Below are 230,686 nucleotides of genomic sequence, written 5' to 3' on the forward strand. Positions count from 1 at the left end.
CAGCCAGTTGCAGGAGAACATCAGTCGCCTCAATGCCCAGATTGCCGAGACCAACCGGGCCGAGAGCCTGCGTTTGCAGGCCATTGAAGATCTCGAAAACGAGGTGTTCCAGCGGGAGAAAGCTCAGCTCCATCTGGGGGAGCGTACCGCTCTGCTGCGCTCTTTTATCGACTGTTCCCCGGATCTGGTCTACTACCGCAACGAGGATGAGCAGTTCTCTGGCTGCAACCGCGCTATGGAGGAGCTGACTGGTAAGGCGGAGAGCGAGCTGATCGGTCTGACCCCGTTCGATGTTTATAAGCAGGAGATTGCCAACAAGGTGGTGGAGACCGACAAGCAGGTCTTTGCCAGCAACGAACCGCTCACCTACGAGCAGTGGCTGGAGTATCCCGATGGCCGCAAGGCCTACTTCGAGCTGCGCAAGGTGCCCTTCTTCGATCGCTTCGGCAAGCGGCTCGGTCTGCTCGGCTTTGGTCGCGACATCACCGAGCGCAAGCAGTATCAGGACAAACTGGAGAAGGCGAGTCGCGACAAGACCACCTTTATCTCCACCATCAGCCACGAGCTGCGGACCCCGCTCAACGGCATCGTGGGGTTGAGCCGGATGCTGATGGATACCCCCCTCGACCCGACCCAGCGCCAACAGCTCAAGACCATTCACCTGAGTGCGGTGACCCTGGGCAATATATTCAATGACATCATCGACTTGGACAAGCTCGACCGACGCCGTCTCGAGATAGCACCGACCCGTATCGACCTGCCCGCCTTCCTCGATGAGCTTGAGACCCTGTCGCGCATCCAGGCTGAGCAGAAGGGGCTCTATTTGCACTTCGATCGTGATGGCGAGATGCCACAATTTGTGATGGCCGACGGCACCCGGCTGCGTCAGGTGCTGTGGAATCTGGTGGGTAATGCGGTCAAGTTTACCGATGAGGGCGGCGTCACCGTGCGCTGCCTCTCTCACCCAGCCGACGAGCCCGGCAAGCTGGCCCTGCACTTCGAGGTGGAGGATACCGGTGTCGGTATCCCGCGTGCCCAGCAGGAGAAAATCTTCGCCATGTACTATCAGGTGCAGGGCAAGAAGCACGCCACCGGCACCGGCATTGGTCTTGCGGTCTCCCGTCAGCTGGTGCAGGCGATGGGCGGGCAGCTCTATGTGGACAGCGATCCGGGCGAAGGTTCCTGCTTCACCGCCGAGCTGGAGGTCGCTTGCGCCGAACCTGTGTTGCCGGAGCAAGAGGAGGAGATGCCATCCCTCGATATCCTGCTGGTGGAGGATGTGGAGCTCAACGTGACGGTGGCGTGTGCCCTGCTCAACAAGCTGGGTCATCAGGTGCAGGTGGCACGTGATGGTGCGCAGGCGCTGGCGATGGCCAATCCGGATGATTTTGACCTCATTTTGCTCGACATCCAGCTGCCGGACATGACCGGTTTCGATGTGGCTGAAAAGCTGCTGGCGCGTTATGGCGACAGCCTGCCGCCCATGGTGGCGCTCACCGCCAACTCCACCGGTGATCGCCAGTACTACCGGGATCACGGCATGCAGGATGTGATCAACAAGCCACTTGGCTCCAAAGCGGTGCGGGAGGTGATTGGTCACCTGTTTGCCGATCTCGCCGAGGATGAGGCGGATGAGCAGGCGGATGCGGGCAATCAGGATGCCCTGCTGGATATCCCCTTCCTCACTGATTATGCCGATACAGTGGGCAAGCCGGTGCTGCTCTCCAGCGTCGATCTGTTCGAGAAGATGATGCCGGACTACATGGCGGTGCTCGACTCCAACATGATTGCCAAGGATCAGGCGGGGGTGGTGGAGGAGGCCCACAAGATAAAAGGGGCGGCAGGCTCCATCGGCCTGCGCCGACTGCAGCAGACGGCCCAGCTGATCCAGAGCCCGGATCATCCCGCCTGGTGGGAAAACGTGGAAGACTGGATTGAGACGCTGCGCCGCGAATATCCCGGCGATATCGCCCGTCTGCGGCGCTGGTTGTTGTCTTGAGACTGGTGGTTGTCTTGAGTCTGAGGGAAGTTGCTGGCAAGGAGCTGCAAGATGTATAGCCGTTTGATTACCCCCGCGCGCATCCACTCCTGGGGGGATGAGGAGCTGCTGGAGGCGACCGAGCAGGATCGCGCCCGTATCGTGCAGGCCGCACCGGTGCGCCGGTTGCAGCAGAAGACCCAGGTCTTTCCACTCGATGTGAAGGCCTCGGTGCGCAGTCGCCTCACCCACTCGCTGGAGGTACAGGAGACTGGCCGCCAGATCAGTCGCCGCATTCTGGCTGCCTTGCCTGCAGGTATGGTCTGTGAAGGCGCTTTTATCAATCTGGTGGAGATGTCCTGCCTGCTTCATGACGTGGGCAACCCGCCGTTTGGCCATTTTGGCGAGCAGGTGATGAGCCAGTGGCTCGGCGAGATGCTCGATCCCCTCTATCAGCAGGCGCTGGCGCAGCCCCCCTCGGCCCAGTGGGCTGAATTACGTCAGGATCTGCAGCTGTTTGATGGCAACGCCCAGAGTCTTCGGCTGGTGCACAGCCTGCACGAGCTCAACCTGACGCTCGGACAACTGGCGGCACTCTGCAAATACCCGCAGCAGCCCCAGCCCGGGGTGAGCTATGGCCAGCATCATGGCTGGAGCAGCAAACGAGGTATCTTCTTTAGCGAGCAGCCGCTCTACCGCGCCCTCGGCCAGAGTCTGGGGCTGGCCCCCGGCTGTCGCCATCCGCTGGTCTACATCATGGAGGCGGCAGACGACATCTCCTACTGCATCGCCGATCTGGAAGATGCGGTGGATAGGCGGATCCTGACTCAGGGTGAATTACTGGCGGCGCTGCGAGCAGCTGACCAGAGTGACTACATGGGTACCTTGCTGGGTGACGCGCTTGCCAGTGGTCGAGGCTTTTTCCCCCATTTTCGCCAGCAGCTGACCCGGGATCTGGTGGCGCTGGCGGCGCAGAGCTATGTCAGCGAACATCAGGCAATTTTGCAGGGATCCTATCCGCAAGCGCTGCTGCACGGCCAGGCGCCGGCGGCGCGGGTGCTCGACATCCTCAAACAGGTGGCCCGCGAGCAGGTCTTTATGCGACCCGAAGTAGAGGCGCTCGAACTGGAAGGGTATGCGGCGCTGCGCGGGGTGCTGACCAGTTATTCCTGTCTGTTGGCGCTGCCAGCACCACAGTTTGCTCGCCTGCTGGCCGGGGAGGGGAGTCAGGCGCTGTTCTTTGCGCGCCGCCTCTATCACCGCCTTTCGGCCCGCCATCTCAAGGCCTATCGATTGGCGATCGCCACCCCTGATCCACGCTTTGCCTGCCTGCATGAGCAGGAGTGGTATTACCGGGTGCGGCTGCTGCTCGATTATGTCAGCGGCATGACAGATACCTATGTGCTGGAGGAGTACCGGCTGCTCTCGGGGATCTGATACCCCAAGCTCCTTTTCGGGCAGCATAAAATGCCGTAAAAACGTTTAAAAAGGAGTCGCAAGAGGCTTGTTTTAAATTCGGATATTTTTTAGACTTCTGCAACCTGTTCAACTTTTATCCGGTAAGGAGACGAAAATGCAACATCTGATGCTCAATATTGCATTCTCTCGCGGCACTGCGTGCGGCGTGAAATCTCGTGCTCTTTTACCGCGTGGCGTAAACAGGTAACCCCTGTCTTTTTATCACCCGCGGTTCGTCCCGCAGGGTGATATCCACTTTCTCCGGGATAACCGCATGTTCTACTGGAGAATGTCATGTCTATCGAACTGGTTTTACTGCGCAGTGTTGAATCCCTGGTCCAGAGACGGATTGCCCGGGTCGAGCGTCGTCTCGTACAGGTTAATCTGTCACCCGCTCTGCTCAGGGATATCGGGCTGGAAGGATATCAGGGTCAGATCTCCCTCGTTCGCGAGCGGGAGTATCAAACCGGCTTCCGCCTCGGGAATCGAATAACCTGATCCACAGGGGAGGGTAAACGCTCTCCCCGTGGTGACGTGGCAGGCGGAATGCCTGCCATTTTTGTGTTTGCAGGTTGATTTTTTATTCACTTTTCTTTGTCCCGGCACTATCCTCTCTGCCCCATTTGTGACAGATGCGTATGTTTTCTCGCCTTGTGCCGTCAGGATCGGCAAAATTAGAGATGGTGGCCGATCTGTTTTACTCATCAGGACAAGACTTCATGTCACTCTTTCGTCAGCTTTTTCTTCCCCTGTTGCTGCTGTTTTCCGGCATCCCTGCTGCTGCTGTTCCCCAATTGGGAAAGGCACTGGCGGGCAACCAGACTGCTGATGAAGAGCTGGTGGTCGGGGTGCCCCGTGGTGGTTATCCCCCGTTTCTCTACGAACTGCCCAATCAGCGCTATGCCGGTCCACTCAAGGAACTGGCCTCGCGCATTGCGGCAGAAATGGGGGTCTCTCTGCGTTATGTCTCCTACAACTCTTATGTGGATGCCCATGCTGCGCTGAACAGCCGTCAGGTTGATGCCTTGATCGGGGTCGAGCTCGATGCTCTCGAGCTCGAGGGGATGAATCATATCGGGTATCTGGGATCCTACGCTCGCGCCATCTTGATGCGCCACCCTGATCAACATTTGACCCTGGAGCAGGCACGCAAGCTGCGCTGGGTCTGTATTCGCGGTTTTGGCAGTTGCAATGAGCTGGCACGACTGGAGATGCCCCATGTGACCGAGCTGGAGAGTCGTGATGAGGCGACCTATATGGTCAAACTTGGGGCGGCCGATGCTTATCTGGCGCTGGGGCCGATCATTGCCATGGAGATGGAGCGGTTGCCAGAGTCGATGGGGATTGTGATTCCTGACTGGATTCCCGGTAGTGCATTAACTATTGCCACCAGTGCCAATGACCCGGTGCTGACAGATCGCATCTGGCAGGCTTACCAGCGGATCCCTGTGGCGGATTCCCGATTGAGGCTGAGTCAGGAGGACAATCGCTTCAAAGCGGGTTTATTGCTGGAGCCTGACGAGGTGGCTTGGCTGAAGCAGAAGAACAAGGTGGTCAGGTTTGCCGTTGCGCCATCGTTTGCCGGTATCAGCGAGATCGATGACGAAGGGGTGTTGCACGGCTATGCAGCTGATTTGATGAAACTGTTGAGTCTGCGCTCGGGGATCCGCTTTGAACTGGAACCCACCAGCACCTGGCAAGAGTCACTGGCGCTGCTGAAACAGCACAAGGTTGATCTGATCCCCTTGATGACAGCACTCAGGGATCGCGAGACATTTGCGTCATTCAGCTCTTCCTATCTCAAGTTCGATAGCTATGTGGTGGCTCGCCATGGCGCCCGCCCGCTGAAGTCGCTAGCGGAGCTGAAAGGGCGTTTGATCGGTGGCGTGACCGGTTCTTATGAGGCTTCCCTCATACAGGCCCACGGTGGCAAAGTCATCGAAGTGGGCAAGGATACCGAGTTGCTCACCCTGCTTGACACGGGAAAAGCCGAGTATGTGCTGCTGACAATGACCAATCTGGGGCAACAGGCGATGAAGGGGTTCAACGAGAAGTATCAGGTGGTGCTGAGTTCTCCCGAGTTTTCCGTGCCCATCAGCATGGCCATTGACATCAGGCAGCCCGAGCTGCGGCGGATCATGGACAAGCTGTTGCTGACCATCACGGATGAGGAGTGGCAGCTGCTGGAACGTCGCTGGCTTAATGTCTCGGTAAATATCGAATCTGATTACAGCCTGGTCTACAAGTGGCTGGCGTTAGGCGGTGTTGCCTTGTTGGTCTGTGGTCTGCTGGTGATGCTCTGGGCCCGCAGTTTGCGTCGCCAGATTGCGCAACGGAAAATCGCAGAGGGAAAACTCAACGAGCAATTGCTGTTTGTACAGACCCTGCTCAATTCGTTACCGACCATGGTGGCATTGCGTGATAGCAGGCAGCGGATCACTCTCTGCAACAAGGCTTATCGGGACGCCTTCCTCGTTGATGGTAATGGTGAAGCGCTCGACGACCTGCAAGGCATTCCAGAGCACTTGCGCGAGAGCGTGCTTGAAGAAGATCGCCGGGTGTGGCAAAGCGGGCAGGAGCTGGAGGGGGCTGGCAACAGCTTGCGTGCTGATGGTACCCCTTTTCATGTGATCTATGCCAAGCGCCCTTACCGGGACCCCGATGGCAATATGCTGGGGGTGTTGACTGTGCTGACCGATGTCAGCCGGATCAAGGCGGCGGAGGAGCGTGCCCGTCAGGCAGAAACTCGCCTCACACAGATCACCGACAGCATGCCTGGCGTCGTCTATCAATATCTGTGGCAGGGACCGGGGAAGGGGCGTTTTCTTTACGCTTCTCAGGGGGCCAGTGAAATCCTGGGGGTATCTCATCAGGATTTATTTAACGCTGAATCGGGTGGTGCGGTATTTGGCTTTACCGAACAGGCGCTGCAGGAGTTTGTCAGCAAGGTGGCCAATCATGCCGAGACGCTGGCTCCCCTCGATCTGGAAGTCAAGGTGGAGCGTCCTGAGGGAGATCGCTATCTGCAAGTTCGTGGCAATTTTGTACGTCAGGAGCAGCAAGCTCTGATCCTCAACGGCGTTATTCAGGACATCACGGCCCTCAAACAGCAGGAACATGAACTGCGCGAGGCGCGCGCCTATGCCGAGCAGGCGATGCAGGCACGTAGCCGCTTTCTGGCCACCATGAGCCACGAGTTGCGTACCCCTATTTCCGGTATGCATGGCATGCTTGAGTTGCTGCAAATGAGCGAGCTCAACGACGATCAGCGTTACATGGTGCGCAATGTTGTCACCTCGACTAACAACCTGCTCTATCTGGTCAACGATATTCTCGATTTTTCCAAGATCGAAGCAGGTCAATTGCAACTGCATTGTCAGGTCAGCCGGTTGCAGACGGTGATCTGCGATGCGATTCGTGGTCACGCCACCCTTGCCCATAACAAAGGGCTTAACGTGACGCTGGAGTGGGGTCAGCATGTGCCGGATTGGGCCGATATCGATGGGGTTCGGGTCGGCCAGGTGATCTCCAACCTGCTCAACAATGCGGTAAAGTTTACCGAGCAGGGGGCAGTCTCTATCCGGGTCAGCTACCTGCGCGAGCATCTTGCCATCAGCATCCGTGATACCGGCATCGGGATTGCCGAAGAGAAACAGGCATTGTTATTTACCCCGTTTGAGCAGGTTGAGTCCGATATCAACCGCCGCTTTGGTGGAACAGGTCTGGGGCTGGCGATCTGTGATCAGCTGGTGCGCAAAATGGGCGGCGAACTGACCCTGACCAGCAAGGCGGGAGAGGGCTCCCGTTTCCGCTTTACTGTGCCGCTGGCCCATCCTCAATGGGATGCGCCCCCGCTGACTGGCACCGAATGGTGGTTTTTTAGCGCCGATGCCAATCTCGAGTCGGCCATGCTGCGGTTGGGGGCCAGGCTCAAGCATCTGGATGCCGGCCAGCTCAACCGCTCACTGGAAGGATTGCTGCTGGCTGACCAGCAGTGGTTGGAGCAAGCTCTTGGCAGTGAGTGGCAGGGCTGGTTACAACATGTTGCATTGAGAGGAATAATTGCGTCACCGAACGAGGCCCTGCGTGGCCGTGTTGGCGGTCAGCAGTGGTGGCGGTTGGGGCTCTCCCCTCTCTATCCGGATCTGCTGCTGGAAAGTTGCCTCGAGTTGCTGCAAGAGCAGGTTGTTCCTGCCTTGCCTGCGCTGGCTGACAAGCTGGGAGGACGGGTACTGGTGGCCGATGATCATCCGGTCAATCGTGCCCTGCTGGCACGACAACTGGCGATCCTCGGGATCGAAGCCCAAGTGGTAGAGGATGGCGAGAAGGCGTTGCGGGCCTGGCAGGGGCAGTCATTCTCCTTGTTACTGACCGATTGCCACATGCCGGTGATGGATGGCTATGCCCTGACCAAGGCGCTGCGGGCTGCGGGGGTGACGGCGCCCATTATCGGGGTAACAGCAGATACCTCGGAAGAGGCCCATGCTCGTATGGTGGAGGCGGGCATGAGCGATATGCTGTTCAAGCCCTACCCGCTGGATACCCTGCGCCAGCTGTTGGCACACTGGCTTGCCGAGTCGGTAACCGCGGGTAGTGCTGTGGGGGCGGCGATTGATGACGGACTGGCCGTTCAGGCAGAACGCTGGTTGACCCTGTTTGGCGATGAGCCGACGGCGCGGGTGATGGCGGCGGAATATCTCGACTCCAATCGTCAGGATGGAGCTCATATGAAGGCCGCTTTGGTTTGCCACGACTTCGGTGCATTGGTAGAGACTGCCCACCGGATCAAGGGCGCGGCCCGCATGGTCGGACTACAGGAGCTGGCCAGCCAGGCAGCCAGGCTGGAGTCGGCTGCCAGATTGAAACAGTTTGATGAACTGGAGGAGCTCACCGGCAAGGTGCAGCTATTGATGACGGCGATCGCCCACGACATTGGATTATGGCTCGATGAAAAAAGCACAACATGAGTTAGTCATTATGGTCGTGGAAGACCATGGATTTCAGCGCAAGGCGCTGCTGCACCAGGTCCGCAGCCTGGGATTCCAGAATCTGCTGGAGGCGGCCGATGGTGCCGAGGCGCTGGCACTGAGCCAGCAACACGCCGTCGATATCCTGTTTTGCGATCTGCGGATGCCGGGTATGGATGGCATGGCGCTGCTGCGCCGCCTGTCACTGGGCGGTTTTCGGGGAGGGATAATTCTCTCTAGTGCCCTTGAAGACGATGTGGTGGAAGCCGTGTTGCGAATGAGTGCTGCCTATGGCTTGCAGGTGCTCGGCCGCATAGAGAAACCATCTACCCAGCAGCAGCTCAAGCAACTGATCGATGCATGGTCACCCCAGGAGGAGCCTGCCAGTGAGGAAGAGGGACACAGAATCGGGCTGGATGAGTTGCGTCGGGCGCTCGAGCAGGATCAACTGTTGCCCTGGTATCAGCCCAAGGTGAGCTTTGCCTCCGGCGAGTGGGTCGGAATGGAGGCGCTGGCCCGTTGGCAGCACCCGGAGTATGGCCTAATCTCCCCGGGGCGCTTTATTCCGCTGGCGGAGCACAACGGCCTGATCGATCAGTTGACTGAGGTGATCATCGGCAAATCTCTCAGTGATGGCCACTTGTGGGAAGAGACCGGGCTCTCACTGAATCTGTCGATGAACCTCTCCACCACCTCGCTGATCGAGGGCGATCTGTGCAACTCCCTAATCAATCAGTGTCAACGCTGGAGTATCAACCCCGAGCTTATCACCCTGGAGGTGACCGAGAGCGCCTTTGTGCAGGATCTGGGCAAGTCGCTGGAGGTGCTGACCCGGCTGCGGATGCACGGCTTTGGTCTCTCCATTGATGACTTCGGTACCGGCTACTCCTCCATGCAGCAATTGGCGCTTCTGCCCTTTACCGAATTGAAGCTGGACAGATCCTTTGTCGATCGCTGTTTTGAAGACCCCTCCCGTCTGGCAATTATCGAGTCCAGCATCGAGCTGGCACGGAAGTTGGGCCTCAAGTCGGTGGCTGAAGGGGTGGAGGATGAGCAGACCTGGCGGTTGCTGGCAACGCTGGGTTGCGATGTTTGCCAGGGGTTCTTCTCTGCCAGACCTATGCCACGCAGTGAGTTGCAAACATGGAATCGAACTTGGCAGGATAGATTGCCTACACTGATATCTATCTGATTCTGTTGGCTGGATCCTCCGTTTGAACAAGGATGTTCATGAAAATTTCAAACAAGTTGCTGCTCAGCTTCGGTTTTATCAACCTGCTGATCCTGCTCTCCTCCACGCTGGTCTATTACCGGCTGACCCAGATCAATCAGGCCCAACACACCCTGCTGGAGCAGGCGCTGCCCGCCCTGCAGCGGGATGAGGCGAGTCAGAAGGCGCTGGTTGCCACTGTTTCAGCCCTGCGTGGCTATCTGATCCTCGGCAAGGATCCGGTTCAGGCTTCTCGCCTCAAGCAGGAGTGGGACTCGGCCTGGCAGGCGATTGCCCATCAGACGTTCAGTCAGGCGCTCGCCAAGTCTCTCGAGACCTTCAAAAGCCATCAGGAGAAAGTGTGGACCATCGCCCAGAGTGAAGAGAATCTGCCCGCTCACACCCTGATGCTGCAGGAGGCTGGGCCACTGGCGGAGGCGGCGCTCGATCAGCTGCAATCCTTTGCCAATGAGGAGGTCGCAACCCCGCAGGAGCAGCTCACAGGGGATCGCCGCATGCTGCTCAAACAGGTGGGGGATGCCTATAACAGCCTCGCCAACGCACTCTCTGCCCTGCGGGATTTTCTCATCTCCGGCGATCCCGAATACCGCAGCAAATATCAGGATTACTACCAGTTCCATCAGCAGCGGGTGGCTGAGGTGAAACAGCAAGCCGCGCTCTTTACCGAGACCCAGCGCGGCCTCTGGCAGCTGTTTGAAGAGATGGCGAGTCCCTTCTCCGAGCTGGTTGAGCAGGTGATCGAGAAGCGCCAGGCACCGGATTGGGATCAGGCCAATTACCTGATGGCCACCGACATCGAACCGATGCAGTCCAACCTCAGCGAGCAGCTGGTCCAGCAGGTGGGGAAAACCCGTGCCGAGGTGGATCAGATTTCGGCGCAAATGACTCGTGCCGGGAGTGCCATCAACCAGACACTGCTGTTGGCTACCGGCAGCGCCATTGTGCTTGGTATGGTAGTCGCCTGGCTCTTCAGTCGTCGTCTGACCCGTGACATTGCCAGCTTGGTGACCAGGGCAGGACAGGTTGCGGATGGCCGACTGGCGGCCGATCCCCTGCCCATCACGGGGCAGGATGAGTTGGGAGAATTGACTGGTTCCATCAACCGGATGTCTGCCCAGTTACATCATCTGGTCGGGGAGTTGCAGGGGGCAGTGGGGCAGGTCGAGGTGGCCTGTCTCGATGTGGGCAGCACCACCAGAGCCATAGTGGCGGATCTGACGGAGCAGGATCAGCGGGTCGATGCGGTGGCGGCGGCTATCGATCAGATGTCGGTCAGCGCCCGGGATGTGGCCGGCCATATCGCCGCCGCGGCAGGTGGCGCCCAGCAGGTGCAACACCAGACTCGTCAGGGAGAGGCCGCGCTGGCGCGGATGACCGACGCCATGCAGCAGATTGCGGCCATGATTGGGCAGGCCAACGAGGCCATGGGGCTGCTGGCACATCAGAGCGAACAAGTTGGGCAGATCACCGAGGTGATCGCCACGATAGCGGAGCAGACCAACTTGCTGGCCCTCAATGCGGCGATCGAGGCGGCGCGGGCAGGTGAGCAGGGACGCGGTTTTGCGGTGGTGGCCGACGAGGTGCGCCAGCTGGCGACCCGCACCCATCAATCCACCGCCGAGATCAGCCAGACTATTGTGGCCATCTCCCAGCAGACTCGCCAGACGGTGAGCACCGTCAGCAGCGGCACCCGGTTGGTAGAGCAAGGGCGGGATGCAGTCGGATTGGTGACCGATACCCTGAGTGCCATGAACCAGCTGGTGCGGTCGCTGTCGGGCCAGCTGGAGGCCATTTCGGTGGCAACCGAGCAGCAGTCGCGGGTGGCCGCCGAGGTATCCGGGACGGTCGACGACATTGCCGGGCTTAGTCGGCAATCCTGTCAGCGCAGTCAGCAGGGGGAGGAGATCGTAGCCAGACTGGCTGGCGATACCGGCAAGCTGAAGGCGGTCATCGCCCGCTTTGATCTTGATGCGTGAGATGGCGGGAGTATCCCGCCATTGCTATTGCCATGCACCGGGCCGTCTGGCCCGTGGGTTTAGTCCAGACGCCTGAAGGTGTGGTTGTCGAAGCTGCTGGTGGTCTCCCGGTTGAGCAGGCTGACCAGCAAAATCGCCCGTTTCTCTCCATCCGGCTCCATATAGATGGCTTCGAAGCCGGCAAGCGGCCCCTCTTCAATCAGCACCTTGTCGCCCGAGCAGGGCAGGTTAGCGTAGCTGGCTCTCGCCTCATCGCTGTCATCGCGACTCATCAGCTGATAGACCAGCTTGCTGCTGATGGGGGTCCATTCACTGCCAAAGTGGATGATCCGGCTGATGCCGCGGGTCGATTTCAGGGTGACCGGTGTTACCTCTTCCAAATCGACAAAGATAAACAGATAGTTGGGGAACATGGGTTCCCGTACCGGAACTCGCTTGCCCCGGCGCAGCTTCTCGATCTCCACCATGGGGTAATAGGATTCGATACCCTGGGCATCGAGGTGGGCGCGGGCGCGGGCCTCTTCTTTTGGCTTGCAGTAGGCCAGATACCATTTTTTCATGTTATGAGTATGTTCGTGTTGCCGTGCTCGCGGATATGATAGCGGCGCCAATAAAAAAGGCCACGCATTGCGTGGCCTTTTTTGCCGAGTGAGCAATTACCAACCTTTTACCAGGCCGCCTTTGAACAGCTCGAGACCTTTCTTGTAGACATCATCGGTCTGGAAAGCTTGTACGAACTGTTTGACCTTCTCGTCATCCTTGTTGTTGTCGCGGGCGACGATCAGGTTGACGTAGGGGGACTCTTTGTCTTCAACAAACAGGCCGTTTTCAGTCGGGGTCAGACCAATCTGGCCGGCGAAGGTGTTGTTGATGATAGCCAGATCCACATCTTCCAGCGAACGGGGCAGCTGGGCTGCTTCCAGCTCGACAATCTTGAAGTTGCGCGGGTTGCTGGCGATATCCAGCACGGTTGCTTCCAGACCGGCGCCATCCTTCAGGGTGATCAGACCCTGTTTGGCCAGCAGGATCAGGGAGCGGCCCAGGTTGGTTGGATCGTTCGGTACCGCGATCTGGGCGCCATCTTGCAGCTCGCTCAGCGCCTTGATCTTCTTGGAGTAACCGGCGATCGGGTAGACGAAGGTGTTGCCAACCGGCACCAGCTTGAAGCCGCGATCACGTACCTGTGCATCCAGATAGGGTTTGTGCTGGAAAGCGTTGACGTCGATGCTGCCATCGTTCAGCGCCACGTTCGGGGTGACGTAGTCGGAGAAGTTGACCACCTCGACTGTCAGACCGTATTTCTCTTTGGCTACCTTGGCAGCCACTTCAACCAGTTCGGTCTCCGGGCCGGCAATAGCGCCCACTTTCAGAACCTTGCTCTCTTCTTTTTGACCGCAACCGGCCAGAACCAGACCAGCCAGCAGGGCAGCCGCAACGGATTTGATGCCAAATTTCATAAAACCTCCTGTCAGAAATCGACGATTAACGATGATCACATTTGTTGACCAGGCGCTCACCCGCGCTCTGGATAAGTTGAACCAGTACTACCAGGATAACCACGGTCACCAGCATGACGGTCGGGTCAAAGCGCTGATAACCATAACGAATACCCACATCCCCCAGACCACCGCCACCGATGGCCCCGGCCATGGCCGAGTAGTTCACCAGAGTGACGAGGGTAATGGTGACGCTGTTGAGGATGCCGGGCAGAGCCTCGGGCAGCAGCACCTTGGTGATTATTTGCAGCGGCTTGGCGCCCATGGCCTTGGCCGCTTCCAGCAGGCCGTCCGGCACTTCCATCAGGGCCCCTTCCACCAGACGGGCGATGAAAGGGATGCAGCCGACAGTCAGCGGCACGATGGCGGCGATGGTGCCGATACTGGTGCCGACAATCAGCCGGGTTAGCGGAATGATGGCGACCAGCAGGATAATAAAGGGCACCGAGCGACCCACGTTGACCACCATACCCAGAGTACGGTTGAGCAAGGGGTTGGCCAGGATCTGGCCCGCCTTGGTCACGTGCAGTGCCACGCCGAGCGGCAGACCCAGCAGGCAGCCGAACAGGGCGGAGGCAAACACCATGATCAGGGTGTCGCCCAGGGCCGTGATGAGCAGATTAATCATGGCTTCGGACATAACCCATTACCTCCAGCTGAATGTGGTTGTCGATAAGGAACTGCTGGGTGGCCTCGCACTGGGCTTCATCCCCGAACAGCTCGGCCAGCAGGAAACCGAATTTGACGCCACCGGCGTACTCGATGTCCGCGCTCAGAATGCTGATGTCGATATTGAAACGGCGGCTCGCCTCGGAGATCAGCGGCGTGTCGACCGTGCTGCCGGTAAAGCCAAGCTTCACCAGCGGGTAGCTACCCGGCACCCGCTCGCTGCTCATCCGATCCTGATACTCCTGCGGTACCTCCAGATGGATGGTAGAGTGGATGAAGTCACGTGCCAGCTGGGTTTTGGCATTGCTGAAGAACCAGGCCACTTCGCCCTGCTCGATCAGACGGCCGTCGCTGATGATGGCCACTTCGTCACAGATCCCCTTCACCACGTCCATCTCGTGGGTGATGAGCAGGATGGTGAGCCCCAGCTTGACGTTGATCTCCTTGAGCAGGGTCAGGATCGAGCGGGTGGTCTGCGGGTCGAGGGCCGAGGTGGCCTCGTCGCAGAGCAGTACCTTGGGGGCCGGAGCCAGTGCGCGGGCAATGGCGACGCGCTGCTTCTGACCGCCGGAAAGCTCGGACGGATAGGCCTGGGCACGGGCTTCCAGCCCGACCAGCGCCAGCAGCTCGGCAACCCGTTGCTGGATCTTCTCTTTGCTCCAGCCTGCCAGCTCCAGCGGAAAGGCGATGTTGGCAAACACGGTGCGGGAGGCAAGCAGGTTGAAGTGCTGGAAAATCATCCCGATCTGGCGGCGAGCCTGGGTCAGATCCCGTTCGCTCAGGGCGACCAGATCCTGGCCATCAACGATGACTTGACCCTCTGTCGGGCGCTCCAGCAGGTTGACACAACGAATGAGGGTACTCTTGCCGGCACCGGAGGCACCGATCACCCCGAAAATTTTGCCTTGGGGTACATGCAGACTCACATCACGCAGGGCGTGCACGGCATCACTGCCTGTACCGTAGACTTTGTTGAGACCGATCAACTTAATCATGGATTCTTCCGTGCTAACAGCCTTAAAGCACAGGGCGCTACAGGCGGGAAAATTGGGCAGAGGTTCCACTGGGTTACTCTGTCATCATGGAGGATGATGCTAAGATGTCTGGATGGCCATGTCAACGCATGTTTTTACGTCTAGACGTCTAAAAAAGTGATAAGGATTTCTGTCAGGCGGATAACGATCAGAATGGTATTGTTGCTCATCCAGATCCTGTTTCGTCCCTGCGGCAGATAACCGAATTAAAGATGGTTTATGCCGGGTAAGGCTGGTTTTATTAGTGTGTTAGCCCGTTTCTGTTCACATCTGCTGTCTAGCTTAATGCTCCTCCATCGTTACACAAATTGCTGCACAAATCGTTCCCTATTCGTGACCGGATCACCTGATCGCCACTTTGTCGGTGTCAACCTTGATGCAGCGCAAGAGGGGCTCGGATAGGGATTGGGTCGGTGGCGCCGGTTTTTTATACTGATGTTGTCGACAAGCATGGAGGGCAGTGCGATGAGATTCCAACAGATCAAAGAGTTGCTGCACTATCTTGAGCAGGTTCATCACCAGCTCGGACTCTGTTACGGGCGTTTGACCAGTCAGGTGGACAGCGAACGCAGCCGGATGTTGCTGGTCTATCTGCAAGGGCGTGAGGATGCGGCTAGTGCCCATCTGCACGAATATGCCGCTCAACTGGGAGAGGCGGTCAGGGAAACCTGGCTGGAGCAGGGTTTTAGCGAGGATATGCTGCCTGCCATTACCGGTTGCGAGCTGCCAGCCTCGGCTCAAACCGGGGAGATCCTTGCGCTGGTTTGTCGCTGGGAGGAGCAGCTGGTCGGTGAGTTGGGTCATCTGGCCCGGGAGTGCCCGACACCGGCCACCACCGCATTGCTCGAGAATCTGGCCAGGCTGGAGCAGACCCGCCTGACCCGACTGGTGCACGGAGTGCACCGACTCGACGACATGTAGCGGGTGATAAGCGCCAAACTCGCAAGATGACCGCAAAACAAAAGGGCCCGGCAGCAGTGCCGGGCCCTTTCCATTGGTATCTGCTGACTTGCAGTGAGCGTCGGTCAGCCCTGCTGCTCGGCCGCGTAGAGGGCGGCCCCGATAATGCCCGCCTGATTGAGGCTGGCTGCCGGAATAAGCGGCGCCCGTGTCTCGATGCGATCGACAAACTTATCCAGCTTGGCTGCGCTGCCGCCCCCCAGAATGAAGAGGTCGGGGGAGAAGAGAAACTCGAGGCGCGCCAGATACTTGTTGAAGCGCTTGCCCCAGCGGTTCCAGGAGAGATCTTCCCGTTTGCGCGCCGCATCGGAGCAGTAGTGCTCGGCGACCATTCCTTCCAGCATCAGATGGCCCAGCTCGGTGTTGGGCAGCAGATGGCCGTTGACGAAGATGGCGGTGCCGATGCCGGTGCCGACCGTGATGAGGATGATGACCCCCTTGCGATCCTTGCCAGCGCCAAAGCGCATCTCGGCCAGACCGGCGGCATCGGCATCATTCAGCACATAGCAGGGCTTGCCGGTGACATCGGCAAACAGATGTTCGGCATCGGTTTCGATCCAGCTCTTGTCGATGTTGGCGGCACTCTTGGCAACCCCGTTGTGGATGGTGGCGGGAAAGCCGCAGCCCACCGGTCCTTTCCAGTCGAAGTGTTCGACCAGCGCCTTGAGGGTATGGGCGATGGCGGCCGGGGTGGCCGGTTGCGGTGTGGCAATGCGATGGCGCTCGCCAATCAATTCGCCGGTTTTGGTGTCGACCAGGCAACCCTTGATCCCCGAGCCTCCAATATCCACTCCCAACATTTGCATCTGTAATGTCCTTTTAGTGTGCCGACCATGTTGTCTTGATCGCAGGGTTGATCACGACGGGTCGGCAGAGCATGAAAAAAGTGCTGCAATCCGGCAAGGGGCAGATCACTTATGCGTGATCCGACAGACCTTTTTCGATGCAGCGGATCAGCAAACGGGTCTTCTTGTTCTCGTCATCCTGACGCCGGGCAAGGGTGGCCAGCGCCCATTCGATATGTTCGGCCACCATGGGCTCGGCGGTGGTCAGCCCCAGTTGCAGGGCTGCGATCACCTCGGGGGTCGCCGGGCCATTGCCCAGGGCGACTGCCAGATTGCGGCGCCAGCGTTGATAGCCGATGCGGCGGATCGGGCTCCCCTCGGTTTGTTTGAGGAAATCGCTCTCGCTCCAGCACCACAGCGCCAGCAGGGGCGGTCGGTGCAGGCTGGGGCGGGGGCTAAAATCGGGTTCCGGGCTGGCATCGGCGTAGCGATTCCAGGGGCAGATAAGCTGGCAGTCGTCGCAGCCGTAGATGCGGTTGCCCATCAAGGGCCTGAACTCTTCCGGAATTGGGCCGTCATTCTCAATGGTGAGATAGGAGATGCAGCGGCGGCCATCCACCACATAGGGGGCGACAATGGCGCCGGTCGGGCAGATGTTGATGCAGGCGACGCACTTGCCACACTGCTCCTTCTCCACTGGCTGGTCGAGCGGCAGCGGCAGGTTGAGCAACAGCTCACCGAGAAAGAAGAAGGAGCCAGCCGATTCGTTGAGCAGCAGTGAGTGTTTGCCAACCCAGCCTAGGCCCGCCTTGGCTGCCAGTGGCCGCTCGAGGATGGGGGCGGAGTCGACGAAGGGGCGCCACTCACCCAAGGTCTCTTCAGTGCCTTGAAACAGCTCGGCGCAGCGCGCTTCGATGCGATCACCCAGCTGTTTGAGCCGGTTGCGCAGCACCTTGTGGTAGTCGCGACCGAGAGCATAGCGGCTGATATAGCCGAGAGTCGGATCGCGCAGGGTAGCGGCGAAGCCCGCCTCGAACGGTAGGTAGTTCATCCGCACCGACAACACCCGCATCGTGCCCGGCAACAGCTCGTGGGGGCGCGCGCGCATCATGCCGTGGCGCGCCATGTAATCCATGCTGCCGTGATAGCCCGCATCCAGCCAGGCCTGCAATCTCGGCTCTTCGATACGCAGATCGGTGTCGGTGATGCCCGCCTGGTCAAAACCTAGCTCCCGTGCCCAGAGCTTGATATCGTGGGCCAGCTGGTGGAAGTCAGGTGCGCTCATGCGGCTTGACCTGGCCGGTGTTTGCTGGCGTGGGTCGATTGATAAGAGGCGGGAGCCGTCATGGTAGAGATCATCAGGGGCGCGTTGGGCACAAAAGAGGGGAGCAGTTTACCACAGGGGTTGTGGCAGACTGAACAGATCCGCGCACTGGAGCGCAACTGGGCCGCGCGTGAGGGGCAACCTCTCTATGCCCTGATGGAGCGAGCCGGTGCCGCGCTGCGCACCTATGCCACCCTGCATTGGCCCGACAGTCGCTGCTGGTGGATTTTCGTCGGCCCCGGTAATAACGGCGGTGATGGCTATGTGCTGGCCCGCCTTGCCCGCCAGATTGGCATCGAGGTGGTGGTGATTGCCGCCAGAGCACCCGACCAGCTGAAGGGGGATGCCAGACGGGCCGCCGATGAGTGGCTGGCGGCCGGTGGCCGGGTCTGGCTGGCCGAGCAGTTTGATAAGGACCAGCACACCACCCCGGATCTGGTGGTCGATGCCCTGCTTGGCACCGGCGTCAACACGTCCCTCTCGCCACTACTGACAAAGATCGTCGCAACAATCAATGGCTTGGCTGTGCCCGTGCTGGCGGTGGATCTCCCCTCCGGCCTCAACGGCGATACCGGCCGTGCCATGGGGGCCGTGGTGCAGGCCACTCGTACCCTCACCTTTATCGGTATCAAGCAGGGAATGCTCACCGGCGACGGGGTGGATTGTGTCGGCCAGCTCGACTGTGATCCCCTAGGCGTGACGCCTGATGAAGCTATGCTGCCCGCCGCCTGGCGTATCGATTATCCGCAGCTCAGCATGCTGCTGACCCCGCGCCCGCGCGCTTCCCACAAGGGCTCTTATGGCAAGGTGCTGCTGGTGGGGGGCAATCGCGGCATGCAGGGGGCCATCGTGCTGGCGGCTCGCGCCTGCCTGCGGGCGGGGGCCGGGCTGGTGCGGGTGTGTCAGCATCCGGAACATTCGCCGGTCAGCCTCTATCAACCCGAACTGATGAGTCTCACCAGCGCTGATTACGAGGGGGGGGCGTCGGTGCGGGTCATTGGCCCCGGGCTCGGTCAGGATGAGTGGGGAAGAGTACAAATCACCCGTTATCTCACCGAACGGCTGCCACTGGTTTTGGACGCCGATGGATTGAATTGGCTGGCGCAATCTCCCCGCCATCAGGATAATTGGGTGCTCACGCCCCATCCCGGCGAAGCAGCGCGCCTGCTGGGATGCTCCATTGCCGACATTGAAACCGACCGGTTTGCCGCCGTGCAGGCACTGCAGCGGCGTTATGGCGGTGTGGTTTTGTTAAAAGGGGCGGGAACACTTATTTATGACGGCGAGCGGGTCGCTCTCTGTTGTGAAGGCAATCCCGGCATGGCAAGTGGCGGCATGGGCGATCTGTTATCTGGTATAATCGCCGCCCTTTTGGCCCAGGGCTGGTCTGCCACCATGGCAAGCTGGCTGGGCGCCGTGATCCACGGCGAGGCTGCAGATCAGGCCGCCGCTGACGGCGAGCGGGGCATGCTGGCGTCAGACTTGCTGCCGCTGATCCGCAAACTGGTTAATCCCGACACCATTACAAGTTAAAAAGAAGAACATGGCAAAACAGTTGATGATGACACTGCCGGACGAGGCAGCAACCGTGGCACTTGGTGGCCGTCTGGCACAGGCCTGCCAGCAGGCGACTACAGTGTTTTTGCATGGCACGCTTGGCGCCGGTAAAACCACCCTTACCCGCGGCTGGGTGCAGGGCCTTGGCCATCAGGGCAAGGTAAAAAGCCCGACTTACACCCTGGTCGAGCCCTACGAACTCGATGGCTGGCAGGTCTACCATTTCGATCTCTATCGCCTGGCTGATCCGGAAGAGCTGGAATTCATGGGCATTCGGGACTATTTTGCCGCCAATACTCTCTGTCTGGTGGAGTGGTCCGAGAAGGGCGAGGGCTGGTTACCGGCCCCAGACCTGGAAATTACCCTCACCTATGTAGGCGAGCAGCGCGAGGTTCTGATAGAGGCTCGCACTGCTATTGGCGAAGCCATTCTGGAACGGTTGTCATCTACGTGCGCTTGATCCTTGTTATTGCTCTCTCCTTGATGGCATTACCCTCCTGGGCGAATCAGCTCAAGAGTGTGCGAATCTGGCCATCACCGGATAATACCCGGGTGGTGCTCGATATGAGCAGTGCCCCCAACTACAACTACTTCACCCTGGCTGGCCCCGATAGATTGGTGATCGATCTGAAAGGGGCGAGCAACGCTGCCAATCTGGCCCAGGTCGAGAACAACAGCGAGCTGGTGCGCAAGATACGTGAGAGCACTCCGCTGGAGAAGGGTGGCCTGCGGCTGGTACTGGATCTCAGCTCAGCCATCAAGCCGGTGGTCTTTCCGCTGGCACCAGCCGGGCCTTATGGTCACCGTCTGGTGATCGATCTACCTTATGAAGAGAAGCGGTCGGCTGCTGCGGTACAAGCCACACCAGTGGGTGGCAAGGGCAAGGGGGTGGTGATTGCCATCGACCCAGGCCACGGTGGGGAAGACCCGGGCTCCATCGGTCCACGTCGTACCTATGAGAAGCGAGTGACGCTGGCGGTCTCCCAGAAGCTGGCCGCGCTGATCGACCGCGAGCCGGGGATGCGCGCCGTGCTGACCCGTCGTGGCGACTATTTCGTCGACCTCAACAAGCGTTCCGAGATTGCCCGCAAGGCCAAGGCGGATCTGCTGGTGTCGGTCCATGCGGACAGCTTCCATAACTCCACTCCGCGTGGCGCCTCTGTCTGGGTCCTCTCGACCAACCGTGCCAACCGCGAGATGGGAAGCTGGCTGGAGAAGCAGGAGAAGCAGGGTGAGCTGCTGGGCGGGGTTGGCAAGGTATTGGCGGAATCCGATCCCAACCCCTATCTGGCGCAGACCTTCCTCGACCTCTCAATGGACAAGTCCCGTGCCGAAGGCTACGACGTCAGCCGTCAGATCCTGCGCTCGTTGGGCAAGGTTGCCCGACTGCACAAGAAGGCGCCGGAGCATGCCAGTCTGGCTGTGCTGAAGGCGCCGGATATTCCCTCGGTGCTGGTCGAAACCGGCTTTATCTCCAACCATGCGGAAGAGAAGCTGCTGGCCACCTCAAGCTATCAGGATCAGCTGGCCCGCGCCATTTTCGAGGGGATCCGCAACTATTACCGCGCCCACCCGACCAAGGGGGCCATGCTGACCGGCAAGGGACAGGCGAGCAGGCCTGCTGCGACCACTCGCTCTGCACCGGTAGCTTCGCAGCCGGTGAGCCAGCCCAAGCCGGTGCAGTCGCAGCCGGTGGTGACCAACAAGATGCCGGCTACAGTGCGTGACGGCGCTACTGCGACCGGTTCAGGTGCCGGTGTGATCAAGCCCTATTCTGAGGCTGCGCAAGATTCTGGTGCGCCGGTTAGCAATGTGGGCGACTATGACAAATCTCGGATGCTCCGCCATGTGGTCAAACGTGGCGAGAGTCTCTCTCGCCTTGCCGAGAAGCATGGAGTGAGTCAATCCACTTTGGTAGAGATCAACCAGCTGCGCAGCCGGGATATTCAGATTGGTCAGACCATCTATATTCCCCAGCAGGGGCAGAGCCGCGCTGCCGCCCCCGTTCGCAGTGATGACAAGTCGCAGATGATCCGCCATGTGGTCAAGCGGGGGGAGAGTCTCTCCCGCCTTGCCGAGAAGCATGGGGTGAGTCAGGCGCGACTGGTAGAGATCAACAAGCTCAAATCGCGGAATATTCAGGTAGGGCAGGTACTCTACATTCCGCAAAACTGACGCGCGGGAGCGGGTGATACCGCTCTCGCTGTTAGCCAATACCATCAGCAAGATTGAAATTCAGGAGCAAGTGATGCCGCTCCGTATATTACCCCCTATCCTGGCCAACCAGATTCCGGTTGGTGGAGAGGTGGTGGAACGGCTCTCTATCCGCAAGATTGAAATTCAGGAGTAAGTGATGCCGATCCGTATATTGCCCCCTATCTTGGCCAACCAGATTCCGGTTGGTGGAGAGGTGGTGGAACGGCTCCCTATCCGCAAGATTGAAATTCAGGAGTAAATGATGCCGATCCGTATTTTGCCACCCATTCTGGCCAACCAGATTGCAGCCGGAGAGGTGGTGGAGCGGCCCTCTTCTGTGGTGAAAGAGCTGGTGGAGAACAGCCTGGATGCGGGGGCCGACCGGGTCGAGATCGACATCGACAAGGGGGGCGCCAAGCTGATCCGCATCCGTGACAACGGCTGCGGTGTCGCCAAAGATGAGCTGGTACTTGCGCTGTCGCGTCATGCAACCTCCAAGGTGGCCACGCTGGATGATCTGGAAGGGATCAACAGCCTCGGTTTTCGTGGCGAGGCGCTCGCCTCCATCAGCTCTGTCTCCCGTCTCACCTTCACCTCCCGCACCGCCGAGCAGTCCGAAGCCTGGCAAGCCCAGGCGGAAGGGCGCGAGATGAGCGTCACCATCAAGCCTGCGGCCCATCCGGTGGGCACCACGGTGGAGGTGGTGGATCTCTTCTTTAATACACCCGCGCGGCGCAAATTCATGCGCAGCGAAAAGACCGAGTTTGCCCATATTGACGAGCTGGTGCGCCGCATCGCGCTCTCCCGCTTCGATGCCACCCTGATCCTGCGCCACAATGGCAAGGTGGTGCGCCAGTACAAGGCCGCCAATACCGTGCCGGAGCAGGAGCGACGTCTCGCCGCCGTTTGCGGCACCCCCTTCATGCACCATGCGCTGGCGGTAGAGAGCGAGCATAGCGACGTGCGTCTGTGGGGCTGGCTGGCAACCCCGGAGGGGGCAAGACCGCTGAACGACCTGCAATACACCTACGTCAACGGTCGGATGATGCGTGACAAGCTCATCAATCATGCCATTCGTCAGGCCTATGACGAGCTGCTGCCCGCTGACCGTTTTGCAGCCTATGTGCTCTATATCGAGCTGGATCCCCGTCAGGTGGATGTCAACGTCCACCCGGCCAAGCATGAGGTACGGTTTCATCAGGCGCGGTTGATCCACGACTTTATTTTTCAGGCGCTGTTTACTGCGCTGCGTCGCGAAGGGGTCAGCGCCGCTCATCAGGACACTCCGCTGGCCGAAACCCTGGTCGAGCTGCCGGTCAGCCCGCAGATCGAATATCCCGGTCAGGCTCCGCGTACCGAGTGGTACGGTGCCGAGCACAGCTACCGGGCACCTGCACAGGTGCGGGAAGGGAACGGTGGTGGTGCAGGCCGAGCCAGCAACTATCAACCGCCCGAGCCCCCAAGCCGGGAGGCGATGCGCGGCATGGGCGCTCTGCTCACTACGCTTCCTATCGCAGCTGAGGCTGCTCCTGCGCAGCCCACTGATCCAGTGCCGTCACCCAAACAGGGGGGATGTCGTGCCCTGACACTGGTGGAGCAGGCCTACCTGTTGATCGAGCGTGATAATCAGCTGGCGCTGCTCTCGCTGGTACGCGCCGAGCGGGTACTGCTGCGCCACTGGCTGCTGGAGACCTGGGGCCAGGGACTGGCTGCCCAGCCGCTGTTGCTGCCGGTCTCCTTCAAATTGCCGAAGAATTTGATCGCGCTGGTGACCGAGCAGGAACGTTTGCTGAAACGGATGGGGCTGGAGTTGAAAAGCGGGGGGCGCGACACCATGATCCTGACTCGGGTGCCGGCTCTGCTGCGCCAGACCGATCTGGTGCGTCTGTTACCCGAATTGCTGCAAATTATCGAGGGCGGATCTGACAGTGATGCTGGTCAGCAGGCTGAAGTATTATGCCAATGGCTGGTGGAGCAGGGGATAAGCCGCGAGAAGATATACGATTTTTCAACTGCCAGTCGTCTGCTGACGGAACTTGTAGCCGCTCACGCTGACCAACTGACAGATATTCGCATGGTACGCCCGCTTTCATTGGCGACCGTGCTGGAGGAGTTTGAACATGGCGAGTGACTTGCCGACCGCAATTTTTCTGATGGGGCCGACGGCCTCCGGCAAGACGGATCTCGCCATTGAACTGTGTCAGGCATTGCCTTGCGACATCATCAGCGTCGATTCTGCGCTGATCTATCGTGGCATGGATATAGGTACGGCCAAGCCGACTGCCGATGAGCTGGCACGGGCCCCGCACCGGCTGATCGACATTCTTGATCCCGCAGTGAGCTATTCTGCGGCCGATTTTTGCAAGTATGCCCTGCGGGAGATGAAAGAGATCGCCGATCGCGGCCGCATTCCGCTGCTGGTGGGCGGTACCATGCTCTATTTCAAGGCGTTGCTGGAGGGATTGTCTCCGCTGCCCTCCGCCGATCCCGCCATTCGAGCCGGGATTGAGGAAGAGGCTGCCCGCCTCGGTTGGCAGGCGCTGCACGATGAGCTGGTACGCATCGACCCGGTGGCCGGGGCGCGGATCCACCCCAATGATCCGCAGCGACTCTCCCGGGCGCTGGAGGTCTACCGCATCAGCGGCAAGACCCTTACCGAGCTGACGCAGGTGCAGGGGGAGGGCTTGCCCTATCGGGTGCTGCAGTTTGCCATCGCCCCGAGCGATCGTGCCTTGCTGCATCAGCGTATCGAACAGCGCTTTGACAAGATGCTGCAAGGTGGCTTTGAACAGGAGGTTCGTGCGCTGATGGCGCGCGGCGATCTGACCCCGGATCTCCCCTCCATTCGCTGTGTGGGTTATCGCCAAATGTGGGACTACCTGTGCGGTGAAGTGGGGTATGATGAGATGCGTTATCGTGGCATTGTTGCCACACGCCAATTGGCAAAACGACAGATGACCTGGTTACGCGGCTGGCCCGACGTGACCTGGTTGGAATCTGGTGAGTCTGGCAATCTCGACCGCGTGCTTGCTCGCGCTGGTGCGGCTTGACACTCCCTGTATAATCAGGTTGTTATATTGATATTCGGTGTTTAAAAACAACAAACTATAAGGAAAAGAAAAATGGCTAAGGGGCAATCTCTCCAAGACCCGTTTTTGAATGCGCTGCGCCGTGAGCGGATTCCTGTTTCTATCTATTTGGTGAACGGCATCAAACTGCAAGGTCAGATCGAGTCTTTTGACCAGTTTGTTATCCTGCTGAAAAACACCGTGAGTCAGATGGTTTACAAGCACGCCATCTCGACTGTCGTACCGGCCCGTGCCGTTAATCATCACCAGCCCACTCCGGGTGGCGCGGCTGATGATCAGGGTGATGCCGAGGCGTGATATCCCTGGGCGAGTCGACTCGCCAACTCAGATTCATCATGATTCCTGTTAAGGAGCAAGCGCTTGTTTGACCGTTATGAAGCTGGCGAACAGGCCGTTCTGGTGCATGTCAACTTCAGTGATGAGGGTGAGCGGGAGGATCTGGAAGAGCTCAAAATGTTGGTGAGCTCGGCCGGAGTCAATGCGCTGGGGGTGATCACCACCAGTCGTAGTGCGCCCAGCGCCAAATTTTTTGTCGGCAGCGGCAAGGCTGAAGAGATTGCGTCCCAAGTCCAGATGCTGGATGCCGACGTCGTTATCTTCAACCATGCCCTGACCCCTGCCCAGGAGCGCAATCTGGAGCGTCTGTTCCAGTGCCGAGTGGTGGACCGAACCGGCCTGATCCTCGATATCTTTGCCCAGCGCGCCCGAACCCATGAAGGTAAACTGCAGGTCGAACTGGCCCAGTTGCGCCATCTTTCCACTCGTCTGGTGCGAGGCTGGACCCACCTTGAGCGTCAAAAGGGCGGGATTGGTCTGCGTGGTCCGGGTGAAACCCAGCTTGAAACTGACCGACGTCTGCTGCGGGAACGCATCAAGGCGATTTTGCGTCGGCTCGACAAGGTGGCCAAGCAGCGGGAGCAGGGACGCCGCGCCCGCAACCGCAACGAAGTGCCGACGGTGTCACTGGTTGGTTATACCAACGCCGGAAAGTCCACTTTGTTCAACCAACTTACAGCTGCCAGCGTGTATGCTGCCGACCAATTGTTCGCAACTCTGGATCCTACCCTGCGTAAACTGGTGATCCGGGATGTGGGTGATGTGATTTTGGCGGATACAGTTGGATTTATTCGACACTTGCCCCATGATCTGGTCGCGGCCTTCAAGGCGACCCTGCAGGAGACCCGTGAAGCGGATCTGCTGCTGCATGTGGTGGACTGTGCCGATGAGCAGATGCAGGAGAATATCGACTCCGTGCAGCAGGTATTGGCCGAGATTGAAGCCGATGACAGGCCCCAGCTGATGATCTGCAACAAGATTGACAAGCTGGCGGATCGTCCGGCAGGTCTGGAGCGAGATGACGAGGGGCGCCCGTTGCGCGTCTGGTTGTCGGCCCAGACTGGTGAAGGTTGTGAGCATCTGTTTACGGCGCTGACCGAATTGCTGGCTGGCTCCATGGTGCATCACACCCTGCAGTTGCCTCCTTCTGCCGCGAGATTGCGCAGTGCGCTCTATCAGCTGAAAGGGATTGAGCAGGAAGGTTTTAGCGAGGAGGGTGATTTCGTGCTGGAAGTCCGCTTGCAAGTGGCCGACTGGAACCGCCTCGTGAAACAGGAAGGTGAGAGTTTACAACGCTTTATCAGGCATTGATTCGTCGATGAAGATGAACCCTTAGGGGCTTCTCAACGTATGATGGCCCGATAGAGATGATATCCATCCGCATGTATTAATGGAGACGCTGATGGCTTGGAATGAGCCTGGTAACAACGGCAAAGACCGTGACCCTTGGGGGAATAACGGCAAGAATCAGGGACCCCCTGATCTGGATGAAATGCTGCGCAAAGTGAGTCGCCGTTTCGGTGGCTTGTTTGGTGGCGGCAAATCTGGCGGCGATGTAGGTCGCTTTGGTATCTCCATCGCGCTGGTTGTCGCTGTGGTGGTGTGGGTCGTCAGCGGCTTCTACACCATTCGCGAAGCGGAGCGTGGTGCCGTGCTGCGGTTTGGCAAGTTTTCCCATATTGTCGAGCCGGGCCTGCGCTGGAAGCCGACCTTTATCGATCAGGTGATCCCGGTGGACGTCGAGTCCGTGCGCTCCCTGCCTGCCTCCGGTTTCATGCTGACTCAGGATGAGAACGTGGTACGGGTCGAGATGGACGTGCAGTACCGTGTCGTCAATCCCGAGCAGTATCTGTTCAGCGTGACCAATGCCGACGAGAGTCTGGGTCAGGCCACCGATAGCGCCCTGCGCTACGTGGTGGGTCATACCCGGATGGATGACGTCCTGACTACCGGTCGTGAGAAGGTGCGTCAGGAGACCTGGCAGGTGATCGATGGCATCATCGAGCCCTACCAGATGGGTCTGCAGATCGTCGATGTCAACTTCCTGCCGGCGCGTCCGCCGGAAGAGGTGAAAGACGCGTTTGATGACGCCATCTCCGCTCAGGAAGATGAACAGCGTTTCATTCGTGAAGCAGAAGCCTATGCCCGTGAAGTGGAGCCCAAGGCCCGTGGCCAGGTGAAGCGTCTGGAGCAGGAAGCGGAAGCTTACAAATCCCAGATCGTGTTGAAAGCCCAGGGTGAAGTTGCTCGCTTCAACGAGCTGCTGCCCCAGTATCTGGCTGCCCCCGAGCTGACCCGTGAGCGTATCTATCTGGAAACCATGGAAGAGCTCTATCAGCAGGCCAACAAGGTGGTGGTCGATATGCCGGCTGGCAACAACAGCATGATCTACCTGCCGCTCGACAAGCTGTCTGGCAAGCCGAAGGCTGCCCAGTCTGATCGTGCCACTGTCGGCCCGGTCACAGAGCAGGTCCCCGTTTCCAACGAGGGTGCCAACTCAACCCCGACAATGCCGCTGCGTAGCGGTGACCGCTTCAGCTCAGGGAGAAACTGATAGATGAAAAAGCTAGCTATTGGTGCAATCGCTGTCGCGGCCATGGTCTGCTTCTCCTCTGTCTTTATCGTTGATGAAGGTCAGAAGGGGATTGTGGTGCAGTTTGGCAAGGTGAAGCGGGTTGACTCCGGTGAACCCCGCCTCTATGAGCCGGGCCTGCACTTCAAGGTGCCGCTCATCGACCAGGTTCGCAAGATGGATGCCCGCATCCAGACCATTGACAGCCAGGCCGACCGTTTTGTCACCTCCGAGAAGAAAGACCTGATCATCGACTCCTACGTGAAGTGGAAGATTGAGGACTTCTCCAAGTACTACCTGGCAACCGGTGGTGGCAACAAGCTGCAGGCTGAAGATCTGCTCAAGCGCAAGATCAACAACGGTCTGCGTTCCGAGATTGGTAACCGTACCATCAAGGACATCGTCTCCGGTGAGCGCAGTACCGTGATGGAAGATGCCCTGAAGAAGATGGCGCGCTCCTCCGAGCTCGGTATCAAGGTGGTGGATGTACGGATCAAGCAGATCAACCTGCCGGTGGAAGTCTCCAACTCCATCTACCAGCGGATGCGCGCCGAGCGTACCGCTGTGGCCCGTGAGCACCGCTCTCAGGGTCGCGAAAAGGCTGAAATCCTGCGTGCCGATATCGACCGCAAGGTGACCGTCATGATCGCCGACGCCGAGAGTAACGCTCGCCAGCTGCGCGGTGAAGGGGATGCGGAAGCCGCCAAGATCTATGCCGACAGCTACAAGAAAGACCCCGAGTTTTTCAGCTTCGTGCGTAGCATGGAGGCCTATCGCAAGAGCTTCGCCGGTGGTAACGACCTGATGGTATTGAAGCCGGACAGCGAGTTCTTCCGTTACCTCAAGTCTCCTCACGGCACCAAGCAGTAATCGCCACGAGGTCACATTCAAAGGGTCTGCATTGTCAGACCCTTTTGTTTTTGGTGCCAATGCCAGCCGTTGACCCGAGGGGCTGGTTGCATTGAAGGAGGTCGGATGCTGACATCCATGCTGATGGGGTTGGGATTGCTGCTGTTGTTCGAGGGGCTCGGCCCGCTGTTGATGCCAAGGGCATGGCAGCAGATGTTACGGCTGCTGAGCGATCAGCCACCGGAGCAGTTGCGCCGTATCGGCGGCTCGCTAGTGGTTGCGGGTTGCATGATCCTCTGGATGCTGAGTCGCTGAGTTTGGCGAAATGCACTGTCCAGCAGATAGCAGACAATAAAAAAGAGGCCGAAGGCCTCTTTTTTCATGCATGTCGTTTACTCAGGCACTGCGCTGCACGGCCATGTGGGCCAGTGTTTCCAGCGCCTGTTTGTGCGGGGAGTCAGGCAGGATGGCTAGGGCGGCAATGGCCTTGTCGGCCTCTTCCCTGGCACGCATGCGGGAGTACTCCAGCGCGCCAGTGCGGTCGAGAATGCCAAGGATCTGCTCAAGATGCTCCATGCCGTTGCGGTGCTCGATGGCATCGCGTACCAGCTGGCGCTCTTCCGGCGTACCCACTTCCATGGCGCGCAGCAGCGGCAGGGTCGGTTTGCCTTCGGCCAGATCGTCGCCGACGTTCTTGCCCATCTCTTCGCTCTGGGAGCAGTAGTCCATCACGTCATCGATGATCTGGAACGCGGTGCCCAGATACTTGCCGTAATCGGTCATGGCCTGCTCGACGGGCTCGGGCTGATGGGTCAGCACGGCGGCGAGACGGGTGGCGGCCTCGAACAGCTTGGCGGTCTTGCAATAGATGACCGTCATGTAGCTCTCTTCGGTGGTATCCGGATCGTTGCAGTTCATCAACTGCAGCACTTCCCCTTCGGCGATGGTGTTGGTTGCATCCGAGAGGATCTCCATCACCCGCAGGTTGGAGAGTTCGGCCATCATCTGGAAGGAGCGGCTATAGAGGTAGTCACCGACCAGCACGCTGGCAGCATTGCCAAACATAGCGTTGGCGGTCTCCCGGCCACGGCGCAGGTCGGATTCGTCGACCACGTCGTCGTGCAGCAGGGTAGAGGTGTGAATGAATTCGATGATGGCGGCCAGTTTCAGGTGATCCTCACCCTCATAGCCCAGCGCACGCGCAGCCATCACGGTCAGCATGGGGCGCATCCGTTTCCCGCCGGCGCTGACAATGTAGAAACCCAGCTGATTGATCAGACTAACGTCGGACTGGAGTCGGGCCAGGATCAGTTCATTGACCGCCGTCATGTCGGCGGCACAGAGCGCACGGATAGTCTGTTGGTCCATAAGTCTCGTAACGTGACAGCAGCAATAACTGCGATTTTAGTAATGGCAGGGATTCTACACGATTTCACAATGGGTTACAGTTAGGCGTTTATCCACGGCGGCAGATATGCGCACAAAATAAACTTTTTGCGAAAATGGCCTTGCCTGAGCAGATCGATTTGCGTAGAATGCCCGCCCATTGTTATAGGTTTTTGCGCATGTCTAGCCTTGAGCAAAAGACATGCCTTTACGGAGTTAATCAAATGTACGCGGTATTCCAAAGCGGCGGAAAACAACACCGTGTGGCCGAAGGTCAAATCGTTCGTCTGGAAAAGCTGAACGTTGAGACTGGCGCTACCATCGACTTCAACGAAGTGCTGATGGTTGCTGCAGGCGACACTTTTAAAGTAGGTGCTCCTTTCGTTGAAGGTGGCAAGGTTGTAGCTGAAGTTGTGGCTCACGGCCGTGGCGAGAAAGTGACTATCGTCAAGTTCCGTCGTCGTAAGCACCACCGTAAGCAAGCGGGCCACCGTCAGTGGTTCACTGAAGTCAAAATCACTGGCATCAGCGCTTAATTAGAGGAGTCCGATAGATGGCACACAAAAAAGCTGGCGGTTCATCCCGCAACGGTCGCGATTCTGAAGCTAAACGCCTGGGCGTGAAGCGTTTCGGCGGCGAAACAGTTCTGGCTGGCAGCATCATCGTTCGTCAGCGCGGTACCAAGTTCCACGCTGGTGAGAACGTTGGTCTGGGCAAGGACCACACCCTGTTCGCTACCGCGAACGGCAAGGTGCAGTTCGAAGTTAAAGGTCCGCTGAATCGTAAGTACGTTAGCATCGTTGCTGAGTAATTACGGACCGCAAGGATCCGAAGCCCCGCCAACAGGCGGGGCTTTTGTTTTTCCGAAATAATGACGAAAAAACGGAACGCAGATGACCCGGGTACCGAGATTGCCCGGAGAGGCAAGATGCGTATCGCCCGCAGGGGTCTGTACCACTATAATTGCGTATCGGTTTTTCGAATTAAGGTGACGGTTACCTATGAAGTTTGTTGATGAAGTCCAGATTCGAGTCGATGCCGGTGACGGTGGTAACGGTTGTGTAAGTTTTCGCCGTGAAAAATATATTCCCAACGGTGGTCCGGATGGTGGTGACGGTGGTGACGGTGGTGACGTCTATCTGGTTGCCGATGAGAACCTCAACACCCTGATCGACTACCGTTTTGAGCGTTTCCATGCTGCCGAGCGTGGCGAGAATGGCCAGAGTGCCAACTGTACCGGTCGTCGTGGCAAGGACAAGATCCTGCGCGTGCCGGTCGGTACCCGTGCAACCGATGACGATACCGGCGAGTTGCTGGGCGACTTGACTCACCACGAGCAGAAGTTGCTGGTTGCCAAGGGCGGTTTCCACGGTTTGGGCAATACCCGCTTCAAGAGTTCGGTCAACCGGGCTCCACGCCAGAAGAGCAACGGCACACCGGGCGAAGTGCGTACCCTGAAGCTGGAGCTGCTGTTGCTGGCTGACGTCGGTATGCTGGGTCTGCCCAACGCCGGTAAATCTACCTTTATTCGCGCTGTTTCTGCCGCCCGCCCGAAAGTCGCTGATTATCCCTTTACCACCCTGGTGCCGAACCTCGGTGTGGTGCGTGGTGAGAACTCCCGCTCCTTCGTGATCGCCGATATTCCGGGCCTGATTGAGGGGGCAGCCGAAGGCGCAGGTCTTGGTATCCGTTTCCTCAAGCACCTCGAACGCTGCCGCGTGTTGATCCATCTGGTGGATATTTGCCCCATTGATGGCTCCGATCCGGCTGAAAATGCCGTGACCATCGTGCGTGAGCTGGAGAAGTACAGCCCGGAACTGGCTGGCAAGCCGCGCTGGCTGGTGTTCAACAAGATGGATCTGATCCTGGAAGAAGAGGCTCAGGAAGTGATGGATCGCGTGAAAGCCGCCCTCAACCACGAAGGGCCGGTCTACGCCATCACTGCCATCAGCAAGGAAGGGACCAAGAAGGTCTGCTACGACATCCTGGATCTGCTGGATACCATGCCCCGTCAGCTGGAGCAGGATGCCAAAGAGGCGATCGAGAAAGTGGAGTTCAAGTGGGACGACTACCACAAGAACCAGCTGGCTAAAGCCGAAGCGGAAGCGCTTGCCGCCTCCATGGCCTTTGACGAAAGTCTCGACGATGATGATTGGGATGACGAAGATGATGATGGTGTGGAAGTGATCTACGTCCGTGACTGATACCCTTGTCTGTCCATTTCATTGATAACCGGAGCCTGAACAGGCTCCGGTTTTTTTATGCCTGTCGAGTAGTGGCTCATTAGGTATGTTTGTGATGCCACTTATTGCCTGCCGTTGATAACTGTTTATACTGCCCATCAAAATTAACAGTAATGAAACAATCGTCTGGCGATGTCGATTGAATCGATATGCGTTTCTGTATCTGATTGTTTTGATGGAAGGTTTACCTGTAAAAATTTTTATGCGCAGATTTATGCATTATGGGCTTGTTTGTGCATTTTTTTGGAGTATTCTTGCGCCCGTTTTGCCGGTTAATGCATGAATACGCAGGTAGACCGAGCTATGGAAAAGTAACATTAGGGCAGTCTTATCATGCTGGAAAAGAGTCTTGAAGCATCTGCGGTTAATACCCGCCGTAACTTGTTGATGTTTCTAATACCGTCACTGATCGGTATCTTGCTGTTCATGACGCCGGTCGTCTATGACGGTAACGTCACCATCCCCGTCGCAGTGCTGGCCAAGCTGGTGCAGCGGGTTTTTGCCGATTATCTGGTTGCCATGGTCAGTGCGGTGATCACTACCACCATGCTGATGACTATCATCACCTGGTTGTTCAAACCGGCGATTCTGGTGCGTAGACCATTCCTCAACAGCCTGTTCAACGTCTCTCCTTTCTGGGCCTGCGTGCGGGTGGTGGGTGGTATTTTCGTGCTGCTGACCTTCTTCCAGGTGGGACCAGAGGTGCTTTATTCAGGCGCAACCGGCGGCCTGGTGCTCAACGATCTGCTGCCGGTGCTGTTTTCAGTCTTCATTTTTGCCGGCCTGCTGCTGCCGTTGCTGCTCGATTTCGGGCTGCTGGAGTTTGTCGGCACTATGATGACTCGCATCATGCGTCCGGTATTCCGGTTGCCGGGTCGCTCTGCCGTAGACTGCTTTGCCTCCTGGCTGGGGGATGGCAGTGTCGGCATCCTGCTGACCAGCAAGCAGTACGAAGGGAAGTTCTATACCCAGCGGGAAGCGGCCGTTATTGGCACCACCTTCTCCGCCGTCTCCATCACCTTCTGTCTGGTAGTGATCTCCCAGGTGAAGCTGGAACACATGTTCGTTCCCTTCTATCTGACTGTCTGTCTGGCTGGGGTGGTTGCCGCTATCGTGGTGCCACGTCTGCCGCCGCTATCCTGGAAGAAGGATATCTATATCGATGGCGCTCCCCTGTGTCGCAAGCAGGAGGCGGTGCCCCACCAGCACAGTGTGATGAGTTATGGTCTCGAACGTGCATTGACCAAGGCAGAGCAGATGACCGGTCTCGGTGCCGTCGCCCGGGAAGGGGTGAAAAATGCGCTCGACATGCTGTTTGGCGTGTTGCCTGTGGTCATGGCGATCGGTACCTGTGCCCTGATGCTGGCCGAACACACCCCCATCTTCAACTGGCTTGGCGCCCCCTTCGTCCCCTTGCTGGAACTGCTGCAACTGCCGGAGGCGGAAGCCGCATCCAAGACCATCATGGTCGGTTTTGCCGATATGTTTATTCCAGCGGTGCTGGCCTCGACCATCGATAGCGAGATGACCCGCTTCGTCATTGCCGCCATGTCGGTAACCCAGCTTATCTATATGTCGGAAGTGGGGGCCCTGCTGCTTGGCAGCAAGATCCCGGTCAAACTGTGGGAGTTGTTTGTGATCTTCCTGATGCGCACCCTGGTTACCTTGCCGGTAATTGCCGGTGTAGCGCATCTGCTGTTCTAAGGGCTACGCCATAGTGAAAAACGGTCAACCTGGGTTGACCGTTTTCTTTTCCGCGGTAAGGGGAGAGCATCGCCCTTAGGCTGGCTCAGCCTCTAGTGACGGGACACTGAATTGTCAGGGAGTGGACTGTGTTGGCGATGCTATAGGGCTTGGCCGCCTTGTAGACCTTCTTGTCTTCGTCGTAGCTGCCTCCCAGATACTGGGTACTGTATAGCGTCTGCTGGCGGCGATCGGTCTCCTTGTAACCTTGTGGGCAGGTCTGGTTGGCCTGCTGGAAGCAGGCTTTCATGCTGCTGCATTCGATGTAGAAGCCTCGCTGGCTGGTATCGGCAAGGTGCACTGGGGTGACGGTGGGGGCTGGGGGAGACAACAGGGAGCAGCCGGAGAGCGTCAGCGCGCCCAGCAGAACGAGATGTTTTGACATAGATAACCTGAACAGTGTGGTGTGACAAAGAGTGAGGGGGAGTCTATTGCTCCCCCTTCGCTATAGGGGCACCGTTATAACCAGCCCGGAGCGCTCAGGCCAGCCCGCAAATGTAAGAAAATATGACCCAGCCTAGGCAAGTGCGGCCAGCAGTGCGGTTTCGTCCACCTGATCCAGTTGGGCGCTCTCGAGGAAGCGCCTAGCGTAATCGCGCCAGATGCCGCTGCTGACAAACAGGGCGAACAGATCCGAGTCGATATGCTGTTCACGCACCATGTTCTGCATGATGGCAAGAGCCTGGGAGATCGTCTTGCCAGATTTGTAGGGGCGATCACTGGCGGTCAGCGCCTCGAAAATATCGGCGATAGCCATGATGCGGGCTGGTACGCTCATCTGTGCTCCGGTCAGCTGGCGTGGGTAACCCTTGCCATCCATCCGCTCGTGATGACCGCCGGCAATCTCTGGCACGCAGCGCAGATGACGGGGGAAGGGGAGGTGCTCCAGCATGCGTATGGTCTGGATGATGTGCTCGTTGATCTTGTAGCGCTCCTCCTCGGTGAGGGTTCCCCTGCTGATGGCAAGGTTGTATCTCTCCCCCCGGTTGTAGAGATGGTGCGGTACCTTGACCTTGAAGCCCCAGGGATTGTGCTCGTCGAACCGATCTCCATCCGGACGAGGCACAAGGTGCCAGCACTTGTCGGCCAGCAGTGGCTCGAGGCAGGGCAACTCGGGAGACGGTTCTTTCTGACGCAGCTTGAGCTCCTCCCGGCTGATGCCGAGTCGATCGTCCAGGGTGCGCAGCCAGGTGCGGCTGGCGATGGCGTCGAGCCGTTCAATCTTCTCGGGGGCCATCCACTCGCCGCCCAGATTGCACTCGGCGATGAAGGCAAACTCCTGATCCAGTTCGGCCCAGCGCGGGGCTGCTTCTTCCCGGCAGGCACTTCTGATCTCTGATGACAGGCGGGCTGCGAGGCACTCGATATAGACATCCCGCTTGAGTACTTCAAAACGGGTGCGGATCTCGTGGATCCGGTCGTAGAGGGTCTCCAGTTTGGTAGCCTTGTCGACCACGAACTCCGGGGTGGTCACCTTGCCACAGTCATGTAGCCAGCTGGCGATATGGATGGCTTCCCACTCCTCCTCGTTGAGAGTGAAATCGGCAAAGGGGCCCTGTCGCTGGGCGCAGGCTGCCTCGGTCAGCATCTTGGTCAGCTCGGGCACACGTTGGCAGTGGCCGCCGGTGTAGGGGCTCTTGGCGTCGATGGCGCCGGCCATCAGCTCGATAAAGGATTCGAGCAGCTGTTTTTGCTCCTCCAGCAGGCGCTGGTTCTCGATGGCGGAGGCCGAAGTGCCCGCCAGCGCCTCGATCAGGCTGATGCGCGATGCCAGCTCCTGTTCGCTGCAGTGTGGCAGGATCAGCAGGAGGTAGCCGATCAGCTCCTGACGATGGTTGCAGAGCGGCTCAGCTACCAGCTGGCATAGGCCGGGAAAGGAACCCCAACTGTCCAGGTGTTGCCTCCAGGCCGCCTCATCCAGGCTGAGGGAGATGCGCTGGGAAGTGGCCAGGCCGGATAGCAATGGTTGTGGCCAGGGAACCTGCCCTAGGGGCAGTTCGGTTTGCTGCCAGCGGGCCTGGACCGGCTGCATCTTTTGCTGTTGGGCCAGGTAGAGGCATCCCCCTTTTGCCTGTACCGCGGCGATGGTTTCATGCAGGATGCGGCTTAGCAGGGAGTCGACGCGGTGCTCTGCAGCCAGTGCTCTACCCATGTTCATGAAGTTGCCGAGGGTTTGGCGCATGCCGGACATGGTGCGCGCAAGGTCATCTATTTCCCGGATGGCTGATTCAGGAACCTGACCCTCGCCAAAGTCGAAACGCTGGATCCGCTCAGCCTCACGGGTCAGGGCCAGCAGCGGGGTAGCGGTACGGCGGGAGACCAGCCAGATCACCGGCAGCAACAACAGCAGGCTGCCCAGCGCCCATGCCACATTGACCAGCGCTTCGTTGCGTGCCTGCTGATAAAGCAGATCTGCCGAGACCAGCAGGGCGACGTAAAAAGGGGTGTCCTTGCCGAGGGGAGAGATATAGACCAGCCACTCTTGTTCTTCCCCTGTGGTCAGGGTCAGCTCCTGGGGAGTACCATCCAGCAGCACAGGCGTCCTCTCTAGCCTAGTTTTCAGCTCGGCCATGACTGGGCTGCCCAGAGCCGTGATCGCTGGCAGCCGAGTCAGCTGATCATAGGCTGGCAGATGTACAGGGTCGGCCGCCAGCAGTGTCGCGGAGCGATCGAACAACACTACCTGGCTTTGGAGCGGCAACTGCAGCTCACCAATCAAGGCCGAGAGCCCCTCGACACCGGCATCCAGCCCTATCACGGCGCGTTGGCTATGGCTGGTGACAGCCATCGTCATGCCCGGCTCCCTGGTGGTAAAAAAGAGATAGGGGGTGGTGGCGACAATCTTTGATGAACCGCGAGCCAGCCGGTACCAGTCGCGGCTGCGGGGATCGAATCGATAATCCGCCATGGCTCGCCGTGCCAAAAGTTGCAGCTGCTCGTCAAAATAGAGGAACTCTCCCCGCCCGCTACTCAGGCTCTGAACCAGCAACTGGCTGCCTTCAGGCACTGCCTGCAACGTGGCCCGGGCCCGTTCCGTGAGTTTTCGTACCAGAAAGAAATCGCCACTCTCATAGCCGATGTAGACGGCACCATAGCTGTCGCGATTGGCCAGGATCTCTGCCAGCTGCGGCAGATACTCCAGTCGGCTTGCCAGATCGCTCATGTCGGCCAGTCGGCTGCTGGCTAGCAGGCTGAGGGACATACGGGCTGGCTGCTCGTTCAGTTGCAGAGCGAGGGCCAGCTGTTCCCGGTACTGTTTGAAGTTGTGGCGCTCATGTTCCAGCATCTGGCGAGAACCCTGCTGGAACTGCAGCAGAATCAGCAGCATGCCCAGCACACTGAACAGCAGGGTAAACAGGGTGGCAATGTGAACGTAGAAGGGCTTGCGCCCGGATCTGGCAGTGATCATGGACATTTCCTTGTCACAGTGATGCTTGCGGAGACGATCTGTCAGCAGTGTGTCAATACGATAACAGAAATGACAATAATGGCCTGATATCTGTGCTTTTCCATGGTTGCCCACTGCCAGGCAGAGCTTGGCAGGATATCGTGATTCATTCAGGTATCCCGTGCTACATTGCCCCACTTGTTACTGGTCTGTAAATCAATGGAGTGACCCATGTCTGCCATCCCCTATTCCGTGCTCGATCTGGTGCCTGTTGCCGAAGGTTCCGTGCCTGCCGAGTCATTTCGCCGTTCGCGGGATCTTGCCCGCCATGCCGAGGGCTGGGGTTACCAGCGCTACTGGCTGGCCGAACACCACAACATGCCGGGCATTGCCAGTGCCGCCACCTCGGTGTTGATCGGTCATCTGGCCGAGGCCACCACCACTTTGCGGATTGGGGCGGGTGGCATCATGCTGCCGAACCACTCGCCACTGGTGATTGCCGAGCAGTTTGGCACCTTGGCTTCGCTCTATCCGGATCGCATCGATTTGGGCCTTGGTCGGGCACCCGGTACCGATCAGCGCACCATGCGGGCGCTCAGACGCCAACGCAGCGGTGAGGTGGATGATTTCCCGGCCGATGTGCGCGAGCTGATGAGCTACTTTGGCGACGAGATTGGCACGGTGCAGGCGGTGCCAGGTCAAGGGTTACATCTTCCCATCTGGCTGCTGGGCTCCAGCCTTTACAGCGCGCAACTGGCAGCGGCGATGGGCTTGCCGTTCGGGTTTGCCTCCCATTTCGCGCCAGCCATGTTGCTGCAGGCGTTGGATCTCTACCGCAGCCAGTATCGTCCCTCTGCTCGCTGGCCAAAGCCCCATGCGGTGGTCTGCATCAACCTGATCGCCGCCGACAGCGAGCGGGAGGCCCGCTTCCAGTTTACTACCGTGCAGCAGCAGTTCTTGCGCCTCCATCGCGGTAATGCGGGCAAGCTGCCCGCACCGGTCGTCCGGCTTGACGACGAGTGGACGCCCCGTGAGCTGATGGCGATGGAGCAGACCCTTGCCCGCTCTCTGGTGGGCGACCCTGAGCAGGTTCGTCACGGTCTCAAAGCGTTGCTGGCGGAAACCCGAGCCGATGAGCTGATGTTCAATGGCCCCATCGTTGATCATCAGGCCCGACTGCGCTCTTTCGAGATTGCCGCCGGGTTGATGCAGGATCTATAACTCGCCTCCCCGAATACAAAGGCGCTATCTTGCTCAAAGTGCGTCAGTCGTCCTGATGTCAGGTTATCGCAAAGGGACTGTTGGGGGACTGTAACTCAGCACTACCTTTGAACTAACGCACTGAATTAAAAGGAAAGTCAGGTTGGTGTCAGGCTGCTGTCGTGTCGCATGCAACCCTCCGGCCCCTATGCTGGCCCTGTCAATTACCACAAGGAGTTCGAGATGATCGTCAGGAAGTTGAGATTGCAGCGGGGTTGGTCTCAGGATCAGTTGGCAACGTTGACTGGTTTGAGTGTCCGCACTATCCAGCGGATCGAGCAGGGGCAGCAACCCGGACTGGAATCTCTCAAGGCCCTGGCCGCCGTCTTTGAACTCGATGTGGCTCAACTGGATGGGTCAGAGCAACAGGAGCGCGAGATGAGAGGAAGTGACACTATGGGTCAGGATGCGGTGCAGGTATCGGCAGAGGAGCGGGCGGCAATGCGCTATGTGGAGGAGCTCAAGGGCTTCTATCACCATGTCGCCAGCTACGTGGTGGTGATCTGCGGGCTGTTTGTCATCAACTACCTGAGCAATCCGGAGTACATCTGGGCCTGGTGGCCAACCTTGGGGTGGGGGCTGGGACTGGCCTCCCATGCTGTTCGGGTGTTTCAGCCCTTCAAGCTGTTTGGCCCCGAGTGGGAGCGGCGCCAGATTGAGAAGCGGCTGGGGCGCAAGTTGTAACCTAAGCAGCCCGGAAAACAGAGAGCCTAAAAACAGCAAGCCCGGCAACCAGCCGGGCTTTGTTATTGGAACGGGTTGTAGCCATCCGTGCGGCAGCAACCGCCAGATTGCTGCGTCCCCCCTAGCTGGCGTGAACCGGGCAGGGGGTGGCGATCAGGGCATCATCTTCGTAGCGCCACAGGGTGAGGCTGTTGCCCCAGACGCAGCCGGTATCGAGTGCCTTGATGTCGCTCTTGCCGGTGTTGCCCATCAGCGCCGCCCAGTGGCCGAACACCAGAATGGGGTCATCTACGTGATGCTCGCGCTGCTCGAACCAGGGACGCAGCCCCGGGGTTGACTCCTTGGGGCCCTTCTTGCATTTGAAGTCGAGTCGGCCATCGAAGTAGCAGAAGCGCATCCGGGTGAAGGTGTTGATGATGTAGCGGTAGCGGTCGATCCCGACCAGATCATCTTTCCAGCCATCGGGCTGATCGCCATACATGTTGTGCAGCAGCCAGCTGTACTGGTCACCGCGCAGCAGGCTCTCTACCTCGCGGGCGCAGTTGCGGGCGGTGCGGACATCCCATGCGGGGGAGATCCCGGCATGCACCATCATGATGGGCAGATCCGGATGTTCGGCCAGTAGCGGGCGGTGGCGCAGCCACTCCAGCAGTTCATCCCGATCAGGGGCATCCATCAGGCTTTGCAGCTTGTCTTTCTTCTTGAGCGGTGCAACGCCATCGGCGACGGCCAGCAGGTGCAGGTCGTGGTTGCCGAGCACGGTAACGGCGCGGTTACCCAGCCCTTTGACAAAACGCAAGGTATTGAGTGAGTCCGGACCGCGGGCGACCAGATCGCCGCAGAGCCAGAGCACGTCTTGGTCGGGATCGAACGCGGCAAGATCCAGCAGACGGCGCAAGTCGTCGTAACAGCCCTGGATGTCACCGACAAAACAGTTCGCCATGAAACCTCAGTTGATAATATTGGGGATGGCCAGCGTGAAGGGGGCGATGGACGCCTCGAACTGCTGGCCAGAGCCATCTTGCAGGGTATAGCTCCCTTCCATCACCCCGAGCGGGGTCGCCAGCGGCACGCCGCTCTGGTAGCGGTAGGTCTCACCTTCGGCAATGACGGGTTGTTCCCCGACCACGCCCGGGCCTGCCACTTCCAGCATCTTGCCATTGGCATCGGTGATGAGCCAGCGCCGGTGCAGCAGTTGCACCGGGCCGGGTCCCAGATTCTCAATCTCGATCAGATAGTGAAACTGGTAAGGGTCTTTGGATTCCGCCACATATACGGGGTATGGGCGGATCTCGATGTGCGGGAGTGCCACAGGATCAGGCCTTTGGCTGATCTGCCAGCCAGTTGGCGATCATGACAAACTGCTCGAGGGAGAGATTCTCCGGGCGCAGGTTGCCATCGATACCAAGCTCGGTCAGCTGGGCGTCGGTGATGAAGTTGGAGAAGCTGTTGCGAATGGTCTTGCGACGTTGGCCGAAGCCCTCGGTACAGACGCGGTTCAGGCAACGGATATCCTTGGCGACTATGGTGGGATTCTTGTGCGGGATCAGGCGTACCACGGCAGAGTCCACTTTCGGCGCCGGCTTGAAGGCGCCAGGGCCCACTTCCAGCACTGGCACTACCTGGCAGTAGTACTGGGTCATCACGCTCAGGCGGCCGTAAGCCTTGCTGCCGGGACCGGCGGCCAGACGCAGAACCACTTCCTTTTGCAGCATAAAGTGCATGTCTGCAACCCGGTCGGCAAACTCGCACAGGTGGAAGATAAGCGGGGTGGAGATGTTGTAGGGCAGGTTGCCGAAGATACGCAGTGGCCCCTTGCCTTCACCCATCAGGGTGCCGAAGTCAAAACGCATGGCATCCGCTTCGATAACGGTCAGCTTGTCCTTGAGGGTCGGGTGCTCACGCAGACGTGCCGCCAGATCCCGGTCCAGCTCGACCACGGTCATCTTGTCCATCTGGGAGGCGACCGGCTCGGTCAGCGCGGCCAGACCCGGGCCGATCTCCACCAGGTTCTGACCCGGCTGCGGATTGATGGCGGCCACGATCTGATCGATCACGTAGCGATCGTGCAAGAAGTTCTGACCGAAACGCTTACGGGCGGTGTGGCCCATGTGCACTTTGTTGCTCTGCACCTTACTGCTCATATCTTTTTTTCTCTACCATCTTGATGGCGTGGTTGATCGCGGTGATCAGGCTGCCCGAGTCGGCGAGGCCCTTGCCTGCCAGATCCAGTGCGGTGCCGTGATCCACCGAAGTGCGGATGAAGGGAAGCCCCAGGGTGATATTGACCGAACTGCCGAAGCCCTTGTATTTGAGCACTGGCAGACCCTGGTCGTGGTACATGGCGAGTACCGCATCCGCATCCTTGAGGTATTTCTCCTGGAACAGGGTGTCGGCCGGCAATGGGCCGACCAGATCGATCCCCTCCTGGCGCAGTGTGGCCAGGGCGGGTTCGATCACGTCAATCTCTTCACGTCCTAGATGGCCACCTTCCCCGGCATGAGGGTTGAGGCCGCAGACGTAAATACGGGGTTTGGCGATGCCAAACTTGGTGGCGAGATCCTCGTTGAGGATCCGGATCACCTTGCCGAGGCGATCCTCGGTGATGGCCATCGCTACATAGGCCAGCGGAATATGGGTGGTCGCTAGTGCAACCCGCAGTCCCTCGGTTGCCAGCATCATCACCACATCGGCGGTGCCAGACTGCTGGGCAAAGAACTCGGTGTGGCCGCTGAACGAGACGCCGGCCTGGTTGATGATCCCCTTGTGCACCGGTCCGGTCACCACGGCGGCAAATTCGCCGCTGAGGTTGCCATCGCAGGCGCGTTGCAGGGTCGCCAGCACATAGGCGCCGTTGCCTTCGTTCAGCTCGCCCGGTACCACGGGGGCTCCGAGGGGGACCGGACAGACGGTCAGGGTGCCCGCCCGCTGCGGATGAGCAGGGACTCCTGCATCGTAGGGCTCAAGCTCTATGGACAGCCCCAGCAGGGCCGCCCGCTCGCGCAGCAAAGCTGGATCGGCAATGACCACCAACTGGTGCGGCCAATCCTGCTGGGCAATCTGCAGCACCAGATCCGGGCCGATCCCGGCCGGTTCGCCCGGGGTAACGGCAAGGCGACGGCAGCTCATCAGCTCGCAGATCCTTCGACACGGATGTAAGCCTCATCACGCAGCTCATCCAGCCACGCCTGGGACTCTTCCACGAAGCGGCGGTTGTAGATCAGCTGATAGGCACGCTGTTCCAGAGCCTTGTCAGTGGCATCCTGGCTGCGACGATCTTCCACTTGGACGATGTGCCAGCCGTGGCTGGTGCGGAAGGGCGCGCTGATCTGGCCCGGTTGCAGGCGGTTAACCATGTCGCGGAACTCCGGCACATAGACGTTGGGGTCAGACCAGCCCAGTTCGCCACCCTGCACTGCAGAGCCCGGATCTTCGGAGTACTTCTCCGCCATGCTGGCGAAGCTGGCCTTACCGCTCTTGATGTCGTGAAGAATGCCGTCCAGCATCCCCTTGGCTTTCTCTTCGCTCAGGATGATGGAAGGCTTGATCAGGATGTGACGGGCCTTCACCTCGGTCTGCATCACCTGCTGCTGGCCCTTGGTGTCGAACACCTTGACGATGTGCAGACCGGCGCCGGAGCGCAGCGGGCCGACGATATCGCCCTTCTTGGCACCCTGTACCGCTTCGGCCATCAGGGTCGGCATCTCTTGCGGGCTCATCCAGCCCCAGTCACCCCCTTCCAGCGCCTTGGGACCGTTACTCTCGGCAATGGCCAGTTTGCGGAAGTCGGCACCTTGCTTGAGGGCGGCCAGAATGCGCTCGATCTTGCTCTTGGCTGCATCCAGCTGGGCGGCGGTCGGGTTGTCCGGCAGTGCAATCTGGATATGGCCGACGTGGTATTCGTTCTGCTGTTGACCCTGTTTCTTCAGGATCTCCACCACTTGCTTCACCTCCTGCTCGGAGATGTTGATGCGACGGCGCACCTGGTTGCGGCGTACCTCGTTCATCAGGATCTCGCGGCGCACCTCTTCCCGATACTGGGCATAGGTCATCCCTTCACGGGCGAGCTGGGCACGCAGTTGATCCAGGGTCATCTTGTTGTCGGCGGCGATGCCCTGAATAGCCTGTTCCAGCTGGGTATCGCTGATCTTCAGCCCCTGGCGATCCGCCAGTTGTAACTGAAGGCTCTCCTGGATTAGACGGTCGAGCGCCTGTTTGCGCAGAGTGGCATCGTCAGGCAGGGACTGGCCGCTCTCCTGGGCGGAGAGTTTTACCTTGTTGACCAGTGCGTCCTGTTGACTGGACAGCACTACGTCCTTGTTGACCACGGCCAGCACCTTGTCCATCAGCTCGGGTGCAGCCAGAGCGGCCTGGCTCATGGCGCCGAACATTCCCGCGGTCAGCAGGGCAATCAGGGTCTTTTTCATATCCATCTCTCAAGGCTGGACCAGCATCATTGCTGGTCTTTCAGATTAAACGGGCGAACATAGGGCAACAGCTCGGTATCCAGTGTGACACTGCGGCCACCGGTACCCACACTGCCAAGTCCCTTCATTTCAAACTGCAGACCAATGACTTTTTCCGAAGTTGGCTTCAGGGTGATATTGTCCGGCTGGTTGTGCCACTCTAGGCTCATGTTGATGCTCCAGCAGCAGGAGTCGTATTTGACACCGATTTTGCGGTCAATGTTCACATCCTGCTTGATATCACGGTAGTAACCGCCATACATCTGCCACTGATCGGCGATCGGTGCCATCATCACCAGGCCAGCCTGGCTGAGGTCTTCGGCCAGATTTGGGTTGCTCGGGTAGCGATAGTCCCGGTTGCCGTCCTGGATATAACGGTAGTTGACCTGGGTGGTCAGCTTGCCGGCCCGATATTCGACCGCACCGTTGCCAGCAGTAAAATCACCCTCGGAGGTGTCGTACTGGCTCCCTACATGGGCAAACCACTCATCGGTGATCCGGGCATCACCTTCGAACGAGAGCAGTGAGCGCGAATTGGTGCTCTTGGGATCCGATGGATAGAGGCGTACCTTGGGGGGCGTCATTTCGAAGGCCTGAGCCACCGCCAAGCGTAACCTTTCATCACCCACATTGTCATAGACCCGGCTGGTCAAGCCAGCGGTAACCCGGTTGGCATCACTAATGCGATCGAGACCGGCATAGCGGCGATCGCTAAACAGGCTGTAGTAATCCTGACGGGTTGTGGTGGAGTCGTAGATCCCGATCTCATCCTGATTCCGATAGGGTACATAGAGATACTGAAACTCCGGCTCAAGCGTCTGGGTGCCCTTGCCATCATACCAGTCAATCGAACGATCGAAGTTGAGCCCGCCCTTGAGTCGGAAGGAGGGAAGGGTGCGATTGACGGTTCCATCCGCCAGGGTCAATTGCTTGCTTTCAACATCGGTGAAGCGGGTTCGATCGGTGGCTACCAGATCCTTGGGAACCTCCTGGTTGTAGGAGGTAAACATCAGCTTGTACTGGCTGGTGAGGTAATAGCCGGGCGCATCCACCAGAGGAATTGTCAGGGCGGGCGCTAAATGAAATCTGGTGGCTGTGTAGCGTTCACCGGCTTGCTGGGCAGTGGCACTGCCGCTGTCATAGCCAAACTTGGTCAGCTCGCTGTTCCAGGCCAGATCGAACCACTGACCCTGCTGGTAGTAGTTGTAGTTGATGCGTGGCAGCATCTCGTGAGGCAGCAAAGCACCAGGCAACAATATCTGGTAGCGGCGTATCTCCGAGGTGAGGTTCCAGTTTTGTTGGTAGTAACCAGCAGTAAAGGATTGCTGCAACTGGCTGTCGACCTGGGTACCTACTTGCGGACTGAAGTCATTGAAGTAGTTGTAATCCTTGTCCCGGACTTTGGTGTAATCGATACCAAAGCGTAGCGAACCATCCATCAGGGTGGAGCCGTGACGGACGTTCAGCAGATAGCGATGGCCATCAGAGAGGTACGGCGTTCCTGTTGAAGGGTTGGTAAAGCTTGGATTGCCCGAGTCAAACTGCTTGTCATCCCTCAGATTTTCAAAATAGAGGGTGCCGATATGGGCGGGATCCGGCATGTAGCGGAACTCCACCTGTTCCATCAGGCCTCGCCTGTCCATGAAACGAGAGGTGATGGTGGCATCGTAGTTGGGGGCAATGTTCCAGTAGAAGGGCTGGGTGATCTCCATGCCATTGCCGGAACTCTGTTTGTAACCCGGATAGAGCAGACCTGTCTTCCGTTCATCCTTGATGGGAAAGTTGATGTACGGAAAATAGAACACCGGGTAGTCATAGAGCCAGAGACTGGCGTTCCAGGCTTCACCGAATACCTCTTTCTGGTCGATATCGATGTTGCCTGCCTTGAGGGTCCACACCTCCTGACCGGGGGGGCAAGTGGTGTACTGGGCCCCCTCCATGGTGATGTTCTGGTTGTTGTTGGTCATCACTACGCGCTTGGCAAAGCCGCGCACCGGTGAGCCATGCACCTGATACTTGCCCTCTTCCAGCTCGGAGTTCTTGGTATCCAGATTGGATTTGAGGGTCTTGTCGCTGGTGACGGTCACCTGACCGTCGTTGTAATAGATGTTGCCGATGGCGATGACATCCCGGCTCTTCTGATCGAGCTGGGCATAGTCGGAGTCAAACTTGCGAACACCCTGACGAACCTTGACGTCACCTTCATAGACGGCGGTGCCGCCCTGTTTGGCCTCGAGACGGTCAGCATCAACCTCGACCGGCTGTGCGTTGGCATCCTGATCCGATGCTGGCTTCTCTATCTTGGGAACATAGTCATAGCAGAGACTATCAAGAATGCCGGTGGCTGGCGGCGCTTCGAACGGAGCCGCCTGCACCATCACAGGGGCAAGTGCGGGGGCCAGACTGATAGTCAGGGCGATGGGATAGCGGTACCCCAGTGTCCATTTGGTCATGTGAAAGACTCGTGCAATCCGTGATAGATACGGTTGATCCAAGGCATGCATTTTACGACAGGTTTCATCGAGTTGACATTGCATGTCATTGCTTTATGTTAGCCGGCAATGATAAAGCATTATTGCGGCCAGGGCTAACAGCCAAGTGCTGCTTTCCACCTTGGTCCCCGACTTATGCACGATCGCGATTCCCTGCTATTGCGGTGGGCACGCCAGATATCAGGCGATGCCACCCTTCAGTTGACCCTTATTTCCGGTGATGCCAGTTTCCGCCGCTACTACCGTGGTGCAGGGCTGATATGGGTAGATGCCAATCCGAAAACCGAAAAAAATCATGAATTTGTTCGTAACGCGGCCGCCTTGCTGGCGCGTCAGCTGCTGGCGCCAGAGGTGAAGGCGGTGGACTACGAACAGGGCTTGCTGGCGGTCAGTGACCTGGGCGATACCCAGCTTATCAGCCGCCTGAACGAGCACAACGTGCTGGCCTGGTATGGCAAGGCCATTGATTTGTTGCCCCGACTGGGGGCAGTCGACCTGGCACTTGAACCCTTCGATGCCGCTTTTATGGCACGGGAGAACAGTATTTTTCCCGAGTGGCTGCTGGGCCACCATCTAAAACTGACCCTGAGCGATGAAGAGCAGCAGTTGCTCGATGAGACCTTTGCCTGTCTCACAACCTGCAATCTGGCTCAGCCGCAAGGGGTCATGCACCGGGATTTCCACAGTCGCAACCTGATGGTATGTGGCGGAGATACCCCCGAGAGCAGCACCCTTGCCATCATCGATTTTCAGGATATGGTCATCGGGCCGCTCACCTATGATCTGGTCTCCCTGCTGAAAGATTGCTACGTACGCTGGCCAGACGAGGTGATCGATGAAGGGATGCGGCACGGCTTTGCCACCCTGCAACAGGCGGGTCTGCTTGGTGAGCTCGATTATGCCAGTTTCCGTCGTGATGCCGACCTGACCGGCATGCAGCGCCACCTCAAAGCTGCGGGGATCTTCACCCGGCTCTATCATCGCGACGGCAAGCTTGGCTATATCAAGGATATTCCCCGTACTCTCGGCTATGTGGTGGATGTCTGTCGCACTCATGGTAGTGCCTATCCGGTACTGGCCCGTTTTGGTCAGTGGCTGGAGCAGGTTGTGTTGCCGGGGATTGCCAATGCAGGGGTTAAACCATGAAGGCGATGATCTTGGCCGCTGGCCGTGGCGAGCGGATGCGCCCGCTGACCGACCTGCTGCCCAAGCCGTTGTTGGCTGTCGGGGGCAAGCCGCTCATCGTTCATCACATCGAAAAACTCAAAGCCGCCGGGGTGACCGAGTTGGTGATCAACCACGCCTGGCTCGGCCACAAGCTGGTCGAGAGCCTTGGTGATGGCAGTGCGCTTGGCGTGACCATCCACTGGTCAGCCGAAGAGAGTGCGCTGGAGACTGCGGGCGGCATCGTGCAGGCGCTGCCGCTGCTGGGCTCTAAACCCTTTTTGGTGATCAACGGCGATACCTGGCTCGATCTCGATTATCACACTCTGGTCAGTCAGCCCCTTGGCGATGATCTGGCACATCTCTGGCTGGTGCCCAATCCGCCCCAGCACCCTAGCGGGGACTTTGCCCTGCAAGGGGGGCGAGTCATGGATACGCCAGCGTTTACCTTCAGCGGGGTCGGACTATATGATCCGGCGGCCTTTGCCGGTCTCGCGGGCGGTGCCCGCAAGCTGGCGCCCCTGCTCCGTGACTGGATGGCGCAAGGGCGGGTGGGCGGCAGCCTGCTCGCTGGCGAGTGGCGCGATATCGGCACGGTCGATCGACTGCGCGAGCTGGATGACCAGCTCCAGGCCCGCACTCATTAACTTCAAGAGGTCTTGAACCATGCGTATTTGGGGTAAGGTGCTGGGCGCCTTCTTCGGTTTTCTGCTCGGCAATATCATCGGCGCCCTGATTGGCCTCTGGATTGGCCACCGTTTCGACCGTGGCATGGGGCTGCAGGGGGCGTTTCGTCGCGGCCCGACTCAGGCGCCGCAAGCCGTCTTCTTCCACGCCACCTTCTCGGTGATGGGCCACATCGCCAAGGCCAGCGGTCAGGTGACCGAGCAGGAGATCCGGGTTGCCTCCAACCTGATGGATCGTATGCGGCTGGCGGGTGAACAGCGTGCCCGGGCGCAGGAGTCGTTTCGTCTCGGTAAAGAGGCTGATTTCCCGCTGCGCGAGACCCTGGCCGAGTTCCGCCGTGCCAGTCTGGGGCAGCGCGACATTCTGCGCTTTTTCCTCGAGGTACAACTGCAGGCTGCCTTTGCTGACGGACGGGTAGAGGAGGGCGAGCGCGCCATTCTTCATACCATCGCCGACGAGCTGGGGTTCAGTCGCATCGAGCTGGCCCGCATTCTGGCGATGGCCGAAGCGCAGATGAACTTCTTTAATCAGGCCCATGGTCAGTATCAGGGGAGCCATTCCGGTGGCCAGCAGTATCGGCAGGAGGCACCCTCTGCGGATCGTCTCAAGAATGCCTACCAGTTGCTGGGGGTGAGCGAGAGCGACAGCGATCAGGATATCAAGCGCGCCTACCGCAAGGAGATGAGCAAGCATCACCCGGACAAGCTGGCCGCCAAAGGGCTGCCGCCGGAGATGATGGAGATGGCCAAGGAGAAGACCCAGGAGATCCAGCAAGCCTGGGAGTGGATCCGCGAGGCGCGCGGCATCCGGTAAGTGCCAACGTCAGGTTGGAACAGACAATAAAAAGCCCCGCAGCAGTGCGGGGCTTTGTTTTGCCGTGTGGCGCAGGCCGGGTTATTTGGCCGGAATCGCTTCCAGCACGTGCACCAGCAGTTGCCAGAAACGTTCGACCGCCGGGATGTGTACCTTCTCGTCAGGGGAGTGGGCACCGCGGATGGTCGGGCCGAAGGAGACCATGTCCCACTCCGGATAGGCGCTCTTGAACAGACCGCACTCGAGGCCGGCGTGGATCACCATGACGTTGGGCATGGTGCCAAACAGGGTCTGGTAGCTGTTGCGTACCAGCGCCATGACGGGGGAGTCCACGTTCGGCGCCCAACCCGGATAGGCCCCGGTGAATTCGCAGCTGGCGCCTGCCAGGGTGAACAGGGAGCGGGTCATCTGCTCGATGCTCTCGCGGCCGGAGTCAATCAGGGAGCGGATCAGGCACTGGACGTACACTTCGCCATCCTGAGTCTTGATGACCCCCAGGTTGGTAGAGGTTTCGGTCACGCCGGGCATGGCATCGCTCATGCGCATCACGCCGTTCGGGCAGGCCATCAGGGCATCCAGCAGGCGCTGCTGCAGGGAGACGCTCATCAACTTGGCCGGTTTGGCGGCGTTGTTGACCAGCACGGTCAGGTTCGGCTCGGTGGCGGCCAGTTCGGTCTGGTAGATCCCGGTGTAGCGGTCAACCAGCGCCTTGAACTCGTTTACGCTGGCTGCGGGCACCAGCAGGGTGGCACGGGCTTCGCGCGGGATGGCGTTGCGCAGGGTGCCGCCGTGGATCTCGGCCAGACGAACACCCAGCGGCTCGGCTGCTTTGAGCAGACGCACCAGCAGCTTGTTGGCGTTGCCACGACCGCGATGAATGTCGCAACCGGAGTGACCGCCACGCAGCCCTTTCACGGCCAGTTCGAACGCTTCACCTTCAGCAGCATCAACCAGCTCGAGCGGGAAGCGGATATTGGCATCCACACCGCCAGCGCAGCCCATATAGACTTCGCCATCCTCTTCGGAGTCGGTGTTGAGCAAAATTTCGCCCTCCAGCCAGCCCGCTTCCAGTCCGAAAGCGCCGGTCATGCCGGTCTCTTCGTCTGTGGTCAGCAGCACTTCCAGCGGACCGTGCTTGATGGTCTTGTCAGCCAGCACAGCCAGGCAACCGGCCATACCGATGCCGTTGTCGGCACCCAGGGTGGTACCACGGGCCGTGACCCACTCACCATCGACATAGGCATCGATGGGATCGGTCGCGAAGTCGTGTTTGGTGTCGGCGTTGGCCTGCGGCACCATGTCGATGTGGGCTTGCAGTACCACGGCTTTGCGGTTTTCCATCCCCGGGGTGGCCGGTTTCTTGATGATGATGTTGCCGACCTTGTCCTGCTTGACCGCCAGACCTTCCCCCTGAGCCCATTGGATGATCCAGGCGCTCAGTTTGGCTTCATGTTTGGAAGGGTGGGGAATGGAGCAGATCTGTTCGAAGAAATGCCAAATCAGTTTGGGAGAGAGAGAGCTAAGCTGTGCCACGTCGGGACTCCTTACCAGCACGGAATTAACAGGGCCCCATCAGCGGGCCGGGGAAGAGGATAACGATAATACAGTCAATCACACAAAAATGTGAGCAATCAGCGCAAATCGCAGGCAGCTTGTGCTGGCTGATGGCAACCTGGCAGTACGATCGTCAGGTTCGGACGACGCTGACCGATAGAAAAGAAAATGTGTGACCGATCTCACAAAAATATTGAATTTAACGCACCGACTGGTAAATTAGCTCCCGTGGTTCGCCACCCTTCAGGATGACGATGAAAGCCTCCAGGGAACCGAAGCAAAGCAAGTGCGCCTCCATGGAACCGAGTGTTCGTTCAAGGATTTGAGCCCGCATTAAAGGTACGTAACTTGTTAAGCAATCAGGAGTTTCAATATGCCAGGCAGCAACTCAACCTATTGGTTTGCCCCCTCTTTGTATACCCAGGGTTTCAGCTACCCTAACCCCTTCGTCACTCGTCGCTAAGACGAGCTGCCCAACCAGGCAGATGCGAGAAAGCAGCAGGTGCGTGAGGTAAATCCTCCCCCTGCTATTTTTTTATCTGCGATTTGCCGCACAGCCCATTTGGACTCGGCAGCAGGGACGGCAGGTTAGTCGTTTGGCGCTCTAGATGTGCCGAATGGAGAGGGTGATGCCGATTTTTCCTGTTTTTGGCATACGTTTGCCAGGCATTTTCTCTGCAAACGGTGCTATCATATCGGCCCAACAGCCTGTCCGCGGTTTGGACACATCATCTAACCGATCGCCGGATAAGCCCATCTTGCTTCCATTGTTATCAGATTTGCTGCCGAGGCTTAGCCCTGAGGCAGCCGAAGTGCAATCTGAATTCAGTCGGGCAAGGGCCGCCATTTACTGGCATCCGCAGGGATAATTGCGGGTGTTGTTATTTTAAGTGATTGTTTTTAAATAACTATTCGAGATCGATAACATGCCGAAAAAGTTCTATGTGTCGTGGGACAACCTGCAACGTGAAGCTCGCCGTCTGGCCCGTCGTCAGCTGCCTGTCAGCCAGTGGAAAGGTATCATCGCGGTCAGCCGTGGTGGCCTAGTGCCCGCAGCCCTGATGGCCCGTGAACTTGGCATTCGTAATGTGGAAACCCTCTGCATCTCCAGCTATGACCATGACAGCCAGCGCGAGCTGGTGGTCGTGAAGGCTGCCACCACCGCTGGTGACGGCGAAGGCTGGCTGGTGGTGGAAGATCTGGTCGACACCGGCACTACCGCCAAGGCGATCCGCGAGCTCTACCCGAAAGCCAAGTTCATCGCGATTTTCGCCAAGCCGATGGGCGAAGCGCTGCTGGACGATTTCGAAGTGGCGATCCCGCAGGATACCTGGATCGAACAGCCGTGGGATATGGCACTGGAGTTCGCCACACCGATCTGCGACGAAAAGTAACGGGATCGGGATGTGACGCTCGCTGCGTCCATTGGTCGCAACCGGCAATAATGGTTTCACAGGGCTCCAATTTGGAGCCCTGTTTTTTTGTGTATCAATCTGTTGCAGGGTGGCTGATGGGCAGTAAAAGTGGTTAAGATGAGCTATTGCCTGATATGAATAGGACACAATCTTGGACTTGAACGACGACCTCAATCTGACCGAAAAGCTGTTTACCCGGGTCAAGAAGGTGCTGGAAACTTCCGAGATCTCCAACTCCAGCCCGGCGGACATTGCCGAAGCAGAGTCAGACGAGATGTTTATCGACGGCTCCATGTCAAAGAGCTGGTATCGCCTGCTGCGCCGCCCCTCCTGGGCCTGGCAGGGGGCCGACCCGGTCGAGGTTGAGCAGACTCTGGCCCGCATCGCCATAGCGACCGGTGAACGCACCCATGACTGCTATCTCGATACCATCAAGGGCTATGTGCCTGGCAACTGGATCTATGAGTGGAGCCAGGTGGCTGGTAACTACTTCAAGCTTGGGCGCGAACTGCGTGAGCAGGGGGATGCAGCTGGCGCCTTGAAACAGCTGCTCAAGGCGGTGCGCTACTATTCCATCGCCAGCTACCCCCATCTCAAGGATGATGAACTGGCGGATCAGGCCCAGCTGCTTGGCAATATGGCCTATCGCGAGGCGGGCCGGTTGTTCAAGGTGCCGCTCAAAGAGATCCAGGTGCCCTTTCGCGGCAAGCATATTCAGGGTTATCTCCACCTGCCGACCACCGACAAACCGGTGCCTCTGGTGATCATCAGCGGGGGGATCGACTCTCTGCAGCTCGATTTCCTCAACTTCTATCTCAAGCGACTCGAGCCCAACGGCATCGGTATGCTCTCCCTCGACATGCCGGGCATCGGCTATGCCGAGCATTGGCCATTGGTACAGGATACCAGCCGCCTTCATCAGGCTGTGCTGCACTATCTCTCCGAAGTGGCCTGGGTCGATCATCAGCGTATCGCCATGGTGGGAATGCGTCTGGCGGGCAATATCGCAGCCAGACTGGCCTTTATCGAACCCTTTAAGCTGCGCACCGTGGTCTGTGTCGGGGCCGGGGTCAATCAGGTGTTTACCAATCAGGAGTTGTTTGCCAAGTGCCCGCGCATGATGCGGGACAGCCTGGCCAACCGGTTGGGCGCTGATGCGGCTCATTGGGATACCATGCGTACCAAGTGTCAGGTATTTTCACTGAAAACGCAGGGATTACTGGGGACTCGCACCTCTGTGCCGATATTGAGTATTGGACACAAACGAGATTTCATCTGTCCCGAGCAGGATGTACGGGCATTGGCGGCGGCCAGTCGTAACGGCAAGGCCATCGTCTTCGACAAGCAGCCCTTGCTTGAGGTGTATGACAAGGCGCTGGACGAAATCGTCGAGTGGCTGAAACAGCATCTATGTATCTGATGCGCTGAAGGACTGACGCCATCCCGAGGTGGCGCGGCTTGTTTAACAGGGAGGTTAACATGTCTGAAAGAGTGACCTACAAGCGACTGCTGAGACAGTTTGCTGCCATTGGCCCCTATTTGCGTGAGGATCTCTGTGAAGAGGGGCGTTACCGTTTCGACAGTCTTTCCGTTTGTGTCAGTGCCAAACCGGCGCCAGACAAGCGGGAGTTCTGGGGTTGGTGGCTGGTGCTGGAGCAGGAGGATCATCTGTTCCGCTACCATTACCAGTTCGGATTGTACAATGCCGATGGCGAGTGGCTCGACAAGCCGATCCCCAAGAAGCACCAGGTCGAGGTGGAACGGACCCTCAACCGTTTCTACAAATTGATCAGTGACAAACTGGCCTCGCTCGAGTGTCAGCTAGTGCCTGCCGAACAGGTGACCAACGAGTTGAGTGTAACGGCTGCCTGAGCCTCTGATGCCCTGCGAGAGGTTGTGACGAGCTCGCAGGGAGACTCTTGCCCCATCCTTTCATCACCCTTTATGGAATTGCCTTGCAGGGCCCCATGGCCGTGGGTATAAAGATATTCCTTATTTTTTAGCCTTTATGCTCCCATGGAAAACAGAACCATAGTCGTCAAGTTGGGCACCAGCGTGCTCACAGGGGGGTCTTCCCAGCTCAATCGTGCCCATATGGTCGAGCTGGTCAGACAGTGTGCGGCCTTGCACCGTCACGGCCATCGGGTCGTGGTTGTCACATCAGGAGCTATCGCCGCCGGGCGTGAACATCTGGGTCACCCGCCACTGGCGCCAACCCTTCCCAACAAGCAGATGCTGGCGGCGGTTGGTCAGACCCAGCTTATTCGGGTATGGCAGGATCTGTTCAACCTCTACGGTCTGCATATCGGCCAGATGCTGCTGACCCGCGCCGATCTGGAAGATCGGGAGCGCTACCTCAACGCCCGCGACACCATGCGCACCTTGCTCGATCACCGCATTATTCCGGTCATCAACGAAAACGATGCGGTGGCGACCGCCGAGATCAAGGTCGGCGACAACGACAACCTCTCCGCACGGGCCGCCATTCTAGCGGATGCGGATCTGCTGATCCTGCTGACAGACCAGAAGGGGCTCTTTACCGCCGATCCGCGCACCAATCCCGATGCCCAGCTTATTGAAGAGGTGCAGACCATCGACGATACCTTGCGATCGCTGGCGGGTGACAGTGTCAGCGGCCTTGGCACCGGCGGCATGGCTACCAAGCTGCAGGCCGCCGATGTGGCCCGTCGAGCTGGTGTCAACGTGGTGATCGCGACCGGCCAGATGCCGGAGGTGATTGGCCGTCTTGCCAAGGGTGAGCGGATTGGCACCCTGTTTCCCGCGCTGGCGTCCCCGCTGGAAGGACGCAAGAGCTGGATCCTGGCAGGCCCACCTCCTCACGGCGAAGTCCATGTTGATCAGGGGGCTGTCGCCGCCATGAAGGATAAAGGCTCCAGCCTGCTGCCCAAGGGGATCGTTGCGGTCAAGGGCGACTTTATTCGGGGCGATGTGGTGCGTATTCTTGATCCCAAAGGCGCCGAGTTGGCGCGCGGTATCTGCCGTTACGACCATCTGGAGCTGGATAAACTGCGCGGCGTCCACTCGGATCAGATTGAGCAGGTACTGGGCTATGGATATGGTTCAGTAGCCATCCATCGAGACGATATGGTGCTGCTCTAATCAGGGCGGCACAGCATGAACAAAGGGAAATGAGATGAGTCTGGAGAAAATGGGGCAGGCGGCCCGAGAAGCCGCCTATCAGCTGGCTACCATCAGCACGGCGCAGAAGAATCGGGCACTGGCCGCCATCGCCGACGAGCTGGAAGCGCGCAGTGAGCAGGTCCTCGCCGCCAACGCGAAAGATATCGCCGCCGGCCGTGAAGCGGGCTTGTCAGAGGCGATGCTGGATCGCCTGCTGCTCAATCCGGCCCGGCTAGCCGGTATCGTGGCAGATGTGCGCAAGGTGATCACGCTGGACGATCCGGTCGGCGCCGAAATGGATAGCCGGGTGCTGGAAAATGGCCTGCGTCTCTCCCGTCGTCGGGTGCCCATCGGGGTTATCGGCGTCATCTACGAGGCGCGCCCCAACGTCACCATCGACATCGCCAGCCTCTGCCTCAAGACCGGTAACGCCAGCATACTGCGCGGCGGGCGCGAGACCTTCCACTCCAATCTGGAACTGGTGCGGGTGATCCAGCATGCCTTGGCGGCCTCCGGTCTGCCCGAGGCGGCGGTGCAGTACATCGACAACCCGGATCGGGCGCTGGTCGGCGAGCTGCTGCGCCTCGACCGCTATGTAGACATGATCATCCCCCGCGGTGGCGCCGGCCTGCACAAGATGTGCAAGGAGAACAGCTCCATCCCGGTCATCATCGGCGGGTTTGGCATCAGCCACATCTTCGTCGACGAGAGCGCCGATCTGGTGCGCTCTCTGGCGGTTATCGACAACGCCAAGGTGCAGCGCCCCTCCGCCTGCAACGCCCTCGATACCCTGCTGGTACACGAGAAGGTGGCAGCCACCTTCCTGCCGCAACTGGTGACGCTGATGAACGAGCGCAAGGTGACGCTGGTGGCCGCGGCCAACACCATGACGCTGCTGGCGGGTGCCGACAACCTGTGCGAGGCGGGGCCGGAGGATTTCGATACCGAGTGGCTGGGGCTGACCCTGGGGGTCAAGCTGGTGGCGGATGTGAACGAGGCGCTGGCCCATATGCGCGAGCACAACGCCGGCCACTCCGATGCCATCCTGACCAACGATCTGGCCAACGCCGAGCGTTTCGTCAACGGGGCCGGTTCGGCGGCTGTCTACGTCAACGCCTCGACCCGTTTCACCGATGGTGGCCAGTTTGGGCTGGGGGCCGAGGTGGCGGTCTCGACCCAGATGCTGCACGCTCGTGGCCCCATGGGGCTGACCGAGCTCACCAGCTACAAGTGGGTGGGGCAGGCCGATTACCTTAGCCGCGCCTGATAACAGTCTGTTTCACATACAAAAATGCCGACCACTTGGGTCGGCATTTTATTTGGCGGATATCGGGAAGATATCAGGCGTTCGGGTTACTCCCCCTGATAGAGCACCTTGTCACCGGATTTGAGCACATAGCCCTTCCAGGGGAAGAGGGTGTAGCCGCTACCCTGCCACGACCAGTTGCCTTCCATGCCCTGACGGGCAAGCTGGTGCTGCTCGCCAGTGGGCAGGGTGAGCTCGGCCTTGCTCTGATCGGTGTTGAACAGCACGAACGCGCTGCTGGTCTGGCCGGCATCGGTCGGATTGAGCCGGATACCCTCTTCAAACAGGCGCACACATTTGCCAGTCAGCGCCGACCACTGATAGCCCGCACTGCCGATACAGCCGTGGCTGTCGCGATCGCTGCCCACCAGATGTTGTTCCGGTGTACTGCATGCCGCCAGCAGCAGAGAGGCGGCCATCAGAATCAAGGTTCGCATGGTTACTCCTGATCCTCTTCGAGATTGTCCCGTTCGATGACGATGTTGGAGAATCCCAACTCTTTGAAGTAGTTCTCCTGGTAATCCTTCACGCTTTTCTTGTCACGGCGACATACCTGAGCCAGCTGGGCCTCCATGGCGTGGAAACTGGAGAGATCCAGCCCTTCGGCTGCGGCGATGGCGTCGTAGATGCTGCGGAACTTGTCGTTGGCATAGCCGAGCTCTTTGGCCTGTTTTTTATAGGTGTACGTAATCTTAAAGGCCATCTTGCCCTTCCTTCTTCGATTTGGCTTGCTTGCGCTGGACGTAGAGGTAGAGGCTTTCGACCTTCTCCCGAGCCCAGGGGGTCTTGCGCAAGAACTTCAGGCTGGACTTGATGCTGGGATTATCGGTGAAGCAGCGGATATTGATCTGCTGCCCCAGCTCTTCCCAGCCATAGTGCTCGACCAGCGCGGTGACGATGGCCTCCAGCGTCAGCCCGTGCAGCGGGTTGTTCTTCTGCGAGGCGTTCGGTTGCTCGCTCATGCCTGCTCCGCCAGCTTGGCAAAGGGCTGACCCATGCGGGTGGTGACCCCGTTGGCCAGATGGGGCTCGAAACCGGCCAGCATGCCCGGGCCAAACAGGCAGACCACGGTGCTGCCCAGCTTGAACAGCCCCATCTCGGCGCCTTTTTGCAGGGTGATGGCCTCGTCGCCTGTGTAATCCCAGCGCACCACCTTCTTCTCTTTGGTTGGCGCAATGCTGCCGGCCCAGATGGTTTCGATGCTGGCCACGATAGTGGCACCGACCAGCACCAGCGCCATGGGGCCGTGTGGGGTGCGGAAGGTGGCCACCACCCGCTCGTTGCGGGCAAACAGGTTGGGCACGTTCTCGGCGGTGAGCGGGTTGACGGAGAAGAGATCCCCCGGCACGAACACCATGCTCTCCAGTACGCCGTCCAGCGGCATGTGGATGCGGTGATAATCCTTGGGCGCCAGGTAGATGGTGGCGAAGTCGCCATCCTTGAACGGTGCCACCAGATCCTCATAACCGCCCAGCAGCTCGCGGGCGCTGTAGTCGTGGCCCTTGGCCTGAATGATGCGACCCTGCTGGATGGGGCCGAGCTGGCTGACGGTACCATCCACCGGCAGCGCCAGAGTCATGGCATCTTCTACCACGGGGCGGATTCCGGGCTTGAGCTCGCGGGTGAAGAACTCGTTGAAGCTCTTGTAGTGGGCCGGGCTCTCGTGCAGCGCCTCGCTCATGTCGACCTTGTACTGCTTGATAAAAGCCTCGATCACTTTGGTGGTGATGTTGCCCGCTTCGGCAGCGGCAAATTTGCCGATCAGACGGGAGAGGGCGTGCTTGGGCAGACAGTATTGACCGGCAATTTTCAGGTTGTCAGTAATGCTCATGTTCATCATCAACGTAGGTTTATTAGGGTCACAGGCGCGCCTGTTGGCGACCGTGACGGGCTTCCTGCATGGTTTCCAGGATGCGGTGATAGTTGTGGAAGCGATCAGCGCTGATGGCGCCCGCGTCGACCGCGGCGCGCAGGGCACAGCCGGGATCGTCCTTGTGGGTACAGTCGCGGAACTTGCAGCCACCCAGATAGTCGCGGAATTCGACGAAGCACCAGGTGATGCGGTCGGCCTCCAGATGCCAGAGGGCGAACTCGCGGATCCCGGGGGAGTCGATGAGATCGCCACCGCTCGGGAAGTGGTAGAGCCGCGCCGTGGTGGTGGTGTGCTGGCCGAGCCCCGAGTTCTCGGAGATCTCGCCGGTGAGCACATCCAGCCCCGGCATCAGGGCATTGGTGAGGGACGACTTGCCGACCCCGGACTGGCCGACGAAGATGCTGATCTTGTCGGTCAGTGCGGCTTTCAGCTCATCGAGCCCTTCGCCGCTCTCGCAGCTCACCAGCAGCACTTCGTAATTGAGTTTGCGATAGGTTTCGAGCTGGCTCTCGATGCGCGCTCTGGCGGCATCATCGAGCATGTCGACCTTGTTCAGCACGATGAGGGGGCGGATCTCCACATCCTCGGCGGCCACCAGATAGCGGTCGACGATGTTGGTGGAGAACTCGGGCATCACCGCCGAGACGATGATGATCTGGTCGATGTTGGCGGCGATGGGTTTGACCCCGTCGTAGAAGTCCGGCCGGGTCAGTACCGAGTGGCGCGGATGCACCGCCTCGATGACGCCCGCTGTCGCGGCATTGAGGCCGGGACGCCACACCACCTTGTCGCCACAGACCAGACTGCTGATGCTGCTGCGCCGCAGGTTGCTGCGGTGGATGGTGCCATCGCTCGCTTCCACGTCCGCGTGTTGACCGAAACGGCTGATCACCACCCCTTCGATGGCCGGGCCAAACAGGGTGTCATCCACCTCTGTGGTGTGCTCTTTTTGCAGCCGACGCTCGCGGTTGGCCTGGACGCGTCTTTGTTGACCCAGATTGAGTTTTGCTTTCTTTGCCACTCGATTCGCCAGTTTATGAACAGATCCAAAGCCAGTATGATACATGCAAATTGGCAAAATTCCGCCATTCCTCCCAACAGAGAGAGTAATCATGACAGTCAGCGCGCAGAACCTGGTATGGATCGACATGGAGATGACGGGTCTCGACCCCGAAGAGAACGTGGTACTGGAGATTGCCACCATCGTCACCGACAAGGACCTGAACGTGCTGGCCGAAGGGCCGGTCATCGCCATTCACCAGAGCGACGAAGAGCTGGCCAAGATGGACGAGTGGAACGTCAACACCCATACCAACAGTGGTCTGGTGGCCCGGGTCAAGGCGAGCCAGCATGACGAGGCGAAAGCCGTTGCCGAGACCCTCGCGTTCATTCGCCAGTGGGTGCCGGAGCGCACCAGCCCGCTGTGCGGCAACAGCATCGGTCAGGATCGCCGCTTCATGGTCAAGCACATGGCTGATCTGGAAGCCTTCTTCCACTACCGCAACGTCGACGTCAGCACCATCAAGGAGCTGGTACGCCGCTGGCAGCCGGAGTTGCTGGATCAGTTCAAGAAGAGCGGCACCCACCAGGCGCTGGACGACATCCGCGAATCCATCGCCGAGCTGCAGTTCTATCGCAGCCACGTCTTCAAGATCTGATTCCCCGGCAAGGGTTTGTCATGCGCTGGCTGCTAAAATCGACAGTTCGGCCAGCTTTTGAGCGAACGCGCGCAACCAGACAAAAAAGCCCTTGCAATTGGAATGACTGCTCTTATAATTCGGCTCCCGTACAGTAGCGCAAGCAACCAAATGCTGTACGGCCTGTTTTAAGGTAGTTGCGGGAATAGCTCAGTTGGTAGAGCACGACCTTGCCAAGGTCGGGGTCGCGAGTTCGAGTCTCGTTTCCCGCTCCAAAAATCTGATGATGACACTGGTGCAAACCAGCCCGATGCGGGAATAGCTCAGTTGGTAGAGCACGACCTTGCCAAGGTCGGGGTCGCGAGTTCGAGTCTCGTTTCCCGCTCCAATCATCAGCCAGCCTCAAGACAACCAAATTGTTGCGGGAATAGCTCAGTTGGTAGAGCACGACCTTGCCAAGGTCGGGGTCGCGAGTTCGAGTCTCGTTTCCCGCTCCAAAAAATTTGTAAGTGATATTCCGATGCGGGAATAGCTCAGTTGGTAGAGCACGACCTTGCCAAGGTCGGGGTCGCGAGTTCGAGTCTCGTTTCCCGCTCCAATCACTTGCAGATGACATTCTGTTGCGGGAATAGCTCAGTTGGTAGAGCACGACCTTGCCAAGGTCGGGGTCGCGAGTTCGAGTCTCGTTTCCCGCTCCAAACATTTGTAAGTGACATTCCGTTGCGGGAATAGCTCAGTTGGTAGAGCACGACCTTGCCAAGGTCGGGGTCGCGAGTTCGAGTCTCGTTTCCCGCTCCAATCACTTGTAAATGACATTCTGTTGCGGGAATAGCTCAGTTGGTAGAGCACGACCTTGCCAAGGTCGGGGTCGCGAGTTCGAGTCTCGTTTCCCGCTCCAATCTCTCTTCGAAGCTTTCATAATCCCTCTGAATTGCCCTTCACATCGCGTTGCGATGCTTTGTCGTATCTGGCGTTTACTCAGCGAGTCTCCGCCGCCTTCTGCGAACAGGAAGGTGGTACGGGTTCATTGTGCGGGTTTTACGAGGGAAAGGTGGTTGGCAGGAAGAATTGCGGGCAAAAAAGAGGAGGGGCCTTGGCTCCTCCTGCATGATTCACTGGCGCGGGCTTAGACCAGAGTAACGTTCTCAGCCTGAGGGCCTTTTTTGCCCTGGGTCACAGTGAACTGGACTTTTTGACCTTCAGCCAGGGTTTTGAAACCGGTGCTCTGGATGGAGGAGAAGTGAACGAATACGTCCGGACCCTGGGATTGTTCAATAAAGCCAAAACCCTTGGTTTCGTTGAACCATTTTACTTGGCCGGTGCGAATGTCAGACATGTGCTAAATCCTATCAATAACAAAATGAAACTAAGCCCGTGCTGGGCTGCATTTGCCTTGCAAGCAGGGGTTGGCTCATGACTGACCACGTCTCTTTGTCCCAGTAGCACGTAGAACAATCCCTGTCTAAAGCACAAACGATTGTACGTTAGCGCCGATCCTTGTCAATTTGACCCCTTTCGTTTTTTGAACAAGCTAAAAATATTGTGAAGTCAGTAGCTTATTTGAAGATATTTGACTGAAAAAAAACGGGAGGCCAGCGCCTCCCGTGTTGTTATTCCTTGAGGGCGAACCCTTCGCCCTGCCGGTCGTAGCGGTAAACCGCCTGACCGTAGGAGCGGATCTCCACCCGCTGGATGCGGCGGGTGTCGTCCACCAAGATGAAGATAGAGCGGCCCGATTGCAGGCGGGTCAGGGGGCGATCCGGCCCCTCGATGGCGATCAGGCGGCTCAACTCGGCACCGGGTAACTCGAATTTACGCCAGATGGAGTAGAGGGTCTCACCCGCCTGCACATCGTGTTGCAGCCAGGTACCGTTGACCTTCTCTTCGACCGGCTTGGCTGCCGCGGGGGCACTGCCTGCCGCGCCATTACCGACAGTTAGAGCTTGAGCAGGCACGGCCAGCGGCACTTCCAGCGAGCCGGAAGGGGCGGCTTTGGGGGCGGATGGTGCCGGCTCCCAGGCCAGCACCAGCAACCAGAGCGGGATCAGGATCAGCAGACCTATGGTGTTTTTGCGGGGCAGCGGGCTGGACAGCTTGAATTTGCCTGCTTTGGCATCCTGGCGGCGTTGACCGAGGTTGCTCATCCCTTGGCCAAAACGTTGGCGCAGGGACAGGGTCGCGGCATTGATGCGATGGAGCAGGGATCCTTGTGATTCGTCTTGGCGACGCTGCTGGGCTCGTCTGTTATGGCCTCGTGGGCGACGGTCCGGGGTGGGCACGGCATTTACCTCTCACTACATTGCCTGCCATCAGGCAAATTCGCCGCCTATGGTAAACGGACTCGCCCCCGAGGGGGAGAGTCCTGAGGCGGAAAATTATCAGCTGAGACGAAATTGACCCAGTAATTGCTGCAATTTGTCGGCCGCCTGACGCAATGCCTGACTGGCTTTGGCCGTTTCGGTCGCATCCTGAGCAATGTCGTTGGCCAGTGCGTTGGTTTTTGACAGGTTGCCGGAGACGGTTTCTGAGACCGAGCTCTGCTCTTCGGCGGCGGAGGCGATCTGATAGGTCATGTCGTTGATGGTGGAGATGGCCTGGTAGATGCTGCCGAGCGCCTCTTCCGCCAGATCCGCTTCGCTCACTGCCTGATGGGTCAACTGCTGGCTCTGGGTGATGGCGTTGACTGCATTGGTGGAGCTGAGGCGGATCTTCTCGATCAACTCCTGGGTATTCTGCACCGCCTGCTGGGTATTGCCTGCCAGTTTGCGCACCTCGTCGGCCACCACCGCAAAGCCGCGGCCTTGTTCGCCAGCCCGTGCAGCCTCGATGGCGGCGTTGAGGGCCAGCAGGTTGGTCTGATCGGCAATCCCCTGAATGACGGTGAGGATGCTGGTGATCTGGGCGCTGTCGTGGGCCAGCCCTTCCACCACTTCGGCCCCTTTGCCGGCTTCTGCTGCGACCTTGTGCATCGACTGGATCACCTGCTGGAAGCGCTCCTTGCCCTGATCGGCAGCGCTTTGCGCCTGTTTGGCCGAGTCGGCGGTATTGTTGGCGTGGGTGGCGACCTCCTGACTGACGTAGGACATCTCCTGTACCGCGGTCAGCATCTGCTCCATCTCGGCCTGATGATGCTGCAGATTGTTGTCGGTCTGACCGGCAATGCGATCGGTGTCACCGGCGTAGCGGTTCACCTCGCTGGCAGTCTTGAGCACATCCCCGAGCAACCCTTGCAGCTTGTCGATAAAGCGGTTGATCCCCTTGGCGAGATCCCCCAGCTCATCCACCGAGCGGGTCGTGAGGCGTTTGGTGAGATCCCCTTCACCATCGGCGATGTCATCCACCAGGCTGACCATCTGACGGATGGGGCCTGTGATGCTGCGTGCAATCACCAGCATGGTGGCCAGCGCCAGTACCAGTACGATAAAGGCACCGACCAGCTGCTGGGTCACCGCGGCCCGGTTCATCTCATTGAGCTGGCTCTCCAGCTGATCGGCCCCCGCCAGTACCACCTTGTAGGGCAGGGTGACGATGATGGCCCAGTTGCGGCTCATTCCCGGCACCATGATGGGGACGGAAATACGGAATGACTCGTCCAGCTCCTGACGTTGCACTTCCGGTTTCAGGTACTGCTGCCACTGGTTGCCCAGCACCTTACTTGCGCTGCTGCCGAGCAGGCTGGCATCACCGCTGGTGCCTGTGATGACACCGGCGGCGCTGACGATCAGGGTTTCCCCCTTGCCGTCATAGATGTTGCTGTTGAGGGACTGTGCCTGACGGCTGATGGAGTCCACCGCCAGATCCAGCGCGGCGATCCCCTTGAACTGACCATCCACCATGATGGGGGTGGTGATAGTGCTCACCAGCACCTGCTGACCGTTGATATCCACCTTGAAGGGATCGATCAGACAAGACCGTCCTTCCCGTTTCGGGCAGGCGTAGTAGTCGTTGGCGGGATTGCCGAATTCGTCCGGGTCGGTTTTTTCGATGGAGAGCAGCAGATCGGTGCCGATTTGATCCTTGTCGCGATAGAAATAGGGGACAAAGCGCCCCTTGCTGTCGCTACCGAGCGCGGTCTGACCGGCAAAGCTGGCATCCTGACCGTCGAAACCGTTGGGCTCGAAGCCGGCAAAGGCGCCATAGAGCTGGGGCTCCAACGCCAATTGTGCCTTGAGCAGGTCGGTGGCCTGCTGGCGATCCAGCGGTAGTTTGCCCTGTTGTTGCAGGGCGAGGGCGCTGGCCATCTGCTGGGTGTAGGAGAGCCCTTTTTGCAGCAGCTGGGTGATGGTGGCCGCCTCGGCGCGGGCATTGGCGCTGACCTTCTGCCAAGCCTCCTGCTGCAGCGCTTCACGGCTGGAGCTGATGGTCAGTTGTTGGGTCTGTTGGCCGGAGTATTGGTTGAGCAGGATCAGGATGACCAGGGCTGCGGTCATGGCGATCCCGGCCATCACTAGAATGCGATTCTGGATAGAACGGAACTGCATCGTCTCTTCCTTGTTCGTGAGAAGTGTGGTGAGCGTTATTTGGGTATCGACCGGAGGAGGCAGCTCTCCAGCATTGTGCATAGCAAATCGGAAACGGGGCTTCTGTTTTGCGATCCTCTTCAAATATCGGGCTACAGATGCAAATGGCGACAGATTTAACCCCCTACTTTAGCCCGCAATGGCGTCATGGTTTTCCCATCCGTGATTGTCGGTGCTAAAATGCGACGGTTTTTTTAACGAATTGGCCCAAGGCCCTCTACACAAGGCTTAAAGATGAAAGTCAAAACCCGTTTTGCTCCCAGCCCGACCGGCTTTTTGCATGTCGGCGGTGCCCGTACCGCACTCTATTCCTGGTTGTTTGCAAAGAACCAGGGCGGTGAGTTCGTGCTGCGTATTGAGGATACCGACCTGGAACGTTCCACTCAGGAGGCGATCGACGCCATCATTGAGGGCATGGAATGGCTGGAGCTGAACTGGGATGAGGGCCCCTACTACCAAACCAAGCGCTTCGATCGCTACAACGCGCTGATCGACGAGATGCTGGCCGATGGCCGCGCCTACAAGTGCTACTGCTCCAAAGAGCGTCTGGAAGCGCTGCGCGAAGGCCAGATGGCCAACGGCGAGAAGCCCCGTTATGACGGCAAGTGCCGCGATCATGCCCACGATCACTCGGCCGATGCGCCGCACGTGATTCGCTTCCGCAACCCGACCGAAGGTTCCGTGGTGTTCGATGACCACGTCCGTGGCCGCATCGAGTTCGCCAACACCGAGCTGGACGATCTGATCATCCGCCGTACCGACGGCGCGCCGACCTACAACTTCTGCGTAGTGGTCGATGACTGGGATATGGAGATCACCCACGTGGTACGTGGCGAAGACCACATCAACAACACCCCGCGCCAGATCAACATCTATAAGGCGCTGAACGCGCCGGTACCGGAATTTGCCCACGTATCCATGATCCTGGGTGACGACGGTGCCAAGCTCTCCAAGCGCCATGGTGCAGTCTCCGTGATGCAGTACCGCGATGACGGCTACCTGCCGGAAGCGCTGCTGAACTATCTGGTGCGTCTGGGCTGGTCCCACGGCGATCAGGAGATCTTCAGCCTGGAAGAGATGATCAAGCTGTTCAGCCTGGATGCCATCTCCAAGTCTGCCTCTGCCTTCAACACCGACAAACTGCTGTGGCTGAACAACCACTACATGCGCAGCCTGGATCCGACTTATGTTGCCAAGCATCTGGCATGGCACATGGAAAACCAGAAGATCGACACCAGCAATGGCCCGGCGCTGGCCGACGTGGTCACCCTGCTGGCCGAGCGCTGCAACACCCTGGTCGAGATGGCCGCCCAGAGCCGCTATCTGTTCGAAGATTTTGAGGCGATCGACGAAGCGGCTGCCAAGAAGCACCTGCGTGGCGTCGCTGCCGAGCCGCTGGCTCTGGCCAAGACCAAGCTGGCTGCACTGGATAGCTGGACCACCGAAGCGCTGCACGAGCTGATTGAAGCGACCGCTGCCGAGCTGGGTCAGGGCATGGGCAAGGTTGGTATGCCGCTGCGCGTGGCTGTTACCGGTCTGGGTCAGTCCCCGGCCATCGACGCCGTGATGGCGCTGGTGGGCAAAGAGCGTGTACTTGCTCGTATCGACCGTGCGCTGGCTTACATCGAAGCCCGCATGGCTGCCGAGTAACTGCTGCCGATGTGGCAGGCGAGGGGATAACCCTGCTCTGCCACATGCTGAATAGAAAAAATCCGAAACCACTGGTTTCGGATTTTTTTATGGCCGGGAGCTGCGGTGGGGCACCATGGTGGTCATGCCCGACCTGGACGAGCTGTCAGGCCAGCTTGAAGGACTGGATCTGGCTGTCGAGCTCCTTGCTGTGTTGTTCGACCAGCTCGGAGGCTTCTTGCAGTTCGCGCAGTACCACGACGGAGCCTTCAGCGATCTGCCTGACCTGCTCCAGATTGCCGCGCATCTCTTCGGCGACCGAGCTCTGCTGCTCGGAGGCGGCGGCGATGTGGCGGTTCATGTCGGCGACACCCTGTACCCGCTGCACTATGGTGGCGAGCTGGGTACCGGCCTGGGTCACCTGTTCCACTCCTTTGTCGGCCTGGCGCACGCTATGGGCCATCAGTTCGGCGGCCTGAGCTGCATTGCCCTGCAGTTGTTCGATCATCTTCTGGATCTCGACGGTGGCGGCCTGGGCGCGGTTAGCCAGCTCGCGCACCTCGGAGGCCACTACGGCAAAGCCACGACCCGCTTCACCGGCGCGGGCCGCTTCGATGGCGGCGTTCAGTGCCAGCAGGTTGGTCTGCTCCGAGATGCCGCGAATGGTGTCGACTACCGAGCCAATGCGCTCGACCCCTTGCTCCACCTGATTGACCACGGTAGCGGAGCGCTGGATATTGCCGGAGAGGGTGTCGATGGTGTTGACGGTCTCGGTAACGCAGCGGCTCCCCTCCTCGGCCAGCTGGCTGGTTTCGGCGGTGGCGTGAGAGGCTTGATCCGCATGGGTGGCCACTTCGCGAATGGCGCCGACCATCTGGCTCATGGCGCTTGCCAGTTGCTCAATCTGGGTGAACTCTTCGTTGATCGCTTCGTTGGCCTCTTCCATGCAGAGAGTAACCTGAGAGGCGATGTCGTTGAGCTCCTTGCAGGCGGCGCGCTGGTTGCCAAACACTGCTTTGAGGTTTTCCTGCGAGTGGGAGACCGCCTTGGCGATATCACCGAACTCGTCACGAGACTTGAGCAGTACCTTGTGGCTGAGGTCCCGCTTGGCGAAGCGCTCCAGCAGGCCCACCAGATAGTGCACCTGCTTGACCATCAGGCGAGAGCCGGTGAGCAGCAGGATTACGAACAGCAGCCCCATGATGGTGGTCTCCATCAGGCCGGTCCAGAGCAAGCGATTGGAGATCGCATCTGCCTTGGCGGGATCAAGCCCTTCGCTGAGCAGAGTTGACTCCAGATTGTTGGCATCAAACCAGAGTTTGGTCAGTAGCAAAATGGTACTGAACACCATCAGCAACACTACTTTTGGCACCAGCCGAATGTTGCTCATCCGCTTCTCTAGCAGGTTTAACTGCATCGTGAAATCTCCTTTGAAAATCGCTTTTTCCTTTGCCCTCAGGACTATCGGCATTATCTTCTCTTTTATTAATTTGCACTGTGCTTAAAGTTGGAAAATGTATGCGACATCACTTAACTCATCTGCGGGCGATGGATCTGCTGATGGCATTTCTGTCGATTATCTCGGTTGTGCTGGTGACGGCCCGCTGGTGGGGGCAGGCAACCCTCACTCCCCAAACCCTGCAGCTCTTCTATGACCTGGACAGCCTGATCTGTTACTTCTTCCTTGCCCATTTCGCTTATGGTTGGCTTCGGGCCCCTGATCGAAAATCCTTCTTCAAGACCAACTGGATCTATCTACCAGGCAGTTTGCCGATGGTGGAGCAGCTGCGTTGGGCCCGTTTGCTGCAGCTTTGGCGGGTCTATCAACTGTTCAAGGAGAACCCGGATCTCTGGGCCATGTTCCGTCGCGAGCGAAACGAGACAACCCTCTCCGGCATCCTGTTCCTCTTTTTCCTGCTGCTGGGGTTGGGATCCGGTGTCATGTACTGGATTGAGTCTGGTCAGCCCGGCAGCCAGATTGAGACACCTTATGACGCATTCTGGTGGACGCTGGTGACCCTCTCCACAGTCGGTTACGGGGATCTGGTGCCCAAAACAGAGGAAGGGCGTTTTGTTGCCAGCCTGCTGATCCTGTTCGGGGTCGGTCTGTTTGGTGCCATCAGTGGTTTTATGGCCAGCATCTTTTTGCAACCGGCCAAGGAGAGCGAAACCGACAAGTGGCGTCATCACTACAACAACCAGCAAGAGGAGTTGCTGCGGGAGATCCGCGCCCTGCGCAGCGAGGTGCGGGAGTTAAAAAGCAAGTGAGGGTGCGGGTGGGCAAGTGGCGAGGTAGCTCGCCACTCTGTGCTATTTATCCGGGGGCGCAGATTTTTCTTTGCTTGTCCTTTAACCTGCTGGCGGCTTAACATTCAACCTCTTGTCCAAACCAGAAAAAGAGAACCGATCGACCATGCGCGCCCTTCTCGGGATTTTGATCTGCTTGTGTGCCCAACAGGCACTGGCCGACACACGTTATGTTTCAGACAACATCTTTACCTATATCCACAATGGTCCGGGTACCCAGTACCGGATTCTCGGTAGCGTCAAGGCTGGTGAACCGCTGGAGGTGAAGGCGGTGAACGGCGATGCCGGATTCACCCAGGTGGTGGACGGGCGTGGTCGCGAAGGGTGGATAAAAAGCAATGAACTGCAGAGTGAGCCCAGCTTGCGCGAGCGGCTCCCTCAGGTAGAAAAGGAGCGGGATGAGCTCAAGGCGCGCCTGCAAAATCTCAACGGTGACAACGAAAAACGCTTCACCGAGAAGGATGGCCAGATCGCGGCCCAGAGCAAGGAGATCGCCGCCCTCAAGGCTCAGCTGGCCAGCCAGGGTGAAGAGATGAACAATCTCAAAGAGCAGAACGATGCCCTGACCCAGAGCTACGACAACCAGGAGCACGACATGCAGATGGACTGGTTTATCCGTGGTGGCGCCATGGTGGGGGCGGGGATCCTGCTCGGCATCCTGTTGCCCATGCTGCCCCGCCGTCGCAGCCGTGGCGATCGCTGGATGAACTGACAGCTTCTGGCTGACTGAATTGATGAGAAGGGTCGCCGTGGCGGCCCTTCTTTTTTTGGGCGCATTGGGACATCCGGTATTGGGTGGGATGCGTGGCTGCTTTGCGACAGGACGGGCGGTGGCAGATCGTATACAAAATGAAGTCAGATGACCCTCATGTTTACTGGCAGGCCGGCTTAAAAAGGGAATAAATGAGTTGAATTAGCGATCTTTGTTAAGGATTGGCAACAAATTCATTTCATATAGGGGAGGATATTGTATACATTGTCGGCGTTTCGGCGGTGCGACCGCCTTTGTCGATATCAGCCTTAGGGCGTACAGGAAGACCCCATATGTTCAAAGCTACTCAAGTGCTTGCCGCTGACTATATCCCCTCCGATCTGGCCGCCCTGCGCGAAGCCATCACCCAAAACTACGTGGTGGATGAAAATGCCTATCTGGCCGAACTGTCGGCCATGCTGCCGGGAGATGGCGCCTCGCTGGAGCAGGTGACCCAGCGTGCCCGTACTCTGGTGACCAAGGTGCGCAAGGAGAGCGGCTCTGGCGACGGTATCGATGCCTTCCTGCAGGAGTACAGCCTGGATACCCAAGAGGGGATCATCCTGATGTGTCTGGCCGAGGCGCTGCTGCGCATTCCCGATGCCGAGACCGCTGACGCCCTGATCAAGGACAAGCTCTCCGGCGCCAACTGGTCATCTCATTTCCGCAAGAGCGACTCTACTCTGGTCAACGCCTCCACCTGGGGGCTGATGCTGACCGGCAAGATTATCAAGCTCGACAAAAAGCTCGACGGCAACCCGGCCAACCTGCTGGGGCGGATGGTCAACAAGCTGGGGGAGCCGGTGGTGCGATCCGCCATGTATGCCGCCATGAAGATCATGGGCAAGCAGTTCGTGCTGGGGCGCGACATGAAGGAGGCGCTCAAGGCGAGCCGCAAATCCCGCGAGCTGGGCTACACCCATACCTACGACATGCTGGGTGAATCTGCGCTGACCATGCAGGATGCCGACAAGTATCTGACCGATTACCGCAACGCCATCGAGGCGGTGGGCAACGAGCGGATCAGCGACGGCGGCCCGGCCCCCTCCATCTCCATCAAGCTCTCGGCACTCCATCCACGCTATGACGTGGCCAACCGCGAGCGGGTGCTCGGCGAGATGTGCGAGCGGCTGGTGGGGCTGGTGCGTCTGGCCCGCGACAAGGATGTGGCCATCAGCATTGATGCCGAGGAGATGGACCGCCTCGAGCTGTCGCTGGATCTGTTTGAGCAGCTCTACCGCTCCGACGCCAACCGTGGCTGGGGCAAGCTCGGCATGGTAGTGCAGGCCTACTCCAAGCGCGCCCTGCCGGTACTCTGCTGGCTCACCGCGCTGGCCCGCGAGCAGGGTGACCTCATTCCGGTTCGCTTGGTAAAAGGCGCTTACTGGGACAGCGAACTGAAATATGCCCAGCAGGCGGGCCTGCCCGGTTACCCGCTCTTTACCCGCAAGGCGGGCACCGATATATCCTACCTCGCCTGCGCCCGCTACCTGCTGAGCGAGCCGACCCGCGGCTTTATCGCTCCCCAGTTCGCCACCCACAACGCCAATACCGTGGTCAGCATTCTGGAGATGGCCGGTGATCGCCAGTTCGAATTCCAGCGCCTGCACGGCATGGGGGAGGAGCTGCACAACGCGGTGCTGAACGACAATCCCGGCCTGCACTGCCGCATCTATGCGCCGGTCGGCGCCCACAAGGATCTGCTGCCCTATCTGGTGCGCCGCCTGCTGGAGAACGGGGCCAACACCTCCTTCGTTCACAAGCTGGTGGATCCCAATACCCCGGTGGACTCGCTGGCCGAGCATCCGCTGCGCACCCTCAAGCGCTACTCCGGTTTTGCCAACGACCGCATTCCGCAGCCGGTGAACCTCTTCACCGACCGCAAGAACTCCAGCGGCGTCAACATGAACATCCTCTCCATCCAGCGCCCCTTCTTCGCCCGCTTGAAAGAGCTGGAGAGCAAGCAGTGGCTGGCAGGGCCTATCGTCGATGGCGAGACCCTCAAGCGTAGCGAGGCACGCACTGTGCTGAGCCCGCAGGATGTGAGCCTCACCGTCGGCAAGATCCACTGGGCCGACGAGCAGGCGGTGGAGCAGGCCTTGGCATCTGCCCACGCTGCCTTCCCGCGCTGGCGTGAAACCCCGGTGAGCGAGCGTGCTGCCGCGCTGGAGAAGCTGGCGGATCTGTTGGAAGCGAACCGCGAGCAGTTTGTCTCCCTCTGTACCCGTGAGGCGGGCAAGCTGCTGCAAGATGGCATCGACGAGGTGCGTGAAGCGGTCGATTTCTGCCGCTACTACGCGGTGCAGGCCCGCGGCCTGATGGGGCAGGCGACCCTGTTGCCCGGTTATACCGGCGAGCAGAACGAGCTGTTCCTGCAGGGGCGCGGTGTCTTTGTCTGCATCAGCCCGTGGAACTTCCCGCTGGCGATCTTCCTCGGCCAAATCGCCGCTGCGCTGGCCACCGGCAATACCGTCATCGCCAAACCGGCGGAGCAGACCGGCCTTATCGCCCATCTGGCGGTGACTCTGGCCCATCAGGCCGGTATTCCGGGCGACGTGCTGCAACTGCTGCCCGGTGACGGCGCCACCGTGGGTGCCAAGCTGACGGCGGATCCGCGCATCGGCGGCGTCTGCTTCACCGGCTCTACCGAGACCGCCAAGCTCATCAACATGACCCTGGCCCAGCGCGATGGCGCCATCCTGCCGCTTATCGCCGAGACCGGCGGCCAGAACGCCATGATCGTCGACTCCACCGCCCTGCCGGAGCAGGTGGTGCGCGACGTGGTGAGCGCCGCCTTCCAGAGCGCCGGTCAGCGCTGCTCGGCCCTGCGGGTGCTCTACCTGCAGGAGGAGATCGCCGAGCGGGTGCTGGAGATCCTCACCGGTGCCATGCAGGAGCTGAAAGTGGGCAACCCGGCCGAGCACAACACCGATGTCGGCCCGGTGATCGATGCCGATGCCAAGGCCGGTCTTGATGCTCATCTCGCCTACATGATCCCGCGAGCTCGCCTGATTGCGCAGGCGCCGATGCCCGCCGCGACCATGGAGGGACACTTCGTCCAGCCGACCGCACTGGAGATCGGCTCCATCCGCGAGCTGGCCAAGGAACAGTTCGGTCCCATCCTGCACGTGGTGCGCTACGCCACCCGGGATCTGGACAAGGTGATCAGCGACATCAACGGCACCGGCTACGGCCTGACGCTCGGAATCCACAGCCGCAACGAATCCCACGCCGAGGAGCTGGCGAGCCGCATCAACGTGGGTAACGTCTACATCAACCGCAACCAGATCGGCGCCATGGTCGGGGTGCAGCCGTTCGGCGGCCAGGGGCTCTCCGGCACCGGCCCCAAGGCGGGTGGCCCCCACTACCTGAGCCGCTTCGTTACCGAGAAGACCCGCACCATCAACACCACGGCGGTGGGCGGCAACGCCTCCCTGCTGGCGATGGGCGATGCCTGATCCGCGTCGATAGAGACCGGATACGGGATGCCGGATAACAGCGGGCCGCCTCAGGGCGGCCCCTTTATTTGCGCCATCCGTTTTTTACGAATGGGACAATCGGCCACAGCGGGGTCGTCAGCGACCCGTGCTGGTCGTAAGATGGGAGCCATTCGTGCGGCGTTTGCCCCTAGGTCGGCCAGCCGTGGTCAGGGTTTTGTTTTAACGAGAGTGTTTATCTGATGTCATTAACCGAACAAGCCCGCTGGTTCGTGCTGGGGGGCGATCATCTGGTACTGCTCGATCACCAGGGTCAAGTGCCACAGGGCAGTAAAGCGTGTCTGCCCGCAGCGCTGGCTGACGCCCATTTCGAGCGTTTCGACGAGTGGCAGGGGCTGCCCTGTTATCTGCTCGATCTGGGGGCTGAGGCCGACACGACTATGATGGCCCCCCTGCGTCAGTTGATGGTGGCGGGGGACGAGGAGGGCTTTCGCCTCGCTGGCCGTGCCTGGCAGCTCGTTACCTTTCGCCGCACCCACCGTTTCTGCGGCGAGTGCGGTGCCCCCATGACCCCGAAGGCGGGGGAGTGGGCGCAGGTGTGCCACCTCGGCCACACGGCCTATCCGCGTATATCCCCCTGCATTATCGTGGCGGTGCGCAAGGGGCCGGAGATCCTCTTGGCGGCCCATCGCCGTCACTATCAGGCGGACGATCCCATGTATACCGTGCTGGCCGGCTTTGTGGAGGCGGGGGAGAATCTCGAGCAGTGCGTGGCGCGGGAGGTGTTCGAGGAGAGCGGCATCCGGGTGCGCAATGTGCGCTATGTGGCGAGCCAGCCCTGGCCATTCCCCCACAGCCTGATGATGGGCTTTACCGCCGATTACGAGAGCGGCGAAATCCGGGTGCAGGATGATGAACTGGTCGCTGCCGATTTCTTTGCCGCCGACCGGCTGCCGCGTTTGCCACCTCACGGCACCATCGCCCGGCGGCTGATCGAGCGTTCGCTGGCGGGCGAGGGGTAACGAGGCGCTTATCTTTTCGCCAATCTTTTTGCACTTCTTTTTAAAAACGGGGGGCTCTGGTTTGCGCCCCTTCACATCTTTGCAACCGTGCGCCCATTTGCCACGTTTTGGGCAGTCCGCTCCGGTGGGCAAAGTGGTATTATGGCCGCCATTTTATGCGTGATACGAACTCAGGAACTGGGATGAAAGAGCTGAAGAACGATCGATACCTGCGCGCTTTGCTGCGTCAGGATGTGGACATGACCCCGGTATGGATGATGCGCCAGGCTGGCCGTTATCTGCCGGAATACAAGGCGACTCGCGCCCAGGCGGGGGATTTCATGTCCCTGTGCCGCAACGCCGAGCTGGCCTGTGAAGTCACCCTGCAGCCGCTGCGCCGCTACCCGCTCGATGCCGCCATCCTCTTCTCCGACATCCTCACCGTGCCCGATGCCATGGGGCTCGGTCTCTACTTCGAGCAGGGTGAAGGCCCGCGCTTCGAGCGTCCGATCACCTCCATGGCCGATGTGCAGGCGCTGCCCATTCCGGATCCGGAAGATGAGCTGGGCTACGTGATGAACGCGGTGCGCACCATCCGCCGCGAGCTGAAGGGCGAAGTGCCGCTGATCGGCTTCTCCGGCAGCCCATGGACCCTGGCCACCTACATGGTGGAGGGGGGCAGCTCCAAGGCGTTCACCAAGATCAAGCAGATGATGTATGCAGAGCCGCAAACCCTGCACCTGCTGCTCGACAAGCTGGCCGACAGCGTGATTGCCTACCTCAACGCCCAGATCAAGGCGGGTGCGCAGGCTGTCATGGTGTTCGACACCTGGGGCGGCGTGCTCACCCCGCGCGATTACCGCGACTTCTCCCTGCAGTACATGCACAAGATTGTCGATGGCCTGATCCGCGAGCACGACGGTCGCCGCGTGCCGGTCACCCTGTTTACCAAGAACGGTGGTCAGTGGTTGGAGCAGATTGCAGCCACCGGTTGCGATGCGCTGGGTCTGGACTGGACCACAGACATTGCCGACGCCAAGCGTCGGGTCGGTGACAAGGTAGCGCTGCAGGGCAACATGGATCCCTCCATGCTCTACGCCACTCCTGCTCGCATCCGTGAAGAGGTCGCCTCCATTCTGGCCGGTTTCGGTCACGGTAATGGCCACGTATTCAACCTCGGCCACGGCATCCATCAGGATGTGAACCCGGAACACGCTGGCGTGTTTGTCAACGCGGTACACGAGCTCTCCGCCCAGTACCACGGTCGCTAAGGCCGGGGTGAGAGAAGAATAGTTTGTTTGAAATCCGGGGCCGTCAGGCCCCGTTTTACATTAAAAAATGGCGCCGCGATGACGAGAGCGTGGCGGCCGTGCAGGAGGCAAGATGAGCAGCAAGTCACTGGATTGGGGTATCGATCTTGGCGGTACCAAGTGTGAATGCGTGGTGCTGGATGGCGACGAGGTGCTGCTGCGCCACCGCATCCCCACCGAGCGGGCTGGCGGTTATGAGCACATGATCGGCCAGATCGCCAAGCTGGTAGCTGAGTGCGCCGAGAAGATTGGCCAGCGCCCGACTGTCATCGGCATGGGCACGCCGGGGGCGCGGGATCCGCAGACCGGCCTGATGAAGAACTGCAACACCACCGAGCTCAACGGCAAGCCGTTCAAGGAGGATCTGGAGCGCAAGCTGGGCGTGCCGGTACTGATTGCCAACGACGCCAACTGCTTCGCGCTGGCAGAAACCCATTTGGGGGCGGTGCGCCAGCACCACCCCGATGCCAAGGTTGTATTCGGCATCATCATGGGCACCGGGGTCGGCTCCGGTATCGTCATCAACGGCCAGATCCTCAACGGCCACCACGGCATCGCCGGTGAGTGGGGCCACAACGTGCTTTCCCCTGATGGCCCCGAGTGCTACTGCGGCAAGCGTGGCTGCGTCGAGACCCTGATCAGCGGTCCGGCGCTGGAGGCCTGGTACGAGGCGAAGGCCAAGCGCCACCTCTCGCTCGCCCAAATCGCGGCCGCCACGGCTCACGATCATGTGGCCAAGCTCACCATCGACCGGCTGCACCTGCTGTTTGGTCAGGCGCTGGCCAATGTGGTCAACATTCTCGACCCGGATGTGATCGTCATCGGCGGTGGGGTGGGCAATGTGCAGAGCCTTTACAGCGCCGGACGGCAGACAATTTTGCCCTTCCTCTTTAATCCCCGCTTCGCAACCCCCATTATTGCTCCTGCCCTGGGTGACAGTGCCGGGGTATTCGGGGCCGCACTGCTGGCCCGCGGTGAATTCAAGGAGGCCCTGCTGTCGTAGCCGGGGCTCCCGGGTGGCCGGTGTGCCGCCCTGTTGCTGGTTAAAGGAAACGGATTCTCGATGATCAAGATTGCCATCAATGGTTACGGGCGGATCGGTCGCAACGTGTTGCGAGCCCTCTATGAAAGCGGGCGCGACAAGACCATCAAGATCGTCGCCATCAACGAGCTGGCGGCCCCCGAGGCCATGGTGCACCTGACCCGTTACGATACCAGTCACGGTCGCTTCCACCATCCGGTGCAACTGGCGGGCAACAGCATGCTGGTGGGGGAGGATCTTATCTCCCTGTTTGCCGAGCGGGATCCGTCAAAGCTGCCGTGGCGGGCGCTGGGAGTCGATGTGGTGCTCGATTGCACCGGGGTATTCGGCTCGCGGGCCGATGCCGAGCTGCATCTGGCTGCGGGGGCGGGCAAGGTGCTCTTCTCCCACCCGGCGGATGCCGATGTGGATGCCACCGTGGTCTACGGGGTCAACCATCATACCCTCACCGGAGCGGAGCGGATCGTCTCCAACGCCTCCTGTACCACCAACTGCGTGGTGCCGGTGATTGAAACATTGCATCGAGAATTCGAGATAAATTGTGGTACTATTACGACAATTCATTCGGCCATGCATGATCAGCAAGTCATCGATGCCTACCACAGTGACTTGCGCCGAACCCGCGCTGCCAGTCAGTCCATCATTCCGGTGGACACCAAGCTGGCAAAGGGGCTGGAGCGTATCCTGCCCCACTTCGCCGGCAAGTTTGAGGCGATCGCGGTGCGGGTGCCGACCATCAATGTAACAGCGATGGATCTCAGTATTACTGTTCGTAAAAAAGTGACAGTTACTGACGTAAATCAAGCCCTGCAACGGGCATCCAGAGGTACATTACACGGTATTCTGGATTACACGGAAGAACCTCTGGTCTCCGTAGACTTCAATCATGATGCACACTCCTGCATCATTGATGGTACCCAGACCCGGGTGAGCGATGCCAACCTCGTCAAGATGTTGATGTGGTGCGATAACGAATGGGGCTTCGCAAACCGGATGCTGGATACCACCCGGGCCATGATGGCCGCAGGCTGAGCCTGCCCCGGGCGAAAGGTTACTGTTTTTAACATTACCTGGAAAATATAGAGGACTGAATATGTCTGTTATCAAGATGACTGACCTGGATCTGGCGGGTAAACGCGTTCTGATCCGTGCTGACCTGAACGTACCGGTAAAAGACGGCAAGGTCACCTCCGATGCACGTATCGTTGCGACTCTGCCGACCATCAAGCTGGCTCTGGAAAAGGGCGCCAAGCTGATGATCACCTCCCACCTGGGTCGTCCGACCGAGGGTGAATACAACGAAGAATTCTCCCTGGCTCCGGTTGTCAACTATCTGAAAGACGCTCTGTCCTGCCCGGTTCGCCTGGCCAAGGATTACCTGGATGGCGTAGAAGTCGCTGCCGGTGAGCTGGTTGTGCTGGAAAACTGCCGCTTCAACAAAGGCGAGAAGAAGAACACCGAAGAGCTGGCCAAAAAATACGCCGCCCTGTGTGATGTCTTTGTAATGGATGCGTTCGGTACTGCTCACCGCGCCGAAGGTTCCACCTACGGTGTTGCTCAGTTCGCACCTGTTGCTTGTGCCGGTCCGCTGCTGGCGGGTGAACTGGAAGCCCTGGGCAAAGCCATGCTGAAGCCCGAGCGCCCGATGGTTGCCATCGTTGGCGGCTCCAAGGTCTCCACCAAGCTGACCGTTCTGGAATCCCTCTCCAAAATCGCTGACCAGCTGGTTGTCGGTGGTGGCATCGCCAACACCTTCATCGCTGCTGCCGGTCACAACGTCGGCAAGTCCCTGTGCGAGCATGATCTGATCGATACCGCCAAGAAACTGGCTGCCGAGACCAACATTCCTGTGACCACCGACGTGGTTGTAGGTGCCGAGTTCTCCGAGTCCACTCCGGCCACCATCAAGTCTGTTAACGATGTGACCGACGGCGACATGATCTTCGACATCGGCCCGGATTCTGCCAAGGCTCTGGCTGACATCATCATGAACGCCAAGACCATCCTGTGGAACGGCCCGGTTGGTGTGTTCGAGTTCGACCAGTTCGCTGAAGGCACCAAGGTTATCGCTGAAGCCATCGCTGCTTCTCCGGCCTTCTCCATCGCTGGCGGTGGTGACACCCTGGCTGCCATCGACAAGTTCGGCATCGCTGACAAAGTCTCCTACATCTCCACTGGCGGCGGCGCCTTCCTGGAGTTCGTAGAAGGCAAGGTTCTGCCGGCTGTTGCGATTCTGGAACAGCGCGCCAAAGCCTAATTGACCCGGAACGGGGGGCAAAAGCCTCCCGTTTCGTTTATCATGTGCCCGCTGTGCCGGTTCATGATGAACCCCCCATTTTTTATTAACGGCATACGAGACAGGACGATTAAACATGTCTAAGAAAATTTTCGACTTCGTAAAACCCGGCGTGATCACTGGTGATGACGTTCAGAAAGTGTTCGCCATCGCTAAAGAGAACGGCTTCGCTCTGCCGGCCGTAAACTGCGTTGGTACCGACTCCGTTAACGCCGTACTGGAAGCTGCCGCCAAGGTTAAAGCGCCGGTTATCGTTCAGTTCTCCAACGGTGGTGCCGTGTTCACCGCCGGTAAGGGTCTGAAGCTGGAAGGTCAGAAAGCCGCCATCCTGGGTGCCATCTCTGGTGCCAAGCACGTTCACGCTGTTGCCGAAGCCTACGGCGTGCCGGTAATTCTGCACACCGACCACGCTGCCAAGAAGCTGCTGCCGTGGATCGACGGTCTGCTGGAAGCGGGCGAGAAGCACTTTGCTGAAACCGGCAAGCCGCTGTTCTCCTCCCACATGCTGGATCTGTCCGAAGAGTCTCTGGAAGAGAACATCGACATCTGCTGCGAGTACCTGACCCGCATGGCCAAGATGAACATGACTCTGGAGCTGGAACTGGGTTGCACCGGTGGCGAAGAAGACGGCGTCGACAACAGCCACATGGATCAGTCCGCTCTGTACACCCAGCCGGAAGATGTTGCTTACGCTTACGAGCGTCTGTCCAAGATCAGCCCGCGTTTCACCATCGCTGCCTCCTTCGGTAACGTACACGGTGTATACAAGCCGGGTAACGTCAAGCTGACCCCGTCCATCCTGGACGCTTCCCAGAAGTACGTTTCCGAGAAGTTTGGTGTTCCAGCCAAGTCTCTGGACTTCGTATTCCACGGTGGTTCAGGTTCCACTCTGGAAGAGATCCGCGAGTCCATCTCCTACGGCGTAGTGAAGATGAACATCGACACCGACACCCAGTGGGCAACCTGGGAAGGTCTGCTGAACTTCTACAAGAAGAATGAAGCTTACCTGCAAGGCCAGTTGGGCAACCCGGAAGGCGCCGACAAGCCGAACAAGAAGTACTACGATCCGCGCGTATGGCTGCGTGAAGGTCAGACTTCCATGATCGCTCGTCTGGAGAAAGCATTCTCCGACCTGAACGCCATCGACGTACTGTAATTCGTTACAGCACCTTGATTGCATGAAAAGGCGCCCTTTAGGGCGCCTTTTGCATTTCTGTGATCCGCACCGGTTGGTGAGTGGAGGAGGAACTGGGTATTATCGAAACAACTTTGCTTATTTTATTAAACAATTTGCAACCAAGGCAGGATGCTGAGTATGCAGGCAGGAAAGCACATCGGATATCAGGAGCACGTCGCCTCCTACTACGCGGCCACCCGCAACGACTCGCAACAGTGGCCCGAGCTGGAGGGGGAGCACAAGGCTGACGTCTGCATCATCGGCGGCGGTTTTACCGGTCTCAATACCGCCATCAATCTGGCGGATGCCGGTTACAAGGTCGCCTTGCTGGAGGCCAACCGTATCGGCTGGGGCGCCTCCGGGCGCAACGGCGGTCAGCTTATTCGCGGTATCGGCCACGATACCAGCCAGTTTGCCCGCTGGATTGGCGAGCAAGGAGTGCGCGAGCTCGATTTGATGGGGCTGGAGGCGGTGCAGCTGGTGCGCGAGCGGGTCGAGCGCTTCAATATCGACTGCGATCTTACCTGGGGCTACTGCGACCTCGCGACCCGTCAGCGCCATCTGGCCGGTTTCGAGGAAGATCTCGACCATCTGGCGAGCCTCGGCTATGAGCACGAACTCAAGCTGGTCCCGCGCGAAGATATCCATAGCGTGGTGGGGTCGGATCGCTATATCGGCGGCCTTATCGACATGGGCTCCGGCCATCTCCATCCCCTCAATCTGGCGCTCGGCGAGGCGCGCGCCGCCGCCAGCCTCGGGGTCTCCCTGTTTGAACACTCCAGAGTGACCCATATCGACTATGGCAAGCTGGTCGAGGTGACCACGGCTCACGGGCGGGTCACTGCCGACTATCTGGTGATCGGCTGCAACGCCTATCTCAATGACCTCAATCCGGAGCTGGGGGGGCGGGTGCTGCCCGCGGGCTCCTACATCCTCGCCACCGAAGTGCTGGATCGCCGCTTGCGCCAGCGATTGCTGCCGCAAAACATGGCGGTGTGCGATCAGAATGTGGCGCTCGACTACTACCGCCTCTCCGCCGATGGTCGCCTGCTGTTTGGCGGGGCCTGCAACTACTCGGGAAGGGATCCCCGCGATATCAAGGCCTTTATGTTGCCTAAGATGCTGCGGGTCTTCCCCGAGCTGGCTGGCACCGCCATCGAGTTTCAGTGGGGCGGGATGATCGGGATCGGCGCCAACCGGCTGCCGCAGATTGGCCGCTTGAAGGAACACCCCAACGTGCTCTACGCCCAGGCCTATTCGGGTCACGGTCTCAACGCCACCCATATGGCGGGCAAGCTGGTAGCCGAAGCGATCCGCGGCGAAAGTCGGGGTTTCGATCTCTTCGCCAGCGTGCCCCATATCACCTTCCCCGGCGGCCCGGCGCTGCGCTCCCCGCTGTTGGCACTGGGTATGTTGTGGCACCGGATGAAGGATATCTTCTGACCCCCATTGTCAGCCTGCGCAGTGATGGCTGAACGCCAGTCCCCTTGCCAACCTCTTGTTTATAGCGGGTTAGCACAATCGTTCCGCCTGATAGACCAAAAGATGCATTCGCGCCAATCTCGTCCGGTTGGCGCTATCTTTTAGGTGTGAGAGCGGTTATCTGCCAAGGGGACGAGGGTGTGTCTGCTTGCCGGAATACTTGCCGAGAAAGAGCTGAGGACGGGGAGAGGAGGGCCAAGATGGAGATAAATGTGGTCGCGTCAGGCGGGCTCAGCCCGCTGGCGCAACGGCAGGGTTCTCCCGCTGTGCAGGCACAGGAGCGGGCTGCGACTTCACCATCAACAGGCAGTGACAGCCTGGTGCGCGACCTTGGCGCTGTGCTGAATGAGCTGGGGCTGTCACCGCAAGGGGAGAGCAGCGGCGGTGGCACTGTTTCAATCAGGGATTCGCTGGAAGCGTTCATCAACACCATGATGGGCTCCCTGCAACAGCAGCAGGAGCAACAGTTGGCATTGCAGCAACAACAGCGGCAAGAGCAGGAAAAGCGCAAACTCGCCATCGCCGACAGCAGCGAAAACCCGCTCAAGCGGGATCTGGAGCGCCTGCTGGAGACGCTGGATCAGCAGGGCGGACAGGAAAAAGCGAGCGAGCAAGGAGCCGAGCGTGAAGCGGTCAACCCCTTGCAGAGCCAGCTGACCAAGCTGCTGGAGAGCAGTGGTGCGGCAGAGAGCGGGGTCACCCTCAAGGAGGTGCTGTCAGGGTTGTCCAGCAAGCTGCCGAGCGAACCTGCCGAGCGAAAAGGCTATCGGGTCGATACCCAGGTTTGAGCTGGTTGGCAACGGCAGTCCAGTCGTTGCAGTGCGCAAGGGGCGGGCAGCCCTTTATTGGGCCGGTTCCGCCAGCCGCCACCCCTGTTCGTCCTTCATCATCCACACCTCGGCCTCTTGTGGCAGCACCTGGCCCGCCTCGAACTCGCCAAATTTGCGCTCGAGCTCCATCAGCCCCATCTCCTGCTGGAAGGGGCCAACCCGGTCGTAGACCAGGTCCTCGTCGTGCAACACCTGCAACTGATCGAGCCCCTGCTTGAAGTGGAGCTGGTAACTCACCTTGACCAGATAAACCCCCTCCATCCGCTCCTCCTTGCCGAGGATAGTGAAATCGCTGATCTCGAACAGGTTGGCGTCTGTCTCGGCCAGCAGCCTAGCGGTAACTTGGCTCCTGATATCCTCTTCACCGGGCCCTGCACTGCAGCCATAAAGCCAGAGGGCTAGCAGGGGGATGAACCACTTTTTCATCAAAACTCCGGACGGGCGAGACAATCGAAGGGCAAATTCTGCCATGCTGCCGGTCATATACAAGGGATTGCCAGAAAAATCAGTGCGTAACGTATAAGGCTGCCCCTGTCTGTCGACAGACAGGGGGCTGCTGGTCAGCGTAGCTGATCAAGTTTGCCCAGAAACTCGGTCGGCCCCATAAAACCGGTGACCCGCTGGCCTGTCAGCTCCTTGCCCTCGCGGTCGAAGAAGATAAGGGTCGGCAACCCCAGCACATTGAGGGTGTTGAGCAACTCGATATCGGCATCGTCATTGGCGGTGACATCCGCCTGCAGCAGCACCATTTGGCTGAAGCGCTCCCGCACCGCGAGGTCGCTGAAGGTCTTGTGTTCAAACTCCTTGCAGGCGACGCACCAGTCGGCGTAGAGGTCGAGCAGAACCGGCTTGCCGCGGGCGGCGGCCAGCTGCACCTTGAGATCATCTAGGGTCTTGATGCGGACAAACTGCGGCGCCGTTTGACTGGCATCCGCCGTGACGGCAGCAGGGGCGGCCGGTTGCAGCAGCAGACCCTTGCCCACCACCACGGCACTGATCATCGCCAGCAACAGCACGAAACCGCGTACGCTTTTGGCCACCGAGTGGGGTTGGTGCTGGTTGTGGTGATAGAGATAGCCGCATAGCAGCAGTCCCCAGCCAAGCCAGGCGAGGGTGGTGACCTGATCACTCCAGAGCCGTGACAGCAGCAGGATGGGTACCGCCAGCAGGGCGAAGCCAAACAGCTGCTTGATCACATCCATCCAGGCGCCCGCTTTGGGCAGCAGCTTGCCGCCCGAGGTGCCGAGCAGCAGCAGCGGCAGCCCCATCCCGAGCGAGAGGGCATAGAGCGCCGCAGCACCGAGCCAGAGATCGCCGCTCTGGGCCACGTAGATCAGCGCCCCCGAGAGCGGCGCCGTGGTGCAGGGGGAGCAGACCAGCCCGGAGATCATTCCCATAATGGCGACCCCGGCCACCGAGCCGCCCTGCTGGCGGTTGGAGAGGCCGGAGAGACGGGTTTGCAAACTGCTCGGCAGTTGCAAGGTGTAGAGCCCGAACATGGAGAGGGCCAGCAGCACGAACATCACCGAGAGGCCGATCAGCACATAGGGGTGTTGCAGCGCCGCCTGGAATTTAAGACCTGCCGAGGCCACTACCAGCCCCAGCAGGGTGTAGGTGACCGCCATCCCCTGCACATAGACCATGGAGAGCAGGAAGGCGCGGCCGGTGGAGAGGCGATGGCCGGCACCGGCGATGATGCCGGTCAGGATTGGGTACATGGGGAATACGCAGGGGGTGAAGGCGAGCCCCAGCCCCAGCGCGAAGAAGGCGACGATGCTGAGCCAGAAACCCTGATTGCCGAGGGCGGCGGCGAGCTGATCCTGCTGGCTAACCGGTGCGACGCTTTGTGCCGTTTCAGCAGTGGATGCTGTGGTTGCCGTGACCAGCGGGGCCACATCGATCAGCTTGTCAGTCGGCGGGTAGCAGAGGCCGTCGGTACAGCCCTGATAGCGCACCCGCAGGGTGGCGTTTTCCCCCACCTCCTTTAGCGGCACCGCGATGCTCACCTGCTGGTAGTAGACCCGGGTCTTGCCGAAGAAGTCATCCTCATGCTCGGTCCCCTCTGGCAGGGTCGGCTCGCTGAAGCTGAGGTTGTGCCCCTTGAAACGCAGGCTGTGGCGATAGAGGTAGTAATCGTCGGCGATGTGGAGGGTCAGCAGCAACTGATCGCCGCGCTGTTCGCTTTCGATCTGAAAGGCCTCATCGACCTGCAAAAATTTGGGCTTGGCATTGGCCTCAATGCCCAGCGAGCTGAGCAGATCGGAGCCGCTGGCGTGGGCCGGGGAGCTGCCCACTGTTGTCATCAACAGGGCACAGAGCAGCAGAGGAGAGAGCAGGCGGGTGAGCGTCATGAGGTCTCCTCATTCAGCCAGTCCAGATAGGCAGGTAGTCCGGCACTCACCGGCAGGGCCAGCAGCTCGGGAACCTCATAGGGGTGATTGGCTTGAATACATACCTGCAGCTCGGCAAAGAGTGGCTGGCGGGATTTGATGATGAGCTGGATCTCGGTGGTGCGCTCCACCTTGCCTTGCCAGCGATAGACGGAGGTGACGCCCGGCAGTTGATTGATGCAGGCGGCCAGTCGCTGGTTCAGCAGCTGTTCGCAGAGAAGGTCGGCACTGGTTTGATCTGGGCAGGTGCAGAGCACCACAATGGCGTCGGTCATAAAGCGGATCTTCACCTCGTTGGGGTAAACCGGGTAGGCGCCCTTGCCGTGTCATCCCTTGTCTATGCGGATGAAGGTAAAAAGCGCCCTAAAATCAGCGGCTACTATACCTCAGAGCCGCTTCAAATAGCATCTGTAGCCATTTGTGAGCCAGCGCTAAAAATTTGTGGGGGGCATGAGATAGACGCTGTCATGGGGACAGGGCAGAATGGGCGGGCTTGTTCCCTATTGACGTAAGGATATGTATGACCCAACAGAATGAGCAGCAGAGAAACCGCATGTTGAGCCTGCTGCGCGAAGGTGAGCGCCGCATGTTGGTTCAATTGGCCGGGCTGTTGCGCACTACCGCCGATGAAATCAATGCCGAGCTGGAGAAAGAGGAGTTGATGGGAACCCTTGATCAGCCCATCACGGTGGAGTATCTCAACGGCGTGGTGCAGCACCATCTGTTCGAGCGCAAACACAAGGGAGATATGGCTGTTGCCCAGCAGATCCTGAGCGATTATCAGAGCGAGCTGGAAGCGCTGCAGGCCGCTCAGGCGCAGCCTGAAGAGGCTGTCGCAACTGACGAGAGCGGCGAAGAGCTCAAGGCCCGGGCTTGAGCGACGGGCAGGCCTGAATCCTTACCTCTGAATCAGCGGGCCTGCCAGCGCTGACCCCTCTTGCGGCCCCATCATGTCTGCCATGATGGGGCCGTGTCGTTTCTTCTGTTGCCTTCCCTTGTTGACCTTCACTTCTCGGTTTCAATCCAACTGATTCGTGCCTTAGCGCACCTCTTGTGGTATGCCGTGCGGCACTTCGCGGGGGATGGGGAACACCTTGTCATAGCCCCAGTTGTAGACGAAGGCATAGATCAGGTAGAAGACGACGAAGCCCAGATCCAGCACCAGCGCCTCCAGCATGCTGACGCTCAGCCACCAGGACATGACCGGCAGCGCGACGATCAGCAGACCGCCCTCAAAGCCGAAGGTATGCAGCACCCGTTGCCACAGTGTTTTGTGGGTATGGCCCTGATATTTGAGCAGCAGCTTGTCGACCCCGATGTTGTAGATGTAGTTCCAGACGGTGGCCAGCACCGAGAAGAACAGTGCCAGCGGGCCCATATGGTTGAGCCCGACCCCGGTAACCCAGCTGGCCAGCGGGGCGGCAATCAGCAGGCCAATGAATTCAAAGCCAATGGCATGGCGCAGGCGATCGTTACGGGTACGCATAAGTCACTCTCTCAATCAGGTTCATTCACGAATTGCAGGTTAATCTATAGAACTTTCGCGATAGATTCATGTTGGTATCCATCGCTAAAATAGATGGGTGAGAGGGTTTGCCGGAGGGCAACAAGATGACGCCATCACTGGAACAACTGAGGATCTTGCTGGCGGCCGCCGAAACCGGCTCGTTTTCCGCTGCCGCCCGCAAGCTGGGCAAGGCACAGTCGGTAGTGAGCAGCGCTATCGCCAATCTGGAGATCGATCTGGCGCTCACCCTGTTTGACCGCAGCGGCCGCTATCCGCAGCTGACGGAGGCGGGGGCCCGCATGGTGCAGGAGGCGGGGATCCTGCTGGCGCAGAGTGAACGGTTGCAATCCATTGCCGGAGAGCTGGCGGCCGGGGTGGAGACGCGCCTCACCCTGGCCATCGATGATGACTCCCACCTCCCCTGGCTCGGCACCCTGCTGGAGGCGTTCGCCACTCGTTACCCGACAGTGGAGCTGGAGCTGCTCTTCCCGCTGATGGAGGATGTGACCGAGATGCTGGTGACCGGCCGGGCCCAGCTCGGCATCAGTTATCAGAAGGTGCATCCCCAGAGAGAGATTGTCGCCCATTCGCTGGGGGAGGTGACCATGCCGCTGGTGGTGTCACCGGATCATCCGCTGGCCCGCAAGCAGCCGCTGCGGGAGGTCGATCTGCAGGGGGCACGCCAGCTGATGGTGACCGGCCGACGGGAAGGGAGCGAGCGCCAGCGTTTTCGCATCTCGGCTCAGGTGTGGTGGGTCGAAGGGGATCTCGGGGTGCTGGAGCTGGTCAAACGGGGTCTTGGCTGGTCCGCCATTCCGGAATTTCTGCTGCATCAGCCGCTGAAGCGGGGTGAAGTGGTGGTGCTGGAGCCGGACTTTATCGCCAGCCACGCGCTGGCGCTGGAGTTGCAGTGGCATCGCGCCCGCCCGCTGGGGCAGGCGGGGCGCTGGCTGAAGGAGGCACTGCTGGCGCGGGTGCCTCGCTAGCCGACCTTACTCGGTCAGGGCGTAAGGCAGGGGTTGCAGGGTGAGGCGGGAGCCTTCGTCCTGCTTGAGGCGGAATTGGGCGTCAGCCTCGGTATCTTTTGGTAGCACGGCGGTGAGCCACACCTGCCCGGCCTGTTGCCAGGCGTTGAGCACCATGCCGCTACGGCGCCAGTTGTCACCCAGTTGCAGCTCAAGGGTATCGCCGCTGGCGACCTGCTCGCCGGTAGTGCCCGCCAGCAGGAACAGGGCGCGGTTGTTGGCGCCGCGATATTTGGCGCGAGCCACCGTCTCCTGCCCCATGTAGCAGCCCTTGTTGAAGCAGATGCCGTCGAGCGCCTGCAGGTTGAGCATCTGCGGGATGAACTCGCCCTGATGCACCGCCTCCATGTGCGGCAGGCCTGCCTTGATCTCGAGCCCCCACCAGAGGGATTCGTCACCCGCCGGCAGCGCATCGGCCTGCTCACTGCTCACCAGCAGCCAGCGATCCTGTTCGATCTTCACCGCCATGCCGCAAGCGACCAGGCCGCTCTGCTCCAGACCAAACTGCGCGGCGACCCACGCATCGGTACCCTTGCCAGCCAGGCCGGTGGCGTGGCGTTCGTCGGCGGCAATCTCGACCTTGGAGAAGACGGCAAATTTTTTCAGCTCCGGCAGCTGGCGCTCCAGCACCGAAGGGGTGGTCAGCAGCAGCAGGCTCTCTTCAAGGCAGAGCAGGCGAAAATCGCTCCACAGCTTGCCCTTGGGATCACAGTGACCACCCAGCGTGCTCTGCCCCGGTTGCAGGGCGTTGACGTCGCAGGTGACCTGACCTTGCAGATATTTGACGCGATCCTGACCACTCAGTCGGGTGATGGCTATCTTGGTCAGGGCGAAGCGGGTCGGCTCGGCAGGAAAAACAGGGGGTTGCAGGCTCACGATGGTATTCCAGAGAGAAAGTATGTGACCTGCATGGTAAAGACGTAACTAATGTTTGTCAGCCGGAAAATCCAGCTGGTACCATCCTCGGGTCTTTGTAAGGAGAGTTCCATGTTGAGCCCAGTTGAAAAATCCCGCCTGAAGTGGGCCTGCCGCCGTGGCATGCTCGAGCTGGATGTTGTTTTTATGCCCTTTTTCGAACACGAGTTCGACTCCCTGAGCGAAGCCGATCAGCAGACCTTTATCCGCCTGCTGGAGAGCGATGATCCGGACCTGTTCCGCTGGACCATGGGGCACGCAGTGCCGGCCGATCCCGCCTTCAGCGCCATGATCAAGATGATCCTGGAGCGCAATCAGGCCCGTCACGACCGTCAGGCCTGATGCCGTGGAGCGGGTGATCATCCCTGTTCACCCCTCCCGCCATCAGCAATATTTGCTGGTGGCCCTCTTTCTGTTGCTGCTCTGGCCGGTGGCTGGCCTGATTGCCGGTTGGCTGTGGGCGCTGTTGCTGCCCGTCTGGCTGGTGGCGCTCTGGCTGAGCTGGCGCTCCCTCGCCGCGCCCCCGTTCGAGCTTGTCTGGGATGGCCAGTGGCTACAGTGGCAAGGTCGTCGCTATCAGCTCGACAAGAAAAGCCGCATTCTGCCCGGTGTGCTCAGGCTGGCGCTTTGTCCCGATCCGCAAGAGAGTGGAGCCGTGTCGCCACGGCAATTGTGGCTCTTCTCCGACGCCCTTCCCCCCGAACATTACCGCCTGCTGGCGCGAGCCATCCACTTTCTGCCATCCCGGCGCTGACGCCTGCTTCCCGTGATAACCATGTGCTGATTTATCGCGATAAGCTGCTGCCATGTGGCTGGCGGCACTCTTTTTGTGGCTGAAAAGCGGTTGAAAACAAGTGACCCCGCCGGGGCGGGGTCACTGATTGGTGCAACGCTTTGCGGGAAGGGGGATTAATCCCGCTCCGGGGTCAGCACGGTCGGTTTGGAGTCCGGCAGCATATCCGGATAATCCAGGTTGTAGTGCAGGCCGCGGGACTCCTTGCGCTGCAGAGCGCAGTTGACGATAAGCTCGGCCACCTGCAGCAGGTTGCGCAGCTCCAGCAGGTTGTTGGAGACGCGGAAGTTGGCGTAGTACTCCTGCACCTCCTGCTTGAGCAGGTCGATGCGGCGCTTGGCGCGGGCCAGGCGTTTGTTGGTACGCACTATCCCCACGTAGTCCCACATCATCAACCGCAGCTCGTGCCAGTTGTGCTGGATCACCACCAGTTCGTCGGAATCTTCCACCTTGCTCTCGTCCCACACCGGCAGGCGCGGCGGCTCCACACTCATCGGCAGCTTGGCCAGAATGTCGGCCCCCGCCTGATGGGCATAGACCACGCATTCCAGCAGGGAGTTGGAGGCCATGCGGTTGGCACCGTGCAGCCCGGTGTAGGTCACTTCACCGATGGCGTAGAGGCCGGGAATATCGGTCTGGCCGTTGCTGTCGATCATCACTCCGCCACAGGTGTAGTGGGCGGCTGGGACGATGGGCATCGGTTCCTTGGTGATGTCGATACCGACCGCAAGGCAGCGCTCATAAATGGTCGGGAAGTGCTTGATGATGAAATCGGCCGGTTTGTGGCTGATATCCAGATACATGCAATCCGCCCCGAGCCGCTTCATCTCGTGGTCGATGGCGCGAGCGACGATATCGCGTGGCGCCAGTTCGGCCCGCTCGTCAAACTCCGGCATAAAGCGGCTGCCGTCCGGGCGGCGCAGATAGGCCCCCTCGCCACGCAGTGCTTCGGTCAGCAGGAAGTTGGGATCATCCGGGTGGAACAGGCTGGTGGGGTGGAACTGGTTGAACTCCAGGTTCGCCACCCGGCAGCCGGCCCGCCACGCCATGGCGATGCCATCGCCAGAGCTCACATCGGGGTTGGAGGTGTACTGGTAGACCTTGGAAGCACCGCCGGTGGCCAGTGCCACGAAGCGGGCGCGGATCACCTCGACCTGCTCGGCGTTGCGGTTCCAGACGTAGGCGCCCAGCACCTTGTTGCCCGGCAGGCCGAGCTTGCGGGTGGTGATGAGGTCGACCGCGTTGAAGCGCTCCATCAGCTGGATGTTGGGGTGAGCGCGCACCTGATCGATCAGGGTGAGCTGTACCGCCTTGCCGGTGGCATCCGCCGCGTGGAAGATGCGGCGATGGCTGTGGCCCCCTTCCCGGGTGAGGTGGTATTGGGACTCGCCCTCGGCGTTCTCCTCCTGATCGAAGGGGACCCCCTGCTGAATGAGCCACTGGATGGACTCGCGGGCGTGGCGAGCGGTGAACTCGACCACTGCTGGGTCACACAACCCGGCGCCCGCGTTGAGCGTGTCGCTCACGTGGGATTCGATGCTGTCGGTTTCGTCGAAAACGGCAGCGATGCCTCCTTGCGCATAGAAAGTGGCCCCTTCACTGATGGGCCCCTTGCTCAGAACCAGGACTTTGGCATGGTCTGCCAATCGCAACGCGAGGGACAAACCAGCGGCACCGCTGCCAATGATCAGTACATCGCAAAGGTATTCAACACTTGCTTTCATAAGTATCATTGGCCTGGATTAAGAACTGGCACCATGGTAGCCCAAGCGAGGGCGAGGATGCAGCCTGCATCACATTTTTTTCAATTGAAGCGAACTTTCTCTGATTCTCCCTGTCTGAACTTGTGCGCTTAGGAAGGGCCGGAAAAGAAAAACGATAACCTGATGGGGGTTTTACGGCTCTGATGAGCGACCAGAATCTACTGGACGAACAGCTGGTTGAACGGGTCCAGCGCGGCGATAAAGCAGCTTTCAACCTGTTGGTAAAAAAATACCAGCATAAGGTGGTCAACCTGGTTGCCAGGTATGTCAACAATCCCGGTGATGTGCCCGATGTGGCGCAAGAGGCCTTTATAAAAGCCTACCGTGCATTGCCGACATTCCGTGGCGAAAGTGCTTTTTACACCTGGTTGTACCGAATTGCCGTGAACACGGCGAAGAATTATCTCACCTCCCAGGGGCGCAGGCCGCCCAGCAGTGATGTGGAGGCTGACGAAGCGGAGTCTTATGGTGGTGGTGAAGCCTTGCAAGAGGTCTCAACCCCTGAAAACCTGGCGCTGACTGACGAGATCAAACGTACCGTGTTTTCAGCCATAGAGGCATTGCCGGAAGACCTGAGGACAGCTATCACCCTCCGCGAACTGGAAGGGCTGAGCTACGAAGAGATTGCCGAAATCATGGATTGCCCTGTGGGTACGGTCAGATCCCGTATCTTCCGGGCGAGGGAAGCAATCGATAAAAAGCTGCAACCTCTGATCGAGAATTAACTGGGGAAAGACGGGTTAACTTATGGCAAATAAAGAGCAAATCTCTGCCCTGATGGATGGTGAGCTGAGTGACGCAGAGGTACTGAACGAGCTGGAGATGGACTCCGACTTGCAAGATACTTGGGGTCGTTACCACCTGATCGGCGATGCCATGCGGGGTGACCTGCCGGTCAATCTGCAACTGGATCTCAGTGACAGCATCATGACTGCGCTGGAGGATGAGCCCACCATACTGGCACCCAAGCCGGTTGAGACTGCGTCGGTGGTACAACCGGTCGTTGCACCGATCAAGACAGATTCCAACAATGTGGTGCCCCTGTTTCGTCGGGTCGGCCAGCAGCTGGGACAATATGCCATTGCCGCCTCCGTGGCCGCCGCTGTTATCTTCGGAGTGCAGCATTATCAGGGACAGGATGGCGTTCCGGCCAATCCGGTGCTCAATACCATTCCAATCGGTGGCAGCGCGGCGCCTGTGAGCGTCCATTATCCGCAACAGGATGGTGCCCGTGCCCGTCAGCAAGGTCTGACCGAACAGCAGATGCAGGAACAGCGGGAGCGGATCAACGCCTTCCTGCGTGACCACCAGTTGCAACAACGCCTGTTGCAAGACAGGCAGAACCAACAATAACGAGTCGTCAGGGATATCAACGTGCGCCAGTACAGCCGTATTTTACTGGCCTCTCTCCTGCTGATCAGTGCCAAGGCCTCGGCCGACGATAAGTCGGCCGAGGCCTTGTTGCAGCAGATGCAGAGTGCCGTGCAGCAACAGAACTTCGAATTGTCCATGGTCAAGGCCCGTCAGGGACGTCTTGAACCGATCCGCATCAGCCATGCCGTGATCGATGGCAAGGAGGTAGCCCATCTCAGCTATCTCGATGGCAAGGCGATCGAGTATCTCCAGCGTCAGAACGAGTACACCTTCTTTGAAAACAGCCATGATCCCTACACCCTGAAGGATGCCCGCTTTCCCGGTATCTGGTCGACCCTGGTGAAGATGCCGTTGGCACAGGTGCTGGAGAGTTATGATCCTGTGCTTGCTGGCCGTAGCCGGGTGGCCGGCGAGGTCGCTCAAGTCGTCAGGTTGGTTCCCAAGGAAGCTGACAAATATGGCTTTGTGCTCTGGATTGACGAACGTAGTCACCTGTTGCTGCGAGTCGACATGGTGGAGCGGGAGGGCAATCTGGTGGAGCAGATGCTGGGGGTGGATCTGCAATTGCAACAAAAACCGTCCCCATGGCTGGTAAAGCTGGCCAACAGCAAGCAGCCCTCGGCGCTGGCGCTGGAGGATGCCTATCCTGCACCGCAACAGCAGTTGAACTGGCAGATCACCTGGTTGCCCGATGGCTTCAAGGTGCTGTCGCAAGACCGGCACCAGCTGGTGACCACCAGTGTACCGGTGGATTACATGATGCTCTCCGATGGCCTGGTGGATCTCTCGGTCTACGTCTCTCGGGTCGATCCCAAGCAGGCGGTGCGCCAGCAGCTGATCCGCCAGGGGGCGACCTCGCTGGTGAGCTACGTCAACGAGGTGGGGGTCGAGATCACCGTGGTTGGGGAAGTGCCTGCCGAGACAGCCAAACGCATCGCCGAGTCGGTGCAGCCGCTGGCTCGCAACGAAGCGGTGCAGTGAGTCCATGTTCTGGGTTCACAGTAGTGTGCGGCTTGCCGTTGGCTGTGAGTCGTGTTCAGATCCTGCCATTGCATGAGCACGAGGTGTTGCCGTGAATGAGATGAGTGAAGAGCTGGCGACCGTGGTGGCCATTGAGGGTGACCATGCCTGGGTGGAGTGCGAGCGTCGCTCCGCCTGCAGTGGTTGTCAGCAGCAATCCAACTGCGGTACCGGCACCGTGGCCAAGGCGTTTCCCCTGAAAGCTCCACGCTTGCGAGTCAGGCTGACCGCCGAGGTGCGGGTTGGCCAGCAAGTGAGGCTCGGTATCCCGCAAGAGAGTCTGCTGCGCGGGGCTGCGCTGGTCTATGTGCTGCCGCTTTTCTGTCTGTTGGCCGGCGCCTTGCTGGGGCAGCTCTGCCTAGCGCCGCTGCTCTCGGGGGGGGAGGGGATTACCATTCTCTGCTGCCTGCTGGGGGGCGTGCTGGGCTTTTTACTGGTTCGTTACTTTTCCAACCGCCTGGATCAGGGGCGCTACGGCCCGCAGATGCTCGGCGTCGTGGTCCCTGTCCGCATCCTCCCCTGACTGAACAGGCGCTATTTCACTGGCGCTGGCGACTAAAGAATGGCCGTCAGCCGGGTTATCCAGTAAAATCGCGCCTCCATAACTGACCTTAACTAATTTTGAGTGACTCTTGCTCGATGAAACACATTCGTAACTTTTCGATTATTGCGCACATCGACCACGGTAAATCGACCCTGTCGGACCGTCTGATCCAGACTTGCGGTGGCTTGTCCGACCGCGAGATGCAGGCTCAGGTGCTTGACTCCATGGATCTGGAGCGCGAGCGCGGCATTACCATCAAAGCACAGAGTGTGACCCTGAACTACCAGGCACAAGACGGTAACACCTACCAGCTGAACTTTATCGACACCCCGGGCCACGTGGATTTCTCCTACGAGGTCTCCCGCTCTTTGGCGGCCTGTGAAGGGGCGCTGCTGGTGGTGGATGCCGGCCAGGGGGTTGAGGCACAGACTCTGGCCAACTGCTACACCGCCATGGAAATGGATCTGGAAGTGGTGCCGGTGCTGAACAAGATTGACCTGCCGGCCGCAGAACCCGAGCGAGTTGCCGAGGAGATCGAAGACATCGTCGGTATCGATGCGGTCGATGCGGTGCGCTGCTCCGCCAAGACTGGTCTGGGTGTTGATCTGGTGCTGGAAGAGATCGTCGCCAAGATCCCGGCGCCGGAAGGTGACCCGGATGCCCCGCTGCAGGCGCTGATCATCGACTCCTGGTTCGACTCCTATCTGGGTGTTGTCTCTTTGGTGCGGATCAAGAACGGTTCCCTGAAGAAGAACGACAAGATCAAGGTGATGAGCACCGGTCAGGTGTGGGGTGTCGATCGTATCGGTATCTTCACGCCCAAGCAGGTGGATACCCAGGGTCTGGGCTGTGGCGAGGTAGGTTGGGTTGTCTGCGGTATCAAGGACATCCACGGCGCGCCGGTGGGCGATACCCTGACTCAGGCCAAGAACGGTGCTGACAAGGCGCTGGCTGGCTTCAAGAAGGTGAAGCCGCAGGTTTATGCGGGTCTGTTCCCCATCTCCAGCGATGACTACGAGTCGTTCCGTGACGCCCTCGACAAGCTCTCCCTGAACGATGCCTCCCTGTTCTTCGAACCGGAGAGCTCCACGGCGCTGGGCTTCGGCTTCCGTTGCGGCTTCCTCGGCATGCTGCACATGGAGATCATTCAGGAGCGTCTGGAGCGTGAATACGATCTGGATCTGATCACCACGGCGCCGACCGTAGTGTACGAGATCGAGCTGACCGACGGCTCCACCATCCATATCGACAGCCCGGCCCAGATGCCCGCCATCACCAGCATCAAGGAGATGCGCGAGCCGATCGCCGAGTGTCATATCCTGCTGCCGCAGGAGTACATGGGCAACGTGATCACCCTCTGTATCGAGAAGCGTGGCGTGCAGACCAACATGGTCTACCACGGCAAGCAGGTGGCACTGACCTATGAAATCCCGATGGCGGAAGTGGTGCTCGACTTCTTCGACCGTCTGAAATCCACCAGTCGTGGTTACGCCTCGCTGGATTACGGCTTCAAGCGTTTCGAAACCTCCGACATGGTCCGTCTGGACATCATGATCAACGGTGAGCGGGTCGATGCCCTGGCCATCATCACCCACAAGGACAACGCCCAGTATCGCGGTCGTCAGGTGGTGGAGAAGATGCGTGAGCTGATCCCGCGCCAGATGTTCGATATCGCCATTCAGGCGGCTATCGGCAACCAGATCATCGCTCGCAGCACCGTCAAGGCTCTGCGTAAAGACGTAACCGCCAAGTGTTACGGTGGTGACGTGAGTCGTAAGAAGAAACTGCTGAACAAGCAGAAAGAAGGTAAGAAGCGGATGAAGTCCCTCGGCCGTGTCGACGTGCCGCAGGAAGCCTTCCTCGCGATTCTCCACGTCGGAAAGGATTAATAGATGGCAAGCACGTTTTCCCTGATCCTGGTGGTGGTCTGCGCGATCACCGGTGTTATCTGGTGTCTGGACAAGATGATTTGGTCCAAGCAGCGCGCCGCCAAGATTGCCGTGGCTCGTGCCCATGGCGGTGCCCACCTGGATGAGAAGACTCTGGCCAAGGTCGCCCCCGTGCCGGTCTGGATTGAGCAGACCGCCGGGGTCTTCCCGGTCATCACCTTTGTGCTGATCCTGCGTTCGTTCATTTTTGAACCGTTCCAGATCCCGTCAGGTTCCATGATGCCCACCCTGCTGGTGGGCGACTTCATCCTGGTGGAAAAATTTGCCTATGGTCTGCGGGATCCGGTGACCAACACCAAGTTCCTCGAGACTGGCGAACCCAAACGCGGCGACGTGGTGGTGTTCAAGTATCCCCTTGAACCGCGCGTTGACTACATCAAGCGGGTGGTCGGCATGCCGGGTGATCGGGTCATCTATCGCAACAAGGAGCTGATGATCCGGCCCAAGTGCGAGGAGCAGGAAGGGAAAACGTGCCCGGGCTTCAAGAAGCTCGACGTCAAGTTTGAACAAAGAGGCGAATTTACCCAGATGGGGATCCCCCTTGACCGCTATACCGAGCAGTTGGGTGATGTCTCCCACGAGACCCTGCGCAATCCGCTGATGCCCGACATGGTTGGTCGTTACTATCGCCAGCCCGGCACCTACCCCGACGAGTGGGTGGTACCGGAAGGCCAGTATTTCGTGATGGGCGACAACCGCGACAACAGCACCGACAGCCGCTTCTGGGGCTTTGTGCCCGAGCAGAATCTGGTCGGCAAGGCGGTCGCTATCTGGATAAGTTTTGAATTCGAGCGCGAAGAAGGCTCCCTGCTGCCAAGTTGGGTACCGACAGGTGTGCGCTTCAACCGCATTGGCGGAATCAAGTAAATGAATATCAAGATGAACAGACTGCAGTCCCGTCTCGGGCATGTTTTTGCGGATCTGGAACTGTTGACCCGGGCGCTGACTCACCGCAGCGCCGGTTCCCGTCACAATGAGCGACTGGAATTTCTGGGTGACTCTATTTTGAGTCTGGTGATTGCCGACGATCTGTTCCACCGCTTCCCGCAAGCGGCGGAAGGGGATCTCAGCCGGATGCGCGCCACCCTGGTGCGCGAGAAGACCCTGGCCGAACTGGGCCGGGAGTTTGATCTCGGGGAGCACCTGATCCTCGGCCCCGGCGAACTCAAGAGCGGCGGTTTTCGCCGCGAATCCATTCTGGCCGACACGGTCGAGGCGGTGATCGGTGCCGTCTATCTGGATACCAATCTTGAGACGGTGCGGACACTGTTGCTGAGCTGGTATGCCAGCCGCCTGGAAGAGATCAAGCCGGGCATCGAGCAGAAAGATCCCAAGACCCGTCTGCAAGAAATTTTGCAGGGAAGCCGCAAATCCCTGCCGACCTACACTGTGACCAACGTCAAGGGCGAGGCACACAACCAGGAGTTCACCGTCCAGTGTGACGTGGAAGGTCTGGATGGTCCCCTCGTCGGGGTCGGCACCAGCCGTCGCAAGGCCGAACAGGCCGCTGCGCAGCAAGCATTGGAAAAACTGTCATGACAGATACCACCTACTGCGGCTTTGTCGCCATCGTGGGCCGCCCGAATGTGGGCAAGTCCACCCTGCTCAACAAGCTGCTTGGCCAGAAGGTCAGCATTACCTCGAAGAAGCCCCAGACCACCCGTCACCGTATTTTGGGGATCGACACCGAGGATAACTACCAGACCATCTATGTAGATACCCCGGGTCTGCACATTGAAGAGAAACGGGCCATCAACCGCCTGATGAACCGTGCCGCCACCAGTTCGCTGGGTGATGTGGCCATGGTGGTGTTCATGGTCGACGGTACCCACTGGACCAAAGACGACGAGATGGTGCTGGGCAAGCTGCGCAATCTCAAGTGCCCTGTGGTGCTGGCGGTCAACAAGATTGACAACGTCAAAGAGAAAGAAGATCTGCTGCCCCACCTCGAGTGGCTGGGCCAACAGATGAACTTCGCCCATATTCTGCCCATCAGTGCCGAAAAGGGCACCAACGTGGAGAAGATCCGCGAGTGGGCCAAGGATCTGCTGCCGGAAAACGTCCACTTCTTCCCGGAAGATTACGTGACCGACCGCTCCTCCCGCTTTATGGCCTCCGAAATCATCCGCGAGAAGCTGATGCGCTTTACCGGTGAGGAGCTGCCCTACTCGGTGACGGTGGAGATCGAGCGCTTCAAGGTGGAAGAGAATGGCCTCTATCACATCCACGGCCTGATCCTGGTCGAGCGCGATGGCCAGAAGAAGATGGTCATCGGCAACAAGGGCGAGAAGATCAAGACCATCGGCACCGAAGCGCGCCTCGATATGGAGCGTCTGTTCCAGAACAAGGTGCACCTCGAGCTGTGGGTCAAGGTCAAGTCGGGCTGGGCTGATGATGAGCGCGCCCTGCGTAGCCTCGGGTATGGCGACGACTGATTGCTGACCCCGGCTTTCGTCATCCATAGTCGGCCCTATCGGGAGACCAGCCAGCTGGTCGAGGTCTTCACCCAGGATAGTGGCCGATTTACCCTGGTGGCTCGCGGTTCTCGCGGGCCACGCTCCCCTCTCAAGGGGCTGTTGCAGCCCTTTACCCTGCTCACCATCGCCTGGCGCGGCAAGGGGGATCTCAAGAATCTCACCCAGGTCGAATGCCCGGATCACTCCCTGCGACTCGGCGGTGATCGCCTCTTCTACGGCCTCTATCTCAACGAGCTGGTTTACTACCTGCTGGAAGCGCACACCCCGTTCCCCGAAGTATTCGACGCCTATGCCCGTGCCATCATGGCGCTGGCCGACGGCGAGACGCCGGAGCTGCCGCTGCGTCGCTTCGAGTTCCTGCTGTTGCAGGCGCTCGGCTATGCGGTGGATTTCGAATACACGGCGGACGACGAGTCGCCCATCGAGCCGACCTTGCTCTATGGCTTCGAGCGTGAATTGGGCTTTGTTGCTTGCGAGCGGGCGCCGGATCCCCGTACCCTGTTTCTCGGTGCCCACCTGCTCGCCTTTGCCGAGGGACGTTTCGATTCCCCTCCCTTGCTGCAGGCGGCCAAACGTTTCAGCCGACTGGCACTGCAACCCTATCTGGGCAAACGTCAGCTAAAGAGCCGGGAGCTGTTTTTAAAACGCAAAGCCAGTATGCAAGGCTGACACAGATTACAGACATACGGATATTGGCGCGGTGTGATTCGCTGACCGCGCAGTCAACAGATGAAGCCTTTCAAGGAGTTCTCAATGAGTGAAATCTATCTGGGTGTGAACATCGACCATATCGCGACTCTGCGCAACGCCCGTGGCACCCAGTATCCGGATCCGGTACAGGCCGCTTTTGTGGCAGAACAGGCAGGGGCCGATGGCATTACCGTGCATCTGCGTGAAGATCGCCGCCACATCACCGATCGCGATGTGGAGATCCTGCGCCAGACTATCCAGACCAGAATGAACTTGGAGATGGCGGTGACCGAAGAGATGATCGGCATCGCCTGCCGTATCAAGCCCCACTTCGTCTGTCTGGTGCCGGAGAAGCGCACCGAAGTGACCACCGAGGGCGGTCTGGACGTGGCCGGTCAGCTGGACAAGGTGACTGACGCAGTTGCCCGCCTCTCCGCGGTGGGGGCTCAGGTATCCCTCTTTATCGACGCCGACCCAATCCAGATCGATGCAGCTGCTGAGAGTGGCGCCCCCTTTATCGAGATCCACACCGGCCGCTATGCCGATGCCACCACAGATGCCGAGCGCAACGCCGAGTTCAAGCGCATCGCCGCCGGCGCCTCCTATGCCGCTGGCAAGGGGCTCAAGGTCAATGCCGGCCACGGTCTGCACTACCACAACGTCAAGGCCATTGCCGCCATCCCCGAGCTCTATGAGCTCAATATCGGCCACGCCATCATCGGCCGCGCCGCCTTCGACGGTCTGGCCAAGGCGGTGAGCGATATGCGCCTGCTGATGCAGGAAGCCCGTCAGGGGATCTAATGCTTCGGGCACTGGCAACGCACAGTGGCCATATGAAACAAAAGGGACGCCATGGCGTCCCTTTTGTTGTTTCTGCCGATGGGAATATCGACAGCCGTCAGGCCTGCTGCTGTGTCCATTTTCCCAGACGCTGCAGCGCCTCACCAAGCAGCTGGCGGGAGGTGCCTATGTTGATCCGCACATACTCTTCGCCATCGCTGACGTAGTGGGAGCCATCTTCGATGATGACACCAGCTTCGACTGCCCATCTGTGGGTCACCTCACTTGCGCTCATTCCGCTCCCTTTGGTATTGACCCAGACCAGATAGGAGGCATCCATCGGCATGACTTGGAAGTCGGGCAGATTCTCCCTGAAGTAGCGCGCCAGCAGGGCGTAGTTCTCTCTCAGATAGAGATTCAATTCGGCCAGCCATGCATCGCACTCGTTATAGGCGGTGATAATTCCCCAGAGCCCGAACACATTGGGAGAGGTGATGGAGTTCTGCTCAAGGCGCGCTCTGAAGCGGTTTCTTATCTGCGGATTTGGAATGATGCTGTAGGAGGTTTTCAATCCGCCCAGATTGAATGCCTTGTTGGGCGAGCTCATCAGCATCATGTTGTTGCAGTAACGCTCCTCCAGTGCCAGAAAGGAGACGAACTCGCCATGGATGATGTGCTCTGCATGCACTTCATCGACCATCATCAACACCTGATGGCGCAGGCAGATGTCGGCAACGGCTTCCAGCTCGGCCTGACTCCAGATCCTGCCCGACGGGTTATGGGGCGAGCAGAGAAAATAGATTTTGGGCTTGTGGCTAATGATCTGCTCCTCCAGCTTCGCCAGATCGATCCGGTATCGTCCTTTGTTCAGGGCTAACGGGTTGGCGACAACCTTGACCCCCTGCCTTTCGGCCGCCTTGGCAAAGGGATCATAGACAGGGGTGTTCATGATGATGCTGTCACCCGGCTGGCAGAATGCCTGCACCGTGTAGTGCAGGGTGGAGACGGTACCATAGGAGAGGGTGATCCACTCCCGTTCCACCGCGACCTTGTGGTGGCGGGCCTGGAAGTTGATGACCGCCTCGTAGAAATCATCGATGCAGTGGGTGTAGCTGAAGGTGCCCCAGCTGATGATTTCGCTGAACTTGCGAGCCACAGCCGGCGGCGATTTGAAATCCATATCGGCAATCCACATGGGAATGCTGTCGGCGGGAACGGGGCCAAAGCGGCTCTCGATCACTTTCATATCCCACTTGCGGCATTTGTCGCTGATGCGATCTGCCAACTCGTCGAAACGGGAGAGTTGCAAGTCGGCAGAGGGGGTTGGGAGGCGCAGGGCCTCCCGATCTTTACAGGAGAGCATCGAGATTATCCTTCACGGTTTGAACCTGAGCGCCAATGATGACCTGCACGCTGTGCTCGTCGATCTTGACGACGGAGAGGGCGCCAGCCTGTTTCAGGATCTTCTCCTGCAACTTGCCCATATCGTGTACCACCAGTCTCAGCCGGGTGACGCAGTTGTCCAGGCTGACGATATTCTCCTTGCCACCGAGGGCACTCAGGATCACGGCCGGGTCGTGTTTCGCAATCTGGATATCATCGACCTCATCCCTGCCGGGGGTCTTGATGTCATATTTCTTGATGTACCAGTAGAAGACGGTGAAATAGATGGCAGACCAGATAAGGCCAATGGGAATTATCAGATACCACTTGGTTTGCCAGCCCTGCATGATGCCGAAAATAAGCAGGTCGAGTGCACTGCCATCGGTATTGCCGATGGTGACGCCACACATGGCCACCACAAAGAGCGCGGCGCCGGTCATAAAGACATGGAACAGATAGAGTACCGGCGCGACAAACAGGAACAGGAATTCGATGGGCTCGGAAATACCGGTCACGATAGAGACCAGTACCCCGGAGATAATCAGGCTCTTGATTCTGGTTCGATTGCCGGGCGTGGCTGCCATATACATGGCCAACGCTGCAGCAGGCAGACCGAATATAAAGGTCGGCATAAACCCTTGCGACAGGAAGGCGGTTGCTGCCGGGCTGATGGGTTCACCCGCTTTCAACTGGGCGAAGAAGATATTGAGCGCGCCGGAAATGGTTTCGCCATTGACCAGCTCGGTACCGCCTGCCGGGGTAAAGCGCACCATGGCCAGCATGATGTGGTGCAAACCGAGCGGTTTGAGCAGGTTGATGGCCACGCCGTAGAGGAAGGCACCAAAAGAGCCGGCAGAGATGATCATGTTGCCGACCGCAGTAATACCGAGCGCCACATAGTGCCAGAAGAGCGGCATGGCGAGACCTATCAGTGACATGATCAGCACGGTGATAATGGGCACGGAACGCAGGCCGCTGAAGAACGAGAAGGCGTCGTGCAGTTTGAGGTTATAGAAACGGCGATGGATGAAGTAGGTCACGATCCCCGACACTATGCCACCCAGCACCCCCATGGAGAGGGTCTGAACCCCCATCACCATGGCTTGCCCCGCCAGTTTGATATTTTCCGGCGAAGCCAGTTGATTGGTACTGGCAAGATAGAAATTGATCCCGATATTCATCGCCATATAGCCGACGAAACCGGAATAGGCCGCGACACCCTTGTTCTTTTCGGTCAATCCCATCGGAATACCGATGGCAAACATGATGGGCAGATAGGTAAAGCCGAAGCTGCCTACGGTTGCCACCAGATTGAAGACGAGCTGGGTATATTCCCCACCAAGAAAAGGAAAATTATCTATGGTGGAGGGGCTGGTAATGGATGATCCCACCCCCAGCAGTAATCCCATGAATGCCATCAGAGAGACGGGAAACATAAATGTTTTTCCCAAACTCTGGGCAAATTCCCATACCTTATTTCGCAAGGATGCGCGAGCCATCATTATTATCTCCCAGACCTGTTACCGTCATTTTATTGTTATCAAATCTTGTTATTGCTCATGCACATACGGATTTTCGCCTCGACGACTTCCTCCATGGCGGCCATGGCGGGCACCAGATACTGGCGCGGGTCGCTGGCATCCGGATGAGAGCCAAGGAAGGCTTTCATCGCATCGGCGAAGGCGATCTTCAGCTCGGTCGCTACGTTGACCTTACAAATTCCGAGTTCGATACAACGGCGCACATCGGCTTCCGGTACGCCGGAGGCGCCGTGCAGTACCAGCGGAATATCCACCTGCTCGCGAATGGCGGCGAGGCGGGCAAAGTCCAAACGGGGTTCTTCCTTGTAGAGGCCGTGGGCGGTGCCGATGGCCACCGCCAACGAGTCGATACCGGTGCGACGGACAAACTCGGCCGCCTTGAGCGGGTCGGTAAATTTGGCATGGGCGGCATCGACGATAAGGTCATCCTCCTGACCGCCCAGCTGGCCCAGCTCCGCTTCGACGCTGGCCCCCATGCGGTGGCAGAAGGTGACCACGCTGCGCACTTTCTCGATGTTCTCTTCAAACGGAAAGTGCGAGGCATCGATCATGGCCGAGCGAATGCCCGCTTCGACCTTGTTGTGGATGTCCTGCTCGTCTTCGTGGTGATCCAGATGCAGCACCAGCGGGATGCGGTACTCATGGGCGGCGGCCTGACAGATGGAGACCAGATACTCGACCCCGGCATGGCGATAGGTACCCGGGGTGCCAGCCAAAATCACCGGAGATCGCATGCGAGCGGCGGTGCGAGCCACTACCTGCACGGTTTCCAGGTTGTGGATGTTGAAAGCCGGTACGGCGTAGCCGCGGCGCTGGGCATCTTTGAGCATTTCATGGGAAGAGATCAGATACATAGTGACTCCTGAGCGTCCTGATTGACGCGAGATCCTGAGAAAAGGGGGTCAAAGTGGGCGGGATCAATTTCCCGGCCAGCCACCCAGATATGTTGTTGATTGAGTTCAGTGGTGAGGGCGAGCAGGTTGGCCTGTTTGCCAACTGCCAGTGAACCGAGGCGATCGGCAATGCCGAGCATCTTTGCTGGTGCCAGCGAGGACATTGCGATGGCTTCATCGAGCGGCACATCCGCCAGCTGTACCATGTTGCGTACGGCGCCAAGCAGGGTGAGGGTGCTGCCCGCCAGACCGCCGGTGTCGGTGCGTACCACGCCGTTTTTCATCTCGACCCGATAGTTGCCAAGCAGATAGTGACCGTCGGGCATACCGGCGGCGCGCATCGCATCGGTGACCAAGAGCAGGCGCTGGCCGGCGCAGCAGTGACAGAGCTTGAGCACGCTCGGGTGGAGATGATGGCCATCGGCGATCAGCTCAAGCCAGGCTGAGGGCTGCACCAGCCCCGCACCGACCATGCCGGGTTCGCGGTGGTGCAGGCCGCGCATGCCGTTGAAGCAGTGCACCAGCCCGGAGGCACCTGCCGCCAGCGCCGCCATGGTGGTGTCGTGATCCGCCGCCGAGTGGCCCAGCATCACCCGCACACCGTTTGCGACAAGATGGTGAATGGCCGCGATGGCATTGGGCTTTTCCGGTGCCAGCGCGACCACCTTCAGGGTGCCGCGCGCCAGCTGTTGCAGGTGGGTCAGCTCGGCAATATTCAGCTCCCGAAACAGTGCCTGATCGTGGGCGCCCTTGTTGTCCGGCGTGAAGTAGGGCCCTTCCAGATAGCAGCCGAGCAGCTCGGCGCCCGGCATGCCGCGGGCAACGCTATCGGCAATGCGGGCAAGGGCTTGCTCTATCTCGGGAAGCGGGGCTGTGACCGTGGTGGCAAGAAAAGCGCCGACCCCTTCTGCCGCCTTGGCCATCGACAAGGTAGCCAAGGCATTGCCATCGCTATCCATGACATCGACACCGGCACCGCCGTGGACATGACCGTCGATCAGCGCAGGCACCAGCAGCTCGACATCCCGTGCCGGATCGCCATCCGTGATGGGAGCGATGGCGGTGATGATGCCCCCTTCATGGGTCAGCTCCTGATGTTCCAGCCAACCCTGTTCGGTCAGCAGGCGACGGGCACGGATCCGTGAGGCCATCAGATGCCCTCCTCGACGAGAGCGGCATCTGCCTGACACTCTTTGCTCATCTCATCCGCCAGCGAGGTGAGCCCCCGGTGGCCACAATCAAGGGCCTGCCGGCGGAATTCACGGGCGCTGAGGCCATCGCGCTCCAGCGCCATCTCCAGCAGCAGTTGCAGGTTGGTACCGGTAATAACCTCCCGCTCTGGCTGGTGCAGTGAGAGGGTTGAGGCGACCCGAAACGGGGTGCCGCCGAGCAGGTCGGTCAGGAAGACCACGCCATCCCCCTTGTCGACCTCTGCCAGCGCCGCTTCGCACTGTGCCTGCAGCAGGGCGGTGGTGGAGCTCTCGGGAAAGTCGATGGCGATAACCGCGTCCTGCTCGCCGAGGATCTGCAGCATGGCGCGCTCCAGACCGCTGGCGAAACCGCCATGACCACAAATGATGATGCCCAACATAGTCTGTTCCTTTACTGCAAAGGGGGCCGGCTTACTGCCGGCTCCGGATTAGAGGAAACCGGCGAACTTGCCGACGATACCGAGTACCACTGTGATGACGATGAGGCGCAGCGGGCTCCAGCCTTTGCGGATCAGGGCGTACATCGCCAGGGTGTAGAGCAGCGGCAGGAAGGCGGGCATCAGCTTGTCGAGCACATCAGCCTGCAGTTTGACGACTGCATCACCGGCAGTAATTTCCAGCGTGGTGCCAAGGCGCACATAGGTGGCGACCAGTGCGCCGATCACCGTCATACCGACGATGGAGGCGGCATGCCCCACCTTGCGGGTATTGGCCTTGATGACCGGAATCGCCGCCACCCCCATGCGGTAGGCGTAGTGCGCCAGACCAAAACGCAGGCCGAAGTGGACCACGTTGAACAGCAGGAAGAAGACCACGGCACCCATGATGGAGCCCTGCAGCGCCAGATCTGCCCCTATGCCGCCACAGATGGGGAGCAGGGTGAGCCAGAACATGGCATCGCCGATCCCGCCGAGCGGTGCACCAACGGCAATCTTGGTGCTCTGGATGCTGTTGACGTTCTGCTTGGAGCGCTCCATCGCCAGCACGATCCCCATCACGAAGGTGACCAGGAAGGGGTGGGTGTTGAAGAAACCCATGTGCCCTTTCATGGCCCGGGAGAGATCCCGCGGATTGGTGTGGATCTTCTGCAGTGCCGGCAGCAACCCATAGAGCCAGCCGGAGGCCTGCATCCGCTCATAGTTGAAGGAGGCCTGCAGCAGCAGGGAGCGCCAGGCAAAGCGGTTGATATCCTGCTTGGTCAGCTCGGCGCCAAGCTGCTGATCTTCATAGGTGTCGTCGGATTGTGGCCGGGTATTGTGCGGTTCGGCGCTGGAGATGATCCGCGCAGCTGTGTTGTTAGATGCCATCTTCGGTTTCCTCCTGAACAGGACGAGCTTGCGGGGTGGTGGTACGCATGAAGTCGATCAGGGCCATGGCCAGCGCGGCGGCGGCGATGGCCAGCACCGGCAACTGGAGCCAGGCGGCAGCGACGAAACCGAGGATGAAGTAGGGGATATAGACGTTCTTCATCATGATCTTGAGCAGCACGGCAAAACCGATGGCGGGCATGATGCCGCCAGCAACGCCGAGGCCGTCGATGAGGCGGGCAGGTAGCACGTCGATGGCCGCCTTGGCATGTTCGGCCCCGAAGTAGGTGGGCAGGAAGGCACAGAGGAAGTAGAAAGTGCCCAGCGCCAGCAGTGCCAGGTAGTTGACCCGCTCGATACCGCGCACGTCAGCCGCTTCGGCCATGCGATCGCAGCGGGACATCACCCCCGACATCACCGAGAAGAGGAAGGTGATCCCCATCTGCACGGCAACGGCGAAGGGAACGGCAACCCCTACCGCCACATCCGGCTTGACCCCGGTGGTGATGGCGAAGGTGGCGCCGACTATGGTGCCGATAATGACGTTGGGCGGTTGCGCCCCCGCCAGCGGGGCCAACCCCATCCAGACCAGCTCCAGAGTACCGCCCACCAGAATACCGGTAGGCAGGTCGCCGAGGATGAGGCCAACCAGCGGCCCCAGCACCACGGGACGGTGGAAGTGGGTCAGACCGTTGAACAGGTCGAGTCCGGCGAAAAACGCCAGGATGCCAAGCAGCAGACCTTGTAACAAACTGATTTCCATCACAATTGTCCTTAATCAGAGCAAATTGAAAATGTCCTGTGCCGGTTCGGTCGGCACGCCCTGGACATAGCACTCGACACGGGCGTCCCGCAGGGCGCGAAATGCGGTGATGTCCTGTTCGTCCACGGATACGGTCTTGTGGATTTGACGCTTGCCGTCGGCGTAATGCATGTTGCCGACGTTGATCCGGGAGATGGGGACACCTCCCTGAACCAGGGTGTTGAAATCGGTCGGGTTTTTGCAGACCAGCAGGATCTTCTGGCGATCTGCCGCCTTGTGGATGTTGTCGATCACCTTCTGGAGCGGCCAGAACCGCACCGCAATGCCTTCGGCCAGCACCATCTCCATCAGGTTCTGCTGGATGGGGTCCTCTGCCACCTCGTCGTTGGCGACCAGCACCAGATTGGCACCGGCAAAGCCGACCCACTGGACGCCGACCTGACCGTGGATCAGACGCTCATCGATCCGGCTCAATACGATATTGGGCATCACAGCACTCCTTCTTGGTGGAACGGATAGATATTGACCCCCTGTACGACCCGGTTGACCTGACCGGTGGGGCAGGGATTGTCCGGGCTGATCCCCAGTCCCAGCGAGGTATGGAAGGCGTAGTACTGGGCATAGAGCAGGTAGCAGAAGGCGAGCTGGGCATCGTCGCCATGCAGGGTGGCGGGCAAATAGATGTACTCCCCCTCCTCGATGGCGGGATGGCGCTGGTCGGCGATGGCGACCACCCGGGCGGCCTTGTCATCGCTTCGCAGCTCGCGCAGCAGATCCAGATCGTATTGCCGGGTGTAAGGGTCGTTGGAGATGAGCAGCACGATGAGCGTCTGTTCGTTGACGACCGATTTCGGACCGTGGCGAAAGCCGGTGGGGGAGTCGAACATGGCGACCAGACGGCCGGCTGTCAGCTCCAGCAGCTTGAGTGCCGCCTCTTGCGCCACCCCTTGCAGACTGCCGCTGCCAAGATAGATGACCCGCTCGGGCAACGGCTCGTTCCAGGCCGGTACGCGCTGCACAACCTGCTCCAGAATAGCGTCGCTGGTAGCGACCAGCTGCTCGCAGTGCTGGCGGTTGAACCGCTCTGGCAGAAAGAGAGCCAGACAGCTCAGCATCATGCTGGTCAGGCTGCTGGTCATGGCGAAGCTGCGATCATTGGTCTGGGGCGGCATCAGCAGGGCCAGAGAGTGGGCATCTTGCTGGCAGCGGCGATAGAGCGCCCCTTCACCGTTGCAGGTCAGCACTAGATGGTGGCAGTGGCTGAGCAGCTGGCTGGCCAGTTCGACCGCCGCCACGCTCTCGGGGCTGTTGCCGGAGCGAGCAAAGGAGATAAGCAGGGTCGGGCAATCTTCGGCCAGATACTCGGCCGGATCGGTGACGATATCCGTGGTGGCGATCGCCTCGACCCGGGCATGCAGGTGGGCCGAGAGATAGGGGGCGAGCGCCCGACCGGCAAAGGCGGAGGTGCCAGCCCCGGTCAGGATAATGCGCAGCTCTTGCCGGGCGAGCAGGGGGGCCAGAAAACGGGTCAATGCTGGACGGCACTCCTCGACCATGGCGAGGGTCTCGCGCCAGGTGGCGGGTTGCTGGCGAATTTCACGGGCAGTCGCCAGGCCATTGGCACTGCGCAACATCTCTTCTGGATAACCAAGGATCATGTCTGCAACTCCTTATACAACGGGGTCGAGCTGGGAATGGCGGCGAGAGGCCGCAGTGCAGGCGCTGGCGTAGTGCCGCAGCACCTCCTGCACCTGATCGAGAATGAGGTCATGGGGATTGGCCGAGAGCGAGCCATGACGTACCTTGCGATACTGCAAGGGCAGATGCTGGCTCAGCAGGGGGAGCGGGATGGGCTCCGCCGCCAGATTGGCCAGCAATCTGGCGTAGCACTCATCGACCCGGCTATCGGGCCAGTAGTAGCGAATGCGATCCGAATAGCTGTAACCACGGGCCAGCCGGCACTCGTTGGCACTGCCCTGATAGTGGCTGCGCCAGAAGTCGGGGCGCTCCAGCATGGTCTCTTCCATCACCTTGCGCAGACCTGAACAGGCCTTGGCCACCACCAGCTCCTCCTCGATGGCGGCAAGGGCAAACAGCGCTTCGCGCAGGGCGAAGGTGAGGGCAGGGCCGACCTTGAGAATGGCAAAGTGGTCGCGTACCAGCTGGCGGTAGGCCTCGGGAGTCTGGTAATCGGTGGAGTGGGCCTCGAACACCATGTGGGGATAGGCTTCGATCATCCGGCTAAGAGGGGCCGCTTTTTCGGGCCGGTAATCGATGACGCGGGTATGGTCAAACTCGACGCCGGGTTGCACCACCAGACCGATCACCCTCGGCCAGATATGGGCCAGCCCCGCCTTGTTGAAGGCCTGTTGATGGGCCTCGAGGGTGTGGCGTGCCGCCTCCGGCGTGGTGACCGCCAACTCGGCAAGATCTTCATGGGCACCGCCCGGCACCGGCACCTCGGTGCCAATCACATAGACCAGATCGCTCTCGCCAAAAGTGGCCAGACAGGTTTGCTCGGCGATCTGCGCCAGCCGTGCGGCTCGCTCTGCGACCAGCTCATCGGTCAGGGGAACGGGATCGCCCTGACAGGACATGCTGCAGTCGAGGTGGATCTTCTTGAACCCGGCAGCGACATAGCTGGCGATGAGATCCCTGGCATGGGCCATGGCCTGCTCGGCCGGTTCCCCCTGCCAGCGGTTGGGGCCCAGATGGTCGCCCCCCAGAATGAGGCGCTGCGCCGGAAAGTGACACTGTGCCGCCAGCTCGTAGAGGCGATCGCGAAAGTCGGCGGGGGTCATGCCGGTATAGCCGCCAAACTGATCCACCTGATTGGATGTGGCCTCGACCAGCAGCAGCTCATCCCCTTCGGCGGCCAGCCGCAGCGCGGCCTCCAGCACCAGCGGGTGAGCGGAGCAGACGGCGTAGATCCCGGTCTGTTCTCCCTGTTTGTGTCTTTCGACTAGTGCCAGCATGGATTTCATTTTGATGTCCCTTGGTTGCTGCGTATGGAAAGGTTCTTTCGATTTCTTTTCTTTACGGTAGTGGTGAGCAAAAGAAAACGAAACAAAAGAGTCGTCAGATCTTGAAAGGGATCACAAAAAGAAAGACATCGAAAGTATTTAAATGATGAAAAAAGATGGGGAGAGTAGTGGTAAAGCGTAATGAAGGCTTGATTTGGCACCTTTGCTGAGCGTTAATATGCAAACGTAACGAAGTGAAAGCGATCTTTCACTACAGCATTCCGGCAGAAGAACTATGCAAACAAGCGAAAAAGGTGCGCTCGGAACCAGCGAGCGGCGGGAGCGGATTATTCAGCAGCTGCGCAGCAATGGCAGCGTTCAGGTCAACGAGCTGGCGAGTCACTATCAGGTCTCTACCGTGACCATCCGCAACGATCTGGCCTTTCTGGAGAAGCAGGGGGTGGCCGTGCGCGCTTATGGCGGCGCCCTGCTGTGCGAGCCTGGCCAGACGGTGCCGGAGCGCACTATTGCCGACAAGAGTGTGCTCAATACCCCGGTGAAACAGCGGATAGGTGCGCTGGCGGCGACCCTGGTGCCCTCCGGTTGTCGCCTTATCCTCGATTCGGGGACGACAACACTGGAGGTGGCGCGTCATCTGAAGGGACATCAGGAGATCCTGGTGATGACCAACGGTATGAATGTGGCGAATGAACTGCTCGAAGCAGAGGGGGTGGAGCTGCTGATGACGGGCGGACATCTGCGCCGCAAGTCGCTCTCCTTCTACGGTGCGCAAGCGGAGCAGTCCCTGCAAAACTACCACTTTGACATGCTGTTTCTCGGGGTGGATGGCATCGATCTGGAGCGCGGCGTCAGCACCCATCATGAGGACGAGGCGCGCCTTAACCGCTGCATGTGTCAGGTGGCCGAGCGGATTGTGGTGGTCACCGACTCCACCAAGTTTGGCCGGCGCAGTCTGCACAAGATCATCGATACCTTGCGTATTCACACCCTGATCACCGACGATGCCGTGCCTGCCGATATCCTTTCCGGCCTGCGCAATGCCGGTATCGAAGTGCTGTTGGTACCAGCCGATGGCAGCAAGGGGCAGGAGAAGCAGCGGCAATATAATCCAGTGCAATCAGCTATAAGCGGTTGATGACAAACGCGATAGACTGGGTTTCTCACTCACTGGACGAGCCTGTTATGTACCACCCCGATATCACCGAACTTGAACCTGTCGCCCGCGCGGCGGGAGCGGCCATCATGGCCATCTACAGCCAGCCCTTCGCGGTGGAGTACAAGAGCGACGAGAGCCCGCTGACCGCGGCTGACAAGGGGGCTCATGAGGTGATCGTTCAGGGGTTGGCACGGCTGACACCCGACATCCCTGTATTGTCCGAGGAGTCGGGGCCCGAGGTGATGGCGGCGCGCCACGGCTGGTCACGCTACTGGCTGGTGGATCCCCTCGATGGCACCAAGGAGTTTGTCTCCCGCAACGGCGAGTTCACCGTCAATATCGCGCTGATTGAAGAGGGGGCGCCGCGCTGGGGGCTGGTTTATGCGCCGGTGCTGGACAAGCTCTGGTATGGCGGCAAAGGAGTTGGCGCCTGGCGCATCGCCGATGGCAAGCGCGAGTCCATCCAGACCCGGGCTCATCGTGAAGGAGAGGCGTGGCGAGTGGTGGGCAGTCGCAACCACCTGTCGCAGGAGACCCTCGATTTCTTGGCTCCTTTTGGCGAGATCGAGCTGGTCTCCATGGGCAGCTCCCTCAAGTTCTGCATCATCGCCGAGGGGGGCGCCGAGCTCTATCCGCGCCTCGCTCCTACCTGCGAGTGGGATACTGGTGCGGCGCAGGCGGTGCTGGAGGGGGCGGGGGGCAGCGTCACCCAGCTCGATGGCTCATCCCTTGCCTACAACAAGCCCGATATCCTCAATCCCTGGTTTGTCGCCAGAGCGTGACCTTGTTGGTGCGCTGAGCATCGCGCAATAAAAAGAGGCCGGAGCGGGTTGTACATCCGTTCCGGCCTCTTTGTATTTGACGCAGTTTTAAAAGACTTTCTTGAACGGCTTGATGGTCACTTTGGCATAGACGCCAGCTACAGCATAGGGATCGGCATCGGCCCAGGCTTTGGCGTCAGCCAGCGAGGCAAACTCGGCGATGACGGTGCTGCCGGTAAAGCCTGCATCGGCCGGATCCTCGGCATCGATGGCCGGGTTTGGACCGGCGGTCAGCAGGCGCCCTTCATCCTGCAGGGCTTGCAGGCGAGCCAGATGGGCAGGGCGAACTTGCTTGCGCAGTGGCAGGCTATCGGGGACATCTTCGGAGTAGATGAGATACCACATGAGAGGATCCTTTTCTGATGAGGGTTATTTTTTGGGTTCGTCTTTTTGCTGGGACAACTGCTCGGCAGGGATGTGGCGATAGAGATAGACGCCGCTCAGCAGGGTAAAGACCAGCGTCATCCCCAGCAGGCCGAACACCTTGAAGTTGACCCACATCTCTTGCGGCAGGTTAAACGCCACATAGAGGTTGAGCAGGCCACAGACGGTAAAGAAGCCGACCCAGCCGAGATTGACCTTGTCCCAGACTGCATCGGGTGCCTGCAGCTCCTTGGCCAGCATCTGTTTGATCAGGTTCTTGCCAAAGCCGTAGCGGCTGATGAGCAGACCCAGTGCGAACAGTACGTTGATGACAGTCACTTTCCACTTGATGAAGGTGTCATCGTGGAAGAAAACCGTGAGGCCGCCAAAGAAGCCGACCAGCAGGAAGGTGAATAGTTGCATCTTCTCGACTTTGCGATAGCGGATCCAGCTGTAGGCGAGCTGCAGACCGGTGACCACCACCAGTGCGCCGGTAGCCATGTAGATGTCGTAGAACTTGTAGACCGCGAAGAAAACGATAAGTGGAATAAATTCAATAAATTGCTTCATTGTTGGCGCCTAGTCCTCAAAGATGGCCTGCAAATTTTGCCCAGTCTACCTGCATGGCGGACAACGGCAAATGAATAAGACCGCTCATTTTTACGCCGGTTCCGCGCTGTCGCCAAACAGTTGGCGTGCAATGGAGATCCCCAGTCGCAGCTGATCGGCCAGCAGGTCGCGGATATGGCGCTCTTCAATCAGAGGGTTGAGCAGCACGGCGCGCAGCAGGGTGAGCGGTTGGGCACCGTAGCGTACCACCGCTCGTTGGGTGCGGGAGACAAAGCTGTGCCCCTCGGCCCGCTGGGCTTTTTGCAGGGCTACGTTGAAGTCGTTGATCTGCGCATTGGCCGCTTCATCCAGCACCTTGCCCTGCAGATGGGGCGGGATGCAGCGATAGGAGAGCAGGTTCATCACCGGAGCAGACATCAGCTCGAAGGCGGGGTCGCTTTCGATGAGCTCGGCCATCAGTCTGGCTCGGTCGTAGTTGGCTTCGATAAGCTCGGCATAGCCTTGCTGGCCGAAGAGCTGGAAGGCGGCATCCAGATAGAGGGCGTTGGCCGGGCGGGTGCCCTCCAGGGTAAAGCGACCCTGATCGAACGAGGTGGCGCGAATGGCATAGGGCGCCTCCCGCTTGACCGCCATCATCAGGTCGGGCTGGCGGCAGAGCAGCATGCCGGTACCGAGCGGCACCAGAAGTTGCTTGTGACCATCCAGGGTGACGGTGTCGGCCTGCTCTATTCCGGCTAGCAGACCTTGATAGCGGGGGGAGAAGAGGGTCGGGCCACCCCAGGCAGCATCCACGTGGAAGTGGATCTGCTCTCGTTCGGCAATGGCCGCCAGCTCAGGCAGGGGATCGATGGAGCCAAAGTCGGTACTGCCTGCCACGCCGACCAATGCCAGTACTTTCAATTTCTGCTCTTTGCACTGGATCAGCGCCTGTTCCAGCGCAGCCAGACTGAGCCGGTTCTGCTCGTCGGTCTCGAGGCGCCAGACGCTGCGGGCGCCCAGTCCCAGCAGATCCATCCCCTTGTCGAAGGAGTAGTGCATCAGCCGGGAGCCCAGAATGACTGCACCGCGATAGCCTTGCTCATAGAGCGCGAACAGGTTGTCGCCGCAGGCGCGGTTGCGGGCCAGCCAGAGAGCTGTGACGTTGGCGATGGTGCCGCCGCTGGTCATGACGCCGAGGGCGGCATCCTTGGCATGCATCTGCTCGCCGTAGAAGGCATCGTCCCTGCCATAGATGAGGCGGTGCAGCTTGGCCAGCACCTCCCGCTCCAGAAAGCTGAGCAGGCGGGAGGACTCCATCTTCATCGGATTCTGGTTGAGCATCACCAGCAGGCGCGACAGCTCGGCGGTATAGGCCGGCAGGGGCGCCGTCATGTGGCCCATGTAGCGTGGCGAGGTGAGGTGCGAGGCGCCGGGTACCAGAGTAGCCAGCCGCGCCAGATACTCCTCGATAGGTTGGCCGACTGCAGGCATGCGGGATTGATCGAGCTGGTGGGTGAACAGGTCGCGCTGATAGGGGGCCTGACTGTCGTCGGAGTGGTGGAAGCTCTCCAGCAAGGTGTTCATCGCCTCGCCAAAGGCGGGATCCGCTTGTGCAAACAACTCAGTCAACTTCATCAGGTTCTCCAGACCAGGTCACCGGGTTAGGTGTCTATGCCGCTTGTCTCGGGCATCGGCGGCAGAGCATACACCAAAGGGGGGCGGGTGACAGCCACCCCATTTTTTAAGCGAACACTTGTACTCCGAAATGGTGCTGGGTAGAGTGAGCCACAGTTATTGTGGAGTCGATGTTATGAGTGGTGTGATGGATTACTCCCCCCGGGAGGAGCTGGCAAACCGGCTGAGTCACGGTGCGGGATTGTTGCTGGGGATTGTCGGGCTGGTGCTGTTGCTCATCAAGGGATGGGGACAGGGTACGCAGGCGCTGGTGAGCTACAGCCTCTATGGCGGCAGTTTGGTATTGCTCTATCTCGCCTCGACCCTCTATCACAGCATGGCGGAAGGGCGGGCCAGACGCTGGTGCAAGGTGTTTGATCACTGCGCCATCTATCTGCTGATTGCCGGCACCTATACCCCCTTCCTGCTGGTTGCACTCGACACGCCGCTGGCGAAGGGATTGATGGTGGTGATCTGGGCCCTGGCGCTGGCTGGCGTGGTGTTCAAGCTGGTATTTATCAACCGCTTCAAGAAGTTGTCGCTCTTTACCTACCTGATGCTGGGTTGGCTGTCGCTGGTGGTCATCTACCAGCTCTACATCCATCTGGCCGGTGAGGGGCTGTTGCTGCTCGGGCTTGGCGGCCTTATCTACAGTCTCGGGGTTATCTTCTATGTGGCCAAGCAGATCCCCTACAACCACGCTATCTGGCATCTCTTTGTGCTGGGTGGCAGCGTTTGTCACTTTATGGCCATTTACGGCTACGTCGCCTAACGTCTTGCAACTAGCCCTTAATTGGTATTTTTAGCGCGTAAAAGGATAAATTCGTGCGGTATCACACAGTTGGCGACTGAGTTTGCTGACAAGCTAGGGCCAGTTCAATTCGCAAAGGATGCACGAAATGAGTGAAATCGCGCTTTCCATCAGCATGTTGTCGCTGGTGGCAGTGCTGGGACTCTGGCTGGGAAACTGGCGAGTCTATGGCGTTGGCTTGGGGATAGGGGGGGTGCTGTTCGGCGGCATCATAGTGGGTCACTTTGCCGGTGTGTCAGAGCTGGCGCTCGATGAGCAAACACTTCATTTTATTCAAGAGTTTGGCCTGATCCTGTTTGTCTATACCATCGGCATTCAGGTCGGCCCCGGTTTTTTCTCGTCATTGCGCAGCTCCGGACTCAAGCTCAATGCTTTTGCTGCTTTGCTGGTTATCCTGGGGTGCATCGTTGCGGCGGCACTTCATCAACTGTTTGATGTGCCGCTACCGGTGATCCTCGGGGTCTTCTCCGGTGCCGTGACCAATACGCCATCCCTCGGTGCGGGTCAGCAGATCCTGGCGGAGCTGGGAGCTCCTCATGGGTCAACCGGGCTGATGGGGATGGGGTACGCAGTGGCCTATCCGTTCGGCATCTGCGGCATTTTGCTAACTATGTGGCTGGTCAGGGTCTTCTTTCGCATCAAGATTGACGATGAAGCTGCCCAATTCGAGCAACAGACCGGTAAAACCAAAGAGAGCCTGCAGACCATCAATATCGCGGTACGCAACCCAAACATGCATGGCCTGATGCTGAGCGAGATCCCGAGCCTCGACGAGTCTGATGTGATCTGCTCGCGCCTCAAGCGTGGCGACGAGCTGATGGTGCCGCGCCCTGATTCACGTATCGAGCTGGGCGACCTGCTCCACCTGGTTGGTGAGCGCCATGCCTTGCACAAGGTGTTGCTGGTGCTGGGAGAAGAGGTCGACACCTCCCTATCGACTCGCGGTACCGACCTGAGGGTGGAGCGGGTAGTGGTGACCAACGAGCAAGTGCTGGGCAAGAAGATCCGCGATCTTGACATCAAACAGCGTTATGACGTGGTGATCTCGCGCCTAAACCGGGCCGGTATCGAACTGGTGCCGACCAGCCAGACCAGCCTGCAGTTTGGTGACATCCTCAACCTGGTGGGGCGCCTCGATGCCATCGAAGCGGTGACCAATGTGGTCGGCAACGTGCAGCAAAAACTGCAACAGGTGCAGATGTTGCCGGTATTTATCGGGATCGGTCTTGGCGTGCTGCTTGGCTCCATCCCCTTCTATCTGCCGGGCTTCCCGGCCGCGCTCAAGCTCGGCTTGGCGGGTGGGCCGCTGGTGGTGGCGCTGATCCTGTCGCGGATCGGCAGCATCGGCAAGCTCTACTGGTTCATGCCCCCCAGTGCCAACCTGGCGCTGCGGGAGATCGGCATCGTGCTGTTTCTGGCGGTGGTCGGCTTCAAGTCGGGGGCGGGTTTCGTTGATACCCTGATCAACGGTGATGGCCCCTCCTGGATGCTCTATGGGGCAGCCATTACCCTGATCCCCTTGCTGGTGGTCGGGGTGCTGGCACGTCTCTATGGCAAGATGAACTATCTGACCCTGTGCGGCTTGCTGGCCGGCTCCATGACAGATCCTCCCGCGCTGGCCTTTGCCAACGCCATGCACCCGACCAGTGGTGCCAGTGCGCTCTCCTATGCCACTGTCTACCCGCTGGTGATGTTCTTGCGGATCATCTCGCCGCAACTGCTGGCCATCATCCTCTGGGCCGGTGCATAGGGTTAAACCGGACAGGAGTATGCCTTGTCATGCTCCTGTCATGATAATGTATTGATAATTTTAGTTTTTATTTTTCGGTAATCCCCTCGCCACCCTTCAGCCTGGCTGAACGGTCCAGCCTCAAATCAGTCTATTCTTTCGAATTTTCGAACTGGTTATTTGCTCTCTCTCTGTGCAGAGTAGGCTGTGGCTTTTTGCATGCAAATCAGGATTCAGGAGAGAACATGATTACCAATTCCGTTACTCTGGAACAGGGCGTAACCGTCACCCAGCTCAAAGGTCAAGTTTATCAGGTGGCTGCAGATGGTAGCCGCAAGTTGCTGGTGGAAGGGGATGTGCTGCCGAAAGGGGCGGTGATCATGTCGCCGGATGGCGCCAGTTTCATGGGCGGCGGACACGCTTTCAATGTGCAACCGGCCAGCGAACAGAGTGAGCCTGCCGAAGAGGAAGATGCTCCTCAGCTGGCGCAAAACAGTGCCGCAGGCACACCCGATGATATCAGTGCCCTGCAAGAAGCCATTTTGGGTGGCGCTGACCCGACTCGGGCCTTTGAAGCCTCCGCCGCAGGCGGTGCACCTGCTGCCGGTGGTGGCGGGGTTGGTGGTGTCGCCGGAGCCAGTGGCAACGGCGGTTTTGTCACCATCGACCGTACCGGCTCCGCAACCATTGCCGAAGCGACCTTCGATACCACCTACAACACCAATGGCGAGCCACCGCTTGGTGCTGCTGGCGAGGATGAAGTATTTGACCTGACTCCACCCACCATTTCCGTTGTTGCGCCAGATAACACTAATGACACCACACCGACCCTGACCGGAACCACGGATGCACCTGCTGGCAGCACGGTGACCCTGGTGGTGACCGATGTCAACGGCAATCAGCAGACCCTGACCGCTATTGTCACCCCCAGCGGTACCTTCACCGTGGATGTGGTCACCCCATTGGCCGAGGGTTCTTATACCGTCACCGCCACAGTGACCGATCCTGCGGGGAATGCCGGCAGTGCAACTGATGATGGCAGTGTGGATGCAACCGCTCCAGTGATTACTGTTGATGCACCTGACAATACCAATGACACCACCCCGACCATCACGGGTACTACGGATGCACCTGCTGGCAGCACGGTCACTCTGGTCGTGACCGATGCCAATGGTAACCAGCAAAATTTGACCGCCACGGTACAACCTGGTGGCAGCTACAGCGTAGATGTCACTACTCCGCTGGCCGAAGGCAGCTATAAGGTGACGGCCAGCATCACCGATCCGGCCGGCAACACAGGTACCTCTACCGACGATGGTAGTGTTGATAGCAAGGCCCCTGACCTGGCCATCACCCTGGATGCCGACATCACCGCCGACGACGTCATCAACGCCGCCGAAGCGGGTCAGCAGATCCCGGTCAGCGGCACCGTGACGGGCGAGTTCAAGGCAGGGGACATCGTCACCCTGACCGTCAACGGTAAATCGTTCACCGGTCCTGTGGATGCCGATGGCCGCTTCACCATCCTGGTGGCGGGCAGCGACCTGGCGACCGATGGCGACCGCACCATCGATGCCAGCGTGACCAGCACCGACGTGGCGGGCAACAGCGCCACTGCGACCGACAAGGAAGGCTATCAGGTGGATACTGACCTGCCGAGCATTGATTTGTCGGCAATTGGCGATGGCAACCTGTCGGTGGCGGAAGCCAAGGCGGTCGAGCTCAAGGGCACGACCAGCAACGTGGAAGATGGCCAGAAAGTCACCCTGACTGTGACCGACGTGAACGGCAAGTCAGTGACCTTCATCGCGACCGTGAGCGGCGGCAAGTTCAGCACCACCGTAGACCTGGGGGCCAGTGGCCTGGCGGATGGCAAGTTCACCGTGAAGGCGGACGTGACCGACCAGGCGGGCAACCCGGCGAGCGACAAGGAAGAGGCGATCCTGGACAGCGACAACGCTGACCTGCCGAGCATCGACCTGGCGGCGATTGGCGATGGCAACCTGTCGGTGGCGGAAGCCAAGGCGGTTGAGCTCAAGGGCACGACCAGCAACGTGGAAGATGGTCAGAAGGTCACCCTGACTGTGACCGACGTGAACGGCAAGTCAGTGACCTTCATCGCGACCGTGACCGGCGGCAAGTTCAGCACCACCGTAGACCTGGGGGCCAGCGGCCTGGCGGATGGCAAGTTCACCGTCAAGGCGGACGTGACCGACCAGGCGGGCAACCCGGCGACCGACAGCGAGAATGCGATCCTGGACAGCGACAACGCTGACCTGCCGAGCATCGACCTGGCGGCGATTGGCGATGGCAACCTGTCGGTGGCGGAAGCCAAGGCGGTTGAGCTCAAGGGCACGACCAGCAACGTGGAAGATGGTCAGAAAGTCACCCTGACCGTGACCGACGTGAACGGCAAGTCGGTGACCTTCGAGGCGACCGTGAGCGGCGGCAAGTTCAGCACCACCGTAGACCTGGGGGCCAGTGGCCTGGCGGATGGCAAGTTCACCGTGAAGGCGGACGTGACCGACCAGGCGGGCAACCCGGCGACCGACAGCGAGAATGCGATCCTGGACAGCGACAACGCTGACCTGCCGAGCATCGACCTGGCGGCGATTGGCGATGGCAACCTGTCGGTGGCGGAAGCCAAGGCGGTTGAGCTCAAGGGCACGACCAGCAACGTGGAAGATGGTCAGAAAGTCACCCTGACCGTGACCGACGTGAACGGCAAGTCAGTGACCTTCATCGCGACCGTGACCGGCGGCAAGTTCAGCACCACCGTAGACCTGGGGGCCAGTGGCCTGGCGGATGGCAAGTTCACCGTGAAGGCGGACGTGACCGACCAGGCGGGCAACCCGGCGAGCGACAAGGAAGAGGCGATCCTGGACAGCGACAACGCTGACCTGCCGAGCATCGATCTGGCGGCGATTGGCGATGGCAACCTGTCGGTGGATGAAGCCAAGGCGGTCGAGCTCAAGGGCACGACCAGCAACGTGGAAGATGGTCAGAAAGTCACCCTGACCGTGACCGACGTGAACGGCAAGTCAGTGACCTTCATCGCGACCGTGACCGGCGGCAAGTTCAGCACCACCGTAGACCTGGGGGCCAGCGGCCTGGCGGATGGCAAGTTCACCGTCAAGGCGGACGTGACTGACCAGGCGGGCAACCCGGCGACCGACAGCGAGAATGCGATCCTGGACAGCGACAACGCTGACCTGCCGAGCATCGACCTGGCGGCGATTGGCGATGGCAACCTGTCGGTGGCGGAAGCCAAGGCGGTTGAGCTCAAGGGCACGACCAGCAACGTGGAAGATGGTCAGAAAGTCACCCTGACCGTGACCGACGTGAACGGCAAGTCGGTGAGCTTCGAGGCGACCGTGACCGGCGGCAAGTTCAGCACCACCGTAGACCTGGGGGCCAGCGGCCTGGCGGATGGCAAGTTCACCGTCAAGGCGGACGTGACTGACCAGGCGGGCAACCCGGCGACCGACAGCGAGAACGCGATCCTGGACAGCGACAACGCTGACCTGCCGGGCATCGACCTGGCGGCAATTGGCGATGGCAACCTGTCGGTGGCGGAAGCCAAGGCGGTTGAGCTCAAGGGCACGACCAGCAACGTGGAAGATGGTCAGAAGGTCACCCTGACTGTGACCGACGTGAACGGCAAGTCGGTGACCTTCGAGGCGACCGTGAGCGGCGGCAAGTTCAGCACCACCGTGGACCTGGGGGCCAGCGGCCTGGCGGATGGCAAGTTCACCGTCAAGGCGGACGTGACCGACCAGGCGGGCAACCCGGCGAGCGACAGCGAGAATGCGATCCTGGACAGCGACAGCGCTGACCTGCCGAGCATTGATTTGTCGGCAATTGGCGATGGCAACCTGTCGGTGGCGGAAGCCAAGGCGGTTGAGCTCAAGGGCACGACCAGCAACGTGGAAGATGGCCAGAAGGTCACCCTGACTGTGACCGACGTGAACGGCAAGTCAGTGACCTTCATCGCGACCGTGAGCGGCGGCAAGTTCAGCACCACCGTAGACCTGGGGGCCAGTGGCCTGGCGGATGGCAAGTTCACCGTGAAGGCGGACGTGACCGACCAGGCGGGCAACCCGGCGAGCGACAAGGAAGAGGCGATCCTGGACAGCGACAACGCTGACCTGCCGAGCATCGACCTGGCGGCGATTGGCGATGGCAACCTGTCGGTGGCGGAAGCCAAGGCGGTCGAGCTCAAGGGCACGACCAGCAACGTGGAAGATGGCCAGCAAGTCACCCTGACTGTGACCGACGTGAACGGCAAGTCGGTGACCTTCGAGGCGACCGTGAGCGGCGGCAAGTTCAGCACCACCGTAGACCTGGGGGCCAGTGGCCTGGCGGATGGCAAGTTCACCGTGAAGGCGGACGTGACCGACCAGGCGGGCAACCCGGCGAGCGACAAGGAAGAGGCGATCCTGGACAGCGACAACGCTGACCTGCCGAGCATCGACCTGGCGGCGATTGGCGATGGCAACCTGTCGGTGGCGGAAGCCAAGGCGGTTGAGCTCAAGGGCACGACCAGCAACGTGGAAGATGGTCAGAAGGTCACCCTGACTGTGACCGACGTGAACGGCAAGTCAGTGACCTTCATCGCGACCGTGACCGGCGGCAAGTTCAGCACCACCGTAGACCTGGGGGCCAGCGGCCTGGCGGATGGCAAGTTCACCGTCAAGGCGGACGTGACCGACCAGGCGGGCAACCCGGCGACCGACAGCGAGAATGCGATCCTGGACAGCGACAACGCTGACCTGCCGAGCATCGACCTGGCGGCGATTGGCGATGGCAACCTGTCGGTGGCGGAAGCCAAGGCGGTCGAGCTCAAGGGCACGACCAGCAACGTGGAAGATGGTCAGAAAGTCACCCTGACCGTGACCGACGTGAACGGCAAGTCGGTGACCTTCGAGGCGACCGTGAGCGGCGGCAAGTTCAGCACCACCGTAGACCTGGGGGCCAGTGGCCTGGCGGATGGCAAGTTCACCGTGAAGGCGGACGTGACCGACCAGGCGGGCAACCCGGCGACCGACAGCGAGAATGCGATCCTGGACAGCGACAACGCTGACCTGCCGAGCATCGACCTGGCGGCGATTGGCGATGGCAACCTGTCGGTGGCGGAAGCCAAGGCGGTTGAGCTCAAGGGCACGACCAGCAACGTGGAAGATGGTCAGAAAGTCACCCTGACCGTGACCGACGTGAACGGCAAGTCAGTGACCTTCATCGCGACCGTGACCGGCGGCAAGTTCAGCACCACCGTAGACCTGGGGGCCAGTGGCCTGGCGGATGGCAAGTTCACCGTGAAGGCGGACGTGACCGACCAGGCGGGCAACCCGGCGAGCGACAAGGAAGAGGCGATCCTGGACAGCGACAACGCTGACCTGCCGAGCATCGACCTAGCGGCAATTGGCGATGGCAACCTGTCGGTGGCGGAAGCCAAGGCGGTCGAGCTCAAGGGCACGACCAGCAACGTGGAAGATGGCCAGAAAGTCACCCTGACCGTGACCGACGTGAACGGCAAGTCAGTGACCTTCATCGCGACCGTGACCGGCGGCAAGTTCAGCACCACCGTAGACCTGGGGGCCAGTGGCCTGGCGGATGGCAAGTTCACCGTCAAGGCGGACGTGACCGACCAGGCGGGCAACCCGGCGAGCGACAAGGAAGAGGCGATCCTGGACAGCGACAACGCTGACCTGCCGAGCATCGACCTGGCGGCGATTGGCGATGGCAACCTGTCGGTGGATGAAGCCAAGGCGGTTGAGCTCAAGGGCACGACCAGCAACGTGGAAGATGGTCAGAAAGTCACCCTGACCGTGACCGACGTGAACGGCAAGTCAGTGACCTTCATCGCGACCGTGAGCGGCGGCAAGTTCAGCACCACCGTGGACCTGGGGGCCAGCGGCCTGGCGGATGGCAAGTTCACCGTCAAGGCGGACGTGACTGACCAGGCGGGCAACCCGGCGACCGACAGCGAGAATGCGATCCTGGACAGCGACAGCGCTGACCTGCCGAGCATCGACCTGGCGGCAATTGGCGATGGCAACCTGTCGGTGGCGGAAGCCAAGGCGGTTGAGCTCAAGGGCACGACCAGCAACGTGGAAGATGGCCAGAAGGTCACCCTGACCGTGACCGACGTGAACGGCAAGTCGGTGACCTTCGAGGCGACCGTGAGCGGCGGCAAGTTCAGCACCACCGTGGACCTGGGGGCCAGCGGCCTGGCGGATGGCAAGTTCACCGTCAAGGCGGACGTGACCGACCAGGCGGGCAACCCGGCGACCGACAGCGAGAACGCGATCCTGGACAGCGACAACGCTGACCTGCCGGGCATCGACCTGGCGGCAATTGGCGATGGCAACCTGTCGGTGGCGGAAGCCAAGGCGGTTGAGCTCAAGGGCACGACCAGCAACGTGGAAGATGGTCAGAAAGTCACCCTGACCGTGACCGACGTGAACGGCAAGTCAGTGACCTTCATCGCGACCGTGACCGGCGGCAAGTTCAGCACCACCGTAGACCTGGGGGCCAGCGGCCTGGCGGATGGCAAGTTCACCGTCAAGGCGGACGTGACTGACCAGGCGGGCAACCCGGCGACCGACAGCGAGAATGCGATCCTGGACAGCGACAACGCTGACCTGCCGAGCATCGACCTGGCGGCGATTGGCGATGGCAACCTGTCGGTGGCGGAAGCCAAGGCGGTTGAGCTCAAGGGCACGACCAGCAACGTGGAAGATGGTCAGAAAGTCACCCTGACCGTGACCGACGTGAACGGCAAGTCGGTGAGCTTCGAGGCGACCGTGACCGGCGGCAAGTTCAGCACCACCGTAGACCTGGGGGCCAGCGGCCTGGCGGATGGCAAGTTCACCGTCAAGGCGGACGTGACTGACCAGGCGGGCAACCCGGCGACCGACAGCGAGAACGCGATCCTGGACAGCGACAACGCTGACCTGCCGGGCATCGACCTGGCGGCAATTGGCGATGGCAACCTGTCGGTGGCGGAAGCCAAGGCGGTTGAGCTCAAGGGCACGACCAGCAACGTGGAAGATGGTCAGAAAGTCACCCTGACCGTGACCGACGTGAACGGCAAGTCGGTGAGCTTCGAGGCGACCGTGAGCGGCGGCAAGTTCAGCACCACCGTAGACCTGGGGGCCAGCGGCCTGGCGGATGGCAAGTTCACCGTCAAGGCGGACGTGACCGACCAGGCGGGCAACCCGGCGACCGACAGCGAGAATGCGATCCTGGACAGCGACAACGCTGACCTGCCGAGCATTGATTTGTCGGCAATTGGCGATGGCAACCTGTCGGTGGCGGAAGCCAAGGCGGTCGAGCTCAAGGGCACGACCAGCAACGTGGAAGATGGCCAGAAAGTCACCCTGACCGTGACCGACGTGAACGGCAAGTCAGTGACCTTCATCGCGACCGTGAGCGGCGGCAAGTTCAGCACCACCGTAGACCTGGGGGCCAGTGGCCTGGCGGATGGCAAGTTCACCGTGAAGGCGGACGTGACCGACCAGGCGGGCAACCCGGCGAGCGACAAGGAAGAGGCGATCCTGGACAGCGACAACGCTGACCTGCCGGGCATCGACCTGGCGGCGATTGGCGATGGCAACCTGTCGGTGGCGGAAGCCAAGGCGGTCGAGCTCAAGGGCACGACCAGCAACGTGGAAGATGGCCAGAAAGTCACCCTGACCGTGACCGACGTGAACGGCAAGTCAGTGACCTTCATCGCGACCGTGACCGGCGGCAAGTTCAGCACCACCGTAGACCTGGGGGCCAGCGGCCTGGCGGATGGCAAGTTCACCGTCAAGGCGGACGTGACCGACCAGGCGGGCAACCCGGCGACCGACAGCGAGAATGCGATCCTGGACAGCGACAACGCTGACCTGCCGAGCATCGACCTGGCGGCGATTGGCGATGGCAACCTGTCGGTGGCGGAAGCCAAGGCGGTTGAGCTCAAGGGCACGACCAGCAACGTGGAAGATGGTCAGAAGGTCACCCTGACTGTGACCGACGTGAACGGCAAGTCGGTGACCTTCGAGGCGACCGTGACCGGCGGCAAGTTCAGCACCACCGTAGACCTGGGGGCCAGCGGCCTGGCGGATGGCAAGTTCACCGTCAAGGCGGACGTGACCGACCAGGCGGGCAACCCGGCGAGCGACAAGGAAGAGGCGATCCTGGACAGCGACAACGCTGACCTGCCGAGCATCGACCTGGCGGCGATTGGCGATGGCAACCTGTCGGTGGCGGAAGCCAAGGCGGTCGAGCTCAAGGGCACGACCAGCAACGTGGAAGATGGCCAGAAAGTCACCCTGACCGTGACCGACGTGAACGGCAAGTCAGTGACCTTCATCGCGACCGTGACCGGCGGCAAGTTCAGCACCACCGTGGACCTGGGGGCCAGCGGCCTGGCGGATGGCAAGTTCACCGTCAAGGCGGACGTGACCGACCAGGCGGGCAACCCGGCGAGCGACAGCGAGAATGCGATCCTGGACAGCGACAGCGCTGACCTGCCGAGCATTGATTTGTCGGCAATTGGCGATGGCAACCTGTCGGTGGCGGAAGCCAAGGCGGTTGAGCTCAAGGGCACGACCAGCAACGTGGAAGATGGTCAGAAAGTCACCCTGACCGTGACCGACGTGAACGGCAAGTCGGTGACCTTCATCGCGACCGTGACCGGCGGCAAGTTCAGCACCACCGTGGACCTGGGGGCCAGCGGCCTGGCGGATGGCAAGTTCACCGTCAAGGCGGACGTGACCGACCAGGCGGGCAACCCGGCGAGCGACAAGGAAGAGGCGATCCTGGACAGCGACAACGCTGACCTGCCGGGCATCGACCTGGCGGCAATTGGCGATGGCAACCTGTCGGTGGCGGAAGCCAAGGCGGTTGAGCTCAAGGGCACGACCAGCAACGTGGAAGATGGCCAGAAGGTCACCCTGACCGTGACCGACGTGAACGGCAAGTCAGTGACCTTCATCGCGACCGTGACCGGCGGCAAGTTCAGCACCACCGTAGACCTGGGGGCCAGTGGCCTGGCGGATGGCAAGTTCACCGTGAAGGCGGACGTGACCGACCAGGCGGGCAACCCGGCGAGCGACAAGGAAGAGGCGATCCTGGACAGCGACAACGCTGACCTGCCGAGCATTGATTTGTCGGCGATTGGCGATGGCAACCTGTCGGTGGATGAAGCCAAGGCGGTCGAGCTCAAGGGCACGACCAGCAACGTGGAAGATGGCCAGAAAGTCACCCTGACCGTGACCGACGTGAACGGCAAGTCAGTGACCTTCATCGCGACCGTGACCGGCGGCAAGTTCAGCACCACCGTAGACCTGGGGGCCAGCGGCCTGGCGGATGGCAAGTTCACCGTCAAGGCGGACGTGACCGACCAGGCGGGCAACCCGGCGACCGACAGCGAGAATGCGATCCTGGACAGCGACAACGCTGACCTGCCGAGCATCGACCTGGCGGCGATTGGCGATGGCAACCTGTCGGTGGCGGAAGCCAAGGCGGTTGAGCTCAAGGGCACGACCAGCAACGTGGAAGATGGTCAGAAGGTCACCCTGACTGTGACCGACGTGAACGGCAAGTCGGTGACCTTCGAGGCGACCGTGACCGGCGGCAAGTTCAGCACCACCGTAGACCTGGGGGCCAGCGGCCTGGCGGATGGCAAGTTCACCGTCAAGGCGGACGTGACCGACCAGGCGGGCAACCCGGCGAGCGACAAGGAAGAGGCGATCCTGGACAGCGACAACGCTGACCTGCCGAGCATCGACCTGGCGGCGATTGGCGATGGCAACCTGTCGGTGGCGGAAGCCAAGGCGGTCGAGCTCAAGGGCACGACCAGCAACGTGGAAGATGGCCAGAAAGTCACCCTGACCGTGACCGACGTGAACGGCAAGTCAGTGACCTTCATCGCGACCGTGAGCGGCGGCAAGTTCAGCACCACCGTAGACCTGGGGGCCAGTGGCCTGGCGGATGGCAAGTTCACCGTCAAGGCGGACGTGACCGACCAGGCGGGCAACCCGGCGAGCGACAAGGAAGAGGCGATCCTGGACAGCGACAGCGCTGACCTGCCGAGCATCGACCTGGCGGCAATTGGCGATGGCAACCTGTCGGTGGATGAAGCCAAGGCGGTCGAGCTCAAGGGCACGACCAGCAACGTGGAAGATGGTCAGAAGGTCACCCTGACTGTGACCGACGTGAACGGCAAGTCGGTGACCTTCGAGGCGACCGTGAGCGGCGGCAAGTTCAGCACCACCGTGGACCTGGGGGCCAGCGGCCTGGCGGATGGCAAGTTCACCGTCAAGGCGGACGTGACCGACCAGGCGGGCAACCCGGCGACCGACAGCGAGAATGCGATCCTGGACAGCGACAACGCTGACCTGCCGGGCATCGACCTGGCGGCAATTGGCGATGGCAACCTGTCGGTGGATGAAGCCAAGGCGGTTGAGCTCAAGGGCACGACCAGCAACGTGGAAGATGGTCAGAAAGTCACCCTGACCGTGACCGACGTGAACGGCAAGTCAGTGACCTTCATCGCGACCGTGACCGGCGGCAAGTTCAGCACCACCGTGGACCTGGGGGCCAGCGGCCTGGCGGATGGCAAGTTCACCGTCAAGGCGGACGTGACTGACCAGGCGGGCAACCCGGCGACCGACAGCGAGAATGCGATCCTGGACAGCGACAGCGCTGACCTGCCGAGCATCGACCTGGCGGCAATTGGCGATGGCAACCTGTCGGTGGCGGAAGCCAAGGCGGTTGAGCTCAAGGGCACGACCAGCAACGTGGAAGATGGCCAGAAGGTCACCCTGACCGTGACCGACGTGAACGGCAAGTCGGTGACCTTCGAGGCGACCGTGAGCGGCGGCAAGTTCAGCACCACCGTGGACCTGGGGGCCAGCGGCCTGGCGGATGGCAAGTTCACCGTCAAGGCGGACGTGACCGACCAGGCGGGCAACCCGGCGACCGACAGCGAGAACGCGATCCTGGACAGCGACAACGCTGACCTGCCGGGCATCGACCTGGCGGCAATTGGCGATGGCAACCTGTCGGTGGCGGAAGCCAAGGCGGTTGAGCTCAAGGGCACGACCAGCAACGTGGAAGATGGTCAGAAAGTCACCCTGACCGTGACCGACGTGAACGGCAAGTCAGTGACCTTCATCGCGACCGTGACCGGCGGCAAGTTCAGCACCACCGTGGACCTGGGGGCCAGCGGCCTGGCGGATGGCAAGTTCACCGTCAAGGCGGACGTGACCGACCAGGCGGGTAACCCGGCGACCGACAGCGAGAATGCGATCCTGGACAGCGACAGCGCTGACCTGCCGAGCATTGATTTGTCGGCGATTGGCGATGGCAACCTGTCGGTGGCGGAAGCCAAGGCGGTCGAGCTCAAGGGCACGACCAGCAACGTGGAAGATGGCCAGCAAGTCACCCTGACTGTGACCGACGTGAACGGCAAGTCGGTGACCTTCGAGGCGACCGTGAGCGGCGGCAAGTTCAGCACCACCGTAGACCTGGGGGCCAGTGGCCTGGCGGATGGCAAGTTCACCGTGAAGGCGGACGTGACCGACCAGGCGGGCAACCCGGCGAGCGACAAGGAAGAGGCGATCCTGGACAGCGACAACGCTGACCTGCCGAGCATCGACCTGGCGGCGATTGGCGATGGCAACCTGTCGGTGGCGGAAGCCAAGGCGGTTGAGCTCAAGGGCACGACCAGCAACGTGGAAGATGGTCAGAAAGTCACCCTGACCGTGACCGACGTGAACGGCAAGTCAGTGACCTTCATCGCGACCGTGACCGGCGGCAAGTTCAGCACCACCGTGGACCTGGGGGCCAGCGGCCTGGCGGATGGCAAGTTCACCGTCAAGGCGGACGTGACCGACCAGGCGGGCAACCCGGCGAGCGACAGCGAGAATGCGATCCTGGACAGCGACAGCGCTGACCTGCCGAGCATTGATTTGTCGGCAATTGGCGATGGCAACCTGTCGGTGGCGGAAGCCAAGGCGGTTGAGCTCAAGGGCACGACCAGCAACGTGGAAGATGGTCAGAAAGTCACCCTGACCGTGACCGACGTGAACGGCAAGTCGGTGACCTTCATCGCGACCGTGACCGGCGGCAAGTTCAGCACCACCGTGGACCTGGGGGCCAGCGGCCTGGCGGATGGCAAGTTCACCGTCAAGGCGGACGTGACCGACCAGGCGGGCAACCCGGCGAGCGACAAGGAAGAGGCGATCCTGGACAGCGACAACGCTGACCTGCCGGGCATCGACCTGGCGGCAATTGGCGATGGCAACCTGTCGGTGGCGGAAGCCAAGGCGGTTGAGCTCAAGGGCACGACCAGCAACGTGGAAGATGGCCAGAAGGTCACCCTGACCGTGACCGACGTGAACGGCAAGTCAGTGACCTTCATCGCGACCGTGACCGGCGGCAAGTTCAGCACCACCGTGGACCTGGGGGCCAGCGGCCTGGCGGATGGCAAGTTCACCGTGAAGGCGGACGTGACCGACCAGGCGGGCAACCCGGCGACCGACAGCGAGAATGCGATCCTGGACAGCGTAGCTTCCTCAGCACCGACCGTGACCATCGTTGATGACACCAATAATGACCAAATGCTGACCAAGGCCGAGATTGGCAATGATCAGATCCAGGTTCGGGCAGAGGTCAATCATGCTGACTTGGTTGCGGGTGGCAAGGTGACGCTGACTATCAACAATGGCGGGGTGAACAGCACTGTCCAATTGACGCTCAAGGCCGATGGCACCCTGCTGGCAAGCAATGGCAAGAGCTACGGCTATCAGAACGGCACCATCAGCTGGACGGAAACGACCCCGGCCAACGGCAAGTCGTTGACGGTGACGGCAACCCAGACTGACAAGGCGGGCAACGTCTCACTGCCGGGCAGCGACAACGCGCAGATCCTGAATGAAGCGCCGGAGACTGTGAATAAACAGGCAAACGGTCAGGAAGATGCCGCCAGCATCGCCATTCCGACCCTCAGTGGCAGCGACATTGATGGCAACGTGGTGAGTTTCACCATCAAGAGCCTGCCTGCCAACGGCATCCTCTATCTGAACGGGGTGGCGGTGACCGTGGATCAGAGCATTGCGGTGGCGGACGCCGGCAAGCTCACCTTCACTCCGAATGCGAACTGGAATGGCAACACCAGCTTCAACTATGCGGCGGTAGACAACGACGGCGCCGTGGATGCGAGTCCCGCAACCGTGACCATCAAGGTGGATGCGGTCAACGATCTGCCGACACTGAGCATCTCCAACGGGGTTGTCGTCTCTGAAGAGGGGTTGGCAAACGGCATTGCCGACACGGTCGGCAACCCGGATACCACCAATGCCATCAAGGCGTCGGGTACCCTCTCGGTGGGCGACATCGACAGCAGCACACTCAACATTTCCCTGAATGGACCGGCCGGGCTGACGTCCGGTGGGGCCAAGGTCCAGTGGAGCTGGGATGCGGGCAGCAAGACGCTGGTTGGCTACACAGGAGTGATTGGCGGCGCCGATTACAAGGCGGTGGTCGAGGTCAAGCTGACGGCACCCAATGCCAGCGGCAAGGGAGAGTGGACCTATGACGTGACCCTCAAAGGCCCCCTCGACCACGGGGATACGACCTCGGAAGACAAGCTGTCGTTCCAGCTGGATGTGGAGGTCTCCGATGGCAGCGGTGTCACCAAGGGCAAGCTGGATGTCAGCGTCGAGGACGACTCCCCCATTGCCGGCAACAGCGATGCCGTTTCCGTGGTGAAGACCGATATTCCGAACGTGCTGACCGGGCTCTTCGACCTGACCAAGTACAGTGGCAACCAGAGCATCCTGAACATGGCGGGCTTTACCATCAGCGCCCTGGGCTTCAAGTCGGCAACCGATTCCTCACTGGTAACGGCGGATGTCAATGGCTCCAGCTCGGGGCTGGGGGTGGCCAGCGGTGCTGCGCCTTACCACAACCTCGCCAACGAGATTGACTTCCGTCACTTTGCCGACGGGTCGTCCGCCTCCGAGCAGTTGATCGTCAGGCTGGATGCAGGCAAGGTTGCCTACGGCGCCAACATCAAGTTCAGCAAGATGTTTGGCGGCGAGCTCGAGAGCGGGGTCGTGGAGTTCTATCGCGGTGGTGTACTGATCAGTACCCTGGTATTCAACTCCAACGCATCGGGTGGGGAGTTCAACCAGAACTTCCAGGTGCAGCAGGGCGGCTTTGATACCATGGTGATCAAGGCGACCAACAACGGCAACACCAATACCTCCGACAACAGCGACTTCACCGTACAGAGCATCGAGTTCCTCGGTTCCAACACGGCGCAGGCAATCGCCTATGGTTCCGGCACCGTGACCCCGCAGTGGGGGGCGGACGGCAAGGGCTCCATCGGGCTGGTAATGGACCCGGCAACCTTCGAAAATGGTCTGCGAACGGCTTCCGGTTCTGCCATCGCCATCACCGCCAGCGGCGCCAATACCCTGGTCGGGAAGGATGCGGACGGCAACCTTGTCTTCAAGCTGGAGTTTACGCCGGCCACAGGCAAGTGGGAGTTCTTCCAGTATCAGCGTATGTCCAAACCTCTGGGTGATGGTGACATCGACTTCCAGATCCGGGTGGTGGATGGTGACGGCGACGCCAGCATTGGCTCCTTTGCAACCAAGCCTCTCTTCACGCCGCTGGTTCAGGGAGTCTCCAGCGAGAGCGTAACCGAAGGGGGCAATCTGCTGCACAAAGTCACCCTGTCAGATGCGACCCAGGAAGCGACTGAATACGATTTCGCCATTCGTGGTTCGGGCAACAACCCCGCCTCCAACCAGGATTGGGGCAATGCCCAGTTCAGCAATGGTGTGACCTATAACAGCACTACCGGCAAGATCACAGTACCAGCCGGCGTGTCGGACTTCACTGTGACCATCCCGACGGTGAACGATCGCTTGGTCGAAACGAACGAGACCCTCTCGGTGACCATCGGTGGGCAGAGCGGGACCGGCACCATAGTGGACAACGATCGGGCGCCGGTGACCACGGGTGGCTACAGTGCCGGCAAGGAGGACACGCCACTGGTGCTGAAGTGGGCCCAGTTTGGTGCCAGCGATGATCAGGCCGCTTCTGACCTGAGCGTGCAGATCAACACCCTGCCGCTGAGCGGCAAGCTGGAATACCTGAACGCTGCTGGCCAGTGGATTGCGGTGAAGGTGGGGGATCTTGTCTCCTACGCCGATATCGACAGCGGCCATCTGCGCTTTGTGCCTAGCCTCAATGAATCCAGCAGCAATGCCCTCAATGGTGGCGGTACGACGACGGGCAACCAGCAAGGGGACTACGCCACTCTGGGTTACCAGATCAGCGATGGTGCCAACCTGAGTAACTCAGGCAAGCTGGTGATCGATATCACAGCGGTCGCGGACAAGCCGGTGGTCGACATCAGCCTGACGGGCAACGGCGTCCCGCTTTATACCCAGTACCCGTCGTCCGGCATCTCCACCGGGGCGTTCCAGAGCGGCAACTTCAACAAGGGCAACTTTGGCATCACCAATAGTCTGACCGACAGCACCACCAGTCAGGATCAAGTGGTGGGTGGCAACGGCAATGACTACATCGTCAGCGTTAAGGGCGGCGGCGATTACTTCGTCGGCGGTGCTGGCAATGACGTGCTGGTCGGTGGTAACTCCACCTCAGGTGACACCCTCGACGGCGGTACCGGCAACGATATCCTGGTGGCCGGACTGGGTGGCGACACCCTGTTTGGCGGTGCCGGTACCGACCTGGCCGTACTGATGGGCTCGCGTGCCAACTATGTCATCGAGCGCAGAAGTGATGGCGGCTTCAACTTCCTGGTGAAGGAGAACGGCGTCACCATCAGCAAGTCGCTCTACGACATCGAGCTGGTGCAGTTTGATGACGGTATCTACCAGTTCAACCAGACCGACGGCACCCTGACGGCGGTACAGCCGAGCGTGGTGGATTACCCGCTCGAGATCACTGCTTCCCTGACCGACCGGGATGGTAGCGAGCAGTTCGACAGCCTGGTGCTGACCGGCATGCCGACGGGGTCGACCCTCTATCAGGGCTCCACCGCGCTCGGTACCGTGGGGGCCAATGGCACGCTGACGCTGAGCGGTCTGTGGAACCAGAGTGCACTGGACATCAAACTGACCGGTCTGACCCTGCGGGTGCCGGGCAGCAGTGCCGGCCAGTTCGACCTCAAGGTTGAAGCCATCGCCAAGGAAGTGGCGACCGATCAGACCAGCAGCGCATCGGATCAGGACTCGATCCGCATGAGCTACTTCCTTTCTACCGAAGGGGAGCCGGGCGATCAGAACCGCACCTATGGCAGCGAACACAATATCGTGGTCGGGGATCTGGATGGCAGCGTGGTGCTGCCGGGCCAGAACTACAACATCGCCTTTATGGTCGACAGCTCGGGCAGTATCGGCACCAGCGCCATGAACACCATAAAGAGCCAGTTGGCACAGATCTTCGCCAGCCTCAAGGCGAGCGCAGGTAGCGAAGGGGCTGGTACAGTCAACATCATGCTGGTTGACTTTGATGCTCTGTCGAATGCCAGTATTAGTGTGAACCTGAAAGACAGCAATGCCTTGAATCAGCTGCAGGCTGTAATCGATTCCATGAGTAGCGGAGGGGGTACCAACTATGAAGATGTGTTCAAGACGGTTGCCAACTGGTTCAGTAGTTCTACGGCTCAAAGTAACAGTAATGCCAAGAATCTGACCTATTTCATTACCGATGGTCAGCCGACTTATTACCTCGGTAACGAAGGTTCCAACCCGAGGGTATTGAATTTCTCAGGTAGCAGCTATGACGTCTATCTCAACAGTCTGCTTGGTGGCACCTATATTCCGGGTCGGGTATATAGCTCCAATGGCTACACCATCATCGATAGCGCTGGCCGAGTGTATGCCGATGGTAGATACAGCAACCCGATCGGTTTTATGCGTCCGGATGGTAGAGGGGGATATACCTACTCAACACTGGATGGTGATGGCGGCACTACCTCCAGCTCAACTATCAATAACTCGGTAGCAGGTTTTGGGCTGCTTACTGGGATGGGGGTTACGGTAGAAGCGATCGGACTGGGGGCCAACATCTCCTACAACGATCTCAAGTCCTATGACTCTGACGGCGTCATCATGACCGGCGTCAACGCCAGCGATTTGGCCAACGCCATCTTGGGCACCTCGGTGAATAACCTGCCGGGCAGTGACCGGATCGACGGCGGTGCTGGCGACGACATCCTGTTCGGGGATGCCATCCACTTCGCCAGTATCAACGGTGAAGGCTACGCGGCCATCAAGCAGTATGTGGCCGGCAAGCTGGGCGCAGGCTCGGTGACCGATGCCCAGGTCCATGACTACATCACGGACCATGCCAGCGAGTTCGATCAGTCCTCCAGCAATGACAAGGCGGACGTGCTGATTGGCGGGGATGGCAACGACATCCTGTTCGGTCAGGGGGGCGATGACTTCCTGTTCGGTGGTGCCGGCAACGACATCCTGTTCGGTGGTGCCGGCAACGACACCCTGTATGGCGAGAGCGGTAACGATACCCTGTACGGTGGCAGTGGCAACGATACCCTGTTTGGTGGAATCGGCGACGATAACCTGATCGGCGGTCTGGGCAATGACATCCTGGTCGGCGGGCTTGGCAATGACATCCTCAAGGGGGATGGCGGTGCCGATACCTTCACCTGGCTGCAGGGCGACACAGCCGCAGGCAGCGTTGCCAAGGATTACGTGGTCGACTTCTCCAAGGCGGAAGGTGACAAGCTGGATCTGAGCGACCTGCTGGATCACGATGGTTCTCGTAACCAGAACGATCTGAAGAGCCTGCTGTCGGTGTTCCAGGACAATGAGGGGGTACATCTACAGGTCAAGGAGAGCAGTACTGCGCCGGTGACTCAGGAGATTGTACTGATGAACCATACCTTCGATAGTCTGACGGGGGGGGCCGGTACCACTGCCAACCAGGTGATCGATTACATGTTGACTAACAACATGCTCGATATCGACAAGTAAGCCCAACTCGGGGCAATAAAAAAGCGGCAGAGTAATCTGCCGCTTTTTTTATCTTTGCAGGTAAGTGAAATCAGTTGCCGAGGGTGGCGAACAGGCTCTGCTCCAGAGAGCCGCGGGAGACACAGACCGGCTTGATGGACGGGGCTGGTACGCGCTCGCCTGAGGATTCAACAAAGAACAGCTCGGTGTTGCCCTTGACGTTGACAGTGGCCACGCTGCTGTTGCCGCTCTGGGTGATGATCAGGTTGATCTGCAGGTTCGGGTTGCCCAGTGCTACTTTTGAACCCATGGTACCGCAGTCCAGCCACTCAAGTCCGTCGGCCGACTGGTTGACATTGGCGGTCATCAGGCCGGCACCGCGCTGACTGTTTTCGATGGTGAGGCCGTGGTCGGTGAACCACTTTTCGGCGCGAGCCCACACCAGATCCACCGGGATCGCCATCTCCTGGGTATTGTTGGTCGCCTTGGCGACCGGCGGGTTGTAGCGATACTCCTCACCACCGTTATTGTCGCCAGCACAACCTGCCAGCAGCAGCGCCAATGCGCACCCCATCATCTTTTTCATCTTGCTTCTCTCGTCCATTTATCAGGCCATTGGCCAACCGGTGCCTATTATCACCTGAGCGACAACCTCTGTCAGCATGCGTGCTGCATCGGTGTAAATGGAGGGGTTACCGGGGGTGCTTTACAAAATTGGTTTGCTATCATAGATTTGCTCGAAATTCCTCCATAAGCGCCCCTGTGACCAACATGCTTACCCCGGATCTGCTTCAGCAGATCATCGACCAGTTGCCAATGAGTATCTTCTGTCGTGATAGGCATGGTCGCTACCTGTTTGCCAATCGTGAATTTGCCATTGAGGCCAAGCTGGGTTCACCCGCCGAGGTGGTCGGCAAGAGTGATGCAGAGATGCCATGGGGCGATGTATTTCGTACCGAGGACGCGCAGTTGCTGACGGGGGGCGTTCCCTTGCTTCATCAACAGTTGCACTGTAATCGGGGTGGTGAGACCTGCTGGATGGAGGTGCACAAGATCCCGCTTTACACGGCTCAGGGTGAGCCATATGCCGTATTCGGAATGGTCAACGAGATTGCCCAGCGCAAGCACCTGGAACAGACGGTCAAAAAACAGCAGGTGTTGCAGCGTTTTCTGCTCGATGCCATCCCTGACCTGATCCGTTTCGATGATCACAACGGTGTGTTGCTGGAGTGCAACCAGGCGTTTCTCGACTTTATTGGTCAGGGGGCGAATGAGGTGCTGGGTCAGCAGCTGCCGTTCCGGCTGGCGGCACCCCAAGGGATGGGCCACGGCGAATGTTGTCTGCTGGATGCCAGAGGGCAGGGACGGCACATGGAGATCACCCGGGTCGATGTCCCCGATGGGGATGGTCACTCCCTCGGGATCCTGACGCTGGGGCGCGATATCACTGGCTTGCGCACCACTCAGGCACAGTTGCAGCAGGAGCAGCACTACGACAGCCTCACCGGGCTGCTCAAACTCTCCCGTTTCTTGCAGACCAGCCGCCATTTGGGGGGCCGCAGCGCCACACTGGTGCTGGTCGATCTGCACCACTTTCGTGAGGTTAACGATCGCTTCGGGATCCGGATTGCTGATCGCCTGCTGAGCCAGGTGGCCAAGCGACTACAGCAATTGGTTCCGCCGCGAACCTTGCTCTGCCGGGTGGCTGCCGATGACTTCTGTCTGTTACTCCCCGATTTCAACGAGCCGTTGCAGGAGTGGAACCAGCATCTGCAGCAGCAGTTGATGGAGTACTATCAGGTGGAAGAGCATCGTATCCAGATCCCGGTGTTTCTGGGGCTGGCTCAGGGGCGGGCAAGCGATGCCGAGCGGTTGCTCAGCCATGCTGAAGCGGCGCTGGCGCAGGGCAAGCGGCAGCAGCAGTACTGCACTCTGTTTGATCCGGCGCTGCACGCCCGGCTCAAGCGGCGTCAACTGATCGCCGCCCAGTTACCGCTCGCCATCAAGTCATCCCAGCTGGTTGCCGTCTACCAACCCATTATCAGCAGCACAACCCATCAGCTTTGTGGTGCAGAATTGCTTTGCCGCTGGCCGCATCCTGAACTTGGCATGATCTCGCCGGAAGAATTTATTCCACTGGCCGAAGAGATGGGGATCATCGGCCAACTTGGTCAACTGATGCTGGAGTTGGGGTGTGCTCAGTTGGCCCAGTGGCAAACCGATCAGCCGGATATGGTACTCTCCATCAACCTTTCGCCGTTGCAGTTTCGTGATCCGGCGCTCTGCAAGCAGGTGCAGGGCTGCATTGCCCGTCATGGTCTGAATGCAGGCCAGCTGGAGCTGGAGATCACTGAAGGAGTCTTGATGGAGAATGCCGATGAGATCGAGACCAACCTGGATAACCTGATCGCCGCCGGTTTTCAACTGGCCATCGATGATTTCGGTACCGGGTATTGCTCGCTGGCCTATCTGCCAAGGCTCAAGGTCGCCACGCTCAAGCTGGATCGCAGCTTCACCCAGGGGTTGGTCAGCAACAGTGCCACCACCGCCATCGTGAGATCGGTCATCGGACTTGGCCATGAGCTGGGGATCTGCATTACTGCAGAAGGGGTGGAAACCGTCGAGCAACAGTTGTGGCTGACCCAGGCGGGGTGTGATCGGCTACAGGGTTATCTGTTCAGCCCCCCGTTGCCGCCCGAGCAGTTTGCCGCCAGTTATTTGTGACAGTCTGCAATAACAGAGAGGCCACCCGCAGGTGGCCTCTCTGTTTGTGGCAGGGATCAATCCTGAAAGTAGGTGCCCCAGCCATCGTAGTCCACCCCATATTTTTCCAGGATGGGCAGCATCTTTTCGATATCGGCAACGATGGCTTCGACATCCAGCTTGCACTCGATGGTGGCATCGAAGCAGAAGATGGTGGCGCCGTCATCCAGTTCCATCTCTTCGGCATCGGTCACTTCAAAACCGGCCTTGAACAGGTCAACCGCTGCTTTTTCCAGACGGTCGAAATCCTGGCAGGCGAAGTGGTGCTCGATGTCGTAATCCGCATCGGGATTGCTGCCATCGGCCAGCAGTTCGTTGACGATCTCGGTGGTCTCTTCACGCCACTCTTGCATATTCAGACTCATGTTGCCTCCAGGCGGTATCATTGCGGCAAAGCATACTCGCAGAGTGGATTCGGCTCAATGTGGCAAAGCTATAGAGGCCGTGATTTCCCGCGGTTTGGTGATCATTCATATATGAGACGGGTCACGGTTAGGCAGATTTCTGCTCCGAAACGGCTAATAACCGTTCATTGCGTTCAGTTGTTGAGCGAACGTGCTTTTTATCGTGCCATCATGGTTGACACTCTGCGCTGGAAAGGGTTTAATGCGCGCCGTTGCCCAGATAGCTCAGTCGGTAGAGCAGGGGATTGAAAATCCCCGTGTCGGCGGTTCGATTCCGTCTCTGGGCACCACAATTCCTCCTTAGTTCAGTCGGTAGAACGGCGGACTGTTAATCCGTATGTCACTGGTTCAAGTCCAGTAGGAGGAGCCAAATTCGAAAAGCCCGCTCAATTGAGCGGGCTTTTTCATTTCTAGTTGCTGTTGCATGCTGCCAAAAAGAGCGTCGCGCTACAGGTGGCACTGAACAGCAGCATTCCGGTCTGCAGCATGCTGCCAGGGCATGGCTTCTTCTCTCTTTTTCTGGCCCTGATCCACTTCGGTTTCATCACATTCCCTTATCTATTTTGTCGGCCTGAATGGCTGCACTCCTGTGCAGGCGAGCCATCTTTGTTGAATGGCGCCATGGCGTCAATCTCCCCCGCAAAACAATTAATTCAGCACCGTTGAAGAGCTGCTTGTCTGGTGATGTTTCGACCTTTAAGCCATTGTTAACATTTTGGAAAACCGGAGTGACCCTGTGGCTGGGCGAGGATATGATGGGGTCAATGATGTTCCCATCCTGACGGAGAGATCCCAGATGAACAGCCCCTTGAGCTATGTACTGGACGGCATTCATTGCGAGCCGCACTTTTTTACCGTTCCCCTCGATCATGAGGAGCCGGATGGTGACAGCATTACCCTGTTTGCCCGCACCCTCTGCCGTAAAGACAAACTCGATGAGAAGTTGCCCTGGCTGCTGTTTTTGCAAGGTGGGCCGGGATTCGGGGCGCCGCGCCCGACGGCTAACAGTGGTTGGCTCAAGCGGGCGTTGCAGGAGTTCAGAGTGCTGCTGCTGGATCAGCGTGGCACCGGGATGTCGAGCCCCATCCATGGGCATATTCTGGCCAAAATGACACCGACCGAGCAGGCGGAGTATCTCAGCCATTTTCGCGCCGACAGCATAGTGCAAGATGCCGAGTTCATCCGGCAGGAGCTCAGCCCCAAGCATCGCTGGAGCCTGCTGGGGCAAAGCTTTGGCGGCTTTTGCTGCCTGACCTATCTCTCGTTTTTCCCTGACAGTCTGCGGGAGGTCTATATCACCGGCGGTATCGCGCCGATCGGCCGCAGTGCCGAGGAGGTTTACCGCGCCACCTACCAGCGGGTGGCCGACAAGAACCGCGCCTTCTTCGCCCGCTTCCCCCACGCTCAGGGGATTGCCAACCGGCTGGCCAACCATCTGCACCAGCACGATGTGCGACTGCCCAACGGCCAGCGCCTGACGGTGGAGCAGTTCCAGCAGCAAGGGCTGGATCTCGGCGCTACGGGTGCCTTTGAGGAGCTTTATTACCTGCTGGAGGAGGCCTTTATCGGTGACAAGCTGAGCCCGGCCTTTCTCTATCAGGTGCAGAGCATGCAGCCATTCAATACCAACCCGCTGTTTGCCATCTTGCACGAAGCTATCTATGCCGAAGGGGAGGCGACTCGCTGGGCCGCCGCCCGGGTCAGGGGGGAATTCCCGGCGGTGAACTGGGCACCCGGCAAGGATTTCGCCTTCACCGGCGAGATGGTTTACCCCTGGATGTTCGAGCAGTTCCGCGAGTTGCTGCCCCTGAAAGAGGCTGCCCATCAGTTGGCCAACAAGGCTGACTGGGGGGCGCTCTATGACTCGGCACAGCTTGCCCGCAACAAGGTGCCGGTAGCCTGCGCCGTCTATCCCGAGGATATGTATGTGGAGTTTGACTACAGTCGCGAAACTCTGCGTGGCCTTGGCAACAGTCGTGCCTGGATCACCAATGAATATGAGCACAACGGTTTGCGCGCCGATGGTGAAGAGATTCTTGATCGTCTGATCGCGTTGAATCGCGACCGTTAATTGTCGTTATCGGCAATCATCGCGGGAGTCCGGACTCCCGCGATGATTGTTATGGATGGTTGTTATGAAAGCGTGACGCCCTGAACCTTGCCCCGCGCCTGCCAGACGATGAGTGGATAGCCGGCTGATTAATTTCCCCCTCTTTCACTGTTTCTGCCGATCCCTCACCATATACTTGCCAAACGACTCTGTATTGAGCCGCGGTCAAACCGATTGACCAACTCGTGCTCGTTACCATTAGAAAGTCGCTCTACCGCTCTGTATCCCGCGTATCAGATATGCCATCTCTGCATGCCCCGCAATCCGGGGTAGGGGATGGTCGTGCTTTTCAATCAAGATAAGGATGTATGATGAGAAAGTCTCTGTTGGCCTGCTCCCTGTTGCTGTGCCCTGTCGTGTTTGCTGCCACCCCCCATTGGGAATATAGCGGTGAGGCGGGGCCTACCCACTGGGCCAAGCTGACCCCTGAGTTTGGCCAGTGTGCGGGTAGCAATCAGTCGCCGGTTGACCTGAACGGATTGGTCGAGGCCAAACTGGCCCCGCTGGTACTCCACTATCAGGCGGGTGGCAACACAGTGGTCAACAATGGTCATACCGTGCAGGTCGGTTATGCCCCGGGCAGCATTTTGCAACTCGATGGCACCAGGTTTGAGCTCAAGCAGTTCCACTTCCACGCCCCGAGTGAAAACCTCATCGAGGGCAAATCCTATCCGCTGGAAGGGCATCTGGTGCACGTCAGTGACAAGGAAGAGATCGCCGTGGTGGCGGTGATGTTCGAGGCTGGCAAGGCCAATCCTGCGCTGGCGGCAGCTTGGAGTGCATTACCTGCCAAGGTGGGGGAGATCCAGGCCCTCAAGGCGCCGCTCTCTGCTGAGCAACTGCTGCCGGAAAGCCATGACTACTATCGCTTCAGCGGTTCCCTTACAACGCCTCCCTGCTCGGAAGGGGTGCGCTGGCTGGTGATGAAGCAGCCGGTTGAGGTCAGTCAGGCCCAGATCGACGCCTTCAAGGCGGTGATGCACCACCCCAACAACCGACCGGTGCAGCCCCTCAATGGGCGCGTGGTACTGCAATAACACAGCGTTGCAATAGCGCTGCAGATAGCAAAAACAACAAAGAGGGCCGCGAGGCCCTCTTTTACATGGCGAGGTATCGGTGTGCAATTAAAGCGCGGCGGCGATGCGGGCGCCAAGCGCCGCGTTGTTCAGTACCAGCTGAATGTTGGCCGCCAGTGAGTTGCCGCCGGTCAGCTCGCAGACGCGGGCCAGCAGGAAGGGGGTTGACGCCTTGCCCTTGATCCCCTGCTCATCCGCTTCACGCAGCGCTTGGGCAATGGCTGCGTCGATATCAGCTTTCGGCATGGCGTGTGCGGTCGGGATGGGGTTGGCCACCACGGCGCCGCCCGCCAGTCCCAGCTCCCACTTGAGGCGCAGCGCCTCGGCGATGGCCGCCGGGGTATCGAGGCGATAATCGACCTTGAAGCCGCTCTCGCGGGTGTAGAAGGCTGGCAGCTCCTCGGTTTGATAGCCGATCACCGGTACGCCCTGGGTCTCCAGATACTCCAGGGTCAGCCCGATATCGAGTATCGACTTGGCTCCGGCGCAGACTACGGCCACCGGCGTTTGTGCCAGCTCCTGCAGGTCGGCTGAGATATCGAAGGTCTCCTGCGCACCGCGATGTACCCCGCCGATCCCGCCGGTGGCAAAGACCCGGATCCCCGCCATGGCGGCGATGATCATGGTGGAGGCGACCGTGGTGGCCCCCATCCCCTTGCGTGCCAGCACGAACGGAATGTCGCGGCGGCTGCACTTGGTAACCGCATGGCCAGCCCGACCGAGGGCCTCCAGCGCACCGGCATCCAGTCCCACCTTGAGGCGGCCATCGAGGATGGCGATGGTGGCTGGAATGGATCCGTTATCGCGCACCACCTGCTCCACCTGACGGGCCGTCTCCACGTTCTGCGGATAGGGCATGCCGTGGGAGATGATGGTGGATTCGAGGGCAACCACCGGTTTGCCAGCAGCTAGCGCGGCAGCCACTTCCGGTTGGATATCGAGGTAAGCGTTCAGCATGAGTACTCCTCCAGTATGCGGTCAACGGCGGTCTTGCTCAGACCGGAAAAAACGGTATCGGAACAATTGACGGTGAGGGCGGCGCAGCCCAAGGCAAAGCGGGTGGTTTGGGCAATGTCGAGCTCTTGCAGCCAGGCGTGGGCGAGGCCAGCCATAAAGGCATCCCCGCCGCCGGTGACGTTGAGCACCGGACTGCCCAGCACCGGCAGGTGGCCTTGTTGCTCGCCATCGCTGTAAAAGATCCCCTGTTCACCCAGACTGAGGAACAGTCGTTTGACCCCGGCGCGGTGGAACCAGGCGGCAACCATGGGCCAGGTTTCGGGCCCGGCGATGGTCATGCCGCACAGCTGCTCGGCTTCGCTGCGATTGGGTTTGAGGGTGTGGATCTTGCCGAGCCAGGGGCGGATCTTCTCCACTTTGGCCACCGAAACGGTATCGACAAAGATGGCGTGCTCTCCCTGCCGCTCGAACAGCCAGTCGAGGGTGTGGATGGCCAGATTGGTGTCGAGCACCCAAAGCCGGGCACCGCCGAGAAAGCCACCGAGCGGGGTCAGGCGGGCAGGGGTGAGCTGCTCTATGATGGCCATGTCGTTGATGGCGCAGCTCATTTCGCCGCTGCCATCATGCAGGCTGAGGTAGCAAGAGGTAGTGTGGCCATCGAGCACCAGGGTCTGGCGCACATCGACGCCGGCCCGCTGGCTTACCTCCAGCAGATGATGACCATACTGGTCGTTGCCGACCGCTGTAAGCAGCCGGGTGTCGCTGCCGAGCCGCGCCAGATTCTCGGCGATATTGCGGCCAACACCACCTGCCGAGGTGCGCACCTTGCCCGGGTTGGAGTCGCCGAGCAGCAGGTTGTCATGGCTGGTGCCACAAATATCCATATTGGCACCGCCGATCACCACTACGTAGGGGCCTTCTCGCAGTACATAACCTCTGCCTTGCACATATCCCTGCCGGATCAGGCTGGAGATGTGGCTGGCCAGCGCGGAGCGGCTGATGCCGAGGCGATCGGCCAGATCCTGCTGGGCAATCATGGGATCCTGACGCAGCAGGGCTAGGATCTCTTGTTCACGCTCAGTCATAGACAAACATCCATTTACAAACGTTTGTCCATTATTGCTGGGAAACGTTTGCTGGCTATCGGCTTGTACAAAATTTGTCGGCTTGCGCACAAAAAATCGACATTCAAAGCTGGGTTGGCAAGCGGTTTAGCCGGGGAGGGGACTTTTAACGGGTCGGTGGCCCTGCAACGGCTTATAATGGCCGTCGCAAGATGAGGAGAGATGATGGAAAAGAGTGCATTCTGCTGCGTGGGGTTGGTCAATCCCAAGTCCCCGGAAAATGTCGGTTCCGTGATGCGGGCTGCGGGTTGTTACGGGGTGGACGAGGTCTACTACACCGGCAACCGCTTCGAGCTGGCGCGCCGCTTTGCCACTGATACCAAGCAGATGGTGGAGAAGATCCCGCTGCTCGGGGTGGATGATCTGATGGCGTTTATCCCGCAGGGATGCGTGCCCGTGGTGGTCGATCTGATCGACGGCGCTACACCGCTCCCCGACTATGTCCATCCGGAACGCGCTTTTTATATCTTCGGGCCGGAGGATGGTACGCTCGATCCTGCCCTCTATGGCGCGGTGAAAGATGTGGTTTATGTGCCGACCAGTGGCTGTATGAATCTGGCGGCCTCGGTCAATGTGATCCTCTACGACCGCTTGGCCAAGGGAATGAGGGGAGAGTAATTAGCGCAACGTTATCATTCAGTCTGCAGGACTGGCAGCCACTTTCTGTTCCAGTTCTTCGATAAAACCCTGATAGTAGTCATAGAGTTGATAGTGCTTATAGATCTCTGCCAGACCCCCGCTGCGGATCAACTCAACCATTCCCTTATCCCAGAGCTGTAACATCCGGTTGCCTTGCTGGGTATCGGCAAAAATGGGATAGGTCGGGATCCAGCGCAGGAAGACGCGATGCAGCTCGGGAGGGATAGCCTCATCCACATAGAGCACGCCGGCAGTGAGGTAAAAGCGATATCGCTCTTTACCAAGCAGTTGCAGGGCCAGCTCATCGCTGTCAATTTCATGCCACTGCATGGTGACCGCAATGTACTTGTCGAATGCCCAGCCCCGCCGCCATATCACGGTTTGCCCTTCCAGACTTTTCTCCCCTTGCCACTGGGGTTGCCATTTCTTGAGCATGAACACGGTCAGGTCATCCGCTGATGCCGGATAGCGAGATTGCTGGACGCCGGATACTTCATCGCGATATACCCCCATGGCGATATCTCCCCCTTTTTTTGCAATGACAGCGAGAGCGCGCTTATAGGGCACAATATGGGGGGTTACCTGATAGCCGTGAGGCTGGTAGATGGCTCGCACCAGATCCAGATAGAGGCCTTTGCCATCCTTTTGACAAAAACCGGGCCAATCATCGCAATAAACGTCAATAGACTCTGCCCGGCAATTCGCCGCAGTGAACAGACAACAGAGCAACAGACAGATGCGTAGCATGGTCAGAGCTGGCCTCGCTGGGGCAGAGGAAAAAACACTGATACCCTACTTTATACCATGGCATTGATGGCGACGGCGTACAGAAAAAATCCCTGATGTTCATTTTGCGACAGGGTCGAGAGTTATTTTCAATCTGATGGTTATGATGAACTCAAGATTCAATAGTACCCCAATCAGTAGAGGAGACTGCATTATGCCATCGATCAAAACTCTGCTTTGTCCTGTCGATTTTTCCCAAATGTCCCGGGCGGTACTCGACTATGCCGTATTCATGGCGCAGAGCCATGAGGCCCAGCTCAAGCTGATCCATGTCGTAGACCAACTGCACGGCTTTGACAGTTACAAAATTCTTCATATGACAGCCGTTGAGATCACTCACGAAATGGAGCGTCAGGCCAGAGCCCAACTCAAAGAGCTGATTGCCACCCTGCCTATTCCGGCAACGTTTGATATTCGCTTTGGTAGGGCAGCGGATGAAATCATTATCCAGGCCAAGGAAGACGAGGTTGAACTGATCGTTATGGGGAGTCACGGCCGCTCCGGCATCAGCCATCTGCTGGTAGGCAGCGTTGCCGAATCCGTGGTGCGTCATGCTCCGTGCCCGGTCCTGGTGGTGCGCCAATAACTCGTCCCGTTTAGTATGAGAGCGTGACAAACAAGGCCAGCGATTGCTGGCCTTGTGTTTTATGGTGTCGTTGCTAGCCGTGGGCGTAGATGACACTGCCCCCTTTTATGGTATCTATGATGGCCCTGGCTTGTTCCTTTGGCAGGGCGGGACAGCCCCAGCTGCGGCCCAGTTTGTCATATTTGCGCAGATGGTTTGGGCTGGCATAGGCGGCGCCATGCACCACGATGGCACGTTTGCGGGCATTGCAGTTTTTGCCGGGGCTGAGCCCATCCAGCCGCAGGGAGTAGCCATGCTTGCCCAAGTAGGTTTCTGCGGTACGATAGACGCCGAGGGAGCTTTGTCGGGAGTTGAGCTGGTTGGAAAAGCGCTCTGCGGCTAGTTCACCTGAGTTGCGGCCATGGCTTACCCAGGTGTGATAAAGCAGTTTGTGACGTTTCATGTCGATGACGAACAGCCTGCGCTGAGTCGAAGGCTTGCTGTAATCAATGATGGTCAGGATGGATTTTTGCTTGCTGCGTACGCTTTGATAGCTGACAAGGGCTTTTTGAAAGGTTTGTCTGTCGAGTTTGCCGGCCAGCCCAAGCTGCTGATAGAGGTTGCGCTCACTACTGGCGGCGCTATTCCCGCTCCAGCCAATGCTCACCAGCAACAGTAACACTGGCCATAGTGGCCTCCACCGTTTTCCGAGTAACTCTGTCATCCCTGATCCCCTCTTTGCGCATCCTTGCCTGTCAAACGGGCTGAAATTACAGCTATCCGCTCGATAGTTATATGCAAGACCATGAAAACGCGCAATAAAAAAACGGCCGCAGAGCGGCCGGAAGAAAATAAAATAGTAGACATAGATATTACAGGGTATAACTGACTTCCAATCACTTGGAAGCTGTAGTGCAGAGCAACAGCAGCAACAGTGTTATCGCTGTTATTGCTCAGATAGTTGGTGGCATAGCCACCAACTGAATCGAGCTGGTTCAGTTTTCAATCCGAACTTAAGCCGAATCATACAGCGGTAGATACGTACTCGGCGTAACCAGCATCGATATTCTTCTAGTTCCCACTTTCTGGTATGACCGATAGTTGTTCCGACATTTTTGGTGGAAACTTTTTCATTACTATATCAAAGAACAGAGGCACGAAAAAAATAGCCAGAATAGTTGCTGTGATCATGCCACCGATGACACCTGTACCAATAGCATGGCGACTGTTGGCTCCAGCACCTGAACTGATTGCTAATGGCAAAACACCCAGCAAGAAAGCCAAAGATGTCATGAGAATTGGCCGTAGACGCTGTCGAGCAGCTTCAATAACTGCTGATTGTAAATTAGCACCTTGTGCATAAAGGTCTTTTGCAAACTCAACTATTAAGATTGCGTTCTTAGCTGACAGGCCAATTGTCGTTAATAGACCAACTTGAAAATAGACATCATTTTCAAGCCCGCGCACATATGTTGCAACTAATGCTCCAATTACGCCTAATGGTACTACTAATATAACAGAAGTAGGAATTGTCCAACTTTCATAAAGTGCTGCAAGGCACAGAAAAACAAAGAGTATGGAAATAGCATAAAGATACGGTGCTTGTGATCCCGACTTTTGCTCTTCCAGTGATAATCCTGTCCAAGAGACGGTAATACCATTGGGCAATTTTTCGGCTATTTCTTCAACGGCCTTCATGGCGTCACCGGTACTATAGCCAGGGGCTGCCTCACCAACGATTTCGACTGCAGAGTAACCATCATAACGTTCTAACCTCGGCGATGCCACCTTCCAACGGGTGGACGCAAAGGAAGAGAAAGGCACCATATCTCCTTTACTGTTACGAATATACCATAGGTTAAGATCATCGGGAGTCATTCGATAATTTGGCTCCGCTTGCATGATTACTTGTTTTTGGCGGCCACGGTCAATGAAATCATCGATATAACTACTACCCCAACCTGTTGATAGAGTTTCATTAATATCATCAATACTGACACCTTGTGCGATTGCTTTTTCATAATCAATATCGATAATAAACTGAGGGCTATCTTTCATCCCATTAGCTCTTACATTTGCTAGTCGAGGATCCTTGTTGGCATTCTCCAGAAATGTTTTTTCTAGATTCATTAGTTCATTGTGCCCCAGATTTGAACGATCTTGCAAAAAGAAGTCAAAACCAGAAGATGTTCCCAAGCCACGAATAGCTGGTTGATTGAAAGCCATTACATTGGCTTCCTTTATTGAGGAGAAATATTTGTTGGCTCGTTTTATTATGCTATCAACCTGATCGTCTTCATTTTTACGAAGGTCCCATGGTTGTAGTTTTACAAATGCCATTCCCATATTTTGCCCGCGACCAGAGAAGTTAAATCCATGTACAGCTAGCATCATCTGCACATTATTTTTTTCTTCGCTGGAAAAATAATTGTTTACTTTTTCCAAGGTAGCCTGAGTCTGTTTTAGATTGGCTCCATCAGGAAGCTGAATAGATACAAAAAATGAACCCTGGTCTTCCGTAGGCAAGAACGATGATGGTAATACCTTAAATAAACCAAGCATTACGCATAGCAGTAAAACATAGATGAGAGTAAACGTTCCTCCTCTTTTAAGTATTTGTACCAGGCCAGTTTCGTAGTTGATTGTCATTCTCTCAAAATATATGTTGAAAGTCTCAAAAAATTTATTTCTTGTCGAGCTGTCATGTGTCGCTTTTAATAATGTTGCACAGAGGGCTGGCGTAAAAACCATAGATGTAATTACAGATAGCCCCATGGCTGCAACGATAGTAAGTGAAAATTGACGATATATAACACCAGTTGAACCACCAAAGAAAGCCATAGGAATAAAGACAGCGCTTAATACTAGTGAGATACCAACTAGTGCACCTGTGATTTGATCCATGGATTTGCGAGTCGCCTCAATAGGAGAAAGTGACTCCTCCGTCATTAAACGCTCGACATTTTCTACGACGACAATTGCATCATCGACCAGCAAACCGATAGCCAGTACTAATCCAAACATGCTAAGGGTGTTAATACTGAACCCCATAACCGACATAATCCCGAATGTACCTAATAGTACTACTGGAACTGTAAGGGTTGGAATCAAGGTTGCACGAAAATTTTGCAAAAACAGATACATGATAAGAAACACAAGGATGACAGCTTCAAATAGTGTTTCTACAACCTCTTCAATTGATAACTTTACAAATGGCGTCGTGTCGTTAGGATACTCCAATTTATAATCCATTGGGAATTGTTGAGACAATTCATCCAGTTTTTCACGTACCAGCTTTGATGTAAGCATCTCGTTCGCACCAGATGCCAGTTTTATACCTACTGCTGCCGTAGCTTGGCCGTTTAATAATGAAGATGTGTCAAAAGATTCGCTATTTAATTCTACTCTTGCAATATCTTTCAATTTTACATTTTTACCATCAGTTTTTGCCAAAACTACAATGTTCTCAAATTGCTCGCTGGTATTCAAACGACCGCGACCAACAATCGTTGCACTGAAGTCTTGAGCTGATGTGGCTGGTGCTCCACCGAGCTGACCAAAGGATACTTGAGAATTTTGGGATTTAATAGCTTTTTTAATATCAGCAACAGATAAGTTAAGCTGTGCCAATTTATTAGGATCAAGCCAGATACGCATGGCATATTGGCTACCGAATACTTGTAGCTCTCCAACACCGTTGACCCGGCCTAGTGGTTCATAAATATTATTTAATAAGTAGTCTGAAAGATCTGCCCGGCTGACTTTTGGATTGCTGGAGGTAATTGATGCAATCATTAGAAAAGAGTCGGATGTTTTTTTAACCATGACACCCTGTTGTCTTACTGCATCAGGTAAATGAGCCTCAACAGTTTTTAACTGATTTTGTACCTGCACCTGAGCGATATCAGGATCGGTTCCTGGTTCAAAGGTTAGTTGAGTGACACCATTACCATTCGAATCACTCGTTGACTTTATATACATCAGATTATCGATACCAAGCATTTTCCGCTCAATATTCTGAGTTACTGTATTCTCTACAGTTTCAGCCGACGCACCGGGGTAACTTGTAGTAATTCGAACTACTGGGGGGGCGATATCAGGGTATTGCTCTATAGGCATAAAGATAATGGATAATATGCCTGAGAGCATTATTATTATGGCTAAAACCCAAGCAAAAATAGGGCGATCTATAAAAAAACGAGCCATGTGATAGATACTCCGGCCTTAGTTATAAAGGTATGGTTTTACTAAATCACCAGGATTGATTTTTTGAATCCCTTCAACAATAACTTTATCAATGCTTGACAAACCAGATGTAACAGTCCAATTAGAACCAGTCATTTTACCTAGCGACACATTTTTTATTGCAACATGATTATCTTTGGTTAGTGTCATTACAAATGCTTCTCCGCGAGGAGTCCTCTGTATTGCTTTCTGGGGTATTAAAAAGCTGTCCTTTAATGAACCCTCTTTTATTGAAGCTTTGACAAACATGCCCGGTAGTAATTTGTGTTCCGGATTCGGCACTGTTACACGAACCAATACCATACCTGTATCTTGGTCAACACTAATGTCAGAAAATTTTATACTGCCAAGATGAGGGTAATCGGTATCATTCATTAGTGATATTTTTACATTATTTCCTGTTGAGCTAAGGTTAGTGATTTTTCCTTTGCTTACGGCGTTTTCTAGATTGATGAGGTCAGTAGATGACTGATTCACGTTAATATAGACATGATCAAGTTGTTGTATAGATGCAAGCGCTGCCGTTTGGTTGGCGGTGACCAGCGCGCCCTCAGTGATATTCGAGCGACCGATTTTTCCGCTGATAGGGGCTCGTACATTTGTATAACCAAGATTTATTTCAGCTTCATCTAGTGCTGCTTTAGCAGCCATGACGGCAGCTTTTGCCTGTTGCCAAGCTGAGTGATTCTTATCATAATCTTGTTTACTTATAAGATGTTTGCTTAAAATATATTTAAATCGTTCATCTTGCAGTCTCAGCATCTCTTCATTAGCCTGTTCTTTTGCTAATTCAGCTTTGAGTTTTTTGACTGTTGCCTCATATGGTGTTGGATCAATCTGATACAGTATTTGTCCTTTTTTTATATCAGCACCTTCTTCAAAGAAACGCTTTAAAATTATTCCATCAACTCTTGGCCTTACTTCAGAGACACGCTCTGCTTCAACTCTACCAACTAAACTTGTAATGACAGGGATGTTTTCATTAACTAAGTTAATATAACTAACCTCAGTAGGTAAGGTACTTATAGATGGCGTGTTAGTATTTCTATTGCATCCACTGAGTAGTGCTGAGCAGCTAAAAATAACAAAGGATAACAATAGAGTATGTTTTCTATACATGCATTTATTACCTGGCTGATAAAAATATGGGTGGCAAGAAGATATAACCTTATGACTGTAGGTGAACAGCAGAAATCATCCTTGGCGATATTTAATACTTGATAGATATATTCTGTATTAATTTACAAAATCAAGTATGCTCATTAATTATTAAAGTGTAACCAAGATATGTGTTATGAATGTGTTTATCTGTAGCAAATTGTGTCAGCAATTAATTGATGATTGTTTTTAAAGACAAAAAGAAAAAGCAAAAAAAAATGCCGGATGACCGGCATTTTTTATTTTAATGCTATCTGTAATTAGAAGTTATATTCCATGGAGATAGCTACTATATCATCTGTCGGCTGACCATATTTGCTATAGCCACTCATGGAACCATCATCCAGCAGATTCATTTTATAATCTACAAAGGTAGTGAAATTCTCGGTGAAGTAATATCTTACGGACAGGTCAACATATTCGTTAAGGCGGCCGCTAATATTGTTAGAGGTGTCTTTTACATCTTCTCTAATGTAAGCTGCGATGGGTTCAAAGTCGCCAGCACGATATTTTGCTACGGCTTCATAACCATTGCTCTCTGCAGCAAAACCATTGTTTACGATAGACTGATATTCACCATGAGAGTAGTTGACTGCCATGTAGAAACCGCTATTGGTATAGCTAATTGCGCCACCAACAAGTTTGGCATCATGGTCGCCACCAAACGATGAATAGTTTCTTTGATCGTTAGTTTTCTTGGCTTGGTTATAAGCAACACCCAAACCGAGACCATTATCAAAGTTGTAAGTAGCTGATGTGGCGAAACCGTTACCAGTCCCCATCAAATGATTACCAGAATTGGTAAAACGGTCATTATTTTGAGCTTTACCTTCACCGGTAAACTGAGCACCCAAGGAGAGGCCATCGTATGTATAGATGTACTGAAGCAGACCGTTGCTACGTCCAGTACCAAATAGATCGTTTACTTTACCAAGGCCATCACCACCAAATTCTGGCATGATATCAGTGGTGTTCTTTACTGCTTTATCGAACAAACCATCTTGACGACCATAGACTAACGTTCCGAAAGTATCATGCTTCATACCTGCATAGGCATAACGCAGTTCATCGTTGTCAGAGCCAGAGGTTGGCAAGTTATACTCAGCGAAACCAAAAGCATTTAGCTCATTATTGATAGCCGTTTCACCGTTAACATGCAGGCGAAAATAGCTTGAATCACCACGGAGATCTTTGTTACCGGAGGCATAATATTCACCGTTTACTCGGCCACCAATATCCAGCTTAGTACCATTTTGATTAATAACAGTGGCTGCTTGAGCGCCGCTGGCCAGTACTAAGCTGGTGATGGCCATAGTCAGTGCAGATTTTTTCATATCCATGTTTCCTCTGATGTAAACACTTCCGAACCTGTGATCGGCTCTATGGAAATCGGAAAGGGTCCGATAACCACACGGTAGGCGCCTGAACCTTGACTGGGCCTGAATCTGTCGCCGTTTAATTGAGCGGGGAAGGGGGCTGGAAATATCAGAAAAGACATTTTTGAAGTAGGTGAAAAGCAATTAAATTCAATGTGTTATTATCATTTTAATTTTTATGTATTTCGACATTCCTCATCAACCAAGCCGATAAAGCAAGTTGTGAGCTGTGTCACAGCTGATAGTGCCAACGCTTTTCTGGATAGCAGACGGCACACAACCTGTAGCACTTTGTGAACCTGGTTGTCTGCTATCTTGCATGAGCATGTATTGCGCCATAATGCTCAGGTTCTCCATCCGTTTTTTGCTGACAAATAGTTAGATTGGAGATCCGGAGTGCTGATGAGTTCACTAACATGACCTGCTCGTGCCACTCTTGAGCTGGTTGAAAGGGCGGTTGAAGTGGTGAGAATGGTGGTTGCCTATGTGATATGCCCAGCGCTGATGCTGTAGGTAGTCTGGCTTGCGATACCCAGTTTTGGATACAGCACGTATACCCACCTAGTACTCCGCAGATTGCTTAAGGTACTTGCTGTCAAGGAGCTAGCAGGTCCATCCCGTGTTTCCTGCACGTAACCATATAAGAATGGGCTAGTTTACCCTGACAGCCATAACGCGTCGGCGTCTGCCAGCATATCAACTCACCAGTTTTGCTCTATCCGATAAAGGGCAGTTTAAAAATCGGTGAGTCTCACTCCTCGTCCCATCGGTGCTCCATGTATAAGGTCAGCCATATTCAGGCTGTAATACTGGAAACATTGCACGTTATCTGATGAACAATACCTTGTTTATATCTGCTGCAACAGTGAGGAATTGCGCCAAAATAAGCCAACGCCAGGGGGGCGTGACCGCGCTTCAGTTTGTTACACCTCCCTGTGTACCCGCACTGATGACGACGCTATCCTGGAAACCCAGCCCCTTTGAGTGTCTTGCCAGGTAGTCAACTTGCTTTTTGCCACAGGGTCAGCAGCAGATCCTGTTCCAGTTCATCCGGACCCTGTTGAGCGAAAGCGTGACGCTGCTCACCGGTTGCCCGCCAGCCGAGACGGCTGGTCTCCAGAATAAAGCTGCGCATGGCCTGATCCATGGTGAAGCTGAACTGGCAGCGCTGTTGAGCCATCAAATTGAGGCCGTCGAGGGTTGGCCAGCTGAGGGGGTGTTCCATACTCACCGGATTGAGGCTGACCCGCAGTTGCCACTGATGACGCGGGCCAGGCTGCAGATAGAGCAGATAGCCGCCGGGGGCCAGCCAGCTGACCAGTTGTTCGGTCTTGACCTTGAGATCGTTGACCAGCAACACCTGAACCGAGCCTGGTTGCAGCGGCGCACGGGCGGGATCGGCAATGACAAATTGACCGTCCGGCTGCGCTTTTTTTGCAGCAAAGATGGTGTTTTTGGCGATATCAATCCCGGCAAACTGCCAGCCGGGCAGGCGCTCTGCCAGAGCACGGCAGTAGTAGCCTTCACCGCACCCGAGATGGATCAACTCTTGCGGGGCCAGCGGAGAGAGCAGGGAGGCCATTGCTTCAACCAGCGGCAGTTGGTGTCCGGCTTCCAGGAAATGGTGCTTGGCGCGCATCAGGGCGCGGCTGTCGCTGTCTTTGGGGTTTTTCTTGCCGGGAATGAGATCCAGATAACCTTCCGGTGCCGGATCGAAGTGATGTTTGTTGTCGCAATAGCGCCCCTGGGAGGCTTCATGAAGATGGAGCGGGCTGCGGCAACGGGGACATTGAAGGTGCATAGTAACTCTCTGGGCGAATGCCGGAACAGTGAAAGGCGTTCGGGATTATAGGGGAGAGGATCGAAAAAGGCTGCCGTAGCAGCCTTTTTTATCCCAAGGCCTCAGCCAGGCCTGCGGACGGGTCATCAGCGAGTGCCAAATACCACAATGGTCTTGCCGTGAGCAGAGATGAGCTCCTGCTCTTCCAGCATCTTCAGGATGCGGCCCACGGTTTCACGGGAGCAGCCGACGATCTGGCCGATCTCTTGACGGGTGATCTTGATCTGCATGCCATCCGGGTGGGTCATGGCATCCGGCTGTTTGGCCAGGTTGAGCAGGGTCTGGGCGATCCGGCCAGTCACATCTAGGAAGGCGAGGTTACCCACTTTCTGGCTGGTGTGTTGCAGGCGCTTGGCCATCTGGCCAGAGAGACGCATCAGAATGTCCGGGTTGACCTGGATCAGCTGGCGGAACTTCTTGTAGGAGATCTCTGCCACTTCGCAAGAGCCTTTGGCGCGAACCCAGGCGGAGCGCTCGGGATTCTCGTTCTCCTCGAACATCCCCATCTCGCCCAGGAAATCGCCCTGGTTCAGATAGGAGAGGATCATCTCTTTGCCCTCATCGTCCTTGATCAAGACGGCCACAGTGCCCTTGACGATGTAGTAGAGGGTCTCCGCTTTTTCACCCGCATGGATCAGGGTGCTCTTGGCGGGATACTTATGAATGTGGCAGTGCGACAAGAACCATTCCAGGGTGGGATCGCTTTGCGGTTTGCCAATGACCATGAGAATTCCTCTGTAGTGTCTTTTTATGGACTTGTGCGTCCGGGCAAGCTGCCAATCTTGCCATTCCTTGTATTGGTCGCAGTAGGATAAGAGCCTTTGCCTGTGCTGACAAGGCTTTGCGGGCTTTTGACAGAGCCCTTTGAGTAATGCCTGCTGCGCCGCTTCGGCCATTCTAGGGAAGATAGAGGTCGGAGATGTTGATTTTGATCTATTTCCATCCCAACTCCCCCTGTTCGGCAGAGATAAGCGACTGGGTTATGCTAGGGATCCATCATCACGATTAACAGGAGAGAGTGCGAGATGAAAGCCAAGGTCAGCTGGGTGGAAGGGATGAAGTTTGTGGGTGAGAGTGAATCCGGTCACAAGGTGATCCTGGATGGTGCCAACCCCGGTGAGGGGGCCAGCCCGATGGAGATGATCCTGCTGGCGGTCGGTGGCTGCAGCTCCATTGATGTGGTCTCCATCCTAGAAAAAGCGCGCCAGTCGGTGACCGCTTGTCATGTCGAGGTCAGTGGCGAACGGGTTGATAGCGTGCCCCGGGTTTTCGAGAAGATTAATCTGCACTTCGTGGTGACAGGCAAGGGATTGGCAGAGAAACAGGTGGCCAGAGCGGTCGATCTGTCGATGGAAAAATACTGTTCTGTTTCCCTGATGTTGGAAAAAGCGGTACAAATTACCCATAGTTATCAAATTGTTGAAGCTTGATAACTGACGATTGTTTCGTTGGTACCCTGGCATAAGGCCGTCACATGAGGCCTCTGCACAAGGCCATTACATAAGGCCATCACATAAGGAAAGTGCAATGAAAAAATTGATCGCTCTGCTTCCCCTGTTGGGTCTGGCGGCGTGCAGCAGCCCGCAACCTACCCAGTATCAATACAGCCAATACCAGTGTGGCGAAGAGATGCTGGCCGTTACCTATGATGCCCAGGCCGACATGGTGCAGTTCCCCTATGCCGGGGTTTATCACAAGCTGGCGCGTGTGGAGTCAGAGTCTGGCGCCAAATATTCCGACAGCGTCACCACTTTCTGGAATCAGGAGAAACAAGCTCTCCTCACCCAGAAAGGGGTGACGCTGCTGACCTGTACGCTTAAATAAGTGACCACAGATAGCTGAAGGTGTGCGGCTTTGTGCCCGAGTCTGGCCTAGGCCTGATTGGGTCAGGAGGTTGTGACCACAAAAAACGGCTTGCCGGGAGGCAAGCCGTTTTTCTATCCATCTGTTATCACTAAACAAGCGCTAGTTGGTGGGGACGCGATTGAGTAGCTCGGCCGCGAGCTGCTGGCTGAGTGCCTGACGCTGGCTGTCTGCAATGCTCACATCGCTGGTCAGCTGGATGATGCTGCTCCAGACCGCTTTCTGGGTTTTACGATCGAGCAGCACGATGGCCAGCGACCCTTTGCGCTGGTTGGCCGAGGCATATACCCCGGGTGTCATGCCAAGGCGCGCGAAAATCTCGCCGTCACTCATATCCTTGCCGCCCGCGACGCCGATGGCGACCCACAGATCTGCCTCGTCGAGCGGTGCACTCTGCCACCCCTTGCCATTGAGCTCCCGGCTTACCGCCTGCTGCATTGGCTCAAGCCACCCTTCCGCCAACTCACCGGCAAATTGATACTGCTCGGCCAGGGCGTAGCGCGGGGTTGCACCATAGGTCCAGTTGCCCATCGGGCGAACCAGCATGGTGCCGGACTCCAGCGTGGGGGCCGTCGGCCCGCTGCTGCAGCCGCCAAGCAGGGCGGCCAATACCACAGAGATAAACGCTAACCGCATTGTGAACTCCTTGGCTTAAGTGATCTTGCCGGTTTCAAGTAGTTGCTGGATGAGTGGCTTAAGGATCAACTCCATGGCAAACCCCATCTTGCCACCCGGCACGACGATGGTATTCATTCGTGACATGAATGAGCCGTCGATCATCGACAACAGATAGGGAAAATCGACCTGTTTTATGCCGCGAAACCGGATCACCAGCATACTCTCGTCCAGACTCGGGATCACCTTGGCACTGAAGGGATTGGAGGTGTCCACTGTCGGCACCCGTTGGAAGTTGATATGGGTGCGCGAGAACTGCGGGGTGATGAAGTTGATGTAATCATCCATGGAGCGGACTATGGAGTCGGTTACGGCCTCACGGGAGTGGCCGCGCTCCGAGGTATCGCGGATCAGCTTCTGGATCCACTCCAGGTTGACGATGGGCACCACGCCGATGAGAAAGTCCACGTGGCGGGCTACGTTGTGATCCTCAGTGACCACACCACCGTGCAGCCCTTCATAAAACAGCAGGTCAGTGTCGCTCGGCAGATGCTGCCAGGGGGTGAAGGTGCCGGGCATCTGGTTGAAGGGGACCGCCTCGTCAAAGCTGTGCAGATAGCGGCGATACTGGCCGGTGCCATCCTGGCCATAGCCCTGAAAAAAGCTCTCCAGCAAGCCGAAGTCATTGGCCTCGGGGCCAAAATAGCTGATGTGGCGTCCTTGTTCACGCGCCTTGCGGATTGCCACATCCATCTCGGGGCGGGTATAGCGGTGAAAACTGTCACCTTCTACCACGGCCGCCTGATAACCCAGCTGGTGGAACATAGATCTAAAGGCAATGGTGGAGGTAGACGTACCGGCACCGGACGACCCGGTGACGGCGATAATGGGATGCTTGGCCGACATAGAATGCTCTCTTCCTTGGGAGTTTCGTTATACGGGCGTGAACCCGAGATGGTCAAGACGGCTCGTTGAAACGATCACGCGGCACAATATTGACCGATTCATGCAACTCGCTATAGACGATCACGGCGATGCCTTGCTGTAATTGAGTCCTTACCATAGCGACCTTAGCCTCAAGCGGCACATCATGTTCGCCATATTCGGTGCCTTCCTGCAGCACAAAGTGCTCGATCAGGTTGGTCAGGGTATCGGCATCCAATGCTTGCCAGGGGATTATCATGAAGGGATCTCGATGCAAAAGGGTATAACTGTCAGCTATTGTTGTGCGCAATAAAATGAGTGCAACCTCTTTTTACGCGTTTCGTGGAGTGTGAGACATGTTGTCTGAAGAGCAACGCCGGGCCCCCTCAACGATGTCGGCTCACATGGATCTTGCTCGCCGGCAGGCTATCAGTCGCGGCATGGTCTGGTTCTGGCTGTTGAACTGGCTGGTGGTGCTGTTTCTTGCGATACGCTACCAGGTCTACAGTCAGGCGGGCCTGGCCAGTGATGGTGCTCTACCATGGCGTTTTCAGAGTGAGTTGGGTTTTGTCATGGTAGTGCTACTGCTACTGCCGGTTGCAGCCCTGCTCTGCAACCATATGCAGGATCGAGTCTGGCTATGGTGCGCACTGGTCGTAATGTTGGTCTGGGGGGGCGTCTGGACGCTACATATCTTCACCATTGGTGAAGTTGAGCTGCGGGGAGGTGCAAGCTATGCCAACGGGATCATGCGCCTCAATTTACTGGCCGCGCTGATCGCGTTCTATCCCGACCGACGCGTGCTGTATGCCTATCTCAGTGTACCGTTGCTATTTGGCGTTGCGCGCTTGTGGTGGCTGGAGGTGGATTTTCCCCAGCTTTATCTGCTTGAAGTGGTATGTACCATCATGGCGCTGGAGGTTGGCCGCCGGATGCTGCATCGCTGGTTTGAGTTGGCCGTAATTCGCGAGCATGACAATCTGGCTCTGTTGCGGCGCCTCGATGCACTGGCCAAGCAGGATCCACTGACCGGTCTTGCCAACCGGCGCCACTTCAGTCAGGAACTCGAACGTTGCATAGCCCATAGTCAGTCGAGCAGCACTCCGCTTGCCCTTATCCTCATTGATGTGGACTACTTCAAGCGCTTTAACGATCACTATGGCCATCAGGCGGGAGATGTCTGCCTGCGGGAAGTGGCGCAGTTGATGATGCGTGTGGTGCGCAGTGAGGCGGAGCTGGCTGCCCGTTACGGCGGTGAGGAGTTTGTGTTGCTGCTACCCGATGCCGATAGTCAGGGCGCAGCTAAGGTAGCGCAGCGGTTGCAGGATGGGCTGGCTGAAGTGCAGCTTGAGCATCTGGCATCCGACGTCGCCGATCGGGTGACCATCAGTCAGGGGATCGCAGCACTGGGAAACGGGGAGAGTGGCGAGCAGCTACTGGAGCGGGCCGATCAGGCGCTCTATCGGGCCAAGGAGTTCGGACGCAATCAGTTCTGTGTTGCAGAGTGACTCTGTTCGGCAATCCAGCGGCTGATCCGCTCATCCAGCCAAAACCGTGGCCGCCAGGGCGTGCCGTGCAGAAAGCCGACATGGCCGCCGCGCTGGCTCAGCTCATAGCGCACCGTGGGCGAGAGTTGCTCCGGCCGTGGAATGACGGCGTGTGACATAAAAGGGTCGTCGGCGGCGTGGATGATCAGGGTCGGGATCGCGATCTGGCGCAGCAGGGGAAGGCCGGAGCAGCTCTGGTAGTAGTGGGTTGCACTGTGAAAGCCGTGCAGTGGCGCGGTGACCAGCTCGTCAAAATCACGCAGGGTGGCAATCTGCTCCACTTGCCGAGGTTGCCAGCGTTCACTCGCTTTCTGCTGCTGGCTGATTTTGTTGAGCAGATTGCGGCGCATGGTGCGTAGCAGATAGTTCTGATAGACCTTCGAGAAGCCCTGATTGACCCGCTCGGCGCAGCTCGCCAGTTGCAGCGGGGCCGAGACCACCACCGCCGCTTTCAATGCCGCAGGACAGGCCCGCGCCAGTAGATTGACCAGCATATTGCCACCCAGTGAAAAGCCGATGGCGATCAGCGGTTTGCCCGGAAAACGCTGGCTCAGCTCGGCAATCAGCTCCTGCGCATCACCGATGGCGCCGGAGTGATAGGCCTGCAGGTGGCGATTGGGCTCGCCGCTGCAACCGCGAAAGTGCATCAGCACGGCCTCTCTGCCCTCTTGCAGCAGATGGGCGAACAATCCCTTGGCATAGTGGGAGTGAATGCTCCCCTCCAGCCCGTGAAACACCACTACCAGCGGTCGTTCATCAAGGCTGACCTCCCCGCTCCAGGCGAGGTCGACAAAGTCCCCATCCTGCAGTTCAAACCGCTCCGCCACAAAACGGGCAGGGGGGCGGCGCAGCCATTTTGGCAATATGGTCTGCAGATGAGGATTGCGTGCCCACCAGGGGGCGTGGAAGTGGCTCTCGGTCAGCATGGGGTCAGCCGGTCAGTGTCGAAGATAAGGAGGACGGGAGGTGTGTTCCTCCCGCCAGTCATTGGCTTATTTCAGCAGGCGATCGTGATGTTCGGCACCGCGCAGCATGGCCTGGATCAGCTCATTGGCTTCGAACTTGGTCAGCGCCTCATGAGCACCCACCTGATGGGCCCGCTCCACGCTGATCTCGCTGGAGAGGGAGGTGTGCAGGATGATGTAGGCCCCCGCCAGTTTGCTGTCGCTCTGCACCTCGAAGGCCAGCTCGTAGCCATCGAGCCCCGGCATCTCGATATCGCTCACCAGAATGTCGATCGGGGTCTTCTGGCTTGCCCGCGTCTGCATCAGGGTCAGTGCATCCTTGCCATTGGTGCAGACCTCATAAGGGATATTGATGTAGTCGAGGGCAGCCATCAGCTGACGGCGAGCGACCGAGGAGTCATCGACCAGCAGGATCCGCATCGGCTTGATCCGCTCCCGCTGCACATCGGTCAGCACCGGATAGAGGTGGCTCGGATCGTCCGGATAGACCCGGGAGAGGATCAGCTCCACATCCAGCAGCTGGATCAGCTGGTCATTGACCCGGGTCACGCCGGTTACGAACACATTGTGGCCGAGTGAGGCGGGGGGCGATTCGATATCGCGCCAGTTGCACTCGGTGATCTTGTCGATGCCCCGTACCAGAAAGCCCACCAGGGTACGGCGGCAGTCGGTAATGATGATGAAGCAGTGGGGCATCTCCTCCTTGCTGATGGGGCGATAGCCCACCGCCATCGCCATGTCGATCACCGGAATGGTGGAGCCGCGCATATTGGCAGCTCCCAACACGGTCGGGTGCGAGTGGGGCATTGCCGTCAGCTGGGTGTAGGGCACTATCTCCTTCACCTTGAGGGTACCGATGGCAAAGGATTGTTTGGCTGAAAGGTGAAACAGCAACATGCCCTGTGATTGATTGGCTTTGCTCGTCATGGCAGATGTCCTGTTGGTCGAAACGTTGGCAGTCACTTCAGGCCTCTAGCATAAAGGATTACGGGGGGAATGGCCCTTCCTTGTTAACGACCATCTGGCAAAAAACTGGACTCATTCAGCCAATTTCGTTGGCGCACTCACATCGGCGTCCGGTTATTGATCGCCATCCTCGCCAGCGCCCCACTGCTGGCAGGCAGCTTGCAATGCGGCTTCATCGGCATAACCCAGCTTGCTGGCCACCTGCGCGGGTTTGCTGCCGCCCTTGAGCAATCTGAGCGCCTGCAGCAGTTGCCACTGTTGTTGCAATTCACTCCCTTCCACCGGCGCATCGGCTTGTTGTGCCCACAGTTGCAGAGACTCCGGTTGGCCATTGGCCAGCGCTTGCCAGCAGGCTTGCAGCTCACCGTGACCCTGCTGGCTGATGGCACACTGTTGCAGCTCATCCAGGATCACCTGCAGTCGCTGACCGTAGGCGCCTTGCCACTCTTTCGGACGTTGCCACCGGGCCAGCGAGTCGAGCAGGGCATCGAGCAGCGGGGTGGTCTGCAGCCAGCCAGCCTGCTGCGGCTGAGCCACGCGCAAAGAGACATTCAGCTGATCGTACTCGCAACCGCTGAGGGGGCTGAAGGCCGCGAGGGCATCGGCGCAGAGCCAGAAGCTGCTGCCTGCCGGCAGCAACAGCTCATGTTGGCCCAGTCTCAGCAGCGCGGCGCCCCGGGTGATCCGCAACAGCTGCCCGACCGGAGTTCGTTTGCGGTTGCCGGCGTGCAGGCCCTGGCAGGAAAAATGGTGATACTCGATGACGTGATGCATGTAAAAACCCTGATATGATGCTGCCTGGAGGTAACAAATATGGAAACCAGACGTAAAAAACGCTTCATTGCCGGTGCAGTCTGCCCGGCGTGCGGCAAGTTGGACAACATGATGCTGTATCTGGAGCATGGAGTCGAGAAGGTGACCTGTGTCGCCTGTGGCGATACCCAGGTACAAACGCCTGCCGAGGTCGACAAGCAGACTCGCGAGGCGGAAGAGGTGATCGGGGTGTTTCGCCCCTGATAAGGGAACGGCGGGTAGAATGCGGGTCTCCCTACTGACGCTGTTGCCGTTTTTTTCGTCACTCAGTGGCGCCGCACGGCATATGCGCGGCCCGCTTTTTAGGGTATTCTGAGCCCGTTTTTTTCTATCCGCAGGATCCTGACATGAAAGTAGCTCCTCTGAGCGTGGTTACGCTGGAATACACAGTCACCGACGAGCACGGTGAAGTCATCGACAGCACTGTCGGCAAAGAGCCGCTGGTCTATCTGCACGGCACCCGTTACCTGGTCTCAGGCCTGGAAGCCGAGCTGGAAGGTCGCGCGGTAGGTGAAGCCTTCGAAGTGACTCTGGCACCGAGCCAGGCCTACGGCGAATATGACGAGACACTGGTACAAGAAGTACCGGGCGAGCTGTTCGACGGCATGGAAGTCTCCGAAGGGGATACTTTTGTGGCTGAAACCGACGATGGTCACCGTCCTGTGACCGTGGTTGAAGTGTCCGAAGAGTTCGTCAAGGTGGATGGCAACCATCCGCTGGCTGGCGTGACTCTGGGCTTCAAGGTCGAGATCAAGGACGTGCGTGCCGCCACTGCCGAAGAGCTGGCTCACGGCCACGTTCACGGTGCCGGTGGTTGCGGTCACGATCACGGTCATGACCACGATCACGGCGGCTGCTGTGGCGGTCATGGTCACGACCATGATGAGGATCACGGCCAGGGCGGTTGCTGCGGCGGTGCTGGCCACGGTCACGATCATGGCCACGACCACGGTGATGACCATGGTCACGGCGGCTGCTGCGGTGGCGGCGGTTGTGGTGGCAAGGGCCATCACCACTGATCACGGCCACGCCGATGATAAAAAACCCGCGATTATCGCGGGTTTTTTATTAGCTGACAGCTGTGCCAAGCCATGTTGCCTGACCAGAGATAGTGCCGGATCAGTAGTGCGGCGGCGGGGTCTCTTCGGCCATGCTGGCAATCTGGCTGGGCTGTACGCTTTGCAGTTTGTCGATCAGCAGCTGGATCTGGTATTTGAGCCGATCGAGTTCACGGCCCTGGGTGGTTACCTCGTCGTTGAGCTGCTCTATGGTGTACTCCGCATAGGCGAGACGGGTTTCCAGGGTTTCGATGCGATCGTTAAGTTGCTGACTCATGGGCCTTCGGGTCCTTACTTGATTGTCCAGATTTCGGCCAGACCACTGGAGCTGGCACTGACAAGGTGGCTATTGTCGCGCAAAGCGACGCCGTAGACCACTGCGCTGGGCGGTTTCACCTTGGGTTGCGGCGAGACGCGCCAGCTCTGCAGCAGGGCACCATCGCTCACTTGCCACAGGGAGAGCTGACGGGAAGGGGCGCCGGTGATGAGCCACTTGCCATCGTTGGCAAAGCGGGCGCTGGTGTAGACCTCGAAGCGGTGATCATATTGCAGCTGACTCACCTCTTTGCCGGTTTTCAGATCCCAGATGCTGGCCCGGCTGCTGTCGGCGGTGAAGGCGTAGCGGCCGCTCGGCTCCAGTCTGGCCATGATCACCCGGCCACCATGGTTGAACCGCCAGATCACCTGCCCGCTACGGGTATCCCACAGATAGGCGCTGTAGTCGTTGCCGCCGGTCAGGGCGTAGCGACCGTTGGCGGAGAGATCCACCGTATTGACCTGTTCTGTGTGCCCGAGAAACTGCAGGCGACGACCGCTTCGGGTATCGAGCCACTCGGCCTTGCCATCTTCCCGACCTATCAGCACATAACGACCGTCGGCAGAGAGCGCGATATCCCTCAGCCTGGATTCAGGAAGTGAGTAGTAGCCTTGTGATTGCCCGTCGTTCAGCCGCCAGGTAGCAAAGGTGTCTGGGGTGGCGGTGACGGCATGGCTGTTGCCTTCGGAAAAGCGGGTAATGAATACCAGATCTTCCGCCGAGTCGGATTGCTTCCAGCGCCAGCGTTGACGGTTATGTTCCAGATCCCAGACGATGATGCCCTGGCTGATGCTGGAGACGATGGCCTGCTTGCCATCACTGGAGAGATCTGCGGTCAGCAGACCCGTGCTGGCGAGGGTCATTTGCTGGTTGGGTTGGGAGCTCTGCTCGCAACCGGTGAGCATTAAACAGAGGCTCACCAGATAAATGGCACTTTTTATCATTTTTGCGGTCTCACGCTTTTGTTACCTGCGATCACGGCGTTAGTATAAGGCGCTTATCACGATAAACCTCTCATTTCACGATGGAACCGAGAGCGGTATTTGGAGTTTGGAGAAACTGATGAACAAATTTCTGAAGGTGTCCCTGTTGGCGGCGGCGGTTGCCGTCGGTCTGACTGCTTGCCAAAAAGACGAGAAGCCTGCTGCGGCCAATACCGCCGAAGTGAAGGCAGAAGCCAGCAAGCCGGCAGAGGCGACCAAGGCCGAAGCCAAGAGCTTTGAAGAGCAATCTGGCTACGCAATTGGCCTCTCCATGGGTCGTTACATCGCCAATACCCTGGAGCGTCAGCAGGAACTGGGCATCAAACTGGACAACGCCGTGATCCTGAAAGGGGTGACCGACGGTCTGGGCAAAGAAGCCAAGATGACTGATGAAGAGATCCAGAAGGTACTGCAGGATTACGATGCCAAGATCAACGAGCTGACCAAGGCCAAGGCCGAGAAAGACGCCGTTGAGAATCTGAAGAAGGGTGAAGAGTTCCTGGCTGCAAACGCCAAGAAAGAGGGTGTGAAGAGCACTGAATCCGGCCTGCAATACGTGGTCGAGAAGATGGGCACTGGTGCCAAGCCGAAATCTACCGACATCGTCAAGGTGCACTACACCGGTACCCTGACCGACGGCACCAAGTTCGACAGCTCCGTCGATCGCGGCGAGCCGGCTACCTTCCCGCTCAACCAGGTTATCCCGGGTTGGACTGAAGGCGTACAGCTGATGCCGGTTGGCTCCAAGTTCAAGTTCTTCCTGCCGTCCAAGCTGGCCTATGGCGAGCACGGTGCAGGCTCCATCCCGGCGAACGCCGTGCTGGTGTTTGACGTTGAGCTGCTGGCTATCGAGAAGCCGACTGCTGATGACGCCAAGAAGTAATCCCTTCTTGTAGTTAAAAACGGCTCCTTAAGGAGCCGTTTTTACTTGTGTATTCCCTGCAATCGCGGGATAACAGAGTTGTCTTGGCGTTGGGTTTGCGCGCGAAAATAAGGCAAAATAGATCGCAGAATCAAATACAAGGATGAGTCCAGTGGCTGAAAATAAATCGCGTGTCCTACTGGTGGAAGATACCCGTAGTCTGGCGGTGGTCTATGAACAGTACCTGCGCCAGGAGGGGTATGAGGTGGTGCTGGCCGACTGTGGTCAACAAGCGTTGGCGCAGTTGCTGGCAAGTCCTCCCCCCGTGGTGCTGCTGGATCTGGAGCTGCCGGATATGTCCGGTATGGATATTCTGCAAATGATCACCGAACAGCAATTGCCCTGCTCGGTGGTGGTGATCACCGCCCACGGCTCGGTGGATGTGGCGGTGGAGGCGATGCGCCTCGGTGCCTTCGATTTTCTGACCAAGCCGTTTGACAGCAAGCGGCTCTGCGCCACCGTCCGCAATGCCTTGAAACACCAGCAGTTGAGCTCGCTGGTTGCCCACTATCGGGAGAACTTCGAGCGCTGCTCCTTCTTCGGTTTTATCGGTGCCTCCATGGCGATGCAGGCGGTCTATCGCATCATCGAGAGCGCGGCGCCCAGCAAGGCGACCGTCTTTATCACTGGCGAGAGCGGCACCGGCAAAGAGGTGTGTGCCGAGGCGATTCACCAGTGCAGTCCCCGCAGCGAGCAGCCCTTTATTGCCCTCAACTGCGCCGCCATTCCCCACGATTTGATGGAGAGCGAGATCTTCGGTCATGTGAAGGGCTCTTTTACTGGCGCCCAGGGGGATCGCAAGGGGGCAGCCAGTCTGGCTGATGGCGGTACCCTGTTTCTCGACGAGATCTGCGAGATGGACCTGGAGCTGCAGAGTAAGTTGCTGCGCTTTATTCAGACCGGCACAGTGCAGCGAGTCGGCAGTGGCAAGCTCGAGACGGTGGATGTCCGCTTTATCTGCGCCACCAACCGGGATCCGCTGGTCGAGGTAAAAGCGGGCCGTTTTCGCGAGGATCTCTACTATCGGCTCCACGTCATTCCCCTCACCCTGCCGCCGCTGCGGGAGCGGGGCGAGGATATCCTGCTGCTGGCGCGTACCCTGCTGCAGAGCTACGCCAAGGAGGAGAACAAACGCTTCAAGGATTTCGATGTCGAGGCGGCGCGAGTGCTGCTCGACTACCCTTGGCCTGGCAACGTACGCGAGCTGCAAAACGTGGTGCGCAATATCGTGGTGCTCAACGACAAGGAGCTGGTGAGCCCGGATATTCTGCCGCCACCGCTCAATGGGGTTCGCCCCCAACTGCCGGCTGCGATTGCGGCAGCGGTGGCATCGGCTCCGGCCGCCACCGGCGTGGCCAACGGGCCAATTCGTCCGCTCTGGCTGGTGGAGAAAGAGGTGATCGAACAGGCCATCGCCAGCTGTGACGGCAACATTCCCAAAGCGGCGGCCCTGCTCGAGATCAGCCCCTCCACCATTTACCGTAAAAAGCAGGGGTGGGAAGAGTCCAATCGGGCCTGAACCATCTTGCCAGCAGAAAGGGCGGCTAGCGTGCCGCCCTTGCTATTTTGGGGATCAGAGTTTGGCGAGGCGCTTGAGGCGGGTCAGCCGCTCCCCCTCGTTGGCGCTGAACCAGCGGTCCTGTGACAGCAGAAACCAGGCGCGGGAGAAGTATTCCGCGGCCAGCGGATCGTCCAGCACCAAGGCATTCTCCCCCAGCTCCTCGAACAGATAACCATCCTCAGGTTCGCCAGCCTCGGCCATATCGGCCTTGAGCTGGTGCAGCTCTGCCAGCGCCTGCTGGTGCTGACCCTGGGCCCGGGTCAGGCGAGCCAGACTCCAGCGGGCGATAAACGCCTTGGCCGGCTGGTTATGTTGCAGATGCCAGGCCAGGCACTTCTGTTGCTGGATTTTCGCCTCCTCGAAGCGGCCCAGTTCGAACAGGGTCCAGCCCTGATTGTTGTAAAGGGGGGCCAGCCAGCCGCGCACCTTCTCGTCACTGCTGCGTTCCGCCAGCTCCATCGCCAGTTGATGCCAGCGGCTCTGCTCTTCCAGCGGTGCGGCGATGGCGATCATGTGGGCGGCGTCGATAGCAAGATAGGTCTCCTTCTCCTTGAGCCCCCATTGCCAAGCTTGTTCAAACAGCGGTTTGGCACTGGCTTTGTCGCCCGCCGAGTTAAAGGTGCGGCCTCGCTCCAGCAGGGCCCGGATCCGTGCTCTGGGGGTTTGATCGGTGAGGCGAGGCTCTATCTCGTCGAGTTGCTGGTGGGCTTCGGCAAATTGGCGCTGCAGCGAATGGGTACGGGCAATTTGGGTCAGCAACTCCAGTTCGAGTTGCAGGTCGGCGGCGGCGCGCGCTTCGGGAAGAAGGGTATGAAAACGCAGGGCGCTGGCGGCGGGATCCTGATAATCCCACAGCGCCATGAAATCGGGCGGATTGTCCATCTGGCCTCCTTGCTGGTTATCCTGTCACCAAGATGCCTGCCGGCCATTATTTGTACAAGGGGCGCCCGTCACAGAGCGCCCCTTGAGTCATGTTAACGGCTGTGGCCAGTTGGTCAGTAGACCATGGCCAGGCTCATCAGCATCAGACCGAGGGCGGCAAAGGCCCCCTCCTTGATGGCGAGCCGTGGCACCAGCGCCTTGGGCAGGGCCGGAAACAGGCTCAGGGCAAAGCCAAGGCCCGGCATCAACCAGTGGAATGCCGGATCGCGCAGGGCGGGATCGGCGGCTCCATTGATGATGATCAGCAAAATAAACAGGGTGAAGGCCGGCAGGATAAACCAGCGTACCCCACCGGCGGCGACCGCCCGCAGCGGCGAAATGCGATAGAGCAGCATGGTCACAAGGAACAGAACAAAAGGGGCCAGCAGATAGAGCGGAGCGGGGTTCATAACATCTTTCCTGAAAACTGATCGTCAAAAAACCGGTTGTCCGGTGCAAGAGGCGCGGGATTTAACCACTCTTCGCAGGTAATCACCAGCAGCCCGGGCCCAGGCTGTGAAGAGGATCCCGGATAAAGGTTTGCTAGCGCGTCTTAGTGCGACCAGAACCAGGCTGCTGCAAATCCCAGCCAGCTCAACACCAGCAAGATCCAGGGAAGGAGATGCTGATGGCTTACTTCAACCAGTTCAAGCTGATCGTCTTGCACTTCGGTTTGGGGCGTGCCCTGTGGCTGCCTGGCTTTGGCCTGCCATTTTTTCTGGCGGCTTGCTTCGCGGGCCCGCGCCTTCATCTGCTTCTTGTATTCGTCGATGCCTTTCTGGATCCCTTGCGCAATAAGCTGGGTCTGCTCTTTGGTCTGCCCCGGCTTCTGGTTGGCACGGGCAATTTTCATCGCCTCCTGCTGGGTCTCGGGGGAAATCTTGTCGTACTTGGCCATCAACTCTCTCCTCGGGCATGGTTGGCTGGGGAGTATGCCATAAAGGGGCGTATACGTGGCGCCACCTTGATAACAAGGCGTTGCAAGTGAGTGACATCTCAACGAAAAACTCTAGAAATCAATAAGAAGCTCTATGTTGGGGTGAAGATCACAATTAACGGAATTTGTGAGTCATCGATGAAAAACGGTCATCTGTAGTTTGTTATATTGGCGCCCGACCGGCTGGATAAGGTCATTAAATAACAAAACAATCAAGGTGATATGGATATGAATAATAACTTCATCAAAGGCGGCGTGGCACTGGCCGTGCTTGCTGCACTGACTGGCTGTAATACCTCGAGCAATGACACCGTTGCACCCTGCACCGAAAATGTCTGCAAACTGACCATCCTGCACACCAACGATACCCACGGCCGTTTCTGGCACAACGCCGAAAATGAGTATGGTATGGCTGCCCAGAAGACTCTGGTCGAGCAGCTGCGTAGCGAGGCCAAGGCTGCTGGCAGCGAGGTGTTGGTGCTCTCCGGTGGTGACGTGAATACCGGGGTGCCGGAGTCCGATCTGCAGGATGCCGAGCCTGACTTCGTCGGCATGAACAGCATTCGCTACGATGCGATGGCGGTGGGCAACCATGAATTCGACAACCCCCTCAGCGTGCTGGAAAAGCAGCGTAAGTGGGCTCAGTTCCCCATGCTCTCGGCCAACATCTATGACAAGGCCAGCGGTAAACACTACTTTGACCCCTACAAGGTGTTCAAGCTGGAGAGCGGCCTCAAGGTCGCCGTGCTGGGGCTGACTACCGAGGATACCGCCCAGCTGGTGGATCCCAACAACGTGCAGACCCTGGAGTTCCGCGATCCGACCAGCGAGGCGGCCAAGCTGGGCAAACAGATCCGTGACAACAAGGAGGCCAATCTGGTCTTTGCCATCACCCACATGGGCCACTATGCCGATGGTCAGCACGGTAGCAACGCGCCGGGCGATGTAGAGATGGCTCGTGCGCTGCCGGCAGGGACTCTGGATGCCATCATTGGTGGTCACTCCCAGAATCCGGTCTGTATGGAACCGGGCACCACCAACAAGTACGCCAATTTCAAACCGGGTGATAACTGCCAGCCAGATCAGCAAAACGGTACCTGGATCATGCAGGCTCACGAGTGGGGCAAGTATGTGGGCCGCGCCCAGTTTGACTACCAGAATGGCAAGCTGACCCTGACCAGCTATGACCTGATCCCGGTCAACCTGATCAAGCGCAATGCCAAGGGCGAGGCGATCGATGCCAACGGTGCCGTGACCAAGGACCCGGCCAACATGGTGTTGATCCAGGATGAGATCACCAAGGACCCCGAGCTGTATAACACCCTGCTGGGTTATCAGGAGAAAGGTCAGCAAGAGCTGAATGTCGTCATTGGCTCGGTAGATGGCTTGCTGGTTGGTGATCGCAACTCGGTTCGCAACAAACAGACCAACCTGGGTCGTCTCATCACCACGGCGACCAGCAGCAAGCTGGGGGTCGACTTTGGTATCGTCAATTCAGGTGGTGTGCGTGACAGCATCCCGGCCGGTGATATCACCTACCGCAGCGTGCTGCTGGTGCACCCGTTTGGCAACACGGTCAACAAGGCGGCCATGAAGGGGAGTGATCTGGCGACCTATCTGGGCCAGGTGGCAACCAAGACCCGCAATACCGGTGGTTATGCCCAGTTTGGCGGTATCAACATGGCGGTGGATTGCCAAGCCAAGAGCGTCAATATCACCAGTATCGGTGGCAAGGCGTTTGATCCGGCAGCAACCTACAGCTTCGCGATCCCGAGCTTCAGCGCCTCCGGTGGTGACGGCTATCCGAAGATCGATACCATCAATGCCGGGTTGGTCGATGCTGCCGTGCTGAAAGAGTTCATCGAAATCAAGAAGACCATCAACGTGGCCGATTATCAGCCAGGCAATGAGGTGAGCTATCTGAACTCAACGTCTACCGAAGGGTGTAACTGATTCGTCAGCGGGGCGCATAGCCCCAGATGTGATCCGAAAGGGCAGCCGGTGGCTGCCCTTTGTCGTTGTTTGGGTGGCGGTTACAACTCTTCAATCATCAATGACGATAGCCATCGCCTGTATGAGGTGAGGGGATGAAATGAAAAGAGGCAGCCCGTGGGCCGCCTCTTGCGTAGTGACAATCTAAACCTTACAGCTGTTCGATACCGACGATATGCCAGGGGGCATTGTTCTTGGCCAGATCGCGCTCGAGGTGCCACACCTCTTTAATGTCTTCCTCGACCTGCTCCTGACGGTCCATGTAGCGGCCGCTGAAGCGCACGCTTACCTGAGCCCAGTCGCTGCCGTAGTCGGCGCGTACCAGCTGGGTATCGACGTACATCACTTCGGTGTGCTGGTCGCCAGTCAGTTCGGCGCGCTCGGCTTTGAGCTGTTCAAACAGCTCGGGGCTGACGTACTCGCGCACCTTTTCCAGATCGTTCTTGTTCCACGCCTCTTGCAGGGTGCGATAGTGATCGCGGGCACCGGCCAGGAAGCTGTTCATGTCAAAGCCTGGCGGCAGGCGGAACGGCACATCGCTGTCGGCAAAGCCGGTGGCTTGCGGTGCGCTGTTGCTCTGCTCAAACTGCTGCGGGGCCGTGGATTGCGGTGGCTGATAGCCCGCATAGGCTGCCTGTTGTGGCTGTGGCGTCGCGACCTTGCCCTTGCGCAGGGTACGGATCAGGAAGACGGCACCCAGCGCCAGCAGGGCGATCAGCAGGAAGTCCATTCCTTGCAGACCTTCAAAGGCACCGCTGCCCAGCAGGTAGGCAAACAGGCCGCCAGCCAGCAGGCCGCCCAGCAGGCCACCCATCATGCCGCTCTTTTTCGGCGGCGTCTGGGCATTCAGTGTCGGATTCTTGTTGTCGACCGGTTTGGCCGCAGGCTGGGCCGGCGCAGTTTTGTAACTTTTACCAAAGGATTTGCCGCCGCCAAATTTCTTGGCTTCGGCGTGAGGTGCCCCCAGGCCAATGGCCAGGATCACGGCAAACAGGGTCAGCATCTTTTTCATTTTGACTCTTTTCACTCTCGTCTGTGGGTGGGGCATGCTCCGCTTTGGCAAGCTCAGCAAGGCGCATGGCAGGCTGCCTGTCCCTAATTGTGTCGCAGCTTGTATTCATCAATATCACCTCTGGCATGAATTATTCATGAACGAGGTAGCCGCGATGCGGCGTCAAACAAGAGGAGTAAACCGGATGAAAAGCAGAAGATTGAGTCGCAAGGAGCGCAAAATGCGAAGCAAAATCAAAATGGTCAAGGTAGAGCAGACTCTGGTTTGGCCCTTTATGATGGTATGAGCCGCCAGATAGGGCTCGCCGTAGTTGGCTTTCTTTTGTAAAATTCCCGTCCCCTTCCCGCTGCGGTTTTTATGTGTATGGCAGAGCAAGTGACGGCGAAAAAAGACGCCAAGACACAACAGCTGAAAGTTCCTCCCCACTCTTTTGAGGCCGAACAGTCCGTACTGGGCGGCCTGATGCTGGATAATGATGCCTGGGATCGGGTTGCCGAACGGGTGATCGATCAGGATTTCTACAGCCGTCCGCACCGGTTGATCTTCCAGGCCATGACCCGCCTCTCCAACGCGGGCAACCCCATTGACCTCATCACCCTGCAGGAGGAGCTGGAACGCTCCGAACAGTTGGAAGAGGCGGGTGGCTTCGCCTATCTGGTGGAGATCGCCAAGAACACCCCGAGTGCCGCCAACATCAACGCCTACGCCGAAATCGTGCGCGAGCGGGCGGTGGTGCGGGAGATGATCTCGGTCGCCAACGAGATAGTCGAAGCGGGCTATGAGCCACAGGGCCGCACCTCCGGCGATCTGCTCGACCTGGCCGAGAGCAAGGTATTCAAAATTGCCGAGCAGCGCACCAGCGCCAACGAGGGGCCTCAGCCCCTGAAGCTGATCCTCGAGCAGACTGTCGACAAGATTGAAGAGCTGTTCAAGACCCCCCACAACGGGGTGACCGGGGTATCGAGCGGTTACAACGATCTCGACAAGATGACCGCCGGTTTGCAGCGTTCGGACTTGATCATCGTGGCGGCCCGTCCCTCCATGGGCAAGACCACCTTTGCCATGAATCTGTGCGAGCATGCGGCCCTCACGGCCGACAAGCCGGTGCTTATCTTCTCGCTGGAGATGCCCTCCGAGCAGATCATCATGCGTATGCTCGCCTCGGTCGGTCGCATCGATCAGACCAAGGTACGTACCGGTCAGCTCGATGACGAGGATTGGGCGCGCCTCTCCTCCACCATGGGATTGCTGCTGGAGAAGGGCAAGATGTATATCGATGACGCCTCCGGCCTCACTCCGACCGATGTGCGCTCCCGTGCCCGTCGGGTGGCACGCGAGCACGGTGGCCTATCCATGATCATGGTGGATTACCTGCAGCTGATGCGGGTGCCGGCGCTCTCCGATAACCGTACCCTGGAGATCGGCGAGATATCCCGCTCCCTCAAGGCGCTGGCGAAAGAGCTGCAGTGCCCGGTGGTGGCGCTCTCCCAGCTGAACCGAAGCCTGGAACAGCGGGCCGACAAGCGCCCGGTCAACTCGGACCTTCGTGAATCGGGCTCCATCGAGCAGGATGCGGATTTGATCATGTTTATCTATCGTGATGAGGTTTATCACGATGACAGCCCGGACAAGGGGATTGCCGAGATTATCATCGGCAAGCAGCGTAACGGCCCTATCGGAAGAGTGCGTCTAACCTTCCAGGGTCAGTTCTCCCGGTTTGACAACTATGCCGGTCCGGCGTTTGATGACGATTATTGATAAGTAACAATCATGGCAATCCAGTGGTCAGGATTGCCACCACCGCTCTGACCCGCTTGCCATTCACTGCAAAGCAGCCCGTCAGAGCCTGTTTTCCCGGTTCGACAATTATGCCGGTCCGGCCTTCGACGACGATAAGTGAGTGGCGGTCTTCGGCCCGATGAGGGGGAGACCATTTGTGCCCTCGTAAGGGAAAACCATGAAAGCGGCTACTGCCCAAATCAATACTGCGGCCTTGCGCCACAACCTCGCCGTGGTCAAGCGCCACGCCCCCGCTTGCAAGATCATCGCTGTGGTCAAGGCCAACGCCTATGGCCACGGACTGCTGCCGGTCGCCCGCACCCTGGTGGATGCGGATGCCTACGCGGTGGCCCGTATCGAAGAGGCGCTGATGCTACGCTCCTGCGCCGTGGTCAAGCCCATCGTGCTGCTGGAGGGCTTCTTCTCCGCCGATGATCTGCCGGTGCTGGCGGCCAACAACCTGCAGACGGCGGTTCACACCTGGGAGCAGCTCGAAGCGCTGGAGCAGGTCGAGCTGCCAGCGCCCGTGGTGGCCTGGCTCAAGCTCGACACCGGCATGCACCGCCTCGGGGTGCGTGCCGACGAGATGCCCGCCTTTATCGAACGACTCGGCAAGTGCAAGAACGTGGTGCAGCCGTTCAACATCATGACTCACTTCAGCCGATCCGATGAGCTGGAGCAGCCCACTACCCGCGAGCAGATTGACCTCTTCAGCCGTCTCACGGCACCGCTGGCGGGCGAGCGTGCCATGGCCAACTCGGCGGGCATTCTGGCCTGGCCGGACTCCCACTGCGACTGGGTGCGCCCCGGCGTCATCCTCTATGGCGTGTCGCCCTTCCCCAACACGGTGGCGGCCGATTACGACCTGCAGCCGGTGATGACCTTGAAGACCCAGCTGATTGCGGTGCGGGATCACAAGGCGGGCGAGCCGGTGGGCTATGGCGCCAACTGGGTGTCAGATCGCGATACTCGCCTTGGCGTGATCGCCATCGGCTACGGTGACGGCTATCCACGCATGGCCCCCAACGGCACTTCCGTGCTGGTCAACGGCCGCATCGTGCCGCTGGTGGGGCGTGTCTCCATGGATATGAGCACGGTCGATCTGGGGCCGGGCGCAACCGACAAGGCCGGTGACGAGGCGGTGCTATGGGGCGAGGGGCTGCCGGTAGAGCGGGTGGCCGACGAGATTGGCACCATCCCCTACGAGCTCATCACCAAACTCACCTCCCGCGTCTTTATGGAGTACGTCTGATGTGGCAGCAGTGCCTGCTGACTCTTAAGCCCCGTTCGCGGGGCTTTCATCTGGTGACGGACGAGCTGGTGGCCAAGCTGCCGATGCTGGCGGATTACCGGATTGGCATGGCGCACCTGCTGCTGCAACACACCTCCGCCTCGCTCACCCTCAACGAGAATTGCGATCCGAGTGTGCGCAGCGATATGGAGGCCCATCTGCATCGGCTGGCGCCGGAAGATGCCCCTTACTATCGCCACACCTATGAGGGGCCGGATGACATGCCCGCCCACATCAAATCCTCCCTGCTCGGGGTGAGCCTGCAACTGCCGATCCGCGATGGTCAGTTGGCGCTCGGCACCTGGCAGGGGATCTGGCTTGGCGAGCATCGCATCGATGGCGGTGCCCGCAAGGTGTTGGTGACCCTGCAGGGTGAGTAATCAGGCTGCAACCAGCCGAAAGATGACGATAAAAAGAGGGATGGCATTGAGCCATCCCTCTTTTGTTTTAACGGTTTCGCGAGCTATCCGCCTGCCAGTGGCGCGGTGCTCTGCGTGGCTCAGCCGACCTTGAAGGGGGTCAGCTCGGCCAGCGGGGCGGCGTCCATAAAGGCTTGCGGCTCCTGACCCTGTTTGAAGATCTTGAAGTCCTGCTCACGGGCGCTCCAGTACTCCAGACGCTCGCTGCCGTTTTCTCCGGTGATTTGCAGCAGGCTCGCTTCGCGCAGAGCCACCACATATTCGCTCGGGTTGATGGCGCAGAATTCGGCCAGACGCTCGTCGCGGGTCTCGCCCATGTGGCCGCTGATGCTGGCGTCCAGATAGTGCGGGTTGATCTGCAGCGGGAACAGGCCCAGCGCGGGCAGCACGGCGGCGCTGCAAACCGGCATATCGTTGGTGGTGCGGATGCTCGGGGTCGCCACGTTGCAACCGGCGCTCCAGCCCACATAGGGGACACCCCGCTCGCGCACGGCACGCTGGATCGGCACGATCAGGCTGTTTTCATGCAGCATCTGGTTGAGGCGCCAGGTGTTGCCGCCGCTGATAAAGATGGCGTCCGCCTGATTGATGGCATCGACCGGGTCATCGAAGTGGTGGATGCTGATGGCATCGACTCCCAGACTCTCCTGCAGCTCGTTGGCGCGGGCATCCCAGTCGCTGCGGATCACCGCGTAGGGGATGAGCAGAATGCGCTTGACCTGTTTGCGAGCCAGCAGGCTCTGAACCCGATCGCGGGCCCAGCCGAGCAGACCCGGAAATTCGTTGGCTTTACCGTTGCTAAGCAGAAGCAGTTCCATCAAATCGTTCCTCAAAAAGTGAAAGCGGAGGAGGGAGGGCCACCGGATCCGCCGTGCGGCCGGATGGCAAGAGGAGGCATGCTACCACCATTGGCGCGGCGGTTCTGTGATCGCGAGGCCCATTCAACTGTTATGGATGGGGGATGCCATGCCAAGCGGTGGATTAATGAGCCGTGGTCAACGCGCCACCCCTCGCCAATAAAAGACCCCGCCGCAGCGGGGTCATGGCAGGGTTAGTCGAGTTTGAGATCGACCCACACCATGCGGTGATCCGAACTGACTCCCTTGGCGATGCCGAGTTTCGCATCATAGACCAGGTGATAACCGGCCTCGAAGCTGGCCGGCCAGAAGACGCCGCTCTTCACCGCGTTGAGGTTGGCGGAGGGGATGACGTGATCCAGCTGCAGCACGCTGGAGTTGGTGATGCGTTCCGGGTTGGGGCGAGTGAGGTTGCGTTTGCAGTCGGTCCCCTTGCTGACACACTCCGGGCCCCCTTCGCTGACCGGGATCAGGGTGCCATTGGTGATGGCCTGATTCATCAGCGGGTTGTTTAGCAAATCCTGAATGGCGGTCAGGTCACCGTCACCGGTGAGCGGATCGGCGTTGAGATCACCCGCGATAACGAACTTGGCATTTTTGGCCAGCCCACCCTTGGTGCCCTTGTCATCGGTCATGTAGTTGAGACCCTTGACGTAGTCGTTCCAGAAGGCGATCTCGGCGCGGTTGTGTTTGACGGTGTGGCGCGCCGCGTTGGCAAAGATTGGCGGGGTCGGGTGGGAGATCAGGAAGTGGATCACCTCTTCACCCTTCTCGGTCTTGATCCGTACCGGCACATCGGCGTGGTTCTTGGAGGAGAGCGGGTACTGCTGCCAGGCTGCGTCTGAATACCAGGCATCGCCACACTGGCGGCTGGCCGGGATCTTGACCTTGGGATTGTTGCAGTCATCGATGATGGGATTCTGCTCGCCCGGCATATCCTTCCACTTGAAGTTCTGGAAGGTGCGGATCTGCTTGGTGTCGATGGGGTATTTGGACATTACCGCAAAGGCGTACTGGCCGTGGTAGTTGCCAAAGCCCCAGGCATCGTCGGGGCCGCTGTTGACCTTGCCATCCAGATTGAGGTCATAACCGCTCATCAGGCCGGTGTTGGTGGCGAAATTCTGCATCACCGGATAGCTGATGGCCGTCACCTCTGCGTGCTGGGCGTGGGCCAGATAGTTGTCGTTGAAGGCTTTCAGATCGGCGGTGCTCTCGCCTTTGCCGTCGTTGTCGAACTCGTTGAGCAGGAACACATCCGGGCGGGTTCGCTGGATGATCTCCGCCACGTTGCGGATCTGCTGCACGTTCTTGGCTTTGGTTTCCGTGGCGCCGCTCAGGCTCCCTTCGGCGAGGCGGGCCAGCAGGGCATCCTGCTCGGTGCGGGTCAGTGCCAGCTCACCGGTCAGCATACCGGCGGCAGTGCGGTCAAAAGAGAGGTTGAAGGTGGCAAAACGAACCATGGGATCAGCTGCCTTTGAGTCGTTGTCGCTGTTGCAGCCAGCCAGCATCCCGAGGGAGATGGCGGCAGCCAGTAGGGTTTTGTTGATATTTTTCATTGTAATTGTTCCGTAGCATCAATGAGTTATGCCTTCTGTGAGGCGGCGCCATTATAAGTAGACGGTGATGCTGCGGGGGTTTTGCCTGAGCAAAGTGTGAGGATATTCACACCACATATCTGGCGATGATGAATGTTAGCAGGGCGACATGGGGTGTGAAAAACCGGTTTATACGCTGCAGTTTTCGGGATGAATAGCGCGCGCTGCCAACCATTGCCGCACTCTGAATTTGTCACACCACCATCGGCAGGCCGCTCTCGGGGTGGTGGATCACCTGTGCCGGATAGTCATAGAGCCGGGCGATCAGCTCAGGGGTGAGCACTTCGGCAGGCGTGCCATCGGCCATCAGCTTGCCCCGCTCCAGCATCACCAGCCGATCGGCATAGCGCGCCGCCAGATTGAGGTCGTGCAGCACCACCAGCACCGCAGTATTGCGGCTGGCCAGGGCGCGCGCCATGGTGAGCAGCTGATGCTGGTATTTCAGATCCAGCGCCGAGGTGGGCTCGTCGAGCAGCAGCAGGCGGGGTTGCTCGGCTTGCTCGGTCGGGGAGGGGGCCTGCCAAATCTGCGCCAGCACCCGGGCAAACTGCACCCGCTGCCGCTCGCCGCCGGAGAGCCCGGGATAGAGCCGCTTGGCCAGATGCTCGACCCCGGCATGAGTCATGGCCGCCGCCACAATATCGTCGCGCCGCGCCGCCGGTTCACTGTGGGGCAAGCGCCCCATGGCAACCACTTCCTCGCAGAGAAAGGGGAAGTTGAGGGAGGAGCTTTGCGGCAATACCCCGAGCCGGTGGGCCAGCTGGTTGCTGTCCCACTGCCGGCGATCCGCGCCAAACAGGGTGATGGTGCCCTCATATTCCAGCTCGCCGGTCAGGCACTTGAGCAGCGAGCTCTTGCCCGCCCCGTTGGGGCCGAGCAGAGCGGTCAGGGTGCCGCTCTCGAGGTCGAGATTGAGCCCATCCAGGATCTGGCGCTGGCCACGACGCAGGCTGAGTCGGGTGCAGCTCAACAGGGGGGAGGAGAGTGAGGATGAGAGTGGTTGCATAACAGTCCGTATTACAGGGCGCGGCGGCCTTTTACCAGCAGCCAGATGAAGAAGGGAGCGCCGAGCAGGGCGGTGATGATGCCCACCGGCAGCTCGGCCGGGGCCAGCAGGGTGCGTGCCAGCATATCGGCTGCCAGCAGCAGGGCGGCGCCAAGCAGGGCCGAGAGCGGCAGCAACCTGACGTGGTTGGGGCCCGCCAGCAGGCGCACCAGATGGGGCACTACCAGCCCGACGAAGCCGATCATCCCGGCTACCGCCACCGCCACCCCGACGCCCGCTGCGGTGAGCAGGATCAGGCGACGTTTGAGGGATTGCACATTGACCCCAAGATGACGGGCCTCTCCTTCACCCAGCAGCAGGGCATTGAGGGGATTGGCATCGCGCATAAAGAGCCACAGCAGGGCCGCCAGGGTGAGCATGGCCAGCGCCACATCGGCCGGTTTGCCTGCCGCCAGCGTTCCCATCTGCCACAGGCTCAGGTTGCGCAGCATCTGATCGTCCGCCAGATAGGTGAGCAGGCCGATCACTGCACCGGAGAGCGCCGTGATGGCGACCCCGGCCAGCAGCATGACAGTGACCGAGGTGCCCCCCTCACGGGTGCCGAGCAGATAGACCAGGGTGGTGGTGAGCGCGCCGCCGAGAAAGGCGAGCAGCGGCAGCAGACCAACCCCGATGGTGGTTTGCAGCTGCTGGCCGAGGGGGGCCAGCAGCACGATGGCGAGCGCCGCGCCGAGCGCCGCACCGCCGGAGACACCTATGATGCCGGGGTCAGCCAGGGGGTTGCGAAACAGCCCCTGCATCACGGCGCCACAGAGCCCGAGGATCCCCCCCACTGCGATGCAGAGCAGGGTACGAGGCAGGCGAATTTCCTGCACGATCAGCAGCTTGTGTGACTCAATCCCGCTCTCCTGCCCGGCAAACAGCGCCCGCAGACTCTCGCCCAGGGTGAGGGTCATGGGGCCGGTTGCCAGCGAACCGAGCAGCAACAGCGCCAGTGCGGCCGTGGTGAAGGCCAGCAGCCAGGAGAGGGGTAACCGCATCATGACCCCTGCTTGATCCACTGGGCGATCTGGTTCGCCTGTTGCAGGGAGTTGAGGCTCAGGCCCCCTTGCAGGGCGTGGCCATCGATGGCGTGAATGGCGTTACGCTTGCCAGCCGGGGTGGCGGCCAGGGCGGGCACTTCCGCCAGCACCTTGGCCGGATCGGCATACTGCTGCCAGTCACGACCGCTGACCAGCACCAGATCGGGCTGCATCTCGATGAGGGATTCGGCGGATACCGGCTTGTAGTTGCGCAACTCGGCGACCGGATTGATGCCGCCTGCCAGCGAGACCAGCGCGCTGGCGGTGGTGTCCCCCCCGGCGATGCTGGTGGGTTGCCCCTTGTGCAGCAGCAGGAAGGCGACCTTGAGCGGTTTGTTCTGTTTGGCTTGCGCCGCCAGCTGAGCGGTCTGGGCCTGGATCTCTGCCTTCAGGCGATCGCCAGCGGCTTTGTCGCCCAGCAGGCTGGCGAGGGTGTCGATACGCTGGTTGAGGTTGGCGAGAGTCGGCGCGGTATCCAGCACCTCCACCTTGACCCCGGCACGGCGCAGCTGATCCAGGGTCGGGGCCGGGCCCATCTCGTCGCTGCCCACCAGTCGGGTGGGGGATAGGCTCAGGATCCCTTCGGCGGCCAGTGCTCGGTGATAACCCACCTTGGGCAACCCTTTTGGCAAGGGGCTGCTGACATCGGTGGCGATCAGGCTCGATTCACCGCCAAGGGCCAGAATGAGTTCTGTGGTGGCCGGGCCGATACTGACGATACGCTCTTTCTGTCCGTCTGCGGCAACGGCAGAGAAGGGGGAGAGTGAACTGCAGAGCAGGGTGATGGCGAGGGCAAGACGACGGCCCATGCTAACCTCCGAAGGGGTGAATGAAACGGGTGTGCCGTCGAGAATATCAAGGCTTTGGAAAAAATGCACTGATAATGATAGCAATTATCAATTGCATTGATTCCGGTGCTTTATTAGAGTAGCCGCCATGATAAACAGCGGGACAAGATGGTCCCGCAGAGGGAGAAAACATGAGCATTGCACAACGCATTCACGCGCTGCTGGAGCAGGATCCCGGCGCTCATCCGTCCACCCTTGCGGCCCAGCTTGCCATCAGCGAATGGGAGGTGGTTCGCCATCTGCCCGCCGAGCTGGTGACCCTGCTACCCGCCGATCGCGCCCAAGGTCTGCTGGAAGATCTGGCCGACTGGGGCCCGGTGACCACCATCGTCGAATCAGAAGGATCCATCTTCGAGGTAAAAGCCCCCTTCCCGAAAGGCAAGGACGCACGCGGCTACTACAACCTGATGGGCCGCGACGGTGAGCTGCATGGTCACCTCAAGCTCGACAACGTGGCGGGGATTGCGCTGGTCAGCAAGCTGTTCATGGGCAAGGAGGGGCACTCCTTCCAGTTCTTCGGTCACTCCGGCCGCTGCATTTTCAAGGTCTATCTGGGTCGCGACGAGAAACGCCAGCTGCTGGCCGATCAGGTCACCCGTTTTATGGCGCTGCGCCACAACTCTCAAGAGGAAGTCAAAGCATGAGTGAACGTCAGGAGCGTCTGCAGAACCGCCTGCAACCGGAGATCCGCGAGTTTCGCGACAGCTGCCGTACCCTGCAGCTCGCCACCGTCGATGGCGAAGGCAATCCCAACGCCAGCTATGCCCCGTTCGTGCTGCAGGAAGATGGCTACTATGTGCTGATCTCCGAGATCGCTCGCCACGCCCGCAACCTGCAACAGGTGCCGCGGGTATCCCTGATGCTGATCGAGGATGAGAGCGGTGCCCGCGAGCTGTTTGCCCGCAAGCGCCTGACCTTCGATGCGGTGGCTGAAGTGGTAGCCCGTGACGACGCTCGCTGGAGCAAGGCGGTCGCGGCGCTGGAGGGGCGTTTTGGCGAGATCATCAAGGGTCTCTCCAACCTCAAGGATTTCAAACTGTTCCGCCTCAAGCCGGAGCAGGGGCTGTTCGTCAAGGGCTTCGGCCAGGCGTTCGCGGTCTCCGGTGACGAGCTGGTGGATTTTGTCCATCTGGTGGAGGGGCACAAGCGCATCGACAACGGTGCCGAGCTCACCAGCCCGGCCGATGCGCCGGTCTGAGGATCCCTGTCGACCACGACAGCCGTCATAACAAAACGGGCAGCCACTGGGCTGCCCGTTTTTATTGCGTTATCTCATCCGGCCTGTTCAATCCTGCCAGCTGGCCTTGTTGGGAAAAGCGCGACGATCGGCGTCGGTAGCCGTTTCGTTGCACTCTCCCCGCACCTTCCAGGAGGTCTGGCTCAGCACTATGTAGCCCTGGCGGCAATACTGCTTGGTCGCCAGGGTCTCGGTCAGCAGGTTCTCCTGTAACGCCTCCCGCTGCTCCAGCAGCCGCTGGCTCTGGGCTGCCGAGAGGCCGCGCGGCAAGGTGTCGTTGGGCGCGGCTTCAAAGGTGAACCGCTTGCTCCCCTCCTCGTTGATGTGGGTCAGAAACAGGGGGGCCGGCCCGTCATACTTCTGGCCGGGCAAGCTGGAGCAGGCCGACAGCAGGGGAACAATCAACAACAGGGTGGCAGACAACAGGCGCACGACAGACTCCAGTGAGAAACGAGGCGAGGCTCGCAGATTAGCACGGCTGCAGGGCGGGTGTTACTGCCAGCAGCTCGTCGGTGGTGAGCAGGGTCACACTGCGCCCCTCCGGCAGGCTGAGGTGGCGCCACATCCAGTGATGGTGCTCGGTGATCTGGGCCGCGCTCAGGTGGGGGCGATCGGCGGTGGTGTGACCATCGCTCAATACCAGCACCTCGTACCCATGGGAGGCGGCACTGCGCACCGTGGTATCGACGCAAAAATCGGTGGCACAGCCACAGAGAATGAGTCGATCGACCGGCTGCTCGGCCAGCAGGAAGGCAAGCTCGGTATCGAGAAAGCTGTCACATGCTGTCTTGCGCACCCGGCTATCTCCCTTGGCCGGTTGCAGCGCACTGTGCAACTGCCAACCCGGGGTGCCCGGTTCCAGTTCGGTACCGGGGGGCGAGTCATGCTGGATATAGATGACCCTTCCCTGTTGCTGCCTGACATGGGCCGCAGCCCGATTGATATTGGCCAGCACCTGCTCCTGGCGGTAACGGGGCTCGTTGAACAAGCCTTGCTGCACATCGATGATCAGTAACACATCCATATTTTACCCGCCGTTTCCTGGAAGATTAGGGTTGCAGCCACTGGCTGCAGTCACGACTGCGGGATTGATGCAGCGCGCCCATATCTTGCTTCATCTCGTCACTGTTTTGCCAGCGCTTAGGCAGCGGCATGATGGTTACCTGCACATCGGCTGCGGGATCTGCAACAGAGGTCTCATCTGTACGGGGCACGACCAGCGCCACCTTGAGGGCAGGATTGCGGCTGGCGATGCGACTGGCGAGTCCAAGCCCCCCCTCGACGTGGAAATTGCCGGCGATATGCATGATCTGCTGGCCCGGGTGCTTGGCGAGATAATCCACCATGCTCTCGGCCATGGTGTCATCCCAGCTGGTCTGGGCGGCGAAGCGGCGAGCGTTGCTGTCGGCATCGCCGTGGTGCATGGAGGCCATAAATTTCTGGCGATAGGGATCATCCCCCAGCGTCAGTTGGCGGGCCAGCTGGCTGCGGCGCGACGCGGGCAGTTTGTCGAGCCACTCAGCCCCCTCCTGACCGACACAGCTCACCAGCGGTTTGGGGGCGTTGGCGGCGATCACCTGCATCTGGTGCGCTTTGGCAAACTCCACCAATGGGCGATAGTCGCTCGGATAGTTGGGCCAGGCGTTGCCTTCGCGGATCAAGGCCGCTTCACCAATCTGGTTCGCCAGATAGGCATCCAGCGTCTTCTGATCGGCGCGGCTGAACTGCTCCATGGAGAGGACCAATGGCCGACCGTGCTGCTGACCTGCGGTGTAGAGCCCGCTCAGCAGGCGCGATTGCAACAGATGCACGGCGGGATGGCTGTGCAGCTCGCCCACCAGAATGATGTCGGCGTCGGCAATTCGCGCGATTGCCTGCTCCAGCGTCAGGTCTGCATCTCCCTCGCTGCTTAGCCGGTAGTCATAGAGCGTCTGCAACTGTGATGACACGGTTGGCTGGGTTGGGGTGGCACAGGCTGCCAGTAGCAGCGGCAGGGCGAGCAGGGGAAGTCGTCTAATCATGGGATCTCACGGCTGATATGCCCGGATGCCGGTGCATCTCGGGGGCTAATAGAGAATAAGGGCAACACAGGGCGACAGTGTAAAACCAATTTGGTTCAAAACAAATGAGAATGATTTCGTTTCTTGTTGATCTTTGTCGAGAGCCGGGTAATATGCGGCCTGTTTGATAACAGTTCTCAATAAGGATTCGCTGTGACCCATCATAACGCACTCTCTCTGGTTGCCCTCGCCGTGGCGGCCGGTCTCTCCTCCCAGGTCTTTGCTGCCACCCAGAAGGCGGATGAAGTCGTGGTCGTCAGCGGCTCACGGATGGAGCAAAAACTGGAAGATGTCTCCGGCCCCATCTCGGTGATCACCGCCAAGCAGATTGAAGAGCAGGTCGTCACCAACGTCGCCGACCTGTTCCGCTACGAACCCGGTGTGACCGTGCTCGGCGGTCAGGGGGATGCGCAGACCTTCATCATCCGCGGCATGGGTGAAAACCGGGTCAAGGTGGTGCGCGACGGCGTGCGCCAGAACGATGCTTACAGCAAGGGCGGTGTTGGCCAGAGCTACTTCGATACCGACATGATCAAGCAGGTAGAAGTGGCAAAGGGGCCCGCTTCTGCCGCCTACGGCTCCGATGCGCTGGGTGGCGTGATTGCCATCACCACCAAGGATGCCAGCGACTTCCTCAAGGGCAAGGATAGTTATCTGGATGTGACCAGCGGTTACGCCTCCAGCAGCCACCAGAAGATGGCGGGCTTTACCGGCGCCTTGCGCACTGGTGAAGTGGAGAACCTGCTGCGCTACACCTGGCGCGATGGCGGTGTGACCCAGAATTTCGACTCCACCAAAAACGACTTCGATATCGGTACCCACGCCCTGCTGCTCAAGAGCAAGTGGAACCTCTCCGATGAGCAGTTCCTCAAGCTGACCGTTGACTACCTGACCGATGGCGAGGAGCCGGATGCGGTCAAGCTCAACAAGGTCGGTACCGGTACTGCCCGTGTCTTTGATCAGCCCATCACCGACAAGCAGACCGACAACCTCTCTGTGGTGCTGGATCACGGCATCGCGCTGAATCAAGGCTGGGCTGATCGGATGGATAGCAAGGTCTACTTCGCCCGCACCAAGCAGACGCTGGATCAGTACGCCTCATCCAAGTATCCGGTCAGCCCCGGCAACCCCTATGTGACCAAAAACTCGCTGGATCACAACGTGTTCGATCAGAAGAACATCGGCGCCCAGCTGCAGTTCCACAAGGCGGTCGCCAACCACCGCCTGGCCTGGGGTGCTGAATACGAGCACACCGACAACGAACGTACCCGTTACAAGGGGCCGACGACTCCCGGTGATTTTGTCGGCTACAACGAGCTGAGTTTCCCGGCTACCACCAGCGAGCGCAGCGCCCTGTGGGCCTTTGACGAGATCAAGTTTGGCGAGCGCTGGGTGCTCACCCCGGGTGCCCGTTATGACTACTACCGGATGACTCCGGACAACGATCCGGCCTACACAGGCGACAAGCTGCACAAGTTCTCCGAAGGGGAGTTGTCACCCAAGCTGGGTCTGGTGTTCAAGGCCCACGAGGCGGCCAACCTGTTCGCCCAGTACAGCCACGGTTTCAAGGCCCCCATGTATGACAGCGCCTTCTCCACCCTGAACCATCAGGCTTACGGCTATCGCATCGAGCCCAACCCGAACCTCAATCCGGAGAGCAGCGACGGCATCGATCTCGGCGTGCGTGGCAACAGCCACGGCTTTAGCTATGAATTGGCCAGCTTCTACAACAAGTTCGACGATTTCATCGAGATGGTGGAAGTGGGTCAGCAGGGACGCACCGCCGTCTACCAGTACCAGAACCTGAGCAAGGCGACCACCAAAGGGGTCGAAGCCAAGGCGGATTACTGGCTCAACAATATCGTCAATGTCTGGGGCAACCTCGCCTACATCGAAGGCAAGGATGGGGATGGCAACTACATCAACAGCCTGAGCCCGCTGAACGGCTCGGTCGGTGTGCGTCTGGAACAGTCCCAATGGAACTTCAACACCGCGCTGCGCTTTGCGGACGACATGGACAAAGTCCGTAAAGACAGCAAAGGCAAGGATTACGTGAAGAGCGCCGGTTGGGGTGTTGTGGATATGTACGCCCAGTTCAACCCGATGACCGATCTGCAGCTCAACGTCGGGGTCTTCAACCTGTTTGACAAGGAGTACACCAGCTACGAGCGCATCGCCGGTCGTGCCCAGGGCTCCGATAACAGCATGATGACCGAACCGGGCCGCAACCTGAGTGCACGGGTCAAATACGTATTCTAAAAAGACAACACACGCAGTGATCGAGGGCTGTTGCCCGCACCGGATCCCCGCCCTGACAGGCGGGGATTTTTTATACATGTAGCCAGGTGTGAGGTGACCCGCTCACACCATGTTATTCATTGGCTTCGCCTTTTTCTTTGTGTTGGCGAGATATTATGCTATTTGATTCATTGTTAATGACATTTAGTAATTCTTTACAATGGGTGTGCCTAGCTTTTGACTTCGACATCGAACTTTTTCCTCGACACCGCCGACGCTCTTGAGCTGATTACCCGCTTCAATGAGGCCTCTGACGAGCAGACCATAGTGGCCCTGCTGCGTACCCTTAGCCAGCAGATGGGTTTTGACCACTTCCGGCTGGGATTCATCTTTCCCAGTTCGATTCAGCGTCCTGATGTGAGGATTTTTAACGGATGCCCTGCCGAGTGGGTGCAGAGCTACGACAAACAACGTTTCTTTACGGTGGATCCCGTTGTGAGAAAAGGGATGAAGCAGAGCACCCCCATCCTCTGGGGCAGCCTGATCACCGAGTGTTGTGAGCGGCAAGATATGGTGGGGCTGGAGGTGATGCGGCAGGCATATGAGATGGGGCTGCGCGACGGGATCACAATTCCCTGGCATGGGGCTAATGGCCATGTTGGCTTGCTGTCATTGATCACTCGCGCCCCACGAACCGAGCATCAATGGTTGAGTGCCACTCCTTTTTTAAGCTGGCTGGCTGTGCATGTCTTTGAAGCGGTAGCCCGTGTTTGTCTCTGTGTGAGGCAGCCTCAGGAAGAGCTGACGTTACGGGAGCAGGAAGTGTGCCAGTGGGCTGCCGAAGGCAAGCAAGTGAGTGATATTGCCCAGATCCTGGGGATCAAGCCCAGAACCGTCACTTTCCATCTTGAACGGATAGCGGAGAAGCTGGGTGCGAGCTGCAAAAATCAGGCGATATCATGGGCGCTGATGCAGGGTATTGTCAGACTGAACATTGACACGGCACAGATTGAAAATGTGGATGATGACAGTGCATGATGCTGCCTAACGCAAAAAATTGCTCATTACGTAGATTAAATTACTAAAAATGTCAGTTTTGCCAGTGGGTGTGATGATATTGCGCAAGTTATTGCATCTATGCGCGTAGAGAGAGAACAGATGGAAGGTAATTGACTGATAAATAAAGAATAAAAAAGTGGCATGGTCGCTGCTAAAGGTTGGTCGAGTGCTATCTCGTTTAACCAACTTATTTAGGAGCATACACATGCCAACTCCATGTTATATCAGCATCGAAGGTAAAACCCAGGGCAATATCACCGCCGGGGCCTTCACCTCTGACTCAGTCGGCAACATCTTCGTGCAAGGCCACGAAGACGAGATGCTGGTACAAGAGTTCCAGCACGTTGTCACCGTCCCGACCGACCCGCAATCCGGTCAGCCTGCCGGTCAGCGTGTCCACAAGCCGTTCAAGTTCACCGTCGCCCTGAACAAAGCCGTGCCGCTGATGTACAACGCGCTGGCTTCCGGCGAAATGCTGCCGAAAGTGACCCTGAAGTGGTATCGCACCTCCGTTGAGGGCAAGCAGGAGCACTTCTTCTCTACCGTGCTGACCGATGCCACTATCGTTGACATCGACTGCCAGATGCCCCACTGCCAGGACCCGGCGAAGTCTGACTTTACCCAGCTTATCCAGGTCTCCATGGCTTACCGCAAGATTGACTGGGAGCACACCGTTGCCGGCACTTCCGGTGCGGACGACTGGCGCGCCCCCATCGAGGCGTAAGCCTTGCTTCGGTACTTTGGTATTCCTTGTAAGTAGTAATGTGTCTTTGAGCCGGTTGTTCAACCGGCTTCTTGTACTGTGCATTTTCTCCAGCCTGGCCAACGGGTTGGCTGGAGCTTTTCTGTTTTGCCATCCCCCAGCCGGGGTTTGATGCCCTGCGAGTGAGCGCGGAGGGATGGCAAAGCACTAAAGGGTGTCCTGTGATGCAGACCCAATCCGCCCGTAACCCGTGTTCGCCGTTATCTTGGTTGCCCGTTGTGGCACAGGAGAGGGCGGTAGCGTGGTTTGGCGGTTGGGGTCTTGAAGAGGGGCGCAGACATCGCGTGGCCGTGACAAGAGGGGAGAGCCATGGCTAATCAAACCGGATTGCAATTTACCGTCAAGGTGGGGGCGCTGCCCGAGAGCACCTTCGTGGTGGCGAGTTTCCAGCTGGACGAGGGACTGAATCGGCCGTTCAACCTGCGCCTTGAGCTGGCCAGCAGCCAGCCCGATGTCGACTTTGGCGCCGTGCTGGACCAACCCTGCGAGCTCATGGTGTGGTACAACGGCGAGCTGCAACGCCAGGTGTGCGGGGTAGTGAGCGAGTTTGCCCAAGGGGACAGCGGCTTTCGCCGCACCCGCTATAGCCTTGAGGTCAAACCCGCCCTGTGGCGGCTGGGGCTGCGCCAGAACTCCCGCATCTTCCAGGCGCAAAAGCCCGATGAGATCCTCAGTATCCTGCTGCAAGAACATGGCATCACCGATTACGCCTTTGCGCTCAAGAACGAGCACGCCCAGCGGGAATACTGTGTGCAGTATCGGGAGACCGACCTCGATTTCGTGAATCGCCTTGCTGCCGAAGAGGGCTTGTTCTACTTCCACGAATTTGAAGCGGGCAAGCACCGCATTGTGTTTGCCGACGACGCGGCGGCATTGACTCAAGGCCCCGAGCTTTTCTTCAACCTCGGCAACCGCTCGCTGGAACAAGGGCCCTATGTGCGCCAGTTCCACTACCGCGAGGCGGTGCGCCCCTCGGATGTGGAGCTGAAAGACTACAGCTTCAAGACGCCGGCCTATGGCCTCTCCCACAAAAAGCAGGGAGCAGAGCTTGAGCATCAACGGGATACTTATCAGCACTTCGACTACCCGGGCCGCTACAAGCAGGACCCGAGCGGCAAGGCGTTTGCCCAGCACCGGCTCGATGCGCTGCGCAATGACGCGGTAGCAGGCAGCGGCAAATCCAACAGCGCCGCGTTGCTGCCGGGCCAGCACTTCTCACTCACCGAACACCCCAATGGCAGCCTTAACACCGACTGGCAAATCGTCCATATTTGCCACACCGGTGAGCAACCGCAGGCGCTGGAGGAAGAGGGCGGCAGTGGCCCGACCGTCTACCACAACGAATTTGGCGTAGTGAAGGCGAGCACCACCTGGCGCGCCCGTATCGGCAGCCCCGAGGCACCCCATAAGCCGATGGTGGATGGCCCGCAAATCGCCATGGTGGTGGGCCCTGAAGGGGAAGAGATTTACTGCGACGAACATGGCCGGGTCAAACTGCAATTCCCGTGGGACCGCTACGGCAGCTCCAACGACCAGAGCTCCTGCTGGGTGCGAGTGAGCCAAGGCTGGGCCGGTGGTCAATATGGCATGATGGCCATCCCGCGTATCGGCCACGAGGTCATTGTTAGCTTCCTAGAGGGCGACCCCGACCAGCCCATCGTGACGGGGCGCACCTACCACGCCACCAACCGGCCGCCGTATGAGCTGCCTGCCAACAAGACTCGCACCGTGCTGCGCACCGAAACTCACAAGGGCGAGGGCTTTAACGAGCTGCGCTTTGAAGACCAGGCGGGACAGGAAGAGATTTATATCCACGGTCAGAAAGACCTGAACGTGCTGATAGAGAACGATGCCGCCTGGCACATCAAGCATGACCAACACACCGACATCGACTTTGATCGGGTGACTCGCATCAAGGCCAACGACCACCTGACGGTGGAGGGTGAAAAGCGTGAACAGATCAAGGCGGACTATTCGCTGACGGTGGATACCTCCCTGCACCAGAAACTGGGTCAATCCCTGTTGGTGGAAGCGGGTGAAGAGGTGCATATCAAGGTGGGTGACAAGTTGGTGCTGGAGGCGGGCTCAGAGATCACCCTCAAGGGGGGTGGCAGCTTTGTCAAAGTTGACCCGAGCGGCATCAAGCTGGTCGGCCCCGCCATCAAACTCAATGCCGGAGGCAGCCCGGGAGCTGGCTCTGGCTGGGCTGGTCAGGCTCCCGTTATTCCCAAAGGGGTTGAGGTGGTCAAAGCTCCAGAACTGGTTGAACTGGTCAAGGCCATTCCTACCGAGAAGGCGATGGAGGCGCTCTTGAAAGAAGAGAAGCCCGCTGCGTTCTACCTCTTTTCTGAATAAGGAGAAAGCATGAAGTTTGCATTTCCCATCCTCACTGCCAAAGGTGAAGAATTCAAGGATGTCAAAGCGCTGACTGCACTTATTAATGGCGAAAAATCCGGTCATTATCTCCTTGGCAATCACAACAAATGGCACGGTGGTATTCATATCAGCGACCAGAGCGCCCCCTGGTGCAAGGATAAATATCCTGTCCGAGCCATTGCTGACGGCAAAGTCGTGGCTTTTCGGATGATGAAGGATTATCTGACCTCTGAATTTCAGGGGGAGTCACTGCGTTATTCCAACTGCTTCTGCCTGGTCCAACACGAATATTGTGAAATCAATGCAGAAACAAAAGCTAAAAACGAGTTCACCTTTTATTCGCTCTATATGCACCTGTTGCCTTGGGATAAGTACCAAAGTACCGAGAGGCTGGTGTTGAAAAAGGGTTGGAATGCTCGCAATTCTGTCCCCCATAGGAATCCCAATGCAGAGCAGCAGCGTGCCGATGCTGCCTTGCCCCGTTTCACTTTGCCTAAGGATACCGAACTGGAGATGGATAGCAGCATTCCCCCCAAAAAGGGGAGTGTTGGGGGCAAGGAGTATGATTTCATCAAGGTAAAGATCAAGAGCAAGCTGTCCAATGCCCAGATAAAAGAGGCTGAAAAGGTGGGGGTATTAGTCAGTGAAGGGAGTTCAGTCTGGATCGCCAATAGCCCGGATGCCTTGACCTTTATCAAGCCCAATGTGCCAACCTGGCTATTCGATCAGATAGATGCAGAGCTATTGAAGGATATGGCTGGGCGTGCAGATCCTGTCTTGGATGATAAAAGTGGTCGCTTGATGGCTGGCAGTGGCAATGTCTCACTGCCAGCTGGCACCAAGTTGCAGTATGATGCCCACCAACTCGAATTCCATTGGATTGGTGATAAAGCGCGCAAGATGGCCAGATGCAAATATGTCATGCCGAGTGGGAGTGACGCTCAGGGGAATTGTGGTCTCGCCTGGGTGTGCGTTGAAGATGAATTTATCAAAGCTAAAAGGCTTCCCCCTTCCCATCTCGACGAGCTATATGTGCTGCCATCTCCCGTGGTAATTGCTGCGGGTGAAACCATAGGCTATCTCGGCTTGGTGGAAACACCGGGGTCCCTGATTGGGGGCAAACAGAGCAAGCATCAGGTTCATCTTGAGGTGTTTACTCAAGATCCCCGTCTGGATGATGTTCTGGCCAACAAGGCGGGAACGCAAGGTGGTGCAATCTATGCCAAAGTGCCTGCCGATTTGATCCTCCATGAGAAGAAGAGTGAGGCAGGCAAATCCAAGTGGGTGGCAACCAAGGATAAAAGCAAGGAAGCGCTGGTTGAAGCACCCAAGCTGGAAAAGGATGCTGCCAAGCAGGAGTGGATTTGTGTCTCATCAGATAAATATGTCAAGAAAGAGCAAGTTGAGTTATTGAGTCAGCATGACTGGTTGAAGATCGGTTTTAAAAAGATCGATGGTAGTGGCTCCGACGGTTATCTGGATCCCGATGCGCCGCCTTCCCTTTTTACTGATTTGGTGAAAAGCTTTGATAAGAATAAGGATGGCAAGCTGAGCAGCGGCGAAATTCATGCTGCTTTGAGCAATCCGAAAAACAGTGAGCAGTTGCACAAGCTCATTGTCAAACATCTCAGCGAGTGGTATGAAAAGTCTTCAGCCAGCAGTTATCAATGGCTGGATAAGCTTATGACCAAGATTGGCCTGCCAAACTTTGATTTACTGGTTGATCATGAAAAGCAGCGTATCGATAAGCTGGAGTGGATGCAGAGTGCGACCAAGTTAAAGCTGGATAAAGAGGTTTGGCATTTTTCACCAATAGGAATAATGGCATTAATAACAGAGCAGCTCCCAAGCAGAGATACAATCGATTTTAATACCACTCTTGGGATTTATAGAATTTCTAAAAAATCTGCGGAATTTATATTGTCTTGGGAAGCATACATGCCCAAACCATATGTCCCCAAAGGAGATCAGTCAAGTGGCGTTACTATTGGGTATGGGTACGATTTAGGACAACAAGAAATCTCATCAGCACGGACTATGTTGAGTGATTATTATACGGCGACACAGGTGGAGCGTTTGTTAACCGCAATTGGCAAAAAAGGGGATAATGCAAGAGCTATTGTTCATGAATTATCTGACATTTCGATTGATAAAGAACGAGCACTAGATATGGCAATGCGTTTAAAGGAACGATACTGTCAAGTTGTTGTCAACACTTACCCACAAGCTATTAACCTACCTCCAGATAGTGCTGGTGCCATATTGTCATTGGTTTATAACAGAGGTCCATCATTAAAAAAACCGAAAATAGGGGATCCAATAGATAGTCGTCGTGAAATGAGAGAAATAGGCGATGATTTTTCTAAAGGGAATATTAAAAACATACCTGCCAGACTAAGGAGTATGAAAAGGCTATGGGCTAACCAGCGGGGCCTAAGAGACCGCCGTGAAGGTGAAGCTAAATTTATTGAAGAAGAATTGGCTGGGGGAGAATGATATGACTAGTATTTTAAGTAGGTTACTGTTCATTTTTATTTTTTTGTTTTCAACATATGCACATGCGTGTGGTAATAACAACAATGCAATTGTTCAGGGCCCTTTCAGAGATATATCCTTCAATGAAGGATATATCTGCTTTCAAAGCACTTCAGATAAAAAAGATATAGAGTTTTATCTTGGGTATGAGTCACCTAAGGGAACGCAAAATCATTTGATTGATACTTTTTATCATTCAGATGCACCAGTGGAATTAATGTCTGTTTTTTTTGTTTCTGTAAATAAAGAGAGGAATGTTGCTATACTTCTTCGCTGGAATGTAAATTATGAAAATAATGGTATAGAATATCCTTATTTTTATGAAATTAAAACATATCGAAAAAGTAAAGAAGGAAAGTATGAACTAAATTTAAGTTCAGAAACTGATGATGCTCTTTCTGGTTATCAGATTGTAAAAAATGGTAAAATGCAAAATTATGCATTAGACAATGCCAAAAAAATTAAAAATTATCTTATTGATAAGTATGGTGCATAAATAAAGGAAGGTTCATAGAGCCCGTAAGCTCGATTTGTACCGTTCTAGTTATCACCTGACACCGGCTTAACGCCGGTGTATTTTTATCTTGAGTTGCAGGATAGCTCGAAGATGTGCTGTATCCAGATGATTTTTCGTTGTGAGGATGGATTTAAATTTGAATCCGAGATGCAGATCCTGATGATGAAGCAAAGTGATTAGGGGACAAAAAAGAAACCCGCCATAGGCGGGTGGAAGGATTGCAACACTAACCAGGAGGAGGTGTTACCAAGTAGACCCTGTACCTTCGGTAATAGTTCAATTTTGTTGAAGTTTTTCCGTTTTCTTAGCGGGGTTTCCATCGGGATCTGTGGGGGCGGATGAGTTATCATTCTGCTCCCGTCATCTGGTTGCAGAGGATCTATGCCCGCGTTCTCCTGGTTAGCGCTCTTTTTCGGCGCCTTCTATTTTGTCTACGGCGCTTACTTGCCGTTCTGGTCGCTCTGGCTGGAGGGGGTGGGCGTCAGCGCCGAGATGATTGGTCTCCTGCTGGGGGCGGGGATGGCGATCCGCTTTGCCGGCAACCTGATGGTGATGGGGCAGATCAAGGGGGCGGGTCATCTGCTGCCGGTTACCCGATTGTTATCTCTGCTCAGTCTGTTCGCCTTCCTTGGCTTCTATCTCAGCCATCACCTCTGGTGGTTGGTCGGTCTCACTCTGATTGCCAACTTTATCTACCCGACCCTGATGCCGGTAGGTGAGGCGCTGGCAACCCGCATGGTGGTGCAGGCGCATATCGACTACGGCAAGGTGCGGCTGTGCGGCTCTTTTGCCTTTATCGTCGCCTCTACCCTGGTAGGGGCGCTGGTGGGCAACTTCGGTAGTGACTGGATTTTGCACACCATGGTGGCGGGGCTGGTGCTGATGCTGCTGCTCAGCTGGCTGCCGCTCTATCCGGCGCCACAGGATAGTCAGGACGAGCGCGCCAAGGCGTCCTTGCTGGCAACCCTGCGCAGCGCACCGGTGCGCCGTTTCCTGCTGCTGACCGCTCTGCTGCAGGGGAGCCACGCCGCTTATTACGGTTTCAGCGCCATCTACTGGAAGGAGCAAGGATATAGCGGCACCATCATCGGCTATCTGTGGGCGCTCGGGGTGGTGGCGGAGATCTGTATGTTTGCCGCCGACAAGCGTTTCTTGCAGCGCTTTGGCGCCCAGAGTCTCTTTATCGCCGGAGCCATCGGTTGTGTGGTGCGCTGGGTATTGCTGGGGGCCTCGACCGAGTTGTGGGTGCTGGTGCTGGGGCAATTGCTCCACTCGGTGACGTTCGGTATGAGCCATCTGGGGGCGGTGCGCTTTATGACCCGTCAGCTACCGGCCGAGCAGTTGATCCCGACTCAGGCGCTCTATGCGGCCCTTGGCCTCGGCATGACGGTGGCGGCCCTGATGGCACTCTGCGGCGTGCTGTTCGAGCCTCTCGGCGGCGGCATCTTCTTCCTGATGGTGCTGGTGGTCTTGCCGGTGTTCTTCCTGCGGCTGCGTCCCTTTGCGCCGTCTGCGCAGGAGAGTGCTCCAGCCTGATATTTGTCTATTTGAATCATCTCCTCACAAAAGGGAGAGCCACGGCTCTCCCTTTTTCGTTGTTGCAGTTTGCGGCGTTACTGCTGCTCGCCAAGATAGAGGCGGCTGAGACGGCGCCAGGTATCCGAGCCGATGGTGCCGGCAAGCAGCTCATTGGAGGCGGCATCAAAGCGTCCATCCGGCAGCCAGCCCAGTTGGGGCAGCAGTTGCGCCAGCGTCACGTCATTGTGTTGCAGTTCCCGCTCCAGCGCTTCCCAGAAGGCGCTCCCCTTGACGTAAAAGAGCGGGTAGTAGGAGCGATCGCCCGCCAGCACCTCGCGAGCTGCCCGATAGAGGCCGCTCTCGCGATGGGGCATCTGTTTGCCCCGCTCGGCCAGCTCGTTGACCGCCGTGACTTGATGCAGCCGAAAGCGGCGCAGCGCCTTGATGGCGAGGTACTCAGCGAGGCTCTCGTTGACCCAGGTGGGTTGTGGAGCAGAGTGGCGAGCGCTGAGGATATGCACCGCCTCGTGGGCCGAGGTGCGCAGCAGGCGCAAGGGGGCCTGTGGCGTCGGTTTGCCAGCCTCGGTGGGGTAGTTGGCGACAAACACCTGATCCCCGGCGGCGCCGCCAAGGGAGCGGGTCGCCACATCCCGCCCCAGCCACACCAGTTGCCATGGATGAGTGGGTGGCTCCACATCGAGCTGGAAGGCCAGATAGTCGATGATCTCATTCAGTTGCTGCTGCAAGGCTGGCAGATCGAGCTGGTTGGCGGTCTCGTCATGGCTCAGCACCAGCCGCGGATCCGGCTTGGTGACGGGCACAGTGTCCAGACCAAATGGCAGGATCAGCGGCGGCTGGTTGACATCCGGCAGTGGTTGGCAGCTGCCATCCGGCAGACAAACCTTTCCTTGGCGACTCCCCATCTGGCGCACAAAGTTACCCCACTCGGTCAATAGCCACTGGTCAGGGGCAAACAGCAGCGACTGTTGGGCCGAGGCATCAGCACCCTCTGCCGGAGCCGGTGTGAGCGTGATCTGCCAGCCGATCTCCTTGCAGGAGAAGGGCTGGTTGAGGGCAACCGGCTGGTTGTCTGCAAGGCAGACCAGCGCGGGGGAAACCGGCGTGGCACTGCCCGGCAACTGACGAGCGGGGAGCAGGGTAAAGGGAGGTTTGCCCTGCATAGTGAGGTGCACTTGCAGCACATTGGCGCTGGCGCCCTGCTCGATAAGGTAGCGGGGGCCGTTCGCGTCATTGCCAGCGCAGGCCCACAGCGGCAGCAGCCACAGGGCAAACAGGGTGATATGACGACTCATAAGAGGGTTAGCGCTCCTGCTCGTAGCCCAGCAGATCGCCGGGCTGGCATTTGAGTTCACGGCAGATGGCCTCCAGGGTGGAGAAGCGCACCGCCTTGGCGTGGCCATTCTTGAGGATCGAGAGGTTGGCCTCGGTGATGTCGATGCGCTGGGCCAGTTCGCGGGCGGTCATTTTGCGCTCGGCCAGCAGGGCATCGAGCCGGATGATAATGGGCATGGGATCCTCACACCGTCAGTTGTTGTTCATCGGCCAGCTGCTTTGCTTCCCGCATCACCAGTGCCAGCGCCGAGACGATCAATCCACCCAGCAGCAGCTGAAAGTTTGAGGAGCTGATATTGATGGTGCAGTACAGTTCAGGGCCATGCAGAGTGAGCACTATATCCAGCAGTGGCGTGGTGATGATCTCGGCGATGAAACTGGCACACAGCAGCAGTCCGATCATCTTGTAACGACGGATCTGGCCGAAGGTGAACAGCATAGCGCGTCGATAGCCACGAAACAGCTGGAGCAGTTGCCACAGGATGAGCATGAAAACTACATCAGGCAGCAGCATGACCAGGGTCGCCAGCAGGCGGGTTCCCATACTGAGGGAGTAGTCGGCAATCGAGGGGGCCGGAGTGGTCACTACTGGCGAGGGCATGTTCAGTGGGACATTGCGGAGTGTGGAACCGTCATTCACTGCCAGGGCATCGACCAGCTCCTGATGCAGATAGTCGTTGCCACCCAACAGGTGTGACCAGGCTCCCATGACGGTCATAAGTGGTGTGGCCACCAGTGCAAATAGTAGAACCCACTCGATCAGGCTGCTCATTCGTTCGAGCTTGTTGTGTTTCATCGTTTATCTCCAGATGGAATGTGACAGAAAGATTAGGGCCATGAACGGTGCTGCCAGCAGGGTCAGCAGCAGGAACCATTCGATGAGGTCGCTGATGTGTCCGAGCGTGTGGTGTTTCATCGTTTCACCTCTTGCTTGAAAGAGAAAGATGGAGCGTGCGCGCATGAAATTATTGTTTATCAATAAACAGGCGCTAGTGTTTATCGTTTTACGATATAGTGTCAAGGCTGAATTTATTGAAAAACGATAAATTCAATCTGACTGCAGGGGGATGACTTTTGGCTGTCGCCTCTCTAGACTGGCGAGGTTGTATACAAAAACTCAACATCTACAAGGGGTTATCGATGCACCAGGGATGGCTGCTGATCGGATTGTCGCTCATCTATCTTGGGCTGCTGTTTCTGATCGCCTTCGTGGCAGACAAGCACAAACGGCACCGTCTCAAGGGGCAACCGCTGCTCTACAGCCTGTCGCTGGCGGTCTACTGCACTTCCTGGACCTTCTTCGGCACAGTGGGGCAGGCGAGTGAATCCCCTTGGTCACCGGTGCCCATTTACCTTGGCCCCATGCTGGTCTTTCTGTTTGGCTGGCGGCTACTGGCCCGCCTTATTCTGGTGGCCAAGCGCGAGCACATCACCTCCATAGCCGACTTTATCGCCGCCCGTTACGGCAAATCCCAGCGGCTTGCCATGGTGATCGCCCTCATCGCCATCATGGGGATCCTCCCCTATCTGGTGTTGCAGCTCAAAGCCATCGTTACCGGGCTGGATCTGCTGATGGTCAACAGCGGCGGCATCAGCCCGACCAGCAACACCAGCGAATTGGCGCTCGGGGTCACTCTGCTGCTGGCGCTGTTCAGCATCCTGTTCGGCACCCGCCATCTCGATGCCACCGAGCACCACAGGGGGATGGTGGTAGCCATCGCCTTCGAGTCGGTGGTCAAATTGCTGGCCTTTATCGCGGTGGGGGGCTTCGCCCTCTGGCTGATCCTGAGCAAACCGGGCGAGGCTCACGAGGTGGTGACTCGCGACTTCTTTGCACAGGTGGTGGCGGTGAGCCCTGGCAACCTGCTGGAGCTTGCCATCTATACGGTGCTGGCGATGTGCGCCGTCATCTGCCTGCCGCGCCAGTTTCATGTGACTGTGGTGGAGAACAATCAGGGACAGGATCTGCATTGGGCGCGCTGGATCTTCCCGCTCTACCTGTTCGTGATGGGGCTCTTTATCTGGCCGCTGGCGCTGGCGGGCAAGCAGTGGGTGGGGGCCGACATGGCCTCCGACACCTATGTGATCAGCCTGCCGATGGCCCTCGGGTTCGATGGCATGGCAATGCTGGCGTTTCTCGGCGGCACCTCGGCGGCCACCGGCATGGTGATCGTCTGCACCATCGCGTTGGCGATCATGGTGAGCAACGATCTGGTGCTGCCGGTGCTGCTGCGCCGCTTCTGGCGGCAGGGGCGTGACGAGCGGCTGGTACGGCTGCTGTTGCAGGTGCGCCGTGGCGCCATCTTGCTGATCTTGCTGGCGGCCTGGGGGCTCTACCTTTGGCTCGGCGATCTCACCAGCTTGTCGCGCATCGGCTATCTCTCTTTTGGCGCGGTGGCCCAGTTTGCGCCAGCCCTGCTGCTCGGTCTTTACTGGCGTCACGGCAATCGCAAGGGGGTCTATCTTGGGTTGAGCCTCGGGGTGAGCCTCTGGTTCGTCACCCTGCTGGTGGAGAGCGGGCTGCTGGCCGGTTCACCGCTGGCCGAACTGCTGGCACCGCCGGACTGGCCCGCATTTCGCGAGCTGAGTCTCGGAGCCTGGTGCATCTTCCTGAGCCTGCTATTCAACCTGCTCGGTTATGTGGCGGGCTCGCTGCTGTCGCGCCCTGCGGTGAGCGAGCGGCTGCAGGCGGCCAACTTTGTCGGCAAGCCGAGTCGCGATACCGCCGCCCTCTATCAGGCGCGGGTCTCGGTCAAGGAGCTGGAGATGCTGGCGGCCCGCTTTGTCGGCTCAAGCCGGGTCAAACGCGCCTTTGGTCGTTTCGCCGGTGAGCGGGGCGGCACCCTGGCGCCCCAGATGCAGGCTTCGGCCGAGCTTATCGCTCACACCGAGCGGCTGCTGGCGGGGGTGTTTGGTACCTCATCGGCACGGCTGGTGCTCGCCTCTGCCCTGCAGGGGCGCAACATGCAGCTCGAGGAGATCGCCACCATCGTCGATGAAGCCTCCGACGTTTTTCGCTTCAACCGCGGCCTGCTGCAGGGTGCGATCGAGCATATCGGGCAGGGGATCTCGGTGGTGGACAGGGAGCTTCGGCTGGTGGCCTGGAACCGCCGTTACATCGAGCTGTTCCACTATCCGCCCGGGCTTATTCAGGCAGGGCGCCCCATTGAAGAGATCATCCGCTACAACGCGCAGCAGGGGCTCTGTGGCCCCGGCGATATCGAGGATCATGTGGCGCGGCGGGTCGCCTTTATGAAGCGGGGCAGCGCCCATATCTCGGCGCGGGAGCGCCCGGATGGGCGAGTAATCGAGATGCAGGGCAACCCCATGCCCGCCGGTGGTTTTGTCATGACCTTTACTGACATCACCCCGTTTCGCGATGCCGAACGGGTGCTGCGCGAAGCGAACGAACATCTGGAGGCACGGGTGGCCGAGCGCACCCGTGAGCTCTCCGAGCTCAACCGTCAACTATTGCTGGTGAACCAGCAGGTGGAGCGGGCCAACCACTCCAAGAGTCGCTTTCTGGCGGCGGTCAGCCACGATCTGACCCAGCCCCTCAATGCGGCCAAGCTGTTTACCTCCTCCCTGCTGGAGATGTTGCCCGCCGAGGGGGAACCGGCACGTATCGCCCACCATATCGACGATGCGCTGGGGGCGACCGAGGATCTCATTAGCGATCTGCTCGATATCTCGCGGCTTGAAGCGGGCAAATTCAAAGCCAGGAAACTCGACTTCGCCCTGCATGACTTGTTCGACAACCTCAAGGCGGAATTTGGGGTATTGGCACAGGCGGGGGGGATCCACTTCTCGGTGGTGGAGAGCAAGCATGCGGTGCATAGCGATGTGCGGCTGCTGCGCCGGGTGTTGCAGAATTTCCTGACCAATGCGTTTCGCTACAATCCGGGGGGGCGGGTGCTGCTCGGTTGTCGCAGGTCAGGAAGCAAGATCCGCATCGAGGTGTGGGACAACGGCCCCGGTATCCCGCAGGACAAGCAGGAGGCTATTTTTGACGAGTTCTCCCGTCTCGATCACTCCCGTACCGCCAAGGAGCAGGGGCTGGGTCTGGGGCTCGCCATCGCCCGCGGCATCTCGCAGGTGCTTGGCCATCAGCTCACCCTGCAAAGCTGGCCGGGCAAGGGATCGGTCTTTGCGGTGACCCTCAATCTGGCCACCCGACCGGTTGTCCCTCAACAGTTGGTGGCGCCTGTAGTACGCGATAGCCAGCTGGAAGGCGTAGCTGTGCTCTGCATCGACAATGAGCGGGATATTCTGACCGCCATGAGCACTTTGCTCAGCCGTTGGGGCTGCGAGGTGCGTTGCGCCGTCGATCTGGCCGAAGCCGAAGCGCTGGTGGCAGACGGGTTTGTGCCGAGATTGGTGCTCTCCGACTATCACCTCGACGATGGCAAGACCGGGCTGGAGGCGCTGGCTGCGCTGCAACAGGTGTGTGGTGACGAGTTGGGGGGCATCGTCATCAGCGCCGATCGCAAGAGCGAGTTGCAGGTGCAGATCCGTGAGCGAGGGTATGGCTACATCAGCAAGCCGGTCAAACCGCTCAAACTGCGGGCCCTGATGAACAGCCTGCTGCTGAGGTAAACAGGGGGGATGTTGCTTATGGCTCCATAAGGGGCTCAATAAAATCGGCTACCTTGTCGCGGATTTTGGGCTGGGCCGCCGGGGTGGGATGAATACCATCGTTCATCATAAGTTCAGGGCGCAGCGCAATATCATCCATGAAGAAGGGCAGCAGGGGCAGATCGTTAGCCTGGGCCAACTCGGGAAAGATCTGTTCAAACTGGCGCAGATAGCGGGCACCGTAGTTGCGGGGAAGCTGGATTTGGGTCAACACCACACGGGTCTGCTGCGCCTTGGCGAGCGCGATCATACTGGCCAGATTCTGGCGGGTAATGGTCGGTGCGAAGCCGCGCAGGCCATCGTTGCCCCCCAGTTCGATCAGCAGCCAGTCCGGCTTGTGCTCCTTCAGCAGGGCGGGCAGACGGGCCAGAGCCCCTTGTGTCGTTTCACCGCTGATGCTTGCATTGAGCAGGGTGTGTTTGCCCCCCTCTGCCTGCCATTTCTGGTTGAGCAGGGCGGGCCAGCTCTGCTCAACCTGCATCTGATAGCCGGCGCTCAGGCTGTCTCCCAGTACCAGCAGGGTCTGGGCCTGAGCCGACGAGAGCAGGCTGCCGAGGCCAACGAACAAGGCAAACAGAATACGCACCATCAATTCAACTCCCGCTATGGATTGTCATCAAGGGATTGGAACAAAGGATACAGAGCATGAGTTCAACCCCCATTATTGTCGTCAAGGGCCTCGGCAAATCGGTTCGCCTCGGCCAGGAAAGCCTCACCATCCTTGAAGGGATCGATCTGCAAGTCAATAGCGGCGAGACGGTGGCCCTGGTTGGCGCCTCCGGCTCCGGCAAGTCCACCCTACTGGGACTGCTGGCCGGGCTCGATCTGCCAAGCCAAGGAGATATCGAGATCCTCGGCAAATCCCTTGGCGAGCTGGATGAAGAGGGGCGGGCCCGATTGCGCGCCGAGCAGATCGGCTTTGTGTTCCAGTCGTTCCTGCTGCTCCCGACCATGACGGCGCTGGAGAATGTGATGCTGCCTGCCGAGCTGCGTGGCGAGCGCCACTGCGAACCAAGAGCCCGCGAGCTGCTGGCCGCGGTCGGCCTTGGTGAGCGGTTGCACCATCTGCCGCCACGGCTCTCTGGTGGTGAGCAGCAGCGGGTGGCCATCGCTCGCGCCTTTATGGCCCGTCCAAGCCTGCTGCTGGCGGATGAGCCGACCGGCAACCTCGACAGCAAGACCGGCGAGAAGGTGATCGAGCTGCTGTTTGAACTCAATCGCAAGCACGGCACCACCCTGGTAGTAGTGACCCATGATCATCAGCTGGCCGAGCGTTGCCAGCGGCAACTGGTCATGACGGCGGGCAGACTGGATCGCGAGGTGGCCCATGATGTGGTGTAACGGAGTGAGCTGCGGATCAGGCGGGAGATACAAGGGATGATGCAGTGGCGATTGGGATGGCGGCTGCTTCGCCGGGAAGGTTTCAGCGGCGAGCTGCGCTGGTTTGTGCTGGCGCTGGCCCTGAGCGTGGCGTGCGTCTTGAGTGTGGCGCTGGTCGCGGATCGGCTCGATGCCGGGCTCAAGGCGTCGGGCCGCGACTTTATCGGGGCGGATCGGGTGTTGCGCACTGCCGCCGCCCTGCCGGATGGCTGGCTGACTCGGGCGAAACAGGATGGTCTGATGGTGCAGACCACCGTCAGCTTCAACAGCATGCTGTTTCACGGTGATGTGTTGCAGCTCGCCTCCATTCGGGCGGTGCCCGACGGTTTCCCCTTTTACGGCAAGCTGGAGCTGGAACCGGCCCGTGCCCCGGCCCCCGGCGAGATCTGGCTCTCCGCCCGGGTGATGCAGCTGCTTAAGGCCAAAACGGGGGATGAGCTGGAGGTGGGCAATACGGTGCTCAAGGTGGCAGGCCTGCTTGGTGAGGAGCCGGATCAGGGCTTCGGCCCCTTCCTGCTGGCGCCGCGGGCGCTGATCCACAGTGCCGATATCGAGGCGACCGGTGCCCTGCTACCCGGCAGCCGCCAGCAGTGGCGCTATCTGTTCAAGGGGCCGCGGGAATCGCTGGCCCGTTACGAGCAATGGTTGTTGCCACAATTGCAGGCCGGACAGAAGTGGATCAAACCGGATGACAGCGAATCCCAAGTGGGCCGCTCGCTGGCCAATGCCGAGCGTTTCTTCCGGCTTGCTTCCCTAAGCGGGGTATTGCTGGGGGCGTTGGCGATGGGGATCGCGGTGCGCCACTTTGCCGAGCGCCAGACCAATATGGTGGCGCTGCTCAAAACCCTGGGGGCATCCCGTCGCTCGCTCTGGCAACTGATGGGAACCCTGCTGCTGTCGTTGACGCTGATCGGCGCGTTGCTGGGTCTGGTCGCGGGTACGGCCATGCAGTGGATCACCTTGCAACTGCTGGGGGACCTGCTGCCGCCGGATCTGCCGCCTCCCTCTTGGCGCCCCTTTGCACTGGGAGTAGCGGTGGCGCTCTTTATCACCCTGCTGCTCGCTTTTGTGCCCTTCTTGCGGCTGCTGAAAGTGCCGCCGCTGCGGGTATTGCGTCGGGAGCTGGAGGCGGGCATTCCCCCCTGGCTGGCCCTGCCGGTCGGGTTGCTCGGGCTGTTTGCGCTGGTTTGGGGCTTTACCGCCGATGTGCGGCTGGCGCTGGGTCTGGTGGGTGGCATGGGCTTGCTGATGGGGCTGCTGGCCCTGCTGGCGGCGCTGATGTTGCGGCTGGGAGCAAACGTGAACGGGCCTCATGCCTTGCGGTTGGCGCTGGCCCACCTGTCGCGCGAGCGCAGCAGCGGCCTGTTCCAGCTGGCGGGCTTTGCGCTGGCATTGATGCTGTTTGGCTTGCTCTGGGCGGCAAGGGTCGATCTGCTGGATGAGTTTTCGGCTCGTCTTCCCGTCGATGCACCCAACCGTTTTCTGGTCAATGTGGCCGAGAATGAGCGGGAGGGGATCCTGAGCGAGCTGGCGGCAGCCGGGGCCACCACCTCCGACTTCTACCCCATGGTGCGTGGCAGGCTGACCCATATCGCCGGTGAGGCGGTGGGCGAGGGGGCCAGCAGTGGCCGCGAGGGGGTCGATCGGGAGCTCAACTTCACTACCACCGCCACCCTGCCAATCGACAACAAGCTAGTGGCCGGGAAATGGCTCGCCGGGCCCGGCGAGGTGTCGGTGGATAGCGAGTTGGCCAAGCGGCTCGATATCAAGCTGGGGGACATGCTCGCCTTTACCATCGAGGGTCGCAGTTTCGGCGCCAGGGTTACCAGTCTGCGCAGCATCAAGTGGGACAATATGCGCCCCAACTTCTACATGATCTTCTCCGGGGATCTGCTGGCACCCTTCTCCCGCACCTGGCTTGGCAGCTACCGGTTGCCCGAGGCTGGGCGTACTGCCGAGGTGGAGCTTATTCGCCGCCACCCCACGGTGAGCCTTATCGATGTGGATGACCTGATTGCGCGGCTTACGCAGGTATCTGAGCAGGTGAGCCGGGCACTGGCGTTGATGCTGGGGTTGGTGACGGTGGCGGCTCTGCTGGTGCTGCTGACCCAGACACAGGCCAGCATGGCTCAGCGTCGGCGCGAGCTGTTGCTGATGCGCACTCTGGGTGCCAGCAGCGATCTGCTCAGGAAGATGCTGCGCTGGGAGCTGGTGGCCAGTGGTGCGCTGGCGGGGCTCTGTGCCGCCATGGTGGTGGAGCTCTGCTCCTTTGGCCTGCAGTGGTGGTGGTTCGAGGGGCAGTGGCAGTTCCACTGGGCCATCTGGCTTGGTCTGCCGACGCTGGGGGCGCTGCTGGTGACGCTGGCGGGGCAGGGAATGCAGCGCCAGCTGCTGGCTGGCACCCTGAGCGATCGGCTGCGGGGTCTGGGTCAGGGATTGTTGTAATCCCGCCAGCGTGAGCCGATGCACACAAGGTGCAAACAATAAGCAAGCAGCCCGGCCATTGGTCGGGCTGCTTGCTATGCGAGGTATTGATGAACAGGATCAGAGAGCTGGCATCGGTTAACGGGGCTCGCGCAGCAGATTGGCGAGGGCACTAGGCAGTTCGGGATAGCTGAAGTGAAAACCGGCCTGTTGCAGCCGGGCTGGTAGCACTTTTTGCCCGGTCAGCAGCAGGTCTGCCGCTTCGCCCATGGCCAGTCGCAACAGGGGGGCGGGAACGAAGAAGAGGTGCGGTCGGAGCAGGGTAGCGGCCAGCGTCTCGCTGAACTCCCGATTGCTGACCGGATGGGGCGCCGTTCCGTTGAAGATGCCGCCGCACTCTTCGTGCTCCAGCAAGAACAGCATGGCGCGTACCAGATCCTGCACATGGATCCAGCTCATTATCTGTTTGCCCGAGCCCATGGGGCCGCCGAGGCCGAGTCGGTAGGGGGGGAGCATTTTGGGTAGCGCACCTCCCTCCATGCCGAGTACCAGTCCGATTCGTACGATACAGACTCGGGTCTGGCTGCTCTGGGCCTCCTGCGCCAGGGTTTCCCATTGCTGGCAGAGCTGGTGGGTAAACTCGTCGTGGGGAGAGCTGCACTGCTCGTCGAGGGTTTCGGTACCCTGTTTGCCATACCAGCCGATGGCGGAGGCGTTGATCAGCACCTTGGGCGGTGTGCTGGAGAGTTTGATGAGATCCACCAGCTGCTCGGTCAGCAGCCAGCGGCTATCGCAGAGCAGTTGTTTGCGCGACTCGCTCCAGCGCCCGGCGGCAATGGGTTCACCCGCCAGATTGATCACGGCGTCCACGTCATTGAGGTCATCGAGTCGGTCTAGGTTATCCAATACCTTGATATCGTGACCCAGCAGGGAGTATGCGCGGCTCCCCTGCCTGCTCAATACCACGACCTCGTGATTGACCTTGAGATGGGCAACCAGCTTGCGGCCGATAAAGCCTGTTCCGCCGGTAATCAGAATTTTCATGCTGCACACTCCTGCTCCCTTTTGCTCTACTCTAATTGGCTGATTCTGGATCAACAAGCAGGGTCGCAGAGTATGTGATGAGCAACTCAACTGTGTTAACTGTGCCGCTGATTTGCCGCCAGGTGTGGAATAATAGCGTTAACTGATTGATTTCTGTCGGGTGGTTATTTTGCTCCATCGAAGTCATTGCGATCCTTGTCGCCTTCCATCCGGGCTGTCCCCCGACTTGCACAATAAAGAGGCCGCATGCCATTTCGTCGATTGAAACTTCGTCAGCTCTACAAGCGGCTTCTGGTGTCGCTGTTGATTGGGGTGGGGATCCTGCTGCTGGGGGGGGCTGCCATCATCTGGCAAACTGTTTCGGAGATAGAGCGGGATGCGGAGTCTCGTTTGCAGCGGGCTATGGAGATGTTCGACAGGACCTTCAATCATGCTCGGCAAGCAGCCATCAATTTGGAGGGGATGCTGGGTCACCCCTGCCAGGAGGCGGCACAGCGGTTGCGCGAGCAGGTGACTACGGTACCCGATGTGCGTTCCGCCAATCTGGCTATTGGTAGCCACATCTACTGCACCTCGCTCTATGGTGACTACGATGGTCTCTTCAATCCGGACATCTATGTGGAAGGCAGGCTACAACTGCTACCGGGTAATGAGGTCACACCGGATCGCCCCTTGATCGTGCTGCGTCACCAGACAGACAAGGGGAGTGTATTGATCGTGGTAGATGGGTACTACCTGCGCAATACCCTGGATATCTCCAGCAAGAATTCACGGATTGCCCTGGTGGTGGGAAATACGGCGCTGTTTGGTTCGGGCCAGATGGGGCCCGCCCCTTCTGCTACGGAAGAGGGGTATCTATCCTATCGGTCAGCCAGTTTCCCTTACCAGGTAGCCACTCAGGTCACTAACCATGATTATCTGATCCACGCTTGGCGCCACTCCGCAGGCAGTATCGTGCTCTATCCTCTGCTGGCCTTGTTGGTCGGGATCGGTTCCTTCAGGCTGATGGGGCGTAGCCGCTCACCATCAGAGGAGCTCAAGCGGGCGTTGATCGAGGAGGAGTTTATCCCCTACCTGCAGCCGGTGGTTTCCGGTGAGGATGAGCGATGGCATGGCTGTGAGGTGCTGATGCGCTGGCAACATCCCAAGCAGGGGATGATCTCGCCGGATCGCTTTATTCCGCTGGCGGAAGATAGCGGGTTGATCGTGCCCATGACCAGCCTGCTGATGACTCAGGTGCGCGACTATTTCTCCCCTGATGCCCGCAAGTTGCCAGCCGGATTTCATTTCGGTTTCAACATTTGTGCCAGTCACTGCAAGGATTTGAGCTTGGTGACCGACTGCAGGGATTTTATCAACGCCTTCAAGGATAACCCCGTCAAGTTGGTGCTGGAGCTGACCGAACGGGAGCTGATTGTTGCGGACGAGACGACCGACAAGCTGTTTGCTGAATTGCGTCAGTTGGGAGTCATGATCGCCATCGATGACTTTGGTACCGGCCACTCCAGCCTGACTTATCTGCAGCAGTTCCAGGTAGATGCGCTCAAGATCGATCAGAGCTTTGTCGGAATGATCGGGTCTGATGCCCTTTCCAGCCATATCGTCGAGAATGTGATCGATCTTGCAACCCGGCTGGGTTTGAAGCTGGTTGCGGAAGGGGTGGAGACTGAGGTGCAGTCGGACTACCTGCGGACTCGCCATGTTGATTATTTGCAAGGGTATCTCTATGGCCGTCCCATCCCGATGAAGCAGTTTTGCAAGACCCTGTTTGGCTGATGGGTTGCGTTGAGGACATAAAAAAACCAGCGATGCTCGCTGGTTTTTTGTTGATACGGTTTGGCTTGGGCGATCAGAGCATGCGCTGGAGGGCGCGGGCCAAGCGTTTGACCCCCTCCTCGATGGTCGCTTCATCGACGCAGGAGAAGCTCAGACGCAAGGTGTTCTTGATCTCTGGGCGCACGTAGAAGGGGGCGCCGGGTACGAAGGCCACCTTCTCCTTGATCGCCTCGTCAAACAGCGCCATGGCACTGATGTGGTCAGGCAGGGTCAGCCAGAGGAACATGCCCCCTTCGGGTCTGGTGTAGCTGACGCCGGGCGGGCAGTGACGGGCAAGCGCGGCTTCCATGGCGGCACGCTGGCGACCATAGATCTCCTTGATCTTCTCCAGATGGGCATCCAGTGAATAGTCGGTCAGGAAGCGGTGCAGCACCTGCTGGCTGAAGGCGTTGCTGTGCAGGTCGGTGGCCTGTTTGGCGATAGTCACCTTCTTGCGCAGCCACTCCGGCACCAGCATCCAGCCCAGACGGAAGGCGGGCACCACGGTTTTCGAGAAGGAGCCGAGCAGCACGGTATTGTTTGGCGCCAGCTTGGCAATCGGGGGCAGATGTTCCCCTTCGAAACGCAGCTCGCCGTAGGGGTCATCTTCCACCATCAACAGCTCGTGGTTGACCAGTCGTTCGGCTAGCGCCTCGCGATTGGCACGGCTGTAGGAGACGCCGCTCGGGTTCTGGAAATTGGGCACGCCGTAGAGCAGCTTGGCATTTGAGCCGTTTGCCAGCAACGCATCCAGCGCCGCCAGATCCAGTCCAGCTTCGCCGAGGGTAATTGGCTTGAAGGTGGGTTGGTAGACAGAGAAGGCCTGGATGGCGCCAAGGTAACCTGGCTCTTCAATAATGAGATCCTGTCCCTCGTCGATCAGTACCTTGCCCAGCAGATCCAGCGCCTGCTGGGAGCCGCTGGTAATGAGGATGTTGTCCGGATTGACCTGCATGCCGTGGCGGGCCAGATAGCGGTCGGCAATATACTGGCGCAGTGGAGCGAAGCCCTCTGTCGCCGCATATTGCAGGGCGGCAGCCCCTTGCTCGCGCAGTACATCCTGACAGGCCTGATCGATCGCCTTGACCGGAAACAGATGCGGGTTGGGCAGGCCACCGGCGAAGGAGATGATCTCCGGATTGGCGGCAACTTTGAGGATTTCACGGATAAAGGAAGGTTCGACTTTCTCGAAGCGCTGGGCAAAAAACGGCTGCATAGACAATTCTCTCGGCATGTGGGCGGTCGCTCCATTCGACCGCCAGGTTATCCGTTTGTATCAGATTTCAGAAATGAGGCAATGATTGTCACAAAAATCGCCCAAAAAGGGCAGGTTTGGCACCTGCCCGAATTTTACCTGTCTGTGTGGCGACAATGCATTGAGTTGGGGCGATCTTGTTTTGTTGAAAAGCAACTGACCTTACAAACCCGGTTCCTTGAGGAAGCGGATCATCAGGTCGGTGTTGGCGCCAAGTTGGCTTTCTACTCTGCCTGGGAATAGTTCCGCCATCTTGTCGAGGCGGTCATACTGGGTGTGCCAGATTTTTCCCCACTGGGTTTCGCTGTCACGATCGCAGGCGCTCTTGGTGGCATCGTCGTAGCAATCCCATAGTGCGGGATTGGTACTTTGGGAGTAGCCGTCGTAGCCATCTGCACCGTTGATGGTGAAGTTGGTCGCTTCAACGTAGGCGATCGGCACCCCCAGGCAGGCAAAGGGGGCGTGATCTGACCAGCTGCCGGTCTCCCCTTCCGGATAACCGCTGTAGCTGGGATGAATGGCAAATGGGGTCGCTGTCTGTTTGGAGAGGGTGAGGAGGCGATCCCGCACCTTGGGATCGAAGCTGTAGCGGCTCGGATCGGCGCAGTTGTATTCGGCGACGTCCGAGTGGGCTGAGTGGACGTAGACGATGTCGCCCCCGGCGATGGTGTCGTAGTTCACCATCGCCAGCAGCTTGGCGACGGCGGTGCTGTCGAGGCTGGCGGCATAGGCTTTGGAACCGTTGAGACCGTTCTCCTCCGCGCCGAAGAATGCAAAGCGAACCGTGTAGGGCAAGGTTTGTCCTTTAAGCTCCTCCGCCACTGCCAGCAGGGCCGCGACGCCAGCGCCGTTGTCGGTGGCCCCTTCAGAGCCTTTCTTGTCACCTGTGCTGTCGTAGTGGGCGCCGATCAGGATCACCTTGTCACTCTTACCCTTGAGCTCTGCGATCAGGTTTTGGGAGTTTTTACTGGCGCCATTTTTGGTGTAGGTGAAGGGCTGGCGTTGCACATCGTAGCCCCAACCGGTCAGATGGTCCTGGATCCAGGCCGCGGCACGAGTTTCTGCCTCTGTCCCCGTGGGGCGTGCGCCAATCCCTTCTGCGGTTGAACTCAACTGCACCAGATACTCATAGGCTTGCTCGGCGGCGGCAGGAGCTTGCGAGTCATTTGTTGATGTGTTGCACCCCGCAAGCAAAGCGGTGATGGCAAACGCCAATGCTGTGTATTTCATACTGCAATCCTTTGTTGTGTATGGTTTTATTTGCGCAGGCAGCATGCACTCGACGCGTGACCGATTCTGTGAACGGGTCGGCATTTGTCAACCGTTATAGATGAATTGGTGAGAGATGAGGGATTTGTTTCGTGAAACACTTGCGCCTTGGGCCTATCTTGGGATAATTCGCTCCCCTGTTTTCGCGGGTCGATGAAATGATGAGCCGCGAGCGGTCCCGCTCGGGATCGGACACAAGATGTATTACCCGGATTGATGAAATAACGAGACCATTATGCCTGTGACCCAAGATGTATTTAACGAAGACGGCAAGTTCATGCGCAAGATCCGCAGCTTTGTCCGTCGCGAAGGCCGCCTGACCAAAGGGCAGGAGAAGGCCCTGGAAGAGCTTTGGCCGGTCATGGGCATCGATTTCGAGCCAAAGCAGCTCGATCTGGTCGCACTGTTTGGCCGTGAAGCACCTGTGGTGCTGGAGATCGGCTTTGGTATGGGCGCCTCTCTGGTGGAGATGGCCAAGAATGCCCCCGAGAAGAACTTCATCGGCATCGAAGTGCACTCCCCGGGCGTGGGTGCCTGTCTGGGCACCGCTCAGGAAGCGGGCGTCACCAATCTGAAAGTGATCTGCCACGATGCGGTGGAAGTGCTGGAGCACATGATCCCGAACGGTTCACTCTCCTGCCTGCAGCTCTTCTTCCCGGATCCCTGGCACAAGAGCCGTCACCACAAGCGTCGCATCGTACAGCCTGCATTTGCCCAGGATATTCGTCAGAAGCTGGCCATCGGTGGCGTGTTCCACATGGCGACCGACTGGGAAAACTATGCCGAGCACATGCTGGAAGTGATGAGTGCCGCCGAGGGTTACGAGAACACCTCCGCCACCGGCAACTGGGTGCCCCGTCCGGACTGGCGTCCGCTGACCAAATTTGAACAACGCGGCCACCGTCTGGGCCACGGGGTTTGGGATCTGATTTTCAAGCGTTTCAGCTAAGCTGGCACGTCAACACACCTAGCGTATCAACTAACTTGAGGAGCTATCATGGCCAATCGTAGCCGCCGCCTGCGCAAGAAACTGCGCGTCGATGAATTCCAGGAAATGGGTTTCGACATCAGTTTCAACTTCCCGGTCGGCACTGCCGAAGAGACCATCGATGCGGTAGTCGATGCGATGATCGATGAGGTTGTTGAACCCCGTAAACTAGCTTTTGCCGGCTCCGGTCACCTGGCCTGGGAAGGGATGATCTGCACCCAGCAACTGGGCAAGTGTACCGAAGAAGACCGCGCTGCCGTCAAATCCTGGCTGGAAGGCAAGGGGATGGAAGCCGTGGTCGTTACCGAGCTGTTCGACCTCTGGTACGGTGAACCGGCCTGATACAAGGCTGCCGCATCTGGCGCCTTGTTGTGGGTAACTGAAAAATCCCGCCGCTGGCGGGATTTTTGTCAGTGGGGATGGGATCTCCACCGCTGTTTTAGTCATGGAATCGCTTATTGCTTATGGTGTTGTCATCCGAATTACTGGCCAGCATCCTTGAAGAGGTGCGCCCGTTGCTGGGACAAGGCAAGGTGGCCGACTACATTCCGGCACTGGCTCAGGTACCGGCCGATCGGCTTGGTATCGCAGTCTGTACCGTCGAAGGGGAGCTGTTCACCGCCGGTGACGCTTTTGAACCCTTCTCCATCCAGAGTATCTCCAAGGCCCTGAGCCTGACCCTGGCACTCACCCTCTATCAGGAGGAGGAGATCTGGGCCCGGGTTGGCAAGGAGCCCTCCGGCCAGCCCTTCAACTCGCTGGTGCAGCTCGAGTTCGAGCAGGGGATCCCCCGCAACCCCTTTATTAATGCCGGGGCGCTGGTGGTGAGCGATCTGCTTGAGACCCGCCTCACTGCGCCCCGTCAGCGTACCCTCGAGCTGGTGCGCCGTCTTTCCGGCAATCCGGCCATCATGGCGGATCAGGTGGTCGCCCGCTCCGAATATCAGCACTCTGCCCGCAACGCCGCCATCGCCTATCTGATGAAGGCCTATGGCAACTTCGAAAACGAAGTGGACAAGGTGCTGCAAAGCTACTTCAATGCCTGTGCCATCCGCATGAGCTGCGTCGATCTGGCGCGGGCATTCATCTATCTGGCCAACCGTGGTGTGCCACTGGGCGAGAGCGTACCGCTGCTGCCAGCCCGCACCACCAAGCAGGTCAACGCCCTGCTCGCCACCTGCGGCCTCTATGACGAGGCGGGCGATTTTGCCTATCGGGTCGGCATGCCGGGCAAATCGGGGGTCGGCGGCGGTATCATCGCCCTGATCCCGGGCGAGCTCTGCGTCTGTGTCTGGTCGCCGGAGCTCAACAAAGCCGGCAACTCGCTGGCAGGGACGGCAGCGCTGGAGTTATTGGCCGAGCGTCTGGGTCGCTCCATTTTTTAACCTTGTTCACTATGAATCGAGACATCACCATGAAACGACATCTTCGCTTCCTGCAGGCCGCGCTGGCGACCTTACTGCTCTGGTGTGCCCTGCCCGCCGTGGCAGGGGAGTTGCCACCGCTCTCGCTGGCCGATGCCAAGGCCAAACAGGCTGTCATCCTGGATACCCGCGCCAGCTACTTCTATCAGGGGTGGCCGATGGAAGGGGAGAAGCAGGGCGGTCATGTGGCGGGCGCCGAGAACCTCTCAGCCGAGTGGAAATACAGCGATGAAGAGTGGCCAAAGGCGCTCGAGATCAAGGGGCTGAAAGCCGATCGTCCGGTAGCCCTCTACGGTGCGTCCCGCGAAGTGGCCGAGGTGGCCCGTCTGCTGCGCAAGCAGGGGATCAAGCAGCTGTTCGAGCTGCAAGGGTGGCAAGCCGCACCGCGCGAGTCGCTGGCACGCTGGCAGCAGCTGGTCTATCCGCGCTGGTTGGCGGATCTGCAAGAGGGCAAGCCGGTTGCCGCGGCGCCCAAGGGTGACTGGAAGCTGTTTGAGGTGGATTGGGGTTCACCCAAGGCCTACCTCATCAGCCACATCCCGGGGGCCGGTTATATCGATACCAACAGCCTCGAAGAGGAGCCGCTGTGGAACAAGGTCTCTGACGAAGCGCTCAAGAAGCTGCTGCTGGATAACGGCATCCGTCACGACACCACCGTGATCCTTTACGGTCGCAACACCATGGCGGCCGCCCGTGCCGCGCACCTGATGATGTATGCGGGGGTGGAAGATGTACGCCTGCTGGACGGTGGTCTGGATGCCTGGTTTATCCAGCACCTGCGCACCGAAACCGGTCTGCCCAACAAATATGAGCCGGTGAAGGAGTTTGGCGTGGCCATTCCCGCTCACCCCGAGTACTACACCACGTTAAGTCAGGCAAAAGAGCTGCTCAAGAAGCCCGATAGCGCACTGGTCAGCGTGCGTACTTGGGACGAGTTTGTCGGCAACACCTCAGGTTACAGCTACATCAAGCCGAAGGGCGATATTCCGGGGGCCAAGTGGGGTCACGGTGGGGTGGATGCCAACAGCATGAGCGACTTCCACAACCCGGACGGCACCATGAAGCCGGCCCGCGAGATCCTCGCCATGTGGGACCAGTGGAATATCGAGCCGACCCAGCAGGCTGCGTTCTACTGCGGTACCGGCTGGCGCGCCTCCGAGGCCTTCTTCTACGCCTGGCTGATGGACTGGAAACGGATCAGCGTCTACGACGGCGGTTGGTACGAGTGGAGTTCCGATCCCAAGAACCCGACCGTGACCGGTGAGCGCCAGCCCGCCAAGTCATGATTGCGCGCTTGCGCTTGAAAGAAGAGGCCGGACAGATGTCCGGCCTTTTTGTATCCGCTCGGACCTGCGCCAGCCTGCCACTACACTTTGCTGGTGGCTATCAGGTCGATGGAAGGAGTGACTGATGAGACGGATATGGACAGGCCTGCTGGTGGCAGGCGTACTGGCACAGGGGGTAATGGCTGCCGAACGGGCTCGTTATCTGGTGCAACTCAAGCCGGGGGCGGAGGCCGCTGTGCTGGCCCAAAGCAAAGGGATGGGGGGCGAGCTGGCCCTGCAACTGCCCGAGCAGCATGCGCTGGCGCTCTGGTTGCCAGCTGCTGCAGCGACAGCGCTGGCGCGCAACCCCAACGTGCTGTGGGTGGAGCCGGATGCCAAGCGTTATGCCAGTGCCGAGACCCTGCCTTATGGCATTCCCATGGTACAGGCGCCACAACTGAGCGATGGTATGGCCGGAGAGGTGCTGGTGTGCATCATTGACTCTGGCTATAGCGGCAATCACCCGGATCTGCCCCATGGGGCGCAGGTGCAGGGTAGTGACAACGCAGGTACAGGCAGCTGGAGCAGTGACGAAAACGGTCACGGCACCCACGTGGCAGGCACCATAGCCGCCATTGGGGGGAACGACATGGGCGTGGTCGGTGTCTTGCCGAATCAGAGTGTTCCGCTGCACATCATCAAGGTGTTTGGCGCCAACGGCTGGGCTTATACCTCCAACCTGGTGGGGGCCCTCAATGCCTGCAAGCAGGGGATGAGCAGTCGTGGCTTTACCCGCATGGTCATCAACATGAGCCTGGGGGGCAATGTGCCCAGCAAGACGGAAGAGCAGGCGTTCAATCAGGCTTACAGCCAGAATGTGTTGAGTGTGGCGGCGGCGGGCAATGCGGGCAACACCAGCAAGTCCTATCCCGCCTCTTACAGCAGTGTGGTGAGCGTGGCTGCGATCGATAGCAGCAAGCAGTTGGCTTACTTCTCCCAACGCAATGATCAGGTGGAGCTGGCGGCCCCCGGTGTTGCTGTACTCTCGACCGTGCCGAGTGGTTATGCCAACTACAGTGGTACCTCGATGGCGACGCCGCATGTGGTCGGGGTTGCTGCCCTGGCATGGTCACAGCGGCTGGAGTGCAGCAATGATCAACTGCGCCAGACCCTTCGCAGCAGCGCCCTGGATCTGGGGACTGTCGGGCGGGATAACAGCTATGGCTATGGTTTGGTGCAGGCCAGAGCCGCGGCAGAACGGCTAGCACTTGGCTGTGGTCCCGGTACCGGTGGTAGTGGCAAACCGGGTGGTCGCAAGTAGCTGATTTTTGATGATGATCTCACTTTATTGTGCAAGTTGCCGACTGCCTGCCGGATTGGAGTAGGCTAGATATGACATCCTCGTGGTGAGGGTGAAAGGAGAAGAGTGCGCCTATGAAAAAATTTATGATGATCCTGGTGTGCGCCCTGGGGCTGGTAGCATGCAGTTCCCAATACATCATGAGCACCAAGGATGGCAAGATGATCACCACAGAGAGCAAGCCCAAGCTGGACGAGAGTACCGGTATGTATCGCTATTACGATCATGAAGGGCGTGAGGTGATGATCAATAAAGAAGATGTGACCCAGATCATGGAGCGTTGAGCGCTCATATGCAGTCAGGGCCGCAATATGCGGCCCTTCACATTTTTACCGGCAAATTCCTCCTTTTTCTCAGGCAATCGCCCCTCTTTCGCCGCAAATGCGCGTTCGGGTACAGCTTCCGTTATGGTTCGGCCCGTATTATTGCACTCCGTTTTTTATTGGAGGTGTTATGTCCCTGATGTCTATCTGGAATTCCCGTTTTTCCGCGCGCACCCTGCTAGGTGGTGTCTTGCTGGTGGTGGCGTCAGCCAGCCATGCTGGCGATGATCAGTTCACGCTGGGGCGGACTATTTTGCTGGGGGCCGGTGATCATGGTGCGACAATTCCTTTGGTGATTTGCCGTCAGACCAAATATATCAAGGTGAAGGCGGAACGTGATTTGACCCTGGATCGGGTGGTGGTGACCTATGGTGGTGATCGTACCAAAACCATTCGCTTCGATCGGGAGATGAGCAGTGATAAAGAGACCGAGTGGAAATCACTGGGTTCGCGTCGTTGTGTGAAAAAGATCGAAGTGTACGGTAATTCAGAGCGCAGCAAAGCGGGCGTAAAAGTATTCGGCCGTAAATAATCGATGCATTTTGTCTGCACGAACAGATGAGCTAAAAATAATGGCGAGCCGTGGCTCGCCATTATTTTTTAGGGGCGGGTTTGCTATTTTTTCGGCCGAAATGGCTTGATGACAGTTTCATCGCACTCAAGATAGGGCCCCTCCATCAAATCGATGCAGTAGGGGATGGCGGGGAATACTGCATCCAGACACTCGCGAATCGATTTGGGCTTGCCCGGCAGATTGACGATCAGGGTGTCATCGCGCAGTCCGGCAGTCTGGCGCGACAGAATGGCGGTCGGCACAAACTTGAGGGATTCGGCCCGCATCAGCTCGCCAAAGCCCGGCATCATGCGATCACACACCGCTTCGGTCGCTTCCGGTGTAACATCCCGCTTGGCCGGGCCGGTGCCGCCTGTGGTGACGATGAGGCAGCATCGCTCCTCATCCGCCAGCCGGATCAGGGTCGCTTCAATCTGATCCTGTTCATCGGGGATCACCTGATAGACAGGTTCCCACTCCGAGGTCAGATAGGCATTCAGGGTGTCGATGATGGCCTTGCCGGAGAGGTCTTCATAGATGCCCGCGCTGGCGCGATCGCTGACGGTGACGATACCGATTTTTGCCTTGCTCATGGTCTGCTCTTGAATGTCCGATAAAAGTGGCAATTAAAATAACATAATCAGTGAGATATGTTAAACCGTCAGAAGATGATGCGGGGCGGTGAGGGAAGAATAAAGTGTCGAATGAAGCAAAATAAGGCCACCCGGATTTTTATTGGCAATAAAAAACAGAAAATCACAACCTAAAATGTATAAGTGTTTTATCTCGCCTGAATTAAAAACAATCGCTTGTTTCCAAACACAATTAAAATAGATAGACACCCTCGTAGTGACCATTGTCCGGTTTAGTCGCCAGTGGATGGATTGAACCCTTTTTAGCCGCGTCGTATATACAGATTTATATGGCTGGGACGTGATGGTGTGGTACCGCAGTGTGTTGCCAGCAATAGTCGCCAAGGAGGGCATATGGAGTTGCCTGATTTTGACACCCTGAAGGAGTTGGCTGCGAGTGAGCCCTCCCGGCTGGATGCGATTCTGGAGCAGCAGATCGACCAGTTGATGGCCCGAGCGAGCCCCGATCAGCAGCGCCGTTTGCGCGGGTTGCAGTTCAAGATTGATGGTCAGCGCCGTCTGGCGAAAAACAATCTTGATAGCTGTATCCGGATTACCAACATGATGCGGGAATCTTTTTATTTGATGCGCAGCGAAATGAGCCAGTTCAGAGAAGAGGGGGACCCTCCGCCTGAAAGCGATGGCAGTGGTAAAATAATCCGTCTGGCAGACTATCGACGTCGTAAATAATCTGCAATAACCCCCTTGAATGATATTTCAGCCAAATCGGTTAGGCCATAATAAAGGGGGTTTCTGGCGACCTGATTGTTATGGTTTTTAATGTTAGTCGTAATGTACTTGTGATGTAATCTCTTTTCTCTTTCTTGTAATAACTTATTAGTCAGGTTGTGATAGGGGTGGATGAATAACAGTAAAAGTTAGGCTAATATGGCCGAAATTTTTATTGCTACGACTCGAAGGGATTATGAGAAGTATCACACCAAGACGGGTGTTGTCGCGGGAGCAACAGACAGAGATCACCCGCATTATCGTCAAGGTGGGTCAGATGTTGGCCCAGTTTGGGGCGGAGAGCCGGATCATCGAGCAGACCACGGTGCGGTTGGGGATGGCACTGGGGCTGGAGAGTGTCGAAATGGCCATCTCTTCCAGTGCCATCGTGCTCACCAGCCTCTATCAGGGGGGCTGTGTTACCACTACCCGGCGGGTGCGTGAACATGGCATCAACATGCAGGTGGTGTGCGAGATCCAGCGGATCTGCATCATGGCGGAGAAGGAGCTGATCGGTGCCCGTGAAGTGCGCCAGCGGCTCGAGGCCATCGTCCCTTTCCACTATCACCCCTGGTTGGTGGTCCCCATGGTGGGGCTCTCTTGCGGCGCCTTCAGCCTGCTGTTTGGCGGTGACTGGCCCATCTTCCTGGTGACCTGCTTCTCGTCTGCCGTGGCCATGCGGGTGCGCCAGCTGATGGCCCGCCATCACCACAGCCCGCTCATCAACTTTGCCGCCACCGGCTTTATCGCCACCTTGCTCTCTTCCAGCGCCACCTTCTTCAACTGGGGTGACCAGCCCTATCTCGCCATGGCGGCCAGCGTGCTGTTGCTGGTGCCGGGCTTTCCGCTGATCAATGCGGTTTCCGACATGGTGAAGGGCTACTTCAACATGGGGCTGGCCCGCTGGGGGACCGCGACCCTGCTGACCATCAGCGCCGCCATAGGTATCATTTTGGCCATGTCGGTCACCGGTATCTGGGGGTGGAAAGTATGATGGATTTGCTCTGGCTACTCGCCAAGGATGCCTTCTGGTCCTCCATTCCGGCGGTGGGGTTTGCCATGCTGTTCAACGTGCCGCCACGGATGTTGAAGTATTGCGCCATGGGCGGCGCGCTGGCCCACAGCCTGCGTACCCTGCTGATCCACTATGGTATGCCCATCGAGTGGGCGACGCTGGCGGCGGCGACCACGGTCGGCTTTGTCTGCGTCTACTGGTCGCGCCGTCTGCTGGCGCCGCGTCCGGTGTTCAGCGTTGCCTCGATTATTCCGATGATCCCGGGCAGTTATGCGTTCAAAACCATGATTGCGGTGGTAGAGCTCAATATCAACGGCGTGACCATGGAGTTAATCCAGAGTGCGGTAGAGAACGGCCTCAAGGCGCTCTTTATCGTTGGTGCCCTCAGTTTCGGTTTGGCGATCCCCTCTCTGGTCGTGTACCGTAACCGCCCCATAATCTGACAGACGGTGAGAGGCCCCATGAAGATTTCCATGATTGCCGCCATGGCCCACGACAGGGTGATCGGCAAGGACAACCAGATGCCCTGGCATCTGCCTGCCGATCTGGCTCACTTCAAGCGTGTCACTCTCGGTAAACCGGTATTGATGGGGCGCAAAACCTTCGAATCCATCGGTCGACCGCTGCCCGGACGGCGCAATCTGGTGATCAGCCGCAATCCCGGTTATCAGGCTGGGGGCATCGAGGTCGTGGGGTCAGTCGAGGCGGCACTGGCCCTGTTGGCGAGTAGCACGGTGGAAGAGTTGATGGTGATCGGTGGTGGTCATCTCTATACCGAGATGTTGCCGAGTGCGGATCGTCTCTACCTGACGCAAATCGATCTGTCAGTTGAAGGAGATACCCGCTTCCCCGCGTTTGATGATGGCCAGTGGCTGCGCATCGACTGCGAGAGCCACCCTGCCGATGAAAAGAACCCGCACCCCTACCGATTCGAGACCTGGCAGCGCCGCTGAATCATGGCATGTGCTAACCGATAGCCACGAAAAAGCCCCTTGTGTTGCACAAGGGGCTTTTTTCGCACGGGCTATTTGCCAGAAGCTCCGTGCCAGCAGGCCGATAGTCCAGAGGTGGCTGCGGCGATCTCATCGTGGCGGGTGAATACTCCTTTAGCCTCCCTCCTCAGCTCCTTTTCTTGTCCCCCAATCTGTCCTCATTGCGACCAATAAATAGTTAGATGTGTAATCATTTGGTCGTTGTCGATTATCTGGATGGCGCGTTACACAGTTACCGTCATTAACCTGCATTTTATTGCGCTTTTTTGATTGTTTTTGAATGACTTTTCCCAGTACATCTTCGTTTTATATGGAAAATTTTATGGATAAAGCCAGGCTTTGTTCGGTTTTTATTGATAAAAATAACTTTTTAAAATCAATGGTTTATTTTGTGGTTTGTTTTTGTGGACTCTATTGGTTCTTTTGTTTTGGTTGTTAATTGCTTAGTGTAAAAACAATCGGTTCGCGTTCGGCAGGTTAATCACCAAGATGTCGACCATGAAAAAAGGACAGTATGACAGTCAAACTCGAGGTTAAATCACTCTACAAAATCTTCGGCGATCAGCCGGAAAAAGCGTTCAAATTGCTGGCGAAAGGGCATGACCGCGCCAGCATCCTGCAAAAAACCGGGCAGACCCTGGGGGTCCAGGATGTCAATCTGGCCATCGACGAAGGGGAGATCTTCGTGGTGATGGGCCTCTCCGGCTCGGGCAAATCCACCCTGGTGCGTCTCTTCAACCGGCTGATCGAGCCGACCCGCGGCCAGGTGCTGATCGATGGCGAGGACATCGCCGCCATCTCCGACAGCGAGCTGCGTCAGGTACGGCGCAAGAAGATCAGCATGGTATTCCAGTCCTTCGCCCTGATGCCGCACCTGAGCGTGCTGGAAAACACCGCCTTTGGGCTGGAGCTGGCCGGTGTGCCGCTGGCGGAGCGCCAGCAGAGCGCCTGTCAGGCGCTCCATCAGGTGGGGCTGGGTCAGTGGATCGATGCCTTCCCCGATGCCCTCTCCGGCGGCATGAAGCAGCGGGTCGGCCTGGCCCGCGCGCTGGCCAACGACCCCGACATCTTGCTGATGGACGAGGCTTTCTCCGCGCTGGATCCGCTGATCCGCACCGAGATGCAGGACGAGCTGCTCAAGCTGCAGGCCAGCCAGCAGCGCACCATCGTCTTCATCTCTCACGATCTGGACGAGGCGATGCGCATCGGCGATCGCATCGCCATCATGCAGGACGGCCAGCTGGTGCAGGTCGGCACCCCGGACGAGATCCTCAACCAGCCCGCCAACGACTATGTGCGCGCCTTCTTTCGCGGGGTGGATCTGGCCAACGTGTTCAGCGCCCGCGACGTGGCCAGCCGCAAGCAGATGCCGCTCATCAAGAAACACACCACCGACGGGCCGGGCAACGCCCTGCGCCAGCTCAAGGAGCAGGAGCGGGAGTTCGGTTACGTGGTGGATCGCCGGCGTCGCTTCATCGGGGTCGTCTCGGTGGAGTCGCTCGGTCATGCAGTCAGGGCCAAAGGCCGCCTGGAGCAGGCGCTGCTGGCGGACATCCAGCCCATTCTGGCGGACACCGCTCTCAACGAACTGATCAGCCAGGTGGCGGCCGCCCCCTGTCAGGTGCCCGTGGTCGAGGAGGATGGCACTTACCTGGGCCTCATCTCCAAGGCCAACCTGCTGAACACCCTGGACAGGAGTACCCCGGCATGAAGCGGATGAATCCCCATTTTTTACTGAGCGGGCTGCTGGCCCTGGTGCTGCTGGCGAGCCCCTCCCTGCGTGCCGATGAGGCTGCGGTCGACCCCTGGGGGGCCAGTGCGGCCGCCACCGAGGTTGCCGATCCCTGGGGCAGTACCGACACTGAGGCGACCGACTGGCAGAACCAGATCGAGGCGGTCGACACTACCGCCGCCGTCGACTGGCTGGATCCCTTCCAGCAGGCGCTGGTGCCACTGGACAGCTGGGTCGAGGGCGGCATCGGCTGGCTGGTCGACAACCTGCGTCCCGTGTTTCAGCTGATCCGTGCACCGGTGGAGCTGGCGCTGGGCGGCATGACCCATCTGTTGCAGACGGTGCCCTCCACCCTGATGATCGGCCTGCTGACCCTGATCGCCTGGCAACTGGTGAACGGTCGCATGGCGCTGGGTACCCTGTTCTCACTGGTAGTGGTGGGGCTGATCGGCGCCTGGTCCGATGCCATGGTGACCCTGTCGCTGGTGCTGACCTCGCTGTTCTTCTGCGTGCTGATCGGGCTGCCGGTCGGCATCCTGCTGGCGAGGAGCGAGCGACTGTCGCGCTGGACCCGGCCGCTGCTGGATGCGATGCAGACCACGCCGGCCTTCGTCTACCTCATCCCCATCGTCATGCTGTTCGGCATCGGCAACGTGCCCGGGGTGGTGGTGACCGTCATCTTTGCGCTGCCGCCGATGATCCGGCTCACCATGCTGGGCATTCGCCAGGTACCCGCGGATCTGGTGGAGGCGGCTCACTCGTTCGGTGCCAGCCCCTCTCAGCTGCTGTTCAAGGTACAACTGCCGCTCGCCATGCCCACCATCATGGCCGGGGTCAACCAGACCCTGATGCTGGCACTCTCCATGGTGGTGATCGCCTCCATGATCGCGGTGGGGGGCCTCGGCCAGATGGTGCTGCGCGGCATCGGCCGGCTCGACATGGGGCTCGCCTCCATCGGCGGCCTCGGCATCGTGCTGCTGGCCATCGTGCTCGACCGCCTGACCCAGGCGATGGGACAGCCGGATCGCAGCCGTAGCGGCCGCTGGTATCAACGCGGCCCCGCCGCCCTGCTGCTGCGCCTGCTCGGCCGCGACAAGTCAATCGATTACAAAGGAGTAAATGCATGAGGCTTATCACCAAGACGCTGACCCTGGGTTCCCTGCTGTTGAGCTCCCAACTGCTCGGTCCGCTCGCCATGGCCAGCACCGAGCTGCCGGGGGAGGGCGTGCGCGTCCAGCCCCTGCAGAGCTCGTTGCCGGAGGAGAGCTTTCAGACCCTGCTGGTGAGCAAGCTGATGGCGCGCCTCGGCTATGACGTCCAGCCGGCTCAGGAGGTGGATTACAACGTGGCCTACGCCTCGGTGGCGCAGGGGGATGGCACCTTCCTCGCCTTCAACTGGATACCGCTGCAAAACAACAAGTATGAGCAGGCGGGAGGTGACAAGGTGTTCTTCCGTGAGGGCACCTATGTGGCCGGGGCCGCCCAGGGCTATCTCATCGACAAGCAGACCGCGACCCGCTACGGCATCACCAACCTGGGTCAGCTCAAGGATCCCAAGCTGGCGGCGCTGTTTGACGGCGATGGCGACGGCAAGGCCGATCTGGTGGGTTGCAACCCGGGCTGGGGCTGTGAAGAGGCGATCAACCGTCATCTGGCCGGGTTTGGCCTGACCCCGACCGTCAACCACAAGCAGGGCAACTACGCGGCGCTGATCGCCGATACCCGTGCCCGTTACCAGGCCGGCAAGCCGGTGCTCTACTACACCTGGACCCCCTACTGGCTCAGCAGCGAGCTGGTGCCAGGCAAGGACGTGGTGTGGCTGGAGGTGCCCGCCGATGGCCCTGATGCGGCCAAGACCCGGCTGCCGAACGGCAAGAACTATGGCTTCCCGGTCAACACCATGCACATCGTCGCCAACAAGCAGTTCGCCGAGGCCAACCCGGCAGCCGCCAGGCTGTTCTCCATCGTCAAGCTGCCGCTTAATGACATCAACGTGCAGAACGGCCTGATGAACAAGGGGCAGAACAAGCCGGCGGACGTGGAGCGTCACACCGACGCCTGGCTCAAGGGCCACGAGGTGCTGGTGAACGACTGGCTGACCCAGGCGCGCGCCGCCAAGTAATGAGGGGTGGAATGCCACCCTTTTGCGCAAATTAAAACGCCCGGCTGTTGCCGGGCGTTTTTTTATGAAAGCCGTGCGGGTGGACAGCTTGGCTCAGATGCCTGAGCCGTCGTTCTCGCCGTTCTCCTCGTGCAGGCCGCATTCGCGCTTGAGGCCGAAGAAGCGGGTCTGCTCCTCGCTCATGCCCGGCTCCCACTTGGCGGTGGTGTGGATATCGCCCACCGACAGGTAACCCTGCTCCCACAGCGGGTGGTAGGGGAGGTCGAACTCCTTGAAGTAGTAGAAGACGTCCTTATTGCTCCAGTCGATCACCGGCAGGAACTTGAAGCGGCCGCGCTGGATGCCCAGCACCGGCAGCTTGCCACGGCTGCCGGACTGCTCCCGGCGCAGGCCGGAGAACCAGGTCTGGGCCCCCAGCTCACGCAGGGCGCGGTCCATCGGCTCCACCTTGTTGAGCTGGTTGTAGCGGGTGATCCCCTCTACCCCCTGCTCCCACAGGAGGCCAAAGCGCGCCTCCTGCCAGGCCGGGCTGAGCTCGGCTCGATAGATCTTCAGGTTGAGCGCGAGACGTTCGGTCAGCTCGTCGATAAAGCGGTAGGTCTCGGGGAACAGATAACCGGTATCGGTCAGCACCACGGGCACGTCGGCTCGCTCGCGGCTTACCAGATGGAGCATCAGCGCCGCCTGAATGCCGAAACTGGATGAGAGCACATGCTCCCCCGGCAGATTGGCCAGTGCCCAGCGCACCCGTTCTGGGGCGCTCAAGGTATCCAGCTCCCGGTTGAGGGGCACCAGTGCCTCGACTTGCTCCTCACGGCTGAGGGCTAGCAGCGCCTGCAGGTCAAGGCGGCCATCTTCAGTGACATTAAGCGGCTGATTAAGCGGCATAGAAGTCCCTCGCAGAATCGATAACGGGCGCAATCACCCCAACCCGGATCACGAAGTCGCCGAAGCACTCACCCTGATTGCGCTCGGTGGCCCAGCGACCGATCAACGCGTCGAGTTCGGCCAAAATCTGCGGCTCGGTGATGTTCTCCTGATAGAGGCGCGGAATGCGGGTGCCCTCCAGATTGCCCCCCAGATGGAGGTTGTAGCGGCCGGGCGCCTTGCCCACCAGACCCACTTCCGCCAGCATGGCGCGGCCGCAGCCGTTGGGGCAGCCGGTGACCCGGAAGATGATGGCGTCATCCGCCAGCCCATGTTTGGCCAGCAGCCCTTCGATGTCGGTGACAAAGGCGGGCAGCATGCGCTCAGCCTCGGCCATCGCCAGTGGGCAGGTGGGCAGGGCCACGCAGGCCATCGACTGCTTGCGCTGCTCGCTGACGCCGTCATCCAGCAGGCCGTACTGGCGTGCCAGCCCTTCGATACGGGCCTTCTCGCCAGCCGGAACGCCCGCGATGATCAGGTTCTGGTTGGCGGTCAGGCGAAAATCCCCCTGATGCACCTTGGCGATCTCCAGCATGCCGGTTTTGAGCGGCTTGCCCGGGAAGTCCAGCAGGCGGCCGTTCTCGATAAACAGGGTGAGGTGGTGCTTGCCGTCGATCCCCTCGACCCAACCGAAACGGTCGCCACGGCTGGTGAACTCATAGGGACGCACTTCGCCAAACTGGATACCGGCACGGCTCTCCACCTCGGCCTTGAACGCTTCGACGCCAACACGTTCGAGGGTGTACTTGGTCTTGGCGTTCTTGCGGTTGACCCGGTTGCCCCAATCGCGCTGGGTGCTGACCACGGCTGCCGCCACCTCCAGCACGTGGGAGAGCGGAATAAAGCCAAAGTCGCTCGCCTTGCGTGGATAGGTGCTGGTGTCGCCGTGGGTCATGGCGAGGCCCCCGCCGACCAGCACGTTAAAGCCCACCAGCTTGCCGTGATCGCTAATGGCCACGAAGTTGAGATCGTTGGCGTGGATGTCCACATCGTTGTGAGGCGGGATCACCACAGTGGTCTTGAATTTGCGCGGCAGGTAGTTGGAACCCAGGATTGGCTCCTCATCCTGTCCCAGTTTTTCACCGTCCAGCCAGATCTCCACGTAGGCACGGGTTTTGGGCAGCAGGTGCTCGGAGATCTTCTTGGCCCACTCGTAGGCTTCCTGATGCAGCTCGGACTCCACCGGGTTGCTGGTGCAGAGCACGTTGCGGTTCACATCGCCTGCAGTGGCGATGGAATCGATGCCGGTGCTGTTGAGAGTCTGGTGCATCAGCTTGATGTCGCGCTTCAATACCCCGTGAAACTGGAAGGTCTGCCGGGTGGTGAGACGGATGCTGCCGTAGAGGGTGTTCTCTTCGGCGAACTTGTCGATCACCTGCCACTGAGCCGGAGTAATGATGCCGCCGGGCAGACGGGCACGCAGCATGACGTTGTGCAGTGGCTCCAGCTTTTGCGCCGCGCGCTCCGGGCGGATATCGCGGTCATCCTGCTGGTACATGCCGTGGAAGCGGATCAGCTGGAAGTTGTCGCCATTGAAGCCGCCGGTGAGCGGATCCTGCAGATCCTGCTCTATAGTGCCGCGCAGAAAGTTGCTTTCGCGTTTGAGGCGTTCGTTGTCGGCCAGCGGTCCTTCGACCGGCCCCGCTTTTGGGTGAGAAAGAGGTTGTTTGCTCATCAATAGACATCCCTTTGATAACGTTTGGCACGACGCAATTCGCTCAAATACTCTTCTGCTTCCTCACGGCTCTTGTGGCCATGTTCGGCAATCACATCCAGCAGGGCCTCCTGCACATCCTTGGCCATCCTGTTGGCGTCACCACACACATAGAAGTGAGCGCCTGCTTCCAGCCACTGGTAGAGCTCAAGCCCTGCCTCGCGCAGACGGTCCTGCACATAGATCTTGTTGGCCTGATCCCGGCTGAAGGCCAGGGAGATCTTCGACAGCAACCCCGATTTCACATAACGCTGCCACTCCACCTGATAGAGGAAATCCTGGGTAAAGTGGGGGTTGCCGAAGAAGAGCCAGTTCTTGCCTTCCGCGCCCTGAGCTTCCCGCTCCTGCATAAAGGCGCGGAACGGGGCGATGCCGGTGCCCGGGCCCACCATGATGACGGGTGTGTCGGGATTGGCGGGCAGGCGGAAGTTGTCGTTGTGCTCGATGAATACCCGCACCTCGCCATCCTCAATCAGCCGATCCGCCAGATAGGAGGAGGCGGCGCCAGAGCGCACTGTGCCATCTTCCTGCGGGTAGCGCACCACGCCGACGGTCAGGTGCACCTCCTCTTCGACTTCGCTCTGTGCGGAGGCGATTGAGTAGAGGCGCGGGGTGAGGGGTCGCAGCAGGCCAACCAGCTGCTCGGCCGTGAGCGCGGTCGGGAAGCGTTTCAGCACATCCACCACCTGAGCGGAGGCGACCAGTGTATTTACCTGGGCCTTGTCACCGGCCAAGTCTTTCAGCGCCGCGTTGTCCGATATATCAGCGAGCCCTGTGATAAAGCCGCCGTGCAGCCGGGTCAGTTCGAAGTGACCGGTCAGGGCGGCGCGCAAGGTGCCGTGGGCCGTGGCTTCATCGCCAGAGAGGCCGGTCAGGGCCAGCACTTCCCCCACCAGGTCGGCGTCGTTGTCGAACCAGACGCCGAGGGCATCACCCGGTTGATAGGTGATGCCGGAGTCGGCCAGATTGATCTCGATATGGCGGATATCCTTGGTGGAATCCCGGCCGGTGATCTTCTGATTGACCGACAGGCGGGCAGGGAAGGGGTTCTCCTTGCTGTACTGGCTGTGGCCAACCGCCTGCTGCACCGCGCTGGCTACGCTGCTGCTGGCCGCTCCGGTAGAGAGGGTCGCGGCAATGGCGTTGAGTGCCTGTTCGCCCCACGCCTTGGCGGCATCCTGATAATCCACATCGAGGCTGGCGAGTTCATAAATGCGCTCGGCCCCTGCGCTGGCGAGGAAGTTGTCAAAATCTTTGCCGGTCTGGCAGAAAAATTCGTAGGAGCTGTCACCCAGCCCCAGCACCGCGAACTTGAGGCCGTCCAGCTTGCCGATCTTGCCTTTTTTAAGCTGCTCGAACAGATCGACGGCGCTCTCCGGCGGTTCACCCTCCCCGTAAGTGCTCACTACCACCAGCAGATGGCTCTCTTTCTTGAGCTGCTTGGGTTTGTAGTCGGCCATCGACGCGAGGGTGGCCGGTAGACCACGGGCTTCGGCCTGCGCCTTGATGGCAGTAGCGACACCTTTGGCGTTGCCGGTCTGGGAGCCGTAGAGAATAGTTAGGCTACCGCTGGGAGCCACGACTTCTGCGCCTGCGGTCGCAACGGGCTGGATGCCCACCTGGGAGAGGCCGTAGAGATATCCGCTCACCCAAGCCAGTTGCTGGGTATTGAGGGTCGAGAGTACCTGACCCAGCTGACGTTGCTGCTCGTCAGAGAGGGGGGAGAGGTTGAATGGGGAATCCTTCAATTGCATCACACGCGTCTTCCATGGTCTGATTTTTGGCCAGATTAAAGGGCGTGTTGGCTAACAACAAAGAATAAAAATATCTTCTTTATTCCATTATTGAATTTTGAAAGTGATTTTGCGGTAAAGGAGATAGAAAAACGCCCCGCTGTTGCGGGGCGTTTTCAAGCTATCGCGCTCGGGATGGATCCCGGCGGGCATGAACCTTACTTCTGCGGACGCAGGGCCGGGAACAGAATGACGTCACGGATGGTGTGGCTGTTGGTAAACAGCATGACCAGACGGTCGATACCGATACCCTGACCGGCAGTCGGCGGCAGGCCGTGTTCCAGCGCGGTGACGAAGTCGGCGTCGTAGAACATGGCTTCGTCGTCGCCAGCTTCTTTCTGATCAACCTGATCCTGAAAGCGCTTGGCCTGATCTTCAGCATCGTTCAGCTCGGAGAAGCCGTTGGCCAGCTCGCGGCCACCGATGAAGAATTCGAAGCGATCGGTTACATCCGGGTTCACGTCGTTGCGGCGAGCCAGCGGAGAAACGGCTGCCGGGTACTCGGTGATGAAGGTCGGTTGCAGCAGCATGTGCTCCACGGTCTCTTCGAAGATCGCGGTGATCACGTGGCCCAGCTCCCAGCCCTTCATCAGCTCGATGTGCAGACGCTTGGCAACGGCCTTGGCGCTCTCGAGGGTCGCCAGATCGTCCAGAGTTACATCCGGGTTGAACTTCAGGATGGACTCGACCATGGTGAGACGCTGGAACGGCTGACCGAAATCGATGGTCAGACCCTCTTCGCCCTCTTTGGCGTAACGGATCTTGGTGTCGCCCAGAATGTCCTGCGCCAGAGTGCGCAGCAGCTCTTCGGTCAGGTCCATCAGATCGATGTAGTCGGCGTAGGCCATGTAGAACTCGATCATGGTGAACTCGGGGTTGTGACGAACCGAGATACCTTCGTTACGGAAGTTGCGGTTGATCTCGTAGACACGCTCGAAGCCACCAACCACCAGACGCTTCAGGTAGAGCTCCGGAGCGATACGCAGGTACATGTCGATGTCCAGCGCATTGTGGTGAGTGACAAACGGACGCGCGGAAGCACCACCCGGGATGACTTGCATCATCGGGGTTTCCACTTCCATGAAGCGCTTTTCATTGAAGAATTTACGGATACCGGCAACCACCTGGGTGCGGATCATGAAGGTCTTGCGGGACTCTTCGTTGGCGATCAGATCCAGGTAGCGCTGGCGGCAGCGGGCTTCCTGGTCGGTCAGGCCTTTGTGCTTCTCGGGCAGCGGACGCAGCGCCTTGGTCAGCAGGCGGATATCGGAAACGTGAACGGAGAGCTCACCGGTCTGGGTCTTGAACAGGGTCCCTTCGACACCCACGATGTCGCCCAGATCCCACTTCTTGAACTGCTCGTTGTAGAAACCTTCCGGCAGGTCGTCACGGGTGACGTAGACCTGGATCTTGCCGGCCATGTCCTGCAGGGTGGCGAAAGAAGCCTTGCCCATGATCCGGCGGGTCATGATGCGACCGGCAATCTTCACCCGTTTACCCAGGCTCGTCAGCTCCTCGGCGCTCTTGTCGTCGAACTCTGCGTGCAGATCGCCAGAGAGGCTGTCGCGACGGAAGTCGTTGGGGAAAGGATTACCCTGGGCGCGCAGGGCGGCCAGCTTGGAACGACGCTCGGTCATCTCGTTGTTGAGTTCGAGAGTGTGGTCGACTTCCGGAGTGATGGTTTGTTCAGACATGGTGATTCCTGCTTGTTTACAGACCTGATTTCAGGCTGGCTTCGATAAACTTGTCCAAGTCACCGTCGAGCACCGATTGGGTATTACGGGTTTCGACGCCGGTGCGCAGATCCTTGATACGGGAGTCATCCAGCACATAGGAACGGATCTGGCTGCCCCAACCGATATCAGACTTGGTCTCTTCCAGGGCTTGTTTCTCAGCGTTCTGCTTCTGAATTTCCAGCTCGTAGAGCTTGGCTTTCAGCTGCTTCATACACTGGTCTTTGTTTTTGTGCTGGGAACGGTCGTTCTGGCACTGTACCACGACACCGGTCGGAACGTGGGTAATACGTACCGCGGATTCGGTTCGGTTAACGTGCTGACCACCGGCACCGGAGGCACGGTAGACGTCGATCCGCAGATCCGCCGGGTTGATCTCGATATCGATATCGTCGTCGATCTCGGGGTAGACGAACACAGAACAGAAGGAGGTGTGACGGCGGCCACCGGAATCGAACGGAGACTTGCGAACCAGACGGTGTACGCCGGTTTCGGTACGCAGCCAGCCGAATGCATATTCGCCGGTGAACTTGATGGTGGCGGATTTGATACCGGCCACGTCGCCTTCGGAGCATTCAATCAGCTCGGGCTTGTAGCCGTGGGCATCGCCCCAGCGCAGGTACATGCGCAGCACCATGTTGGCCCAATCCTGCGCTTCGGTACCACCGGAGCCGGACTGGATGTCGATATAGCAGTCGGAGCCGTCGTGCTGGCCGGAGAACATGCGGCGGAACTCGAGGTCCACCAGCTTGGCTTCCAGTTGCTCGGATTCGGCGATAGCTTCGTTGAAGGTCTCTTCGTCTTCTCCTTCCACGGCCAGGCTCACCAGCATCTCGACGTCATCCACGCCCTGGGTCAGGGTGTCGATGGTGCCGACCACGTTTTCCAGCGCGACGCGCTCTTTGCCCAGCGCCTGTGCGCGCTCGGGTTCATTCCATACGTCCGGCTGTTCCAGCTCGGCGTTGACCTCTTCTAGACGCTCTTTCTTGGCGTCATAGTCAAAGGTACCCCCTAAGAAGCTCGGTCCGCTCAGACAGCTCCTTAAGTTTATTTAATACGGGATTAACTTCGAACATCGTGAAAACTCTCAGGGTCGATGTGATTTAAAAACGGGATATTCTAGCCAATTGTGGAAGGAATAAACAGGGTTGCCTTGGCTTGTGCGGCTCATGCCGTCAATTTCTGGTGCACTTTTCTCCACCTCGGTAGAAAATATCGCCCGCAGACCCATTTTCAGGTTCAGTTTTGGCCATTCGGGTCGCTAATGACTACGTGTAGTGTTGTGCAATTTAGGGAAAACCCGCTCCTCACCTCAATAAGAAGAACACATGATGAAAAACCTGTCACTCAAGCAGAAGATACTGTTGTCAGTGGTGATCGCCCTTTCGTTGGTGATTTTGTTGCTCTCCTGGCAGAGCTATAGCAGCCAGAAGTCCCTGTTGCTGCAAGGCAGCCAGGAGCAGTTGCAACGGCTGGGTACCCAGCAGGCCGAGCGTGTCAGCGACTGGCTCGCAGCCCGTCGCGACGTGATCCAGGCGCTCGGCAACAAGGCCGGTGCCGAACCCCTCAATGCCTTGCAACAGGCACAAGTTTCCGGCCGTTTCCAGCTCACCTATTTCGGTGAGAGCAGCGGCAAGATGAATGACTCAGATCCTTCCATCAACCGCGATGGCTACGACCCGCGCTCTCGTGGCTGGTATCAGGAGGCGATGAGCAAAGGTGGCCTGATTGTCACCAAACCCTATCTCGATGTGGCTTACAACATCATGGTGGTGACCCTGGCCCAGCCGGTTTCTGGCGGGGTCGTCGGTGGTGACCTCTCCATCGCCTCGCTGGTGGAAGACGTGACCAAGATGCAGCTGCCTGCCGACGGTTTCGCCATCATGATGCACAAGGATGGCACCATCATCGCTTACAAGGATGCCGCCAAGGCGATGAAACCGGCCAGCGAGATCGACAACGATCTGACCAATGCGCTGATCGAGCAGAGCAAGTCGAGCAAAGAGCTGGTGCCAGCTTATTTTGACAACGAAGGTCGAGACAAGCTGCTGTGGGCGGCCGATATCCCCGACACGGATTGGGAACTGGTACTGGTGCTGGACAAGGCCGCGCTGGAAGCGCCGCTCTCCTCCCTGCTGATGACCCAGCTGGGGATGGCGCTGCTGGTGCTGGTGGGTAGCATCCTCGCTATCTCCTGGCTGGTCAGCATGCTGCTTGGCCCGCTCACCAAGGTATCCCAAGCGCTGGCACGCATTGCCGATGGTAACGGCGATCTGACCCAGCGCATCAAGATCGACGCCAACGACGAAGTGGGCCAACTGGCCAACAGCTTCAACCGTTTCGTCGGCAGCCAGCATCAGCTGATCGGCAATATCCGTCAGCTGGCCAACGAGCTGAACGCCGATGCCGAGCGCAGTCTGGTGACCAACCAGGCCGCGGTGGACGAGCTGCAGCGTCAGCAGCAGGAGGTGACCATGGTCGCCACGGCGGTCACCGAGATGGCGAGCGCCACCATGGAGATCGCCGGCAACGCCGAGAACACCGCCGCCGCTGCCCAGCAATCTGCCCAGAGCAGTGAGCAGGGCAAGATGCTGGTCAACAAGACCCGCCAGTCCATCAATGGTCTGGCCGAAGAGGTGGGGCAGGCGACCGAGGTG

General features: G+C 58.7%; 195 protein-coding genes and 9 tRNA genes (2 of these 204 only partly in view). 116 read left to right on the plus strand and 88 right to left on the minus strand.

All coding sequences use genetic code 11. The features are described 5' to 3' along the window. The 6 genes from arcB to I6L35_RS10050 all read left to right on the plus strand — a co-directional run. Nucleotides 1–1,999: the 3' portion of an aerobic respiration two-component sensor histidine kinase ArcB gene (gene arcB, locus I6L35_RS10025; protein WP_216980168.1), read on the plus strand. Its footprint begins 314 nt before the window's first position; 1,999 of the gene's 2,313 nt are visible here — the last part of the coding sequence; the start codon falls outside the window, past its left edge; it ends in the stop codon at nt 1,997–1,999. 51 nt (nt 2,000–2,050) lie between these two features. Continuing rightward, a complete protein-coding gene (dgt, locus tag I6L35_RS10030) occupies nt 2,051–3,415 on the plus strand; it encodes a dGTPase (RefSeq protein ID WP_216980169.1) in 1,365 nt (454 codons plus the stop codon). Between the two features lie 315 nt (nt 3,416–3,730). After that, on the plus strand, nt 3,731–3,934 hold the full coding sequence (locus I6L35_RS10035) for a hypothetical protein (protein ID WP_042059910.1): 204 nt from the start codon (nt 3,731–3,733) through the stop codon (nt 3,932–3,934). 221 nt (nt 3,935–4,155) lie between these two features. Continuing rightward, entirely contained in the window at nt 4,156–8,403 is a 4,248-nt protein-coding gene (locus I6L35_RS10040; RefSeq protein ID WP_216980170.1) for a transporter substrate-binding domain-containing protein, read from the plus strand. Further along, nucleotides 8,384–9,595: an EAL domain-containing protein gene (locus I6L35_RS10045; RefSeq protein WP_216980171.1), complete on the plus strand. Its 1,212-nt coding sequence runs from the start codon at nt 8,384–8,386 to the stop codon at nt 9,593–9,595. The genes I6L35_RS10040 and I6L35_RS10045 overlap by 20 nt, the downstream gene beginning before the upstream one ends. Before the next feature lie 38 nt (nt 9,596–9,633). Then, nucleotides 9,634–11,610, plus strand: coding sequence for a methyl-accepting chemotaxis protein (locus I6L35_RS10050; RefSeq protein ID WP_216980172.1), 1,977 nt, complete (start codon nt 9,634–9,636; stop codon nt 11,608–11,610). Between the two features lie 59 nt (nt 11,611–11,669). On the opposite strand, the gene rfaH is transcribed toward I6L35_RS10050, so the two are convergent. The 4 genes from rfaH to metN all read right to left on the minus strand — a co-directional run bounded on the left by rfaH (nt 11,670) and on the right by metN (nt 14,770). Then, nucleotides 11,670–12,170: a transcription/translation regulatory transformer protein RfaH gene (gene rfaH / locus I6L35_RS10055; RefSeq protein ID WP_058057235.1), complete on the minus strand. Its 501-nt coding sequence runs from the start codon at nt 12,168–12,170 to the stop codon at nt 11,670–11,672. Between the two features lie 96 nt (nt 12,171–12,266). Continuing rightward, on the minus strand, nt 12,267–13,067 hold the full coding sequence (gene metQ / locus I6L35_RS10060; protein ID WP_005339072.1) for a methionine ABC transporter substrate-binding lipoprotein MetQ: 801 nt from the start codon (nt 13,065–13,067) through the stop codon (nt 12,267–12,269). A 25-nt stretch (nt 13,068–13,092) separates the two neighbouring features. Next, nucleotides 13,093–13,746, minus strand: a complete 654-nt coding sequence (locus tag I6L35_RS10065; RefSeq protein WP_005339070.1) for a methionine ABC transporter permease — start codon at nt 13,744–13,746, stop codon at nt 13,093–13,095. Next, complete coding sequence (metN, locus tag I6L35_RS10070) at nt 13,727–14,770, minus strand: methionine ABC transporter ATP-binding protein MetN (RefSeq protein ID WP_005339067.1); 1,044 nt, start codon at nt 14,768–14,770, stop codon at nt 13,727–13,729. The genes I6L35_RS10065 and metN overlap by 20 nt, the downstream gene beginning before the upstream one ends. Nucleotides 14,771–15,274: 504 nt before the next feature. Here metN and I6L35_RS10075 point away from each other — a divergent pair. Continuing rightward, nucleotides 15,275–15,730 (plus strand): hypothetical protein, encoded by a 456-nt coding sequence (locus I6L35_RS10075; RefSeq protein WP_216980173.1) that lies wholly within the window; start codon nt 15,275–15,277, stop codon nt 15,728–15,730. A gap of 104 nt (nt 15,731–15,834) precedes the next feature. On the opposite strand, the gene ppgK is transcribed toward I6L35_RS10075, so the two are convergent. After that, on the minus strand, nt 15,835–16,575 hold the full coding sequence (ppgK, locus tag I6L35_RS10080; RefSeq protein WP_111900698.1) for a polyphosphate--glucose phosphotransferase: 741 nt from the start codon (nt 16,573–16,575) through the stop codon (nt 15,835–15,837). 109 nt (nt 16,576–16,684) lie between these two features. Next, entirely contained in the window at nt 16,685–17,839 is a 1,155-nt protein-coding gene (queG, locus tag I6L35_RS10085) for a tRNA epoxyqueuosine(34) reductase QueG (RefSeq protein WP_216980174.1), read from the minus strand. A gap of 60 nt (nt 17,840–17,899) precedes the next feature. Here queG and I6L35_RS10090 point away from each other — a divergent pair, with 60 nt between their 5' ends. From I6L35_RS10090 to I6L35_RS10135, 10 genes are all read left to right on the plus strand, one after another. Then, on the plus strand, nt 17,900–19,411 hold the full coding sequence (locus I6L35_RS10090; RefSeq protein WP_216980175.1) for an NAD(P)H-hydrate dehydratase: 1,512 nt from the start codon (nt 17,900–17,902) through the stop codon (nt 19,409–19,411). 10 nt (nt 19,412–19,421) lie between these two features. Continuing rightward, the gene (gene tsaE / locus I6L35_RS10095) at nt 19,422–19,895 is read left to right on the plus strand and encodes a tRNA (adenosine(37)-N6)-threonylcarbamoyltransferase complex ATPase subunit type 1 TsaE (RefSeq protein ID WP_005339056.1); all 474 of its coding nucleotides are present in this window, start codon (nt 19,422–19,424) and stop codon (nt 19,893–19,895) included. A 23-nt stretch (nt 19,896–19,918) separates the two neighbouring features. Further along, nucleotides 19,919–21,610 (plus strand): N-acetylmuramoyl-L-alanine amidase, encoded by a 1,692-nt coding sequence (locus I6L35_RS10100; protein ID WP_254204557.1) that lies wholly within the window; start codon nt 19,919–19,921, stop codon nt 21,608–21,610. A gap of 283 nt (nt 21,611–21,893) precedes the next feature. Next, the gene (mutL, locus tag I6L35_RS10105) at nt 21,894–23,762 is read left to right on the plus strand and encodes a DNA mismatch repair endonuclease MutL (RefSeq protein ID WP_216980269.1); all 1,869 of its coding nucleotides are present in this window, start codon (nt 21,894–21,896) and stop codon (nt 23,760–23,762) included. Then, nucleotides 23,752–24,681: a tRNA (adenosine(37)-N6)-dimethylallyltransferase MiaA gene (miaA, locus tag I6L35_RS10110; RefSeq protein WP_216980177.1), complete on the plus strand. Its 930-nt coding sequence runs from the start codon at nt 23,752–23,754 to the stop codon at nt 24,679–24,681. Before mutL ends, miaA begins: the two co-directional genes overlap by 11 nt. A 72-nt stretch (nt 24,682–24,753) precedes the next feature. Further along, on the plus strand, nt 24,754–25,017 hold the full coding sequence (gene hfq, locus I6L35_RS10115; protein ID WP_216980178.1) for an RNA chaperone Hfq: 264 nt from the start codon (nt 24,754–24,756) through the stop codon (nt 25,015–25,017). Between the two features lie 63 nt (nt 25,018–25,080). Continuing rightward, nucleotides 25,081–26,367, plus strand: coding sequence for a ribosome rescue GTPase HflX (gene hflX / locus I6L35_RS10120; protein WP_005339043.1), 1,287 nt, complete (start codon nt 25,081–25,083; stop codon nt 26,365–26,367). Between the two features lie 91 nt (nt 26,368–26,458). After that, nucleotides 26,459–27,610 carry an FtsH protease activity modulator HflK gene (gene hflK, locus I6L35_RS10125; protein ID WP_216980179.1) on the plus strand — a complete coding sequence of 384 codons (1,152 nt, stop codon included), beginning with the start codon at nt 26,459–26,461 and terminating at the stop codon, nt 27,608–27,610. 3 nt (nt 27,611–27,613) lie between these two features. Then, nucleotides 27,614–28,498 (plus strand): protease modulator HflC, encoded by an 885-nt coding sequence (gene hflC / locus I6L35_RS10130; protein ID WP_005339038.1) that lies wholly within the window; start codon nt 27,614–27,616, stop codon nt 28,496–28,498. Between the two features lie 105 nt (nt 28,499–28,603). Beyond that, the gene (locus I6L35_RS10135) at nt 28,604–28,792 is read left to right on the plus strand and encodes a DUF2065 family protein (RefSeq protein WP_100646711.1); all 189 of its coding nucleotides are present in this window, start codon (nt 28,604–28,606) and stop codon (nt 28,790–28,792) included. A gap of 81 nt (nt 28,793–28,873) precedes the next feature. On the opposite strand, the gene ispB is transcribed toward I6L35_RS10135, so the two are convergent. Continuing rightward, nucleotides 28,874–29,845 carry an octaprenyl diphosphate synthase gene (gene ispB / locus I6L35_RS10140; RefSeq protein WP_019444890.1) on the minus strand — a complete coding sequence of 324 codons (972 nt, stop codon included), beginning with the start codon at nt 29,843–29,845 and terminating at the stop codon, nt 28,874–28,876. A 242-nt stretch (nt 29,846–30,087) separates the two neighbouring features. Here ispB and rplU point away from each other — a divergent pair, with 242 nt between their 5' ends. The 4 genes from rplU (at nt 30,088) to I6L35_RS10160 (ending at nt 33,810) form a co-directional block, all read left to right on the plus strand. Continuing rightward, nucleotides 30,088–30,399, plus strand: coding sequence for a 50S ribosomal protein L21 (gene rplU / locus I6L35_RS10145; RefSeq protein WP_005304210.1), 312 nt, complete (start codon nt 30,088–30,090; stop codon nt 30,397–30,399). A gap of 17 nt (nt 30,400–30,416) precedes the next feature. Then, entirely contained in the window at nt 30,417–30,674 is a 258-nt protein-coding gene (rpmA, locus tag I6L35_RS10150) for a 50S ribosomal protein L27 (RefSeq protein WP_005304202.1), read from the plus strand. Nucleotides 30,675–30,864: 190 nt separating this feature from the next. Further along, nucleotides 30,865–32,067, plus strand: coding sequence for an Obg family GTPase CgtA (gene cgtA / locus I6L35_RS10155; protein WP_216952928.1), 1,203 nt, complete (start codon nt 30,865–30,867; stop codon nt 32,065–32,067). Nucleotides 32,068–32,439: 372 nt separating this feature from the next. Beyond that, nucleotides 32,440–33,810, plus strand: coding sequence for a YjiH family protein (locus I6L35_RS10160; RefSeq protein WP_216952929.1), 1,371 nt, complete (start codon nt 32,440–32,442; stop codon nt 33,808–33,810). An 85-nt stretch (nt 33,811–33,895) separates the two neighbouring features. Here the strand turns inward: I6L35_RS10160 and I6L35_RS10165 are convergent, their stop codons facing one another. Both I6L35_RS10165 and I6L35_RS10170 read right to left on the minus strand, forming a co-directional pair. Beyond that, nucleotides 33,896–34,234 carry a hypothetical protein gene (locus tag I6L35_RS10165; RefSeq protein ID WP_005341051.1) on the minus strand — a complete coding sequence of 113 codons (339 nt, stop codon included), beginning with the start codon at nt 34,232–34,234 and terminating at the stop codon, nt 33,896–33,898. 132 nt (nt 34,235–34,366) lie between these two features. Next, nucleotides 34,367–37,258 carry an HD domain-containing phosphohydrolase gene (locus tag I6L35_RS10170; protein ID WP_216980180.1) on the minus strand — a complete coding sequence of 964 codons (2,892 nt, stop codon included), beginning with the start codon at nt 37,256–37,258 and terminating at the stop codon, nt 34,367–34,369. Between the two features lie 210 nt (nt 37,259–37,468). On the opposite strand from I6L35_RS10170, the gene I6L35_RS10175 reads away from it, so the two are divergent. Next, on the plus strand, nt 37,469–38,458 hold the full coding sequence (locus I6L35_RS10175; protein ID WP_216980181.1) for a luciferase-like monooxygenase: 990 nt from the start codon (nt 37,469–37,471) through the stop codon (nt 38,456–38,458). A 222-nt stretch (nt 38,459–38,680) separates the two neighbouring features. Next, nucleotides 38,681–39,181 carry a 2TM domain-containing protein gene (locus tag I6L35_RS10180; protein ID WP_021231934.1) on the plus strand — a complete coding sequence of 167 codons (501 nt, stop codon included), beginning with the start codon at nt 38,681–38,683 and terminating at the stop codon, nt 39,179–39,181. A gap of 121 nt (nt 39,182–39,302) precedes the next feature. On the opposite strand, the gene I6L35_RS10185 is transcribed toward I6L35_RS10180, so the two are convergent. From I6L35_RS10185 to lptD, 6 genes are read right to left on the minus strand one after another with little or no spacing between them, the layout of a single operon-like run. Beyond that, nucleotides 39,303–40,124 carry a symmetrical bis(5'-nucleosyl)-tetraphosphatase gene (locus tag I6L35_RS10185; protein ID WP_021231933.1) on the minus strand — a complete coding sequence of 274 codons (822 nt, stop codon included), beginning with the start codon at nt 40,122–40,124 and terminating at the stop codon, nt 39,303–39,305. 6 nt (nt 40,125–40,130) lie between these two features. Then, nucleotides 40,131–40,493, minus strand: coding sequence for a Co2+/Mg2+ efflux protein ApaG (apaG, locus tag I6L35_RS10190; protein WP_005341038.1), 363 nt, complete (start codon nt 40,491–40,493; stop codon nt 40,131–40,133). Nucleotides 40,494–40,497: 4 nt separating this feature from the next. Then, entirely contained in the window at nt 40,498–41,325 is an 828-nt protein-coding gene (rsmA, locus tag I6L35_RS10195) for a 16S rRNA (adenine(1518)-N(6)/adenine(1519)-N(6))-dimethyltransferase RsmA (RefSeq protein WP_216980182.1), read from the minus strand. Further along, on the minus strand, nt 41,315–42,310 hold the full coding sequence (gene pdxA / locus I6L35_RS10200) for a 4-hydroxythreonine-4-phosphate dehydrogenase PdxA (RefSeq protein ID WP_216980183.1): 996 nt from the start codon (nt 42,308–42,310) through the stop codon (nt 41,315–41,317). Before pdxA ends, rsmA begins: the two co-directional genes overlap by 11 nt. Beyond that, the gene (surA, locus tag I6L35_RS10205; RefSeq protein WP_005341031.1) at nt 42,310–43,608 is read right to left on the minus strand and encodes a peptidylprolyl isomerase SurA; all 1,299 of its coding nucleotides are present in this window, start codon (nt 43,606–43,608) and stop codon (nt 42,310–42,312) included. Before surA ends, pdxA begins: the two co-directional genes overlap by 1 nt. Nucleotides 43,609–43,634: 26 nt before the next feature. Next, complete coding sequence (gene lptD, locus I6L35_RS10210; protein WP_005341030.1) at nt 43,635–46,100, minus strand: LPS assembly protein LptD; 2,466 nt, start codon at nt 46,098–46,100, stop codon at nt 43,635–43,637. A 174-nt stretch (nt 46,101–46,274) separates the two neighbouring features. On the opposite strand from lptD, the gene I6L35_RS10215 reads away from it, so the two are divergent. Genes I6L35_RS10215 through djlA form a run of 3 tightly spaced genes read left to right on the plus strand, consistent with a single transcriptional unit; the run spans nt 46,275 to nt 48,803 of the window. Beyond that, entirely contained in the window at nt 46,275–47,285 is a 1,011-nt protein-coding gene (locus I6L35_RS10215) for an aminoglycoside phosphotransferase family protein (protein WP_216980184.1), read from the plus strand. Beyond that, nucleotides 47,282–47,950 carry an N-acetylmuramate alpha-1-phosphate uridylyltransferase MurU gene (gene murU, locus I6L35_RS10220; protein WP_216980185.1) on the plus strand — a complete coding sequence of 223 codons (669 nt, stop codon included), beginning with the start codon at nt 47,282–47,284 and terminating at the stop codon, nt 47,948–47,950. Before I6L35_RS10215 ends, murU begins: the two co-directional genes overlap by 4 nt. Before the next feature lie 19 nt (nt 47,951–47,969). After that, nucleotides 47,970–48,803: a co-chaperone DjlA gene (gene djlA, locus I6L35_RS10225; RefSeq protein ID WP_216980186.1), complete on the plus strand. Its 834-nt coding sequence runs from the start codon at nt 47,970–47,972 to the stop codon at nt 48,801–48,803. 81 nt (nt 48,804–48,884) lie between these two features. Here the strand turns inward: djlA and I6L35_RS10230 are convergent, their stop codons facing one another. After that, a complete protein-coding gene (locus tag I6L35_RS10230) occupies nt 48,885–50,336 on the minus strand; it encodes an aminoacyl-histidine dipeptidase (RefSeq protein ID WP_127007906.1) in 1,452 nt (483 codons plus the stop codon). 947 nt (nt 50,337–51,283) lie between these two features. Between I6L35_RS10230 and gpt the strand changes: the two genes are divergently transcribed. From gpt to I6L35_RS10255, 5 genes are all read left to right on the plus strand, one after another. After that, nucleotides 51,284–51,751: a xanthine phosphoribosyltransferase gene (gene gpt / locus I6L35_RS10235; RefSeq protein WP_005339007.1), complete on the plus strand. Its 468-nt coding sequence runs from the start codon at nt 51,284–51,286 to the stop codon at nt 51,749–51,751. A 172-nt stretch (nt 51,752–51,923) separates the two neighbouring features. Next, nucleotides 51,924–53,192 (plus strand): esterase FrsA, encoded by a 1,269-nt coding sequence (frsA, locus tag I6L35_RS10240; RefSeq protein ID WP_216980187.1) that lies wholly within the window; start codon nt 51,924–51,926, stop codon nt 53,190–53,192. Nucleotides 53,193–53,251: 59 nt separating this feature from the next. After that, entirely contained in the window at nt 53,252–53,644 is a 393-nt protein-coding gene (gene crl, locus I6L35_RS10245; RefSeq protein WP_216952944.1) for a sigma factor-binding protein Crl, read from the plus strand. A gap of 144 nt (nt 53,645–53,788) precedes the next feature. Beyond that, nucleotides 53,789–54,892, plus strand: a complete 1,104-nt coding sequence (proB, locus tag I6L35_RS10250) for a glutamate 5-kinase (RefSeq protein ID WP_005338991.1) — start codon at nt 53,789–53,791, stop codon at nt 54,890–54,892. A gap of 34 nt (nt 54,893–54,926) precedes the next feature. After that, a complete protein-coding gene (locus I6L35_RS10255; protein ID WP_216980188.1) occupies nt 54,927–56,180 on the plus strand; it encodes a glutamate-5-semialdehyde dehydrogenase in 1,254 nt (417 codons plus the stop codon). A gap of 86 nt (nt 56,181–56,266) precedes the next feature. Here the strand turns inward: I6L35_RS10255 and I6L35_RS10260 are convergent, their stop codons facing one another. Genes I6L35_RS10260 through rsgA form a run of 5 tightly spaced genes read right to left on the minus strand, consistent with a single transcriptional unit; the run spans nt 56,267 to nt 59,113 of the window. Continuing rightward, nucleotides 56,267–56,656, minus strand: coding sequence for a hypothetical protein (locus I6L35_RS10260; RefSeq protein WP_216980189.1), 390 nt, complete (start codon nt 56,654–56,656; stop codon nt 56,267–56,269). 2 nt (nt 56,657–56,658) lie between these two features. Continuing rightward, the gene (locus I6L35_RS10265) at nt 56,659–56,922 is read right to left on the minus strand and encodes a DUF2960 domain-containing protein (RefSeq protein ID WP_216980190.1); all 264 of its coding nucleotides are present in this window, start codon (nt 56,920–56,922) and stop codon (nt 56,659–56,661) included. Then, nucleotides 56,912–57,181 carry a VF530 family DNA-binding protein gene (locus I6L35_RS10270; RefSeq protein ID WP_005349372.1) on the minus strand — a complete coding sequence of 90 codons (270 nt, stop codon included), beginning with the start codon at nt 57,179–57,181 and terminating at the stop codon, nt 56,912–56,914. The genes I6L35_RS10265 and I6L35_RS10270 overlap by 11 nt, the downstream gene beginning before the upstream one ends. Then, on the minus strand, nt 57,178–58,050 hold the full coding sequence (gene asd / locus I6L35_RS10275) for an archaetidylserine decarboxylase (RefSeq protein ID WP_216980191.1): 873 nt from the start codon (nt 58,048–58,050) through the stop codon (nt 57,178–57,180). The genes I6L35_RS10270 and asd overlap by 4 nt, the downstream gene beginning before the upstream one ends. A 28-nt stretch (nt 58,051–58,078) precedes the next feature. Beyond that, complete coding sequence (rsgA, locus tag I6L35_RS10280) at nt 58,079–59,113, minus strand: small ribosomal subunit biogenesis GTPase RsgA (RefSeq protein WP_204356927.1); 1,035 nt, start codon at nt 59,111–59,113, stop codon at nt 58,079–58,081. Between the two features lie 91 nt (nt 59,114–59,204). On the opposite strand from rsgA, the gene orn reads away from it, so the two are divergent. From orn to I6L35_RS10320, 8 genes are all read left to right on the plus strand, one after another. Beyond that, on the plus strand, nt 59,205–59,750 hold the full coding sequence (orn, locus tag I6L35_RS10285) for an oligoribonuclease (protein ID WP_216980192.1): 546 nt from the start codon (nt 59,205–59,207) through the stop codon (nt 59,748–59,750). A gap of 178 nt (nt 59,751–59,928) precedes the next feature. Beyond that, nucleotides 59,929–60,004, plus strand: a tRNA-Gly gene (locus tag I6L35_RS10290). Between the two features lie 37 nt (nt 60,005–60,041). After that, nucleotides 60,042–60,117, plus strand: a tRNA-Gly gene (locus I6L35_RS10295). Between the two features lie 33 nt (nt 60,118–60,150). Beyond that, a tRNA-Gly gene (locus I6L35_RS10300) sits at nt 60,151–60,226 on the plus strand. Nucleotides 60,227–60,251: 25 nt separating this feature from the next. Next, nucleotides 60,252–60,327 (plus strand) — tRNA-Gly (locus tag I6L35_RS10305). Nucleotides 60,328–60,351: 24 nt separating this feature from the next. Beyond that, nucleotides 60,352–60,427: transfer RNA gene (locus I6L35_RS10310), tRNA-Gly, on the plus strand. Between the two features lie 24 nt (nt 60,428–60,451). After that, a tRNA-Gly gene (locus tag I6L35_RS10315) sits at nt 60,452–60,527 on the plus strand. A gap of 24 nt (nt 60,528–60,551) precedes the next feature. Further along, nucleotides 60,552–60,627, plus strand: a tRNA-Gly gene (locus tag I6L35_RS10320). A gap of 228 nt (nt 60,628–60,855) precedes the next feature. On the opposite strand, the gene I6L35_RS10325 is transcribed toward I6L35_RS10320, so the two are convergent. The 3 genes from I6L35_RS10325 to I6L35_RS10335 all read right to left on the minus strand — a co-directional run bounded on the left by I6L35_RS10325 (nt 60,856) and on the right by I6L35_RS10335 (nt 64,210). Continuing rightward, nucleotides 60,856–61,065, minus strand: a complete 210-nt coding sequence (locus I6L35_RS10325; protein WP_005338972.1) for a cold-shock protein — start codon at nt 61,063–61,065, stop codon at nt 60,856–60,858. 274 nt (nt 61,066–61,339) lie between these two features. Continuing rightward, on the minus strand, nt 61,340–62,008 hold the full coding sequence (locus I6L35_RS10330) for a LysM-like peptidoglycan-binding domain-containing protein (protein ID WP_103250429.1): 669 nt from the start codon (nt 62,006–62,008) through the stop codon (nt 61,340–61,342). A gap of 99 nt (nt 62,009–62,107) precedes the next feature. Further along, nucleotides 62,108–64,210 (minus strand): methyl-accepting chemotaxis protein, encoded by a 2,103-nt coding sequence (locus I6L35_RS10335; RefSeq protein ID WP_216980193.1) that lies wholly within the window; start codon nt 64,208–64,210, stop codon nt 62,108–62,110. Between the two features lie 273 nt (nt 64,211–64,483). Between I6L35_RS10335 and gltX the strand changes: the two genes are divergently transcribed. Next, nucleotides 64,484–65,899 (plus strand): glutamate--tRNA ligase, encoded by a 1,416-nt coding sequence (gene gltX / locus I6L35_RS10340; protein WP_216980194.1) that lies wholly within the window; start codon nt 64,484–64,486, stop codon nt 65,897–65,899. A gap of 145 nt (nt 65,900–66,044) precedes the next feature. On the opposite strand, the gene I6L35_RS10345 is transcribed toward gltX, so the two are convergent. Next, nucleotides 66,045–67,295, minus strand: a complete 1,251-nt coding sequence (locus I6L35_RS10345) for a methyl-accepting chemotaxis protein (protein WP_005340980.1) — start codon at nt 67,293–67,295, stop codon at nt 66,045–66,047. A gap of 32 nt (nt 67,296–67,327) precedes the next feature. Between I6L35_RS10345 and I6L35_RS10350 the strand changes: the two genes are divergently transcribed. The 11 genes from I6L35_RS10350 (at nt 67,328) to I6L35_RS10400 (ending at nt 81,469) form a co-directional block, all read left to right on the plus strand. Beyond that, nucleotides 67,328–68,146, plus strand: a complete 819-nt coding sequence (locus tag I6L35_RS10350; RefSeq protein ID WP_041233893.1) for a potassium channel family protein — start codon at nt 67,328–67,330, stop codon at nt 68,144–68,146. 145 nt (nt 68,147–68,291) lie between these two features. Continuing rightward, nucleotides 68,292–68,897 carry a TIGR04211 family SH3 domain-containing protein gene (locus I6L35_RS10355; protein ID WP_005340977.1) on the plus strand — a complete coding sequence of 202 codons (606 nt, stop codon included), beginning with the start codon at nt 68,292–68,294 and terminating at the stop codon, nt 68,895–68,897. 332 nt (nt 68,898–69,229) lie between these two features. Continuing rightward, the gene (gene putA, locus I6L35_RS10360; RefSeq protein ID WP_216980195.1) at nt 69,230–72,394 is read left to right on the plus strand and encodes a bifunctional proline dehydrogenase/L-glutamate gamma-semialdehyde dehydrogenase PutA; all 3,165 of its coding nucleotides are present in this window, start codon (nt 69,230–69,232) and stop codon (nt 72,392–72,394) included. Nucleotides 72,395–72,615: 221 nt separating this feature from the next. Further along, a complete protein-coding gene (gene nudC, locus I6L35_RS10365) occupies nt 72,616–73,395 on the plus strand; it encodes an NAD(+) diphosphatase (protein ID WP_216980196.1) in 780 nt (259 codons plus the stop codon). 182 nt (nt 73,396–73,577) lie between these two features. Further along, entirely contained in the window at nt 73,578–74,645 is a 1,068-nt protein-coding gene (gene hemE, locus I6L35_RS10370; protein ID WP_005335440.1) for a uroporphyrinogen decarboxylase, read from the plus strand. Between the two features lie 112 nt (nt 74,646–74,757). Continuing rightward, nucleotides 74,758–75,687 carry an ROK family protein gene (locus I6L35_RS10375; protein ID WP_201908573.1) on the plus strand — a complete coding sequence of 310 codons (930 nt, stop codon included), beginning with the start codon at nt 74,758–74,760 and terminating at the stop codon, nt 75,685–75,687. Between the two features lie 60 nt (nt 75,688–75,747). Then, nucleotides 75,748–76,758, plus strand: a complete 1,011-nt coding sequence (gene epd / locus I6L35_RS10380; RefSeq protein ID WP_005335438.1) for an erythrose-4-phosphate dehydrogenase — start codon at nt 75,748–75,750, stop codon at nt 76,756–76,758. Between the two features lie 61 nt (nt 76,759–76,819). Next, complete coding sequence (locus tag I6L35_RS10385; RefSeq protein WP_005340965.1) at nt 76,820–77,983, plus strand: phosphoglycerate kinase; 1,164 nt, start codon at nt 76,820–76,822, stop codon at nt 77,981–77,983. Between the two features lie 115 nt (nt 77,984–78,098). After that, a complete protein-coding gene (fbaA, locus tag I6L35_RS10390; protein WP_005340963.1) occupies nt 78,099–79,178 on the plus strand; it encodes a class II fructose-bisphosphate aldolase in 1,080 nt (359 codons plus the stop codon). 159 nt (nt 79,179–79,337) lie between these two features. Then, complete coding sequence (locus tag I6L35_RS10395) at nt 79,338–80,642, plus strand: FAD-binding oxidoreductase (protein WP_216980197.1); 1,305 nt, start codon at nt 79,338–79,340, stop codon at nt 80,640–80,642. A 239-nt stretch (nt 80,643–80,881) separates the two neighbouring features. Next, nucleotides 80,882–81,469: a hypothetical protein gene (locus I6L35_RS10400; RefSeq protein WP_216980198.1), complete on the plus strand. Its 588-nt coding sequence runs from the start codon at nt 80,882–80,884 to the stop codon at nt 81,467–81,469. A 54-nt stretch (nt 81,470–81,523) separates the two neighbouring features. Here I6L35_RS10400 and I6L35_RS10405 read toward each other — a convergent pair whose 3' ends face one another. From I6L35_RS10405 to cutA, 3 genes are all read right to left on the minus strand, one after another. Next, complete coding sequence (locus tag I6L35_RS10405) at nt 81,524–81,937, minus strand: hypothetical protein (protein WP_204419541.1); 414 nt, start codon at nt 81,935–81,937, stop codon at nt 81,524–81,526. Nucleotides 81,938–82,071: 134 nt separating this feature from the next. Beyond that, nucleotides 82,072–83,862, minus strand: coding sequence for a protein-disulfide reductase DsbD (locus tag I6L35_RS10410; RefSeq protein WP_216980199.1), 1,791 nt, complete (start codon nt 83,860–83,862; stop codon nt 82,072–82,074). Continuing rightward, complete coding sequence (gene cutA / locus I6L35_RS10415; RefSeq protein ID WP_216980200.1) at nt 83,859–84,176, minus strand: divalent-cation tolerance protein CutA; 318 nt, start codon at nt 84,174–84,176, stop codon at nt 83,859–83,861. The genes I6L35_RS10410 and cutA overlap by 4 nt, the downstream gene beginning before the upstream one ends. A gap of 245 nt (nt 84,177–84,421) precedes the next feature. On the opposite strand from cutA, the gene I6L35_RS10420 reads away from it, so the two are divergent. Next, nucleotides 84,422–84,778, plus strand: a complete 357-nt coding sequence (locus I6L35_RS10420) for a hypothetical protein (protein ID WP_216980201.1) — start codon at nt 84,422–84,424, stop codon at nt 84,776–84,778. A 162-nt stretch (nt 84,779–84,940) separates the two neighbouring features. Here I6L35_RS10420 and I6L35_RS10425 read toward each other — a convergent pair whose 3' ends face one another. Then, nucleotides 84,941–85,387: a PACE efflux transporter gene (locus tag I6L35_RS10425; protein ID WP_216980202.1), complete on the minus strand. Its 447-nt coding sequence runs from the start codon at nt 85,385–85,387 to the stop codon at nt 84,941–84,943. A gap of 125 nt (nt 85,388–85,512) precedes the next feature. On the opposite strand from I6L35_RS10425, the gene I6L35_RS10430 reads away from it, so the two are divergent. Further along, the gene (locus I6L35_RS10430; RefSeq protein ID WP_021229472.1) at nt 85,513–86,394 is read left to right on the plus strand and encodes a LysR family transcriptional regulator; all 882 of its coding nucleotides are present in this window, start codon (nt 85,513–85,515) and stop codon (nt 86,392–86,394) included. 6 nt (nt 86,395–86,400) lie between these two features. Here the strand turns inward: I6L35_RS10430 and ygfZ are convergent, their stop codons facing one another. Continuing rightward, on the minus strand, nt 86,401–87,309 hold the full coding sequence (gene ygfZ, locus I6L35_RS10435) for a tRNA-modifying protein YgfZ (RefSeq protein ID WP_216980203.1): 909 nt from the start codon (nt 87,307–87,309) through the stop codon (nt 86,401–86,403). 111 nt (nt 87,310–87,420) lie between these two features. On the opposite strand from ygfZ, the gene I6L35_RS10440 reads away from it, so the two are divergent. Both I6L35_RS10440 and I6L35_RS10445 read left to right on the plus strand, forming a co-directional pair. Continuing rightward, the gene (locus I6L35_RS10440) at nt 87,421–87,690 is read left to right on the plus strand and encodes a succinate dehydrogenase assembly factor 2 (protein WP_033112786.1); all 270 of its coding nucleotides are present in this window, start codon (nt 87,421–87,423) and stop codon (nt 87,688–87,690) included. 19 nt (nt 87,691–87,709) lie between these two features. Further along, nucleotides 87,710–88,102, plus strand: a complete 393-nt coding sequence (locus I6L35_RS10445; RefSeq protein ID WP_216980270.1) for a protein YgfX — start codon at nt 87,710–87,712, stop codon at nt 88,100–88,102. A 155-nt stretch (nt 88,103–88,257) separates the two neighbouring features. Here I6L35_RS10445 and nadB read toward each other — a convergent pair whose 3' ends face one another. Next, nucleotides 88,258–89,865: an L-aspartate oxidase gene (gene nadB / locus I6L35_RS10450; protein WP_216980204.1), complete on the minus strand. Its 1,608-nt coding sequence runs from the start codon at nt 89,863–89,865 to the stop codon at nt 88,258–88,260. A 182-nt stretch (nt 89,866–90,047) separates the two neighbouring features. Between nadB and rpoE the strand changes: the two genes are divergently transcribed. The 10 genes from rpoE to pdxJ all read left to right on the plus strand — a co-directional run bounded on the left by rpoE (nt 90,048) and on the right by pdxJ (nt 98,759). Then, on the plus strand, nt 90,048–90,629 hold the full coding sequence (rpoE, locus tag I6L35_RS10455) for an RNA polymerase sigma factor RpoE (RefSeq protein WP_005335411.1): 582 nt from the start codon (nt 90,048–90,050) through the stop codon (nt 90,627–90,629). 22 nt (nt 90,630–90,651) lie between these two features. Beyond that, nucleotides 90,652–91,257 carry an RseA family anti-sigma factor gene (locus I6L35_RS10460; RefSeq protein WP_216980205.1) on the plus strand — a complete coding sequence of 202 codons (606 nt, stop codon included), beginning with the start codon at nt 90,652–90,654 and terminating at the stop codon, nt 91,255–91,257. Between the two features lie 21 nt (nt 91,258–91,278). Further along, nucleotides 91,279–92,259: a MucB/RseB C-terminal domain-containing protein gene (locus I6L35_RS10465; protein ID WP_216980206.1), complete on the plus strand. Its 981-nt coding sequence runs from the start codon at nt 91,279–91,281 to the stop codon at nt 92,257–92,259. A 100-nt stretch (nt 92,260–92,359) separates the two neighbouring features. Beyond that, nucleotides 92,360–92,821: a SoxR reducing system RseC family protein gene (locus I6L35_RS10470; protein WP_216980271.1), complete on the plus strand. Its 462-nt coding sequence runs from the start codon at nt 92,360–92,362 to the stop codon at nt 92,819–92,821. A gap of 116 nt (nt 92,822–92,937) precedes the next feature. Then, the gene (lepA, locus tag I6L35_RS10475) at nt 92,938–94,731 is read left to right on the plus strand and encodes a translation elongation factor 4 (protein ID WP_005335396.1); all 1,794 of its coding nucleotides are present in this window, start codon (nt 92,938–92,940) and stop codon (nt 94,729–94,731) included. Nucleotides 94,732–94,734: 3 nt separating this feature from the next. Next, nucleotides 94,735–95,658: a signal peptidase I gene (lepB, locus tag I6L35_RS10480; RefSeq protein ID WP_005335395.1), complete on the plus strand. Its 924-nt coding sequence runs from the start codon at nt 94,735–94,737 to the stop codon at nt 95,656–95,658. Further along, the gene (gene rnc, locus I6L35_RS10485; protein ID WP_216980207.1) at nt 95,659–96,330 is read left to right on the plus strand and encodes a ribonuclease III; all 672 of its coding nucleotides are present in this window, start codon (nt 95,659–95,661) and stop codon (nt 96,328–96,330) included. Then, entirely contained in the window at nt 96,327–97,226 is a 900-nt protein-coding gene (gene era, locus I6L35_RS10490) for a GTPase Era (protein ID WP_005335393.1), read from the plus strand. The genes rnc and era overlap by 4 nt, the downstream gene beginning before the upstream one ends. Further along, on the plus strand, nt 97,227–97,937 hold the full coding sequence (recO, locus tag I6L35_RS10495) for a DNA repair protein RecO (RefSeq protein WP_058056975.1): 711 nt from the start codon (nt 97,227–97,229) through the stop codon (nt 97,935–97,937). Between the two features lie 84 nt (nt 97,938–98,021). Then, a complete protein-coding gene (pdxJ, locus tag I6L35_RS10500; protein ID WP_005335389.1) occupies nt 98,022–98,759 on the plus strand; it encodes a pyridoxine 5'-phosphate synthase in 738 nt (245 codons plus the stop codon). Between the two features lie 97 nt (nt 98,760–98,856). Here the strand turns inward: pdxJ and I6L35_RS10505 are convergent, their stop codons facing one another. The 10 genes from I6L35_RS10505 to kbaZ form a co-directional block, all read right to left on the minus strand. Beyond that, a complete protein-coding gene (locus tag I6L35_RS10505; RefSeq protein WP_216980208.1) occupies nt 98,857–100,101 on the minus strand; it encodes a MalY/PatB family protein in 1,245 nt (414 codons plus the stop codon). After that, on the minus strand, nt 100,088–101,557 hold the full coding sequence (gene malX / locus I6L35_RS10510) for a maltose/glucose-specific PTS transporter subunit IIBC (protein ID WP_254204559.1): 1,470 nt from the start codon (nt 101,555–101,557) through the stop codon (nt 100,088–100,090). Before malX ends, I6L35_RS10505 begins: the two co-directional genes overlap by 14 nt. A 104-nt stretch (nt 101,558–101,661) precedes the next feature. Then, nucleotides 101,662–102,516, minus strand: a complete 855-nt coding sequence (locus I6L35_RS10515; protein WP_041210622.1) for a tagatose bisphosphate family class II aldolase — start codon at nt 102,514–102,516, stop codon at nt 101,662–101,664. Beyond that, nucleotides 102,507–103,706, minus strand: a complete 1,200-nt coding sequence (gene nagA, locus I6L35_RS10520; protein WP_216980209.1) for an N-acetylglucosamine-6-phosphate deacetylase — start codon at nt 103,704–103,706, stop codon at nt 102,507–102,509. Before nagA ends, I6L35_RS10515 begins: the two co-directional genes overlap by 10 nt. Further along, nucleotides 103,706–104,146, minus strand: coding sequence for a PTS galactosamine/N-acetylgalactosamine transporter subunit IIA (agaF, locus tag I6L35_RS10525; protein WP_204382156.1), 441 nt, complete (start codon nt 104,144–104,146; stop codon nt 103,706–103,708). Before agaF ends, nagA begins: the two co-directional genes overlap by 1 nt. Nucleotides 104,147–104,194: 48 nt before the next feature. Beyond that, entirely contained in the window at nt 104,195–105,073 is an 879-nt protein-coding gene (agaE, locus tag I6L35_RS10530) for a PTS N-acetylgalactosamine transporter subunit IID (protein WP_005354370.1), read from the minus strand. After that, a complete protein-coding gene (agaW, locus tag I6L35_RS10535) occupies nt 105,063–105,836 on the minus strand; it encodes a PTS N-acetylgalactosamine transporter subunit IIC (RefSeq protein ID WP_005354369.1) in 774 nt (257 codons plus the stop codon). The genes agaE and agaW overlap by 11 nt, the downstream gene beginning before the upstream one ends. 15 nt (nt 105,837–105,851) lie before the next feature. After that, on the minus strand, nt 105,852–106,325 hold the full coding sequence (gene agaV, locus I6L35_RS10540; protein ID WP_005335358.1) for a PTS N-acetylgalactosamine transporter subunit IIB: 474 nt from the start codon (nt 106,323–106,325) through the stop codon (nt 105,852–105,854). After that, entirely contained in the window at nt 106,325–107,494 is a 1,170-nt protein-coding gene (locus I6L35_RS10545) for an SIS domain-containing protein (RefSeq protein ID WP_216980210.1), read from the minus strand. Before I6L35_RS10545 ends, agaV begins: the two co-directional genes overlap by 1 nt. A gap of 12 nt (nt 107,495–107,506) precedes the next feature. Then, nucleotides 107,507–108,820, minus strand: a complete 1,314-nt coding sequence (gene kbaZ, locus I6L35_RS10550) for a tagatose-bisphosphate aldolase subunit KbaZ (protein WP_216980211.1) — start codon at nt 108,818–108,820, stop codon at nt 107,507–107,509. A 274-nt stretch (nt 108,821–109,094) separates the two neighbouring features. Between kbaZ and I6L35_RS10555 the strand changes: the two genes are divergently transcribed. Together I6L35_RS10555 and cysQ are read left to right on the plus strand one after the other, a co-directional pair. Then, nucleotides 109,095–109,955: a DeoR family transcriptional regulator gene (locus I6L35_RS10555; RefSeq protein ID WP_216980212.1), complete on the plus strand. Its 861-nt coding sequence runs from the start codon at nt 109,095–109,097 to the stop codon at nt 109,953–109,955. A gap of 47 nt (nt 109,956–110,002) precedes the next feature. Beyond that, nucleotides 110,003–110,758, plus strand: a complete 756-nt coding sequence (gene cysQ / locus I6L35_RS10560; protein WP_216980213.1) for a 3'(2'),5'-bisphosphate nucleotidase CysQ — start codon at nt 110,003–110,005, stop codon at nt 110,756–110,758. Nucleotides 110,759–110,845: 87 nt separating this feature from the next. Here cysQ and I6L35_RS10565 read toward each other — a convergent pair whose 3' ends face one another. The 3 genes from I6L35_RS10565 to I6L35_RS10575 form a co-directional block, all read right to left on the minus strand. Next, nucleotides 110,846–111,142, minus strand: coding sequence for a YciI family protein (locus tag I6L35_RS10565; RefSeq protein ID WP_216980214.1), 297 nt, complete (start codon nt 111,140–111,142; stop codon nt 110,846–110,848). A 24-nt stretch (nt 111,143–111,166) separates the two neighbouring features. Beyond that, nucleotides 111,167–111,730, minus strand: coding sequence for a septation protein A (locus I6L35_RS10570; protein WP_005354349.1), 564 nt, complete (start codon nt 111,728–111,730; stop codon nt 111,167–111,169). Nucleotides 111,731–111,820: 90 nt separating this feature from the next. Then, nucleotides 111,821–113,344, minus strand: coding sequence for an aminotransferase class V-fold PLP-dependent enzyme (locus tag I6L35_RS10575; protein WP_216980215.1), 1,524 nt, complete (start codon nt 113,342–113,344; stop codon nt 111,821–111,823). Between the two features lie 175 nt (nt 113,345–113,519). Between I6L35_RS10575 and I6L35_RS10580 the strand changes: the two genes are divergently transcribed. The 3 genes from I6L35_RS10580 to I6L35_RS21115 all read left to right on the plus strand — a co-directional run bounded on the left by I6L35_RS10580 (nt 113,520) and on the right by I6L35_RS21115 (nt 133,955). Next, nucleotides 113,520–114,155, plus strand: a complete 636-nt coding sequence (locus tag I6L35_RS10580; protein WP_005335337.1) for a hemolysin III family protein — start codon at nt 113,520–113,522, stop codon at nt 114,153–114,155. A gap of 127 nt (nt 114,156–114,282) precedes the next feature. Further along, on the plus strand, nt 114,283–115,944 hold the full coding sequence (locus I6L35_RS10585; protein WP_005340889.1) for a putative transporter: 1,662 nt from the start codon (nt 114,283–114,285) through the stop codon (nt 115,942–115,944). Between the two features lie 224 nt (nt 115,945–116,168). Continuing rightward, nucleotides 116,169–133,955, plus strand: a complete 17,787-nt coding sequence (locus tag I6L35_RS21115) for an Ig-like domain-containing protein (protein WP_254204561.1) — start codon at nt 116,169–116,171, stop codon at nt 133,953–133,955. 70 nt (nt 133,956–134,025) lie between these two features. Here the strand turns inward: I6L35_RS21115 and I6L35_RS10670 are convergent, their stop codons facing one another. Continuing rightward, a complete protein-coding gene (locus I6L35_RS10670) occupies nt 134,026–134,520 on the minus strand; it encodes a hypothetical protein (RefSeq protein WP_216980216.1) in 495 nt (164 codons plus the stop codon). A gap of 176 nt (nt 134,521–134,696) precedes the next feature. Between I6L35_RS10670 and I6L35_RS10675 the strand changes: the two genes are divergently transcribed. Beyond that, complete coding sequence (locus tag I6L35_RS10675; RefSeq protein WP_216980217.1) at nt 134,697–136,658, plus strand: EAL domain-containing protein; 1,962 nt, start codon at nt 134,697–134,699, stop codon at nt 136,656–136,658. Nucleotides 136,659–136,714: 56 nt separating this feature from the next. On the opposite strand, the gene rraB is transcribed toward I6L35_RS10675, so the two are convergent. After that, nucleotides 136,715–137,050, minus strand: coding sequence for a ribonuclease E inhibitor RraB (rraB, locus tag I6L35_RS10680; RefSeq protein ID WP_216954308.1), 336 nt, complete (start codon nt 137,048–137,050; stop codon nt 136,715–136,717). A gap of 265 nt (nt 137,051–137,315) precedes the next feature. On the opposite strand from rraB, the gene I6L35_RS10685 reads away from it, so the two are divergent. From I6L35_RS10685 to I6L35_RS10700, 4 genes are all read left to right on the plus strand, one after another. Next, nucleotides 137,316–137,391: transfer RNA gene (locus tag I6L35_RS10685), tRNA-Phe, on the plus strand. A 4-nt stretch (nt 137,392–137,395) separates the two neighbouring features. Then, a tRNA-Asn gene (locus I6L35_RS10690) sits at nt 137,396–137,471 on the plus strand. Between the two features lie 426 nt (nt 137,472–137,897). Then, nucleotides 137,898–139,172 (plus strand): alpha/beta fold hydrolase, encoded by a 1,275-nt coding sequence (locus I6L35_RS10695; RefSeq protein ID WP_216980218.1) that lies wholly within the window; start codon nt 137,898–137,900, stop codon nt 139,170–139,172. A gap of 350 nt (nt 139,173–139,522) precedes the next feature. After that, nucleotides 139,523–140,248 (plus strand): carbonic anhydrase, encoded by a 726-nt coding sequence (locus I6L35_RS10700; RefSeq protein WP_216954309.1) that lies wholly within the window; start codon nt 139,523–139,525, stop codon nt 140,246–140,248. Between the two features lie 87 nt (nt 140,249–140,335). Here I6L35_RS10700 and I6L35_RS10705 read toward each other — a convergent pair whose 3' ends face one another. After that, nucleotides 140,336–141,244 (minus strand): pseudouridine-5'-phosphate glycosidase, encoded by a 909-nt coding sequence (locus I6L35_RS10705; RefSeq protein WP_216952970.1) that lies wholly within the window; start codon nt 141,242–141,244, stop codon nt 140,336–140,338. After that, nucleotides 141,238–142,329: a PfkB family carbohydrate kinase gene (locus I6L35_RS10710; RefSeq protein ID WP_216961106.1), complete on the minus strand. Its 1,092-nt coding sequence runs from the start codon at nt 142,327–142,329 to the stop codon at nt 141,238–141,240. Before I6L35_RS10710 ends, I6L35_RS10705 begins: the two co-directional genes overlap by 7 nt. Before the next feature lie 204 nt (nt 142,330–142,533). On the opposite strand from I6L35_RS10710, the gene I6L35_RS10715 reads away from it, so the two are divergent. Then, the gene (locus tag I6L35_RS10715; protein WP_216954310.1) at nt 142,534–142,986 is read left to right on the plus strand and encodes an RNA methyltransferase; all 453 of its coding nucleotides are present in this window, start codon (nt 142,534–142,536) and stop codon (nt 142,984–142,986) included. 18 nt (nt 142,987–143,004) lie between these two features. Here I6L35_RS10715 and I6L35_RS10720 read toward each other — a convergent pair whose 3' ends face one another. After that, entirely contained in the window at nt 143,005–143,754 is a 750-nt protein-coding gene (locus tag I6L35_RS10720) for an ABC transporter substrate-binding protein (protein WP_216961110.1), read from the minus strand. A gap of 193 nt (nt 143,755–143,947) precedes the next feature. Here I6L35_RS10720 and I6L35_RS10725 point away from each other — a divergent pair, with 193 nt between their 5' ends. Next, on the plus strand, nt 143,948–144,379 hold the full coding sequence (locus I6L35_RS10725; RefSeq protein ID WP_216952973.1) for a universal stress protein: 432 nt from the start codon (nt 143,948–143,950) through the stop codon (nt 144,377–144,379). 73 nt (nt 144,380–144,452) lie between these two features. Here I6L35_RS10725 and I6L35_RS10730 read toward each other — a convergent pair whose 3' ends face one another. The 6 genes from I6L35_RS10730 to crp form a co-directional block, all read right to left on the minus strand. Further along, the gene (locus tag I6L35_RS10730) at nt 144,453–145,082 is read right to left on the minus strand and encodes a murein L,D-transpeptidase catalytic domain family protein (protein ID WP_216980219.1); all 630 of its coding nucleotides are present in this window, start codon (nt 145,080–145,082) and stop codon (nt 144,453–144,455) included. 347 nt (nt 145,083–145,429) lie between these two features. Next, a complete protein-coding gene (locus I6L35_RS10735) occupies nt 145,430–148,564 on the minus strand; it encodes an efflux RND transporter permease subunit (protein WP_216980220.1) in 3,135 nt (1,044 codons plus the stop codon). A gap of 18 nt (nt 148,565–148,582) precedes the next feature. Further along, the gene (locus tag I6L35_RS10740) at nt 148,583–149,722 is read right to left on the minus strand and encodes an efflux RND transporter periplasmic adaptor subunit (protein WP_216980221.1); all 1,140 of its coding nucleotides are present in this window, start codon (nt 149,720–149,722) and stop codon (nt 148,583–148,585) included. A gap of 299 nt (nt 149,723–150,021) precedes the next feature. After that, nucleotides 150,022–151,095, minus strand: a complete 1,074-nt coding sequence (locus I6L35_RS10745) for a porin (protein WP_216980222.1) — start codon at nt 151,093–151,095, stop codon at nt 150,022–150,024. A 1,042-nt stretch (nt 151,096–152,137) separates the two neighbouring features. Then, nucleotides 152,138–152,938 carry a putative RNA methyltransferase gene (locus I6L35_RS10750; RefSeq protein WP_005348293.1) on the minus strand — a complete coding sequence of 267 codons (801 nt, stop codon included), beginning with the start codon at nt 152,936–152,938 and terminating at the stop codon, nt 152,138–152,140. A gap of 125 nt (nt 152,939–153,063) precedes the next feature. Continuing rightward, nucleotides 153,064–153,702, minus strand: a complete 639-nt coding sequence (gene crp / locus I6L35_RS10755) for a cAMP-activated global transcriptional regulator CRP (protein WP_005335304.1) — start codon at nt 153,700–153,702, stop codon at nt 153,064–153,066. A gap of 300 nt (nt 153,703–154,002) precedes the next feature. On the opposite strand from crp, the gene I6L35_RS10760 reads away from it, so the two are divergent. Together I6L35_RS10760 and I6L35_RS10765 are read left to right on the plus strand one after the other, a co-directional pair. Further along, nucleotides 154,003–154,407, plus strand: coding sequence for an OsmC family protein (locus I6L35_RS10760; protein ID WP_216952977.1), 405 nt, complete (start codon nt 154,003–154,005; stop codon nt 154,405–154,407). Between the two features lie 97 nt (nt 154,408–154,504). Beyond that, nucleotides 154,505–154,801, plus strand: coding sequence for an MliC family protein (locus I6L35_RS10765; RefSeq protein ID WP_043820839.1), 297 nt, complete (start codon nt 154,505–154,507; stop codon nt 154,799–154,801). Nucleotides 154,802–154,942: 141 nt separating this feature from the next. Here the strand turns inward: I6L35_RS10765 and I6L35_RS10770 are convergent, their stop codons facing one another. From I6L35_RS10770 to I6L35_RS10780, 3 genes are read right to left on the minus strand one after another with little or no spacing between them, the layout of a single operon-like run. Beyond that, complete coding sequence (locus I6L35_RS10770) at nt 154,943–155,476, minus strand: DUF4136 domain-containing protein (protein ID WP_216978124.1); 534 nt, start codon at nt 155,474–155,476, stop codon at nt 154,943–154,945. Between the two features lie 15 nt (nt 155,477–155,491). Beyond that, entirely contained in the window at nt 155,492–156,361 is an 870-nt protein-coding gene (locus tag I6L35_RS10775) for a phosphoribulokinase (RefSeq protein ID WP_157162054.1), read from the minus strand. Between the two features lie 52 nt (nt 156,362–156,413). Further along, nucleotides 156,414–156,638, minus strand: coding sequence for a YheU family protein (locus I6L35_RS10780; protein WP_005348275.1), 225 nt, complete (start codon nt 156,636–156,638; stop codon nt 156,414–156,416). A gap of 145 nt (nt 156,639–156,783) precedes the next feature. Between I6L35_RS10780 and I6L35_RS10785 the strand changes: the two genes are divergently transcribed. Next, a complete protein-coding gene (locus tag I6L35_RS10785; RefSeq protein WP_254204432.1) occupies nt 156,784–157,887 on the plus strand; it encodes a diguanylate cyclase in 1,104 nt (367 codons plus the stop codon). On the opposite strand, the gene I6L35_RS10790 is transcribed toward I6L35_RS10785, so the two are convergent. The 3 genes from I6L35_RS10790 to I6L35_RS10800 all read right to left on the minus strand — a co-directional run bounded on the left by I6L35_RS10790 (nt 157,866) and on the right by I6L35_RS10800 (nt 160,631). Beyond that, nucleotides 157,866–158,852 carry a hydrolase gene (locus I6L35_RS10790; protein ID WP_216978126.1) on the minus strand — a complete coding sequence of 329 codons (987 nt, stop codon included), beginning with the start codon at nt 158,850–158,852 and terminating at the stop codon, nt 157,866–157,868. The two genes, I6L35_RS10785 and I6L35_RS10790, sit on opposite strands and share 22 nt — an antisense overlap. 66 nt (nt 158,853–158,918) lie before the next feature. Continuing rightward, nucleotides 158,919–159,818: a chemotaxis protein gene (locus I6L35_RS10795; RefSeq protein ID WP_005335289.1), complete on the minus strand. Its 900-nt coding sequence runs from the start codon at nt 159,816–159,818 to the stop codon at nt 158,919–158,921. A gap of 153 nt (nt 159,819–159,971) precedes the next feature. Beyond that, complete coding sequence (locus I6L35_RS10800) at nt 159,972–160,631, minus strand: AraC family ligand binding domain-containing protein (RefSeq protein ID WP_216978127.1); 660 nt, start codon at nt 160,629–160,631, stop codon at nt 159,972–159,974. Between the two features lie 39 nt (nt 160,632–160,670). Here I6L35_RS10800 and I6L35_RS10805 point away from each other — a divergent pair, with 39 nt between their 5' ends. Together I6L35_RS10805 and slyD are read left to right on the plus strand one after the other, a co-directional pair. Beyond that, nucleotides 160,671–160,874, plus strand: coding sequence for a YheV family putative zinc ribbon protein (locus I6L35_RS10805; RefSeq protein ID WP_005335287.1), 204 nt, complete (start codon nt 160,671–160,673; stop codon nt 160,872–160,874). Between the two features lie 143 nt (nt 160,875–161,017). After that, nucleotides 161,018–161,689 (plus strand): peptidylprolyl isomerase, encoded by a 672-nt coding sequence (gene slyD, locus I6L35_RS10810; protein WP_005348264.1) that lies wholly within the window; start codon nt 161,018–161,020, stop codon nt 161,687–161,689. A 100-nt stretch (nt 161,690–161,789) separates the two neighbouring features. On the opposite strand, the gene I6L35_RS10815 is transcribed toward slyD, so the two are convergent. Beyond that, entirely contained in the window at nt 161,790–162,005 is a 216-nt protein-coding gene (locus I6L35_RS10815) for a SlyX family protein (RefSeq protein ID WP_005335285.1), read from the minus strand. Between the two features lie 14 nt (nt 162,006–162,019). Then, a complete protein-coding gene (locus I6L35_RS10820) occupies nt 162,020–162,988 on the minus strand; it encodes a hypothetical protein (protein WP_216978128.1) in 969 nt (322 codons plus the stop codon). 118 nt (nt 162,989–163,106) lie between these two features. On the opposite strand from I6L35_RS10820, the gene fkpA reads away from it, so the two are divergent. Together fkpA and I6L35_RS10830 are read left to right on the plus strand one after the other, a co-directional pair. Beyond that, entirely contained in the window at nt 163,107–163,910 is an 804-nt protein-coding gene (fkpA, locus tag I6L35_RS10825; protein WP_005335283.1) for an FKBP-type peptidyl-prolyl cis-trans isomerase, read from the plus strand. A 151-nt stretch (nt 163,911–164,061) separates the two neighbouring features. Further along, nucleotides 164,062–165,468, plus strand: a complete 1,407-nt coding sequence (locus tag I6L35_RS10830; RefSeq protein ID WP_216978129.1) for a sigma-54 dependent transcriptional regulator — start codon at nt 164,062–164,064, stop codon at nt 165,466–165,468. A 54-nt stretch (nt 165,469–165,522) separates the two neighbouring features. Here the strand turns inward: I6L35_RS10830 and I6L35_RS10835 are convergent, their stop codons facing one another. The 3 genes from I6L35_RS10835 to I6L35_RS10845 all read right to left on the minus strand — a co-directional run bounded on the left by I6L35_RS10835 (nt 165,523) and on the right by I6L35_RS10845 (nt 167,329). After that, on the minus strand, nt 165,523–166,392 hold the full coding sequence (locus I6L35_RS10835; protein WP_216978130.1) for a hypothetical protein: 870 nt from the start codon (nt 166,390–166,392) through the stop codon (nt 165,523–165,525). A 113-nt stretch (nt 166,393–166,505) separates the two neighbouring features. Beyond that, nucleotides 166,506–166,841 (minus strand): hypothetical protein, encoded by a 336-nt coding sequence (locus I6L35_RS10840; protein ID WP_005358483.1) that lies wholly within the window; start codon nt 166,839–166,841, stop codon nt 166,506–166,508. A 143-nt stretch (nt 166,842–166,984) separates the two neighbouring features. Then, the gene (locus I6L35_RS10845) at nt 166,985–167,329 is read right to left on the minus strand and encodes a DUF2956 domain-containing protein (RefSeq protein WP_158114151.1); all 345 of its coding nucleotides are present in this window, start codon (nt 167,327–167,329) and stop codon (nt 166,985–166,987) included. A gap of 267 nt (nt 167,330–167,596) precedes the next feature. On the opposite strand from I6L35_RS10845, the gene ushA reads away from it, so the two are divergent. After that, the gene (ushA, locus tag I6L35_RS10850; protein ID WP_216978131.1) at nt 167,597–169,321 is read left to right on the plus strand and encodes a bifunctional UDP-sugar hydrolase/5'-nucleotidase UshA; all 1,725 of its coding nucleotides are present in this window, start codon (nt 167,597–167,599) and stop codon (nt 169,319–169,321) included. A 190-nt stretch (nt 169,322–169,511) separates the two neighbouring features. Here ushA and I6L35_RS10855 read toward each other — a convergent pair whose 3' ends face one another. Beyond that, entirely contained in the window at nt 169,512–170,372 is an 861-nt protein-coding gene (locus I6L35_RS10855) for a Tim44 domain-containing protein (RefSeq protein ID WP_110304330.1), read from the minus strand. Nucleotides 170,373–170,735: 363 nt separating this feature from the next. On the opposite strand from I6L35_RS10855, the gene dnaB reads away from it, so the two are divergent. From dnaB to I6L35_RS10870, 3 genes are all read left to right on the plus strand, one after another. Then, complete coding sequence (gene dnaB, locus I6L35_RS10860; RefSeq protein ID WP_026035132.1) at nt 170,736–172,130, plus strand: replicative DNA helicase; 1,395 nt, start codon at nt 170,736–170,738, stop codon at nt 172,128–172,130. Between the two features lie 199 nt (nt 172,131–172,329). Next, a complete protein-coding gene (gene alr / locus I6L35_RS10865) occupies nt 172,330–173,403 on the plus strand; it encodes an alanine racemase (RefSeq protein WP_158114146.1) in 1,074 nt (357 codons plus the stop codon). Next, nucleotides 173,403–173,822 carry a secondary thiamine-phosphate synthase enzyme YjbQ gene (locus tag I6L35_RS10870; RefSeq protein WP_042052785.1) on the plus strand — a complete coding sequence of 140 codons (420 nt, stop codon included), beginning with the start codon at nt 173,403–173,405 and terminating at the stop codon, nt 173,820–173,822. The genes alr and I6L35_RS10870 overlap by 1 nt, the downstream gene beginning before the upstream one ends. A 119-nt stretch (nt 173,823–173,941) precedes the next feature. Here the strand turns inward: I6L35_RS10870 and pepE are convergent, their stop codons facing one another. From pepE to I6L35_RS10895, 5 genes are all read right to left on the minus strand, one after another. Beyond that, nucleotides 173,942–174,679 (minus strand): dipeptidase PepE, encoded by a 738-nt coding sequence (gene pepE / locus I6L35_RS10875; RefSeq protein WP_158114144.1) that lies wholly within the window; start codon nt 174,677–174,679, stop codon nt 173,942–173,944. A 233-nt stretch (nt 174,680–174,912) separates the two neighbouring features. Then, a complete protein-coding gene (locus tag I6L35_RS10880) occupies nt 174,913–176,274 on the minus strand; it encodes an endonuclease/exonuclease/phosphatase family protein (RefSeq protein ID WP_213389643.1) in 1,362 nt (453 codons plus the stop codon). Nucleotides 176,275–176,506: 232 nt separating this feature from the next. After that, nucleotides 176,507–177,319: a heme ABC transporter ATP-binding protein gene (locus tag I6L35_RS10885; RefSeq protein WP_216978132.1), complete on the minus strand. Its 813-nt coding sequence runs from the start codon at nt 177,317–177,319 to the stop codon at nt 176,507–176,509. Between the two features lie 11 nt (nt 177,320–177,330). Next, complete coding sequence (locus I6L35_RS10890) at nt 177,331–178,362, minus strand: iron ABC transporter permease (RefSeq protein ID WP_216978133.1); 1,032 nt, start codon at nt 178,360–178,362, stop codon at nt 177,331–177,333. Next, entirely contained in the window at nt 178,359–179,210 is an 852-nt protein-coding gene (locus I6L35_RS10895) for a hemin ABC transporter substrate-binding protein (protein WP_216978134.1), read from the minus strand. The genes I6L35_RS10890 and I6L35_RS10895 overlap by 4 nt, the downstream gene beginning before the upstream one ends. Before the next feature lie 170 nt (nt 179,211–179,380). Between I6L35_RS10895 and hutX the strand changes: the two genes are divergently transcribed. Then, nucleotides 179,381–179,893 carry a heme utilization cystosolic carrier protein HutX gene (gene hutX, locus I6L35_RS10900; RefSeq protein ID WP_005362516.1) on the plus strand — a complete coding sequence of 171 codons (513 nt, stop codon included), beginning with the start codon at nt 179,381–179,383 and terminating at the stop codon, nt 179,891–179,893. Continuing rightward, nucleotides 179,890–180,447 carry a heme utilization protein HutZ gene (gene hutZ, locus I6L35_RS10905; protein WP_005335257.1) on the plus strand — a complete coding sequence of 186 codons (558 nt, stop codon included), beginning with the start codon at nt 179,890–179,892 and terminating at the stop codon, nt 180,445–180,447. The genes hutX and hutZ overlap by 4 nt, the downstream gene beginning before the upstream one ends. Before the next feature lie 87 nt (nt 180,448–180,534). Here the strand turns inward: hutZ and I6L35_RS10910 are convergent, their stop codons facing one another. The 3 genes from I6L35_RS10910 to I6L35_RS10920 are packed head-to-tail and all read right to left on the minus strand — an operon-like array spanning nt 180,535 to nt 182,507. After that, entirely contained in the window at nt 180,535–180,918 is a 384-nt protein-coding gene (locus I6L35_RS10910; protein ID WP_216978135.1) for a hypothetical protein, read from the minus strand. A 37-nt stretch (nt 180,919–180,955) separates the two neighbouring features. After that, the gene (locus I6L35_RS10915; protein ID WP_005335255.1) at nt 180,956–181,510 is read right to left on the minus strand and encodes a cysteine hydrolase family protein; all 555 of its coding nucleotides are present in this window, start codon (nt 181,508–181,510) and stop codon (nt 180,956–180,958) included. Nucleotides 181,511–181,535: 25 nt separating this feature from the next. Continuing rightward, nucleotides 181,536–182,507 carry a ChaN family lipoprotein gene (locus I6L35_RS10920; protein ID WP_216978136.1) on the minus strand — a complete coding sequence of 324 codons (972 nt, stop codon included), beginning with the start codon at nt 182,505–182,507 and terminating at the stop codon, nt 181,536–181,538. Nucleotides 182,508–182,699: 192 nt separating this feature from the next. Here I6L35_RS10920 and I6L35_RS10925 point away from each other — a divergent pair, with 192 nt between their 5' ends. The 7 genes from I6L35_RS10925 (at nt 182,700) to I6L35_RS10955 (ending at nt 193,570) form a co-directional block, all read left to right on the plus strand. Continuing rightward, entirely contained in the window at nt 182,700–184,805 is a 2,106-nt protein-coding gene (locus tag I6L35_RS10925; protein WP_216978137.1) for a TonB-dependent hemoglobin/transferrin/lactoferrin family receptor, read from the plus strand. A 216-nt stretch (nt 184,806–185,021) separates the two neighbouring features. Next, a complete protein-coding gene (locus I6L35_RS10930; protein WP_216978138.1) occupies nt 185,022–185,822 on the plus strand; it encodes a LuxR family transcriptional regulator in 801 nt (266 codons plus the stop codon). Between the two features lie 226 nt (nt 185,823–186,048). After that, complete coding sequence (gene hcp1 / locus I6L35_RS10935) at nt 186,049–186,567, plus strand: type VI secretion system effector Hcp1 (RefSeq protein WP_010634242.1); 519 nt, start codon at nt 186,049–186,051, stop codon at nt 186,565–186,567. A gap of 348 nt (nt 186,568–186,915) precedes the next feature. Beyond that, on the plus strand, nt 186,916–188,961 hold the full coding sequence (tssI, locus tag I6L35_RS10940; protein WP_216978139.1) for a type VI secretion system tip protein TssI/VgrG: 2,046 nt from the start codon (nt 186,916–186,918) through the stop codon (nt 188,959–188,961). A 9-nt stretch (nt 188,962–188,970) separates the two neighbouring features. Beyond that, complete coding sequence (locus tag I6L35_RS10945) at nt 188,971–191,478, plus strand: pesticin C-terminus-like muramidase (RefSeq protein ID WP_216978140.1); 2,508 nt, start codon at nt 188,971–188,973, stop codon at nt 191,476–191,478. A gap of 1 nt (nt 191,479) precedes the next feature. After that, nucleotides 191,480–192,013, plus strand: a complete 534-nt coding sequence (locus I6L35_RS10950; RefSeq protein ID WP_216978141.1) for a hypothetical protein — start codon at nt 191,480–191,482, stop codon at nt 192,011–192,013. A 402-nt stretch (nt 192,014–192,415) separates the two neighbouring features. Beyond that, nucleotides 192,416–193,570 (plus strand): 3-phenylpropionate MFS transporter, encoded by a 1,155-nt coding sequence (locus I6L35_RS10955; protein WP_216978142.1) that lies wholly within the window; start codon nt 192,416–192,418, stop codon nt 193,568–193,570. A 77-nt stretch (nt 193,571–193,647) separates the two neighbouring features. Here I6L35_RS10955 and I6L35_RS10960 read toward each other — a convergent pair whose 3' ends face one another. The 3 genes from I6L35_RS10960 to I6L35_RS10970 are packed head-to-tail and all read right to left on the minus strand — an operon-like array spanning nt 193,648 to nt 195,701. Continuing rightward, on the minus strand, nt 193,648–194,865 hold the full coding sequence (locus tag I6L35_RS10960; protein WP_216978143.1) for a hypothetical protein: 1,218 nt from the start codon (nt 194,863–194,865) through the stop codon (nt 193,648–193,650). Between the two features lie 7 nt (nt 194,866–194,872). After that, nucleotides 194,873–195,082: a helix-turn-helix transcriptional regulator gene (locus I6L35_RS10965; protein WP_005335250.1), complete on the minus strand. Its 210-nt coding sequence runs from the start codon at nt 195,080–195,082 to the stop codon at nt 194,873–194,875. A 7-nt stretch (nt 195,083–195,089) separates the two neighbouring features. Beyond that, nucleotides 195,090–195,701 carry a DUF2975 domain-containing protein gene (locus I6L35_RS10970; RefSeq protein WP_216978144.1) on the minus strand — a complete coding sequence of 204 codons (612 nt, stop codon included), beginning with the start codon at nt 195,699–195,701 and terminating at the stop codon, nt 195,090–195,092. A gap of 344 nt (nt 195,702–196,045) precedes the next feature. Between I6L35_RS10970 and I6L35_RS10975 the strand changes: the two genes are divergently transcribed. Next, nucleotides 196,046–199,501 carry a PAS domain-containing hybrid sensor histidine kinase/response regulator gene (locus tag I6L35_RS10975; protein WP_216978145.1) on the plus strand — a complete coding sequence of 1,152 codons (3,456 nt, stop codon included), beginning with the start codon at nt 196,046–196,048 and terminating at the stop codon, nt 199,499–199,501. A gap of 16 nt (nt 199,502–199,517) precedes the next feature. Here the strand turns inward: I6L35_RS10975 and I6L35_RS10980 are convergent, their stop codons facing one another. Continuing rightward, nucleotides 199,518–200,129, minus strand: coding sequence for an arylesterase (locus I6L35_RS10980; RefSeq protein WP_216978146.1), 612 nt, complete (start codon nt 200,127–200,129; stop codon nt 199,518–199,520). Nucleotides 200,130–200,185: 56 nt separating this feature from the next. On the opposite strand from I6L35_RS10980, the gene I6L35_RS10985 reads away from it, so the two are divergent. Both I6L35_RS10985 and I6L35_RS10990 read left to right on the plus strand, forming a co-directional pair. Further along, complete coding sequence (locus tag I6L35_RS10985; RefSeq protein WP_216978147.1) at nt 200,186–200,881, plus strand: ABC transporter ATP-binding protein; 696 nt, start codon at nt 200,186–200,188, stop codon at nt 200,879–200,881. A gap of 36 nt (nt 200,882–200,917) precedes the next feature. Next, a complete protein-coding gene (locus tag I6L35_RS10990; RefSeq protein WP_216978148.1) occupies nt 200,918–203,365 on the plus strand; it encodes an ABC transporter permease in 2,448 nt (815 codons plus the stop codon). Between the two features lie 117 nt (nt 203,366–203,482). Here I6L35_RS10990 and I6L35_RS10995 read toward each other — a convergent pair whose 3' ends face one another. After that, entirely contained in the window at nt 203,483–204,388 is a 906-nt protein-coding gene (locus I6L35_RS10995; protein ID WP_216978149.1) for a TIGR01777 family oxidoreductase, read from the minus strand. 246 nt (nt 204,389–204,634) lie between these two features. On the opposite strand from I6L35_RS10995, the gene I6L35_RS11000 reads away from it, so the two are divergent. Beyond that, complete coding sequence (locus I6L35_RS11000; protein ID WP_216978150.1) at nt 204,635–206,164, plus strand: cyclic diguanylate phosphodiesterase; 1,530 nt, start codon at nt 204,635–204,637, stop codon at nt 206,162–206,164. A 73-nt stretch (nt 206,165–206,237) separates the two neighbouring features. On the opposite strand, the gene I6L35_RS11005 is transcribed toward I6L35_RS11000, so the two are convergent. Together I6L35_RS11005 and I6L35_RS11010 are read right to left on the minus strand one after the other, a co-directional pair. Beyond that, nucleotides 206,238–207,419 (minus strand): PLP-dependent aminotransferase family protein, encoded by a 1,182-nt coding sequence (locus I6L35_RS11005; RefSeq protein ID WP_216978151.1) that lies wholly within the window; start codon nt 207,417–207,419, stop codon nt 206,238–206,240. 201 nt (nt 207,420–207,620) lie between these two features. Continuing rightward, nucleotides 207,621–208,688 (minus strand): M28 family metallopeptidase, encoded by a 1,068-nt coding sequence (locus tag I6L35_RS11010; protein ID WP_216978152.1) that lies wholly within the window; start codon nt 208,686–208,688, stop codon nt 207,621–207,623. 274 nt (nt 208,689–208,962) lie between these two features. Here I6L35_RS11010 and trmB point away from each other — a divergent pair, with 274 nt between their 5' ends. From trmB to I6L35_RS11045, 7 genes are all read left to right on the plus strand, one after another. Next, nucleotides 208,963–209,676, plus strand: a complete 714-nt coding sequence (gene trmB, locus I6L35_RS11015) for a tRNA (guanosine(46)-N7)-methyltransferase TrmB (protein WP_216978153.1) — start codon at nt 208,963–208,965, stop codon at nt 209,674–209,676. Nucleotides 209,677–209,724: 48 nt separating this feature from the next. After that, a complete protein-coding gene (locus tag I6L35_RS11020; RefSeq protein ID WP_005348158.1) occupies nt 209,725–210,057 on the plus strand; it encodes a YggL family protein in 333 nt (110 codons plus the stop codon). A 122-nt stretch (nt 210,058–210,179) separates the two neighbouring features. Further along, entirely contained in the window at nt 210,180–211,100 is a 921-nt protein-coding gene (gene glsB, locus I6L35_RS11025; protein ID WP_005348151.1) for a glutaminase B, read from the plus strand. 29 nt (nt 211,101–211,129) lie between these two features. Beyond that, complete coding sequence (locus I6L35_RS11030; protein ID WP_216978154.1) at nt 211,130–212,425, plus strand: sulfurtransferase; 1,296 nt, start codon at nt 211,130–211,132, stop codon at nt 212,423–212,425. A 124-nt stretch (nt 212,426–212,549) separates the two neighbouring features. Further along, nucleotides 212,550–213,725 carry a S8 family peptidase gene (locus I6L35_RS11035; RefSeq protein ID WP_216978155.1) on the plus strand — a complete coding sequence of 392 codons (1,176 nt, stop codon included), beginning with the start codon at nt 212,550–212,552 and terminating at the stop codon, nt 213,723–213,725. 113 nt (nt 213,726–213,838) lie between these two features. Beyond that, the gene (locus I6L35_RS11040; RefSeq protein WP_216978156.1) at nt 213,839–214,048 is read left to right on the plus strand and encodes a YgdI/YgdR family lipoprotein; all 210 of its coding nucleotides are present in this window, start codon (nt 213,839–213,841) and stop codon (nt 214,046–214,048) included. 169 nt (nt 214,049–214,217) lie between these two features. After that, nucleotides 214,218–214,619 carry a DUF2541 family protein gene (locus I6L35_RS11045; protein ID WP_129503427.1) on the plus strand — a complete coding sequence of 134 codons (402 nt, stop codon included), beginning with the start codon at nt 214,218–214,220 and terminating at the stop codon, nt 214,617–214,619. A gap of 83 nt (nt 214,620–214,702) precedes the next feature. Here the strand turns inward: I6L35_RS11045 and mog are convergent, their stop codons facing one another. Continuing rightward, on the minus strand, nt 214,703–215,233 hold the full coding sequence (gene mog, locus I6L35_RS11050) for a molybdopterin adenylyltransferase (RefSeq protein WP_216978157.1): 531 nt from the start codon (nt 215,231–215,233) through the stop codon (nt 214,703–214,705). Nucleotides 215,234–215,626: 393 nt separating this feature from the next. On the opposite strand from mog, the gene I6L35_RS11055 reads away from it, so the two are divergent. The 7 genes from I6L35_RS11055 (at nt 215,627) to proX (ending at nt 221,862) form a co-directional block, all read left to right on the plus strand. Next, a complete protein-coding gene (locus tag I6L35_RS11055; RefSeq protein WP_005348142.1) occupies nt 215,627–215,962 on the plus strand; it encodes a DUF3135 domain-containing protein in 336 nt (111 codons plus the stop codon). A 235-nt stretch (nt 215,963–216,197) separates the two neighbouring features. Continuing rightward, nucleotides 216,198–216,995 (plus strand): threonine/serine exporter family protein, encoded by a 798-nt coding sequence (locus tag I6L35_RS11060; RefSeq protein ID WP_005348133.1) that lies wholly within the window; start codon nt 216,198–216,200, stop codon nt 216,993–216,995. Continuing rightward, nucleotides 216,992–217,459: a threonine/serine exporter family protein gene (locus I6L35_RS11065; RefSeq protein ID WP_026035076.1), complete on the plus strand. Its 468-nt coding sequence runs from the start codon at nt 216,992–216,994 to the stop codon at nt 217,457–217,459. The genes I6L35_RS11060 and I6L35_RS11065 overlap by 4 nt, the downstream gene beginning before the upstream one ends. Nucleotides 217,460–217,477: 18 nt before the next feature. Continuing rightward, nucleotides 217,478–217,969, plus strand: a complete 492-nt coding sequence (gene folA / locus I6L35_RS11070) for a type 3 dihydrofolate reductase (protein WP_216978158.1) — start codon at nt 217,478–217,480, stop codon at nt 217,967–217,969. Nucleotides 217,970–218,522: 553 nt separating this feature from the next. Further along, the gene (proV, locus tag I6L35_RS11075) at nt 218,523–219,719 is read left to right on the plus strand and encodes a glycine betaine/L-proline ABC transporter ATP-binding protein ProV (protein WP_216978159.1); all 1,197 of its coding nucleotides are present in this window, start codon (nt 218,523–218,525) and stop codon (nt 219,717–219,719) included. Continuing rightward, nucleotides 219,716–220,867, plus strand: a complete 1,152-nt coding sequence (gene proW, locus I6L35_RS11080; protein WP_216978160.1) for a glycine betaine/L-proline ABC transporter permease ProW — start codon at nt 219,716–219,718, stop codon at nt 220,865–220,867. The genes proV and proW overlap by 4 nt, the downstream gene beginning before the upstream one ends. Beyond that, nucleotides 220,864–221,862 (plus strand): glycine betaine/L-proline ABC transporter substrate-binding protein ProX, encoded by a 999-nt coding sequence (proX, locus tag I6L35_RS11085; RefSeq protein WP_216978161.1) that lies wholly within the window; start codon nt 220,864–220,866, stop codon nt 221,860–221,862. The genes proW and proX overlap by 4 nt, the downstream gene beginning before the upstream one ends. Nucleotides 221,863–221,955: 93 nt before the next feature. Here the strand turns inward: proX and I6L35_RS11090 are convergent, their stop codons facing one another. From I6L35_RS11090 to prfB, 5 genes are all read right to left on the minus strand, one after another. Next, nucleotides 221,956–222,750, minus strand: a complete 795-nt coding sequence (locus I6L35_RS11090) for a phosphoadenylyl-sulfate reductase (RefSeq protein ID WP_216978162.1) — start codon at nt 222,748–222,750, stop codon at nt 221,956–221,958. Beyond that, nucleotides 222,740–224,464, minus strand: coding sequence for an assimilatory sulfite reductase (NADPH) hemoprotein subunit (gene cysI / locus I6L35_RS11095; protein WP_216978163.1), 1,725 nt, complete (start codon nt 224,462–224,464; stop codon nt 222,740–222,742). The genes I6L35_RS11090 and cysI overlap by 11 nt, the downstream gene beginning before the upstream one ends. After that, the gene (locus I6L35_RS11100) at nt 224,464–226,257 is read right to left on the minus strand and encodes an assimilatory sulfite reductase (NADPH) flavoprotein subunit (RefSeq protein WP_216978164.1); all 1,794 of its coding nucleotides are present in this window, start codon (nt 226,255–226,257) and stop codon (nt 224,464–224,466) included. Before I6L35_RS11100 ends, cysI begins: the two co-directional genes overlap by 1 nt. A 197-nt stretch (nt 226,258–226,454) precedes the next feature. Beyond that, entirely contained in the window at nt 226,455–227,933 is a 1,479-nt protein-coding gene (gene lysS / locus I6L35_RS11105; RefSeq protein ID WP_223849333.1) for a lysine--tRNA ligase, read from the minus strand. A 73-nt stretch (nt 227,934–228,006) separates the two neighbouring features. Next, a protein-coding gene (prfB, locus tag I6L35_RS11110; protein WP_100645262.1) for a peptide chain release factor 2 occupies nt 228,007–229,105 on the minus strand; the annotation gives its coding sequence in 2 pieces (ribosomal slippage) (nt 228,007–229,029 and nt 229,031–229,105; 1,098 coding nt in all). Nucleotides 229,106–229,360: 255 nt separating this feature from the next. Here prfB and I6L35_RS11115 point away from each other — a divergent pair. Continuing rightward, nucleotides 229,361–230,686 carry the 5' portion of a methyl-accepting chemotaxis protein gene (locus I6L35_RS11115; protein WP_216980273.1) on the plus strand. The gene runs 546 nt beyond the window's last position, so only the first 1,326 of its 1,872 coding nucleotides appear in the window; the start codon lies at nt 229,361–229,363; the stop codon falls past the right edge of the window.

Origin of the sequence: Aeromonas sp. FDAARGOS 1405 (assembly GCF_019048265.1) — a bacterium.
Taxonomy (GTDB): domain Bacteria; phylum Pseudomonadota; class Gammaproteobacteria; order Enterobacterales; family Aeromonadaceae; genus Aeromonas; species Aeromonas veronii_A.

Bases quoted from the DNA above. Each gene is read 5' to 3' on its own strand.
- I6L35_RS11040 (WP_216978156.1), top strand. From the start codon at position 213,839: ATGAAAAAATTTATGATGATCCTGGTGTGCGCCCTGGGGCTGGTAGCA.
- I6L35_RS10065 (WP_005339070.1), bottom strand. From the start codon at position 13,746: ATGTCCGAAGCCATGATTAATCTGCTCATCACGGCCCTGGGCGACACC.
- I6L35_RS10880 (WP_213389643.1), bottom strand. From the start codon at position 176,274: ATGAAAAATATCAACAAAACCCTACTGGCTGCCGCCATCTCCCTCGGG.
- I6L35_RS10915 (WP_005335255.1), bottom strand. From the start codon at position 181,510: ATGGATGTGTTACTGATCATCGATGTGCAGCAAGGCTTGTTCAACGAG.
- I6L35_RS21115 (WP_254204561.1), top strand. From the start codon at position 116,169: ATGATTACCAATTCCGTTACTCTGGAACAGGGCGTAACCGTCACCCAG.
- I6L35_RS10950 (WP_216978141.1), top strand. From the start codon at position 191,480: ATGACTAGTATTTTAAGTAGGTTACTGTTCATTTTTATTTTTTTGTTT.
- I6L35_RS10335 (WP_216980193.1), bottom strand. From the start codon at position 64,210: ATGCAGTTCCGTTCTATCCAGAATCGCATTCTAGTGATGGCCGGGATC.
- I6L35_RS10255 (WP_216980188.1), top strand. From the start codon at position 54,927: ATGAGTCTGGAGAAAATGGGGCAGGCGGCCCGAGAAGCCGCCTATCAG.
- I6L35_RS10885 (WP_216978132.1), bottom strand. From the start codon at position 177,319: ATGCAACCACTCTCATCCTCACTCTCCTCCCCCCTGTTGAGCTGCACC.
- I6L35_RS10805 (WP_005335287.1), top strand. From the start codon at position 160,671: ATGGAAACCAGACGTAAAAAACGCTTCATTGCCGGTGCAGTCTGCCCG.
- rsmA (WP_216980182.1), bottom strand. From the start codon at position 41,325: ATGAGCAGTAAGGTGCAGAGCAACAAAGTGCACATGGGCCACACCGCC.
- glsB (WP_005348151.1), top strand. From the start codon at position 210,180: ATGGTGTTGTCATCCGAATTACTGGCCAGCATCCTTGAAGAGGTGCGC.
- gpt (WP_005339007.1), top strand. From the start codon at position 51,284: ATGCCGAAAAAGTTCTATGTGTCGTGGGACAACCTGCAACGTGAAGCT.
- I6L35_RS10405 (WP_204419541.1), bottom strand. From the start codon at position 81,937: ATGAAAAAGTGGTTCATCCCCCTGCTAGCCCTCTGGCTTTATGGCTGC.
- I6L35_RS10545 (WP_216980210.1), bottom strand. From the start codon at position 107,494: ATGATCCTTGGTTATCCAGAAGAGATGTTGCGCAGTGCCAATGGCCTG.
- I6L35_RS10705 (WP_216952970.1), bottom strand. From the start codon at position 141,244: ATGCTGAACGCTTACCTCGATATCCAACCGGAAGTGGCTGCCGCGCTA.
- I6L35_RS10895 (WP_216978134.1), bottom strand. From the start codon at position 179,210: ATGGGCCGTCGTCTTGCCCTCGCCATCACCCTGCTCTGCAGTTCACTC.
- I6L35_RS10840 (WP_005358483.1), bottom strand. From the start codon at position 166,841: ATGAACCCCGCTCCGCTCTATCTGCTGGCCCCTTTTGTTCTGTTCCTT.
- hfq (WP_216980178.1), top strand. From the start codon at position 24,754: ATGGCTAAGGGGCAATCTCTCCAAGACCCGTTTTTGAATGCGCTGCGC.
- I6L35_RS10815 (WP_005335285.1), bottom strand. From the start codon at position 162,005: ATGAGTCAGCAACTTAACGATCGCATCGAAACCCTGGAAACCCGTCTC.
- cysI (WP_216978163.1), bottom strand. From the start codon at position 224,464: ATGAGCAAACAACCTCTTTCTCACCCAAAAGCGGGGCCGGTCGAAGGA.
- fkpA (WP_005335283.1), top strand. From the start codon at position 163,107: ATGAACAAATTTCTGAAGGTGTCCCTGTTGGCGGCGGCGGTTGCCGTC.
- putA (WP_216980195.1), top strand. From the start codon at position 69,230: ATGTTCAAAGCTACTCAAGTGCTTGCCGCTGACTATATCCCCTCCGAT.
- I6L35_RS10710 (WP_216961106.1), bottom strand. From the start codon at position 142,329: ATGACTGAGCGTGAACAAGAGATCCTAGCCCTGCTGCGTCAGGATCCC.
- I6L35_RS10770 (WP_216978124.1), bottom strand. From the start codon at position 155,476: ATGCGGTTAGCGTTTATCTCTGTGGTATTGGCCGCCCTGCTTGGCGGC.
- I6L35_RS10515 (WP_041210622.1), bottom strand. From the start codon at position 102,516: ATGTATCTGATCTCTTCCCATGAAATGCTCAAAGATGCCCAGCGCCGC.
- I6L35_RS11100 (WP_216978164.1), bottom strand. From the start codon at position 226,257: ATGCAATTGAAGGATTCCCCATTCAACCTCTCCCCCCTCTCTGACGAG.
- slyD (WP_005348264.1), top strand. From the start codon at position 161,018: ATGAAAGTAGCTCCTCTGAGCGTGGTTACGCTGGAATACACAGTCACC.
- I6L35_RS10945 (WP_216978140.1), top strand. From the start codon at position 188,971: ATGAAGTTTGCATTTCCCATCCTCACTGCCAAAGGTGAAGAATTCAAG.
- I6L35_RS10570 (WP_005354349.1), bottom strand. From the start codon at position 111,730: ATGAAGCAATTTATTGAATTTATTCCACTTATCGTTTTCTTCGCGGTC.
- hutX (WP_005362516.1), top strand. From the start codon at position 179,381: ATGAGCATTGCACAACGCATTCACGCGCTGCTGGAGCAGGATCCCGGC.
- lptD (WP_005341030.1), bottom strand. From the start codon at position 46,100: ATGACCAAATGGACACTGGGGTACCGCTATCCCATCGCCCTGACTATC.
- I6L35_RS10385 (WP_005340965.1), top strand. From the start codon at position 76,820: ATGTCTGTTATCAAGATGACTGACCTGGATCTGGCGGGTAAACGCGTT.
- I6L35_RS10740 (WP_216980221.1), bottom strand. From the start codon at position 149,722: ATGTATAGAAAACATACTCTATTGTTATCCTTTGTTATTTTTAGCTGC.
- agaV (WP_005335358.1), bottom strand. From the start codon at position 106,325: ATGCCCAATATCGTATTGAGCCGGATCGATGAGCGTCTGATCCACGGT.
- I6L35_RS10040 (WP_216980170.1), top strand. From the start codon at position 4,156: ATGTCACTCTTTCGTCAGCTTTTTCTTCCCCTGTTGCTGCTGTTTTCC.
- nadB (WP_216980204.1), bottom strand. From the start codon at position 89,865: ATGAAAGCAAGTGTTGAATACCTTTGCGATGTACTGATCATTGGCAGC.
- I6L35_RS10410 (WP_216980199.1), bottom strand. From the start codon at position 83,862: ATGACGCTCACCCGCCTGCTCTCTCCTCTGCTGCTCTGTGCCCTGTTG.
- I6L35_RS10430 (WP_021229472.1), top strand. From the start codon at position 85,513: ATGACGCCATCACTGGAACAACTGAGGATCTTGCTGGCGGCCGCCGAA.
- I6L35_RS10995 (WP_216978149.1), bottom strand. From the start codon at position 204,388: ATGAAAATTCTGATTACCGGCGGAACAGGCTTTATCGGCCGCAAGCTG.
- lepB (WP_005335395.1), top strand. From the start codon at position 94,735: ATGGCAAGCACGTTTTCCCTGATCCTGGTGGTGGTCTGCGCGATCACC.
- I6L35_RS10890 (WP_216978133.1), bottom strand. From the start codon at position 178,362: ATGATGCGGTTACCCCTCTCCTGGCTGCTGGCCTTCACCACGGCCGCA.
- I6L35_RS10175 (WP_216980181.1), top strand. From the start codon at position 37,469: ATGTCTGCCATCCCCTATTCCGTGCTCGATCTGGTGCCTGTTGCCGAA.
- trmB (WP_216978153.1), top strand. From the start codon at position 208,963: ATGCCTGTGACCCAAGATGTATTTAACGAAGACGGCAAGTTCATGCGC.
- rpmA (WP_005304202.1), top strand. From the start codon at position 30,417: ATGGCACACAAAAAAGCTGGCGGTTCATCCCGCAACGGTCGCGATTCT.
- I6L35_RS10580 (WP_005335337.1), top strand. From the start codon at position 113,520: ATGAGTGGTGTGATGGATTACTCCCCCCGGGAGGAGCTGGCAAACCGG.
- I6L35_RS10855 (WP_110304330.1), bottom strand. From the start codon at position 170,372: ATGAAAAAGATGCTGACCCTGTTTGCCGTGATCCTGGCCATTGGCCTG.
- proB (WP_005338991.1), top strand. From the start codon at position 53,789: ATGGAAAACAGAACCATAGTCGTCAAGTTGGGCACCAGCGTGCTCACA.
- pdxJ (WP_005335389.1), top strand. From the start codon at position 98,022: ATGAGTGAAATCTATCTGGGTGTGAACATCGACCATATCGCGACTCTG.
- I6L35_RS11090 (WP_216978162.1), bottom strand. From the start codon at position 222,750: ATGCCGCTTAATCAGCCGCTTAATGTCACTGAAGATGGCCGCCTTGAC.
- I6L35_RS10565 (WP_216980214.1), bottom strand. From the start codon at position 111,142: ATGTGGTATCTCATCTACTCCGAAGATGTCCCCGATAGCCTGCCACTG.
- hflC (WP_005339038.1), top strand. From the start codon at position 27,614: ATGAAAAAGCTAGCTATTGGTGCAATCGCTGTCGCGGCCATGGTCTGC.
- alr (WP_158114146.1), top strand. From the start codon at position 172,330: ATGAAAGCGGCTACTGCCCAAATCAATACTGCGGCCTTGCGCCACAAC.
- surA (WP_005341031.1), bottom strand. From the start codon at position 43,608: ATGAAAAAGACCCTGATTGCCCTGCTGACCGCGGGAATGTTCGGCGCC.
- cutA (WP_216980200.1), bottom strand. From the start codon at position 84,176: ATGACCGACGCCATTGTGGTGCTCTGCACCTGCCCAGATCAAACCAGT.
- ppgK (WP_111900698.1), bottom strand. From the start codon at position 16,575: ATGCAAATGTTGGGAGTGGATATTGGAGGCTCGGGGATCAAGGGTTGC.
- pepE (WP_158114144.1), bottom strand. From the start codon at position 174,679: ATGGAACTGCTTCTGCTTAGCAACGGTAAAGCCAACGAATTTCCGGGT.
- I6L35_RS10780 (WP_005348275.1), bottom strand. From the start codon at position 156,638: ATGATAATCCCCTGGCAAGCATTGGATGCCGATACCCTGACCAACCTG.
- ushA (WP_216978131.1), top strand. From the start codon at position 167,597: ATGAATAATAACTTCATCAAAGGCGGCGTGGCACTGGCCGTGCTTGCT.
- rnc (WP_216980207.1), top strand. From the start codon at position 95,659: ATGAATATCAAGATGAACAGACTGCAGTCCCGTCTCGGGCATGTTTTT.
- I6L35_RS10985 (WP_216978147.1), top strand. From the start codon at position 200,186: ATGAGTTCAACCCCCATTATTGTCGTCAAGGGCCTCGGCAAATCGGTT.
- lysS (WP_223849333.1), bottom strand. From the start codon at position 227,933: ATGACCGAGCGTCGTTCCAAGCTGGCCGCCCTGCGCGCCCAGGGTAAT.
- cgtA (WP_216952928.1), top strand. From the start codon at position 30,865: ATGAAGTTTGTTGATGAAGTCCAGATTCGAGTCGATGCCGGTGACGGT.
- I6L35_RS10100 (WP_254204557.1), top strand. From the start codon at position 19,919: ATGGCATTACCCTCCTGGGCGAATCAGCTCAAGAGTGTGCGAATCTGG.
- tssI (WP_216978139.1), top strand. From the start codon at position 186,916: ATGGCTAATCAAACCGGATTGCAATTTACCGTCAAGGTGGGGGCGCTG.
- I6L35_RS10185 (WP_021231933.1), bottom strand. From the start codon at position 40,124: ATGGCGAACTGTTTTGTCGGTGACATCCAGGGCTGTTACGACGACTTG.
- rraB (WP_216954308.1), bottom strand. From the start codon at position 137,050: ATGCAAGAGTGGCGTGAAGAGACCACCGAGATCGTCAACGAACTGCTG.
- cysQ (WP_216980213.1), top strand. From the start codon at position 110,003: ATGTACCACCCCGATATCACCGAACTTGAACCTGTCGCCCGCGCGGCG.
- I6L35_RS11035 (WP_216978155.1), top strand. From the start codon at position 212,550: ATGAGACGGATATGGACAGGCCTGCTGGTGGCAGGCGTACTGGCACAG.
- I6L35_RS10700 (WP_216954309.1), top strand. From the start codon at position 139,523: ATGAGAAAGTCTCTGTTGGCCTGCTCCCTGTTGCTGTGCCCTGTCGTG.
- queG (WP_216980174.1), bottom strand. From the start codon at position 17,839: ATGAGCGCACCTGACTTCCACCAGCTGGCCCACGATATCAAGCTCTGG.
- I6L35_RS10345 (WP_005340980.1), bottom strand. From the start codon at position 67,295: ATGCAGTTAAACCTGCTAGAGAAGCGGATGAGCAACATTCGGCTGGTG.
- I6L35_RS11020 (WP_005348158.1), top strand. From the start codon at position 209,725: ATGGCCAATCGTAGCCGCCGCCTGCGCAAGAAACTGCGCGTCGATGAA.
- hutZ (WP_005335257.1), top strand. From the start codon at position 179,890: ATGAGTGAACGTCAGGAGCGTCTGCAGAACCGCCTGCAACCGGAGATC.
- I6L35_RS10180 (WP_021231934.1), top strand. From the start codon at position 38,681: ATGATCGTCAGGAAGTTGAGATTGCAGCGGGGTTGGTCTCAGGATCAG.
- djlA (WP_216980186.1), top strand. From the start codon at position 47,970: ATGCGTATTTGGGGTAAGGTGCTGGGCGCCTTCTTCGGTTTTCTGCTC.
- I6L35_RS10965 (WP_005335250.1), bottom strand. From the start codon at position 195,082: ATGCCCATTATCATCCGGCTCGATGCCCTGCTGGCCGAGCGCAAAATG.
- I6L35_RS10165 (WP_005341051.1), bottom strand. From the start codon at position 34,234: ATGTCAAAACATCTCGTTCTGCTGGGCGCGCTGACGCTCTCCGGCTGC.
- agaE (WP_005354370.1), bottom strand. From the start codon at position 105,073: ATGGCATCTAACAACACAGCTGCGCGGATCATCTCCAGCGCCGAACCG.
- I6L35_RS10440 (WP_033112786.1), top strand. From the start codon at position 87,421: ATGTTGAGCCCAGTTGAAAAATCCCGCCTGAAGTGGGCCTGCCGCCGT.
- I6L35_RS10835 (WP_216978130.1), bottom strand. From the start codon at position 166,392: ATGGACAATCCGCCCGATTTCATGGCGCTGTGGGATTATCAGGATCCC.
- asd (WP_216980191.1), bottom strand. From the start codon at position 58,050: ATGAGCATTACTGACAACCTGAAAATTGCCGGTCAATACTGTCTGCCC.
- I6L35_RS10800 (WP_216978127.1), bottom strand. From the start codon at position 160,631: ATGCATCACGTCATCGAGTATCACCATTTTTCCTGCCAGGGCCTGCAC.
- I6L35_RS11055 (WP_005348142.1), top strand. From the start codon at position 215,627: ATGGAGTTGCCTGATTTTGACACCCTGAAGGAGTTGGCTGCGAGTGAG.
- I6L35_RS10575 (WP_216980215.1), bottom strand. From the start codon at position 113,344: ATGAAGTTGACTGAGTTGTTTGCACAAGCGGATCCCGCCTTTGGCGAG.
- lepA (WP_005335396.1), top strand. From the start codon at position 92,938: ATGAAACACATTCGTAACTTTTCGATTATTGCGCACATCGACCACGGT.
- I6L35_RS10845 (WP_158114151.1), bottom strand. From the start codon at position 167,329: ATGGCCAAGTACGACAAGATTTCCCCCGAGACCCAGCAGGAGGCGATG.
- fbaA (WP_005340963.1), top strand. From the start codon at position 78,099: ATGTCTAAGAAAATTTTCGACTTCGTAAAACCCGGCGTGATCACTGGT.
- folA (WP_216978158.1), top strand. From the start codon at position 217,478: ATGAAGATTTCCATGATTGCCGCCATGGCCCACGACAGGGTGATCGGC.
- rplU (WP_005304210.1), top strand. From the start codon at position 30,088: ATGTACGCGGTATTCCAAAGCGGCGGAAAACAACACCGTGTGGCCGAA.
- I6L35_RS10760 (WP_216952977.1), top strand. From the start codon at position 154,003: ATGAAAGCCAAGGTCAGCTGGGTGGAAGGGATGAAGTTTGTGGGTGAG.
- nagA (WP_216980209.1), bottom strand. From the start codon at position 103,706: ATGGCCTCACGGATCCGTGCCCGTCGCCTGCTGACCGAACAGGGTTGG.
- I6L35_RS10955 (WP_216978142.1), top strand. From the start codon at position 192,416: ATGCCCGCGTTCTCCTGGTTAGCGCTCTTTTTCGGCGCCTTCTATTTT.
- proV (WP_216978159.1), top strand. From the start codon at position 218,523: ATGACAGTCAAACTCGAGGTTAAATCACTCTACAAAATCTTCGGCGAT.
- I6L35_RS11045 (WP_129503427.1), top strand. From the start codon at position 214,218: ATGTCCCTGATGTCTATCTGGAATTCCCGTTTTTCCGCGCGCACCCTG.
- I6L35_RS10975 (WP_216978145.1), top strand. From the start codon at position 196,046: ATGCACCAGGGATGGCTGCTGATCGGATTGTCGCTCATCTATCTTGGG.
- I6L35_RS10170 (WP_216980180.1), bottom strand. From the start codon at position 37,258: ATGATCACTGCCAGATCCGGGCGCAAGCCCTTCTACGTTCACATTGCC.
- rpoE (WP_005335411.1), top strand. From the start codon at position 90,048: ATGAGCGACCAGAATCTACTGGACGAACAGCTGGTTGAACGGGTCCAG.
- I6L35_RS11060 (WP_005348133.1), top strand. From the start codon at position 216,198: ATGAGAAGTATCACACCAAGACGGGTGTTGTCGCGGGAGCAACAGACA.
- miaA (WP_216980177.1), top strand. From the start codon at position 23,752: ATGGCGAGTGACTTGCCGACCGCAATTTTTCTGATGGGGCCGACGGCC.
- hemE (WP_005335440.1), top strand. From the start codon at position 73,578: ATGAAAGAGCTGAAGAACGATCGATACCTGCGCGCTTTGCTGCGTCAG.
- I6L35_RS10075 (WP_216980173.1), top strand. From the start codon at position 15,275: ATGAGATTCCAACAGATCAAAGAGTTGCTGCACTATCTTGAGCAGGTT.
- I6L35_RS10035 (WP_042059910.1), top strand. From the start codon at position 3,731: ATGTCTATCGAACTGGTTTTACTGCGCAGTGTTGAATCCCTGGTCCAG.
- I6L35_RS10425 (WP_216980202.1), bottom strand. From the start codon at position 85,387: ATGCGTACCCGTAACGATCGCCTGCGCCATGCCATTGGCTTTGAATTC.
- I6L35_RS10715 (WP_216954310.1), top strand. From the start codon at position 142,534: ATGGAAAAGAGTGCATTCTGCTGCGTGGGGTTGGTCAATCCCAAGTCC.
- I6L35_RS10870 (WP_042052785.1), top strand. From the start codon at position 173,403: ATGTGGCAGCAGTGCCTGCTGACTCTTAAGCCCCGTTCGCGGGGCTTT.
- crp (WP_005335304.1), bottom strand. From the start codon at position 153,702: ATGGTCATTGGCAAACCGCAAAGCGATCCCACCCTGGAATGGTTCTTG.
- era (WP_005335393.1), top strand. From the start codon at position 96,327: ATGACAGATACCACCTACTGCGGCTTTGTCGCCATCGTGGGCCGCCCG.
- I6L35_RS10735 (WP_216980220.1), bottom strand. From the start codon at position 148,564: ATGGCTCGTTTTTTTATAGATCGCCCTATTTTTGCTTGGGTTTTAGCC.
- I6L35_RS10325 (WP_005338972.1), bottom strand. From the start codon at position 61,065: ATGTCTGACATTCGCACCGGCCAAGTAAAATGGTTCAACGAAACCAAG.
- dgt (WP_216980169.1), top strand. From the start codon at position 2,051: ATGTATAGCCGTTTGATTACCCCCGCGCGCATCCACTCCTGGGGGGAT.
- I6L35_RS10555 (WP_216980212.1), top strand. From the start codon at position 109,095: ATGCAAACAAGCGAAAAAGGTGCGCTCGGAACCAGCGAGCGGCGGGAG.
- I6L35_RS10355 (WP_005340977.1), top strand. From the start codon at position 68,292: ATGCGCGCCCTTCTCGGGATTTTGATCTGCTTGTGTGCCCAACAGGCA.
- I6L35_RS10775 (WP_157162054.1), bottom strand. From the start codon at position 156,361: ATGTCGGCCAAGCATCCCATTATCGCCGTCACCGGGTCGTCCGGTGCC.
- I6L35_RS10765 (WP_043820839.1), top strand. From the start codon at position 154,505: ATGAAAAAATTGATCGCTCTGCTTCCCCTGTTGGGTCTGGCGGCGTGC.
- I6L35_RS10920 (WP_216978136.1), bottom strand. From the start codon at position 182,507: ATGATTAGACGACTTCCCCTGCTCGCCCTGCCGCTGCTACTGGCAGCC.
- I6L35_RS10970 (WP_216978144.1), bottom strand. From the start codon at position 195,701: ATGAAACACAACAAGCTCGAACGAATGAGCAGCCTGATCGAGTGGGTT.
- mog (WP_216978157.1), bottom strand. From the start codon at position 215,233: ATGAGCAAGGCAAAAATCGGTATCGTCACCGTCAGCGATCGCGCCAGC.
- I6L35_RS10790 (WP_216978126.1), bottom strand. From the start codon at position 158,852: ATGCTGACCGAGAGCCACTTCCACGCCCCCTGGTGGGCACGCAATCCT.
- I6L35_RS10460 (WP_216980205.1), top strand. From the start codon at position 90,652: ATGGCAAATAAAGAGCAAATCTCTGCCCTGATGGATGGTGAGCTGAGT.
- I6L35_RS11005 (WP_216978151.1), bottom strand. From the start codon at position 207,419: ATGCAGCCGTTTTTTGCCCAGCGCTTCGAGAAAGTCGAACCTTCCTTT.
- I6L35_RS10990 (WP_216978148.1), top strand. From the start codon at position 200,918: ATGATGCAGTGGCGATTGGGATGGCGGCTGCTTCGCCGGGAAGGTTTC.
- I6L35_RS10785 (WP_254204432.1), top strand. From the start codon at position 156,784: ATGGATCTTGCTCGCCGGCAGGCTATCAGTCGCGGCATGGTCTGGTTC.
- I6L35_RS10260 (WP_216980189.1), bottom strand. From the start codon at position 56,656: ATGCGAACCTTGATTCTGATGGCCGCCTCTCTGCTGCTGGCGGCATGC.
- dnaB (WP_026035132.1), top strand. From the start codon at position 170,736: ATGGCAGAGCAAGTGACGGCGAAAAAAGACGCCAAGACACAACAGCTG.
- I6L35_RS10725 (WP_216952973.1), top strand. From the start codon at position 143,948: ATGCCATCGATCAAAACTCTGCTTTGTCCTGTCGATTTTTCCCAAATG.
- I6L35_RS11065 (WP_026035076.1), top strand. From the start codon at position 216,992: ATGATGGATTTGCTCTGGCTACTCGCCAAGGATGCCTTCTGGTCCTCC.
- I6L35_RS10265 (WP_216980190.1), bottom strand. From the start codon at position 56,922: ATGGCCTTTAAGATTACGTACACCTATAAAAAACAGGCCAAAGAGCTC.
- I6L35_RS10045 (WP_216980171.1), top strand. From the start codon at position 8,384: ATGAAAAAAGCACAACATGAGTTAGTCATTATGGTCGTGGAAGACCAT.
- nudC (WP_216980196.1), top strand. From the start codon at position 72,616: ATGTCATTAACCGAACAAGCCCGCTGGTTCGTGCTGGGGGGCGATCAT.
- I6L35_RS10160 (WP_216952929.1), top strand. From the start codon at position 32,440: ATGCTGGAAAAGAGTCTTGAAGCATCTGCGGTTAATACCCGCCGTAAC.
- gltX (WP_216980194.1), top strand. From the start codon at position 64,484: ATGAAAGTCAAAACCCGTTTTGCTCCCAGCCCGACCGGCTTTTTGCAT.
- I6L35_RS10670 (WP_216980216.1), bottom strand. From the start codon at position 134,520: ATGAAAAAGATGATGGGGTGCGCATTGGCGCTGCTGCTGGCAGGTTGT.
- I6L35_RS10420 (WP_216980201.1), top strand. From the start codon at position 84,422: ATGACCCAACAGAATGAGCAGCAGAGAAACCGCATGTTGAGCCTGCTG.
- I6L35_RS10090 (WP_216980175.1), top strand. From the start codon at position 17,900: ATGGTAGAGATCATCAGGGGCGCGTTGGGCACAAAAGAGGGGAGCAGT.
- I6L35_RS10960 (WP_216978143.1), bottom strand. From the start codon at position 194,865: ATGAGTCGTCATATCACCCTGTTTGCCCTGTGGCTGCTGCCGCTGTGG.
- proX (WP_216978161.1), top strand. From the start codon at position 220,864: ATGAGGCTTATCACCAAGACGCTGACCCTGGGTTCCCTGCTGTTGAGC.
- I6L35_RS11010 (WP_216978152.1), bottom strand. From the start codon at position 208,688: ATGAAATACACAGCATTGGCGTTTGCCATCACCGCTTTGCTTGCGGGG.
- hflK (WP_216980179.1), top strand. From the start codon at position 26,459: ATGGCTTGGAATGAGCCTGGTAACAACGGCAAAGACCGTGACCCTTGG.
- I6L35_RS11030 (WP_216978154.1), top strand. From the start codon at position 211,130: ATGAAACGACATCTTCGCTTCCTGCAGGCCGCGCTGGCGACCTTACTG.
- crl (WP_216952944.1), top strand. From the start codon at position 53,252: ATGTCTGAAAGAGTGACCTACAAGCGACTGCTGAGACAGTTTGCTGCC.
- I6L35_RS10730 (WP_216980219.1), bottom strand. From the start codon at position 145,082: ATGACAGAGTTACTCGGAAAACGGTGGAGGCCACTATGGCCAGTGTTA.
- I6L35_RS10395 (WP_216980197.1), top strand. From the start codon at position 79,338: ATGCAGGCAGGAAAGCACATCGGATATCAGGAGCACGTCGCCTCCTAC.
- tsaE (WP_005339056.1), top strand. From the start codon at position 19,422: ATGGCAAAACAGTTGATGATGACACTGCCGGACGAGGCAGCAACCGTG.
- agaW (WP_005354369.1), bottom strand. From the start codon at position 105,836: ATGGAAATCAGTTTGTTACAAGGTCTGCTGCTTGGCATCCTGGCGTTT.
- agaF (WP_204382156.1), bottom strand. From the start codon at position 104,146: ATGTTGGGCATCATCATTTGTGGTCATGGCGGTTTCGCCAGCGGTCTG.
- I6L35_RS10695 (WP_216980218.1), top strand. From the start codon at position 137,898: ATGAACAGCCCCTTGAGCTATGTACTGGACGGCATTCATTGCGAGCCG.
- I6L35_RS10270 (WP_005349372.1), bottom strand. From the start codon at position 57,181: ATGAGCGAGCAACCGAACGCCTCGCAGAAGAACAACCCGCTGCACGGG.
- I6L35_RS10720 (WP_216961110.1), bottom strand. From the start codon at position 143,754: ATGCTACGCATCTGTCTGTTGCTCTGTTGTCTGTTCACTGCGGCGAAT.
- I6L35_RS10505 (WP_216980208.1), bottom strand. From the start codon at position 100,101: ATGCTCTCCTGTAAAGATCGGGAGGCCCTGCGCCTCCCAACCCCCTCT.
- I6L35_RS10470 (WP_216980271.1), top strand. From the start codon at position 92,360: ATGAGTGAAGAGCTGGCGACCGTGGTGGCCATTGAGGGTGACCATGCC.
- rfaH (WP_058057235.1), bottom strand. From the start codon at position 12,170: ATGAAAAAATGGTATCTGGCCTACTGCAAGCCAAAAGAAGAGGCCCGC.
- metQ (WP_005339072.1), bottom strand. From the start codon at position 13,067: ATGAAATTTGGCATCAAATCCGTTGCGGCTGCCCTGCTGGCTGGTCTG.
- proW (WP_216978160.1), top strand. From the start codon at position 219,716: ATGAAGCGGATGAATCCCCATTTTTTACTGAGCGGGCTGCTGGCCCTG.
- metN (WP_005339067.1), bottom strand. From the start codon at position 14,770: ATGATTAAGTTGATCGGTCTCAACAAAGTCTACGGTACAGGCAGTGAT.
- I6L35_RS10375 (WP_201908573.1), top strand. From the start codon at position 74,758: ATGAGCAGCAAGTCACTGGATTGGGGTATCGATCTTGGCGGTACCAAG.
- I6L35_RS10820 (WP_216978128.1), bottom strand. From the start codon at position 162,988: ATGATAAAAAGTGCCATTTATCTGGTGAGCCTCTGTTTAATGCTCACC.
- ispB (WP_019444890.1), bottom strand. From the start codon at position 29,845: ATGGACCAACAGACTATCCGTGCGCTCTGTGCCGCCGACATGACGGCG.
- orn (WP_216980192.1), top strand. From the start codon at position 59,205: ATGACAGTCAGCGCGCAGAACCTGGTATGGATCGACATGGAGATGACG.
- I6L35_RS10135 (WP_100646711.1), top strand. From the start codon at position 28,604: ATGCTGACATCCATGCTGATGGGGTTGGGATTGCTGCTGTTGTTCGAG.
- I6L35_RS10980 (WP_216978146.1), bottom strand. From the start codon at position 200,129: ATGGTGCGTATTCTGTTTGCCTTGTTCGTTGGCCTCGGCAGCCTGCTC.
- I6L35_RS10050 (WP_216980172.1), top strand. From the start codon at position 9,634: ATGAAAATTTCAAACAAGTTGCTGCTCAGCTTCGGTTTTATCAACCTG.
- epd (WP_005335438.1), top strand. From the start codon at position 75,748: ATGATCAAGATTGCCATCAATGGTTACGGGCGGATCGGTCGCAACGTG.
- pdxA (WP_216980183.1), bottom strand. From the start codon at position 42,310: ATGAGCTGCCGTCGCCTTGCCGTTACCCCGGGCGAACCGGCCGGGATC.
- I6L35_RS10795 (WP_005335289.1), bottom strand. From the start codon at position 159,818: ATGACGAGCAAAGCCAATCAATCACAGGGCATGTTGCTGTTTCACCTT.
- I6L35_RS10400 (WP_216980198.1), top strand. From the start codon at position 80,882: ATGGAGATAAATGTGGTCGCGTCAGGCGGGCTCAGCCCGCTGGCGCAA.
- malX (WP_254204559.1), bottom strand. From the start codon at position 101,557: ATGTTTCCCGTCTCTCTGATGGCATTCATGGGATTACTGCTGGGGGTG.
- I6L35_RS10750 (WP_005348293.1), bottom strand. From the start codon at position 152,938: ATGCACCTTCAATGTCCCCGTTGCCGCAGCCCGCTCCATCTTCATGAA.
- I6L35_RS10585 (WP_005340889.1), top strand. From the start codon at position 114,283: ATGAGTGAAATCGCGCTTTCCATCAGCATGTTGTCGCTGGTGGCAGTG.
- hcp1 (WP_010634242.1), top strand. From the start codon at position 186,049: ATGCCAACTCCATGTTATATCAGCATCGAAGGTAAAACCCAGGGCAAT.
- I6L35_RS10215 (WP_216980184.1), top strand. From the start codon at position 46,275: ATGCACGATCGCGATTCCCTGCTATTGCGGTGGGCACGCCAGATATCA.
- mutL (WP_216980269.1), top strand. From the start codon at position 21,894: ATGCCGATCCGTATTTTGCCACCCATTCTGGCCAACCAGATTGCAGCC.
- murU (WP_216980185.1), top strand. From the start codon at position 47,282: ATGAAGGCGATGATCTTGGCCGCTGGCCGTGGCGAGCGGATGCGCCCG.
- I6L35_RS10745 (WP_216980222.1), bottom strand. From the start codon at position 151,095: ATGAAAAAATCTGCACTGACTATGGCCATCACCAGCTTAGTACTGGCC.
- kbaZ (WP_216980211.1), bottom strand. From the start codon at position 108,820: ATGAAATCCATGCTGGCACTAGTCGAAAGACACAAACAGGGAGAACAG.
- I6L35_RS11000 (WP_216978150.1), top strand. From the start codon at position 204,635: ATGCCATTTCGTCGATTGAAACTTCGTCAGCTCTACAAGCGGCTTCTG.